Genomic DNA, 230,686 nt, shown 5'->3' on the forward strand with positions numbered 1-230,686 from the left:
TATGATTTTGGTTATTTTGCCTTTGTATATAACAAGGAAAAATTGTCAAAGCCGCCTAAAAGCCTTAAAGAGCTAGTCGAATCTCGTGACGACCTTAAAGTCATCTACCAAGATCCGCGTACTTCAACGCCGGGTCAAGGCTTGATGTTATGGATGAAGTCTGTTTATGGCGATTCAGTCTCTCCTGCTTGGCAGCAGTTAGCGAAGAAAACAGTGACAGTGACGAAAGGGTGGTCTGAAGCCTATTCGCTATTTCTTGATGGTGAAGCCGACATGGTGCTCTCGTATACCACATCTCCGGCTTATCACTTGATTGCGGAGAATGACGCAAAGTTTGCTGCTGCGGATTTTAGCGAAGGCCATTATACCCAAGTTGAAGTTGCCGCTAAGGTCAAATCATCAAAAAATCCTCAATTGGCTGACCAATTTATGGCCTTTATTTTGAGCGATGACTTTCAATCTCTGATGCCTACGGGTAACTGGATGTATCCGGTCACAGACGTCACTTTACCTGACGGCTTTGACACTCTCACCATTCCCAATAAGGCACTAAGCCTGAATGAAGAAGAGGTGGCTCAAAACCGTAAGGCATGGATTAGAGAATGGCAAAGCGCTTTGACTTTCTAAGGGCACCTTTTGTATAAAATCCCCAAGCTAGGACTCTGGGTCGCGATATGCATCGCGGCCTTTGTTATTTGTGCCATTGGCGCATTGTTATCTTTTACTCCTTCATTAGACCTGTCACAAATATGGTTTGACCCTTATTATCGACACGTCACTAAGTTCAGTTTCTATCAAGCCTCATTATCAACTTTGTTGAGTGTTGGACTGGCTATTCCCGTTGCTCATGCTTTGTATCGAAATTCATTTGTTGGTAAGCAGTGGGTGCTCAAGCTCTTTTCCGCCACCTTAGTATTACCTGTTTTAGTTGGAATATTTGGCTTGGTGTCTATCTATGGCAATAAAGGCTTAATAGTTGAATTGCTTGATTGGATGGGGTTTGCAGCGCCATTTTCTATTTACGGCCTTAAAGGCATTTTACTTGCTCATGTATTTTTTAATTTGCCCTACGCCAGTCGACTATTACTTATGGCCCTAGAGTCTATTCCATGTGAGCAACACAAACTTTGTGCTCATCTTGGAATGACACATTGGCATAAATTTAAATGGATAGAATGGCCTAGACTGCGTCAGCAATTGCCCCATGTGATTGGTTTGGTGTTTATGCTGTGCTTTACCAGTTTTGCGACTGTAATGGCACTGGGGGGAGGCCCCAAATCAACCACCATTGAATTGGCTATCTATCAGGCGATAAAGTTTGACTTTGACTTGCAAGCAGGCGCGATTTTAGCGTTATGGCAAATGCTGTTGTGTAGCCTAATTGCTTTCTCAGTGCATCGCTTGGCAACGCCTATTTCGGTGACAGCTTCGACGCAAATAAGTGACCATTTCTCTCTATCCGCTTCGTGGAGATCTCGAGTATGGGATGGATTTTGGATTATCTTTAGCCTTTTGTTGGTGATACCACCACTGTTTATGGTGGTATGGAGTGGATTAAATGCCCAAGTGGTCAAGGTGCTTAGCGACCCGGCGTTTTGGAATGCTTTGTGGACATCGTGCAAGATAGCGCTGTTGGCAAGTGTTTTTGCTCTTTTCGCTGGCATTGCTATTTTGTTGACCAGTCGACGTTTGAGGTTGAATACCAAAGCCCGTTTTGCTGATCAAATTGAACTGATCGGAACCATTATTCTAGTCACACCAAGTTTGGTTATTGCGACTGGAGTGTTTTTATTACTGCGAAGTTTTACGGATGTTTTCAGCCTAGGTTTTGTGGTGGTGGTGATGGTGAACGCTTTGATGGGATTACCCTATGTGATCAAAACCCTATCCCAACCTATGTTGCATATTGAGCAACAATATCAATATTTGTGTGCCAGCCTTGGTATCAAAGGTTGGCAACGTTTTCGATTGATTGAGTGGCGAGCACTGCGCAGGCCACTGGCTCATGCATTTGCTATCAGTTTTATGTTTGCGATCGGCGATCTTAGCGCTATTGCTTTGTTTGGCAGCCAAGAGTTTCGGACTTTACCGCTGTATTTGTTTCAATTATTAGGAAGTTATCAAATTGCAGCAGCAGCTGTGGTCTCTCTTACTCTGTTGATTTTGAGTCTAGGTTGCTTTGCTTTGATAGAAAGCTTGTTCAAAGCTAACTCTAAGGTGAAATATGCTCACGTTTAAAGATGTTTGTTACCATTACCAACAAGATAGCTTCCTGTTTGAATTAGATATTCAGCAGGGAAGCCGAGTTGCTATTATGGGCCCAAGTGGTGCTGGTAAATCAACATTATTGGCTCTCGCAGCGGGTTTTATACAACCAAAAAGTGGTGAAATTGTTGCTAATGGAGAGGATGTTGTAAAACTTGAACCTTATCAGCGGCCATTTGCATTCTTGTTTCAAGAGCATAATTTGTTCGCTCACCTTAGCGTAAGAGAGAATATAGGTTTAGGCTTACACCCGGGCTTGAAGCTGAGCCAAGAGCAGCGTTGTATGGTTGAGCAGGCCGCCAAGCAGGTTGGTATCGACGAGTATTTGGATCGTTTACCCGAGCAACTATCTGGTGGCCAGCGCCAGAGGGTGGCGTTAGCTCGATGTTTTGTCCAGCCTCACTCTATATGGCTTTTGGACGAGCCCTTTTCAGCATTAGATCCCATGTTACGTGAAGAAATGCTCGCATTGGTTAATAAGCTTGCCACTGAACGCAATATTACCCTTGTAATGGTGACCCATCATCTCAGTGACGCCAGAGCCATAGGGTCTCATTTTGCCTATGTCGATAAGGGCAAAGTTTGGGCATCAGGCAATATTGAGGATTTAACGCCCGAGCATAAAGACCCAATATTGAGTGAGTTTGTCAAAGCAGGGCAGGGATGAAGTACACAACTAGGGCTAGCGATTTAGCACGCTAGCCCTAACTATTTATCAAGTTTAATGCTGAGATCGTGGAGTATTAAAACTCTTCATCGTGGAGTGCTTTGAGCACTTGGAATATCTCGCGGTACGCTTTAGCAGGCTTACCAGCGCTCTTTTCTTTTACCGCTTGACGCGCTAACTGGCGTAGGCGCTGGCGATCGGCTTGTGGGTAAAGTTCCAGTACGTCAGCAATCGCGTCATCGCCTTCTGTGAGCATACGATCGCGAAGCTGCTCTAACTTATGTAAGGCAGCGGTTGCTTGCGAGTGTTTGTTACGCACCTTGTCTAATGCGGCTTGCAAAGGCTCTGGGTCTTCAAAGCGCATCAACTTACCGATATATTGAAGCTGGCGTCTGCGAGCCTCGTTTTTAAAACGTTGCGCATCTTTAATGGCGTCTGCCAAGTCTTCACTGAGCGGAAATTTTTCAAGTACAGAAGGCTTTAGATTCACTAACTCTTCGCCTAGTTTCTGCAACTCTTCCATGTCACGTTTCATCTCGGTCTTACTGACCCAAATGATTTCTTCCTCTTCTTCCCATGGCGCTTTTTGGTTCTTACGTGCCATTTTTCTGCCTTAATTTAACTGTCTATTTCTCTATTTTAACAAGAATCATGGGGAGAAAGCGAAATTCTTGTTATCCTAGGAAGAATATACCTAAAGCATGAAGAAAATATGGACGTAAAACAGCAAATTGCTCAGCAAAGCGTTGAGCTCGAAGCCGTGGTTGCAAAAGCACTCGAAATGGCTGCGCAAAAATCCGATGGTGCTGAAGTCGCGATCACAAAGAGCACTGGATTAAGTGTTTCTACTCGGATGTGTGAGGTAGAAAATGTTGAGTTTAACAGTGATGGTGCCTTAGGTATTACTGTGTTTAAAGGGCAGCGAAAGGGCAGCGCCTCGACATCTGATTTGAGTGAAAAGGCGATACAACAAACGGTTTTAGCGGCACTTGACATCGCCAATTATACTTCCGAAGATCCTTACGCAGGCCCTGCGCCAAAAGAGCTGATGGTCAAAGAAATACCCGATCTTGATTTATTTCACCCTGATACTCCTGACCCTGATCAGGCAGCGCAAATTGCGATACGGGCTGAGCAGCAAGCGTTATCACACAGCGACAAGATCAAACAAAGCGATGGCGCCAGTTATGACAGTCACTATGGTCTAAAAGTCTATGGTAATAGCCATGGCGTGCTGGCGAGTTATGCATCAAGCCGTCACAGCACCAACTGCTGTGTAATTGGTGAAGGCAAAAGTGGTGTGATGGAACGTGATTACAGCTACACGGTTGCGCGCTGTAAAGACGATTTGTGGACGCCAGAATCAGTTGGCGAAAAAGCGGCAGAAAAGACCATTCATCGTCTTGATGCGCAAAAGCTAAAAACGGGACAGTATCCGGTTATGTTTGCTGCCGACGTTGCGACTGGTTTGCTTGGTCATCTCGTGATGGCAATCAGTGGTGGGAATTTGTATCGCAAGTCTTCTTTCTTACTTGATCGTTTAGGTCAGCAGATTTTGCCTAACTGGTTCAATATTTCAGAAAAACCTCATGTATTGAGAGGACTGGCTTCCAGCCCATTTGATAGCGAAGGGGTGATAACTCAAGATCGCGAAATTATCTCCGATGGTGTGCTATCGACCTACCTTTTGACCAGTTACGCCGCGCGCAAATTAGATATGACGCCAACAGGCCATGCTGGTGGTATTCATAACTGGTACGTGCAATCAACGGGACAAAACTTTGAGCAAATGCTTAAAGAGTTAGGTACAGGCTTTCTGGTTACTGAAGTGATGGGGCAAGGTGTCAACATAGTCACTGGAGATTATTCTCGAGGGGCGGCAGGCTTTTGGGTAGAAAATGGTAAGATACAATATCCAGTTTCTGAAGTGACAATTGCCGGCAATCTTAGCACTATGTTTGAGAAAATCGCAGCAGTTGGCAGCGATATCGAAACACGTTCTCAAATTCAGACAGGTTCTGTTTTGCTAGAAAGTATGAAAGTGGCAGGAGACTGATAGTCTATCGGAACTATTATCCAGTGATAAAAAGGGTTGAATGTTCAACCCTTTTTTATTTTAAGTGAATTTATTCGAACAACTGATTATGCAGCCTTTGAATGGCGAGCTTAGAATCGGCTTCATTGACCAAAAAGCACAGGTTATGTGGACTGGCTCCGTAACAAATCATTCTGAGATTAAAGTCTTCAAGCGTGCCAAAAACGTGTTTTGCATAGCCCTTACTTTCACTCATTTTGTTGCCAATTAACGCCACCAGACACAAGTTATGTTCTACTTCGACACTGCATAATTCTTCAAGTTCTGCGCGTGCTTCTTGTGGCAGTTGAGGCGCACCACCTGTGGTATCAGTTTGATCTAAAGTGAGACTGACACTGATTTCTGATGTGGTAATCAAATCGACCGAAATCTTGTGTTTGGCCAAAATTTCAAACACTTTAGCTAAAAAACCATAGGCGTGAAACATGCGTGCGCTGCGTAGCGTAACCATAGTTTGATTACAGCGCAGAGCCAGTGCTCGAAATAAAGGCGAATCCTCTACTTGGTGGCGAATCCAAGTTCCACCTAGCTCTGGCTGCTTAGATGATCCTACAAATACGGGGATTTCATGACGAAGTGCAGGCACTAACGTCGAAGGATGGAGGATTTTAGCGCCAAAGTTGGCCATTTCCGACGCTTCGCTAAAACTTATCTCCGCGATAGGTGTTGCCTTAGGTGCAATGCGAGGATCAGTGGTATAAATGCCAGGAACATCTGTCCAGATCTCAAGACCTTTAGCTTCCACAGCTTCTGCTATCAGCGCAGCGCTGTAGTCACTACCACCTCGGCCCAATGTGGTCGTATTACCTTGCTCATCTGAGCCAATAAATCCTTGTGTAATAACGATGTGCTCTTGGCACAAAGGAACCAATCTTGACTGAGCAAGGCTGAAGATAGTGTCGAGCTCTGGTTCGGCTTTACCAAAGGTGCTGTTTGTTCGTAGCACCTCGCGAATATCAAATCGATGAGCATTAATACCACGTTCTTGCATGAGTTTTGTGAGAAGATGAGTAGACATTAACTCACCGCAAGCAACGAGATGATCGGTTAGCTTTTTACTGGGTTGAATAGAGGCGGCTTCAGCCAAACTAGTGACAGTATCAAGGATTTCATAGATGTCACTGGCGGTTTTGGTGGCATCGCTTAGCTGACTAAGTACGTTTTCGTGGATAGTGGCAAGTTGAGTGAGAAGCTGGCTTCGATGATCATTGTCTGATACGCCATTGGCCAATTCAACCAATAGGTTGGTAACCCCAGAACAAGCACTAATCACAACCAGTCTTGTATTTGGTCTTTGCTCGACAATCGCCGCGCATCGACTCATGGCCTCAAAATTAGCGACACTGGTTCCACCAAACTTAGCAACATTAAAATTGCTCACAGTATTTCTCCCAAAACTTCCTGAAAATGAATAGTAATCCTTTGCTTGAAGAGAGAATGAGCCAGTCGAGGAGCTTATTATTAGGGCGACCTCAGAAGCTCTTCACCAGACTGAGCTGGTGACAGTTGATGGGACTCAACCCAAGTCAACCGGCAGATCAAATCCACAATCTTGATCTACCTCGGCACTACTCCCCCTCAGTGTTGTGTATTGGAGTTGTGGCCCCACAAAACACCTACCTGGGTAGTGCTCCTCTTCTGCAAAATGCATAAATACAGTGATAATAACCACCGTACCTCTTGCATTGAACGTGTTTATGAGCAGTTTGTCAACGGAAACTTTAGTTGGATAATCTATAAACTTGTGACAAAGATTTCTATTTCAGATGGCTAGTCAAATTGCTGCACTGATCAATATGTTTTATCGTGGGCAATTACACTTTGTGACATGCACAGCTTCTAAGGAGCATAAGATGACTATTCAGAGCTTTATTCCTCCCAAGCGTATTCTCATGGGACCAGGGCCTTCAGATATTTCACCGCAAGTATTGCAAGCATTAAGTCGCCCCACCGTCGGCCATCTAGACCCGCTTTTTATTAACATGATGGATGAATTGAAACAGCTTCTTAAATACGCTTTTCAAACCGACAATGAGTTTACGATAGCGGTCTCCGCGCCCGGAAGCGCAGGCATGGAAGCATGTTTTGTTAATCTGGTTGAACCAGGCGATAAAGTGATAGTGTGCCGCAATGGTGTATTTGGAGACCGAATGCGCGAAAATGTTATTCGCGCAGGAGGAAGCGCCGTTATAGTCGATGACAACTGGGGCGAGGCCGTCTCTATAGATAAAGTGGAGAGCGCTCTTAAAGCACATCCTGATACTAAGATACTGGCTTTTGTTCATGCCGAAACGTCGACAGGTGCGCAGAGTGATGCGAAGGTTCTGGGTAAATTAGCAAAACAATATGGTGTCTTGACTATTGTTGATACTGTTACATCACTGGCTGGTATACCTCTAAAAGTTGATGAATGGCAGCTAGATGCTGTGTATTCGGGAAGTCAGAAATGTTTATCTTGTGTGCCCGGGTTATCTCCGGTTACTTTCTCACCGCTTGCTATTGAGAAGATTCAATCGAGGCGCACTCCGGTACAAAGTTGGTTTTTAGACCAAAGTTTGGTGCTGGGGTATTGGAGTGGTAATGATAAGCGTAGCTACCATCATACCGCTCCAGTAAACAGTCTGTACGCTCTGCATGAGTCTTTAGTTATGCTAAAGAATGAAGGGCTCGAAAACACATGGAAACGCCATCAAGAGATGCACAATAAACTTAAGAATGGCCTTGATAAATTAGGTTTTGAGTTTGTTGTTGAGCCAGAAATACGCTTACCGCAGTTAAATACCATTTTGGTACCTCAAGGTATAGATGATGCTAGAGTCCGAGGTCAGCTGTTAAACCAGTACAACCTTGAAATAGGTGCTGGGTTAGGGGACTTAGCTGGTAAGGCATGGAGAATAGGACTTATGGGCTATGGTGCGAGAAATGAAAATGTGTCGCTGTGTTTAAGGGCGTTAGAAGAAGTCATGGTTTTATAAATGGTAATACTTCTATAGGGCGGTCTATTCGACCGCCAGTACTTAATCAGATAGTTGATTTATGTCTGGTTTGAGCGCATCAATGTTCGGGGCAATATACTGAACGTTAGAGAAATCACGTTTAGGGAATAGATACTGCGCTTCGCTGCGTACTTGCTCTGCTCTAACCGTGTCTCCTAACCCTTGATAGGCAATAATCAGGTTGTTATACAACGCGGGCCTTGGCTTGTTTCTGATGGTTTTCAATGACCAATCTATATAAGGCTGGATATAGTTAGCTTCTTGTTGAAGCAGACCTATATTGAGGTAAGTGCTGTAAATATCCCAATTGTACCTGTCTTTCCATAGGATAGGGTTTGTGACCTTCTCAAGAAGCTTTGGATCTTTGACAGTCGAAGTTTCAAACTTAGTCAGTATGTAGTTAGTATGTAAAGTGGTGAGCATATAGAAACTGACAATAACAGGGATGACTAAACTCATCACTCTAAGAGACGTTCTTGTGATAAAAGTAATTGAAGTACTTCGGTATGAACGTGCACGTTGATCAACCCAAAAAAGTAAAATGATAAATGTTATCCAATGGATTGCCGAATGGTAGAAAGGGTATTCGAGTTGACTATGCAACACGATAGGAACAAACAAAGCAAACATTGCAAGCCGAGTTCCTTTCTTGGCATTGTAGATCCTTAATAACACGATTATGGCTGCAATAATGATAGCTAAAACGGGTAATAGTCCACCTTCAACGCCCCAAAAAAGCAATTCATTATGAGGATGATCTAACGAAGGAAAGCCAGGATCGTAATTGGCATTCAACTGATGCTGGCGAGCAGTATAAGTGATATATTCTGGTTCAAATCGTCCGTAACCATAGCCGGTAAAGGGCTTTTCAATCAACATATCTAATGATTGTGGGAAAAACAGAGATCTAGCTTTATCGCTTACCCGAGCTTTCTCTGCCATAAGTTCCATATCACCTATTAATGCGGTGATACTACTACCAATAATGAGCCCTATTAAAATTGAAACAATCCAGCCCCAGAATCGTTTCGGAGTTGCGAACTTATAGAGATAGGGCAATAGCAATAACACAGCTAAAAAGCCACTTAACCAGCCTGTTCGAGAAGCGAGAAACAATATCAGTGGAATAGTCAATGCGGGCATCAGATATAGAAGTGAAACTTCACTGACTTTGCTGTGATATTTTTTGGGGTGCTTGGTAAGCAGGTAACCAGATAGAGCTAGGCCTGTTACAAGAAAGCTAGCCATAACATTAGGCTGCTGAAAAATCCCATAGGGACGATTTTCAACAACACTGTAGCCAAAAGCATTGTTAGGCTCGAGCACCAGATATTGTATCCAGCCAAACAGCGACTCAATCAAGACGGCGATAGCAATAAACCATAGTAAGCGCTGTTTTTGTTTGTTACTAAATCGAAATTGCTGGAGCAATATAAATAACGCCATGCCAGACCATAGTCCAAACAATCTTCCCAATGAAAGAGAAATATCTGACTTTGGATAGAAAACAGGGAGAGTTAACAATACGCAGCAAATAAATAAACCTATGGTAAGTTTGTTGTATCTTATGAACCCTTGGGTGCCTATCTGATAAAGCCCTATTGCCAAAGATATGCTAACTGCAATCCATGTTGTCGTGTTGAACGACAACTCAAGTCCAGATCCACCTGGGTTAGGCATGAACACATGCATGCCAAGAAGAAAAATGATCGCAATTGAGGCAAGAAAAGGTTTAGTCATTGGCAACTTAGGCTTTTGGGGTTCCAAATTTGTGCCAGTAAGGTGAGTACTTGCCATTGGTTAATATCCTTGAAAGATAACAGACCGAAGGTGGCCTGTTACGCTTAGTTTTTTGTTTATTTTAACATAGGCTTGAGAAATCTCGCTGTGTGAGAGCCAGTTATTTTAGCAACATCTTCTGGTGTGCCTTGAGCAATAATCTCTCCTCCTCCTTGTCCGCCCTCAGGTCCTAAATCGATGATCCAATCGGAGGTTTTGATGACATCGAGGTTATGCTCAATGACAACCACTGTATTACCGTGATCTCGAAGGCGGTGAAGTACTGTGAGCAGCTGCTGTATGTCATGAAAATGAAGACCTGTGGTAGGTTCATCCAAAATATACAATGTTTTTCCAGTGTCTCTTTTCGAAAGCTCTCTGGCTAGCTTTACTCGTTGCGCTTCGCCTCCGGATAAGGTTGTTGCGGCTTGGCCAAGACGGATGTAAGACAGACCTACATCGATTAAGGTTTGCAATTTTCGAGCAATAACAGGGACTGGATCAAAAAATGTGCGGGCATCTTCGACTGTCATGTCTAGTACTTGGTCAATGGTTTTGCCTTTGTAATGCACCTCTAAGGTTTCGCGATTATAGCGCTTACCCTTACACACATCACAAGGAACGTACACATCAGGTAAAAAGTGCATCTCAACTTTTATTACGCCATCACCCTGACAAGCTTCACACCTTCCTCCGCGAACATTGAAGCTAAATCGTCCTGGTTTGTATCCACGCGAACGCGCTTCTTGAGTGCCTGAAAACAGTTCTCTAATCGGAGTAAAAATACCTGTGTAAGTTGCTGGATTTGAACGTGGAGTACGGCCGATTGGACTTTGGTCAATATCAATGACCTTGTCAAAATGCTCTAGACCTGTAATTGCTTTGTACGGTGCTGGTGTAGCAGTGGTTGCCCCATTAAGTTGGGTATGTGCAATTTTAAAGAAAGTATCATTGATTAATGTTGATTTTCCAGAGCCCGATACGCCAGTGATACAACTAAATAGGCCGACTGGAATGTCTAATGTGACGTCTTTTAGGTTGTTTCCTGATGCACCGCTAAGTGTTACTACTTTATTCTCATCTTTTGGCGTACGTTGACTGGGTATAGTGATTTCTTTCTTTCCACTTAGGTACTGTCCTGTGAGCGATCTTGGTGTTGCGATAACGTCTTCCACTGTGCCTTGTGCAACCACTTCTCCGCCATGCACCCCAGCACCTGGGCCGATATCAATCACATGATCAGCCATTTTTATTGCATCTTCATCGTGTTCGACGACCAGTACTGTATTACCTAGATCACGTAGGTGAGTTAACGTTTTTAATAATCGTTCATTATCACGTTGATGCAGGCCAATTGACGGCTCATCAAGCACATACATTACGCCAACTAACCCTGCACCTATTTGGCTTGCTAGTCTGATGCGTTGAGCTTCTCCGCCAGAAAGTGTTTCTGCACTTCGTGAAAGATTGAGGTAATTTAGGCCTACGTTGACTAAAAATTGCAGGCGATCATTCACTTCTTTCATCACCTTTTCTGCTATTTGAGCGCGTTGGCCTTCCAATTTCAGTGACTCAAAGAATTTTAGCGCATCCGCAATGCTGAGTTCGACAATTTCAGGTAGGCTGGTTTCGCCAATAAAGACATTTCGAGCTTCGAGTCTTAAGCGGCTTCCATCACAGCTACTGCAAGTTCGAGTGGAAATATATTTAGCAAGATCTTCTCGCACGGAATTGGATTCCGTATCCCTATATCGGCGCTCCAAATTATTTAAAATACCCTCAAAAGGGTGACGTTTGACTCTGATATCCCCTCTATCATTGATGTACTTAAACTCTATCTCAACCCTTCCAGACCCTTTAAGGATAATATCCTGAACTTTACTCGAAAGAGAATTAAAGGGAGCATCTAGGTCGAACTTGAAGTGCTCAGCCAGTGAAGACAACATCTGAAAGTAATAGTAGTTCTTTTGATCCCAACCTCGTATTGCGCCTTTTGCAAGACTAAGATTGTGATCAATCACTATCCTTTGAGGGTCAAAGTATTGCTGAACACCTAGTCCATCACAGGTATGGCAAGCTCCTGCTGGGTTGTTGAATGAGAACAATCTTGGCTCGAGTTCTTGCATACTGTACCCACAATGTGGGCACGCAAAATTGGCAGAAAAAATGATTTCTTCTCCACCTCCTTCCATTGAAGTGACAACAGCAATACCTCCTGACAACTCAAGTGTCGTTTCGAAAGATTCTGCCAGTCTTTGCTGGAGATCGTTGCGCACTTTGAAACGATCAACGACAACTTCAATCGTGTGTTTTTTATGAAGTTCTAATGCTGGTGGATCGGATAAATCACAAATGTCACCGTCAATTCTAGCGCGAATAAATCCTTGCGCAGCCAAGTTTTCAAGTGTTTTAACATGCTCACCTTTGCGCTCCTTAATGATAGGGGCGAGTAGCATCATTTTAGAGCCTTCAGGGAGTTCGAGTACTTTGTCGACCATTTGCGAAATGGTTTGGGCACTCAGTGGAACTTGGTGCTCTGGACAGCGTGGCTCTCCGACTCGTGCATAAAGTAAACGAAGATAGTCGTAGACTTCCGTGATGGTCCCTACGGTTGAGCGAGGGTTATGAGAGGTTGATTTTTGTTCGATAGAAATGGCTGGAGATAAACCTTCAATATGGTCGACATCAGGTTTTTCCATTAATGACAAGAATTGCCGAGCATAGGCAGAAAGGGATTCTACGTAGCGACGCTGTCCCTCTGCGTAAAGAGTGTCAAAGGCCAAAGAAGACTTACCAGAACCAGATAACCCAGTAATAACGACAAGCTTATCGCGTGGGATGGAGAGGTTAACATCTTTGAGGTTGTGAGTGCGTGCGCCGCGAATATCGATCTTATCCATTACTATCGCCCAATGTAAAAATAAGTGGGCTAAGTATTACATAGAGTGATTGATGTTCAAAGAAAATACTGGATAAAAAAACAGTGACCTATATCTACTTAGCTATAGGTCACTGTTTAGTCAGATAACTACGACTCTTTGGTTGTCGATTGCTTACCCAGCTCCGACTTTTGGCTGTCTTTAAGGTATAGATTTTCAAAACAGTAGTTGGTTGCTTCGATATAACCTTCAACGCTTCCACAATCAAAGCGCGTACCCTTAAATTTATACGCAAGGACACAGCCGGCTTGCGCTTGTTTTAATAGAGCATCGGTGATTTGGATCTCGCCACCTTTTCCTGGTTCTGTATTTTCGATTAGATCGAAAATATCTGGCGTCAAGATATAGCGACCTATGATGGCTAAATTGCTTGGTGCTGTTCCAGGTTCTGGCTTTTCAACCATGTTGTCAATACGATAGATGTCATCTTTGATCATCTCACCTGAGATAACTCCGTACTTATGAGTTTCATCAGCAGGCACTTCTTGAACCGCAACAATAGAACAGCGAAACTGCTTAAATAGTGCCACCATTTGTGCCAAAACACCGTCTTGGTCGTTAACGCACAAATCGTCAGCTAAAACGACAGCAAAAGGTTCGTCGCCAATCAATTCACGGCCAGTCAATATAGCATGGCCTAGCCCTTTCATTTCACGTTGACGGATATAGGTGAAATTGGCACTGTCGATAATATCGCGGATATCAACGAGAAGTTCTTCCTTGTTGGTGCCACTGATCTGATGCTCTAATTCATAGTTCTTGTCAAAGTGATCCATGATTGAATGTTTGCCACGGCCAGTCACAATGCACATGCCGTTCATTCCAGCTTGGATTGCTTCTTCAACACCATACTCAATAAGGGGTTTGTTGACGACTGGCATCATCTCTTTTGGCATTGATTTGGTTGCTGGTAGAAAGCGTGTGCCATAGCCTGCAGCCGGAAAGAGGCACTTTTTAATCATGATAATACCTTTGTCATTAATTTTTCTTAAAAATCGGCGCCACCATAGCATTTTTTATTCCATTACTAAATTTTAATAAAGCTGATTTGAGCTCCTTGACTCATATTTAAGACAGCATATGCTGATTAGCCCAAGCAATGGCTTGTACTCTGTTTTTGACTGATAGCTTTTTAAAAATCTGATAAAGGTGCGACTTTACTGTAAATTCACTGATAAACAGGTCGTCCGCAATTTGCAGGTTGGAAGCTCCCGTTTTTAGGCAGCGTAAAATCTGGATTTCTCTAGAGGTTAGGTCGACTGTTGCTGGAGAAGTTTGACTCAGTATGACGTGCCTATAATAGTGAATCAGTTGTGCTGTGACTTTACGTGGCAACCAGTTTTGGCTATTGATGACTTCTCCACATCCTCTAGCTATCGACTCTATAGATTCATGGCGATAAAATAGGGCTTTTATATTCCCAAAGCAGAGTATTTCCTCGGTAGTTAGCCGTTTTTCTACATTAAATAAAATCGTTTCAAACATTTTATTGGAGAGTGGAAGATCACGAATTTGATTGTTTAGTGTCTGGTAATACTGATGATCTATCATCAATATCTTATGCTTGTGTAATTGCATCGCATACATGAGGTCGTTAGGCTCAATATAAGGAATTTCAACACACAGCTGTTTTTGGACTTGATCGATGACAGGATCATTTTGCTGATTTTTTTCGGTGAGAAAGTAAATCGTTCGAGCATAGATATTTTTAGCCATAGAAGTTAATCATTACACTTAATTGAAACATGCCCACAGAGTGAAGGAGAATGTTTCAAAGTGCGAATCTTGATTATAGTATTGCGTTAAGTTTCATATAAATAAGTAAACTTCAGATCTATCAATCACGTAGTGACCTATGGTTATTCTAGAATAGTGAACGAGTATTGGTGGGAAAGGTCCATGGCGTGGATTGCAATTTGTTCATGGACTAAAGCGTGTTATCCTTGTTGTTTGTGTGTTAGTGAATCAATTTAGACGGAGCGAAACATGGCGAGCCGTGGAATCAACAAAGTTATATTAGTCGGTAATCTGGGCTCTGATCCAGAAGTGCGTTATATGCCAAATGGTGGTGCCGTTGCAAATATTACAATAGCGACCTCTGAAAGTTGGCGTGATAAGACGACAGGAGAGCAGCGCGAGAAAACAGAGTGGCATCGTGTATCTTTGTTTGGCAAGTTAGCTGAAGTAGCTGGTGAGTATTTACGCAAAGGTTCCCAAGTTTATATCGAAGGTCAACTTCAGACTCGAAAGTGGCAAGATCAGAATGGCCAGGATCGTTATTCAACGGAAGTGGTGGTTCAGGGCTTCAATGGTGTTATGCAAATGTTGGGTGGTCGTGCTCAAGGTGGTGCGCCGGCTCAAAGTATGGGACAACCGCAACAGCAAGGTGGTTGGGGACAACCTCAACAGCCTGCAATGCAACAAAACCAAGCTCCTCAAACACAGCAAAACTATTCTCAACCCTCGAATCAATCGCCCAGTCAGCCTCAGTATAATGAGCCGCCGATGGATTTTGATGACGACATCCCATTCTAACTGTCTGAATCTTGAAAAAAGCCGCGAATTTCGCGGCTTTTTTATATAGTAAAAAAATAAACTTATCATTGAGTATAATCAGAGTTCATTTCCCCATTGTTTAGGACTTTGAGCTAATAATTTTCATGAAAAGGAATTCGTCATCTATGAGGTATACACCTACCTTAAAGCTGAGCACTCGCTTAGTTGCTTTTGTTACCCTTATTGTCATTAGTGCGATGTTTATTTTGTTTTTAGGTGGAACTCTTTCATTCAAACGCTTGGGCCAAGAATACCTTGAGCACTCATTACAAGGCATTGTTGAGGTCTTAGATAAGGAACTGGAAGATCCCGATGCAGCGGATTCGCTACAGCGATGGATGCCTAAAATGCTCAGAGCTTCAAATATCATAGAAATGGAGCTTCTATCTGATAATGGCGCTATTTATCGCTATATAGATACTTCTTCTACTGTCGAACCTGAATTGCTCTATGACACTGAATACAAGTTAGAGCGAAATCCTGACTACCGCCTTCATTTTAAAGCTGTTCCCCCATATATTGGTTATGGCTATTCTCTTGAAGCATTGTGGTCCATTACTCTCGCTGTCATTTTGATTATTTTCTGTCTTGTTCGTGGAGTAAAATGGTTAAAGGAACAGCTGGCGGGATCTGAGTTGCTTGAGGAGCGGGGAAGAATGATCCTTGCAGGGCGTGTAGAACAATATGCGAAAGGCGACATTAAAGAGTGGCCTTATACGGCTAGTGAAGCTTTGGATAGTCTAATCGAAGAATTACAAGATGCTCGCCAAGAACGCAGCCGCTTTGACACTTTTATCCGTACTCAAACTTTTTTAGACCAACTAACCGGAACGGCTAACCGAGTTTTATTCGATAGCAAACTTGAGGCTGCTTTATCTGAACATGGTTCTCATGGTGGTGTTTTACTGCTGCGTATTGATGATTGGGAGCAGTTGCGAGAAGAGTCAGGCAAACAAATGGCTGATGATTTTGTGATAAGTATTGGTGAGAGTCTAAATAATATTATTCAACGCTATCCTGATGTGATTTTATCTCGATACTATGAATCAGACTTTGCTATCTTCGCACCTCACCTGGGTAGTAAAGATGTATCCAACATTGCCACAAGCAGCCTCAATCAATTAACTAAATTGCAAGCTCCAGCACCATTAGAAAAGGATAACTGGGTACATATAGGTATTACTATGTATCGAGAGGGAGAAAGCCAGGAGCGAATTTTAGATGAAGCGGAAACTGCTTTAAAAAGTGCTCAGTTACAGCGCGTCAATACATGGAATAAGTTCAAGAAACGTCAATCCCAAGATGAAGAGAGAGGTAATGTACGTTGGCGAACCTTATTTGATTTATCTATCCAAGCAGACAAGTTGGTTATCTATTACCAGCCTTGCTATTTATTGGATTCCCATAAAGAAAGAATATTTGACCATAATGAAGTATTTATCAGGCTCAATGAGCCTGATAAAGGGCTGATTAAAGCTTCTCGATTTAGTTCAGCTATTGAATCTGTTGGTTATGAAGCGATATTGGATCGTGAAGTATTTACATCTGTTATAAAATTTACAAAAACATCTTCAAAATTAATATGCTACGCTATTAATATACATGTAGTTCCATTTGCAGATAGAAGTTATCTGAGGTGGTTTCAGTATGAACTACTACAATTGACTTCAAGACAACGAAAACAGTTAGTGTTTGAATTTACTGAGGCAAGATTGGTTAAACACTTGGATTATATGAGACCAGTAATAAAAATGATAGCCGGATTGGGGTGTCGAGTCGCTGTTGGGCAAGCGGGACGCTCTATCGTTAGTACTCACTATCTCAAAGACCTTCCAATTGATTTCCTTAAACTACATAGAAGTTTAGTTAAGCGAATCGATCAGCGTGATGAAAACCAACTTTTTGTTCGAAGTCTATTGGGAGCCTGTGAGGGACTAAAAACACTAGTTATTGCTGTTGGTGTGGACAACAAACAAGAATATAAAACCATGATTCGTCTAGGTGTCCAAGGAGTCCAAGGGCGTTATTTTCAGCCAGAGCAACAGTTGTTGCCAACAGTGGCACCAAAAACAAAAGTGTTGATGCCCAGTCAAGTTAAGATTGGGCGTCGTAATCGGTGGCGAAAAGTTAGCGGTAAATGAAAATTCAGTCATTAATAGAAAAGTTCAAGTCTAACAATCAAGTACGTAATTGCTTGTCCGTTGTCGTTTTGCCAGGAGAATTGTATTTTTCAAAGCTAGATAAGCATGATCTAGCTTCCAAAGTCGCGGTCGAAGGAAGCTCTTGGCAAGATACCTTGCGTAGTACGCTTGATGAGCTTGATATTTCCAATTTGACTATCGATCTAGTGCTCAACTCAAAGCTTTACCATACATATCAGATTGATAAACCCAACATCCCCGCAACGGAAATAACCGGAGCCTTGCCCTTTTTACTAAAAGATCTCATCAGTGAAAAAGTAACAGAGATCATAGCCGATGCAACAGAACTGCCCGATGGCAACAAGCTGCAAGTCTATGTGGTGGAGAAGAGCCTGATTATTAACCTGCAACAAATGCTATTGACACTAGATATCCAACTCGGGCGAGTCTTAGTTGAAGATGAAGTCTGGGGCGTTTCAGCGCCTGAAGAGAAAAGTTTTTTGCTTTTACAGCGAAGTAAACAGCGGAGTTTTAGAGTCAGTGCTTTTGTCGATCAACACTGTGCTTTTCAAAGAACAATGCGTGGGATCGCCTCACCACTAACTGGCGTAGCAACTAGTGTTCTGCAACTAGACGGTATTGCTCTGGAGTTGCAGCGATCTATCGATTACTTATCATCACAACTTAGAAGCACCTCTTTGCACAAAATGAAAGTGTGTTGTGATGAAGAAGAATTACATGACTTAGTAGAAGCATTAAATGAGCGCCTAAATGTCAGTGTTACCAGCTTAACAGAACAACCGTGTGAGTCGGGAGAAGTCTTAGTTAAATTTGTCTCTGATTTAGGAGCAAATGCAATTAACCTGTATCCAGAGTCACTTAAACCTAAGACCGAATACTTTACGCTAGCCAATATAGCCATCGGTTGGGCTCTTGTTGCGGGCTTTTTGCTCACAATAATTGGTTATCTCTACTTTCAGCATGCGTACTTAAACAGTGATCTTGAGGATTACCTGAGTCAACAGCAGCAAGCAGAGCAAAAATTATCCGAACTTAATCAGAAGCTTGTCAAACATAAGCCTTCTACTGCCAAGGTTGCGGCGGTTGAAAGACTCAAAACAGATATCCAAGCTAAACAAGCCTCACTAAAAGCGGTGATCAAGTTTGATGAATCTCAGCAGTTGGGGTATTCGGGAGTAATGAAAGCCTTGGCTAAATTAAGCCGTCAGGACATTTCCCTTAATCATATCTTTATTGATGCCGATACTATGGACATAAAAGGCTTTGCTCGTGAGCCTAAAGCGATACCAAATTGGGTCGGCCAGTTTCAATCAGAGGTCAACTTAGTCGGTCGCACATTTGAGCAACTGCGTATTGGACGCAACGACCAAGACATAGTGACTTTTGAATTGAACAGTCAGCGGGAGCGGGAGTGATGCATCCTCTATTGATTCAACTGGACACCAAGTTTAAAGCTCTAAACCAGAGAGAAAAGCTTTTGTTGGCTATATGCGGTCTAGTCGTCATTACTTTGACAATGTCGGCTTGGCTCATCGAACCTTTGGCAAAATCAAATCAGGAATTAGAGCGCCAAGTTACCTTGACCTCACAAAATCTCCAAAGGTTAGAAGCAGATATATTGATAATAACTGCTAAGCTAAACAAAGATCCTAATGAAAATTTGAACAAAGAATACAAGAAGCTTCTCACTGAGAGTCAAAGGTTATCCGAGCAACTTGCCTTAATAATGGAAGAGTTTATTTCACCCAGCGAAATGGCTCAGTTATTAGACAAGGTACTTGATGAAACACAAGGATTAAAGTTGGTGCTACTGGAGTCGTTGCAACCCAAACCAATAATGGAGGCTGATGATCAAAATCAGACTGGTTATTTCATGCATCCGGTGAGAATAGAACTTACCGGTGGTTATTTTTCAATCCTAGCTTATTTAACCACATTGGAGACTATGCCGGTCAATTACTATTGGAGTAGCTTTAACTATGCAGTCGATGCTTACCCTAACGCACGGGTGACCCTAGAAGTTTACACTCTAGGTATAAGACAGGAGTTTATTGGTGGTTAGAGTACTAGTTAGCGCACTGTTTGTTTATTCTTGTGTGGTGGTTGCATCTCAAGACCCCACCGCACCGCTTGGTTGGCAAAAGCCTGATTCAATAGAAGCAAAAAGTAAGAAAAAACAGCAACCTTTGCCTAAACTGCAAAGTATAGTGTGTACAAACCAAGTTCAATGCCGAGCGGTATTGAGTGATAAGGCTGTATTGGTTGGTGATACAGTAAATGGTTTTAAAGTCAGTCAGATTGAAGCTCAATCGGTGACGATTTCTCGTGGAGGAAAGCAATGGAAGCTAAAAATTTTTACTCAAAGCATCAAAAATTAAGGTAATTTGTATTGTATGCATAAACTCGTTTTAGCAGTTGTTGTTGCGTTATTATCTGGTTGCTCAATGGGGCATCGTGATCCTGTTGAAATAAAAGATGAGCTTGACGAGGCGATTGGTGGTCTTGGCGGGCTAGAAACATTGCCTCCTTCTGTTGAAGCAGATTTAATGCCGGAGCTTGACCAAGCGGGTTTGCTCGAATCAAAAACGGTAAAGCGTTTCAGAATACAGGCAAATGAGGTCGAAGCGAAAGCCTTTTTCACGAGTTTAGTAAAGGGCACAGAGTACAGTATCGCTCTGCACCCAGATGTATCCGGCACCATCACAGTCAACTTACTCGACGTGTCACTCGACGAGGTCTTGTCTGTGGTTAGGGATCTATACGGTTACCAAGTTGAGACAAGTGGCAAGGTCATCCACATATATCCTGCTGGGCTAAGAACTGTCAGCATTCCAGTTGATTACCTACAGTTTAAACGAAGTGGCCGCTCAAATACCTTTATTACCACTGGCACTATCACCAACACGAGTTCATCAACTTCGTCATCAAGTGACTCAGATAGTTCCACCTCCTCTACAACCAGTTCTGCGAAAGGTGGAACAGAGATTGAAACCACCAGCGAAAGTGACTTTTGGCCACAACTTGAGCAGGCGGTAAGTCAGTTGATTGGTTCGGGGGAAGGTCAAAGTGTCGTCATCACTCCACAAGCGGGAATTATCACAGTTAGAGCTTTTCCAGATCAAATACGTGAAGTGCAAAACTTTATTGGTGTATCTCAGCAAAGACTGCATCGCCAAGTGATCCTAGAAGCGAAAATTTTGGAAGTCACATTAAGTGATGGTTATCAGCAAGGCATTGACTGGTCAAAAGCTTTTACATCGAATGGAACAAACTACCAATTTGGTCAGGGCAGTCCAACCAATCCCGTAGCAGATTTACCAGGCTTAGACTCGATCGGATCTTTACTTGGCGGTCCTGGCAATTTGGTCATATCGAGTGGCAGCTTTGATGCTGCGATTAGTTTTATGTCCACACAAGGCGATCTCAATGTGCTCTCTAGCCCAAGAGTGACGGCATCAAATAATCAAAAAGCAGTCATCAAAGTCGGCAACGACAGTTATTTCGTTACTGACTTTTCTAGTAATACTAGTAGTGGAACGACAGCGTCTGATACGAGTACCGACATTGAGCTTACACCTTTCTTCTCAGGTATTTCCCTAGATGTGACACCGCAAATCGATAATGATGGAAGTGTGTTGCTTCATGTTCACCCTGCGGTTATAGATGTAAAAGAAGAGACCAAAGATATTACCAACGGTACTGATGAGGTAACACTGCCTGTTGCGACAAGCTCTATTCGAGAATCTGACTCTGTTATCCGAGCCCGCGATGGCGATGTTGTCATCATTGGCGGCTTGATGAAATCCAATACCTTTGACCAAACCACCAAAGTGCCCTTCTTGGGCGATATACCCGGGCTAGGCCATTTATTTCGTAATACAACTCAAATAACAGAGAAAACAGAGTTAGTGATTTTGCTTAAGCCAACCATAGTTGGCGTGAATACATGGCAAAAAGAATTGGAGCGTTCGCGAGATCTACTTGAAGAATGGTTCCCCGATGAGCAATAACTGCCTATGTATCTTGAAAACTTTGGTTTAACCCAACTTCCCTTTCACTTGACCCCAAATACAGAATTATTCTTAGGTTTGGAGCCTCACTATGAGGCTATTCAGACCGTGCACTCTGCGGTTCAAATGGGTGAAGGCTTAATCAAAGTCACAGGTGAAGTGGGGACAGGAAAAACCATGGTATGTCGCATTTTGGTCAATCAATTAGATAAAGAGGTGCAACTGGTTTATCTACCTAATCCTGCTCTTGATGGGGATGAATTACGCAGAGCGATTGCCTCTGAACTTGATGTGATACCTACCGATACCACCACGCTTGTTGGAGATATTCAAGCTAAACTCATAGAGCTAGCCCGTGTGGGTGAGCAAGTGGTTTTATTCGTTGATGAGGCTCAGGCATTGAGTGATGAAGCGTTGGAAGTGTTGCGTTTGTTTGGAAATTTAGAGACAGAACACAGCAAATTACTACAAATTGTTTTGCTGGGTCAGCCTGAACTAGATGTTCGCTTGGAACAACACCACCTGCGTCAGTTTAGACAGAGAATTACTTTTAGTGCTCAGCTACGAAGACTAACTTTATCTGAAGTGGTGGCTTATATTGATAACAGACTGGAAAAATCAGGGGCTGAAAATGAGTTATTTACACTTGGACACAAAAAAGCGATTTGGAAAGCAAGTCGAGGAATACCGAGATTGATTAATCAAATTTGTCATAAGTGTTTGGTGCTAGCATCTAGTCAAGGGTATGAAGTGGTGCACAATCGGCATCTGTATAGTGCTATTCATGATACTTATGACAGTTGTAAACCCAAATTTAAAAGCCCGTTGATATGGGGGTGGAGCATATCATGAGTGTCATTAACAATGCGCTTTCTGAGCTTGTGAAAGGTCACTCGCAACAGTCAGAGCCAGTGGTTAAAGCGTATGTCGAACCGATTAAACAGCGCAGAGTAATTCCTTGGGTTGTTGGTAGCTTTACGCTAAGTCTTGCTGTTGGCGGGTGGACTCTCTCCGTTGACTCTCCACTTGAAACTGATCAAGTATCAAGGTCTGAAACCATAGCACCAGTGCCTAAAAAAGTACTATCACCTACGTCCAAACCTTCAGTGAGTACTGATACTATTTACACTGCGGATTCCACAGATCTAACTACAGAAAAAAAACGCATTGTTACAAGCCTGAACACAGCTTCCTCGACGCCCTCACAGTCTAGAACGCACAAGGTTGCCCGGGTCGAGAAACCTATCCAACACGCACCAGCTCAGTCAGGTGAAATGGTGATCCACCAAGTTGAGTTAACGCCAGTACAGTTGGCAGAAAAGGCTCAGCAGAGAGCAAGCAAAGCATTAGACAATAATAATCTTGAACAAGCATTAGATGAATACCAGCTTTCTCTTCGTTATGAACCCAGTAATATTGAAGTACGCAAGAAGTTGTCAGCTTTGTATTACGGTAAAGGCGATGTGAGAAGGGCTGTCGAAATATTAAACAAAGGGATTCAAATTGATAAAGAATCTGTGGTTCTCAGATTGTCTCTTGCCAAGTTACTTATTAAAGAAAATCAAAATGATGCTGCGTTAACGGCTTTGGTCCATGTTCCAAAAAATGCATCTGTTGATTACATCTCATTGAGAGCAGCATTGGCACAGAAGTCGAATCATGATGATATAGCACTCAATAGCTACCAAAACCTAGTGTCTCTGGATCCTGATTCAGGCCGCTGGTGGCTAGGGTTAGGTATTCAGCAAGAAAGAGCACTGGACTTACCTAGCGCTGAAGAAGCGTATCAACAAGCGCTAAGTAAACTTGGTCTATCGAGTCAGTCTCAACAATTTATTCGCGATCGTTTGGCTCTTATACGTAAGTTAGAGGAGCGGCCTGATGCAAATTAAACTAAGAAAGCGTCTTGGTGACCTATTGGTTGAAGAGGGCATTATTACCGAATCTCAGGTAGAAGATGCCCTAGCGGCGCAAAAAAGCTCAGGTAGAAAATTAGGTGACACACTGATTGAGCTGGGCTTTTTGACTGAGAGCGATATGCTCAACTTTTTATCTCGGCAGCTAGATATTCCTTTGATTGATTTAGCCAGAGCGCATGTCGATGTTGATGCAGTGCAGCTCCTGCCTGAGGTTCATGCACGTCGACTGCGCGCAATGGTGATTGGCCGTCAAGACAATACACTCAGAATTGCGATGAGCGATCCTGCGGATCTATCGGCTCAAGAAGCCTTGCTCGATCAACTGTCACAATACGCAGTAGAATTTGTCATTACGCCGGAAAAACAGCTAGTTGATGGCTTTGATCGTTACTACAGGCGCACCAAAGAAATTGCATCCTTTGCCGAGCAATTACAGGCTGAACATCAGGTTACTGACTCATTTGACTTCAACATTGAAGATGAAGACAGTGATGAAGTCACTGTGGTCAAACTGATCAATTCTTTATTTGAGGATGCGATTCAAGTTGGAGCTTCAGATATTCATATTGAGCCAGATGCGGATGTATTGCGTTTACGCCAACGTATTGATGGCGTGCTACATGAGACTCTTCTTAATGAGGTAAATGTCGCGCCAGCCCTTGTGTTACGACTTAAGCTGATGGCTAATCTGGATATTTCAGAAAAGCGCTTGCCTCAAGACGGGCGTTTTAATATTCGCTCTAAAGGCCAATCAGTAGACATTCGTATGTCTACCATGCCAGTGCAGCACGGCGAATCTGTGGTAATGCGTTTACTTAATCAGTCCGCAGGGGTACGCAAGCTTGAAGAATCCGGCCTACCAGAGCATCTACTAGAACGCCTAAGGCGCCAGCTGAAGCGCCCACATGGCATGATATTGGTTACAGGTCCGACAGGTTCAGGTAAAACCACCACGCTTTATGGTGCATTAACAGAGCTCAACCAGCCGGGCAAAAAAATAATCACAGTCGAAGATCCCGTCGAATATCGCTTGTCGCGTGTTAATCAGGTTCAGGTTAACCCCAAAATAGATCTCGACTTTGCCACAATCTTGCGCAGTTTTCTGCGCCAAGATCCAGACATTATTCTTGTTGGGGAGATGCGTGACCAAGAAACGGTTGAAATTGGATTGCGAGCAGCACTAACTGGGCATCTGGTTTTAAGTACTTTGCACACCAATGATGCTGTAGATAGCGCCCTGCGTATGATGGATATGGGAGCGGCAGGTTATCTTGTAGCGAGCGCCGTGCGAGCGGTTGTAGCCCAAAGACTAGTCCGTAAGGTATGCCCAGACTGCAAAACAGATGACAAATTAGAAGAGGCCAAAAGACAATGGCTAGCGCAGCGTTTTCCTAATCAAGAACAAGCGTCATTTGTTAAAGGACGAGGTTGCCAAAATTGTAACCTAACAGGGTATCAAGGCAGGATCGGTGTGTTTGAAATGCTCGAATTAGAGTATGAGATGATGGATATGTTAAGGGCCGGGGATGCCGTTGGGTTTGCGTCTGTTGCTCGCCAAGCTGAAAGTTATAAACCCCTTCTGGCATCAGCGATGGAACTGGCTTTACAAGGCGTGGTGAGTTTGGATGAAGTTATGACGCTTGGGGAAGGCGATGCGTCAGGCTCTGTCGATGCTATTTATCTATAGGGTGTATAGATGCCAATTTTTCGCTATGAGGGAAGAAATTTGGATGGCTCTGCAGTAGCAGGGCAAATAGATGCAGCTAATGAAGAAGCTGCGGCAGAGTCTTTAATAAATAAAGGGGTGATTCCAACCAATATCTCTGTTGGCGGTGGAGGTGGTAGTGCATTAAACTTCGACTTCAAAGCCCTATTTACCCCCTCAATTCCGTTAGAAGTGTTAGTGATATTTTGTCGTCAATTGTACAGCTTGACCAAGGCCGGTGTGCCACTTCTGCGCTCTATGAAAGGGCTGACGCAAAATAGTGCCAATAAGCAGCTCAAAGAAGCATTAGAAGATGTCGGCCATGAGCTTACTAATGGTCGAGGCTTGTCGGCATCAATGCAAATGCATTCGAAAGTGTTTAGCCCTTTGTTTGTTTCCTTAATCAACGTTGGTGAAAATACAGGTCGTTTAGACCAAGCCCTACTGCAATTGGCAAATTACTATGAACAGGAGGTGGAAACCCGTAAGCGGATCAAAACCGCAATGCGTTACCCAACCTTTGTTATCAGCTTTATCCTCGTTGCTTTATTTGTGCTTAATGTGAAGGTTATTCCTCAGTTTGCGAGCATGTTTTCTCGCTTTGGAGTTGATCTGCCTTTACCCACTAGAATCATTATTTCTACCTCGGACTTTTTTGTGAATTACTGGGGATTGATTTTGGCGGTTATGCTCGGGGCCTTATTGGGCTTCAAAACTTGGCAGCGTACTCCGAATGGACAGGAAAAGTGGGATAAATTTCGTTTGCGTATGCCTATTATTGGGGATTTGGTTAATCGAGCTCAGCTGTCTCGTTTTTCTCGCACCTTCGCATTAATGCTAAAAGCAGGTGTGCCGCTGAATCAATCTTTAGCGCTTTCGGCAGAAGCTTTAGAAAACAAGTTCCTAGAAAATCGTTTGCTTGAGATGAAGTCATCGATTGAAGCGGGCGGCACTATTTCATCCACAGCCAGCAATAGCCAAGTGTTTACTCCTCTGGTATTGCAGATGTTATCTGTCGGTGAGGAAACAGGTCGTATTGACGAGCTGTTACTGGAAGCTGCCGATTTTTATGATCGTGAAGTTGATTACGATCTTAAAACGCTAACCGCGCGAATTGAGCCTATATTATTAGTAATAGTTGCAGCAATGGTGCTTATTCTTGCCTTGGGAATATTCCTCCCCATGTGGGGAATGCTTGATGCTATCCAAGGTTGATATGCTGATTAGCCCTGATAGATCGCGACTTGTCCTCTGGCTAGTTGTGATCTGTGTATTGCTTTTGAGTTTGCTGACTGCGGTGGAAAAGCTGCAAAGAGATATGAGTGAAACAGCTTTTCAGTTGGCGGGCAAAAGAATGCTTGAGAGAGCAGGGTTTTACAAACAGCAATGGATGTTAAAAGGGCAACCAGACCAATTAGAGATTGAAGGACTGCAAATTATTTTTTCACCCAGCGGGTGGTTGCTGCCAACAAATGATGAGAAGGCTTCTAGCTGTCAATCTTGGTTTAAACTCTTGTATCCAGAGCAAAGGGTACTCGATGAAACGCCAAAGCAGATAATAGAGCGCTTCGATAAAGGGCGCTATGATTGTAAATATATCTTTGCTCAGGGCAGACAAATTCGGGTTCAGCTAGTAGAAGGTAAGTTCAGTATTGGTATTGATAATGGCTAGATTGAAAAATGAGACATTTACATTGGTTATAATTGGCGCATTAAGTATAGTTCGCGCCGCTATTTGGCGGGTTGATAATTATGCAAAGTAAGCGGTCAGGTTTCTCTTTAGTTGAGCTTGTGGTGGTGATTGTGATTGTTGGCCTATTAGCAGTGGCCGCTTTACCGCGCTTTTTAGATGTGACAGATAGTGCTAAAAAAGCCAGCGTAGAAGGCGTTGCAGGAGGTTATGCCACTGGGGTTTTGTCTGCTCGGGCCCAGTGGGAGGCGGAGTCTCGTCCTTCAATTACAGTGAATACAGAAACCTACAACAGTGTTAATTATGACGGCGTGGAGTTCTGGCTTACTAGGGCTAAAAATGCCAGTAACACTGATACTGGGTTTCGAGATGGCTATCCATGGGCTGTGAAAAGAGCAGGGGATACTAGCTTTCCGACAGCCTTGACCGATGATATTTGTGTCGATTTGATGGAGAATTTACTGCAAAATCCTCCGGCTGTTGAGGCGGCAGCAACGGCCAGTGATAGCGATAATGTTAAATACTCAGCTCAAGCAGAGAATGATGAACGCTGTACTTATATCCAAAAAGTCGGCGGTGTTGATAATCAATTTGTATATGAAATTAAAACTGGCCGCGTTATTGTCACCTTGCAATAGCCGCGAGTAATGGATGAGAGAGATGTAGCATGATAAAAAAACAAGCGGGTTTTACCCTGATTGAACTGGTTGTGGTTATTGTAATTTTAGGTATCTTAGCCGTGACGGCAGCACCTCGTTTTCTTAGTCTACAGGGTGATGCACGTCAGGCAAGTTTACAAGGCCTGAAAGGCGCGATAGATGGTGCTGCTGGTATTGTATATGGTAAGGCCGCCATCGAAGGTGTGGAGACTGCTTCTACAGCAACTAATGTAACCGCAGGTGGGACAACGGTCAGTACTATTTTTGGTTATCCTACTGCTAATGCCGCTGGAATTGGCGCTGCCGTTACGGGGTTAGACACTGATTGGGCGGTGGCCGCAAGTGTTGCTGATACTTCTATTACCTATGGTTTTACTGGAACGCCATCAGCGACTTGTGCTGTGACCTATACACAGGCTACTTCAGGAGCTGTTGCGACTTCTGTTGTGATTGATTCTGGTTGTTAGGCACTTGCTAAAAAGGCCAGCGATACTGGCCTTTCTCTAGTTTTTAACTCTTTATTTAACTAAGACAAGCTTAGTGCCTGCAATGCTATTTACTATCTATAATTAGACCACGCCCATTACTTATGTAAGGTTTTTATGCTCAGTAGGCACAACCATGGCTTTACGTTAGTTGAACTTATCACCATTGTTATCCTACTTGGGATAGTATCTGCATACGCTTCGAGTCGGTTTTTTGGAAAAAGCAGCTTTGATGCCCAGCTTATCGAGCAAGAAGTGCTTTCCTCTTTACGATTAACTCAGCTTCGTTCTATGAATCGTAGTGGATTTTGTGGGCGCTGGTTGATAAGCAGCAACCAAGTGATTCAAGTTTCGCCAACGCTATCCGCGGGCTCATGTAGTACCACCCTTCCCACAGACACCAGTGACAGCAGTTATGTAAATGGCCAAGAAGCTAATGTACAACTTAGCCTTGAGGCAGATGGCAATGTTAATTTTATTGATTTTGACACTCTAGGACGCCCCGAACAGTGTTCCTCGGATTGCACAGTGACTTTAACTGGTCAATCTGGCGTGCAGCGCTTTATCTGTATCAATGCACAAGGGGGGATCTATGCCAATGCTTCAAGCTGCTAAGCTACGTGGTTTTACTTTGATTGAAATGATCATTGTCATCACCATTTTGGCGATAGTCGTTGGCGGGGTTTCTATTGCGCTTTTTCCAAGAAGTAAACAAAGCGCTGATCAAATTGCAGCTGTTAAGGCTGCTGAGCTAGGGCGTGCCGTGATAGATGAAGTACTAGGCAGAAATTTTGATCATAATTCAGGTCCAAATGGTGGTCTACCTGAATGCGTTTTGTCCGGCGTGTCAGGGGCCACTTGCACCATATCAACCGCTTTAGGCCCGGAAACGGGTTCAGGGGAGAGTAACAACACGCTGTATAATGATGTTGATGATTTTAATGGTTTTAATGGTAGCGCGCGAGATGTGCTGGGCGCGACCTTAAGTGAGGGTTATCCAGGTTATAACATTGCTATTGCGGTTTATTATGAGGATTTTAATGGTGGAGTGATGCAAGGCACGCTCTCTACCAATATCACCCATTATAAACGAATAGAAGTGACGGTAACTGACCGCCAGGGTAACCAGTACCCATTTGCAGTTATTAGAGGGAACTATTAATGCAACGAGAGAGCGGACGTGGCTTTACCCTAATTGAAATGGTGATCTCTATTACCTTGCTCGGCATTGTAGGGCTATTTATCGGAGAGGTAATTCGTCAATCTTTCGTGTCTTTTTCAGATTCAGCCAGTCGCGAAGCTCTTGTGCAACAAGGGCGTTTTGTCACTGAAAGATTGCGAAGAGAGATACGGGAAGCCGTTCCCAACAGTGTGATTGTCAGCAATGATTGCATTGAAATCTTACCCATTACTAATAGCGCGATTTATATCGATCTTCCCTCTCCCTCTGCGGTTTCTTCTGCTATTCGAGTGTTGCCAATTGAAAAGAACATTCCGGCCAATGAGCGAGTTGCTGTTTACCCAACGAGTGCGGTTGAGCTTAGAGCCGATGTGGTCTCAATTGGTCAAACAGCCCAAGTTCTGACAGAGGTTGATTTTGCTGTGAGTGGGGCGATGACTAGTATGGTCGATGTGACTTTGACCCAATCAAGTGGATTTGTGACGCTTAGCCCTGCTGATCGCCTGTATTTCTATCGAGAGCCTGTGGCATTTTGTCTTGTGGGTAATGAGTTATTGCGCTATTCCGGCTATTCTTTAAACAGAGCCTCGTTGGCGCCAGCGTCGCTAAATACTGGGGTTCGAGTTGCGGGTAATCTCACTGATGTGAACTTTATCGTTGAACAGCCACAGTTGCAACGTAATGGGTTAGTGAAAATGGAACTGATATTTGAGGATAATGGAGAGCAGGTAAGGTTTGACCATGATGCGCTTATTTACAACACGCCATAAACAATCCGGCAGTGGCCTGCTGCTGGTGGTATTTATTATTGTGGTTGTTGTCGGGTTTGTTGCCTCGGTGGCTAACCGCAATCAAGAACGTATTAGCGATCAGTTTATTGCTTCTGTAATCGGAACAAGAGCAGAACTGGCGGCGCGCTCTGCTGCTCAAATCGAGCTGAGCCGTTTTTATCAAACCCCATCTAGCGGCAGCTGCCAATCTCTTTCTGACCAAACAGTAACCTTACAAGGTAATGGTTTTTTTCAATGCTCGGCAAGCGTTAGCTGCGTCAATGTGGGTCAACTTGACGATAGCCGTAATATTTTCCAGCTCACATCTACAGGGACCTGCAATGTGGGAGATTGGCAATTGCAGAGAGTAATTCAAGTCGGGGTGCGCGACGATGCGTAAACTATTTCTCACTGGCATGGTTTTATTTTGGACAGCTTCGAGTTTTGCTCAAGATCCTTTACCAGTAGCCAAATACCATCTTGATGAGTCGACTTGGAATGGCACCTTTAATGAAGTCAAGGATGTTTCAGGTAACAACCTTCATGGAACAGCAGTGAATGGTGCGTTAACAGCAAACTCAACGCCTGCGATACCTTCGATTAACAACTTAGGTACGTGTGGGTACGGAAGTTTTGAGCATGATAATAATCAATACGTTAACATTGCAGACAACAATATACTAGATCTCAATGAAACTCTCACTGTATCAGCATGGATCAATCCAAGTAGTGGTCCAAGCTCTGGTTTGTTTAGTATTTTCTCCAAGGATTCTAATTTCGAAGTCCATATTGATTCTAGTCGAAGAGTTTTTTGGTGGTGGCAAGAAGATAATGGCACTACTCGAACTCTTACGAGCAGTGTTGCTGTGCCGCTTAACGCGTGGAGTTTTATTACAATTAGGTATGACTTTCAAAACTCTAGAGCGAGTTTATTCATAAACGGTGTTCTAAGAGCAAGCCGAAATTCTGGGAGCAGTCGTCGACTACGAATAAATGGTAGTGCTTTTCAGATCGGTCAGGACCAAAATTTTCCTGGGAGAGCTTTTGATGGTTCGATTGATGAGGTACAAATATTTGATGCTGCTTTAACTGATCAACAAATCCAACAGCTTTATAGCCAACGCCATGACTGTAGTATCATATTTTCTCCTCAATGTTTTACCGACGATTTTAGTTCTAGTCCACTTTCAGACCTATGGGTGACATCAACCAGTAAAGGCTCTTTTCAGCCACAAATTATCAATAATAGATTAAGGTTTACACAGGCGGTTCGCAATCAGGCAACCTCATCGACCTATCAGCGCTTATTCCCAGCTGCGGATAATTTAGTTGAGGTTGAGTTTGATCATTTTGCTTATGGGGGCAATGGGGCTGACGGTATCGCCATTGTTCTGTCTGATGCCCTTATTACCCCCAGAGCCGGTGCTTTTGGTGGCCCTCTTGGCTATGGATTTAAGCCAAACGAGTCTGGTTTTGCTGGTGGTTGGCTAGGGGTTGGCATCGATGAGTATGGTAATTTTTCCAGAGAAGGTGGACAAGGTTCTACCCCAGGGCGCAGGAGGCAATCTGTTGCTATTCGCGGCTCCGGGGTTGATGAAACAGGTTATCGGTACTTGGCGGGCGCATGTAATAATGGACAGACTAACACTAATGGTAATTGTCTATCTCCTAGAGTTGACAATAATAGTTCAGGGCCAGTGCATCGATACAGAATTGTAGTGGATTCTCGATCGGCTAATCAGTCACAAGTAGAAATCTTACGTAAAATAGGCAGTGGGAGCTGGCAGTCTATTGTTGGTCCAGTCAATGTTTTGGCTAGTCAGTTTAATCAGGCAGCGGTACCGGCTGACTTTCTACTATCCGTAACCGGTTCTACTGGTAGCGTGACCAATATTCATGAGATAGACAATTTTGAAGTGTGTGCGCTTCGATCGCGCCCCATCGATGAGCAAATCGACCACTTTCGTATCACCCATACGGGACAAGGAGTGACTTGTAATCGTTCTGAAGTCACGATTCAGGCTTGCAAAAATGCGACTTGTAGCGAGTTATTTACCGATACCGTCACGGTTTCTCTAGATCCATCGACTGTTTCAGGTGGTGGCGGTTGGGAAGGTGGCAATTCACAGAGTTTTACTGGTGGTTCAGGGACCTTTTACATTAGAAAATATCAACCTGGAACAATAACTTTGGATGTTATGGGGTCTAATCCACCCGCTCGACCATTTTCTACCAATTTATGTCAAATAGGCAGTGGAGGCTGGAGCGCATCAAATTGTGATCTAGTCTTTTCTGACAGTGGTTTTGAAATTGACGTGCCTGACAAATACGCCGCTGAAGCTGTAGAGGTGACCATAAGTGCAGTTAAGCAGGGTGATAGTAATACCAAGTGTGATGTGGGGTTTGGCAATGTGACTAAAAGTGTAGCCCTATGGAGTCAGTATTTGAACCCTACAGCTGTTGATATTATCGGTGATCCTAAAGTGTCTGTTGATCCAACTGGAACCTATATTGAACTCAATACCAGTGAGTCAGGAGCGGGTAATTTTAACTTGGCTTTTGATAGTAATGGCCAAACAAAGTTTAATCTTAATTATGACGATGCAGGGCAGATGCAGCTCAATGCTAAATTTACTGGTACGGTTGATGAAGCTGGCTTAGAGCTATCCGGAGCGAGTAACTTTGTGAGTTTTCCAGCCTCTCTCGCTGTAGTGGCAAAGAACTCTGATGGAGTTGAAGAAGAGTGTACCAGTATCGATGCGTTTTGTGATTGGTTTACCAAAGCGGGGGCGAGCTTTAACCTTGAAGTGACAGCGCTAGGTCAAACTAATCAGCCAACACCCAACTACACACATAGCGGTATCGTTGTTGCTCATGAATTGGCATCTCCTGATACTGCAACTTCTCAGGAAGGCACTATAAGCACCGTAAGCTATGATCATTCTGCTGTAGCTGGCAGCATTAACATTGTTTCTCAGTCTTTATCAGAAGTTGGAGTATTTGATTTTACCATTACTCCTCCCGCCGTATTCAATGGCAGTAGCGCGAAAACCATTACACCAGCTAAGAGTGTGTATCTGCGTTTTATCCCCGCTTACTTTGCAGCCTCTGTTTTTCAATCACCTACGCTGCAAGCGACTTGTAACAGCTTTAGTTATATTGGCCAGCCTTTTGACTATCTCCTTGCTCCCCGTTTAGCGTTAAACCCCAAAGCCGCCAATGGTGCTGATGTCACAAATTATCAGTTTGGTGACTTTTGGCGTTATGACAGTAGTTGGCCAACACGTACATACAGTGATACTAATACCACAGAATCGATTAATTTCGAACAAGGTGTAGCAAGTGTGGGTAGATTTACAGACCCCAATAACGCCACTGTAGTGCAACTAAGTAATGAACAGATCACCTACACCAAAGGTGTGAGCCCTATAAACTCTTTCTCAGCAAATCTTCAGCTCACTTTGGGTGCGAGCGATATTACCGATCAAGACAATGTTTGTTATAAAACAGCCGATTCGAATTCCACTAACGATTGCTTAGGTATTAGCTTTAACAGCGACAATGCAATGCAGCTATACTGGGGCAGGTTACTTCTTAATGATACCTATGGCTCTGAGCTTTCTGCGCTAAGGCAAAGACTTGAACTACAGTATTACAACAGCAACCAGTTCGTCACTAATACTGCCGATTCTTGTACAAACTTTGATAGCGTTACCAACTTTGATTTTAGTTCAAGTGATTACACAGTCGTCACCAGCGGAAGTCCAACACAGCCGGAAGTCAATGCTTCCTTAACATCTGCCACAGCTAGCAACGGTGAGTCTTGGTTAGAATATAGTGCGCCAGGCTCTGGAAATACGGGGACGATTACCTCATCTTTTAATATGCAGCTCAGGGGAGTGCCCTGGCTAAGAGAAGATGCGGATAACGATGGCAGTCTTGATGATGATAACTCGGTGTCTGGGCAAGTTCAGTTTGGCACCTATCGAGGAAGCGATCGCGTTATATGGTGGAGTGAGCAAGACTAGCGTTTTGCTGTGGTGTTCAAAAAAACGTCACACGCGATAAATACGCTCTATTCATTGCGCGATTTTTCGACTTTGGTTAGGAATCTGTTAGAAATAACGGATTACACCCCATGTTTATAGCTCAATACCTTGCTGATACGGCTAGGCATTGGTACATTTAGTGCAAATTTCTATCTTCTAATTCTTTCAGGACGAGCGAAGAATATGTTCAAAAAACTTCGTGGCATATTTTCTAATGATCTATCTATCGATTTAGGTACTGCCAACACTCTTATTTACGTCAAAGGACAAGGTATTGTTCTTGACGAGCCTTCAGTCGTCGCTATCCGTCAAGACCGTAACAGAGCAGGTAAAAGTGTTGCTGCTGTGGGGCACGGAGCGAAACAAATGCTTGGCCGTACTCCAGGTAACATTTCTGCAATTCGTCCAATGAAAGATGGCGTTATAGCGGACTTTTATGTCACCGAAAAAATGTTGCAGCATTTTATTAAACAAGTGCATGACAACAGTGTGCTAAAACCAAGCCCACGGGTATTGGTTTGTGTGCCTTGTGGCTCTACTCAGGTTGAGCGAAGAGCGATTCGTGAATCGGCGCTTGGCGCTGGGGCTCGTGAAGTGTATTTGATTGATGAGCCAATGGCGGCTGCAATAGGTGCCGGTCTTCGTGTTTCAGAACCTACAGGGTCTATGGTGGTTGATATTGGTGGTGGTACCACAGAAGTTGCTGTCATTTCGTTAAACGGTGTAGTGTATTCCTCCTCTGTACGTATTGGTGGTGACCGATTTGATGAAGCCATCATTAATTATGTGCGTCGTAACTACGGCAGCTTAATTGGTGAAGCGACAGCAGAAAAAATCAAGCATGAGATTGGTTCTGCTTATCCTGGTGATGAAGTTGAAGAAATAGAAGTACGCGGCCGCAATTTAGCTGAAGGTGTACCACGAAGCTTTAGCTTAAACTCGAATGAAATCCTTGAAGCTCTACAAGAGCCTCTTACGGGGATAGTTTCTGCAGTCATGGTTGCCCTTGAGCAATGTCCACCTGAGCTTGCATCTGATATTTCAGAGAATGGTATGGTTCTAACTGGTGGCGGTGCTCTATTAAAAGACCTTGATCGCCTTCTAACTGAAGAAACAGGTATCCCTGTTGTTATCGCTGAAGACCCGTTGACCTGCGTTGCACGTGGTGGTGGTAAAGCGTTAGAAATGATCGATATGCATGGCGGCGATCTTTTCAGTGAAGAATAATCAGATTAGCCTGAATTAATACTGGGCCTATTTGAGAGTAAAAAAGGAACTCATATTCAATGAAGCCGATTTTTGGCAGAGGACCTTCACTTCAGTTACGATTGTTTTTCGCGGTCATTATGTCAGCCAGCCTCATGCTGGCTGACAGTCGTTTAGGTGCTTTTGCCGAAATACGTTATCTTCTCAATAGCATGGTAGCACCCATTCAATACTTGGCAGATGTCCCTCGCGTTATATTTGATGATGCGTATGAGCGATTTAATATTCGCCAAGACTTTATGGAAAGCAATTACAAACTTAAGCGTGAAATTCTGCGTCTTAAGAATGACATGTTACTGCTTGATCAGTACCGAGAAGAAAACCAACGTTTGCGTAAGTTATTAGGCTCTTCATTTGTACGTGATGAGCGTAAGGTAGTGACTGAAGTGATGGCGGTAGATACTTCGCCCTATCGCCAGCAAGTAGTGATTGATAAAGGTCAGATAGATGGTGTGTATGTCGGGCAGCCCGTTGCCAATGAGAAAGGGATTGTCGGGCAAGTGACTTTTGTCTCAGCACATAATAGTAGAGTGCTTCTGCTGACTGACAGCCAAAGTGCGATTCCTGTTCAAGTCATTCGAAATGATATTCGTGTTATTGCTTCAGGTAATGGCTCAATAGATCGGATTAACTTGGATCATATTCCCATTAGTTTGGACATTGAGGAAGGGGATCTGCTGGTTACATCTGGTCTTGGTGGGGTTTATCCAGAAGGCTACCCAGTCGCCCATGTGGCTAATGTGATGCGCGATACAGCGCGAGAATTTGCGACAATTGAGGCAGATCCTGTGGTTGATTTTGAACGCCTGCGCTACTTACTCCTCGTTTGGCCAAATGATTCTCGACAGCATAAAATTCAACAGGCATTGCCGCAAAATACGCAAGAGGTAACAGCTGGTGGCGAATAGTGTCTTGAAAGGTAAACTTGTTATTGCCTTTTCATTTTTAATTGCGTTAACCCTGCAAACCATTCCATGGCCTGGTGTTTTCGATTTATTGCGCCCTTCTTGGTTACTCTTGGTTACTTGTTACTGGGTGTTGGCATTGCCCCATAGAGTGAATGTTGGTACCGCTCTGGTATTAGGGCTTCTCTGGGACCTTTTGCTCGGCTCTACTCTTGGTATACGTGGCATGATGATGTCCATTGTCGTTTACCTAGTCGCCCTGAACTTCTTAGTCTTGAGGAACATGGCACTTTGGCAGCAAGCCATACTGATTGGTTTGCTTTCTATGATGTTAGATGTGCTTATCTTCTCTGGTGAATACTTAGTCCAAGAAGTGGCATTTAATCCATTATTACTTTGGAGTGGTCTTATCAACGCCATTCTTTGGCCATGGCTGTTTTTATTGATGCGAAGGATCAGAAGACATTGGCATGTGAGGTAAAAAATGGAACAGAAATTAATATTGGCCTCGGGTTCACCGAGGCGCAAAGAGTTATTATCTCAGTTAGGCTATCAATTTAGTGTTATCCGAACCGATGTAGAGGAATTTCAAAGCCCGGATGAAACTCCGACACAATATGTTGAACGTCTTTCTCAAGATAAGGCTTTAGCCGGACTAGAGGTAGAAAGTGACGCAGTGGTGATTGGTTCAGACACAATTGTCCTGTGTGACAACTGGGTAATGGAGAAGCCCAGTAATTTGGATCAGGCTAAGCAGATGCTGATGTCATTATCTAATCGGGCCCATCAAGTGATGACAGCTGTGACTATAGTAAGTGGTGAGCAACAAGAGACAATAGTGGTAACTACAGATGTTTGGTTCAAGCGTCTGTCAGAGGAAGAAATTGAACAATATTGGCAAACGGGTGAACCGTGTGACAAAGCTGGCGCTTATGGTATCCAGGGGATTGGAGGACGTTTTGTAACACGTATTGAAGGTAGTTATCATGCCGTAGTCGGCCTACCACTATTCGAAACTGACCAGCTCTTGCACAAATTCTTATAAATTTAACATATTGAGGTGTACTCATGAGTGCAGAGTTGTTAATCAACGTCACCCCAAGCGAGACTCGAGTCGCTATGATTGAAGGGAGCAGCCTTCAAGAGATCCATGTAGAACGGGAAGCAAAACGAGGCATTGTTGGCAATATTTATAAAGGGAAAGTGAGCCGTGTTTTACCCGGTATGCAAGCAGCCTTTGTGGATATTGGTCTTGATAAAGCTGCGTTTCTTCATGCATCCGATATTGTTCCTCACACAGAGTGTGTTGCTGAAAATGAAAAGCAGCAGTTTCAAGTTCGAGATATCTCGGAATTAGTCCGCCAAGGCCAAGACATAGTTGTGCAAGTCGTCAAAGATCCTCTTGGTACTAAAGGAGCTCGTCTTACTACCGATATTACGCTTCCCTCTCGCTACCTAGTTTTTATGCCTGGTGCCAGTCATGTTGGTGTCTCACAACGGATTGAAAGTGAAGAAGAACGTAATCGTCTAAAAAAAGTAGTAGGCCATTATTGTGACGATGAGGGCGGCTTTATTATCCGTACCGCAGCAGAAGGTGCAGATGATAAAGAATTGTCCCAAGATGCCGCTTTTTTGAAACGTCTTTGGTCTAAGGTCAATGAACGTCGTGCTAAATATAAAACCCGTTCTACTTTGTACGGCGAGTTAGGGCTTTCACAACGAATTTTACGCGACTTTGTCGGTACAGAGCTGACCAAAATATTAGTCGACTCGCGATTAGAATTTGAGAACCTACAAGAATTTACCTCAGAATACGTGCCAGAGCTTACCGATAAGCTTGAACTTTATGATGGTGATAAGCCAATCTTTGATATGTATGACACCGAAAACGAGGTGCAGCGTTCACTAGAGCGCAAAGTGGAGTTGAAGTCGGGCGGCTATCTCATCATAGATCAGACAGAAGCAATGACAACGGTTGATATTAATACAGGAGCTTTTGTTGGTCGCCGTAATTTAGAAGAGACTATCTTTAATACCAATATCGAAGCGACTCAGGCAATAGCACGCCAACTGCGGTTACGTAATCTAGGCGGCATTATCATCATCGACTTTATTGACATGATGTCTGAAGAACACCGTAAGCGAGTACTTACTTCACTAGAAGGTGCTCTTAATAAAGACAGAGTAAAAACGAATATTAATGGATTCACTCAGTTGGGTTTGGTCGAAATGACTCGTAAACGAACCCGAGAGAGTATTGAGCATGTTTTATGTTCAAGCTGCCCCACTTGTGAAGGACGAGGTAGTGTTAAGACAGTTGATACTGTGTGCTATGAAATTTTGCGAGAGATCACCAGAGTGAATCGAGCATATGAGGCTGACAAGTTTGTGGTTTATGCCTCTCCTGCAGTGGCAGATAATTTGCAGGGTGAAGAGTCTCACGCATTGGCAGAATTAGAGGTTTTTATTGGAAAGCAGGTTAAAGTGCAAGCTGAACCTTTATATGTTCAAGAGCAATTTGACGTAGTCATGATGTAGGCTGTTTGTGAATAGACTAACGACTCAATTTATTCTTCGAGGACTTTCGTGGCTAGCGGTTGTCCTCTGTGTCACTTTAGCTGTGTTTGTCACAACTTTGAGGATAACTCTACCACAACTTAACCATTTCAAAGGAGAAATTCAGCATTGGGTCAACCAAGGTTCGCAGCTGGATTTTGAAATTGACCAAATCAGTGGTTTTTGGCGTAACACTCATCCTTCAATATCTCTTAAAAATGTTCGGGCGAATACACCCGAGTCGAGTGGCATCCATTTTTCGGTACAAACGGTTGAAGTTGAGTTTGATCTCATCCAATCGCTGTTAGACATGAGACCTGTGATAGCCGATCTTAACATGTACCAACTTAATTTAGATTTGAGTTCAGTTACATGGGCTGATTCTGATGGTACAAAGGTTTTGCAGCCGAAAACAGAGCAGCGAAGCGTGATTGAAAATCTCGATCAGTTGTTGCTGCGTCAGCTGGATAGTTTTCTTTTGCAAGACTCGAAAATTCGTCTTCAAGGAATTGATGGTTCAACAAGAGAGCTTGATATCAGTCAGTTGTTTTGGCAAAACAGTGGACGAAATCACATCGCAGATGGCGAGATTAGTATTGTGGATACCAATCTAAACTCTGCACAAGTCAAAGCGAATTTTGTTGATCATGGTTCTTTAGCCGATGTTAGTGGCGAGTTTTATTTAGCCGTCGACAATGTATTGGTCACACCATGGCTCACTCAGTACTTGCAAACAGAAACGGGTATTGAGAGAGGACAAGTCAGTCTCAATAGCTGGATAAACCTTGAGCATAACCAACCTGTTAGCGCTTATGTTGAACTAGAACCTTCGGAATTGATTTGGCAAGAAGGTCAACAGCATGAGCTGATTATTGAGTCAGGGATTTTACAACTAGAACCAAGTGTACAAGGTTGGCAAGTTAATGCTCATGGACTTAAGCTACGAACCGATCATGAGCCCTGGCCTGAGCTTGATGCTGCGTTTAGATGGAAACCTGAAGATTGGTCTCTAAATGTGTCGCAGCTTGACCTCAAGACTATCTCTCCTCTAGCCAAGCTTTTCCCAGACTCAAAACAAGTATCGCAACTACTAGAAACAATAAGTATTGGGGGGGCTCTTGAAGATATTCGTCTATCAATGAAAGGCTCAGATCTTGATTCACTCAAGTATTCGATGCAGCTTCATGATGGGTCGATGAAACATTGGGAACTATTACCTGGTATTAAACATCTTTCAGCTGATATATCCGGTAGCCGTTATCAAGCTAGTTCAAAGGTAACTATTATCGATGATGTTTTACCTTATGGTGATGTATTTCAGGCGCCGCTTAACATTAAACAAGGCGAGCTTGATATCGTTTGGCAAAGCGACGAAAATGGTTGGGCGTTATGGGCAGATAAAGTTACTGTGGCGACTCCTGATCTTCAAGTCTTAGGAGAGTTTCGCCTTGATTTTCCCAAAGATAAAAGTCCATTCCTATCTTTTTATACTGAAGCAGATCTTTATAATGCCGGAGAAATTTGGCGTTATTTACCAGCATTAGCTCTAGGACGTGATTTAACCGATTACCTATCGAGTGGCATTCAAGCGGGTAAGGTAAAAACTGCCAAACTACTTTGGTATGGCGAATTAGGTGACTTTCCATACAGCAATAATAATGGTGTATTTCAGGCATGGGTCGGGCTTAATAATGCCAAATTTAGCTTTGATACCGCTTGGCCAACCATTACCGATCTGCAGCTTGATTTACTGTTTCAAAACGACTCGCTTTATCTCGACTCTCATAGTGCAACTCTCACTGATATCAAAGCAACGCATATTAAAGGACAAATACCAAAGCTTGGGCCTGGTGGACACATAGAAATAGAAGCTAGTGCAGCCGGACAGGGAAATTCAGTAAGAGATTATATGATGTCATCACCCCTGGTTGACTCAGTTGGCGCTGCATTGACCACGGTCCAAGTAAATGGGGAAGTGAAATCAAGTTTTAAACTCAATGTGCCTTTTGATTCTGACGAGGAAGTTCGAGCTTGGGGTTATGCAGACCTGACCAATACTAAAGTTGCGATTAAAACCCCAGAAATGAATCTAGACACGGTGTCAGGACGTATTAAGTTTGATAATGATGTCGTTCGCGCTGCGGGGCTAACAGGAAGGTTACTAGAACAACCAGTTGCATTGGACTTTAGAGGGGAAAATGCAGAACAAGGGTACGATGTTAATATCGATGTGGTTGGTGATTGGGAGCTGAAACCTTTAGCTTCTTATCTTGGCAAACGCTGGATAGATCCAGTTAATGGCCATGCCCCATGGCAAATGGGCATTGCTATACAACTTGATGATGTTGGATTTGCTTACCAAATTGATGCTAATGCTGATTTAAAAATGGTATCTAGCGATTATCCTTATCCTCTCAAAAAAGAGCTCAATCAAACTTGGAAAGCGCGTATGCAAGCTTCAGGGAACCAAGAAAGTATCAGCGCTCGTTTACAATTACCCAACCTTAAATACCAAACCGAAATTGATATTCGCCCAGATACCCCTGTGCTCAAAGCCACCAATCTGGTCCTTGGTAAAGGTAGCTTTAAAATCAGCCCGATTTCTGGTCATCAAGCGCAGGTTCGCCTAGATAAATTCAACTTTGATCAATGGGTCGATTTGATATCTAACTCGGACAGTGAAGGCAAAGCAGCCCTAGATAGTATGAATACGCCAGAAATTCCCATGCCTCATCGTATTGATCTTGATGTTGAGGAGCTAACGCTGGGAGGTATTTGGTGGAATGACGTAGATTTCAGAGCCAAGAGGAAGAACTTGGGTTGGCATATGAGTCTAGAAAGCCAAGAGGCAGCAGGGGAAGCAAACTATATAGAACCTTATGACCTCTCTGTATCTTTAGATAGATTACACGTTTATGTTCCTGCTTTAGATAAAGAGTATAAAGATGTCACCTTGTTTAAAGCAGGAAGAGATCAAAAAGAGCTTATTAGTGGCTTTGAACGTTCTTTCCATCAGCATATTCCCAACATTACCTTAGCCATCGAGGACTTTTGGCTGCAAGGATATAAAGTTGGCAAAGCCTTTTTGGATCTAGAACGTCATGATGAAGTGCTTGAATGGAAAAAATTAAATTTTGAGACTGGTCGCAGCAAGGTCGATATGAGCGGCTCGTGGCGACTTGGTGAGCAGCAAAGCCATACTCAGTTTAATATTAGTATGTCGGGAGAAAATAATAGTGATGTTATGGAGCGTTTTGGCATTACTTCAGGGATCCAGCAGGCCCCATTTGATCTCGATTCTAAAGTTGAATGGGATGGCTCACCATGGTCGATGAAAGTTAATACCCTTGAGGGGCATGTCGCTATGAAGTTAGGCAAAGGCCAAGTGACAGGTGCTTCTGGAGCGGCAAGGCTTTTAGGCTTGTTTAGTCTAGATTCCATCATACGTAAGATGCAGCTGGATTTTAGTGATGTGTTTGATGGTGGGATGGCATTTAACTCAATAACCGGAAGCGGTGATATCAAAAATGGAATATTCCTTACTAATGATATCAAAATGGATGCTTTGGCGGGTGAAATGACAATTAAAGGTCTAGCGAACCTTAACTCTAAAACCGTCGATGCAGAAGTTAATTTTGTACCCGATATTACTTCGGGTATTCCGGTTCTTACAGCATTTGCAGTGACACCTACAACGGCTTTGTATGTTCTAGCTATCACGACGGTTATATCTCCGGTGGTTGAAGTCTTTACCCAAGTTAGTTATGAAGTTAAAGGGCCGCTTGATAACCCTGAAGTTAAGGAACTATCGAGGAGTAAAGGAGAGTTTGAGTTACCAGAAACTCTGCGTGAAGAGATTAAATAGGGAAAATAAATCATGCCCAAGATAGCAATTATTCAGATGACTTCTGGGCCAGATCCTCAAGAGAATCTGGCCTATATTAAGCGTCAGGCGATATTATTGGCCGAACAAGGTGCAAAGCTCATTGTTACACCTGAAAATAGCTTAGTCTTTGGAAATCGTGAAGATTATCATAAAGTTGCAGAGCCGTTGGCTGAAGGGGAGCTTCAGAGAGAGTTATCTCAGTTAGCAAAGTCTACTGCGACCTTTCTGGTTATTGGGAGTATGCCGATTCGCCGAGCAAAAGGAGTAACGACGACATCCTTGGTATATAATTCCCAAGGTGAGTTAATGGCACATTATGACAAATTGCATATGTTTGATGTTGATGTTGCGGACTCTCACCAGCGTTACCGAGAATCTGAAACATTCACGCCAGGGAATCAAGTGGTCACGGTTAATACTTCCGTTGGTCATCTAGGTTTATCAATTTGCTACGATGTGCGTTTTCCTCATTTATACAGTGAATTGGCTCAGCGAGGAGCCAATGTTTTATTGGTCCCAGCAGCCTTCACGGCAGTAACGGGTGCCGCGCATTGGGAGTCCTTGCTACGTGCCCGTGCAATTGAAACTCAAAGCTGGATTATAGCGTCCAATCAAACTGGCACTCATCCATGTGGCAGAGAAACTTGGGGGCACTCAATGGTAATATCCCCATGGGGAGAGGTTATTTCAAGTTTAAGTAACCTTCCAGACAATTTAGTTGTTGACTTGGATTTAGACCGAGTTGAAGCAGTGCGCTGTGCGATGCCAACACTCAAGCACATTCGCTTTGAAACCCATTTAAATGTTTAAGAGCTAACTATGACAATAAATCATGTAGAAGAGGCATTGCTATCTTCAGGGGACCTGACCGCACAGGACATAGAACAAACTTTGGCAAGCATTGCCACGCGTCAGATTGATTATGCCGACATTTACTTTCAGTCGAGTTGGCACGAGTCATTAGTTCTTGAAGATAGTATTATCAAAGACGGCTCTTTTAATATCGACCGTGGTGTCGGTGTTAGAGTGGTTGCTGGTGAAAAAACGGGTTTTGCCTATTCAGATCAAATCCAGCTAGACGCACTTAAACAAAGTGCTCTCGCGGCAAGAGGCATTGCTCAGAAAGGTCAGAGCGCTCAAGTTCAGGCTTTGAAACCGAGCAGCAATCAGCAGGTATATGGTGCTATGAATCCATTGGAAGGTTGGCAAAAACAACAAAAAACCCAGCTTCTCAAAGAATTGGATGCTTATATTCGAGCCAAAGAGCCTCTGATTAAAGAAGTATCGATAAGCCTCAGCGGAGTGCACGAACAAATGCTTGTTGCTGCAACCGATGGTACATATGCTGGTGATATTCGCCCATTGGTTCGACTATCAATTAGTGTCCTAGCTCAGCGTGGTGAGCGTCGTGAGCGCGGCAGCGCTGGTGGTGGTGGACGCTTTAACTATGACTTTTTCCTCACTCAAGAACAGGGCAGTAAAGTCGCTTACCAATATGCAGATGAGGCAATCCGCATGGCATTGGTTAACCTTGAAGCAGACGCAGCGCCTGCTGGAGCTATGCCAGTAGTATTGGGAGCTGGCTGGCCAGGTGTGTTACTGCATGAGGCTGTTGGACATGGATTAGAAGGCGACTTTAACCGTAAAGAGTCGTCAGTTTTTAGTGGTAAGGTGGGGCAGAAAGTCACGTCGGAGCTTTGCACTATTGTCGATGATGGGACTTTGAAAGATCTCCGCGGTTCACTCAATATTGATGATGAAGGTGTTGCTGGTCAGTACAATACTCTGATTGAAAATGGTGTGTTGAAGGGCTATATGCAAGATAAACATAATGCTCGCTTGATGGGAGTGGAGCCGACAGGTAATGGACGCCGTGAGTCTTATGCGCACTTACCTATGCCTCGAATGACTAACACTTATATGCTGCCCGGAAAGCATGCTCCTGAAGAGATAATTTCTACAGTAGAGAAGGGGTTGTACGCACCTAATTTTGGTGGCGGACAAGTTGATATTACCTCTGGTAAATTCGTATTCTCAACCTCAGAAGCTTATCTGATCGAAAAGGGCAAAATCACCCGTCCAGTTAAAGGAGCGACTTTAATAGGCTCAGGCATCGAAGCCATGCAGCAAGTTTCCATGGTTGGTAATGATTTGAGCATAGATCGCGGAGTTGGTGTATGCGGCAAAGCGGGACAGAGTGTTCCTGTCGGAGTAGGACAGCCAACGCTTAAGTTAGATTCCCTGACAGTCGGCGGTACTGATTAGTCACCTTAATATGGGTTGGCATCGTCTGCCAACCCTAGAAGATATAATTGAGTTAAGTGTATAAAAAAGCCTCATCAAATGATGAGGCTTTCTTAAAAGTGGCTCCCCCTGCGGGACTCGAACCTGCGACATACGGATTAACAGTCCGCCGTTCTACCAACTGAACTAAGGGGGAATTACATGGTGCCGACTACCGGAATCGAACTGGTGACCTACTGATTACAAGTCAGTTGCTCTACCTACTGAGCTAAGTCGGCACTTTATCAATGATAATAATCATTGATTTTAAAAGTGGCTCCCCCTGCGGGACTCGAACCTGCGACATACGGATTAACAGTCCGCCGTTCTACCAACTGAACTAAGGGGGAATTACATGGTGCCGACTACCGGAATCGAACTGGTGACCTACTGATTACAAGTCAGTTGCTCTACCTACTGAGCTAAGTCGGCACATTTTATTTCTTATTGCTGGTGACTTCACACCAACAATGCATAAATTGTGGTGCCCGGAGGCGGAATCGAACCACCGACACGAGGATTTTCAATCCTCTGCTCTACCGACTGAGCTATCCGGGCAACGAGTTGTATTAAACGGTTTTTCGTCTTTGAGGTCAATATTAAATTGCAAAAAAAATATTGTTTGCTGATTTTCTATACTTAGTGGGCTGTTTTTACTCATTTAGTGGGAAAAGTGTATAGCCTGTATTAAAAGTTAACATTCAAAGCATAGAAAATGTTGGAGCAATATCGCGATATAACCGGTATTGAACTCAGACTTCTTTGGCTTGTGATAGCAAACTATTGCCAAAGCTGGTTCATTTGACAATCCATGTGTTTAAGATATTAAGCCTTAATGCTTTAGATACAAAAAAGCCTCATCAAATGATGAGGCTTTCTTAAAAGTGGCTCCCCCTGCGGGACTCGAACCTGCGACATACGGATTAACAGTCCGCCGTTCTACCAACTGAACTAAGGGGGAATTATTTGTGTTACCTATCAGGTAAAGCACCAAATAATGGTGCCTCGAGGCGGAATCGAACCACCGACACGAGGATTTTCAATCCTCTGCTCTACCGACTGAGCTATCGAGGCAAATAAATGGTGCCGACTACCGGAATCGAACTGGTGACCTACTGATTACAAGTCAGTTGCTCTACCTACTGAGCTAAGTCGGCACACTTTATTTTGTTATTGCTTGTGAATAAACACCAACAATAAATAAATTGTGGTGCCCGGAGGCGGAATCGAACCACCGACACGAGGATTTTCAATCCTCTGCTCTACCGACTGAGCTATCCGGGCAACGGAGCGCTATTAAACGGATTTTCACTCGTGTCGTCAACTTGTTTTTAGAAAAAAATGTAAAAAACGAGTTGAGTGCCGATAATTTAGACACTTTGTGTGGTTATGATTTGCCTGCGTTAAAATCCTTTTTAAATTTTGTAACTTTTTCAAGGTAACGACGGGCTTCCGCGTTTGGGTGTTTTTTAGTTAACGCCCAATAAACTTGATTGGGCTGCAGCGAGTTAAGATCACGCATCGCCCGTTTTCTATCGCCGCGATTAAATGTGTTTAATACTCCTCCGGTGCCACCGTTATAAGCTGAAATCATGCTGTATTCTAACGAGGTTGGATGTTGTACATCTTTGAGATAGCGGTTTTTCAAGATGTAGAAGTAGGCGGTACCCGTATCAATGTTATTTTCCGGATTAAACAGGTATTCAGGAGAGGGTTGACCTGATGTCTTCTTGACTAATTTGAACACATCACGTCCAGCTGTTTTAGGCACCACTTGCATTAATCCATAAGCATTGGCCCAACTGACTGCATACGGGTTAAAGCTGCTTTCGGTTTTAATAATGGCGTAAATCAAGTCCTCAGGAATACCATAGCGGCGCGATGCTCGCTGGACAATATCTGCATACTTATAGCTGCGAATTTCGACTTGCTCTTCAACCATGGGTATTTCAACATAGTATGCCTTTTTAAAGTCGACATCTTTGATTTTGAGTTTATTGGCAATCAAATAGTCTGCAAAACGGTTAGCGCGCCATGACCATTGAATAGGTTTGTTATCCTGATCGACAACCTGTTTGTATAAAAACGGCTCTCCCTCTAGTTTGATGTTTTTAGAGGAGAATAAATCGACATTCGCGGGATCGTCTGGAGTGAGTAAGGTAGTGATAATAGCGTTTTTGAGGTGGCCTTTAGGATCCGTTGGCGAAACTGTCTCAATGATAATCGTGCCTTTGCTGAAGTTAACTTCAGAGCGGCTGAGATAGTTGTCTATATATTTTACGTAGTTACTTTTGCCCGCAAATTTAATTTCTTTTCGACCCCAACGTTTTTCGATATTGCCGGAAAAGCTGTCGATCAATGCATCCAGCGCAGCGGTATCTTTTTGAAATTGTCCCGGTAATTCAGCCAGGTGCTTTGCGAAGCGATTCGTCGGTTCATAGTTTACATCATAGATGCTCTCGATAAATTCACGGCTGCACCCAGTAAGAACTATGGCTAACAAAAAATAAGCTAACTTATTCATATAAATCCTAAAAAAATGGCATCAAGTATGAGTTTTGATGCCATCTCGCTATGTTTAATTCTAAGGCTTATTGCCTACTCACTTGGTGGAGTATAGCCTTCAATATGAACATCTTTTCCTTCAAACAAGAAGTTGACCATTTCCGTTTCTATCAGTTTTCTGTGCTCAGCATCCATCATGTTGAGTTTTTTCTCGTTGATAAGCATGGTTTGTTTGTGTTGCCACTCAGCCCAAGCCTGCTTGGAAATGTTATCAAAAATCCGTTTACCAAGTTCTCCTGGGTATAGCTGAAAATCTAATCCTTCAGCGTCTTTTTGTAGTCGAGCACAAAATACGGTGCGGCTCATAGTGGCTCCTTCGAGTGGTTTAGTGGTGAAGTTCTGCAGGTAAGCTATCCAATAGTTGTTTCACTGGCGCGGCTAAACCTACCTCTTCCGGTTGTGATAAGTTATACCAAAGACCTTTGTTTCCTTCCATAACGATATCAGGTTGCTTTGATAGGTCCACCAAAATGGGCGTGATATCGAGATGGTAGTGACTAAAGGTATGGCGAAAAGCGATCAAATGCTGACGGTATTCAACTGTGCTTTCTTTAATCTGGCGCTGATCTAGAGTGTTATCGAGCTCTTGGTTAGGGCTTTCTGGAAAACAGAATAACCCTCCCCATATTCCAGATTGTGGGCGTTGTTCAAGCCAGACATGGCCTTGATAGTGGATAATTGCAAACCAAGTTGCTTTGATGGGCTTATCTTTTTTAGGCTTTTTACCCGGATAATCAAGAGGGTTACCTTGCTTGTGTGCAACACAAAATGAAGAAACTGGACAAAGGGTACATTTGGGTTTGCTTCGCGTACACACCATAGCACCCATATCCATCATCGCCTGATTGTATTTATCTGTATCTTGGTGTGGTGTGTGTGTTTGTGCATGCTGCCATAATTGGTTTTCAACCTTCTTTTGACCCGGCCAGCCTTCGACTGCAAAGCTGCGTGCCAAAGTGCGTTTCACATTTCCATCTAAAATTGCATGAGGCTGTTTGTACACAGAGGAGAGAATGGCAGCTGCTGTTGAACGGCCAATGCCAGGCAGTGCATTCATTTCATCAATGTTCAGCGGAAACTCGCCTTGATATTGATTGGCAACCATTTGGGCGGCTTTGTGTAAGTTTCTTGCTCTTGCATAGTAACCTAAGCCTGTCCAAAGGTGCAGAACCTCATCTTGATTCGCATTGGCCAGATCTAAGACGGTTGGGAATCGCTCTAAAAAACGTTGATAGTAGGGAATTACCGTAGTTACTTGTGTTTGCTGAAGCATAATTTCGGATAACCATACGCTATAAGCAGTTTTATTTTGTTGCCATGGAAGGTTTTTTCTTCCATAGCTTTCATACCATGTCAGAATGGCGCTGGCAAAAGGGGTCACGACTTGCTCAATATTATTGTGTAGTTAGGTAAAATTGCATCACAGAATATGGGTAAAGTTCAACCGATAAAGAGTAAGGGTTTATTCTATGTCAAATACATTAAAAAACTTGCACCAGTGCTGATTCTTTGGATAATCACAATCCCCTAAAGTCGAGAGCAATTTTTAAACAGGCAAAATCATGAGTGAAGTGACCACTAACGAATACAATCAAGACGGTAAGCTGATACGGAAAGTACGCAGTTTTGTACGCCGTGAAGGTCGGTTAACCAAAGGTCAAGAAAACGCAATGAATGAATGTTGGCCGACGATGGGGATCGACTATCAGCCAGAGCTTCTTAATTGGAAAGAAGTGTTTGGTAACGATAACCCAGTCGTGCTTGAAATTGGTTTTGGTATGGGCGCGTCTTTGGTTGAAATGGCAAAAAATGCACCTGAAAAGAACTTCTTAGGTATTGAAGTTCATAGTCCAGGTGTTGGTGCCTGCCTTTCTGATGCTCGTGACGCCGGTCTGACAAACCTTAGAGTCATGTGTCATGATGCGGTGGAAGTATTTGCAAATATGATCCCAGATGGCAGTCTTGCGACCTTGCAGCTGTTCTTCCCTGACCCTTGGCATAAGAAACGCCATCACAAGCGTCGTATTGTTCAACTAGACTTTGCTGAGATGGTCCGTCAGAAATTGACCATCGGAGAGGGCGTCTTTCATATGGCAACAGATTGGGAAAACTATGCCCAGCATATGATTGAAGTGATGAATCAAGCGCCAGGATATGAGAATATCGCTCAGGATGGTGACTTTGTTCCTCGCCCTGAAGATCGCCCTTTGACCAAGTTTGAAGCTCGTGGTCATCGCCTTGGACATGGTGTTTGGGATATTAAATTTAGACGTGTTAGCTAAGTCGCCCGCATATTAATGTGAATGAGGAAGCCAGCATCAAGTGTTGGCTTTTTTTACCCTACAAGAAAAATAATAAGCCTTTACAAAATAGGTAAGCAATGAAACCAACAAAAGAGATATTAGCCGATATTTTACAAGAAGTTCGGCCATTGATCGGACAAGGGAAAGTGGCTGATTATATTCCGGCTTTGGCAAACATTCCCGCGAAAAAACTGGCGATCGCTGTTTTTACCAATCAAGGAAAGGTGATTAAAGCTGGTGATGCAGATGAAGCCTTTTCCATCCAATCCATTTCAAAAGCGTTAAGTCTAACCTTAGCCATGGATATCTATACGCCAGAAGAAATCTGGGCCCGAGTAGGTAAAGAACCTTCAGGGCAGGCGTTCAACTCTCTTATTCAGCTCGAAATGGAACAAGGCATTCCGCGAAATCCTTTTATTAATGCGGGGGCGATTGTTGTCGCGGATATGTTGCAAAGCCGCCTATCAGCACCTCGTCAAAGGATGCTTGAATTTGTTCGCCAACTTTCAGGTGACACTCATATTTGTTACGACAAAGTCGTAGCGGCATCAGAAATGATGCACAGCGATCGTAACGCTGCGATTGCCTATTTGATGCGCTCATTTGGCAATTTCGACAATGATGTTATTCCCGTATTGAATAACTACTTTCATGCATGTGCCTTGAAAATGAGCTGTGTTGATTTGGCAAAGACTTTTAGTTATCTGGCTAATAAAGGGACGTCTGTCCAGACTGGCAAACCTGTCGTGACCCCAACTCAAACAAAACAGTTGAACGCATTATTGGCAACCTGTGGTTTATATGATGGTGCTGGAGAGTTTGCTTATCGGGTAGGAATGCCGGGTAAATCAGGTGTTGGCGGGGGTATTATTGCCATAGTGCCTGGAGAAATGACGATTGCGGTTTGGTCTCCAGAGCTTGATCCTTCAGGCAACTCTTTAGCTGGTACAAGGGCATTAGAGCTTTTGTCAGAGCGTATTGGACGCTCGATCTTTTAGTGTTCAACGTCGTGACTAAATGATATCAAACATCCCGCGATAATGCGGGATGTTTGTATTTAGTGTTATGTAGTTAGGCTTTAGGTTGTATTGGCTCCAAGTCGCGAGTTTTTATCGCGCTTCCAAGTAAGGCTATTTCAAGCATCATAGCTAGGAGTATTTGTACCGCAACCATATATAAAGGTAAGTTAATCCATACCACTAGGGCGACTCCGGCCACCATATACAGATTGGCAGTTAATGCAGCCTTACCTATTGCTTGAGTAGCATTTTTTAACATGAGCAATCCCATAAAGTAATGCTGAATGGCCATAAGTAGTGGCAAAACAAACAGTACTGAAAGCAGAGGACGGATAGTATTGGTAAGCAAGCTATCGCCACTGACATACATTGAGAGTAATGGACTGCTTAGCGGTGTGTAGACAATCACGCCAAGAATTAGACTAAACCCAATACCGACCAGTAAAGCAAACTTGCGTAAGTGTTCCCTCTCTATTTCATAAGCTTTACCTGAAGTGTTTTGCAGATGACGAATAACTACTTGCTGCAACATACGTACACCATTGCTCACACTTATTACTAACACCCATGCTGCAGCCCATGCAGCGAGTTGTAACTCACCAATGAATGCAATCAAAATGGGCAGCATGAGCCGAGCTCCCCACAATGAAATCATTGATTGGGCTAATGGCCAGTAATAGCGCCCCATAGACATCATATTCGTCGGCAGTGTGTGCTGTGTTTGCGTGTCATTGACATGGATTTGACTGAGCCGATAGCGGACATAAACAAGCTCAGCGAGTACGCCACTCAATAATGCACCCGCAGTGATAAGTACCCCTGAATTAGTTGCTATTGATAGGAAAAAGGCGATAGTGATTAACACCAAACATCTTAAAACCGCACCCTTGGCAATGTCTTTCGAGTTTCCTGCATGTATAAGTTGACCTTGCCAATAACGTCTTATTGCTATCATTAGCGGCCAAGGGCAGAGCAATAGCACCATCAATGATGCTTGCTGCCAAACTTCAGATTGCACTGAAATTAGCTCACTGCTTTCGGGGAGTAATCCGACTATAGACATACTAAGTGTTAGTATTGTCCCGAGTACTATCACGAAACGAAATAACACTTCACTGCTCTTCTTTGAGGCTGACATCATATTGGACACAGGTAAAACAGAGATAATCGGGCTTTCAAAAAACACCGCAATGGCTTTACCTAAAGCAAAAGCAGCAAGGTTTAATGTGCTATTTGGTAAAGAGGCCAAGGCAAAAATGATAATGGGATCGCCAAGGGCCATCACCATATCACTTAAGGACATGGGCACTAACTCTCTAAAATAGCGACGACTACGAGATTGCATCAATTAACCCCTCCCCATGGATACGTGACGCATATACAGGATCTAACTGTTTAATATGGGTATCCAGTTGTCGGTCGTTGTATAAAGAGATTTTTGAGTGGGCTAGCCAGTCGGGGTTGTAGACGGTGTCTAAGTAGCGGTCGGCTCTGTCTGGGTTGATAAGCACAATTTTTTCTCGCTTAACGTTTTGCTGCATAATATAGGCAAGCCCAGCACTGATTATTGCACCCGTCGAAGCCCCCAGTAATAAGCCTTCTTTTTTGCCCATTTGATGACACATAGAAAATGCCATGTTATCGGTAACATTGTAGGCGTAGTCAATATCACTAGAGTTAAATGCTGGAGGAACAAAAGACAGGCCAAGCCCTGTCATTTTATAAGGATGGCGAGGTCTGCCGAAGATCCCAGAGCCAGCGACATCCACTGCGATGATCTTGGTCCTTGGGCTATGCCTTCGGAAATATCGAGCGACACCTGATAATTGTCCTGCTGTGCTAATGCCAATGACTATTGCATCGGGCAGATTGGGAAAAGCATTGGCAATCTCAAACGCAGTGTAATAGTAGTGCGCAAGAGGGTTATCAGGATTAAGGTGCTGACATGGATAAAATGAGTTTGGTATCTTATCAGCTAGCTTTTTCGCATGAGCCATACGTGCTTTTTGCATCGAGCCTGCGCTATCTGCCAAGCATAGTGGCACCTCTTCAAGTTTTGCCCCATAGGCATTGAGCATCTTGATGACTGGGGGAGGCGTTTTAGCATCAATGACTATGATGATTTGATAGCCTTTAGAAGCGCCAATACTTGCCAGTGACATCCCGAAGTTTCCGGAGCTGGATTCGATAATGGTACCGCCTGGTTTTAAAAGGCCCTTTTTCTCTGCTTGATCGATAAGGAAAGCGGCATTTTTATCTTTAATACTCCCTGTAGGGTTGCACGAGTCCATTTTTATGTAGAAATCGTTACTTTGACACAGTGTATGAACTCTATTTAATTTTATAAAAGGAACGTTGCCAACGGCCTCTGATATAGAGTTAGCTACAAGCTGATGAGTATATTCTTTTTTTGAGATTGTTGTTGTCATATTCATAGTGAAGCTCCTTCTGATACTAGGTTATGTGAATAGGCAGAGGTAATGTGGTGGAGAATTTTCTCATCAGGTTTGTGCCTAAAGCAGGTCGACTTGATTGGCATTTTTCTTCCCAATAACGCTTGGCCAATAACATCAGAGACATCAGAATGTATAACTTTGATTAAAAGACAGTCCTTAAATCCTTTAGAAGCTTCCGGAGATGTTTTTATCGATGATACCTCACTGACTTTTTGTAACTTTTCATAGATCAAAGTGAAGTCATTAATATTTTCTTTGTATGTTTCTTTATGTTTGTACCCCCATTGTTTTTCATTGAAGTAAATATGAAAGTCAGCATCATCTAATCTGCAAGGAGTTAGCCAGCTTTTAACTGTATTATTAACTACATTGTCAATATCTGATTTACTTCTCAGTTGACAGTATATTTCGTTAAACTCAAATGAGGCTTGAGATGCTGAAATTAAAAATACAGGAAGGCTTGCATGTGTATGATTTCTCCTAATTACTTCATAACGATGGTGACCATCTGCAATTAAAAAGCTCGGCAATTTTTCTAAGGCTTTTTTTATCCAATTACTTTGGTAACATTTTTCTAATTTAGATATGGTATGTAGCATTCCATCATTGGTAGGAATAACAAATTTATTGTCTGCTTGATCAAACCACTGGTTAATCATGCCGAGTGGGAAGTCATTGCTGTCAGTAATCCAAAAGCTAGGTGGGTAATTGCTTAGCGATAAGTTTTCTAGCGCTTTTACTCTGGTGGGGTTAGTTTGTTCATGAGGAATAATGGGTCTGGTAAACTCTGAATTATAGTCGTGATGATATAGTATTCCTGTAACTTGATGATACTTATTATTCCATTTGCCATCAATTCTATATATGAAGTATGAGTTTAAATCTAACATGAGTATTTCCTTTAACTGTAATTATGCCTACGAAGAATCGTATATGTATAAATTGAATTTTATTTATTGAGTTAATAGGAAATTGGTGGTCTGAAAAAAGAATAAAGTGGTGATATGTAAGATATTAAGTTGTTTAATACAAATAATATCGACTTAAAGTTATCTGAAATTAAAAAAGAGTTTGTGGTTAAGTGTTGGTTGGAGTGACAATGATGGAGGCTACATTGTTCATCGTCATGGCTGCTTCCCGTATTGCTAGTTTCAAAATCGGTACTGGAAGTTTCAAGGTGTATATGGTGTGATATGTTTAAATTATCAATAAGATTTTTGGCAGTTACAGAGGAAAGAGATATCATAGTAACAAATATCATAATAAATATCTTTCTTGATATTCTACACATCTAAAACCCACTCTTTTAGCTAGATATATCTTAGCAATAACAACGAAAATTATAGGTAATTAACTTTTTAGTAAATAGATAGTATGGCTTATATAATTATGATTATCTTTTGAAGCTAAAGTTCCTAAGTAAAAGTAATTTATGGAAAATAAAGTTATTTTGTGATTATTACCCAACAAATAAATCTTGGTAAAAATAAAGTAATTAGCTATTGCTGTTTGAGGGTTAGTGAAAAGTACAATGAGTCTTGGCCTAGTATAAGTAAGTCAAATGGCATTGTACTTTGCAACGAATTACTCACCATCCACCATAAACGCTTCTAGCAAGTCATTAAGGAAGAGTTTGCCTTTTTCTGTGACTTGCCAGTGTGTCTCGCTTTCGCTGATGTAGTTCATACTGATAGCCCAATCCATGGGTTTTCTTATTGCTTCAAAGCTAAGGCCTGTCGTGTTAAGAAAATCTTGCTTAGGGCAAGCTTCGAGAAGGCGGAAGCGGTTCATAAAAAACTCAAATGGCCGATCGTCTAGTGCCACTTCTTCCTCATTGTAGAGGTAGGGCTTAACCATATTATCATAAGCGGCGAGGTAGCCTTTAGGATGCTTGATTTTAGTCGTGCGAATGATTCGTCCATCAGCAAAACTAAGCTTACCGTGAGCCCCGCAACCAATACCTAAGTAATCGCCAAAGCGCCAATAATTGAGGTTATGTTGGCACTGATGATCAGGCTTACTGTAACCAGAGATTTCATACTGCACGTAGCCAGCCTCGGTAAGCTTTTGGTGTCCTTGTTCGAAAATATCCCACAAGGCATCGTCGTCAGGTAAGGTTGGGCGCTTGTAATGAAATAGTGTATTGGGTTCAATCGTCAATTGATACCAAGACAAATGAGGTGGTGACAGTTCAATTGCTTTCTCTAGGTCGTTTAAGGCTTGGTCAAGTGACTGATCCGGTAGACCATGCATTAAGTCGAGATTAAAGCTGTGTAAGCCTATTTTATGAGCCAGTTTGGCCGCATTTACGGCTTCGTCTTGACCATGAATACGACCAAGTTTGGTGAGTTTGGACTGCTCAAAGCTCTGCACGCCAACGGATATGCGCGTGATGCCTGCTTTTTGGTATCCTAAAAAGCGCTCAGCTTCAATCGTGCCCGGGTTGGCTTCCATGGTTATCTCAATACCAGATTTAAATGGAATTCTTGTTTCTATGCCTTGAAGTAGTTCGGCGATTCCCTTTGCAGAAAATAGGCTAGGGGTGCCACCACCGATAAAAATAGAGTGCAGTTGTCTCGGGTTCGAGCTGATTTGATAACGTTCTATGTCTGTATCGAGATCTTGCAGCAGTGCAGCAATATAATCTTGTTCTGGGATATCCGCTTTTAGTGCGTGAGAGTTAAAGTCGCAGTAGGGGCACTTTTGTACACACCATGGAATGTGTATATAAAGGCTTAATGCTGGAGGTATTAATTGACTCATTTTAGGTAAGACTACAAAGGCTGCGCAGATAATTGACTAAAGAGCTTTTGTAGCGCTTTACCACGATGTGAAAGCTGTTTTTTGCGCTGTGGTTCAAGTTCTGCTGAGGCGCAGTTTTCTTCTGGAACAAAGAACACAGGATCGTAGCCAAAACCATTTTGACCATGAGTCTTTGTAAGGATTTTGCCTTCCCATGTGCCGTGACAGATAATTGGAGTTGGGTCGAGTTCATGGCGCATCAACACTAGAACGCAGTGAAAACGAGCACTTCGCTGCTCCTCAGGGACATTCTGCATAGCGGCAAGTAACTTATCGATATTTTGTCTATCTGTCGCCTCTTCCCCTGCATAACGAGCAGAGTAAACGCCAGGTGCGCCATTGAGAAAATCGACTTCTAACCCTGAATCATCAGCGATCGCAGGCAGCCCTGTTTCTTTGGCGGCATGTCGAGCTTTGATGATGGCGTTTTCAATAAATGTTGTACCCGTTTCAGCGACCTCTGAAACTTCAAATTCGCTTTGAGCGACCACATCAAACCCAAAATCAGCGATCAGGTCAGCCATCTCCCGAACTTTACCTTGATTACCAGTGGCGAGGACAATTTTGTTTTTATTCATGATTTTGCCTTAGAAGTAGCCTTTATGCTTATTCTTCTACATAAAATTTTTGGGAGAACTTTAACCTTCCAGTGCCTTTATTACCAGCATTGATGTCAATATCGAAAGTTAGATTCTCTTGATCAGAAATAGAAAACTCGGCCAAATAGTATATGGCACTGCCTTCTTTAACTTGGGTAAATTCAAGAGGTTTGATTTGACCAATCAGATTTTTCGCCTGTCCTTTTACTTTGGCGGTTATCGCAGGCTTCCCTGCTTGGTAAGTATCTAGAACACTGATGTTTAGAATGGCGGAGTAACCATTACGCTTAAGTTGGTAGCTGCTGGCAACTTGTGGAGTAAGGAAAGTTGAGTTGAAGGCTGAGTAATGAACTTCAATTTCTTTGATGTTTTTGAATTGTCCAGCAAAGCTTGGCAGAGCAAATAAACTCGCGAGTGTTAGAATGATCCATGTTTTCATTTATTCTTCCTAAATAACTAATTTATATCGATAGCCGAGACACTTCTGTCCGATGATACACAGGTGAACAAAGCTTCTCATCCATAATATACGGCTTTACAAATACGCTAGGTCAATAAAGAAAAAGCCATCTTGCGATGACTTTTCTATCAAAATTGTTTGGTGTATGTGTTGGTTACAGTTGGTACCAAATTGAGCCGATAAGATCGCCCATTAAGAAGTTAGCGAACTGCAAGCCAATAAAAAGGACTAATACACTTAAATCAAATCCACCCATGGCTGGGATGATGCGTCTAATTGGTGCAAGCATAGGTTCAGTTAATTGATGGAACACATACTCAATTGGGCTGCGACCTTGACTGACCCAACTTAAAATTGCACGAATGAGCAGTACCCAGAATAATAACCCACCCGCAGCTTTAATCAGAGAAAGCAGTCCTAGGTATAAGAAATCGGCACTAAAAGATACTGAGCCGCTGGAGGCGATAAATATAATCGCCACAAACTTCAGAATGCACAGTACATAAGCAAAGAACACGGTAGCAAGATCGATACTACCCACCGAAGGTATGACTCGGCGAAGTGGTGCAACCACAGGTTGAGTCGCTTTAACAATAAACTGTGAAAACGGGTTGTAGAAATCTGCGCGTGCAGCCTGCAACCAAATACGTAAGATCACTACCATAATGTAGAGATCAAACAGGGTGGAAATTAGAAAACTCATTGAATTCATAGATTACCCTTAATTTCATAGAGCGCAAGGCTCAGAAGATTAAAACTGTTGTTCCATTTCTTCGGCACGTGCAACTGCAGCCTGCATAGCTTTTGACACTATATCCGAAAGTTGGTGTTGATTAAATGTGCGCAATGCTTCTGCTGTCGTTCCACCTTTTGACGTTACTTGCTCTCGTAGCGTCGATAACTCAATATCTGGGTTGGCAACGACCATGTGCGCGGCACCTAAAGCAGATTGCTGAACCAGCTCTCGCGCGGTGTGTTTATCAAAACCTTGTGCAATAGCTTCAGCTTGCATGGCTTCTAAGAACAAAAAGAAGTAGGCAGGCGCACTTCCGGCTGCTGCAATAACATTATTGATACCGCTCTCTTTTTGTACCCAGCAAGTTTTGCCTACCGCGCTCATCAAAGTGTTAGCGAAAGCCTTATCCGATTCACTGACTTGCGTTGGTGCAAACATGCCGCTCATGCCTAGGCCAAGCTGTGAAGGCGTGTTTGGCATGACGCGAACAATGTTTAAGTTGTGATCTAGCATTTCACATAAACGCTGACAATTAATGCCAGCTGCAATCGAGATAACGAGTTTGTTTGACCAGTCTACAGGTCGCAGTGCAGAGCACACGTCTTGCATCATTTGCGGCTTGACGGATAATACCACGACATCGGCTTGCTCTGCGGCGGCAATATTGTCACTGGTGGTGTTAATTGAAAACTCTTGTTCTAGCGGCCTACGTCTTGTTTTTGAAGGTGCCGTTGCTGTGATGCAAGATGCCGAGTAGCCCCCCGCGACTAAACCAGAGACGATAGCCTTCACCATATTACCCGCGCCAATAAAGGCGATGTTTTTATGTTCCATTGTTACTCTTTCTATTTGGTTTGAGGCTTACTTTTGTAATCACGAGCCCCAAAAATCGCTGTCCCGATGCGTACCATAGTGCTACCTGCTTCAATTGCGGCCTCCATGTCTCCACTCATCCCCATAGATAGCGTATCTATGGGCAGATTCGGAAAGCGCTTGGCAAGAGCCTCTTTGAGTTCCGCCAAGTGAGTAAATGCAGCCAATTGTAAGTCATAACTAGCAACATTGGCAGGAATTGACATCAACCCTCTTAAAGTGAGGTTTGGTAGTGAAGAAATCAACTCCGCGAGCTGAAAGATTTCTTGCTCTTCACAGGCTCCTGATTTTGAATCTTCACTGCTGGTATTGACTTGAATAAGTACTTGCAGTGGGGGCAGGTCTTTTGGACGTTGATCGTTTAGCCGCTGGGCTATTTTCGCTCTATCTATGGTATGCACCCATGCAAAGCTTTCCGCAACAAGGCGAGTTTTATTGGACTGTATCGGTCCAATAAAGTGCCACTCTAGAGCTAAATCTGGATGGCGATTAGAAAAATAAGCAACTTTATCAACACCTTCCTGAACATAATTCTCCCCAAAGGCTACTTGGCCAGCGACAGCAGCTTCGAGAATTGCTTGTGTGGGTTTCGTTTTACTGACCGCCAGAAGTTGCACAGAGCCCATAGGGCGTCCACACTTTTGTTGTGCCATTCTCATTTGTGAGCTTATTTGTTCAATATTTTGTTCAATACTACTCATAGCTAACTTTAGTAAGGGGTTGAAATGGATATTGCTGAATTACTGGACTTTAGTGTAAAGCATAACGCGTCAGATCTACATCTTTCTGCAGGTGTATCCCCAATGATACGTATTGATGGAGAAGTCAGAAAGCTTGGAGTACCAGCATTGAGTCATTCTGAGGTTCATCGATTAATCTCAGATATTATGAGTGACTCCCAGCGTAGCGAATTTGAGGAACATTTAGAAGTTGATTTTTCATTTGAACTTCCAGATGTTGGTCGTTTTCGTGTTAATGCGTTTAATCAATCGCGAGGATGCTCTGCTGTATTTCGGACTATACCTACTGTGATCCCCACTTTAGAACAATTGGAAGCGCCTGCGATCTTTGAAAGTATTTCTAATATGGAAAAAGGTTTGATCCTTGTGACAGGACCAACTGGATCAGGCAAATCTACGACACTGGCTGCCATGGTTGATTACATTAATCGCAACCACAACAAACATATTTTGACCATTGAAGATCCAATTGAATTTGTACACACCAATAACAAATGTCTGTTAAACCAGCGTGAAGTACATAAAGATACTCACAGTTTCAACAATGCCTTGCGTAGTGCTTTACGTGAGGATCCTGATGTTATTTTGGTTGGTGAGCTTAGAGATCAAGAAACAATAAGTCTTGCTCTTACTGCAGCGGAAACAGGGCACCTTGTGTTTGGTACCTTACACACCAGTTCAGCTGCGAAAACCGTTGACCGTATCATTGATGTATTTCCAGGTAGTGATAAAGGTATGGTTCGCTCTATGCTCTCAGAATCACTCAGAGCCGTTATTGCACAGAAGCTACTAAAGAAAGTGGGCGGGGGCCGAGTAGCTTGCCATGAGATTATGATGGCGACGCCAGCGATTAGAAACCTAATCCGTGAAGACAAAGTCGCTCAGATGCAATCTGTAATTCAAACCGGTGCGGCGCATGGTATGCAGACGATGGAGCAGCATTCGAAGCAATTGATTGCTCAGGGACTTGTTGATGCTGAAGAAGTGGCGAAGAAAATTGAAGCTGAATCTGGAATGATGTAAGAGAGGATATAATGGATATCAATGCTTGCTTACAAGGGATGTTGAGTGAAAAGGCATCGGATTTATATATCACTGTCGATGCACCTCTTCTCTATCGGGTGAACGGGGAATTGAAACCCCTTGGTGATACTTTGTCATCTCAAGCGGTATTCACTTTGTTACACAGCATGATGGATGAGGAGCGTCAAAAGGAATATGCCCAAAGCAGAGAAGCCAATTTTGCTGTCGTGAAAGATTTTGGCCGTTTTAGGGTCTCGGCATTTTTCCAACGTGAGCTACCTGGTGCTGTCATTCGACGTATCGAGACGAGTATTCCGACTTTTGAGCAATTGAAACTCCCAGAAACCTTAAGAGATTTGTCGATTGCCAAACGTGGGTTGGTTTTAGTAGTGGGTGCGACAGGTTCTGGTAAATCGACCACTATGGCGGCCATGACAGGGTATCGGAATCATCATCGAAGTGGGCATATCCTTACCGTTGAGGATCCCATAGAGTTTGTACATGAACACGATAAATGCATTGTTACTCAACGTGAAGTTGGTCTAGATACCGACAGTTATGAAGTGGCGTTGAAGAATTCTCTTAGGCAGGCCCCAGATATGATTTTGATCGGTGAAATACGATCTCGAGAAACGATGGAGTTTGCGATGAGTTTTGCTGAAACGGGTCATTTGTGTATGGCGACGTTACACGCAAACAATGCCAATCAAGCGCTTGAACGTATTCTTCACCTTGTACCTAAAGAGCAAAAAGAGCAGTTTTTATTCGATTTGTCGATGAACTTACGAGGTGTGATCGCTCAACAATTGCTTCGCGATAAAAATGGCAATGGTCGACATGGTGTGTTTGAAATCTTGCTAAATAGCCCAAGAGTCTCGGATCTGATCCGACGCGGCGATCTTCATGAGCTTAAAGCGACCATGGCTAAATCCCAACAATCGGGCATGCAGACGTTTGATCAGGCGCTGTATCAGTTGGTTATCGATGATAAGATCACAGAAGATGATGCGCTTCACAGTGCTGATTCAGCGAATGATTTGCGCATCATGCTCAAAACGAACCGAGGGGATAGTTTTGGTGGTGGTGCTTTATCCGACGTGAAAATCGATATGGATTAATTGAGCTCGATATTTCAGCTAACCATATTGGGCTTCAAACCAACTTTCAAGGATCACGACTGCAGACTGACAGTCGACATTGCCTTTACTCAGCGCCTTGTAGCCGCCTCTGTTGAAGAGATCTGATCGGGCTTCTGTGGTTGAAAGCCGTTCGTCATGAAGTTCCACTGGCAAACCAAAGCGACCGTGCAGCCTTTTGGCAAATTTCCGTGCTCTTTGTGTAATACTTTCAAGATCTTTACCATGGAGATCTGTCGGCAAACCGACCACTAATAAATTGGGTTGCCACTCTTTAATCTGCTTTTCAATGTCATCCCAGTTAGGAATACCATCATTGGCTTTGAATGCCTTAAGAGGGGAGGCTGTACCAGTGACTTCTTGGCCTATAGCACTACCAATACTTTTGGTGCCGAAGTCAAAAGCCATAATTGTTTTAGACATAATAATAAATAAAAATGTTAGGCGTGACCAATATCACTGGATAGTTGGGAGGCATCGATACCGAGCATTTGTACGGCTTTTTGCCAGCGTTCATTGATGGGGGTGTTAAACATCACATCAGGATCGGCTTCAATGGTTAACCAAGAGTTTTCAGAAAGCTCGACTTCCAGTTGCCCAGGTTCCCACCCAGAGTAACCCAAAGCTACGATATACTCAGTGGGTTCTTCTTCTGTGCCGAGTACTGCCAGTATATCTTTCGATGTAGTGACAGATATAGCGTCAGTCATTTGAATACTAGATTCATAATGATCTTTTGGCTGGTGGAGAATAAATCCTCGGTCGCCAGATACAGGTCCACCATTGAGAACGGGTTTTTCTAGACTACCTGTTTTGAGTTGAGGCTGCGCTGCCTCAACATCAACTTGTTTGAGCATTTTACCCACTGTGATGTCGATAGGAGCATTAATCATTAAACCCATAGCTCCGTCATCATTGTGCTCACACAAATAGATGACACTGCGTTGGAAGTAGGGATCTTTCATCCCTGGCATCGCAACTAAAAAGTGGTTGGTTAAATTCATAGTTACTCCAGCGTAAACTAAGGTACATTTACGTACCCATGATCCTTGGGCAGTTACTGCTTGCCGATACGACGCTCTATTGCATCCATTAGCTTGCCCGTTATTGAGATATCAAACTCAGCCTCTATTTCACGAATACAGGTTGGGCTGGTTACATTTATCTCAGTCAGCTTATCCCCAATGACGTCTAGACCTACAAATATCAAACCTTTCTCTTTAAGTGTAGGCGCTACAGCCGCAGCTATCTGTTTATCTGTATCAGTAAGGGGCCTTGCCTCCCCTGTTCCACCTGCGGCAAGGTTACCGCGAGTTTCCCCTTTTGCCGGAATACGAGCTAGGCAATACGGCATAACTTCACCGTCGACAATCAGAATCCGTTTGTCACCATTGCTGATGTCTGGGACAAAGGTTTGTGCCATAGCATAGTTCTGGCTATGATTGGTCAAGGTTTCAATGATCACAGATACGTTTGGGTCTTCAGCTTTGACTCGAAAAATAGATGCACCTCCCATGCCATCTAATGGCTTAAGGATCACATCTCCATGCTGTTGACGAAATTGCTTAATTTTTTCCGCTTTACGAGTGACAATTGTAGTCGGCGTCAGTTCAGGGAACCAAGCGGTAAATAGCTTTTCATTACAATCACGTAGACTTTGCGGCTTATTAACGATCAAGCTACCTTGCTGTTCTGCACGTTCCAAAATGTAGGTTGCGTAGATGTATTCTGTGTCAAACGGAGGATCTTTACGCATCAATATTGCGTCAAGACTCCCTAGCTCAATGGTTTGCTGAGATTTAAATTCAAACCAATCATTTGGATCTTCTTTTAAACTAACGACTTTGGTGTCTGCAATCGCAACGCCTTGATCAAGATGAAGATCAGCCATTTCAATGTAGTGGATCTCGTAACCACGACGCTGAGCTTCTAACATCATGGCAAAACTTGAGTCTTTCTTGATGTTGATGGCCTCTATTGGATCCATCACTATGCCTAATTTGATCATTGTTTTCTCCATTAGCCAAGATCACCAAAGCGAACTTGTAGGGCTGTTATAGCAGTTAAAGCAGCCGTTTCCGTGCGTAGCACTCGTGGGCCTAGTAGGATCTCCTCAAACTGGTAATGTCTTGTTTTTTCGATTTCTTCACTCGACAGCCCTCCTTCTGGGCCAATAAGCAGACGTATTTTGTCAACGGGTGTCGGTAGAGTATTAATCGAATATTTTGCTCTTGGGTGTAAATTGAGTTTTAAACCATCGTACTCCTCTGTGCACCACTGCTCTAATGACATGACAGGGCGGATCTCAGGGACGATATTTCTGCCACTTTGTTCACAAGCGCTGATGGCAACTTTCTGCCATTGAGACAGCTTTTTATCAAAGCGCTTTTGGTCGAGTTTTACCCCACATCTTTCCGATATTAGCGGAGTGATGGTATTGACGCCGAGTTCAACCGACTTTTGGATGGTGAATTCCATCTTATCACCACGCGATATCACTTGCCCCAAATCAAGGTTAAGTGGGGATTCGCTGCTTCGCTCGATGCGCTCAGTAAGCTCTACTTGAACGGCCTTTTTGGTGACTTCTGTGATGACAGCGGGAAACTCTGCCCCTAGTCCATCAAAGAGTGTCACTTGCTGTTCGGTTTTCATGCGCAGAACTCTTCCCACATGGCCTGCTGCATCTTCGCTTAGGTTTAGGTTTCCGAGCTGAGTGATTGCTTGAGGGTGATAAATTCGTGGGATTCGCATCAGGGTAAATATCCGGAAAAGAAGTAATTTAACTCCTAACATGGATGCGTTAGAAGTAAAAAACAAGGGGGAAGGGCGTAGAAATAGGAGCCGTAGGGATAGCTTTATTCTCGAGCTATACAAAAACATGGCTTTCCTTTAGCCATTAAATCCAGTATGACAAAACCAATCGATTAAGTGGTAGTTCAAATATTTAAATATCAAGTCTGTTAATTTCAATGGCTTTACATAAAAATAAGACGTAAATTTAAGCAATGGGTGATGCTGATTACGGGTGTTGCAATCATTGCTAACTGATATGAGTAATATATGGAAAGTTATATTCTTTATGTGTGCCTAGCTGGAGCGACTATATCTCTGCCTGGACCAGCTGTCATGCTTACGCTCAATAACTCGGTACAAAAAGGTCGTAAAAAAGCATTGAGTGGAATATTTGGAGTAGCGACCGCGATTCTTTTTATTTCTGCTATCTCTGCGACTAGTCTGGGCGTGATATTGACTCAATCTGCTTTTGCTTTCAGCCTAATTAAGTTTTTTGGTGCTATGTACTTATTATATTTAGGCGTGAAAACGTGGCGCGCAAAGCCTTCATTTGAAGTTACGCTTGGTTCTAGTCATCATTCTTATTCTCGGTGTTTTTGCGAAGGATTCTTGGTTTCTATTTCAAACCCTAAAGCTATCGTATTTTTTATGTCGGTGTTTCCACAGTTTATAGATGCATCAAAAGATCACACCATTCAGTTGCTTGTAATGTCGGTGACATTCAGTTGTCTCGTAGTCTTGATTCACAGTGTTTATTCTTTTATTGCGCACAAGGCTAAGAATAAGCTTTCAACGGAAAAAAATAAGCTGAGAATGAACAAAGTTAGCGGTGGGGTTTTTGTTGGCTTTGCAGTGGGCTTAGCGTCATCAAGTAGATAACTAGCGTTAAATAGTTATGACCCCATGTAAATTAATGTTTGTTGGCAGATTTTGCAGCTATACGAATTGTGATTGCGCTGAATTTTATTGTGGCGACGTATGGTGAGTGGGTGGATCTGACATCCGCATTGGTATTGATAGATTTTTCCTTGCACTGAATCTAGAGCAAAATCGTGAGTGGTGTTGGCGCTGACACCAAATACGGATGTCATTATGTTCTGCCACTCTTTTCCATGGGGTTTGACTCTGCCATATACCTGATAGGTAATAAGATGAGCAACTTCATGTGGAATCACTTCCTGTAAGAAGGCTTGTTGGTTCTCTATGAAAAGAATGGGATTTAAACGGATTTCATTTAGCTGTAAGTACGCTTTTCCCGCTGCTTTGCCTTTGAGTCGATACTTGATTGTTGGCATGGCAAAGGAGTGCTGAAAGTGCTGCTGAGCTATGACTACATACTTTGCCATAATTTGTTGTGCGCGATAGCTAAGTTCTTTGTCCACATCGACTCCCAATAAATTCGCCCCAAGTCATGGGGCGAATAGTATAACGAACAAAGCAAGAGTACTAATGGTGCTTTTTCCTTATTGCATCATGGTAAGCATGCCAGGTTCCGTAACCTAGAATGGGTATAGTGAAAAACATGCCTATCCCGTAGGTCGCAAATCCAATTAAAATCCCACCACAAATAATACCAGCCCAGACAATCATGGCTGGAATGTTAGATTTGACAGCGTTAAAGCTGGTAAACACTGCCGTCATCATGTCGACTCTGCGCTCCATCATCAGCGGAATGGAAAAGGCTGAAATACTAAATACGATGGCCGCTAAGACAAATCCAACAAGCGAACCTATGACAAGGAAAGGCAGAAAATCGGTAATAGGGGCACCTTGGACAGAGGGATAAAGAGCATGAAGAAGGGCAGCAATCCGCATCCAGAAAATCATACATACTGCGAGCAATACAGCAAACGCCCATTGTGACGAAGAGTTACGCCCAATGGCTTTCATTGAGTGTAACAGCTTTGGCTTGTGACCTTTTTCCAGTTCCCAAGCTGCATCATAGAGTCCTAAAGCAAGGAAGGGACCTATCAATCCGTACACAATTAAACTTGGCATTACGACCAGATGTGTACCTTGCCACTGAACAAGTAATACGATTCCTATTGCTGCGGCCATAAAACATAAACCATAAAATCCGCTAATTAGAGGAGCACGTATAAAATCTTGTAAACCGAGTGATAACCAATGAAAAGGCGCCGATACATTGAGTTCATTACATGGGATTGTGCGCGCATATTCACTGTCTGGCACGGGTTGTTGTTTTTGATCTATATCTTCTTGTTGGTTCACCGTACGAGGCATATATCCTCCTTGATCGATTCTCAGTCATAGACCACTTTTCTTTGAAAGTGGCGTGTTGGAACACGATGCTCGGCTTTGCGACCGCTGGTTAAGCTGCGCATCTGTAACTTGTAGGTTAAGAAATTACCATTCGTTTCTTAACCTTTTGTTAACTATTGACCCCTTAACAAAAAATTACAAATTTGCTTATTGCTTTTTGTGGCATAAAACAAAGGGCTTCTGGATATCCAGAAGTCCTTTGTTAATAGGTAAATTAGATTAATTTAGGCCTGCAAACTCACGCAGTAGCACTGCTTTATCTGTCGCTTCCCATGGAAATTCTTCACGACCAAAGTGACCGTAGGCTGCAGTCTTTTTATAAATTGGTTGAAGAAGATTAAGCATCTCTTGGAGACCGTATGGGCGCAAATCAAAGTGTTGACGAACCGCTTCGACAATGACTTCCTTAGACACTTTTTCTGTGCCGAATGTTTCCACCATAATCGACGTTGGATCGGCAACGCCTATGGCGTAAGAAAGCTGAATTTCACAGCGTTCTGCTAGTCCAGCAGCAACAATATTTTTTGCTACATAACGTGCTGCGTATGCAGCACTGCGGTCTACTTTAGATGGATCTTTACCTGAGAATGCACCACCGCCATGTCGGGCTGCACCACCATAAGTATCGACAATGATTTTACGACCCGTTAGACCACAGTCACCCATAGGTCCACCGATAACAAAGCGGCCTGTTGGGTTGATGAAGTAATTGGTATCTTTGTTTAACCATTCAGAAGGAAGAACAGGTTTGATGATCTCTTCCATTACCGCTTCACGAAGCTCAGGTGTAGAGATTGATTCACTGTGTTGAGTTGAAAGTACAACTGCATCAATACCTACGATATTGCCTTGATCATACTGGAACGTAACTTGAGACTTAGCATCAGGTCTTAGCCAAGGTAGAGTGCCGTTTTTACGTACTTCGGCTTGTTTTTGAACCAGAAGATGAGAGTAAGTGATAGGAGCTGGCATTAACACATCGGTTTCATTGGTTGCGTAACCAAACATGATGCCTTGGTCACCGGCGCCTTGCTCTTTAGGGTCGCTCTTATCGACACCTTGGTTAATATCTGGCGATTGCTTACCTATGGTGTTTAGAATGGCACAAGAATCAGCATCAAAGCCCATTTCTGAGTTGATGTAGCCAATCTCACGAACGGTTTGACGAGTTAACTCTTCGATATCTACCCATGCTGAGGTTGTGATTTCACCACCCACCATCACCATGCCAGTTTTGACATAAGTTTCACAAGCAACGCGAGCTTTGGGGTCTTGTTCAATAATCGCATCAAGCACTGCATCAGAAATTTGGTCTGCAATTTTATCTGGATGACCTTCTGATACTGACTCAGAAGTAAACAGGTGTTTAGCCATGATAGCTCCGCTTTAATTTGGGATAGTGAATGAGCTTATTCACTAGTATAGAATAGGTTCAATAATAGTAGGTGTATCTACTTCTAGACGTCTATTTTAGTTTTGCTAGTGCTAATTTCAAGCTTTTTTTACTATTTCATATTCAATTGTTTGCTTTTATTATCCAGATATTGTTGATTATTATATTAGTTTTTAAAGTTACTAGAGAGTGTGTATTAGTCAGTAAAACGTTTGCAGTGGCCTGAACGCTTTGAGAGAATAAAAGACATTCAAATCTGTTTTTCGCTTAATGCACTCAGGAGCAAACATGTCTTCCCGCAAACACCTAGCTAACGCTATTCGTGCCCTTAGCATGGACGGCGTACAACAAGCCAATTCTGGTCACCCAGGCGCCCCAATGGGCATGGCGGATATCGCTGAAGTTCTTTGGCGCTCACATCTAAATCACAACCCAGCAAACCCTGAATGGGCCGATCGTGACCGTTTCGTACTGTCGAACGGCCATGGCTCTATGCTGATATACTCTTTGTTGCACCTTTCAGGCTACGCGTTGTCGATTGATGAGCTGAAAAACTTCCGTCAGCTGCATTCTAAAACCCCGGGTCACCCAGAATATGGTTACGCACCAGGTGTTGAAACGACTACGGGGCCTCTTGGCCAAGGCATTACCAATGCAGTCGGTATGGCCCTTGCGGAAAAAACGCTAGCGGCGCAGTTTAACAAGTCAGGCCATGACATTGTCGATCACTACACCTACGCCTTTATGGGCGATGGCTGTTTGATGGAAGGGATCTCGCATGAAGCGTGTTCTTTGGCGGGTACACTAGGTCTTGGTAAGCTTATCGCGTTTTGGGATGACAACGGCATTTCAATCGATGGTCACGTTGAAGGCTGGTTCTCTGATGATACGCCTAAGCGTTTTGAGTCTTATGGCTGGCATGTTATTCCAGCGGTTGATGGCCACGATCCTGAAGCGATCGATGCGGCGATCAAAGCTGCGAAAGCCGATCCTCGTCCAACATTAATTTGTACTAAAACCATTATTGGTTTTGGTTCACCGAATAAATCAGGCTCTCACGATTGTCACGGTGCTCCGCTTGGCGCTGATGAAATTGCGGCTACTCGCAAGCAATTGGGTTGGGAACATGGTCCATTTGAAATCCCTGCGGATGTCTATGCCCAGTGGGATGCCAAAGAAGCTGGCACAGCCAAAGAAGCAGCGTGGAATGAAAAATTTGACGCTTATGCTGCAGCTTACCCAGCAGAAGCGGCAGAGCTTAAGCGCCGTCTAAATGGCGAACTGCCTGCTGAGTGGGAACAAAAAACCAGCCAAATCATCGCAGATTTGCAAGCTAACCCTGCCAATATTGCTTCACGTAAGGCGTCGCAAAACGCGCTGGAAGCCTTTGGTCAAATGCTGCCAGAATTTTTGGGCGGCTCTGCCGACTTAGCGCCTTCAAACCTCACTATGTGGTCTGGCTCTAAGTCAGTATCGGCGGAAGATGCATCAGGTAACTACATCCACTACGGCGTGCGTGAATTTGGCATGACAGCCATCATGAATGGTATTGCTTTGCACGGCGGCTTTGTCCCTTACGGCGCGACTTTCCTTATGTTTATGGAATACGCACGTAATGCGATGCGTATGGCCGCATTGATGAAGATCCAAAACATTCAAGTCTACACGCACGACTCGATTGGTTTAGGTGAAGATGGCCCAACACACCAACCTGTTGAGCAAATGGCTTCATTGCGCATGACGCCAAACATGAACACATGGCGTCCGTGTGATCAGGTTGAATCTGCTGTGGCTTGGAAACTGGCGATTGAGCGTAAAGATGCGCCAACTGCTCTGGTCTTCTCTCGTCAAAACCTCGCGCAGCAAGAGCGCAGCGCAGAGCAAGTGGCGAACATTGCCAAAGGTGGTTACATCCTAAAAGACTGCCAAGGCCAGCCAGAGCTTATTTTAATTGCCACAGGTTCCGAAGTAGAGCTTGCAGTTGACGCTGCCGCTGAGCTAAGCGCGCAAGGTACACAAGTACGCGTGGTGTCTATGCCATCGACTGATGCCTTTGACAGACAAGACGCAGCGTACCGCGAAAGCGTTCTACCATCAGATGTGACAGCGCGTGTGGCTATTGAAGCGGGTATTGCTGACTTCTGGTACAAGTATGTTGGCTTTGACGGCCGCATCATAGGTATGACAACCTTTGGTGAATCAGCACCAGCAGGCGAGCTATTTAAGATGTTCGGCTTTACCACTGAAAATGTGCTGAACACAGCGAAAGAATTACTCGATTAATTCATCTTGCGCTAAACAAAGCCTCGCGATGCGGGGCTTTATGGTATGAGGAGCAAGCCGCTGTTTTCAACTTTCACAGAGATATGATCGTTATTCGGAGCTTCTAAAAAAGTATCTGCTAGCTGCGAATCAAATAGGCTTGCGAGAAAGGTATTGAGATTGGCTGATTGGGCATTAACCATCTCATCTAGAATATCATTGTACCGAATGCTGAGCTATTATGGGGTGTATTTACATAATAAATAAGCCTTCCTCTGCAGAGTTTGTGCCTATATGATGGTATAACTATACACATAGTGTCTATGTGATTTTTCTTAGTTGCCTCTCAATAAAGTCTGTGCAAATTGTCGTGTTCAGAGGAGGCGTGCTACCATAATTGTGCACTGCATACACAGGAACTGCTGAAAGCGTATACCCAGGGTACACGTTTTCTAACTCACCTTTACGTTGAAAATTTTCGAACATAAATTCCGGAATCAGCGCCATGCCTGCGCCAGCTTTAACCATTGCAATGACTGAATGTACAGAGTCATTAAAGCGACTAGCCTTCATTGACACATCAATACTATGGCTTGAAGACGAATGCTCCAACGTATAATGAATGGATTTACCCTCCCAGATATTTGCGACATAGTCACATTTGTGTAGTAGTGAAGGGTTCTTTATGAGTTGAGTTATGTTTAAGTCGTGATTTTGAATATATGTAGGGCTTGCACAAAGAACTTTTTTTAAGCTACCAATTCGGCGTTGTTTATAATCACTTGATGGCAATCCTCCGAGATGGATCGCAATATCTGCACCTGTTTCAAACAAATCAACACTGCCATCATTAGCCAAAATAGTTGGAACTAAATCTGGATAAATACTTACCAAATGTCCAATAGCGGGCGATACAACTGGCTCTATTAGCGCATGAGGTGAACTGATCTTAACGCTTCCCTTTGGCTCAATTTGACTCACTCGTGCGACATCCCATGCTTCATCAACAAGAGCGCTTATTCTTTTACACCGCTCAAAAAACTCTGCTCCTATTGGAGTAAGCAGCAGCTGACGTGTTGAGCGTCTTAGCAACAAGACCTCTAATTCTTCTTCCAACGCCTTTAGATGTTGGCTAATTACCGATTTACCGACTCCCAAGTCACGAGCAGCCGCGGTAATGGATCCTGTCTCAACTATTTTAGTGAAGATGATCATGTGACGCATAAATTTATTCATAGTTTAAAAATATTACACAGTTAGTATCAAATTAGCTCTCTTTTGTTGCTTAATGAAATCATTAATAATGTGCTTAATCAATCTCTGAGGAATAATCAATGACTAAGACACACTTAACATCCGTGGCACAATATTTCACTCGTGAGCTGGCAGATGAACAATACAATCCCACGTTGTGGACTAAAAGGTTACCTACTGAGGAATTGTTGCCCAAACATATTGAGTTTACTACCCAAAACAGCGACCGTTATAGAGCGAGAGTAGGATCTGGGCTTAGCCAGATAAACTACGGAGAAGGAGAGTTTTTGGGAACCATGGACGTATATAGAACTGAAGGTATTTCTGAAGATGCTCCAATCGTTGTTTACATACATGGCGGTTGGTGGCAATGGTTTTCTAAAGAGCAATTCGGGTTTATTGCTGAACCATTCAATCAACAAGGGTTTAGTGTTTATATGCCAGGTTATCGAATGGCCACGGATTGGGCAAACGATGCTCCTATGGAATCGATCCTTAAACAAATGCAGTTCGCAGTCGCAGAGGTCCTTTCCTTTGCAGCTAAAAATAGAGTTCCTGCTGTCTATTTAGTGGGGCATTCAGCTGGTGGTCAGCTAGTTTCTATGCTTCATAAAACAGACTGGAGCAAACTTGGGGTCACACAAGAAGGAAGACAAAAACTGAAGGATGTATTTTCAATTGCAGGGCTGTTTGATATTCGGCCTCTTGTAAACAGCTTCGTTAACGACAGTATTAAAATGACCAAAGAATCATCAGAGGAGGTTAGCCCATTATTGAGTGATTTTCCGCCGAGTCAGACTCTAAGTCATTTACACCTGATTATACCAGAGTTTGATACCCCTGAGTTTTTTCGACAAACTAAGGAATATCATGCGGCAGTCCTCAATAATCAGCAGGAGTGCAGTATTTTCCTTGCCAGTAAGTGCGATCATCTTGACGTGATAGAAAACCTCCTTGACTCTAGCAACGAAGTTCTAGAATACATGCTGGAGCATATGAATATCCTACGATAGAGTTTGCTTTTTTATTTAGAGAGAGTGCTCCAATGGAGTATTGGTTTGTAAGCCGGAAATCTTTCCGGCTTTTATCATTTTAGCCATCTACCAAATCAAGGTTTGTACCTAAGTAATCTATACCAGTGGACACAGTTTCGGTCTTAAGCGTCAGAATGTTGCTTGGATCCTAGTGTTTATTTTTTATCAATAGGATAGATGTTAGTTCGAGAAAATTAGCCTTCGGCTATAAACCGTAAAATGAATTAAAAGCGATGATTGTAGGTATAATCTAATGCGCTTTATATATCTATCAGGTAGTATTCGTGATACGAAAATGATGTAAGGGATGGAGCCATGTTAAAAGTTGCGATCAATGGATTTGGACGTATCGGTCGTAATGTGCTGCGTGCGGTATACGAGAGCGGGAAAAATCAGCAAATTAAGGTTGTTGCAGTTAATGAACTGGCTCAACCCGATGCGATGGCACATCTACTGCAATATGATACAAGTCATGGTCGATTTGGTCGAAAAGTCACTAATGATCAAGAGCACATATATATCCACCATGATGCTCCATACGAAGGTACGGGCGAGTTTGATTCGATTCGTATTCTACACCTTGCCGAGATAGACTTATTGCCTTGGCGAGATCTTGAGGTTGATTTAGTACTAGATTGTACAGGTGTTTTTGGCACACAAGCTGATGGCCAAGAGCATATTAAGGCTGGAGCAAAGAAAGTTCTCTTCTCACATCCTGGCGCCCATGATCTTGATAATACGATTATCTACGGGGTTAACCACCACACTCTCAAAGCAGAACACAGGGTGGTTTCTAATGGTTCTTGTACCACCAATTGTATCGTTCCGATTATCAAAGCCTTGGATGATGCGTTTGAAATTGAGTCTGGCACGATAACAACTATTCATTCTTCGATGAACGATCAACAAGTCATTGATGCTTATCACACTGATTTGCGTCGCACCCGAGCAGCAAGTCAATCTATCATACCGGTAGATACTAAATTGCATAAAGGGATTGAAAGAATATTCCCGAAATTTTCCAACAAATTTGAAGCTATTTCGGTCAGAGTTCCAACAGTCAATGTCACAGCGATGGATTTAAGTGTCACAGTTCATACAAATGTGAAAGTTAATGACATAAATCAAACCATAGTTAACGCATCTCAGTGTACATTACGAGGAATAGTTGACTATACTGAAGCTCCGCTTGTTTCGATTGACTTTAATCATGACCCACACAGTGCCATTGTTGATGGTACACAAACTCGAGTTAGTAATAACCATCTAGTGAAGATGTTGGTTTGGTGTGACAACGAATGGGGCTTTGCCAATCGAATGTTAGATACAGCACTCGAAATGCATAAGGCACAATAGACTCAATACGGAGTGGAGATATATTTATTTTATACCTTGAAATAAATATTGATAATCTCCATATCTAAGTAAGTTTGAAAAATTGTTAGGTTGAGCTCAGATGCTGAACCGAAAAATTTATTTTTAATATTTGAGAGGACACATCATGTCTGTGATCAAGATGACTGACCTGGATCTAGCCGGTAAACGTGTATTTATCCGTGCAGATCTTAATGTACCAGTAAAAGAAGGCAAAGTGACTTCTGACGCACGTATTCTAGCTTCCTTACCTACAATCAAGCACTGTCTTGAAGCTGGTGCAAAAGTGATGGTGACATCTCACTTAGGTCGTCCTACAGAAGGTGAATATGCGCAAGAATTCTCTCTACAACCTGTGGTTAACTACTTGAATGACGCTCTAGATTGCGAGGTTAAATTAGCCAAAGATTACCTTGATGGGCTAGAACTCAATGCAGGTGAATTAGTCGTTCTTGAAAATGTGCGATTCAACAAAGGTGAAAAGAAGAACGAAGAAGCATTGTCTAAGGCCTATGCTGCGCTTTGTGATGTTTTTGTGATGGATGCCTTTGGTACCGCTCACCGAGCGCAAGCGTCTACTCATGGCGTCGGCATGCATGCACCGATCGCTTGTGCTGGTCCTCTACTGGCTAATGAACTTGATGCATTGGCAAAAGCAATGGATAAACCAGCTCGCCCAATGGTAGCGATTGTCGGTGGTTCAAAGGTTTCTACCAAACTAACCGTACTTGAGTCATTGTCAAAAGTGGCAGACCAGTTGGTTGTTGGTGGCGGTATTGCCAATACCTTTATTGCAGCGGCTGGACATAATGTTGGTAAGTCTTTGTACGAAGCAGACCTAGTTGACACTGCGAAAAAATTGATGGATGAGTGTGCAATCCCTGTCGCAACGGATGTCGCTTGTGCGAAAGCTTTTGATGAGAACGCTGAAGCCCAAATCAAAAACGTCGCGGATGTGGCTGATGACGATATGATTTTCGATTTAGGCCCTGATTCAACTGCTGAGCTGGCAGAATTTCTTAAAAATGCTAAGACTATTCTTTGGAATGGTCCTGTAGGCGTGTTTGAGTTTAAGAACTTTGAGGCTGGAACTAAAGGTATATCTGAGGCTATTGCCCAATCTGAAGGCTTTTCAGTTGCTGGTGGTGGCGACACTCTAGCTGCTATCGACAAGTTTGGTATCAAGGCTGATGTTTCTTACATCTCAACTGGTGGTGGTGCTTTCCTTGAATTTGTTGAAGGTAAGGTGCTTCCGGCAGTAGAAATGCTGGAAGCTCGCGCTAAATAATTCATTGAAAGCGGGATTTCCCCGCTTTCTTGTTTGCTGCATATAAGGCATTTTTTTGTTAAAATAGGCCCAATTGTGGCAAACGTTTGCAAAAATTTAAACGAATAAGTTTTGTTTTAAAACGATAGATAAATAGGATGACAGCCATGTCTAAGATCTTCGATTTCGTAAAACCAGGTGTGATTTCTGGTGATGACGTACAGAAAGTTTTTGAAGTAGCAAAAGAGAATAATTTTGCCCTTCCAGCGGTAAACGTGGTTGGTACTGATTCAGTAAATGCAGTATTAGAAGCCGCTGCTAAAGTAAAAGCTCCGGTAGTGGTTCAGTTTTCAAATGGCGGCGCTGCTTTCTTTGCAGGTAAAGGCGTAAAACTTGAAGGTCAAGGTGGCCAAGTTCTTGGTGCTGTAGCTGGTGCTAAATATGTTCATACTGTAGCTGAGGCTTATGGTGTACCTGTTATTCTTCATACGGACCACGCTGCGAAGAAGCTTTTACCATGGATTGACGGCCTTCTTGATGCTGGCGAAGAGTTTTTTGCTCAAACAGGTAAGCCACTCTTCTCTTCTCATATGATTGACTTATCAGAAGAATCTCTAGAAGAAAATATCGAAATCTGTGCCAAGTACCTTGAGCGTATGTCAAAAATGAACATGACGCTTGAGATTGAACTAGGTTGTACTGGTGGTGAAGAAGACGGTGTTGATAACTCAGATATGGACGCATCTGAGCTATACACTTCTCCAGAAGATGTTGCTTACGCTTATGAAAAGTTGACGGCAGTTAGTCATCGTTTCACAATTGCGGCCTCTTTCGGTAACGTGCATGGTGTTTACAAACCAGGTAATGTCGTATTGACTCCGACAATTCTTCGTGATTCACAAGCATACTGTGCGGAGAAATTTGGTATTGCTCCAAATGCGCTTAACTTTGTATTCCATGGCGGTTCTGGCTCTTCAGAAGCTGAAATTCAAGAGTCTATTAGCTATGGCGTTATCAAAATGAATATTGATACAGACACTCAGTGGGCAACTTGGGATGGTATTCGTCAGTACTCAGCTGATAACCACGATTACCTGCAAGGTCAAATCGGTAACCCAACTGGTGAAGATGCACCGAATAAAAAATACTATGATCCACGCGTATGGTTACGTAAAGGTCAGGAGTCAATGGTTAAGCGTTTAGAAAAAGCGTTCGCAGATCTAAACGCTGTCAACGTTTTATAATAAAGACCCATTTCGATACTCTGTTTACATTCCAAAGCCTGCTCATAATGAGCAGGTTTTTTTGTTTCTTCTAGCTTTAATTGAGCAATGAGATGGAGCGCACTAAAAAGAATGGCGAAACGAGTCACCATTAGATAAGTTTAACGGACTAATATTTGTTTCTATCTCATAAACAACTGTAACAAAAGCATTATTGCTGGAGGTAATAGACTATGTCAGAAGGTGCTGGGAAGATCGAAACTCCAATTATTGATGGTTTAGGTGTCGCTGGAACTTGGGTGAATGAGCATTCGGAGCTCTTAATACAATATGGTGTGAATCTAATTTCCGCCATTCTGATACTATTTTTTGGCAATATTGTTGTTAAAGTCGTAGCCAATAGTGTTTCTAAGGTACTGAAGAAGAAAAGAATGGACAAAGCAGTGGTTGACTTTATCCACACCATGGTTCGTTATTTACTCTTTATCATGGTGCTAATAGCTGCTCTTAGTCGAATAGGGGTACAGACTGCCTCTGTCGTTGCGGTTATCGGTGCTGCTGGTTTAGCGATTGGATTAGCACTACAAGGTTCGCTATCAAATTTTGCCGCAGGCGTATTGATTGTTGCTTTTCGGCCATTTAAATCTGGAGATTATGTTCAAATAGCGGGTGTTGGCGGCAGTGTTGAATCGATTCAGATTTTTCAGACAATTCTTACTACCCCTGATAATAAAATGGTCGTGGTGCCCAATAGCAGCGTGATCAGTGGACCTATTACTAACTATTCTCGTCATCAAACTAGACGAATTGATTTGGTCATAGGAGTTTCCTATCGAGCTGACTTACAAAAAACAAAGCACTTGTTGACCCAAATATGCCAAGCTGACCCCCGTATTCTTAAAGACCCAGAGGTAAAAGTGGGTGTCCATGCATTAGCAGACTCTTCTGTGAACCTAGTTGTTCGTCCTTGGGTTGCCACCAGTGATTACTGGAATGTTTATTTTGATTTGATGCAGGCGATCAAAGAAGGTTTGGATAGAGAAGGTATAGAGATACCTTTTCCGCAAATGGATGTCCATCTCAATAAAGTTGAATCCTAAACCTACAAAACCAGAGGACTTTTAATTGAATAGATTGATTATCATAAAGTATTAGCATGGCTTTAACGTTCAATTTGGATTGATAAGTAAGCTGATTAGTCTAGGGAGTATTGGTCAAGATTGTGTCAGAAGATTGACCAATACTCCTCAAGCCGTTTCTACGCGCTATGATAGGTTGAACGAGTTAATTAAGGAAAAATAATAATGAAGATGATCTCTCGCCTACTTATCGTTACGTTATGTTTGGCTGGTTTTGGTGTCTATGCGGGTACGCCAGACTTCCCACATTTACAAACCACTGGTTATGGGGAGGTTAGTGCTACTCCTGACATGGCAGAGTTTACAGTGAAAGTGGTTGAAACAACCATGACTGCTGAACAAGCCAAGCAAACCGTGGACAAAGTTGTTACCGATTTTCTTGCTCAGCTCAAAGAGCAGGGTATGAGTGATGATAATGTCAGCAGTTCAAATCTCTATATTGCACCCCAGTACCATTATCCCAAAAGCGGTCAACCTGAGCTCGTTGGCTATCGAGCTTCTCGAACAGTAAACGTGACAGTTAATCAACTGCCTGATCTTAATCAATACCTAGATATCGCATTGAATTCTGGTATTAATCAGGTTCAAAATGTGCAACTAAAGGTAAAAGAACAAGCTAAGTACCAAGAGCAAGCAAGACAAGCTGCGATCAAGGATGCCAACGCTAAAGCTAAGTCACTTGCGTCAGGCTTTGATAAAGAAATTAGTGGTGTTTGGCGTATTGATTACAATGCACCTAACAACCAGCCTGTGTTGATGCGCTCTATGGCCATGGATGCGAGAGCCGAATCTAACACCTATCAAGACTCGACGATCGTTATCCGAGATCGTGTCGATGTGATCTATAAGCTGGATTAAAGCAACTCTATCTTAATCTGTAAGGTGCTTTAGTTTACAGTCTACTATGCAGCTTTTTCAATACTGACTTGAATTTTCTGCATTGAGCAGTGAAGGTGGCGATCAAAATGCTCTGCCGCCTGATCTGCCTCTTTATTCATCACCAGTTTTAGAATCTTCTTATACTCTTCAATTTCAAATTGGTGTACATCTAGGCCATTATTACGAGCAAAATAACGATAGCGTTTGATCTGATTGATCAGATCGTTAAAAAATCCAATCATATTTGGCGAGTTGGAGCCTTCAAGAAGCGCGATATGAAACTCATGTTGTCGTTCTTCCCACTGCTGCCAATCAAAGTTTTCATCATCAGGGTTGAGGCGAGATAGTTTGTGATAACAAGTGAGTACGTTGAGCTCCCATTCTTCTCCGCCCATGCGTATTGATTTTTTTATTAACACAGGTGCTACGGTGCGAAGGCTCTCGTAAAGATCTACCAGCTCATCTAGACATACAGGAGAAACCCAACAACCTTTCTGAGGTTCTAAGCTAACATATTTGTTCCATGAAAGTTGGACTAAGGCTTCTCTGATAGGTGAGGCACCAACATGGTATCGGTGTTTTAAATCAGCGACTACGAGTTTTTGACAGGGCTTAAATTCTCCGCTCAAGATGTCTTGATAGATCATTCTCGAGACTTTATCAGTCAAGGTTGGGCTAGACACGTTCCTATCCTTACATGCATAGATACAACACTATGAAAAATATAATAAATTTCATAGCATGCAAAACTGCGGGCGATAATACAGTGTACTGATTATAGGGACAAGAGCGAAAAATAAAAAAGAGGGCGATAGCCCCCCCTTTTAGCGATAATGAGTTTGTAACTAGTGATTACAAAACGTGTACCGAAGCTGTATTTGTTGTACCGGATGCCACCAGAGCCCCTGAAACCATCACGACAATATCTCCCTTGTCCCCCAGGCCAGACTCAAGCGCTAGCTCTTTACCTAGTACATAGAAAGCATCAGTGCTATTGATTGACTCAACTAATACAGGTCTAACACCTTTAGTTAACACTAACTGGGCAGCAGTTCTTGGATTATTAGTTAAGGCTAAAATATTGGCAGTTGGGAAATATTTACGAACTGAGCGCGCAGATTTTCCACCTTCAGTTGCAACAACGATAAGCGGTGCGGCAAGTTTTTCTGCTGTATCTACAGCTCCTTTACATACAGCTTCTGTGATACGAAGACGAGGGCTATCTAGACGAGAGCCTAGTTCTGCTTTTAGAGCTGCATCAGTGCGGTTTGCGATTTGAGCCATAATAGTTACCGCTTCAACAGGGTATTTACCTTTGGCTGTCTCACCAGATAGCATCACAGCATCAGTGCCATCCATTACCGCGTTTGCAACGTCTCCAGCTTCTGCGCGAGTTGGACGTGGATTATGGATCATAGAATCCAACATTTGAGTTGCGGTAATCACCATCTTACGAGCACGATTACATTTTTCGATCATCATCTTTTGTGCAAAGATCACCTCTTCAGCTGGGATCTCAACACCTAAATCACCGCGTGCAACCATGATGCCGTCAGATTGTTCAAGAATATCGTCAAAGTTATCGACGCCTTCTTGGTTTTCAATTTTAGAGATAATATGAATATCTTCACCGCCATGCTCGGCTAGTACAGCACGGATTTCTTTGACATCAGACGCTTTACGAATGAATGATGCCGCAACGAAGTCCACGCCCTGCTCACAACCAAACTTAAGATCATTTTTATCTTTTTCAGACAATGCTGGCAGATTGACAGAAACGCCCGGCAAGTTAACGCCTTTGTTTTCTCCAAGAGCACCATTGTTAAGTACTTTACACTTAACTTCCGTTGCTGTTGTGGCTATTACTTCCATTTCTATTAAGCCATCATCGACCAAGATGGTATTGCCCACATTAAGATCGGCAGCAAAACCTGAGTATGTGACGGCCACTTTTTCTTTGTTGCCGACAACCGAAGTGTCCGTTGTAAACGTGAACTCTTGACCTGCGGTTAAGTCAACATCTTTACCTTCTTCTAGTTTTATCGTACGGATTTCTGGTCCTTTAGTATCAAGTAGAATAGCCAGTTGTTTACCAGAGTTTTCCATTACTTTACGGAAGTTGGCAATACGAGTACCATGCTCTTGGTAATCTCCGTGAGAGAAGTTTAGGCGCATGACATTCATACCCGCGCTAACTAGCTCAGTGAGTTTTTCTACTGATTCAGTTTTGGGGCCAATCGTACATACGATTTTGGTCTTTTTCATGGAAGATATTCTCCGGTTAGTAATAGTTACAATTTGAAATTTCGTTTATCTGGTTAACGTCGAAGATTTACTTGGCCTGAGTAGCTTTATAAATTTTTAGAGCTCATCAATGTTATCGTCGACTATAGAACTGAAAGTCTTTCAATTTGTTTAGTCATTTTATGACCAAACTTCTGTGGTAATACACGCTGAATTCCGTATTACCTTAAAATATATGTGAATCGTCACATAAAACTAACGTTCAATTCTGTAATTTTTTTTCTTTTCGGTGGCAAATTCTACCATTGATTTATTGCAATATCACTGCTTAACAATTGTCTTAGGACAAGCTTTTGGTGCTATTTTTTATTTTTCATCTAAAAATAAATAGACTTATTTCTTTCGAACTGGCTATAATTTATTTCGATTTGAAACTTTACTGTGCAGATTAAATGTCGAAACGAAACACTCAACTAAGAAGACATGCAATTTCTCACTTGGTGAATGAGCAAGGTGAGGTCAGTGTAGAAGCACTATCTACTCAGTTTGAAACCTCTGAAGTCACGATTAGAAAGGACTTGGCTTCTTTAGAAAAAAATGGCCAGCTTTTACGTCGCTATGGTGGTGCCATAGCTTTACCAAAAGAAGTTGTCAACGATGAGCTAAGTAAAAATATTTCGATTCGTAAGAGTGAATTAGCACAAGCCGCAGTCAAGTTGATTCGTGAGCACAACCGAATTGTTATCGATAGTGGTAGCACTACAGCCTCATTAATTAAGCAGCTTGATGGAATGCGAGGTCTTGTTGTCATGACTAATTCGCTGCACGTGGCTAATGCGCTTAATGAGTTAGAAAGCGAGCCTACTCTACTTATGACTGGCGGGACTTGGGATTCACATTCTGAGTCTTTTCAAGGTCAAGTTGCTGAGTCAGTACTACGATCTTATGATTTTGACCAGTTATTTATTGGTGCAGACGGTGTGGATATCGAGCGTGGTACCACCACATTTAACGAGTTAGTTGGCCTTAGTAAAGTGATGGCTGAGGTCTCGCGTGAAGTGATTGTTATGGTTGAGTCTGAAAAAATTGGTCGGAAAATTCCCAATTTAGAGTTGTCTTGGGATTCTATCGATATCCTCATTACCAACAAAGATTTAGCCCCTGAGTTGAAACTAAGTATTGAGTCTCAAGGTGTTCAAGTACTTTGTGCCTAAGAACAATAGGCTAATGACGGCTTAGCTTAGAGCTTGTCGAGCCTTTAATTATTAAGTCAGCTTGATTGCTGGTTATCAGAATGAATTAATTGGAGTTACTTATGTGTGGAATCGTCGGTGCAGTAGCACAACGAGATGTAGCAGAAATTTTAGTTGAGGGCCTTCGTCGTCTTGAATACCGTGGCTATGACTCAGCGGGTGTAGCAATTGTCGATACAGATTCGAGCCTTACGCGTATTAGAAGATTAGGAAAAGTTCAAGAGTTGGCTGATGCTGTCAATGAAGCCAAGGTTGTGGGTGGTACGGGTATTGCTCACACCAGATGGGCAACACATGGCGAGCCTTCTGAAATCAATGCTCATCCCCACATGTCAGGTGATATTACCGTTGTTCACAATGGTATTATTGAAAATCATGATGAGCTGCGTGAGCTACTCAAATCTCGTGGTTATGAGTTTGAATCACAAACGGATACTGAAGTCATCGCTCATATGGTTGAGTGGGAACTGCGCTCAGCAAGTACATTAGTTGAAGCGGTGCAAAAAACGGCAAAGCAGTTGGAAGGTGCCTACGGCACAGTCGTAATGGATCGCAAGGATCCTTCTCGTATTGTGGTAGCTCGCTCTGGTAGCCCGATTGTGATTGGCTTTGGTGTGGGAGAGAACTTCCTTGCGTCTGACCAACTCGCACTTTTGAATGTGACTCGCCGTTTCATGTTCCTTGAAGAAGGCGATGTTGCTGAGATCACCCGCCGTGAAGTCAGTGTATTTGATGCAAATGGTGAGAGCGTTAAACGGGAAATAAAAGAAACCGAAGTGTCTCATGATGCTGGTGATAAAGGTGAATACCGCCATTACATGTTAAAAGAGATACATGAGCAGCCAGTGGCACTTCAACGCACCTTAGAAGGACGCCTTGCCAATGGTCAAGTGGTTTCATCGGCGTTTGGTGACAATGCACATCAGCTTTTAAGCCAAGTTAAACATGTACAAATTATTGCTTGTGGTACCAGTTATCACGCAGGTTTAGTGGCACGTTACTGGCTTGAAGAGTGGGCTGGTGTCTCTTGTAACGTCGAAATTGCCTCTGAGTTTCGTTACAGAAAGTCCCATGTGTTTGAAAATTCTTTGCTGGTTACTATTTCTCAATCTGGTGAGACTGCCGACACGCTTGCAGCGCTGCGCCTTGCCAAAGAAATGGGTTATGTGGCGAGTTTGACCATATGTAATGTACCAGGCTCTTCACTAGTACGTGAATCTGATATGGCGTATATGATGAAGGCTGGAGCAGAAATTGGTGTTGCTTCTACCAAAGCTTTCACTGTGCAGCTTGCAGGCTTACTTATGCTTGCGGGGGCGATTGGCCACCACAATGGCATGGCGGTAGAAAAGGAAGCTAAGTTGGTTTCTGCACTGCAATCACTGCCAGCTAAACTTGAACAAACACTGGCAATGGCTGAGTCTATCGAAGCTCTAGCGGAAGATTTTGCTGACAAACATCACTCTTTATTTTTGGGGCGCGGAGAGCAATCAGCAATTGCAATGGAAGGTGCGTTAAAGCTAAAAGAAATCTCCTATATTCATGCTGAAGCTTATGCTGCTGGTGAACTTAAGCACGGACCATTAGCACTTATTGATGCTGAAATGCCTGTTATCGTTGTTGCGCCTAACAACGAGCTGTTGGAGAAGCTTAAATCTAACGTAGAAGAAGTGCGTGCGCGTGGCGGCCTGATGTACGTATTTGCTGATGATAAAGCGTCATTTGAAAGTGATGAGACGATGAAGGTGCTTAACGTGCCTCATTGTGATGAGTTTATTGCTCCTATCGTTTATACCTTGCCACTACAGCTACTTTCGTACTACGTTGCCTTGATCAAAGGTACCGATGTCGACCAGCCACGTAACTTAGCCAAATCAGTGACAGTGGAATAGGGCATTAATTCTCTCCCGATGTTTATGTGAGAGAGTAATAAAGTATCATACCAAGTAATAAAGTGTCATACTAAGTATTAAAGTATCATACTAAAATGGCGGCGTTCATATCGGTACGCTGTCATTCGTTGATCCGAAATGCCAAATTCTTTTAGTTCCAACTAAAACGGGTTAATGTGTAACCTCTGCCCCAAAACCGCCTCCCCCCATGATAATGGTGTTTCGCTTTCAAATTTCAGAAAGTAAAGTACTGGCAATAGAGTTAGTTAATATGATAGAGCTGTACACTGTTTATTGCGCAACAGTGAGAACCCCTCAATAGTTACATGTTTTTCAACCACTGGTGTTGACCCGAATGATTCAAAGACCCTAGGTCTCGTTTTTGCGAGATAAACGCACTTTTCCCCATTACTACCCCAATCTAGGCTTTTTTCATTTTGCAGTTCGGAATAACGAATAAGAAGTACCAATTCTTCCGACGGCCAATTAGCTTTTTTAGCTAATTTTGCTACTATGATGAGCTCTATGAATCCTGTTGATTATATTATGAACAAAATGATCAGAGAAGAAATTAAGAAAGCACTTGCCTTAGCTCCACGGAACGGCTTTATGGCTGAGCTGCATTTGCAGTCGATTAAATATGCTGATGAGCTTCAAAACATCACCGCGAAAGAGTTTTGCGAAGAAGTCGGTCTCAAGCCAAGTTATGGCACCGAATTTAGCAAAATGAGAAACCTTACCAGCCGATTGAAACAAGCTGGCTTAGACGTAGATAAGATTTAGGAATCTAAGATGCCCATTTTGAATTGGCTTAACAAAGACGAAGCGATAGCAACGTCTAAAAAATGTACATATAGGTTGCTGGAAGAAGTACCTGAACTTTCATATGGCGATATCGATAATGAAAACTTGTTGATTCAAGGTGATAACCTTGAAGCACTTAAAGCATTGATACCTCACTATGCTGGTAAAGTGAAATGTATATTTATCGACCCACCATATAACACTAAGTCTGCTTTCGAACATTACGATGATAATATTGAGCACAGCAAATGGTTATCACTTATGTATCCACGCTTAGAACTATTACGTGAGTTGCTTACAGAAAAGGGGAGTATTTGGATTACGCTAGATGATAATGAATCACATTATTTTAAAGTAATATGTGATGAAATTTTTGGGCGAAAAAACTTCGTCGGAAATATTGTTTGGGAAAAGGTCTACACACCTAAAAATAACGGAAGAGCTGTTAGTTCAGACCACGATCATGTATTAGTGTACGCAAAATCAGAATCTTGGTTTAAGGATGGATGGAATTTAGTACCAAGGTCTGATGAACAAAAAGGACGGTTTAAGAACCCTGATCACGATCCTAAAGGACCTTGGAGAACCTATCCGCTGGATGTGAGAACTGAAGACGGTGCTAGAAGAGAAAAATATAGGTACGAAGTAACGTTGCCATCAGGTAGAAAGGTAAAACCAGCGCTCGGTAGACATTGGGCACTCCCCCTAGAATCATTTCAAAAAGCTGTAGAAGACGGCGAAATATATTTCGGTAAAAAAGGGGATGCTATGCCCACTAAAAAAGCTTACCTAAGTGAAGCAAAGAAAGGGGTGATAGCTAGGAGTTGGTGGACATACAAGGAAGTTTCTGGCAACCAAGATGCAAAGCGAGAAATCTTAGCATTATTCGGTGACTCAGGTTTTATTACTCCTAAACCAGAAAAACTTATTGAACGTGTTCTTACGATAGCCACAAATGAACACGACCTTGTACTTGACTCATTCTTAGGTTCAGGAACTACTGCTGCTGTTTCGCATAAAATGAAACGCAAATACATAGGTATAGAAATCGGTGACCATGCTAAAACTCACTGTCAAAAGCGTCTGAAGCAGGTTGTTGATGGAGAGCAGGGTGGCATATCTGTAACCAATAACTGGCAAGGCGGTGGCGGTTTCCGCTTCTATAAACTAGGCGAAGCTGTATTCGACGAATATGGTTGCCTCAATACCGATATTAAGTTCCCAACATTGGCATCACATATCTGGTATTTGGAAACAAAAACACCACTCGGTAATACAATGGATAGCCCGTTACTGGGTGTTCATAACGATACCGCATACTATTTGCTCTATAACGGCATACTAGGTGATCGTCGTCCGGCAGGTGGCAATGTACTAACAAGCAAAGTGCTTAATAACTTACCAGACATCGACAAGCATGATCGCATCGTGATTTACGGTGAATCAAGCCGTTTAGGTGAGGCTCGCTTGAAGCAAGCGAACATCACTTTCAAGCAAATCCCTTATGACGTCGGCACTCTTTGATAAGGAATCCACAGAATGTTTAAGCTAAAAGGTTATCAACAACGTGCCGTTGATGTGATGCAGTCCTTCCTTTCTCACTGTCTAAGCAGCGAAAATGTTGAAGCAGCGTACAAGTTGGCATTGGAAGAACAAGAACTCCCCCCACATTTTTATCGAGATTATGGCTTTGAGCAAGTGCCCTACTTCTGTATGCGTATTCCAACAGGTGGTGGTAAGACGGTTCTTGGTTCACATGCTGTAGAAGTCGCCGCACGTCATTATTTAGAGACGGAGGCTCCTATAGTACTATGGTTAGTCCCAAGTATTACGATCCGCCAACAAACGGTCGAAGCATTGAAAACACCAGGCCATCCCTATCGTGAAAAACTGGATACGGCTTTTAATCGCCAAGTACTGGTGCTCGATATTGATGAAGTGACTCAAATTCGCCCGCAAGATATAGGCAACAAAGCCATCGTGGTGGTATCGACTCTCGCTAACTTGAGAGTTTCTGATACCTCTGGACGTAAGGTTTACGCTTACCACGAAAACTTTGAGCCGCACTTTGCAAAAATACCAGCAAACCATCCTTCGTTACCACTTCTGGAGAGGGTTTCTGACGCGGATGTACAAGAAAATGGATTGAGCATTCGTGAGATTGGCAACATCAAATTTTCTTTTGCCAACCTATTAGCACTGTATCGACCAGTGGTGATTGTGGATGAAGCACACAATGCTCGCACTACTCTGACTTTTGATACGTTGCGACGGGTGCATCCTGCTGCTGTTATAGAGTTTACTGCCACACCAAACACGACAAATGCTAATGGTAGTAACATTCTATTTAATGTCTCGGCGGCCGAGCTTAAATCCGAAGAAATGATAAAATTACCGATTGTTTTGACCGAACATCAGAACTGGCAGGATGCAGTTCAAGATGCTGTCATTACCCGTAACAAGCTTCAGGTTGATGCTCAAAAGGATCAAGATTACATTCGGCCAATCGCTTTATTTCAGGCGGAGAACAGGCATGGTGCAGTCACAGTTGATGTTCTAAAAGGGCATTTGATCAACCAACTTAATATTGATGAAGATAAGATTGCTGTTGCAACGGGTACTCAAAGAGAATTGGATGGGATCGATTTATTTGACCAAAGCTGCCCTATAGAATACATCATCACGATTGAGGCACTCAAAGAGGGTTGGGATTGTTCTTTTGCTTATGTATTTTGCTCGGTCAAACAAGTCTCTTCTAGTAAAGATGCTGAACAGCTACTTGGGCGTGTGCTGCGTATGCCGTATGCCAGCCGTCGAACGATTGAAGACTTAAACCGTGCTTATGCACATCTTGCTACGTCGAAATTCGCAAAAGCAGCTCAAGAGCTGACTGATAAGCTTATTGCTATGGGCTTTGAGGAAATGGAAATAGCCGCATTTTTACGTGAACAAGCCCCTGCGGGAGGTCAAGTAGACCTTTTTGGTGATCAACAGGAACAAGTTCCTATAAAGCAGGCCTTACCCCCTGCCATTATAGTAGAGGTTGAGGATCTGCCAGATCTAACCGAGCTTTCCGAGTCAGAGAAGAAACAGATCACGATGACTCGGGATGAGCAAACTCATACCGCTGTAGTTAAAGTGACTGGTGAAGTTTCATCAAGTATACAAAAAGCCTTAACGAAGCATGTAAAAGCGGGTAAGAAGCGTAAAGCTTTTGAGCGTGATATTCGAGTGCATAATCAGGCAATTGAAGCGACGAAAGCACCGTCGGAACGGGGTGAAAAATTTGGCTCACTACCTTATTTATGTATGATGGAACAAGGTGAGCTGGAACTCGTTGAATCGGAAGTTTTTATTCACGCGCACAGTTGGGATCTTCTTAGCTACCCCGCGGAGTTGACTAACTTTGCCATGAATGAGACGAGCAATAGCTTTGCGATTGACATGGATGGTAAATCGCTAACCTACAAGGTTGCCAGCCAAAAGGAAGTTATCGCTTTCAACCAAGGCTTTATTGACGTTACAGAGCAGGATCTCGTCCGCTGGCTAGATAGGGAACTACGCCAACCAGATGTACTTCAGCATCAACTTGTTGGTTTCTTGGGGCGTCTAGTTAAAAACTTGCTGCAAAAGCCAAATTTGACCCTGACTGCTTTAGTTCGCAACAAATTCCCGTTGGCACGTGCTGTTCGAGACCTTATCCGCCTTCACCGAAAACAAGCTCAACAAATAGGATATCAAGCGAGTTTATTCGGTGCTGATAGCACAGCATGTGTATCTGATGAGTTTATGTATCACTTCGAGCCGAGACACTATCCATCTCGACCACCATACTATTCTGGTCGTTATAAGTTCACTAAGCACTACTTCCCACAAAATTTGATTGAAGACTTGAAGGCTGACGGTGAAGAATTCGATTGTGCCGTCGCCATTGATGGCTTACATCAAGTGAAATATTGGATTCGAAATCTTGTACGCCGAGATCACGCATCTTTCTGGCTTCCACTCGCTCATAACAAGTTTTATCCAGACTTCATTTGTGAATTGAAAGACGGGCGAATGTTGGTTGTTGAGTATAAAGGTAAAAACAGCGAAACAAATGACGATTCAGCAGAAAAACGTGCTATCGGAGATAAGTGGGCAGAGCTTAGCGATGGGCAGTGTCTATTTATTATGGCAGTAAAACAAGATAAGCAGGGTCGAAATGTTAGCCAGCAGATCCAAGCGTTAATTTCAAAGTAAATTCATTTAGCCACAGTCTTTTTATGGAGCCGAATCAACGGCTTCATAAAATATTGTAACTAGCAGCAACGTTTGACCACTTAGAGCCTGATTTTAGTCAGTTAATTAGTGGAGTACTTTAGATAGTCATGCTTTTCTTAATGTTGTTATTTTAAATGGCTTATCTTCATAGATATTTGAAGTTAGATAACATCCACTTGTCACAAGAGTCATATAATGTTTCGCACCCAATTCACATACTTAAGCCATTAAAAAATGTGAACTTCTGCTGCCTTTTAAATTAATTTTCTTCCTTAGATAGGCTTTTTAACAGGCGAATTTAATGGACATTATTCAAATGCCCCAAATTAACATTTCAAAACGTGCCTTTCTCTGGTGATTTTGACACTTGTTGCTGTTATTTCGACATTTTTCTTTCTTCTCAAGCAATGGTAGATTCGCCATTATCTGTAACCATTATATGAGTATCATTGCAATGAGCACCACAGAGCAGGGACCTAACAACGCATTTCGTTGTGCGCGTGTTGGGCAAATTAAACAGGTACATTCTGATAACAAACAAGTCCTGATTGATTTTGAGGGAAACCCCACTGACGAGCCTATATGGGCAAGCACGAGTGGTGATTTTACGTCTGAGCAGTTTGAGCTTGCCATTGATAATCAGCTTGATTGCAAAATTGAGTTTATGAACATGGACCCTTCGCTCCCCATATTAAAGGACATTCTTGTGTCCTGTCTTGATAGAAGGTCGCTGACGCTCAAGGCAGAGACAATGGTTTTAGAAGGGACAAAGGAAGTCACGGTAAAAAGCCAAGATACCTTTACCCACTACAATGGGCGCAGTGGCCGAGTGACGACTCAAGCAGAGACGATCACCACAGAAGCGGTAAAAAGTCACAAGATTAAAGCCAGAAAAATCAACTTAAATTAACCTCGCTCAATAGTTATCAAACTTTCATTATCAATCGCTTCCAAATACGAGAATAGAGTATGCCAGTTACTATCAACGCCAATGGATTAAGTATCGTTCACAAAGGGTCAGGCGGTGAAGCCAATGCAACCTCTCCTGATGTATGTTTAACGACTGTTGGTCCCGCAGTTGTGCCGATTCCTTATGGTAATAATGCGAAATCGGCCGATCTTGTTGATGGTACCACGACAGTCAGCGCTGACGGTGGCAACAGCATTGCCATTAAAGGCAGTAAATTTGCCAAAAGTACTGGCGACGCTGATGGTGACCAAAAAGGCATTTCGTCTGGGACGATTGAAGATGAAGCCGAGTTTATTTCTGCCTCAGCCAATGTGTTCATCGAGGGTAAAGGCGTGGCGCGCCTGAGCGACCAAATGACCATGAACAAGGGCAACACAACTTGCATGGCTGGGGTGCAGAACCCCTGTGTGACGGTTGATCCTATGTTGGATATTCCTTGCAGTGTTGAAGTATGTGTGCGTTACCCCAATGGCAAGCGGGTTAAGAATGCACTGTTTACATTGACCAATGAAGGTATTACGCCTGTTGGGGGAGGTATGTTAGACAGCACTGGCGAGTCTTATGTCTCTGGGCTGAAACCAGGCAAAATCAAGCTGATGATGGAAGAGAGCCAAGATGCTTTTTGTCTCTCCCCAGTTCGGCGCACCAATCCACATTGCATTGAAGAAATCAGTGACGATGACTTTTTCGATAAGGCGCGCAAACGTAATCAAGGCTTTTGGCAACCAACAAGGGTAGAAACTGGGCTGGCGCCATGGGGCGCAATTGGCCATGAGCTTACTACCGACCGCTATTTTCAAGATATTGTTGGGCTAGAAACGCGCCTGCATTATACCCACTTACACCCAGCAACCGAGTTCAGCTTAGAAAAATCCTGTGAGACCTTGGTTGGCAATCTAAATATGCCACTGCCACACACCACAGAAGCCATGCTCGCCTATAGCATGCCGATGATACTGGAAGAGGGTGAAATACTCTCGGCCATACTTCGCCTTGCGCCGTATGAAACCACAGATCGTTTGCTGGCTTTCATTCGCGCCCGTGGTGAGGGGAACCCGCAATCTTACCTTAACGATTATGATTGGGCGGCCGCGAAAAAAGCCGTGAATGAGAGCTTCGACAGCTTGCTGAAAAAGCTTCAATCTAGGTTGGAGTTTTTGCGCGACCAAGCCAGCAAGCTTAAATACGCCTATTTATCCGATGAGCTATTTAACAAGCACATCAACACCATTAAAGCCTATCTAAAAGGTTTACCTGAACTTATTGCAGGCGTATTTGCAAAAATGCAGCTTAGAGTGTCTATGCTGATGAGCAACACCGCCAACGTTAAGGTAATTAAAGCCAGCGATAATGTGTATTCTGCTGAAGCTGGAGTGATTAAGGCAGTGGTTAACACCACGCAAACCATCGACTTGGTCGAGCCCTTTATGAACGAAGTGGCGGGTAAAATTGCCGATGTGCTGCCCATTTACCCAGTGCGTTATGGTTATGCCAACTTCTTTGACACCATTATGCCCGCCCAAGCGCCGCCCACTCTGCCAGAAATGGCCAGCGCTTCAGGCCTTAATGAAACTGGCGGCTATATTTTGCGCCTGTTGCGTGAAGGCTGGATTTACATCAAAGAGGAAGAAGGAAAAGCCGATAATCAGCAGATCCATATCTTCCGCTACGCGCAAACCGAAACCGCCACCGGCGTGATTGAAAAGTTTGAGAAATACTATTTCACCAACGAAGAAAACGCTCAAGACGGCTTAACGCTGGATATCTCATCCGGCGCGACTTTCTATCCATTTGCTTTTGTCACCAATGGCACACAAAAAATCTCGATTGCTTACTCAGAGCACGAATGGGCCGCCGACATCATAGATAAGATGAACAGCGACCAAGAATGGCGCACCAAAGCCATGCAGCAAGTTGACATGATCGCCAGCGATGACTTTAGCGACACTGCCACTCAAGATACGTTAAGTAGTTTGGTGGAAGACTACCGCAGCCATGATGTGAAATGGCTAGCGGATCAAAACAAAGACAAGCCCAGTAAATACGGCTTGGATGTGTTCACCACGGCTAAAAACTACTACCTTGCTGCTGATGAGCTGGTTGAAACCATGCAAAAAAGCCACAGTGAACAAAAAGACGGTACTCTTGTCGCCTTGTTTGATCCTGTCGGGCGGCAGGCGGAAATGTCCTTTGTGCTATCACTGTTGGTTACGACAGAAAAAGCGGCTGATAACACGGATACTTACCCTAGAGTTATCGGTGACATAATTCGTGAGCTAATGAAACCCGATAAAGATCCTGAGATCCAACAAGCAGTGCAAGAAAACATCAATGTTGAGGCAATGACCAGTTTCTATGATGAGAGAGAAGCACTGTTTTCAGACTTTCAGGCGCGAAGAGTTGAAATACTCAAGCTGTTTTCAATGTTCGCGTTTGAAGATTTAGCAGACGGATCATTGGGTGCCCTTGATACTTATTTCGATATGTATTTCTCCGAGGAGTCTACCGATCCGTTTAAAGAAGTTCAGAAGCTCAACCACATTATGTCGAGTGTTATGGATGGTCTTGAGGGCACTAAGGAAGGTCATGATACGGCCATTAATATGATTAACTTGGCTTATGAGCAAGGTGCAAACAATATTTACCTGACTTACGAAGAAAAGCTCAAGCTGATCCTGCTTCAATGCCAAAGTACTGTTGATTGGGCTGAACTGGCTGCGACACTCGCCGATACAACGCATAATCTCCTAAAATTCTTCTGGAGCTGGGTGTCAGCGCTCGCCACCTATGGCTCCGATACGGTGGCTAAGACCGCCTTAAATTTAAAACCAGCGGCCTATTCTGGGCTACTCAACTTTATCCCCGATTTCTTTGAAAAAGGTTTTGGTATTGTTGAGCAAGGTGGCAACGTTAGAATTACTCTGGAGGAACTCGGAAAAATACTCGCCGAGCACATAGATTCCGTAGGGAAAAGTCATTTCAAAATGACTAGAACGCAATCGGTAATGCCGGCAGCCAGCAAATTAATCAAATGGGCTAGTGTAGAAAAAACAACCACGCTCCCTCGGCTAGAGACAGAGGCAGACAATAAAGCTGTTGCGTATTTAAAGCTGCCCAAGTACGGACACCGTTTTGCTAATTTTGACGCAGACACTGCGGCTAATTTGCTGGGTAAAACAGCCGATGGAGCCATCTCTATGCTGTCTTTAAGAGCCAACATCGATATGCTAGTGCAGTTGACTCAATCCAATCAATTTGAACAGGCGGACCCGACTAAAAGTCACGATTGGCTGTCTGCCAGTCAAGATTATGCGTTGGCAGTTGCCGCGTTATCGGCCGCGATTGTTGACCATAGTGCGGTTCAAAGAGCGCAACTGCTATTGGCAAAGAAAGCCCTGAACTCAGAGAAATTCTATCAAGCTGTATACACTGGCTTGTCTGGGCTGCTTGGCGCGATAACAAAAGGAGGCGCACACGCGGCTACTCGAGTAATTGACCATCGATTAGAGCAGCTTTCATTGCTAGTGCAATCTAAGATTATGTCAGGCTTGATTGGGGCGTCGAATTTAGCACTTGTTGCCTCCTCAGCGGTCGATGCTGTAGATGCCTATGAGACGGGAAATACAGGCCTGATGTATGCCAACATCAACTCTATGATAGCTTATTCCATGTTTGCTACAGGGCCCCTTTTGGCGTTGAGAAATATCTCCTCAGCGACTATTAGCTCTGGGTATTTTGCTTTGATAGGTTTCTCCCTTTTGATTGTGGCTGAGTCAATGAAACTAAAGTATGGCAAAACTGATCTGGAAAACTTGCTCTTTCGGTGTTTTTGGGGGAACAGCGATAAATATGCTTTTTGGTATTTTGAATCTGGTGGTAAGTTTGATATTTCAAAACGATTGGAATACAGCTCAAATATCTATGACGACCCAAAATTTATGTTGGCAATGGAAATAGAACAACAAGAGTTTAAGAACTTATTATTGCGTCCTGAGTTAAAAGTTTGGGTTGAGGAAGATCTATCACGGACCAAAAAAGTCTATGGTTATCGCATTGCATTGCCCAGTTATATAAAAGGGCAATCCAATCTTATTGGTATGGTATGCAGCAAAAAAATTGTGGATTATATCCAGCCAGTCAATCGTAAATGGGTCGAAGATGAAGCCGCGACAAAAGCATTTAAACAAGCGCTGAGCGCGGCGGCCAATAGTGAGGACTTTTTCCAATCTGAAATGATTAACGGAACCTTATATTTGAATTTTACGGTTGAGATGGAAAATAAGCCAGATGAAGAGCTGCACTTGCATTGGTACTACCAACAAAGCCCAGATATTATTGTCCCCAAACGTATGCTAACGTCGGACGGCGTTCTTGAAAAAACGTATTATGGAATGATTGATGATAAACCAAGCAATATTTAGCAGAGATTAGAATGAAAAGAAAAAACAGCCATGGTTTTTTATTTAGGTATCAATACCCACAAAAGCTAGTGAAATGGCGACAAGAATTTGCCAAGATCACTTCAATCAAACCTGAAGATGATCCACTTGAACCTTTTATGGAGGTCACAGATGATGTGCTTGCCGTGCGCAGCGCAAGAGATAACTTGCGGCTGCCGTTTCTTGCTCCATTAGTTATAGCCCTATGGTTTTTAGTATACACCTTTTCAAGTGATTTAGGTCCCAGCTCGCTGGCTCATGCTAGGGAAGTTCTGACTAGCTATCAAGTCAAAGAATCAATGGGGTATGAATTTAATGAATTTCACAGTAACCGTTATTCCTATTACAAAACCATGCTTGATGAGGATGGTAATTATACTCTTTGGAGTTACAGCCAAGCTGTATTTTCTTACGGAACAGAAACCCAGCAAAAATTTCTGATAAAAGACTTTGTTGTTTCTGGTGTTTCCCTAGGCTTGGCAATTTTCTTTAGCATTTTCTTTATTAATACTCCAAGACCTGCTGATATCTATTTCGATCGTAAAAAAGGGATTGTTTACACTTGGTTTTTTGGCCGTGTCGCTGCTTGTCGGTTTGAGAATTTAGGTTTTTTAGAACATAGAACAGGCTTGCAACTGTACCTTTATTGCGAAAACAAAAAAGGTAAAATTGGCTACTGTACTCAGCCCATCCTTATCCAGCCTACGGGCAAGGTGACATTGAATGGAGAGAAAGATAACGACTATTTCTTTGCTCAACTCTTCAATTATATGGATAAAGGCAAAAGCGCGTTAATCACAGGCGAGCACTTTTCGAGAGAGCGCCCAAGGACCTATTTTCGCATAGACAAGCGCCCAGAATCATTTGAAGAGCGATTAGACACCATTCTTGAGCTAGAGCATGAACTTCCTATTATGTACGGCCGAATAAAAGTGCCCAATTGATATCGATTGAATATCAGATAAATGCTGTTGGATTCAGATAGAGTAAATCTTGTGCATTGGAGGAACTTTTCAATAAAGTAATAAAGTTGCATACTAAATTTATTGTGTTTATGCTTGTTTGATAAATATTACGTAGTAGTTTGTATGGCAAAGAACAAGTATTCTCCCTCTGAAACCAAATATAAACGCTGGATAAAAGAGGGCAGAGGAAACGGTCATGGTATCGACTATCTTCCTTGGATAACAGTAAGAGATATTCCATCAGATGGCCGCTCTCACCGTGTTTTTGGTCATAAGAGCCAACGTACCCACCATTTGCTTTCAGACTTGGAACTTGCTGTCTTTCTCACTCTTGAATGGCGTTCTGATACCAAAGATATTCGAGAGCAGTTTCCTTTAGAACGCCAAGATACGCTTAACATTGCTTTGGACAATGGTATAAAACATCCCACTCAAGCAGGTGTAAACTTGTATATGTCATCAGACTTTGTGATAGACAGCTCCGATCCCAGCCGCCAACAGTATGTTATCCAAGCTAAATATAGTCAGTTTTTAGCTGATCCACGTGTTATTGAAAAGTTGGAGATTGAGCGCAGATATTGGCGACTGAAAAAAATCCCTTGGTTTCTGGTGACAGAGCTTAATGTTTCTCCAATTCTTACGCAGAACATCAGTTGGTTATATCCTGCTGAGCGAGATGAGATAGATGATGACGTTTTGTTAGAAAGAACGGCATTCTACGGAGAATTGTTTCTGCAAAACCCGACTAGAGCTGTTACTGATATTTGTAAACAGCTTGATAGCTCATATAACCAACCTGTAGGCTCTTCTATCTATGAAATCAGACAGTTATTAGCTAACCGTTGTTTCTATTTTGATATGTCCCAGCCGTTTCACTTGTTAAAAGGCCAGGACTTCATGGTAGAAAATATGGGGAACTTGATAGGATCTCGTGATGTTTCGAATCAATGAAGTTCTGAAGTATGAGCAACAAAGGTACAGAATTTTGAGTTGTTATGGTGACAACTTTGTTTGGATATCGATAGACAATAAAAGTGGTTTTCCAAGCATTATTGACTTAAATTCTTTGCTTTTGGCGGTTCAGGATGAATTACTACATCGAGTGGACGACCCCTATGCCTATCTCATGATGCTTTCCCCTGAAGAAGGCAGCATTGCTCAAGTAAAACGAGATCAAAATTATGAAATGATCAGTCCTATTATCCAACTTGAAGAGTATTATCAGCCTAAACAACGAGCGAAAGCGATAGATTTTGTGATGAGCAATCACAAAACGACTAAACAAACACTATATCGCTTAATCCGCCAATATTGGCAGCGTGGACAAACTGCGAATGCCCTTCTTCCTGATTATAAAAATTCTGGAGCGAAAGGCAAAAGGCGGACAGCGAAAGACAAGAAATTGGGGCGCCCCAGAAAGTATGAGCCTGGTACTGGGGTTAATGTTGATAGCTTTATTGAAAAATTGTTCAGAATTGCTATTCAGAAGTATTTGTTGACCGACAAGGGTTATTCTTTTCCATACGCTCATCGGCGCTTTAAAGATCGATACCAGACTTATTTTCCTGATGTTTCAGAGGAAGAAATTCCAACCAATTGGCAAATGAAATACTTCTATCAGCGTGAATATACGCAAGTAGAAAAAATAAAAAACCGATCCAGTCGCAACGTATATAACAAAGACTTTCGTCCTTTGACAGGAACAGCCACCATGAATGCTCTGGGGCCTGGTTCTCGCTTTGAGATTGATGCAACGATAGCAGACATTTATGTCGTTTCTGATGTAAACAGAAGCTGGATAGTTGGGCGGCCTGTGGTTTACATTGTCATTGATGTGTTCAGTCGATTAATTGTTGGCTTCTACATTGGTTTTGAAAATCCGTCCTATGTCGCGGCTATGCAAGCATTACAAGTTGCGATGACCGATAAAGTAGACTTGTGTAGTCAATTTGATTTAGATATTGAATCTAAAGATTGGCCCGCGATTGGTTTGCCAGACGCTATTTTGGCTGATAGAGGAGAGCTACTGGGGTATCAGATAGAATACTTAGAAAAAAGCTTTTCTGTCAGACTTGAAAATACACCGCCGTTTCGGGGAGATGCTAAAGGAATCGTTGAGCGTAACTTCAAAACGTTGCAAGCCGATTTCACCCCGTTTGCTCCTGGGTTCGTAACAGGAAATAAAGTCAAAAAGCGTGGTGGTAAGGATTATCGTCTTGATGCCAAGCTATCCATTTCTGATTTTAAAGAAATTATTCTTTCATCAATTCTCTATCATAATCAATACGATGTATTGAAGAAATATGACCGCTCTGCTGATATGCCTGTTGAGCTGCCTTCAATACCACTAGAGTTGTGGAATTGGGGCATTCAAAATCGTACTGGTCGTTTGCGCTCTGCTCCTGAACAATCAGTTAGGTTGAGTTTGCTCCCCAGAATCGAAGCTACGGTCTCCACGTTGGGAATATGTCTATTTGGTATCTATTATACCTGCCAAGAAGCTATTGCAGAAGGCTGGATGCATCGGGCTAAAGAAGTGTCTCGACCAGAGAAAATCTTGGTGGCATACGATCCTAGTTTAGTGGATGAGGTTTACCTATTTCCATGGAAAAGCAGTCGCGAACATTGGCTGTGTAAACTATCTGCACGGTCTAGAGAGTTCGTTAACTGTTCCTTTTGGGAAGTATGGCAACGTCAAGAACAGAAAAAACACACCACTGCTCAAAGTAAGGTGCGGGCTGAAAAGCATAAACGTGAACATGAGCGCAGGGTCGCTGAAAAAATACACGATGCGGAAAAGTTGAGCCCTGATTCATCAAAAACGTCTAATAGTGAACGCCTTTCCAGTATTCGCTCAAATCGAAAAGCTGAGTTGCACAAAGAACGGGAAGGTAGAAAGCCTACACCTAAAGTTGATGTGAAAGACACGGCAGAGGTGATTTTTTTGCACGATAGTCCCAAGGATGATTATAGCTATCCGAGCTATGTTGATGAGCTGTTCGACGAAGAGGATGATAGCGAGTGAGTTTGCCTATCGAGTACGTAACAGCGCAATATCAGGATACTGGCAATCCTTCATATAGGGGGAATCCTTTCATCGAAGCACTGCCTCCTATTATGGAAATTAGGCAACTTAAAGAAGGGTTGGAAGGTAAAGTCGATTTTTCATTAAAGCATTTGCAAGATAAACCTCGACAGCGAGCGCATATGGTCGCAGCGTTACTGGATGACTTCTTTCAGCCACTATCTCAGCATGTATTATTGGAAGAGCGTATTTCAATCATGGTACGCCGTGGTTATGTCAGTCGAAACCTTTTAGATGGTTCGCTCAATGAACATCTGCAAAATGGTTATCAGAGAGTGATGAGTGGTGACCTACAAAGTTATAAGTTTAGGAATGTGCTAACAACAGCAACCTGTTTGTCTCTGATTGGCTGTTCTGGCAGTGGCAAAAGCTCAACTCTTGATAGAATCCTAGCGACATATCCTCAGGTTATTTATCACGAAAACTATAATTTTTTCCAATTGAGCTATCTAAAAATCGAGTGCCCTAACAATGGTTCGCAGCAGAGCTTGTGCCTTAATTTTTTTAGAGAGGTCGATCGGAGGTTAGGGACAAATTATGAGAATACTCATGGTCGCAGGCGTCACGGGATACCAACGTTATTGGCTTTAATGAGTCAGGTTGCGAATGAACGCGCTATTGGTGTACTGGTCATTGATGAAATTCAACGCTTGAAAATTCGCAAGGCCGTTGGGCGAGAGCAAATGCTGGAATTTTTTGTTGAACTGGTGAACACGGTTGGGATACCGGTGATATTGGTTGGTACACCGAAAGCCCGACCATTGTTTGAAGTTGAGTTACAATCGGCAAGACGAACCACGGGTATAGGCTCTCTTTATTGGCAGCCCATGCCCCAATATCCTGAAAATCCGAACACCAAAAGCGAATGGGTTGCTTTTACGAATAAACTCTGGAAATACCAGTGGCTCAATCGGCGTGATGAAGTCCTTACCGATGAAATCAGAGATTGTTGGTATGAATTATCTCAAGGGGTTTTGGATATTGTTGTTAAGCTGTTTGTGTTGGCTCAGCTCAGAGCCATTGCCTCAAAACTAGAACGCATTACGGTTAAACTGTTGCGGTCAGTTTACGACGATGAACTAAAGCCCGTTCATCCTATGCTAGATGCGATCCGTCAAGGAAGTCCAGATTTAATAGCTAAATATTCTGATTTGCGAGTGGAAGATATTGATAAGCGCCTACTTAGCCTACAGCAGAAAATTAATCAGATCCCCAAAGAGCCTGAATTACCTTTTGGTCATATCGAGCAAGCAATGCGGCTATATAATTTGCTCCTACAAACAGGGTGCCAATCTAAAATACTTATCCCACTTGTTGAGAAAATTTTCCGAGAACAGCCTACGTTAACATTGCGTGAAATGATGCCTTTGATATTGGATTGGTATGATGAGGATAAACAGAAACCAAAATCGATGATCAAAGCACGTAAACAGACATTGATTAAACGATCTGATTGGCCATGCCTTGATAGTAGTGACTTGCGCTTTGTTTATTCACAACTCGATCAAAAAGAAGATATGTACAGTGCAATGAAGGACTGCCATCTTGTCTTGGATTTAAAAAAGGTGAGCTAAATGCTTGGCTTACCCATTCTGTATCCAAATGAATTGATATATAGCTTAGTGGCAAGAGCCAAAGTTCATAGTGGTATTACATCACCTAAACGATTACTCGATGAAATTTATGCAGATAGAAACCTTATCGCTACAGTTGATTTACCCAGTCACCTAGCTGAAATATCGAGGCAATATTCGGTAGCTTTAAACATCACGGTTCCTTTACTGATATATCGTCATACTTTGTTTCCTTTATATGCCCCTTTTATAGAAGAAAAGAGAAGACTAGCGGGTATCCGTTGGATGGAAAATCAGTCTAAGGGGAGAATTCATCTAAGTTTTGGGGTTGCTGCATCGTTAGTCAAGCAGCCCAATCAACTTCGGTATTGTCCCAAGTGTTTTGATGAGCAGATCGCACAATATGGTGAGAGGTACTGGAAACGGAATTGGCAAGTTCCAGGCGCTACGTGGTGCTCAGTACACCAAATACCGCTGTATGAATTTTCCATCCCACTGAACTATGAACATCGACATGAATTTTATGCTGCAAGTCGTTCTGTGAAGGATAGACAGCTTCATGACCTAAAGAGGGAATCTTTGAGGTGCAGTATTATGGCTAAACAGTTGCTAGAAACTGAACCTCAAGAATCTCCCACCGTTCACCAATGGACGTGTTATTACCGAGATTTGATTGTATCTTCAGGCTGTAATCGAGGCTCAAACTTAAATTATGGTGAAGTTTGCGATCGTATATATTCGCTCTGGCACAAAGATTGGTTGTTTTACAACCACTTAGCGCTAAGTGAAAAAGAAAGCTGTTGGGTGAAGAGCATTTTAAGGAAACATCGTAAATCATTCAGCTTTATTCAGCATATGATTATTCAGTCCAGCCTTTCTGATGAATATGTTCCGTTCTCTGAGGTATTAACTCAGGTAAAGCAATATCCTGAAAAAAGTAAAGCAGTATGTCAGGTTCCTCTGTCTCAGAAGATAAACAGAAAGAAGCGTTCTAAATGGCTGACAGTATTGAAGAAGTTCGGATGTGCTCATGCGAAGTCGAGGGGTTATCTAGCCTTGTACATGTGGCTGTACCGACATGACTACATTTGGTTGATGAGAGTTAATAAACGATATCAACGCCCCATGACATATATAAATAACCGTGTTAATTGGAACAAAAGAGATCGCTTGTTTGTTCGAAAACTTTCTAAGCTACTCGATAGTTTTGAAGAGGATCATTATTCCCCGCGTCGTTCAAGTACGTTTTTATTATCAAGGCTTGGTCTTAGAACATGGTCTCACAGAATATCGGGGAAACTACCTTTGACCAGACAATTTCTTGATAGGTATTCAGAATCAGTAGAGCAGTATCAAATTCGCCGATTGACCAACCAGTACATTTCTTTTTATTTACAGAATACTGAGATCCAGAGGTGGCGTTTATTACGATCAGCAGGACTTAGTGAAGAGCGGTTGACGTTATTGGCTCAATGTTTTTTATCAATGCTAATGGAAGGTGTATGGGAAACTATAGATTTAAACACATCCCTGAAGACGCAGTTATAATGGGAGTGGGCTCTTTATTTAAGAAAAATAGTAATGTTCTTTGGGGAATTAACCTCAGTTTTTCAAAAAAATTAGATCGTCCGTCGATTCCAATTGCAGGAGTCCCCTTGATTCGGCGGTATAAAACATTGAGTTATAAACAGTCGAATAAGGTAAAAGGAAAGCGGCTTAGTTTTACTGTTAATGATGCTCAACGCTGGCAGCGAAAGCGTTTAAATGAGTGCCCAGCTTTTCATTCTATGACAAATGCCAAAGACCCTCAGCAGTGGTGCTTTGAGTTTTCTGTTGATGATGGGACGTCGGTTTTTCTCCCGCAACTTGAACTGGCTCGTGTTCTTTTTTTGCATGACAACTACATGTCTAGAATATGCTTGGAGCACGGTAAACTATCATCAGACTTTAATATCACTAGTTTGGGGGAGCATTGGCAAATTAATGTAATGCCAAGTTCTAAATATCCCATAGCAGCTTATAACGATGAGCGCTCTCGGCGATTTTTGAGTTGGATATTGATCGATGCTGAGGCTAGAGCTTCCTTTGAAAGTATTCATCAAACCATGATGAGGGAGCATACGAATCGGGGGCAGTATCAATTCTGGGATTTCTCTTTTACTCCTCCCTCTTTAAACGGAACAAAAATCGAAGTTACCGGATGGCATGACTGGAGCAGCGACAGCTTTTTTGTGTGGGAAATTAGAAGAGTAGAGGACCTTCCTTCTTCAATGCCTGATGAACTGGATTTCTATCACCCAGATTTCAGAAGACAAGTTACAGGTCAGGGAGGGGGAACTTTCTCAAGCAAGCCTCAGCGCCCAGAGGAGCATGAACTTGACGATGAAGAAGATGCCGATCCTGATAAAAAACGGGTTTCTCTTGATACCGAGTCGGTTGGTTTATCATTTCTAAACCCATTCAAAACCAATCGAGTGACCGATAAAACTCGAAATGCCAGCCGTGGCAAACCGGACGAAAATGAACCTGGGGAGAATATCCCTAATAAGCTATCCCCCAATGGTGATAGTATAAAGGGGACAATTGCAGGAGCTGATTATGATGTTCTTAATGATGAAAGTGACGATGCTCATTTATACGCGAGTAAGTTTGACATCTTCTTTCAGGTGGTTGATAGACTAGAAGCAAATCATGAATGCAAAATTTATCGTTATCCGATACGAAAGTTGCCTAAACTTGCACGCTGCACTAAACATATGATGGCAGATGACTTGAACCCTAGATGTATGGCCGTCATTAAAGTGACCTATAAGGGAGAAATATTTCATTTGATTGAAGTGGATACGTCGGATGCAAAAAAATCGATTTCGACCATGGTCTTAAAGTTGAAGGATAATAGTGCTTTAGAGGAGCAAATTGGGGAGTTAGAAATACGACTGCTGAAAAAATCACTATCTTGGCCGCGTGACTACATCTCGTTAATTTGTGGTGAGGGCAACTTTAAAGGAATCTCCCACCCATCATGCAAGCATAAAGGCTTCATTGATCCTGCTGATATCGATAAGTGGGCTGGATGGTTTAAAGTATGGCTGGACAATTGATTCTAGTATGAAACTTTAATACTCGTAATATCCCCTTCTGAAGTGAGTAACTACGATTTAGTATGATACTTTATTTTTTTTAAGCCTCTGTTGAGTACCGTAGAACCTAGCCTGACACGGTTCTTAGTATGAAACTTTATTCCTCTCCTACAGTTTATGTGAGAGAGTAATAAAGTATCATAATAAATGGCAGCGTTGATATCGAGACGCTGCCATTTCTAAATCTAAAATACCCAGAAAACTACCCTTCATCAATATACAAGCGAGTATTGAATTAACTCTCTTTCCCCGATAATGTGTTCATGAATTTCTTATTAATCTATTGATTATTATATCTATATTTAGATTGTGTCAGTTAATTATTTAGCTTGGGAATAAGTATGAGAATAAATATTGTGGGGGCAGGTCGTGTTGGTCAAACACTTGGAAAACTTCTTGTCGATACTAGAGTTGTGCATGTGGGTTCGATTTATAACAGAACCAGATTAAACGCTGAAAAATCGGCTGCATTTATTGGCGAAGGAACTCCTATTACCGACTTGGCTGATATGGAGCAAGCTGACTTGTATATTGACAGGACCAATAGCTAGAGGAGACTCCGAGACCGCAAAGAAACATTTAGATGCTTTAAAAAATGATGATGGGATGCTTTCGGATGTTTACTGCTCTCTTGGGAAATGGGCATTAAGTCTTTCGAAAGAGCAAGGTAGTGCAACAACAGAGTCCCTTGAAAATATTCAAATTTATTTAAACCAAAACAATACATTCAATAAAAAATAAATTTTCAATTATGATTAAGAACAATAAAAATATAAAGGCTTGTCTGGCTGGTAACGTCATAGAGTGGTATGAATTTTCATTTTTTATTGATCTCTCAACTTCTGTCGCTCAGAGCATCGGTTATGCAGGGAGTAACTAAAACAGTTGGTTAAATTTACTTTTAGTATATTCGGTAGGTTTTTTATTTCGGCCAATAGGTGCTAACTATTGAGGCAAAACCAAAGACTAGCTGAATGAGCTTAACATTTAGGACTACCAGACGTAGAACTTAAAACAGAGCATAACGAAAATAGCGGTAATCATTCCTAGCCAGCCTAATGCTCGTGTGACTACTTCAGATGATTGGCCATTAAAATGGGGGAGCAAAATAGCGCCTAAAGAAACAAGTGGCATAAAGCCATAGAGCTGACCATCATACTTGGTCGTCATTGCTGGAAAAGGAGGAATAACCTTGTAAACAAATAGGTAGACAAGGTAAACCAACATGGCGATAGATGCTTGTTTTTTGCTGGTATCACTTCCAGAGCAAAATAGAAAATAGACAGCTAAAGCTAAGAAAAATAATAGGTCAATCATACGATTATTGAGCTCAGAGGCTTTGATATCTAAAAGAAGATTATTTCAGTCTGTTCGGTTAGCGGCATGTATTTGTCCCAACTATTTGATGCGTTGCAAGTAGCGAATCTCTATGCTTGAAACGACGATTTTGGGAGGTCATGCGTTGTTCCAACAATTTTCTATTCAAACTCACTTTTTGTCCATCAATATACCAAACGACCAGTTGATGCAAAACAAAACTTGCACTAATTGGTTTTGGCCCCAAAGCTACTTAGATTAAATACTCTACATAATTCAGAGGGCGTGCGTTTACCCTACTAAAAATTATTCGATTGCGTTGATAACTCATCACTCCCGTTACTAGGCGACATCTTGCAGTCTAACTTGCTTTTATGTGGTATAACGTATTGATTGTTCGTTTAGTTAATATGAAGATGAATGCATTATCGAGGAATTAATGACGACAATTTGTCGTCTAATAAGCGTTAGCTGATTTAAAAGGATTATCACATATGCGTAAACTTATTATTTTATCAATTTTGGCATGCTTTAGTGCTATCACTGTAGCGGATAGTACATCGTCTTACGTGGGGCAAGAATTAAGAGGAATTAAGGCATTATCGCAAGAAAAAATTCGAGGTTTACTCGACGGAAACGGTTTGGGTTATGCAAAAGTAGCTGAACTCAATGGCTATCCTGGTCCTGTACATGTTTTGGAGTTGTCTAAGGAACTACAACTTAGTGAGGAGCAAATCGAGCAGACTGAAGAACTCTTTAATAAAATGCAAAATAACGCTAAGGCTCTTGGCTCTGATTTGATTGCAGCGGAGAAAGAACTTGAAATGGCCTTTGTTTCTGGCGTGGTCTCTGAGAGTAAAGTAACGAGTAGCATGCAAAATATTGCTTTAATTGAAGGCAAATTACGAGCGGTTCATGTAAACGCACATTTAGCACAAAAAGCGCTCCTTACTCCACACCAAGTACATAAATACAACAAGTTACGAGGTTATAGTTCTAAGGGACACCAACATCACTGAAAATCAGCTAACAAACGACTATGGCGTCAATAACTAATTTTTAGCTATGTTCCTATCCCACATGACGCCATCTCTTAGCATCGTATTTAAGATCACTACCATCTTGCGAACACATGCAATGATAGCGACCTTTTTGGGTTTTCCTGCTGCTACAAGTCTTGTGTAATTGGCCTTGAATACGGGGTTACATTGCATTGCTGACATCATAGCCATGTATAGAACTGTCCGAACTTGTGTACGTCCACCTTGGATTACTCGCTTGCCCTTGTAGCGCCCACTTTCTCTCGTTATTGGGGCAACGCCAATGAGAGAAGCGGCTTGTTTATTGGTGATGTAACCTAACTCAGGTACATTACTGATTATCGATGCTGCTGCGATGTTTCCGATGCCTGGAACGCTTTGTAGAATTGTATTTTTAGCCTGATATTCAGGACTATCTTCAATGAGTTTAACAAGCTTACTTTCAATCTTGGTAATTTGATTCTTCATAGCTGTAAGCATTGGTTTGATTGTTGAATGCAGATTTTTAGGCAGTACTTGTATACGGTTCTTTTCCATTGTCTGCATTGATAGCAACTGATTTCTTCGAATGACTAAGTCACTCATTAATCTTATGTTTTCTGCTTTTATGATAGTTAATTGAGGCTTAATGGCTTCACCATAGTGTGCAATGAGTTCAGCGTCTAAACGATCATTTTTAGCTCTTCGACCAATAGCACCAGCAAAGCGTTTAATGTGTACAGGGTTGGCACGGACAATAGGTAAATTGGCCTCGGCGCATGCTAGCACAAATGGCATCTCTAAGCGGCCTGTAGCTTCAATTACGATGCGTTCAGGACTGTATTTATTTATGATTCTTAATGCTTCTTTGATACCTTTGTCTGTGTTTTCTACTGAGAAAAATATGTCTAACGGTCTGATGTGGATATCTAATTGTGTTTTCCCGGTATCAACTCCGACGTTGATGTTTTGCTTCAATTTATTATTCATAATGAGCTAACTCTTGCTTGCGTAATGCGGGTTCGAGACCCAGTCGACTATTCGAGGTTTATGCTTGGAGTCCTATGTAGTGTTCATGTTTGTTATCGGTCTCTCAACAGAGGAGCCAGCGTTTAAACGAACTACTACATGGAAAGCTTTAGTTGCAGCTAAAGCCTGGGTCTCACATTACCCGAAACTGGTCGATTTAGAGGGACAATTTCCCATACAAACGTTTAAGGTTTCAAGATACTTTTTCTAATCTGGTAGCAGTAATTTAGAACAACCAGTCTAAATGCCTTTTGTCCACCTTTGACTCAGCGAGATCTGCGCTGGCTCCATTTCTGTCCCAAAGTTTGTTGCGCTTCTAAGTACTTTAATAGAAAGTCGGCTAGTTCTTATATGCAAGAAGTAAGGCTCGGTAAAACTAAGCCCTGATCCTGTTCGCATTGTTCTCTATGGACATGCGATAGAGTTCATTGTTCTGCAGGAGCTACCCTATGCATAGTATTTGGTCTACTATAATTGGATAATTATTACTAATTTTGTCGTTGGCTTTCAACAGCACAGTCGTTTGGAGAAAGCACTATGAAAGACAATGGACCCGTTACTCAGAGGGAAGTGTTCTTTGATGACAGAAACGATTTGGTTTCGGTCACCGATATTCAGGGAAAAATAAAGTTCGTTAACGATGACTTTGTGTCCATTAGTGGTTTTTCACGAGAAGAGTTGACTGGGAAAGACCATAATATTGTCAGGCATCCAGATATGCCGCCAGCCGCGTTTAAAAGTTTATGGAGTAACGTTCGAGCAGGTAAAATTTGGCGAGGCATTGTCAAAAATCGTTGCAAAAATGGTGATCATTACTGGGTCGATGCTTTCGTCTCTCCGATCATGAAGAAGGGTAAGCTGGTCGGTATACAGTCGGTCCGTTCACAACCGTCGAAACAACAGGTGGCTGATGCGGAAGCCTTATACAAAAAAATGCGCAGTAACGCCTCTCTTGAACTTCCTGGTCCAACACTGCTAGAGCGAATGACATTCAACCAGTTTTTCTCACTCTCTCATCTGATATTGATGCTCGGTGGGGCAATTTTTGCCGGCCAATCTTTCTTCTCAGACCACCTGACCAACGCTTTGGCCGCGGTGATTTTAACGGTTATTGCCGCCCTCAATTGGTTCGTTATTCGATATCGAATCTTAACTTCAGTGAAAGAGACTGAAGATCTGATTAAAAAATGTCTCAAGGAGATCTGTCTACGAAAATCAACTTGTCCAGACAAGACGAGATCGGCAGTCTAAACCAATCAGTCAAAATGCTGCAAGCACGTTATAAAGCGATTCTTAGCCAAGTTGTTGGAGCGTCACAAAAAGTCGTCGAAGACTCAGATAAGGTGTCGTCGGACAGTTTCCACATGCAGCAGATGATGGCCTCACAATCATCCCACACTTCTCAAATCGCCAGTGCAATGACACAAATGGCGGCAACCGTGCAACAAGTGACGGAAAATACCATCCAAACCTCGCACACAGCGCTCGAAACGCAAAAAAATGTCCAGGCTGGCGATGAGCTGATAGAGCAAGGTTTAGAGAAGCTTTCCAACTTCTTGGTCGAGTTAGATGCAACCATTACTCAGATAGCACACGTGTCTGAACAGAGCCAAAGTATAGGGCAAGTGACGAAAACGATAAGTGAGATTGCTGAGCAAACCAACCTACTGGCATTGAACGCTGCCATTGAGGCTGCTCGTGCGGGAGAGCAAGGACGTGGTTTTGCTGTAGTAGCTGATGAGGTGCGTAGTTTGGCGCAGAGAACACAAACCGCGACAGAAGACATTAATTCGATGCTAGAAAGCCTACAGAAAGGCGTTCAAGACTCGTCGACAAGAATTTCTGAAAACAACACTCTTGCTCAGAATGCCTATGAAGGTGTCTCTAAAGCCAGAGAAACCTTCTCCGATATTATTCATCAAGTCAGCCATGTTAATGATATGAGTACGCAAATAGCTGCGGCATCGGAAGAGCAATCTACAGTCGTTCAAGATATGAACAAGTCGGTAGAAGTCATTAGCGAAAAAAGTGTTCACACTGAAGAGAGCGCCCTTCATCTTCAGAACAAAGCCAAAGCTTTAAGTCAGCAAGCCTTAGAACTAAGAGAACAATTAGCAGACTTTAAACTGAGTGGTGTTAAACGGATTGATTTCACTGATATTAAAAACGCCCACTTAGCTTGGAAAACGAAGGTTCGTTCGTACTTGAATGGTGATCATGAAGCACTAGACAAAAAAGTCGCCTGTGACCATCATTTCTGTGCATTGGGCAAATGGTACTACGGAGAAGGGAAAAGCCTTTATGGTTCTGAGGCCACATTCAAAGCGCTAGAACCACCTCATGCGAAACTACATGGTGTCATTAAGGATGTACTCGAATTGATAGACCAAGGTCAACACGAAGATGCGAATAGAGTCTTTGAGCAAATAGAGCCAATATCGAAAGATGTTGTGCGTAAAATTTCTGATCTTGAACGAGCAATTAATCAGAAAATATCACGATGAAATGACACTTAGTGAATTGTTTCTTGAAAAACATGCATCAATAAGTTTCGGTAACATCGACAAACTTATATACATTGCGATTTGTTTTTGAATAAAGGTTGGGGCTAGTTTTACTATTTAACTTTTGTACTCTTCTCACGGTTATGTATTAAGGTATTATCTTATAAAGGTGTATCAAGCTAGATAAGTCATGTTGTCTGGCCCTTGGTGTTAAATAGGTATAATCGCTTCTAGGAATCTCTATGAATTGGCCATTAGTTTTCATCTTTACTCTTGTAAGCTGCTTTGCGGCCGCGCAGCCAGTTGACGACGGCAAAGCCGATGCGTTTATCAATGTTAATATGAGTTTAGAGCTTGATGGGATTGAGAAGGCTTTGGGTGATAGCAATCAGTCACTTGAACATATTGGTGATGCGCTTGATAAAATTGCCCGTAGCGATAACTTAACGCCTGAGCAAAAAGCAACTCTCACGCAAACCATAACGGGCCTTCATCAGCTTGTGGATGTGTCTAAGCAATCAGTGGAGTCGCTTCCAAGCGCGTTCCAAAAGTCACAACAATCAATGGCTGCGCAAAGTCGTATTTTTTTGGATGATTTGCAGTTCAAGATCTTACTGACCATCAGCGCTGTTGGTCTAGCCATCATAATGATCATTGCTGCTATTGGCTGGTGCATTTTAAGGCCAATGCAAGCATCATTGGTGCAGGTAACTCAGAATATGTCATCAATGGCTGGGGCGATAAAAACCACCGCCAGCGCGCTTGATTCTATCTCTATGCAGCAGCATGATATCGCAGAGCGGCTTGAAAGTTATCAACAGACAAAGAGAGATAACTTAGCTGATGACTCCAGTCATTAGAGTTATCGAGTTTGAGCTGCCTTTTAGTAATCTAATGCGCCGCGAATCGGATAATTGTTTTCTGGATCTTTTATCCAAGCGAGTCCGCGAGTAAGTGAACCGAGTTCAGGCCTAACAAAGGGGTTGTTGGAAATATCTACAACATGAAGTTTTCCCTCTTCATTGACAACAAATAGGCCAGGCTCTGCAAAATTATGGTCTGTTTCTTGGTCTGAGCGCGGATGAGAAATATAAAGACCCAAAGTTTTCATTTGCTGCTCACTAAGACCATAAGCAATTGGAAAACTTATCGTTAGGCTTGATAACTGCTGTTCTAGCTGCTCTTTAGAGTCTGCTGAAACCGCAATAATATCGACCCCTGCATCTACAAAGGACTGTCTGTAGGTTTCGATTTCATTGAGGTATTTGGTACAGAGTGGACAGTGCTTGCCTCGGTAGACGAATACAGCTTGCCACTTAGTATCACCTGCGGCTTGGCCGAGTGTGACCAACTGACCATCCAATGTTGCTACTTGGATATTGGGGAAAGTAGCGCCTGCTTTGAGTTTTTGTGAATATGCCATCTTGCGTCCTAACCTTGAGTTCACAGTGTATGAACCAACAAGATAGAAGATAAAAAATGGCTATTCAACCATTAAAAACTAGGGGTTAGACCTTATAAACTTTGACATTTATTTAACTTATCATTTGTTGCTCTTGTTATTCTTTATCTGTCTAAATGGTTTGTGAGGTAAACAATGCCATATCGCTACATCTGCTGGGGAGATAGTGCTGCTGGCGCTCTTAAGCAGCGTAACAAGCTGACTTCGCAGAACCATGAAATTTATCCATTTTTTGATGACTTACGTTTTGGTCCTATGGAAGGACTTGAAGGTGGTGAACAAAAGCGTCTTGGCTGGTGGAAGACAGTTTGGAAGGCTCAGTGGTGGTATGAACAAGGGGATGATGATGCGATTGCAGAGTCAGGTTTAACTTGCCAGAAAACTATCCTTGAGATTTTAAAACAGCAAACACCTATTGTGGTTTGGGTAGGAAATTCCGCTCAAGATAGGCTGATGCTAGCTATGTTGGCCTATAATGCAGCCCCTAAAACCCCAATGTTTGTAGCCGATATTACCCATCAGGTTAAGGGCGAGTATTTAGGCCAGTATGCGGTGGCTATGTGTGAACCCAAGGAACTTGTGCCACTGATACCAAAAGAGCTTAGCCAGAGTGAACGTGCGGAACTTGCTTCTTTATGGAGTGATTGGCGTTTGCTAGAGAGAGGTTATCGAGATCTGGATAATGATGGCACGCTTGTCCAGCATGCCGAAACCTATTGGGACCACCATCTATTAGCCAAAGTCGAGCAACTCGGTAAAGAATCCGTTGCTCAAGCGGTTGGTGAAGTGATGGGAGAGCAGGAGGGACTTATTCCTGATAGTTTCCTATGTTGGCGTTTGGATATGCTGCGCCGTGAGGGGAAGGTGCGCTATTTTGAAGTGGAAGGTCCTAAGCCTCAGCCTCCGCTGGTATCGCTTAGTTAGACTTTTTAAACACAAGTTATCTTGGTTAAAGCGCAGAGAATAGACCTCTGCGCTACTTGTCATCTGGCTATGGCTTAGCTCGATAAATTACGCAGCTTTGGCTCGTCGCTGAGGTATTCAACGAACTCGACTTCAAACCCTGCGGGGTCGAGAAAATAGATATTTTTGCGATAAGGATCATCAGCCCCGTCTTTTGCTATCGGATAGCCAGCTTTGAGCAACCGGCTAATAACTGCATCAATATTATTAGTGACGTAGGCAAAGTGTGCTAACCCTACTTGGTGTCCAGATAAATCCCGGTTTTCCCCCTCACCATGATCACTGAACGCCAAATACTGATAATCATCACCAAAATGCATCCAGTTTCTAGGTTTTCCAGACCAAGTGCCTTGCCCTTGATCTCGGATCTTCCAATGTGGAAATGCGGCTTGATAGAATTTCAGCATTTCTGCAATGTCTTTTACTACTAAATTAACGTGTTCCAACTGAATCATAGTGATTTCCTTGATTTTTCGTTATCGACAAGGAGTAGCATAAAACCTAAAGTTAGGTTGAGGTAAAGCACTACTTAACTTTTTATCGATGCTAGAACTAGTAAGTTGAAAGCTGATCTGGTTTTGGTCCACTGCTGGCCCGTTTGATCACAAAACAAGCTAAATTTGATTAATTAACAAACTGACTGCCAATATTCTGCTGATGAACTTAATATGCAATAGGTTGGTTATATGTTTTCTTCCTTATTTAAAAAACTCATTATTATGAGTAGTTGTTATTTTATTTCTTTTCATTCCATGGCTAGTGACGACAAAAAAGCAATAGTGATTGGAGCTGGTTTATCTGGATTAACGACAGCTTACGAACTCGAGAGCAAGGGCTATCAAGTTACTGTCTTGGAAGCTAAAGATCGTGTTGGTGGTCGAACGGCGACCGCTGATATGGGTGATCAGCATGCGGAAACTGGAGGAGAGCTTCTCGATGATAAAAGTGTACACACAGAAGTCTTTCGTTATGCGGAAATGTTTGACGTAGAGATTGTCGATGTTGGCTACAGTGACGAAGTCGAAAAAGGGGCTTACTTTCTAGACAATAAGTTGACTCACTATAGTGACTTTGAAAAAGCTTATCCTCCTGAAGTAAGTAGAGATTTAGAACGCTTTCATATAGCTTTCGATAACTTGGCTGACAACATACCAGACTCGACCAACCCAGCTTTAGCACCTGAAGCTGCTCGTTTGGATAAAATGACAGCCCAAGAATGGATAGAGAGTTTGGATCTGTTGCCCTCCGCGCAAGTTTTGGCAGAACACGCTATACGCGGTGAGTATGACGAGCCAAAAAATATCTCGCTACTCTGGCTATCTCATCAAGCGAAAGTCTATGAAAATGTCGATGATGATAAAAAAGAAATTAAGCGCTTTTGGCAAGGTACTCGCGCCTTTGCCAATGCCTTTGTTGAGCATATTAAAGGCCCCGTGTTACTCAACCATCCTGTAACAAAAGTCAGTCAAGGTGACGATGGCGTCATGGTGAGTGTGCAGGATAAAGAGTTTAAGGCCGATGTTGCGGTTGTAACGGTTCCTCTAACAGTATTGGATAAAATTGAATTTCGGCCAGAACTGCCCCAAGAAAAACAGGAGGCGGTGAATGACATCAATTACGGCTCTCATGTAAAAGTGTTACTCAAATACAGTAAGAGGTTTTGGTTAGAGAATGGGATGGGAGGCGATGTTATTTCTGAGTTACCTATCGGCTGGGTTTGGGAAGGGTCTGAGCGTCAAAAAGGAGAAGGAGGAGTGCTTATCGCGTTCACATCTGGTGACTTTGCCCGCCAGCAAAAAGCCTGGACGGATAAGGAGATTATAGATAATCGGCTTGAACAGATGGAAGTGATGTTCCCTAACTCTAGTCAGTATTTTGAGTATGGTAGTGTTCATGCTTGGCACAATGATCCTTATATTATGGGAGGCTTTGTCGCTTACGGGCCAAAGCAAATCACTCGCCATTGGAACGCTTTTTTAGAGCCAGCAGGTAAGGTGTATTTTGCTGGTGAACACACCGCCGTTGAGTACGTAGGTTATCTTGAAGGCGCGGTAAGAAGTGGTATCCGAGTAGCCAATCAGATTGCTAACCAATAAATAGACAAAACCCTCGCAAGGATAGGTATAGATAATAGAAAAAGCGCGCTGTTTCCAGCGCGCTTTTATACTTAATTTGACGTTTCAGTCGTTGGAGGCTGAACTACTTTTCCTTCTGATGTGCCCGATTCAACCTTAACTCCGATAAGGGGCGTTTGCCCTTCTTTAATATCGCTGAACGCTTGCTTAGCAAGTTCTTTTTTACTGATGTTGAGATCGGCTCTCACAGACACATCTTTATCGGAAATTGCTTCTGTGATTACAGGTTGAGAACCAGTATCAACAGTACCCGTTTGAGACTCAAGCTTAGCGCCTTTAAGTTGGGTAGCTTGAGCTGACTGAACCGAGATATTCTGCGTAGCAGATATACCAGATTCTTGTTCAACCTTCAATTTATCAGTAACTTGTAATGATAACTTTGCTTTTTTGTCCGTATTATCGACAATTTTTTCTTCTCTTGAACCAAATATGCCTTTGGCTTTTTCATCAATTTTCTTGCCTACACCCTGAGCCTTTTTATCCCACCATGGTGTTTTGTGAGCCTTGTTTTCTCGATCCTGGTTAATTCTGTCTGCAGTTTTGTTGTAGCTATCTTTGATACCTTGTTTTTTGCCGTCGTACCACCAAGCAAAATCACGGCGTTTATCTTCTGCAAATTTAGTGACTTTGTCTTTATATGGTTTAGTTTTTTCACCACCAGGTAGACCGTTTATGTCGTCTTTCAAGCTGTCAAACTTAGTTTTTTCTGTAGGCTTGGTAGTTTTCTCTACGCCTAGACCGACTTCCACTTTGACGGCGACATCTTTGTCTTGGCGACTTTCTACCACAAGTCCACCTTGCTCAGATTGAACATCGACGTTATCCGCTTTGATGTTTGCTCCTGATAAGGTGACATTGCCTTTGCTAGAAACCGAAGCTTGTTGGCTTTCAATTTTGGCATTGTCATTGGTTAGACTGTCTTTTACATCAGCTTTGAAACCAGCATTCACTCCATTTGCACTGTTCGCGACGCTACCGCCTTTATTTTGGTCTGTTGTACGGCTGGTATTGAGCCCAATATTCCCACTATAGTTATTGCGTTGCTCTGAAGTTTGGGCTGATTGAAGTAACACTGATCCATTGTTTGCAGCTATTGTGGCCAAGTTAGCTTCTACTTTGGTCCCTGTCAATTCTATGCCTTTTGTACCTTGTGCATTGATAGAAACATTGCCGCTGCTTTGAATTCCACCACCAGTCTGTTCAGACTTGTTTTCATCCACATAGCTTACGTCAAGGTTCGCACCAGCGCCTCGGCTTTTAGTATTGGTTGTATCGTTACTCACATTGCCGAGGCTTGCATTAATTCCACCTCGAATATCTAGGCCATTCTGCTTTTCGCTTGAGGTTTGCGCGTCAAAGGTGACATCACCGCCAGCATTAAGTGCGACATTACCAACTTGACTATCTGCGCTGCCAATTTGGGTACCTTGCAGATAAATATCGTTGCCAGCGTTGACGTTAACATTATTCGCGCCAGTGATGGAGCCAGCTTGACCTGTGGTACTGCTTTGGTCATTGGTTGCGTAAACACCGTCTATTTTGCCACCAAATGTTTTTGACTTGCCGCTATCAGCTCTAGATTGATTCAGCTCTAGATTGCCAGAATATTCCCTAGTCGTAGATGATTTGGTACTTTCAGCTTGGTTGAAGTTGACGTTATTGCCTGCGGTCACAGAGATATCTCCAGATTGACTGGCAACTAAATTCGTACCTTGCAAGTTTACGTCTTTTGTTGCAGAAGTAACTTCTACGCCATTTTGGCCAGCAATAGTAGCAGTAACCGCTTGTGTCTCAGTTTGTTCACTGAACTTATAGTTGCCACCGCCGCTACCACCAAGGGTAACACCGCCAGTAGCAGCGCTACTTTTCTCTGGAGTAAAGCCTACTTTCACGCCAGCATTAGCCCCATGAGCGGTCGAAGTTTGTGATGAGCGGTTTGTTGCTTGGGTAATGTTGACATTTCCAGATTGAGATGTGAGTTGCGCTTTGCCTGCTCCCGCATCGACTACAGTGCCGTTTAGATTCAAATCTTGGTTTGAAACAATTGAAGTGCCATTTCCAGCTTGGATGTTACTGACTACTGCATTTTCAGTAGATTGAGTTTCTTTGGTATTGCCGCCTTGTGCTTTTGCATCAATTGCACCATCAAAACCAGTAACTGTGTAAGCTCTTACATCTCCAGAACCTTTAGTTATATCGCTAGTGGTAATTTCTGAGTTCACTGCTGCGGTATTTTGGTATTGATCCGCTGCGATATTGACACCTTGTGTTGCTTTATATTGAGTGCCTTGATCACTAGCACTTTGGCCAGCGTTAACATTAATATTTTGGCCAATTATAGAACTCACTTGCGATTCAGTGGTTGTCTTAGTGGTGGTGCCATTGGATACCTCTGCGCCAAGGTCTACACCAACGTTTGGAGTGTCTATGCCACCAACAGCAGAAGCAATTGCTCCTGGCGCCGCTTTTATACCACCTTCAGCTACCTGTTTTATTCCATCTTCAATAGGACGAGTTACACTGCTGTAATCAGCATTGACCCCAACATCGATACCCACGTTAACGGCATCTGTCGTTTCAGTTCTGGTGTTGAGTGCCGCTTTATTGTCAATCTGTTTTGCGGCTAAGTTTACATCGCCACTGGCGTCATATGCTGAACCTTCGTTGATCAGGGTGTTATTCGCTTGAATATTAATATCGCCACCTGACTTAATCGACGAAGTGTTGGCAGTAGATGTGGTCACCTTAGTATTGGTATCATCAACACTGACTTCGACACCATTACCAAGTTTATCAATACCACCTGTGTAATAGAAACCACCACCGACTTTTGTGGTTTGGGTATCATCTTGAGTCTTATCATAGCTGCTGACAATATCGATATTTTCACCATCGATCGCCACCTTATTGGTTGCTTCAACAGTAGAACCTGCAACAGTCGCGGTTTTCCCTGAAGAAATGTTTACGTTTCCACCATTTACAGATGATGCAGTATTGGCGTCAGTGGTGACTGTTTGAGTGCTAGACTCATGTTCAAGTCTAATACCCGCAGCATATTGCTTGTCTGATTTTTCTTTCGCGTAAGGGTTGAGCCTTAGCGATGTGGTATCCGTGGTTGTGGTGCTTTTTGCAGACTGCTCTGCGATAGTGACGTTACCCTCTGATGCAATCGTTAAGTTATTATCAGCAGCTACATTACTACCTGATATGCTCACGCTTTCTTGTCCTCGAACGGTGAGGTTAGTTCGAGATCTTAGCTCACTCGAACGCACACTGCTTTGCTTGTCTTGAATGTTTTTGCTGTCTTTAGTGATATTAAATACGGTACCAGTGCGAGAGGTGTTATTAGTAGTATTTTGGGTGATAGCACCATCGATTTTCACCTTTTGAGCGGTCACGTTAGCTTGATTACCTCCAAGTGCTTTAGAGCCATTCAGTTCTAATTTATTACCTTGGATCTCAAGATCGTTTTGCGCATCAATTCGGCTGCCGTTGGCTATTTGATTATTTTGGTTGTTGTCGGTTTCTGAGCCACCACCGATCCCGCCCCAATAAGTGCGATCGTCCTTATTAGAACGGGTGTTTGTGGTTTTATCCGCTCCGATAGAAACAGATTGTCCAGCTGCGATGTTAACATCTCTAGTGGAAGAGATTTGTGCGTTACGCGTAGTCACATTATCCGTTGCACTGATGTCAACCTTGCTACCAGCATTAATAGTGGATGCATTGGAGGTCTGTTCAACCTTGTTAGTCCCCCAACTGCCGGTTCTCAGTTCAGCGCCATCATTACGTTTATAGCCCGTTTCTTTTACTTGCTCTTGAGTTACAGCTCCAACTAACTTGACGTCACCATTAGTAGCGTTAACCGTTGCAGTTTGAGTCGCATCTATTTGACTGCCTTTTACTAACACATCACCACTTGATGCTTTAACAGAGACGTTAGCAGCATTGATCTCAGTTCCTGTCGACTTTTCTTGGCTTGCAGTGCGGTTATAGTCACTTCTCCAAGACAGATACCAGTTATTGTCGGTTCTCTCTTGAGTGTTAGTGACGGTTTGATTGGTTAACTCAACCTTTTCGCCAGTTACTGCAACATCTGTCGCTTGTATCTCGGTTGCTTTTAAGTAGGCACCTTTACGCGCACCAACATTGATATTTTTGCCGGTGATTTGTGTGCGGTTGAGCGTTTGGGTGGTTGTCGATGTTGAGCCATATTTTCCATGACGAAACAGACTTCCTCCTTTGTTACCACTATCCTCGAATGATTCTGTTTGGGTATCGATTGTGCCAGAGGTTGTCACATTTTGACCACTTAGGTTGACCCTTTGCGTGGTTTGCTCACCAACTTGTGCTGCTATTATATTTAGATCGCCCTTAACATTAATATCGACAATCTCGTTATTAATGTTTTCATTACCTCTAACTTTTCCTGAGATATTGACGCCACTGCCAATATTGGTGGATACTAAATGGATACGTCCAGAGATCATGCCACCCAGTAAGTAACTATCAATAGCGCGGCCAGTTGTGTTTTCTTCAACTTGCTCGACTGCTGCAGTTTTCAGATCGCCAATATTGTTACCCAAAACAACTCTAACTTCTTGCTTTGCTTCTATTGGGCCATTGGCATCGACAGATGGTGCAATAAGGTTGAGTGTTTCCGCACCTCTAACCCCGCCTTCTAGAATAGTAAGGCGGTTTTGGTTCTTAAAGGTATTATACTTTAGCCCTGATTCAGCAAATTCTTCTACTTTACCTACAACAAGAGAAGCAGCATTGGTATTGATGAAACCACAGCCGTCACAGGTTATACCGTACGGGTTTGCTAATATTAAATCAGCTTGCTGTCCGAGTATCTCTTGATAGCCTTCGAGTAATGAAGGGTTAGAAGAAATCACTTCGTTTAATATCGTGGATGCAGCCGCTTGGGTGAGATGAGGGTTACTTGCCACAATCTGTTGCAAAATTTGAGACTGTGCATCAGCTAGTGCATTGTTTAATACAGCACCTGCTGATGTCACATTGTATTCATTGTATTGGTTATATGAAATGCCACTGCCAGTTGGATCCGCAATGTTTACCACTGGCGTATTATTAACTTGGTTCACCGTTGTGTTCGTCGTGCCAGATTCAACAATGGCACCTAAAGCTGGTGTTACTGGCAACGAAAATAGCGCCAATGTGATGGAGTATTTAAGTAAACCTTGGCAGGAAAGTTTAAATGTTTGCTTTGATTTCATGATATTACCTCGTAAATCTCTTATAGAACTGCGATGTGATGCAGGTCTAAAACTTCAGCCCGAGACGAGCAAGCACCAATACACTTTCCTGTTTGTATTCTGGTGAATTAAGTATCCAAGCTTTACTAACCTCCAAATCAAAACTTGCTTGTTGATATGTCACGCGTTGACCAACACTGACACCAACGGCTTTATCGAACCCACCTTGGTCAATACCCGTATCGACTTGACCATAATCCAGTCCGAGACGTGGAGTGAGTGTCCACTCTGTCACGTTAATATCGCGCGAGAGGGTATTACGTAAGTACCAGCCATCAGCTGACGACAAATTATTGATATCCAGTCCACGCACTGCACTACTATCTGAGATGCCTATCCATTCTACGCCGGGGAGTTTGTGCGAAGAGAATTGCCCTACAAGACGGTTTCGATAAAGATAAGTGTTGTCCAACATCTTGAAGTAATAAGAGGTAGTAATATTGCCTCGCAGTTTCGTAAAGTGTTCATCAACTGCTGTACTTTCGGTTTGTGCTCCGAAAAGAGACGTTCCTCTATCAATCCCTACTCCTGCACTAACTACACCAGCAGACAGAATTCGTAGGTGGGAGTAGTCAAGTGATAAAACCGTAAGATCTTGAGAGTTGATCTTAAACAAGATGTTTTCTGCAAAGTTTTTGGCTTGCTTATAATTGATTTGTCCACTAACCGTATTTATTTGGTTACCGTCACGGTTTATGGTTCTGTCAAGGCGCAAACCTAACATTGAAGACCAGCCATGAAGATTAATGGTAGCGTTAGTTCCCTTACTTTCTGTAGAGTAGCCGGAATAAAAACCATAGCTACTTAGAGTCCAGTATCCATAAGGGACAGAGTAGAGCGCTGATACTGATCGGCTATAAACCTCGGGATTGGATTCCATCGTGGTAGAGCCGCTGAAGCTAATATAGTCCGACATGCCAAATGGGCTTGAATATACAGTTAATGCGCGGAATACTTCTCGCCCAGTACTTTTTTGTCCATAGTTGTCAATACTGGCACTGCTGCTCCAGCGAGAAGCGGGTGGGTTGATTAACTCGACAACCGTTCCACCACGGTATTCACCAGGTAGCAAACGCATTGAAACTTTATTGCTTTGCAAGCGATTGGCTTGGTCAAGACCCTGTTCTAAATCTCTTAGGTTTAAAGGCTGACCGACTAAATCAGGGAAAAGAGTATCAATGTTAACCGTTTCACTGGCGCCGATAATACCTTCGACTTTACCTTCAATAATTTCTAATCCGAGCTCACCGTATATACCAGGTTGAAGAAGTACTATACGAGCAGTGACATAGCCCTTGCTAATATAAAGGCCTGTCAACTCGCGTATTAAGCGATTAACGTCTTCAGCCATGATGCAGTCACTAGCTATTGGGGTAAGTTTGGCAAAGTCTTTTGGTGATAGGAGTTTTGTCTCAGTAACATAAACACCTGTTATAGGTAAGCACTGAGAAGTTTCCTGTAATACTGGGTTTCCCTCAGCAGTAACTTCTTTAAGTCCTTCTTCCGAAGTGCCCGGTGTTGGTTTTGGTTGTAATTGCTTATTTAGCTGACGTTGGTTTTCTTGTAGCGCGCGACGGTTGTTTTGATCGATCTTAGTACTGAGCGGTTGAGTAGCCGCATGACTTTTTACTAGCATCAGTAATGTTGCAAAAATGATCAAGCTTGCTTTGACCGAATTATGGTAATAAAAATCGCGCATACAACACCTTACAATAGTTTCTGATGGAGCCTGTAAAGTTAAATTTCTTTACAGATTGATTGGTTCTACCTATTAAATCCACCATTAATTGATAACTTTCATTTATTGCAAGCTAACATATATATCAATAATGTAAACAACATTATAAATATTTATTGTTCTCAAAAAGAGAACATTAATGTAATTTGATTCTCTCTGTTTTGTTTTTTGTTGATTTATATGTCTTTTGTGATTGTTTTTGTCAGTTTTATCCGTGTTTTCAATTTTTTTGAGTAAAAACTTCAAAGTTAAAGGAGTAAGTAAGCAGATGAGGGATGCCAAAGTGAGCACCTTTCTAATATGGTCTCACTAGTAAAATGATAAATAAGTCAAATATGACAGAGTTATTCATCTTCCATTCAGTCATTGAAAGTTAGATTGAACACACTTATGACAAAGTAGGAAGTAAAAATGAAAACGAAATTAATTATCTCTGTTTTGGCACTTTCGGCATCTGCCACTCTCTATGCTCAAGGTTTTGAAGGGCCGCAAAGTAATGTAGGATTTAGTGGTCCTAATCAAGGTATCTCAACTGTTCAACAAGCGATCGATGCCAGTGATGATACTCCAGTAACCTTAACTGGAAAAATAAAAGCTTCGTTAGGCGGGGAAATGTATACCTTCACTGATGGTACTGCGGAAATTTCTATCGAGATTGACCATGATAAATGGTTGGGTCAAAAGGCAACACCCGAGACTCAGGTGCAGATTTCCGGCGAGGTCGATAAAAAGCTAATAGGTGCCACTAAGATTGACGTTGATGCGGTGAGAGTACTTTGAGTTGGGTAATCACAATCTGACTGTACCCATTTGAACAATAAAGTAATGGTGGGTAAATTATTTGTGACTTATTAAAGGTTAACGGTGAAACGCTTCATTGTTGCTAGACATAACAAATAGTTTGCTCGCAAAATATCCTACCGCATTTTATCGGCAATCAATTTGCTGCTAATTTGAAAAAAGCGGGGGGAAGATGTATTACTAACCAAAACAAGGCAAAGACTTTGTTAAAGTTAGCATCCTCTAGTCAGTAAACCTTCGCATTGCTGCTTAGTATAGTAGAAGACGGGAACGTTATGTTCCCGTTATCTACATTTGTACTATGTTGTGCGATGTACCGACATATGTGCAAGCGCCACTAATGCTTGCTTGTAGGGGGAGTCAGGTAGCACGCTTAGCTCCGCGATGGCTTTGTCTGCTTCTTGATAAGCTTTCTGCCTTGTGTAGTCTAAAGCTCCCGTCTCGGTTAGTGCTTCCATGATCGCATCGAGTTTCTCCATACCATTGGCTTTCTCGATGGCTTCTCTGATCATTTCTCTTTGCTCACCATTACCTATACTCATTGCACGGATGAGTGGCAGGGTTGGCTTACCTTCAGCGAGATCGTCTCCGACATTTTTGCCCATCTCTTTTCCATCAGAGGTGTAATCCATCACATCATCGATTAATTGGAATGCAGTGCCCAGATACTTGCCATAATTTTTCAAGGCGATTTCTATTTCATCTGTCGCGCTATTGAGTATGGCTCCTATTTGGGTAGCCGCTTCAAATAGACGAGCAGTCTTTGAGTAGATAACCTGCATGTAAGAATCTTCGGTCGTGTTTGGATCATTACAGTTCATCAGCTGTAACACTTCACCTTCGGCGATGATATTCACAGCATCGCTCATTAACTTGAGGATACGCATCGAGCCTAACTCTGTCATCATCTGGAAAGAGCGGGTATAAATAAAATCGCCGACTAGGACACTAGCAGCGTTACCAAAAGCAGCATTTGCTGTCGCTTTGCCACGTCTCATGTCTGACTCATCAACCACATCATCATGGAGCAAAGTGGCGGTGTGTATAAATTCAATAAAGGCTGCAGCAGTTGTGTGATCTTGTCCTTGATAGCCCAGAGCACGGGCTGATAACACGGCTAAAAGAGGACGAATGCGTTTGCCACCACCACTTACGATATAGAACCCAAGCTGATTGATTAAGGAAACTTCAGAATTGAGCTGGGCCAGAATTGTTTCATTCACTTTTGCCATGTCGTCGGCAGTGAGTGTTTGGATAGTTTTAAAATCCATTGTAAATCCGAGTGAAGTTAGAATCTTTAAGGTCTTTTATTATTTTTATCGCTGGATGATACACTAAAAAACGTTGATAAATACACGTCTAAAAGGCATGATTGCCCCACTTTTATTTGGCGATTAGCTTTTCGCCAACTTTTTAAAAATATGGCTTGTCATAGGTGCATCTCTTCTGTAGAATCTGCGCCCTATTGATGATTAGTTTAGCGCACACCCATAATGCATAAAATACGCATAAGGCTGTGCGGAAAAAGCGGAGTAAGATATGTACGCTGTTTTCCAATCTGGTGGTAAACAACACCGTGTAAGCGAAGGTCAAACTCTTCGTTTAGAGAAATTAGACGTAGAAACAGGTGCAACTGTAGAGTTCGATAAGGTTCTTTTGGTTGCTAACGGTGAAGACGTTAAAGTTGGCGCTCCTCTTGTTGAGGGCGGCAAGGTAGTTGCTGAAGTTGTACAACACGGTCGTGGCGATAAAGTTAAAATCGTTAAGTTCCGTCGTCGTAAGCACTCTCGTAAGCAACAGGGTCATCGTCAGTGGTTCACTGAAGTGAAGATCACTGGTATCAACGCTTAATTGATTAGGAGAGCTTAACAATGGCACACAAAAAAGCTGGTGGTTCTACTCGTAACGGCCGCGATTCAGAAAGCAAACGCCTTGGTGTTAAACGTTTCGGTGGTGAATCTGTTCTTGCAGGTAACATCATTGTTCGTCAACGTGGCACTAAGTTCCATGCTGGTACAAACGTAGGCATTGGTAAAGACCACACTCTATTCGCTCTTACTGAAGGTAAAGTGAAGTTTGAAGTTAAAGGTCCTAAGAACCGTAAGTTCGTAAGCATCGAAGCAGAGTAATCTCGCTAAGAGCAAGAATTAGGTTTCTAGCTGAATTCAAAAGCCCTGCCAGTTTGGCGGGGTTTTTTATTTATGGTGTTAGGGAGTTGATACTAAGGTTTTTTTTCTAAAGTGCCTTAGTATATTTCCTGATAAGCAGAAGCAACTTGAGTGCGCACAAGCGTTCCCAGATCGTCATCTGCTAGAATTTATATCATTCATATTGGGTCAATTTACTCTATGGATGAGGTTTGCAACACGACTACGAGATGTAGCATGTGGGCGGAGTAAGAGATGAAATTCGTTGATGAAGCGGTAGTTAAGGTTCAAGCCGGAGACGGTGGTAACGGTGTGGTAAGTTTCTGGCGAGAGAAATTTGTTGCAAAGGGTGGCCCCGATGGTGGTGACGGTGGTGATGGTGGTGATATATACATTCAAGCCGATGAGAACCTTAATACTTTGATTGATTACCGTTTCCAGCGCTTCTATGAAGCAGAGCGTGGAGAAAATGGTCGCGGCGGCAACTGCACTGGTAAGCGTGGTAAAGACAAGGTATTGCGTGTTCCTGTGGGTACGCGCGCTGTTGATATACATACCAATGAAATTGTTGCCGAAGTGGCGGGGCACGGTAAAAAAGTGATGGTGGCTAAAGGTGGCTGGCATGGACTGGGTAACACTCGTTTCAAATCTTCCGTTAATCGTGCTCCTCGTCAAAAAACATTGGGAACCAAAGGTGAAGTCAGAGAGCTTAGGTTAGAGCTGCTGCTTTTAGCCGATGTCGGTATGTTAGGTTTACCTAACGCAGGTAAATCAACCTTTATACGTGCTGTGTCTGCTGCTAAGCCTAAGGTGGCAGACTACCCATTTACCACTTTGATCCCAAGTCTTGGTGTGGTGAGTGTTGTCCCAGAGAAAAGTTTTGTTGTGGCTGATATTCCAGGTCTTATCGAAGGGGCAGCAGATGGCGCTGGTCTTGGGATCCGTTTCTTAAAACACCTTGAGCGTTGCCGTGTTCTTTTGCATATGATCGATATTATGCCCATTGATCAATCTGATCCGGTGCAGAATGCACTGACTATTATCGATGAGCTTGAGCAATACAGTGAGAAATTGGCAGATAAGCCTCGCTGGTTGATCTTCAATAAAGTTGATCTTATGCCTGCAGAAGAAGCGGATGAAATTATCCAAAACATTCTTGACGCCTTGGGGTGGGAAGAGGATTACTACAAAATTTCAGCAGTGAATAAACAAGGTACTAAAGAGCTTTGCTACAAGCTGGCTGACTTTATGGAGAAATTACCTCGCGAAGAAGAGCAAGTGAGTGAGGAAGAAAAAGTCGATTTCATGTGGGATGATTACCACAAAGATGCCATGGCCGGTAAAAATGTGATCACCGAAGATGACGACGATTTGGATGACTGGGACGACGAAGATGACGACGGCCATGTCGTCTATGTTCGAGATTAACCCAAGTTTCATTATCAAGCCGCTATGTCGCTGACATGGCGGCTTTTTTGTGAGAACTTCCTGTCCATTTATTTATTGACTTAGCGTGTAAGGGATTGTTGTTTTATCTCCGTAAGTCTACAGTGTGACTACTTTATATCGGAGATTGTCCTATCATTCTATTAAGGTATAATCCTTTCTCACTTTAGTTCTTAAGGTATTTGATTGTGGTTATTAGCATGATTGCTGCTCTCGCGGGCAACAGTAGTATTGGAAAAGATAGTCCGCACGTTATAGGCAATGACAACGCAATGCCTTGGCACTTGCCTGCTGATTTTACTTGGTTCAAAAAGCACACCATAGGTAAGCCTGTGATTATGGGCCGCAAAACCTTTGAATCTATTGGCAGGCCTTTACCTGATCGCCGTAATATTGTGATCACCAGAAATCCTGAGTTTTCATCGCATGGTGTGACCATAGTGTCATCACTCGATAGCGCCTTAGCAGAAGCCAGTGATTGTCATGAAGTGATGATTATTGGTGGCGGTAGTATCTATAAAGAGTGTTTGCCTTTGGCTGATAAACTCTATATCACCTTTGTTGAAGCTGAGCTATCAGGAGATACTTTCTTCCCTAAATGGAGCCATGACTTTAAAGAAACTTACTCTGAAACTTACCTAGCAGATGAGAAAAATGCTTACAATATGCGTTTTGTTATTTTGGAAAAATAACGTTCAACTGGATAACCACCTGATATCCTGCGTGAAGGATTGGTAGGCGCACTACCAATCCGTTTTAGTCCTATTTGGCTTCATTGAGTGACCAATCATAGTCGTAGCTGATCTTGCCACTTAAGGTGCCTAAATCTGGCCTGTATTGACTCAAATGTTTGATAAGCTGAGACTTATCGCCAAAATCTTCACTAAACCAATCATAGATGGAAGAGAGTTGAGCACCATTGTCATTGAGTAGTACCCCTTTATCACTATTGATAAAGCTTTTCGCTGCTTGTTCTAGCAGTGTTTCCGTGTTGTCTGCTGTGAACGCTTTATGTTGCAGGTTAGGGCAGCCTAAACTTGCACAGTTCACTGCATAGTGAGTCCTAGGATCTTGCCAAATAGGGCGCAAAATTCGGTGCTCGATATCGTTTAGTGTTAGAGTTTTCCCATTGATGGTGATCACATCATCACCCCATGGCCCAAAACTAAACAAGCCGCCAAGTTTGGTAATCGATTTGACCGGATAGTCGTCCAATATCAGCTTAACGGTAATCGCATTATACAGGTTGACCCAATAAGCATATTGCTGTGCTTTATTGAGCGAAAGAGGGTCTGTTTTGGACAATCTTTCAAGATAATTGGTAAGCACTTGCTTATCTCTTTCGCTGACCGATGAATATTTAAATAGGGTGTAGTCGCTTTTACTGACTAAATACTGATCGAGAAGTTGTTGCCAAGCTTGATGATCAATGACCGCAGCGCTGGACTCATTACTTTTGTTCCAATAAGGCCAAAGTTCTGATTTAGGCGCGCTAAAGGTGCTAAAAGATACGATAGCGAGAAGTAAGGGAAGAAAGAATTTCATGTTCAGTCCTATTAATCACAGCGATATGAGTTAAGACCGACTATCTGATTAAGAACTTTCAAAAAGAAAAAAGCTGGCGTTAACCAGCTTTTATAGGCAGAAGCTTACTTTAGATATGAGGGTATCTTAGTCTCATAATCAGCAATCTTGTCTTCATGTTGCAGGGTCAAGCCGATATTATCGAGTCCATTTAGCAGGCAATGTCTGCGAAATTCATCAATTTCAAATGAATACTCTTTATCATTGGCTCGAACTAAATTGGCCTCTAAGTCAACCTCAACTTGCGCCCCTTCGTTTTCCTCTACGAATTGGAAAATCTCGTCGACTTGCTGCTCAGTAAGTCTTACTGGAACCATTTGGTTATTGATTGAGTTACCATAGAATATGTCGGCAAAGCTTGGAGCTATCATAGCTTTGATGCCGTAATCCGCCAGAGCCCAAGGGGCATGCTCTCTTGATGAACCACAGCCAAAGTTCTCACGCGCCAGTAAAATTGAAGCGCCTTGATATCGAGCTTGATTCATGACAAATTCAGGATTTGGCTGCTCTCCTGCATCATCCAAAAATCGCCAATCATGGAAAAGGTGTTTACCAAAGCCTAGGCGAGACACCTTTTGCAGAAATTGTTTTGGGATGATCGCATCTGTGTCGACATTGGCCGCATCAAGAGGAACCACTACGCCTGTGTGTTGTTTAAAACCTGACATTTAAGATTCTCCTCAATCTAAATCACGAATATCGACAAAGTGACCTGCGATGGCCGCTGCTGCTGCCATTGCTGGGCTGACTAAGTGGGTTCGACCATCACGGCCCTGGCGACCCTCAAAGTTTCGGTTTGATGTAGACGCGCAGCGCTCCCCAGGTCCTAGACGATCGTTATTCATTGCCAGACACATAGAGCAGCCTGGAAGACGCCATTCAAAGCCTGCATCTTTAAAAATAGTATCCAAACCTTCTGCTTCTGCTTGTGCCTTAACTTGCTCAGAACCCGGTACAATCAATGCTTGAACGTGAGAGGCAACTTTGCGGCCTTTAGCAACCGCTGCTGCTGCGCGCATGTCTTCGATACGTGAGTTGGTACAAGATCCAACGAAGACTTTGTCAACCGAGTAGTCGGACAAAGCCTTACCTGCTGTTAGTCCCATGTAGGCGAGTGCTTTTTCGGCAGAGGCTTTTTCAACAGGATCAGCGAAACTGTCCGGTGTGGGAATCGGTTGGTCGACAGCAATTACTTGTCCAGGGTTTGTCCCCCAGGTAACTTGAGGCTTGATGTCGGCCGCGTTAAGCGTAACTACGGCATCAAACTTGGCATCATCATCGGTTTTAAGAGTCTTCCAATACTCTACCGCAGCGTTAAAGTCGTCGCCTTGCGGAGAGAACTTACGATCTTTGATGTATTTAAATGTTGTTTCATCGGGTGCAATTAAGCCAGCTTTAGCGCCCAGTTCGATGGCCATGTTACAAACTGTCATTCGGCCTTCCATGGAAAGGTCGGTAATCGCTTCTCCGCAGAACTCAACCACATAACCTGTGCCGCCAGCCGCCGTGGTTTCTCCTATGATGGCCAATACTATGTCTTTTGCAGTAATACCAGGAGAAACTTTACCTTTGACTTCAATTTTCATGGTTTTGGCGCGAGCTTGCTTTAGTGTTTGAGTCGCAAGTACATGCTCGACTTCAGACGTACCTATACCAAAGGCTAAAGAACCAAATGCGCCATGAGTTGCAGTATGGGAGTCGCCACATACAATGGTCATTCCAGGGAGAGTGATACCTAGCTCTGGGCCCATAACATGCACAATACCTTGATATTTGTGGTTAATATCATAAAGGGTTACGCCAAACTCTTTGCAGTTTTTAGAAAGCGTTTCCATCTGGATACGCGCCATTTCACCAGAGGCATTAATGTCCTTAGTTGTAGTCGAAACGTTGTGGTCCATGGTGGCGAACGTTTTACTCACTTGGCGCACTTGGCGCCCTTTTTCACGTAAGCCATCGAAAGCTTGAGGTGAGGTCACTTCGTGAACTAAATGTCGATCAATATACAAAATTGGGTTTTCACCCTCTGCTGCTACGACCACGTGTGCGTCGTAGACTTTCTCGTACAGTGTTTTGCCCATCATTGCTTTCCTGTTTTTGCTCCTGACAACGGCTTATCAGGAGCGAATAATTATTTTATGAATTTAAAATGTACTCTGCTATTTTGTCGCCCATCTCTGCAGTCGAGAGAGCTGGCCTGTCACCGGCTAAGTCGGCCGTTAGCTCGCCAGTAGAGAGTGCTTTTGATACCGCTGACTCTATGTCTTGGGCCGCGCCTTCTTCACCTAAGCTGTATCTGAGCATTAGAGCGGCAGACAGGATTTGCGCTACGGGATTAGCAATGTTTTTACCCGCAATATCAGGAGCACTGCCACCAGCGGGTTCGTACAAACCAAACTTACTTTCATTTAAGCTCGCTGAAGGTAGCATTCCCATCGAACCTGTGATCATTGCGCATTCATCCGAGATAATATCGCCAAAGATGTTAGAGCACAGCATCACATCAAATTGTGATGGGTCTTTGATTAGCTGCATGGTCGCGTTGTCGATGTACATATGAGATAGACTGACATCGGGGTAATCTTTAGCAACTTCTTCAACCACTTCGCGCCACAAGATAGAGCTTTGTAGAACGTTCGCTTTATCAATAGAGCAGACTTTTTTATCGCGCAGGCGAGCTGACTCAAAAGCAATTTTAGCGATACGTTCAATCTCGAATCTATGATAAACCTCGGTATCGAAAGCTTTCTCATTGGCTCCTTCGCCTTCTCGGCCTTTAGGTTGGCCAAAGTAGATACCACCGGTTAGCTCGCGCACCACGACGATATCAAAGCCACGCTGTGAAATATCAGCGCGTAGTGGAGAAAAGTTCTCTAGACCTTGATGTATTTGAGCAGGGCGCAAGTTACAAAATAGCTGAAAGTGCTTACGCAAGGGAAGAAGGGCGCCGCGTTCAGGTTGATCGTTGGGTGGCAAATGTTCCCATTTAGGGCCACCTACGGAACCAAACAGTATTGCGTCTGACTCTTCGCAAGCTTTGATTGTACTTGCTGGAAGTGGACATCCATGATTATCGATAGCAATGCCACCGACGTCATGCTCGGAACGATGAAAAGTAATCGAATGTTTCTTCTCGATGGCATCTAGCACCTTGTTGGCCTGTGCCATTACTTCTGGTCCAATCCCGTCTCCTGATAAAACGGCGACCTTGTATGATTTGTTTGTCATGAGCTTCCTTAAAATTAATACTTATTGCTAGGGGTGACTTAGACCCCTAGATTTTATTTATACAGTGGCGATCTTTTTCTGTTTGATTTGTTCGATTTGATCCGCACGGTGGATACTGTTGATCACATGAAGTAAAGCTTGTCCTGATGCTTCTACTATATCTGTTGACATGCCAGTGCCGTGATACTTACGACCTTTATAGTTGGCAATGATATCCGCTTGACCCAGACCGTCTTCACCCTCGCCTTTAGCGGTAAGGTCAAACTTGTCTAGCACGATATCATACCCAGTCACTCGGTAGATACACTGATAAAGCGCATCGACAGGGCCGTTACCGACGGCGGCTTCTGATTTTTCTTCATCGCCACATTGCAATTTTATGCTAGTCGTTGCCATTACGCTGCCAGATTGAACGCTTAGATAGTTAAGTTTGAAAAAGTCATCTTCTTCGCGAAGATTAGAGAAATGCATTAAAGCTTCTAGATCATAATCAAACACTTGTCCTTTGCGGTCAGCCAATTTCAAGAAGTCCTCATACAAAGCATCTAAATTGTATTCGTCTTCTTTGTAGCCCATGCTGTCCATATGACTTTTCACTGCAGCTCGGCCGCTTCGACTAGTTAGGTTTAGCGCTTGATTTTTTAGTCCAATAGATTCAGGCGTCATAATTTCATAGGTATTTTTATTTTTTAGCATCCCATCTTGGTGAATGCCTGAAGAGTGACTAAATGCATTGGCTCCTACAATGGCTTTGTTGCTTTGAATTGGCATATTGCAAAGCTGACTGACGAGCTTACTGGTGCGGTGAATCTCGTCATGTTTAAGACCCGTATGAACGCCAAGCAATTCTTGACGAGTTTTAATGATCATAGCAACTTCTTCTAGAGAGCAGTTGCCCGCGCGCTCTCCAATACCATTGATGGTCCCTTCTATTTGGCGAGCACCTGCTTGAACGGCGGCAATTGAGTTCGCTACAGACATGCCCAAGTCATCATGACAGTGTACTGAAATAATGGCTTTATCAATGTTGGGGACACGGTTGAACAAGGTTTGAATAATGCCGCCAAACTCATTTGGAACTGTGTAGCCAACAGTATCGGGTATATTGATTGTACTCGCGCCAGCATTGATTGCCGCTTCAACCATGCGACATAAGTTATCAATCGGTGTTCTGCCGGCATCTTCACAAGAAAACTCGACATCATCAGTATATTGGCGAGCGTGTTTGACGGCTTTTACCGCCATTTCTACGACGTCATCATAGCTGCGACGTAATTTGTCCTCGACATGGATTGTTGAAGTAGAAATAAACGTGTGAATTCTAAACTGGTCCGCGACTTTTAACGCTTCCGCTGCTGCATCAATATCTTTGGCGACTGCGCGGGAAAGTGCACAAACTCGGCTATTCTTTATGTGTTTTGCAATGGTTTGTACGGATTCAAAATCGCCGGGAGAGGAGACTGGAAAGCCAGCTTCAATAACATCGACACCTAGCCTTTCAAGCGCATAAGCAATCTGCAGTTTTTCTTTAACTGTCAAGCTTGCTGACAATGCTTGCTCGCCATCACGTAACGTGGTGTCGAAAATAATGACCTGATCATTCATGTTTGCTTCCTTCCTGATATTGTTATGCTCACACAGTGAATCGTTTTCTTCCGGTATCGACCTACAAAAAAGCCCGCATTTCGATGCGGGCTTTTAAATCTTGTTGTGGTTATTTTTCTTCCACAGCCTACCCGCGCGATTTGGTCACGATAAGGAGGAGGCTCAGCAGAATTGAAAAATGCTTAGACATTGTTAACGGATCCTTTAGGGCGTTAAATTAACCACAAAATTTAATTAACAAATTAGTACCGCACTCTGATGTACACGTCAACCCCCAAAATAGCATTTATTAACTAACCCTAGAATAAATACCCTTGATTCGCGTTACACAAAATTTCAGAAATTAGGTTTCCGCTAAGCGATTCTTCTCCTGAATGGTTTGAGGGTTATAACTACTTTAGGGAGATAGGGTGACCGAAACATGCCTACTTGAGCGACATCCAACTGATGTGATTGAAATGTGTCTATCACTTGAGTAAAAGTTAATTTGTAGAACCAAACAAGGTTACCTATTTTGTCAAAGCGTCACGCGTCATCACACCAAATATTAATCTTAGTTTTGTAGTTTGAACTTTAGTTATTTTTCTTGTAAATGATTCTTTTTGTCACTTAGTACCTATTGGTCCACTTAATTAATTACTCAAAATTTTATACTTATACTAATTTATGTTTTTTTATGTTTTGTTTAACTATATGATTTGTTTGGGTTTAATTATCATTCAGGTGAAAAATGCTGATTAATTATCAATCTGGTTGCCAATACATAAATGATTCGTTGATAGTAAGGTTCCGCTGTGAAACATCGGACGGGCAAATATAATGAAAAACTGGTTATCTATTCCCAACCAACATTGATTTAAAAACATTTACATTGACGAATACAAGACAAGAGGCTTGCGTGATGATTGAGAAAAAAGAATCTATGAGTGCTATTGCCAGCTACAGGATGGAAAGTACTCTCCGTGGAGTAGATTTAAACCTTTTAACTGTATTTGATGCGGTTATGCAGGAGCAAAATATTACCCGCGCCGCACACAATTTAGGTATGTCACAACCTGCAGTAAGTAACGCAGTTGCCAGACTAAAAGTGATGTTTAACGATGAACTATTTATGCGTCAGGGGCGCGGTATTCAACCAACCCAGCGTGCGCGCTTACTGTTTGGTCCCGTTCGTCAGGCACTTCAATTAATCCGTAACGAACTGCCAAGCTCTATTTTTTCTCCTGAAACTTCTACTCGTTTGTTCAAACTGGCGATTTGTAGCCCTTGTGATATGCGTTTTGCGCCGAAGATCATGTCTACGATTAATGAACAGGCACCTAATGTACAACTTCACTTAGACGCAGAGTTTGATCGTCAGTTGGCTGAAAGAATGCGTTACCAAGAAATTGATTTTGTCGTTGATTATGCTCGCTTCGATGAGCAAGGCTTTTCTAGCACTGAAATCTTCCAAGATGAGTTGGTTGTTGTTGTGTCTAAATCGCACCCTCGTATTCAACAAGGTGTCACGGCAGAGCAGCTTAAAGAAGAACGCCATGCTAAGTTATCTCGTGTACATGGGCAACGCAGTTTTTCAGAGCAAGCTTACCGCGACCTAGACGTACAGGCATATTACGAAGGAACTAGCTTAAGCAATGTTTTGTATGTAGTGGGTCAATCTGAGCTGGTTACCATCGCTCCTCGCTGGATGGTCGAAAATGCAGCTAATAAAGAGCAGTTGCAAATTCTCGACTTCCCATTTGAAAATGCCAAAATCAGCGGTTTCTTGAGCTGGCACGAGTCAAGTGAGAAGGACAAAGGTCATATCTGGCTTCGTGACCAATTAATGATGATTTGTGGCGAAGTGGTTGCAAAAGCCTAATTAACTATCATTAAAAACCTTGAATGGTTTGTCGCCATTCAAGGTTCTTTACATTTCAAATATCAACTTTCATTCCCCCTAGTTGCCTTTTTTTTACCTAAATGTACACTTGTGCGCTCTGAAAGCTTACATACGTAAGCGAAAGGTAGGAATATGGCTTATATAGATTTTCATATTGTTAAAAGAATTCGTCAGCAGTTAGGTCAAAATGGTGATCGAGTCGCTCTTAAATACAAATCGGGCGATGCTTGGCAAGGTATTAGCTGGACTGAGTTTGGTGTTCAATTAGATAGCTTATCTCTAGCACTACTGGATCATGGTATTGAGGTTCAGGATAAGATTGGTATTTTTGCTAACAATATGCCTAATTGGACCGTTGCCGATCTCGCCTCTCTTCAAATTCGAGCGGTTACAGTGCCTATTTATCCGACTAATACCGCCAATCAAGCAGGCTATATTCTCAATAATGCTGATGTGCGCATCCTATTTGTTGGAGAGCAATCTCAGTTTGATGCAGCGGTCAGCGTTTTTGACCAGTGTCCTAAATTAGAATTAATAGTGACAATGTCAGAAGGCATCGATCTTGGCCAATATGGCTTTGCTTGTACTTGGCAGGAGTTTGTTGGCCGTCCTCAAAATCCACCCGAGGCACAACTTCAGCAGCGTTTGGCCGAAGCCAATTTGGATGACTTACTTACCCTTATATATACCTCAGGTACGACAGGGCAGCCTAAGGGTGTGATGCTAGATTATCGTAATGTCGCCTCGCAACTCGAAGGTCACGATAAAAGGCTTACACTCAGCCATAATGATGTTTCACTGTGCTTTCTTCCTTTATCTCACGTTTTTGAACGCGCTTGGAGTTTTTATACTCTGTACCGTGGAGCGACCAATTGCTACTTGCAAGATACAATGCAGGTTCGTGAAGCCTTGAGTGATATCAAACCAACGGTTATGTGCGCAGTCCCTCGCTTCTATGAGAAAATATTTTCTGCCATTCATGACAAGGTATCAAAAGCGCCAATGACTAAAAAACTGCTCTTTACTTGGGCTGTAAATATGGGCGCTAAGATGTCCTTGTGTCATCAAGAGGGCAGAGCACCCTCCTTTATGCTGCGAAAGTTTCATCAGCTTGCAGATAGTATGGTGTTGTCTAAATTGCGTGCTTTGCTGGGGGGCCAGATCAATTTTATGCCATGCGGCGGGGCCAAATTAGATGAAGCGATTGGTCGTTTTTTTCATGCAATTGGCATTAATATAAAGCTTGGCTATGGAATGACAGAAACCACCGCCACCGTCTCTTGTTGGGCTGATGATTGTTTCCACCCACAATCAATAGGCATATCCATGCCAGGTGCTGAGGTTAAAATTGGAACCAATAATGAAATTTTGGTTCGTGGGCCAATGGTGATGCGCGGTTATTACAAAATGCCCAAGGAAACGGCAGAGTCATTTGACGAGTTGGGCTTTTTAAAAACGGGCGATGCGGGCCACATAGATGATGAAGGTAATGTGTTTATTACCGATCGTATCAAAGAGCTAATGAAAACATCAGGTGGTAAATATATTGCGCCTCAGCTTGTCGAAGGGACGATCGGCAAGGATCATTTCTTTGAACAAGTGGCCATTATTGCTGATACTCGTAAGTTCGTTTCTGCTCTCATTGTGCCTTGTTTTGATAGCCTTGAAGCGTATGCGAAAGAGCTGAACATTAAGTACCAAGATCGTATCGAATTGATCAAGCATCACCAAGTTGTTGAAATGCTTGAACGTAGGGTAAATGATCTGCAAAAGGAATTAGCAAAATTTGAGCAGGTAAAGAAATTTAAGTTGCTACCTAAAGCGTTTTCAATGGATGCCGGTGAGCTGACTCCGACGCAAAAGCTTCGTCGTAAAGTCATCAACGAGAAATACCAAGATGAGATTGAAGAGATGTACCGTGATGATGTGGTGAAAAAATAAACCTCCCAATCATGAACACTTACTAATCTTAAAATCCCTTAAACTTTGTGTTTGAGGGATTTTTTGTTTTGTCTTATAAACTATTGTTCCTTCACCCAAATATCTGTGTAAGATTTTTGGTCAAAATAATCTTGATAAGCCATGATATAAGCTTTCTCTAAATTTTGAGTATATCGCTCAGTATCAAATAATGGTTTAGACATTGGTTGGCTAGTAAGAGTTTGTTTGATTTCTGCAAGTTTTTCAGGCTTGTTAGCGAGTTGCAAAATTACCTGCAGATACTCTTCATTTGTATGTGTGACAAGTTCAGGCAATCCTACAGCATGCAGCAAGCTTGTCGAGACTCTGGCAGCAAAGCCTTGTCCTGATTTGGTGACGACAGGGACACCAGCCCAAAGCGCATCGCTTGCCGTTGTATGAGCATTGACATTGAAGGTATCTAAGAAAATATCAGCATGTTGATATCTGGCTAAATGTTCCTCTTGTTGCAAAGGCTTGGCGAAGATCAAGCGTTCACTATTTACACCTCTTTGCTCGGCATGCTGCTTTAGATTTCTTTGCACATGGGGATTGTTGCTAAACAGCCAAAGAACACTTCCTTTTACCTTTTTTAATACATTCATCCAGATATCAAATTCTTTGGGGGAGAGTTTATATGGGCTGTTGAAGCAGCAAAAGACGAGCCCTTTATCGGGCAAACCCAACTCTTGTCTAGTCGATGAACATATAGGGATTAGGCGAGTGTTATTATTGGGTTGGTAGCTGTTGGGTAGATAAATAATATTCTCGGTATAATAGGGCCTTTGCTCTTGCGGGATAAGGTATGAATCGGCGATGAGATAGTCGATAAAGTCAGCACCAGTTGTGCCAGGGTAGCCAACATGGCTGATTTGCAACGCTGCTGGCCGCTTGGCAAAAATACCTAAACGCCCATCTCGGGTATGGCCTTTAAGATCAACCGCAATATCAATCCTATCTTTTCTTGCAAGTTTTGCGATCTCTAGGTCGCTTAACTTAGCTACATCATGAAAAACATCAAATAAGTCAGGCGCTTTCTTCCTGATATCATCACCCGTATTAGGGCCAAAAGAATAAGCGTAGACATCGAACTTTTCTCTGTCGTGCAGGGCAAAGACTTTAGACATGAGATGCATGGTGGCGTGGTCATGAAAATCAGCGCTGAAATAGCCAATGCGAAGTCGACTGGGTTTTTGGTTCGGCTTGGCTATCTGTGGTAAATCGCACACTAGGTGTTTGGATTTAACGAATTGTTCAGAACGAAGTCGATGTCTTAGTGGTGAGTCTTCAAAGGTTAGTGCTGCGAAAGGAGAGACGGCTTTACCTTGGATGCCGAGAGTTTCAACCTTAGGTATGTCTTCCTCCATGGCGGGCCAATCGCAAAGCCTTGCTTGTTGATATAGCTTTTTTAGCCTTACAGATTTCATGTGTGGGTCTAAGGTGAGGGCTTTTTGATATGCCATGACCGCCAGCTCTGGCTTATCTTGTTTTTCAAGTACCGCTCCTAAGTTATCATAGGCTTCAACGTGGTTTGGTTTCAGTGATAAAGCCTTCATATAACATTCGTACGCTTGCTTTAGCTTGTCTTGTTCTTGAAAGATAATGCCCAAGTTATTATGCGCTTCTGCATAATCTGGGTTTATTGTAAGCGCTTGCTGATAAGCTTTTACAGCGTCTTTTTGATTGCCAAGGTCTCTAAGTACCACGCCTTTGTTGTTATGCGCTTCTGCGTAATCAGGCTTGAGTGCCAATGCCTTTTGATAATACCCAAGTGCTTCTTGAAGTTTACCTTTATCTCTAAGCACGACAGCTAAATTATTATAGCCGCCAACATTTTCAGGGCATAAGTCGATAACCTGCTCAAATGCTTCAAGAGCCTGATCCATCTCTCCCACACTTTTACTTGCCACACCTAGAATATTCCAAATCATGCTGTTATTCGGGTGCTGTAGAGAGAGTGCTTGAGCTTGTTTTAATACCAAGTTTACTTGACCTTGATTATATTGCTCGATAAGTCTCTCGATGGTTTCATTGAGTGCTGTTTCTGAGGCCATGCTTGATTCTTAGTGGTGAGTTATCGCTTGTAGACACTCTAACATGAGACCTAGTTGAATAAAGTGAACGCTTTGCCAGTGGAGTAAATAATCCATTTATTTCACAAAAATCTGCTTATCCAAGACTAAAGGACACGTTTCACTCAAACACAAAATATAAAATTTTTGTCTAAATATACTTATAGTCTGACATGACCATCTAAATACTGATAACTGATTAGCTTGATTCACTGCCCACACCTCAATCTGTAGCATCTTGTTTAAAGTGAGATCTAAATTTGATTAGATCATTGTTTAAGAAAACGTTACATTTGTTGCTCGAACTTGTTTTGTGTTACATCACAGCAAGGCATAGCCGAAAAAGTGGAAGTATTTCGATTAGGCTACGAATAAGCCCTAGACTATGTAAACCCAGCACCTATTGATTGACCTTATCAATAGGAGAGTTGGCGAGGAGAAAAATATGGCAGTAATGTTGTCCGGTGCAGAGATGGTTGTTCAATCTCTGATCGAGGAAGGTGTGGAACAAATCTTTGGTTATCCTGGTGGTTCCGTTCTGGATATTTATGATGCTCTGCACGCTAAGACAGATCAAATCAAACATGTACTTGTTCGCCATGAACAAGCTGCAACGCATATGGCAGATGGTTATACACGTGCTACAGGTAAGCCAGGCGTGGTGCTTGTGTGTTCGGGGCCAGGTGCAACCAATACGGTAACAGGTATCGCTACCGCCTATATGGACTCGATACCCATGATTGTCATTTCTGGTAATGTACCTAATAACCTAATTGGTAATGATGCGTTCCAAGAGTGTGATATTGTTGGTGTGTCTCGACCTATTGTGAAGCATAGCTTCTTAGTTAAAGAGGCGAAAGACATCCCAGACACCATGAAAAAAGCGTTTTACATCGCTACAACAGGTCGCCCAGGTCCAGTGGTCATTGATCTGCCCAAAGACGTTATGAATCCCCTTAATAAGCTGCCTTATGAGTATCCTGCTAACTTGTCGATGCGCTCCTATAAACCGACCACGACTGGGCATAAAGGCCAGATCAAAAAAGGTCTTAAAGCGCTGCTTGCCGCGAAAAAACCCGTTTTATACGTGGGCGGCGGAGCTGTCATATCTCAAGCCGATGAATACCTTTTGCAACTCTCAGAGAAGCTGAACCTACCTGTAGTTAGCACACTTATGGGGCTTGGGGCTTTTCCTGGCACGCATAAAAATTCTCTTGGTATGTTGGGCATGCATGGGCTTTATGAAGCCAATATGGCGATGCACAACGCCGATCTTATTTTTGGTGTGGGAGTACGATTTGACGACAGAACCACCAATAACCTAGAAAAGTACTGCCCCAATGCCAAAGTGATGCACATAGATATCGATCCGTCTTCGATTTCTAAGAATGTGCAGGCTGATTTACCTATTGTTGGCTCAGCAGAAAAAGTCTTAGCAAGCATGTTGTCTTTGCTCGAAGAACAAGGCGCAGTCAATGATCATCAAGCCATGCAAAGCTGGTGGGATGATATTCAAACTTGGCGCGATCGTAATTGTTTGTCTTATGACACCTCTTCTGAGCGTATCAAACCTCAGCAGGTCATTGAAACTCTCTATAAGTTGACCAATGGTGATGCATATGTGGCCTCTGATGTTGGTCAACACCAAATGTTTGCGGCGCTTTACTATCCGTTCAATAAATCGCGTCGCTGGATAAACTCAGGAGGTCTTGGCACTATGGGCTTTGGCTTTCCAGCAGGTCTTGGTGTGAAATTTGCCAAACCGGAAGAAGAAGTAGTGGTGGTAACGGGGGATGGCAGTATCCAAATGAACATTCAGGAACTGTCGACAGCAATGCAATATGACATTCCCGTCAAAATCATTAATCTTAACAACCGCTTCCTAGGTATGGTTAAGCAGTGGCAAGATATTGTCTACCAAGGCAGACACTCGAACTCGTATATGAGCTCTGTGCCTGATTTTGTCGCAATTGCTAAAGCCTATGGACATGAGGGGATCAGGATCGAGACACCAGATCAACTCGAGTCAGGACTCAAACAAGCATTAGAGATGAAAGACAAACTGGTATTTGTTGATATCAATGTTGATGAGACTGAGCATGTATATCCAATGCAGATCAAAGGCGAGGGTATGGACAAGATGTGGTTAAGCAAGACGGAGAGAACTTAAAATGAGACATATTATTTCATTGCTAATGGAAAACCAACCGGGCGCATTATCTCGGGTAGTAGGTCTGTTCTCACAGCGTGGCTACAACATTGAGTCTTTAACCGTATCGCCGACCGATGATGAAACCCTTTCACGCTTGAACATCACCACGATTTCAGATGACATGCAGTTAGAGCAGATTCAAAAGCAGCTCAATAAACTTATTGATGTGTTAAAAGTTCAGGAAGTGACGGAATTTGATCATGTTGAACGCGAACTCATGATGGTTAAAGTGAGAGCTAGCGGTATGGCTCGTGAAGAAGTCAAACGTACTGCCGATATTTTTCGCGGCCAGATTGTTGATGTCACCGCTTCACAATACACAGTTCAGTTAGCGGGCACCAGTGAAAAGCTTGATGCTTTCATCCAAGCCATTTCGGAAGCAACCGAAGTGATTGAAGTCGCAAGAAGTGGTGTCGTGGGTATTGCACGCGGTGAAAGAGCGCTCAAAGCATAGAGTATAGGTCATTTAGTGAAAAGCCTTAGTAAAATTACTAAGGCTTTTTTGATCTTATTATTGGTTTAAAAAGTTAACCGCTTTATCTGGAAAATCAGTGAATAAACCATCGACTTTTACTTGGTTGTAGAAAATATCCATCATGCCTTCAAAGCTATCTGTGTAGGCAGGGATGCGACCAGGATCGGCGCGGAAAGTGTAGGGGTGAACGTCTAACCCAGCGTCTTTCGCTTCTTTCATCATCGGTTTGATGATGATGTTATTTTTAGTGGATTTGTCATCGACCAGCATAGGTTTCCATGGGCCAATGCCTTCAGCGTACTTGGCAACTTCTTTCATGGCGCCGGGTTTAAACATCCAGTCGTAGCTGTAAGGCGTTGCTTTATCGCCCTGATAAACCATGGTTTCATTCCAATCAGTATGAGCAATCAATTGAACCAGTTTGAGATCCATACCCATTTTTGGCATCAGTTCATCATTGATACGTTTTAGCTCGTTAGCGTCAAAACATTGCAAATAGACTTTGTCATCTTGAGCGTCATAACCATATTGCTTAAGCACTTTCAGGACTGCTGAGGAGATGTCTTTACCTTCATGGCGGTGAAACCAAGGTGCTTTGACTTCTGGGTAAATACCAATATCGTAGCCAAGCGTTTTATTAAGGCCTTGAATAAGCTCTATTTCTTCGGCAAGTGTTGGTACGTTAGAATCAGATTTCCACATTGGGAAACGTGTCGGGTAGCCAGCTACCTTGTTGCCTTTGTCATCAATGTTAAACCCTTCAGTGACTTTAAGCATTTTGATTTCTGCCAGAGTAAAGTCAATCGCGTAGTAACGACCATCTTTGCGCGCTCTGTCTGGAAAGCGCTCTGCCACGTCTGTCACTCTGTCTAGATAATGATCATGCAGCACAACCAGTTGATCGTCTTTGGTCATGACGACGTCTTGTTCTATATAGTCAGGTTTCATCGCATAGGCTAGGGCTTTTGCTTCTAGCGTGTGTTCTGGTAAGTAACCAGAAGCGCCACGGTGAGCAATAACAAGAGGTTTAGCGATAGCACCAGCAGATAAACTCAGAGTTAAAAAAGTAGTAGTGAAAGATATAGATTTCATTGTTATCGTCCTTGATAAAAAAGCGGCAGCTAAGCTGCCTTTGTGATTGATTTAAGCAAGCGCGGTTTTTTGTTTTTGTTCATGGTGCGCCTTTTCACCTAAGAAGGCGTAAATGAGACACACTATGGAGGTAATGCATGAGCCGACCAGGATGATAAAGCCACCATCCCAACCAAAATGATCGACGGTGTAGCCCAACACAGCATTTGCGGCGACAGCACCTCCTAAGTAGCCAAATAAACCTGTAAGACCTGCGGCTGTTCCTGCAGCTTTTTTCGGTGCGAGTTCAAGAGCATAAAGCCCGATTAGCATCACAGGGCCATAGATTAGGAAGCCAATGGCAACTAATGCAGCCATGTCGATGGCAGGATTACCTGCTGGGTTAAACCAGTAGACAAGTACAGCGACGGTGACTAATACCATAAATAAGATCCCCGCTGGTGCGCGGCGACCCTTGAAGAGCTTATCGGATATCCAGCCACACAATAAGGTGCCCGGAATGCCCGCCCATTCGTATAGGAAGTAGGCCCATGAGGATTTATCAACGGTAAACTCTTTAGCTTCTTTTAAGTACACTGGTGCCCAGTCCAATACGCCGTAGCGAATCAAATAGACAAAGGCGTTAGCAATCGCGATAGACCACAGCAGTTTGTTTGAGAATACATACTTAAAGAAGATTTCTTTGGCTGTCATCTCTTTTTCATGTGACTTATCGTAGTCATCCGGATAGTCGTCTTTGTATTCTTCGATAGGAGGCAGGCCACAGGATTGCGGAGTATCTCGCACCGTCATCCAGATGAAAATCGCTACGAGTGTGGCAAAGAATGCTGGAACATAAAATGCAGCTTTCCAATCTTCATTGAAAGCCCAAAGCCCAAGTAGGAACATAGGACCAATCAGACCACCGCCTACGTTGTGCGCCACATTCCACACCGAGACTATCTCGCCCCGCTCTTTACGTGACCACCAGTGAACCATGGTTCTGCCGCAGGCTGGCCAGCCCATGCCTTGGAACCAACCATTGAGAAACAGCAAAATAAACATGGCAGTAATGCTGCCTGTTGCCCATGGCATAAAGCCAAAACAGAACATGACCAGTGCAGACATCAAAAGACCACCGCTTAAAAAGTAGCGCGGGTTTGAGCGATCAGACACGCTACCCATTAAGAATTTCGATAAGCCATAAGCGATAGAGACAGCCGCTAAAGCAACACCAAGATCGCCTCGGCTAAAGCCTTGTTCAATCAGATAAGGCATTGCTAAACTAAAGTTTTTGCGTACTAAGTAGTAGCCAGCATAGCCAACAAAAATGCCAATAAAAAGTTGCCAACGTAAGCGTGAATAAGTGCTATCTATCAGCCCAGAAGTGAGCCGGTCGATATGCGCCTTAGGTTTGAAAACTCCAAACATAGGACCTCATTATATTTGTGCGATGGTGATAAAAATGAAAACAGAACGAGCAAAAGTGATTTCGTTCGAAAGTGTTCGGAATTGTATGAATAATAAAAGCGATTTCTGTGATAAATACTACATAAGTGTTAAATATTGATGAAATTAAGTAATCTAATCTGGAGAACTTGGATCTGGATGCAGTAAAGCGCAGCTTTTGAGCTTGTTAGGAAAAACGAATGAGGGAGAGAATAAAGCCGCCGCTTTGGGAAAACGGCGACCAAATAAAGGTTAATGCAGAATACGAGCGCGAATGGTGCCTTCAATACTCTTGAGCTTTTTCAACGCTTCTTCAGAACGATCGCTTTCTACATCGATAACCACATAGCCAATGTCAGCATGAGTTTGTAAATACTGACCCGCAATATTGATCCCTTCTTCAGCGAAGATGGTGTTAATTTGGGTCAAAATACCAGGGCGGTTTTTATGAATGTGCAGTAAGCGAGAGCAATCACGGTGCTCTGGCAAGGATACTTCAGGGAAGTTAACACTCGATAGGGTTGAACCATTATCTGAATATTTTGCGAGCTTACCTGCGACTTCAACGCCAATGTTTTCTTGTGCTTCTTGTGTAGAGCCACCCACATGAGGCGTGAGAATGACGTTATCAAACTTTTGCAGTGGAGACTCAAAAGGATCTGCGTTGGTTTTTGGCTCTGTTGGGAATACATCAATGGCAGCGCCTGATAAATGCCCAGATTCCATGGCCTGACACAAAGCAGGTATATCGACCACAGTGCCACGAGCGGCGTTGATAAAGATAGCGCCAGGTTTCATTAGTTCAAACTGCTCTGCGCCCATCATATTCTTGGTTCCAGCTGTTTCTGGTACATGTAAAGAAATGATGTCGCATTTATTGAGGAGCTCTGCCATGGTGTGTACTTGGGTGGCGTTACCAAGGGACAGCTTGTTTTCGATATCGTAAAAGTACACTCTCATGCCTAGGTTTTCAGCGATGATGCCAAGCTGAGTACCTATATGACCATAACCTATGATCCCGAGCCTTTTTCCTCTTGCTTCGTAAGAATTTTCAGCGCTTTTCTTCCATACTCCGCGATGAGCCAGTGCATTCTTTTCTGGAATGCCTCGCAGCAGAAGTAATACTTGCCCAAGTACTAATTCAGCAACACTTCTTGTGTTTGAAAAAGGTGCATTAAAGACAGGGATCCCTCTCGCTGCAGCGGCGCCGAGATCAACCTGATTGGTGCCGATGCAAAAACAGCCTATGGCCACTAACTTCTCAGCTGCATCAATAACGGCTTGTGATAAGTTCGTGCGTGAACGAATACCAATAAAGTGCACATCTTTTACCGCATCAAGGAGGGCCTCTTCTGAAAGAGAGCCTTTGTGATATTCGATATTGGTGTAACCAGCAGCTTGCAATACTTCAACGGAAGAAGGATGAAGCCCTTCAAGAAGTAGAATCTTAATCTTATCTTTTTCCAGTGAAACTCTGGCCATAGTGTTCGTCCTTAAAAAATTAAATTTGGGGGCTTAAGTTGTGCACAAGTCTTGTAACTGTATTAAAGCCAACATTACTTGAGTTTTTTTATTGACGCAAACGTTTTCGTTACGCATCTTCTGCTCATTAAATTAACAAAAAAGTTTAGCTTTGGGTAAGAAAATAAAAGTATATGGAATAATTTTTAATAAGATAGATGAAAAAACAGCACCTAATGGTGCTGTTTGCAATGAAGTGTCTGAAATAGATAAAACTAACTTTCGACTTTGGCACCTTGTGGTGTCCCAGTGATCACAACATCTGCTCCTCGATGAGCGAACAAGCCGACCGTGACAACGCCTGCAATGGCATTAACGTCGTTTTCGAATTGTTTCGCATTGGTAATGCGAAGACCATGTACATCTAATATGACGTTGCCGTTATCCGTTGTTACCCCTTCTCGATAAACAGGATCACCCCCGAGCTTAACCAGTTGACGAGCCACGTAGGAACGCGCCATAGGGATAACTTCTATAGGAAGCGGAAACTCCCCTAGAACCTCGACCGCTTTGCTGCCGTCGACGATACAAACAAATTTATTTGAGATAGCAGCAACAATTTTCTCTCTGGTCAGAGCGGCGCCGCCTCCTTTGATCATCTCGCGTGATGGATTGATTTCATCAGCGCCGTCTACATAGACATCCAAGTAGGAAACATCATTGCAGTCAAAGATTTCAATGCCTAGGGCTTTAAGCTTTTCAGTGGAGGCTTCAGAGCTAGATACAGCGCCTTTGATATCGTCTTTGATACTGCCTAAGGCATCGATGAAGTGATTGACTGTTGAGCCTGTACCTACACCAACTATGCTGCCTTTTTCCACGTACTCAAGTGCTGCCCAACCGGCTTCCTTTTTCATTTCATCTTGCGTCATGCCCGTCTCCTAAACTGGGTTTAAATTATGCGTCTGGAGCGCGATTATATATCCAATCTGAGACTATTCCCAATCCCAGATCTTTTTAGGAGTAAGGATTTTGGGTAAAGGCACATCCCATGACTCGACTGGCAGCTGCTCAACTTCTTGACAATTATGAGCAAGACCGATTGGTTTTGGCCCAGATTGAGAGTGAAACCAAGGCTCTAACGTACGATCATAGTAACCCCCACCCATACCAAGGCGATGGCCCTGTTTATCAAAGGCCACTAACGGTGTACAGATAATATCTAGCTGCTCAACTGGTATTATTTTGTTTTTTTCAAGCTTAGGCTCTGAGATGTTATAGCGGTTAGAGACCATGGACGTATTCTCGTCATAGCTAAGAAATAACAGGTGGCCAGATGAAAAAGGATGAATAACAGGGAGATAAACATCTTTTCCGAGCCTTTTAAGCTCTTGAATAATAAGAGAGGTTCCGACTTCACCATCGGCAGACAGGTACAAGGCAATATGCTGAGCTTGTTCAAGTTCAGATAAATTGAGGAAATGACTTGTCAATGCGATGGCAGCTTGACTTTGCTCATCTTGATTCAGTTGATTGCGTTTTTGACGGATGAGTTTTCGGTAGTCCTGCCGCGAAAGAGTCATAAGAATGCCACTGATGAAGAGATGTAGGGTACCCCAGAGTGCCGTTGGAGATTTGGGACCCTTGAACCAGCAGGTTCAAGGCGGATCGGCAATGGTAACCGTAGGCTTCTCGGTTCAAGCCGAGCTTGCTCAATAGCTATCAAGTACCAACCCTTAAGTATTGCTTATCGGCTCAGGGACTTAATCCCCTAACGAACACTCCAGGGTAAATTCTTATTGTTGGCCAAAAAGCTTATTGCTTTTCCAGCTTTACTTGACCAAGCGCATCGCTTAATAAGGTGGTTAGTTGTTCCAACTTATTGTCGAGCGCTTTTTTTTGCTCTACTTCTAATGTATCACGGCTTTCCAATTCATGACAGACGTTCAATGCCACAAAGGTGAGTAATTGTACTTCATTGGTGATTTTTGTCTTAGAAGTCATATCTTTTAGACGTTCATCAAGTTGCTGAGCCGCATTGCGTAGCGACTCCTCTTGCCCAGCAGGGCAGTTTACTCGAGTTAATTTGCCTAAAATTTCAACTTCAACTGCTTGATTACTCATAGCGACCCTGAATACGTTAGTTGGGTGTGATATGTAGATGATCACCAAGGAAGAAACTATAGAAAAAGGCTTGTTAAGATTCAAGCTTTTCCCTCTCGACAGTGTAAATTCCCATGCAAAACTACACTAATTAACCAGATTGTATAAAAGCCACTCACAATCGGCTAATCGTTCGTTTTCGCTACCTCAAGTAAATGCTAGAATCGGTATTATTTACTTATTTTTGGGATGCTTGTATGAGCGAACATAAGTTGCCAGCCTATTTGACCCTAGCAAGTGAACTTCAAACCGCTGGTTTAGCAGTGAATCCTGCTGAGTTACACGGATTAATGGCTGGTATGTTAAGTGGCGGTTTGAGCCTAACAGACAAAAGTTGGCAGCCGATGATTTTTGACTATACCAATGATGGCATGGGGTGGCCTGCTAAACCACTGCAACTGGCTCAAACTACATTAGAGGCGACAGTTGCTGAGTTTACAAGCTCCGCCATGAATATCTCAATCTTGCTCCCTGATGAAGAGGCGAGCGCTAGCTTATTTGATATGGCGGATGGTGTTGCTGAGTGGGTTAATCACTATATTTCTGGACTTGGTTTAGTGGGCGCTGAACTTAGGCAAGCATCCAAGGACACCAAAGAGGCGTTGGCAGACCTAGAAGAAATAGCCAAATTAGGTATTGACGAAGACGATGATCTTGAAGAACAAGCGCAATTGCTTGAGCAAGTGATTGAACACATCAAGGTTTGTGTATTAACCATACATGCTGAGTTTGGTCAGAAACCTGAGAAACCAAAGGCCCCGACCATTCATTAATGTAGGATATTTCATGAAGCAGTTTGATATTGTCATCACCGGAGGTGCAATGGCAGGGATGACATTGGCGCTGGCGGTGAGTAAGTTATCGGGTGGTTCACTGTCCATTGCTGTCGTTGAACCTTATCAGGCTGATTATGACGCTCATCCAGGATTTGATTCGCGAGCCATTGCTTTATCGCTTGGTACGGTCAACATTCTTAAACAGTATGATCTTTGGCAAGGTATGGCTGAGTTTTCGACGCCAATAAAGCACATCCATGTGTCTGACCGGGGTCATGCGGGTATGACAGACATTGATCACCAAGACATACCAGTAGACGCACTGGGTTATGTGGTTGAGCTTACTGACGTCGGACGATACTACAGTGAACAATTGAGCGAGCATAACAATATTCACCTGTTGTGCCCTGCTCGCGTGAGCCAGATAGAAAGGTTGCAGCATCAAGTTTGCGTTACTCTCAATGATGGTCAATCGTTAGCAAGTAAACTGTTGGTTGCTGCCGATGGTGCGAGATCAACTTGCTGTAAACAATTGGAGGTTGAGTCAGAGTTGCATGATTTTGAACAAGTGGCGGTTATAGCAAACGTTAAAACTGCTCAAGCTCACCAAGGTAAAGCTTTTGAACGCTTCACTTCATCAGGGCCTTTGGCGCTTCTACCTATGAGTGAGCAAAGAATGTCTTTGGTCTGGTGCCTTAAACCCGATCAAGCCACGCAGATAATGTCTCTAGATGATTCAGAATTCAAACAGGCATTGCAAGCGGCTTTTGGTTGGCGGCTAGGGAAATTTCAAACTATTGGCCACAGAAGCAGTTATCCACTGCAACAAAGCTTTCGCCAGCAAAACACTTCACATCGATTAGCGATTATTGGTAACGCAGCACAAACCCTTCATCCAATTGCCGGACAAGGATTCAACTTAGGCATTCGAGATATTGCGACACTGGCAGAATCAATAATGTCTCATGTTCAAGACCCAGGTGATTACTCCGTGTTGAGTCAATATCAGAGTCGTCGAGAGCTTGATAGGTCCATGACACTATCATTGACTTCATCGCTGGTTCATATTTTTTCCAATGATTATCTGAGTTTTAGGGTTGCTCGTAATCTGGGGTTAGCGGCAATGGACAATGCGACCATGCTTAAAGCTCCTTTATTAACAAGAACATTAGGTTTGGTTGCTAGGTAGCAATCTGAGTGAGGAAGGGTTCGATGATACAAAGCGTTGATATCGCAATTGTTGGTGGAGGCATGGTAGGGCTGACGCTTGCCGCTGCTTTCAAAGACACTGACTTGCGAGTAGCGGTAATTGAAAGTCAGATACCAGAGTGTGGAATCAATGACCTCCCTGATGTCCGAGTCTCTGCTCTCAGCCGTTCGAGTGAAGTCATTTTACGTAATCTAGGTGCATGGGAGGGGATAGTTCAACGCAGGGCATCCCCTTACTCGGCAATGGAAGTTTGGGAGCAAGATAGTTTTGCTCGTATTGAGTTTGATGCAAAGAAGCTCGCTCAACCGGATCTCGGACATATTGTGGAAAATAGAGTGATTCAACTGGCTCTGCTCGACAGGGTCAAGCAAATGCAGAATGTAAGCCTTCATCTACCTGCTCAGTGTCATTCGATGGCGGTTGGTGAAAGTGAAGTATGGCTGAACCTTGCGAATGGGCAAGGGCTCACAGCAAAACTCGTGGTGGGTGCAGATGGCGCTAACTCTTGGGTACGCAGACAATTGGATATTCCGCTCACTCACTGGGATTATGGTCATAGTGCGATAGTCGCGAATGTTTGGACTGCTGAGGAACATGGCAAAGTCGCCCGTCAAGTATTTACTTCACAAGGCCCTCTTGCGTTTTTGCCCATGCTTCAGAGTAATATGAGTTCCATCGTGTGGTCAACAGAACCTGAGCGTGCTGAATATTTAGTATCAGTACCCGACCAAGAATTCAACAAAACACTGACAGCTGAATTTGATGCAAGACTGGGATTATGCGAAGTGGTTGGTAAGCGTGCGTCCTTCCCATTAAAAATGCGTTATGCACGGGATTTTGTGGCGGATAGAGTCGCATTAGTTGGTGATGCTGCGCACACCATTCATCCTTTAGCGGGGCAGGGGGTGAATTTGGGGTTGCTGGATGCGGCATGTCTCGCTCAAGAAGTTCAAACCAGTTGGCGTAAAGGCCATGATATTGGTAGTCGTCGGCATTTGCGGGGCTATGAACGCTGGCGCAAATCGGAAGCCGCGAAAATGATCGCGTCGATGCAAGGTTTCAAAGACTTATTCTCCGGTGATAATCCTGCTAAGAAATTAGTTCGGGGGCTGGGCATGACTTTGGTTGGCCAGTTACCAGGTGCCAAAGATGAGATCATGAAAAGAGCGCTAGGACTTAAAGGGAATTTACCTGTATTAGCTAAGTATTTAGAGCAAGAAGCAGTTTGATGTAATGAAAAGGGCTGGTTTTGACCAGCCCCCTGTAAAACTTTTATATGTATGCGCAGCGTAGACGCATTATTTCCTGATTAACTTCTTTCACCGTTTTAAAGTGACGCTTTTCTGCCCTTTCTGGTAGCACGAGCTTTCCGTTATCGAATTCAAATCGTCCAACTCCACAAATATAAATCCTTCCCTTAAACAATCGACTTACATGTTTAGCAATCATACCTGGCATGTAGCGCTTAAACAGTCTCATAGAGTGATCCTTATATGTAGCAAGCACCGCAAGTTTAAAATTTTCCGCTCAATATTAATGTGATTATGATGGAAATTTATGCAGTAAAATGAGTTTCTTTTGGGTATTTGTGCTTTATCAAGCAAGATTACAGATAGATACCCATTTCTATGTGATGTTTTCCCTAAGTTATGCTCTGTCTATGGAAATCATCTCGTACTATTTAGTCACCAAATAGTAAACCCGAGATTTATGACAGTTTTAAGAATAGTATAATATTTTTTTTATGTGACAATTTAAGGTAAATTTTTTGCATAAAAAAAGCCCGCATATCGCGGGCAAACAGTCACAGATGCATTACACAAGAGAAAAATCACTGATGTGTTCAGTGGTCTCACTGTGTGGTTAGACATTTAGCCTAGTAACCGTAACCAAAGGGCATTGCAACGATAGACATCGCAGTTACCACCAGGCACAGGCATGAATGTTCCTAACAATACAAGTGTAATTCATGATGTGGTAAATGACTTCAAATGCCGTTTATATGAATATAAATGCCCTGACTTTTATCTTTTATTGAGTATTGACTCACATTTAAATGTTAGATGTTTGGTTCTTGAGCTTTGCCAGTTAGACATAGGTCAGCGACAAATATCCGCTAAGACAGGATTACATAGGTTAAACAAGTCATCGATCTGTAATGCAATACCGGCAAGTAGAGAACCACTGCTGATAGTGACCTCGCTTTGTTGCATTAGTCGATGGTCGAAAATGATGGGCATCTTGGTTGGCAACAATAAAGGAGTGACTGTACCTACTTGGTATCCAGTCAGTTTCTCTATGTCGGACTTATCGACACATGTCATGCGTCGGCAGCCTAATAGGCTCCGCACCCTTCTTGGATCCGCTAAGCGATCGCCGGGGATACAAGCCAGCGCATACAAATTCCCCATATCTCGCAGAACAATACACTTAACCATTTGCTCGGGTAAAATCCCTCTCTGCTTTGCAGCGTCTTCAATAGTAGTAGCTGGAGATTGATGAGAAAGTACGCGAAACGAAACCCGCTGCGCGTTCAGGTAGCGGGTAATATTGGTATCAAGGCTATTGGTCATCATCGAGTGAGTATGGGAGCGGTTGTATTGTCCAAGAAGAATCTGGTTGGCTTGATAGACGAAGCTTAGTATCAGCGTCAAGATTATTAGGCAGAACAATAAGGCCTAGGGCTTTGTTGTCGTTAAACGAGTAGCTTGCGATTAAATCACCGGCGCTGCGCCAGTTTTCACCCACTGAACGTTCCAGCTCTGGGTTTTCTGATAGTGCTTCGGAGTAGTCACCTGATACGATTTGTAAAGACCTTTTATTCATGCCTCGATATTTGGCTCTGGCGACGGTTTCTTGACCAGTGTAACACCCTTTACTGAAGCTAATACCTCGAAGAGCTTGCAGGTTTAACGCTTGTGGGATGTGTTCGTTTTGCACATCTTCACTTACGATAGGTATCGCCGATTGAATGTCTAATAATGTCCAAATTTCTTCAGAGATTTTAGGCGCATCAATAGATTGACAGAGTTTGGACGCAGTATCTTTATCGACCGCGAGTAACCACCTTTGCTCATCTATTTGTACCGCGGTGCCCCCATCTATGGGTCGAACTGAACCTGGTTGTGATGATAAGCTATTGATTGTATTGATGGCATTTTTACCTACTAGGCCGAGCAGTACATCGGTACTAGAAAGAAATTCGATTTTAGAAAAAATGGCGTACTTTTTTAGCTCAGCAAGTTCTTTCTCCATGGCTGACTTTGGTTGAAACATTGCGTAGCCAGAGCGGTGGTGAAATAAACGAAATATACTCCATGTTTTTCCTTTCGCGTCACAATGCGCGCCTAGGGTGCTTTCATCTTCAGAAAGTTTGACTACGTCACATGTAACTTGACCTTGTAAGTAAGATTTCTTGTCATCACCTTCAGCAGTAATCATCCCCCATGATGCTAAATAAGTTAATGACAATTCTGGAAGCGGGTCTGTACTGGATAATGAGAGTTGATTAAAGTCGTTTTGCCAATTCATGTTCTTTACCTGAGTGCAATAGTTTGTTAGCTATGTTAGCGCTGAACGACCTTAGGAAACAACCTTTCAACCAGTATGGGAAGTGTTATAAATCTGTTAGCTCACTCGGGATTGTGACTTAGTTAGTGGTGGTTCGATTTATTGATTGTTACACTCGCGAAAAACAACCTAAAAGGTGGAAATTAAATTGTATACTCCGGAAGAAAAAGCTCGTATTAAATGGGCATGTCGTCGAGGTATGTTGGAGCTCGATGTGGTCATTATGCCATTTTTTGAAGAATGCTTTGAAGAGCTACAAGAAGAGGAACAGCGTGACTTTGTTGCACTGCTAGAGTGTGATGATCCAGATTTATTTACTTGGATAATGGGGCACGGGCGTAGTGATAATTTAGGTCACGCCTCTATGGTTGACAAAATCGTTGCTCACAACCTCAGTAAAGTACGTTAGGTTAGTTGCGTCAACGTCATTTATCGCTTGTCAGGTTAATTTCACTATCTTGATTTTAGCCTGCAGTGTCTTTTCGGCTTCGAATCTTCCACTACCATTAACTCTTTATCTTGCTGCTTGTGTCTATAGACATCATTGTATTTCCGGCTGGTTAGTCAATGCCCTCAAAGGTAATCTGACCATATCTAACTCTGGTTTAGGTGAATTGAATGGTCGCGAGTTCATGGTCAAAAAGAAAGTAATGCTGCTACCAGCACTTGGTTTGCTTTTGCAATTTGATGGTGGAGAAAGGCACATTTTGTGGCGCGACAGTGTGTCTGAAAAGGACTACCGGTTGTTATTATCAATGTTTAAAAGGGAGCGACAAACTCCCCTTTAAATCATTTAGAGCAATTTTTCAGGGCACAATATCGTTGGGCCGCTATTTGGTGCTAGCTCAGGATAATCGAGAGTGTAGTGTAGTCCACGACTCTCTTTCCTTTCCATGGCGCAGCGTACCATAAGTTCTGCTACCTGAAGTAGGTTACGCAGCTCTAGTAAGTTATTCGATACCTTGAAGTTGCTGTAATATTCGTGCGTTTCTTGTTGGAGTAATTGGATGCGCCGTAGGGCCCGTTCAAGGCGCTTGTCTGTGCGCACTATCCCCATGTAATCCCACATAAATAAACGCAGCTCGTGCCAGTTATGTTGGATCACGACTTCTTCGTCAGAACAACTAACCTGACTTTCATCCCAAGCAGGGAGTGGGGGGGGCATAGTCGCGTTGGCAAGCTTTTCTATTATGTCGTTTGCCGCAGACCAGGCGTACACAACGCATTCAAGCAAAGAGTTAGAAGCCATGCGGTTGGCCCCGTGAAGACCTGTATAACTTACTTCGCCAACAGCATAAAGTCGTGATAAGTCAGTTTCACCCTGTTTGTTGACCATAACACCACCACAGGTATAGTGGGCGGCAGGGACCACGGGAATCGGCTCTTTGGTCATATCAATGCCCAATTCGATAAGCCGACTATAAATGGTTGGAAAGTGTTTTTCGATAAACTCTGCAGGCTTGTGGCTGATATCTAAGTACATGCAATCTGCCCCAAGACGTTTCATTTCAAAGTCAATTGCTCTTGCGACGACATCACGTGGGGCAAGTTCCTCTCTCGAGTCAAAGTCCGGCATAAACCGAGTGCCGTCAGGACGCTTTAAAAATGCGCCTTCTCCTCGTAAGGCCTCAGTCAGCAGGAAATTTCTTGCTTCTGGGTGATACAAGCATGTTGGGTGGAATTGGTTAAATTCCATGTTGGCGACTCGACATCCTGCTCTCCAAGCAATGGCAATACCATCTCCTGAAGAAACATCTGGATTAGATGTGTATTGGTATACTTTTGATGCGCCGCCAGTCGCAAGCACAACAAACTTGCTTCTAACCGTTTCAACGCGTTCTTGATTACGGTTCCATATGTAGGCGCCGACGATTTTGGCAGGATCACCACCAATTTTATCTTCACATATTAAATCGAGAGCATTGTGACGTTCTAAAACGGTGATATTAGGATGATGGTGAGCATTATCTTGAAGTGATGTTTGCATCGCCATTCCAGTGGCATCGGCAGCATGCAAGATTCTTCTGTGGCTATGCCCGCCTTCTCGGGTTAAATGATAACGAGGTTTATCATCGCTATCGCCCTCTTCTCGATCAAAAGGTACGCCACCATCGATCAGCCATTGGACGCAAGTTTTTGCATTTTTGGCAATAAACTCAACCGTCTCTTGTTCACATAATCCTGCACCAGCAATAAGAGTGTCTTGTACATGCGAATCAATACTGTCAGATTCGTCAAATACGGCAGCTATGCCACCCTGTGCATAGTAAGTCGAACCTTCACTTCTTGGTCCTTTACTCAATACGATTACTTTGCCGTATTCGGCCACACGTAACGCCAGCGATAGACCCGCTGCGCCGCTGCCCACCACTAACACATCGCATTGATGCTCACGGTTTGTGTTCATAACACTTTTAAGTTCCTGAATAAAATAGTGCTGACACCATGGAAGATGCAGGGCATCAGTCATTAAATATGGTTGTTCACTAAGCTGAATGAATTACTTTCATCAAGCTCTCAGAAGTGGAGTACATCGATAATACTAACATTTCAATGAATGCAATTCTTTGTAAATAGCATTGCTTTTGGGTGCTTTCGTCCCCACAATCATTGATTATATAGTTATCGAATCATCGCTCGTTAGATAAAATCTACAAAAAGTTTGAACTTTATATTTATCACTGAGTCACAATAGTGCTCAAGTAAGCGGTGGTGTCAATACTGCGTTTTGAATAATTAATACTCATATCTGTAAGGTAGGGGTCGATAACAATAGGAGTACAGGCTCGAATGAACGAGCAGCTGACCGATCAAGTGCTTATTGAGCGAGTTCAGAATGGAGATAAGCAAGCCTTTAATCTCTTGGTGGTAAAATACCAAAACAAAGTCTGTAACCTTATCTCTCGCTACGTCAATAATCCTGGTGACGTACCTGATGTAGCACAAGAGGCATTTATTAAAGCTTATCGTGCCATACCAAGTTTTCGAGGTGAGAGCGCCTTCTATACTTGGTTGTATAGGATAGCGGTTAATACTGCTAAAAATCACATTGTTGCTCAGGGGCGTAGGCCACCAGCGCAAGATGTAGATACTGAAGAAGCTGAATACTACGAAACAGGTAGTGCATTGAAAGAAATTTCGAACCCTGAGAACTTAACGTTGTCCAAAGAATTGAAACGAGTGGTTTTTGGTGCGATCGAAGCACTGCCTGATGATTTAAAAACGGCAATGACGCTACGAGAACTGGATGGTTTGAGTTATGAAGAAATTGCTGCGGTAATGGAATGTCCAGTAGGAACGGTACGTTCACGTATCTTCCGGGCTCGTGAAGCGGTTGAGAAGAAGATTCAACCTCTTTTGCAACGCTAATGCCAAAAAGGTTAATGGTGAAAAGAATGGCTGACAAAGAGAAAATTTCAGCACTCATGGATGGAGAATTGGTTGATAAAGCACTAATTAGCGAATTAGAGCAAGATCAATTGAGCCAAGAAACTTGGAACAATTATCATTTGATTGGTGATGTGATGAGAGGTGAGTCTCCCCAAACAATGGAGTGGGATATCGCCGATAGCGTTGCGCTTGCACTGGAAAAAGAACCGGCTCATTCCAGAGCATCTGTGAAAGGTGTGACAGAAGTTCATTCACCTATAGAGCAGCCCAATCCAGTGAAAGCAAGGCTTAAACTGCCTGCGTGGCTGAATCAGTTTGGCCAAGTTGCAGTTGCTGCCTGCGTCTCTTTGGCGGTAATCCTTGGCGTACAACAATATGGCGGTAGTGAACCTGGACAGGCAGATCTAGAACAGCTCCCCGTTTTGCAAACTATCCCGTTTTCGGGTAGTGCAGAGCCTGTAAGTTTGACTCGCAGTTCAGTTGAGCATCCAGCTGCATCAAATACATCCAATGTTCAGGAACAGAGACGACGTATTAATGCTATGTTGCAGGATTATGAGTTGCAATTACGCCTCAATAGCGATGTTACAGAACATAATGACAATCCAGAAACGGTAGTTGAATGAAAAAAATTCTGACCAGTGTACTGGCACTGTTCAGTTTGAGTTCGCCACTCGCCTTTGCAGAAGAAAGAACTGCAGAGGCGTTGTTGCATCAAATGAACGAGGCCAGTCAGCACCTCAGCTATGAACTTTCTTATATTCTGATTAAGAAAAATAGTATTGAGCCTCTTTTATACCGCCATGCTCGCAATAATAATCAGCAGCTTGCTCATCTCGTTTATCTCAGTGGTCCAAGTCGGGAAGTAATAAGACGTGGTAGTGAGGTTAGTTATATTGAACCTGGCGTTGAGCCTTTTACTATCGAATCGGGCAACATAGTTGCACCCACTATCCCACTTTTAAATAGTGATGTGGAAGAGCTAAGTCGATTTTATGATTTTATTCAGGTTGGTCGTGCTCGAGAGGCTGGTGTGGCTTGTCAAGTTTTGAGAGTTGCTTCCAAAGACGGCCTTCGTTACTCGTATATATTGTGGGTTGATGAGAAGACTAAATTGCCACTCAGAGCGGATCTCGTTGACCGAGAGGGTGAAGTGCTCGAGCAGTATCGCACCATTTCATACAGTGTTGATGACAATATATCTGAGATATTAGGTGCGCTAAATACGGTAAAGTTACCTGGCGTATTGTCTTTACCCAAAGGTGCATTAGAGGACAGTTTCTGGACTGTGGGGTGGATTCCCAAGGGGTTTGAATCCACGGAGCTGAATCGTTATAGAATGGGAAGCACTGAGCGTATGGTGGAAACGCAAATGTTCAGCGATGGTCTGTTTAGTTTCTCAGTTTATGTCTCACAAAGCGATGACTACTCATTGAAAGGTCAACTTGTTCGACAAGGTCGCCGCACACTGCACAGCTATGTTAAAGGTGATAAAGAAATTTCTGTGGTTGGTGATATTCCACCCGCAACCGCGAAAAGAATTGCCCAGTCGGTGACCATTAAAAAATCTATGGGCACAGCACAATGATGACGGCTCTGGCGACGGTTACCTCGGTTACTCCTAATGCAGACGGTTTTATTGTCGAACTAAGTTGCGATCAACAAACCAGTTGCTCTAAGTGTTCATCTCAAAAAAGTTGTGGTACTGGGATTGTATCTAAAGCAGTAGGTAGTAAATTATTACATTGGCAACTAAATACTTCTGAGCCAGTGAAAGCAGGTCAAGTGGTTGAAATCGGTCTTCCAGAGAGAAGCATTATACAATCAGCGAGTTTGGTTTACCTAGTCCCACTATTTGCCATGATTTTCGGAGCGCTATTAGGAGAGTGGTTGCTAAAGCCTATATTAGGCTACGGAGAAGGCTTAGTTATTTTATCATCTGTTCTTAGTGCGGTTATCGGAGTCTATTGCGCCAAACGGCTAGTGATGAAACTTGAGCAAGGATCGTTAACAGATGTCAAATTGCTGCGCGTATTAGGTAAACCAATTAGCTAGTGCGAATTGTCTAGAAATTGGTTAGAATCTGCCAACTTGATCGAAGTGCCGCGAAAACGCGGCCTTTTTATGTCCCTATTTTTAAGAGTTTAGTCACACCATATCATGAAGCATATTCGTAATTTTTCGATAATCGCCCACATCGACCACGGTAAGTCGACCCTATCTGACCGTTTGATCCAAGACTGTGGAGGATTGAGTGACCGTGAAATGGCAGCTCAAGTTCTCGATTCTATGGACTTAGAACGTGAGCGCGGTATCACCATTAAATCTCAGAGTGTGACACTCAATTACACAGCTAAAGATGGTGAGACGTATCAACTGAATTTTATCGACACCCCTGGGCATGTTGACTTTGCCTATGAGGTATCTCGCTCTCTCGCTGCATGTGAAGGCGCTTTATTGGTCGTTGATGCTGGCCAAGGCGTAGAAGCACAGACTTTGGCAAACTGTTACACGGCGATTGAGATGGACCTTGAAGTGGTTCCTATTTTAAACAAAATTGATTTGCCAGCAGCAGATCCAGAGCGTGTTGCCGAAGAAATTGAAGAAATCGTTGGTATTGATGCGATGGAAGCAACCCGTTGCTCGGCAAAAACCGGACTTGGTATCGAAGAGGTACTGGAAAATATAGTTTCAGCGATTCCAGCGCCAGAAGGTGACGAAAACGCTCCATTGCAGGCGCTTATTATTGATTCTTGGTTTGATAACTACCTTGGTGTTGTATCTCTAGTACGAATTAAAAATGGCGTGCTGAAGAAGAATGACAAAATCAAAGTCATGAGCACAGGACAAGTTTGGGGTGTTGACCGCCTGGGTATTTTCACGCCTAAGCAAGAGGATACAACTCAGCTTAACACTGGTGAAGTAGGTTGGGTTGTATGTGGAATCAAGGATATCCTTGGTGCTCCGGTTGGTGATACTTTGACGCTCGCAAAACATGGTTGTGAAACACCTTTGCCTGGCTTTAAGAAAGTGAAGCCACAAGTTTATGCTGGTCTTTTCCCAGTCTCGTCGGATGATTACGAAAACTTCCGTGATGCTTTGGGCAAACTTAGCCTCAACGACGCGTCTTTATTCTATGAACCTGAAAATTCTGCTGCATTAGGTTTCGGTTTCCGCTGTGGTTTCCTTGGTATGCTTCACATGGAAATCATTCAAGAGCGTCTTGAGCGAGAGTATGACTTAGATCTTATCACTACAGCGCCGACTGTGGTTTACGAAGTTAAGCAAACAGACGGTGAACTTCTGTATGTGGATAGCCCAGCCAAACTTCCTGCAGTGAACGATATTGAAGAAATACGTGAACCGATTGCTCGTTGTAATATTCTCGTTCCTTCTGATTATCTAGGTAACGTAATTACTTTATGTGTTGAAAAGCGCGGCATTCAAGTTGATATGGTTTATCACGGCAATCAAGTCGCGGTAACTTATGATATCCCTATGGCAGAAGTGGTGCTTGATTTCTTTGACCGCTTGAAATCTACCTCTCGTGGTTATGCGTCACTGGATTACAACTTCCAGCGTTTTGAAGCGTCAAACATGGTGCGAGTCGACGTATTGCTCAATGGTGATAAGGTTGATGCTTTGGCATTGATTACACATAAAGATAATTCTCAAAGCCGTGGTCGCTTGCTTGTTGAAAAGATGAAAGAGTTTATTCCTCGCCAGATGTTTGATATTGCTATTCAAGCAGCAATAGGCAATCACATCATTGCTCGCTCAACAGTCAAACAGTTGCGTAAAAATGTAATTGCAAAATGTTATGGCGGTGATGTTAGCCGTAAGAAGAAACTGTTGAAGAAGCAAAAAGAAGGTAAAAAGCGTATGAAGCAGATCGGAAATGTGGAGCTGCCTCAGGAAGCTTTCCTTGCGATTTTGCATGTTGGTAAAGATTAGATAATCGTTTTCTGATAAATTAACCTATGACTAAGTGAAAGGGTAACAGCCCTTTCACTTTCGTGTTTTAAGAGATAAGGGAAGTCAATGGCGAATACATTTTCACTGATCCTAGTTATTGTCACTTTGGTAACCGGTATTGTTTGGGTACTGGAGAAGTTGGTGTTTGCTAAAAAGCGTCATGCTCAACTGGCGACAATCGAAGCTCAAACCCAACAGCTTGATGCCACAGTGACAGAAAAGGTGGTTAAGCAGCCATGGTGGATTGAAAACTGTGTATCAATATTTCCGGTTATTGCTGTCGTGCTTGTATTGCGTTCGTTCATTTATGAGCCATTTCAAATCCCATCGGGTTCTATGATGCCGACTTTGCTTGTCGGGGACTTTATCCTAGTAGAAAAATACGCTTATGGTCTTAAAGATCCGGTATGGCGTACCCAGTTAGTTGAAACGGGCAAACCGGAGCGCGGCGATGTCACTGTGTTTAAATATCCACCACAGCCAAACATTGATTACATCAAGCGTGTGGTTGGCTTACCTGGCGATTTGATTCGTTACAGTGGTGATAAACAGTTATGTATTCAAAAGTCGGGTACGTCAGTGTGTGAACCTGTAAAATTGTCTAATGTTGAGCAAAGTGAATTTAGTGACAGAGGTATTCAGCAGATCCAGATGACAGAACAACTAGGTAGTGTTGCACATAATGTTTTGGTTAACCCGCTGGTTCGTAACCCTGTTGAGCAGTATTACCCTCGCAGTGGTACTACTGAATGGGTGGTACCCCAAGGGCATTACTTTGTAATGGGTGATAACAGAGACAATAGTGCCGATAGTCGTTTTTGGGGCTTTGTGCCTGAAGCTAATTTGGTCGGCAAGGCGGTTGCGATTTGGATAAGCTTCGAATTTGAGCGTGATGCAGATAGTATACTGCCTTCATGGATCCCAACAGGTGTGCGCTTTAATCGCATCGGTGGTATTAAATAAATATATCGAGAGAGCATGAATTCTCCCATATCTAAATTAGAAAAAAAGCTTGGTTATTCTTTCAATGACGCTGAGCTTATTCAATTAGCGCTGACACATCGCAGCGCTCATGGAAAACATAATGAACGTCTAGAGTTTCTGGGCGATTCAATTTTAAGTTTTGTTATTGCTGATGACCTTTATCACCGTTTCCCTGACATTAATGAAGGGGATATGAGTCGTATGAGGGCAACTTTGGTTCGAGGTAATACCTTAGCTGAGTTAGGGCGAGAGTTTGAACTTGGAGATTACTTAAAATTAGGCCCTGGTGAGTTGAAAAGCGGTGGCTTTCGCCGTGACTCTATTCTTGCAGATGCGGTTGAAGCTGTGATTGGTGCTATCTATCTAGACAGCGGGATTGAAGCGGTACGTGGTATTATCTTGAGTTGGTACCAGCAGCGTCTTGAGGCTATTCAGCCTGGAGTATCGCAAAAAGATCCTAAAACACGCTTGCAGGAATTTCTTCAAGGGCGAAGAAAACCTCTGCCTGTGTATACAGTGACTAATATTAAAGGTGAAGCACATAATCAGCAATTTACTGTTTCGTGCGAAGTAGCAGGTATAGGAACGCCTGTAATAGGTAAAGGCACCAGCCGCCGCAAGGCAGAACAAGCGGCTGCGCAAATTGCACTAGAGCAACTAAATAATGACTGATTCATCGGAAAAAAACGATTTTGATATTGATGCGTTTTTTGCATCAAGTGGCGAGAAAAGTACTCCAGAGAACCAACATTGCGGCTTTATTGCTATTGTCGGAAGACCTAATGTGGGTAAGTCGACCTTGCTAAATCGAATTCTTGGACAAAAGATTTCGATTACATCGCGCAAACCGCAAACCACGCGACATCGTATTATGGGCGTGGATACTCAAGGAGATTATCAAGCAATATATGTTGATACTCCTGGTCTGCATATTGAAGAAAAACGAGCCATCAACCGTTTAATGAATCGAGCGGCTAACTCATCGCTTAGTGATGTAAATTTGGTGTTCTTTCTTGTCGATGGTACTCACTGGACCAAAGACGACGAGATGGTCTTAACTAAGTTGCAAAAATCCAATTTCCCCGTTGTTCTGTGTGTGAACAAGGTTGATAACGTTCAAGACCGTAATGACGTTATGTTGCATATGATGGACGTGTCGAAAAAGATGGAGTTTGTCGATGTAGTGCCTATTTCTGCTAAACATGGCACGAATATTGATGTGTTGCGTAAACATGTGCGTGATCATTTGCCCAAAGCAACCCACCATTTCCCAGAAGAGTACGTTACAGATCGTTCTCAACGATTTATGGCTTCTGAGATAGTTCGCGAGAAACTGATGAGGTTTACTGGTGAGGAGTTACCTTATTCTGTAACCGTTGAGATCGAGCGCTTTGATTACAACCCAGAAACAGATGGTTTTCATATCAATGCCTTGATCCTTGTTGAGCGCAGTGGCCAGAAGAAAATGGTGATAGGTAAAGGCGGCGAAAAAATCAAAACTATAGGCCGTGAAGCTCGCCTTGATATGGAAGAGTTATTCGGTCGTAAAGTGTACTTAGAGACTTGGGTGAAAGTGAAATCTGGCTGGGCAGATGATGAACGAGCTCTAAGATCGTTGGGATATATCGACGACCTCTAATTTGTGGAGGGCTTCTATTACTCCCCATCATTGAGATAAGGAGCCTTGGCTCCTTATTTTTTGGGTATCAATATGATAGCAGAAGGCTTACAGCGATGTTTTGTACTCCACAGGCGTCCTTACAGTGAGTCGAGCTTGATCCTCGATGTATTCAGTGAGGAATATGGCCGGTTAACCTTGATGTCAAAAGGAGCTCGTAGCAAACGCTCTCAACTTAAAGGAGCCTTACAACCCTTTACTCCCTTATTGCTTAAGTGGTCAGGTAAAGGTTCGATGAAAACGCTTCGTCAAGCAGAGCCTATCAGCCTTGGTTTGCCTCTTTCAGGCCTAACTTTGTATTCAGCCATGTATCTCAATGAACTGTTGGCGAGAGTCTTGATGGCTGAAGTTCCTATGCCAGCTCTATTTCATGATTATCTTGCCGCTTTAACAGAGCTGGCTCAGTGCGATAACCCTGAGCCAGCTTTGAGACGTTTTGAGTTAGCGCTTTTGTCTGCGATGGGCTATGGCGTTGATTTTATGCACTGCGCTGGAACAGGAGAGCTTATAGAACCAGAGATGTCATACCGCTATAGAGAGCAAAAAGGCTTTATTGCGTCGGTTCGTCAAGACAACTTAACCTTTTTAGGTAATGAGCTAATAGCAATTAGTGAACGTAGGTTTACTACTAAAGAGCAGTTAAAAGCAGCAAAACGCTTTACACGAATAGCCTTAAAGCCTTATCTTGGCGGGAAACCATTAAAAAGTAGGGAGTTATTTATGCAAGTCATGGCTTCCAAATCACGGAGTATTGGAAAATGAGTTCTATTTATCTGGGTGTAAATATTGATCATATTGCGACATTGCGTAATGCCCGAGGCACTAAATATCCTGATCCTGTTCACGCTGCTGAAATTGCAGAGCGGGCAGGCGCTGACGGTATTACTATCCATCTACGAGAAGACCGCCGCCATATCAAAGATCGTGATGTACACATTTTACGTGAAACGATTCAAACTCGTATGAATCTTGAAATGGCAGTCACGGATGAAATGGTTGAGATTGCACTAAAGACTCAACCAGAATATGTTTGCCTTGTTCCAGAAAAAAGGGAAGAACTCACAACAGAAGGTGGACTTGATGTTGTTGGCCATTTAGAAAAAGTAAAGTTGGCGACAAAGGCTTTGAGTGAAGCTGGTATTAAGGTCTCTTTGTTCATCGATGCAGACAGAGAGCAGATTGACGCTGCAAAAGCGTGTGGCGCACCATATATAGAGCTTCATACCGGGCATTACGCTGACGCCGAAAATGACGATGACCAGCAAGATGAACTGAAAAAAATTGCAGCAGGGGCAAGTTACGCCGCTGATCTGGGTATTATCGTTAATGCAGGCCATGGCCTGACTTATCATAATGTTGCACCAATCGCTGCTATTCCAGAGATCCATGAGCTAAATATTGGCCATTCAATTATCGGACGTGCTGCTTTTGATGGGCTTCACAAAGCGGTAGCTGATATGAAAGCGCTTATGGTTGACGCTCGTAAGTAACTATTATGGCAATTGTTGGTATAGGAACGGATATTGCGGAAATCGAGCGAATTGAGAAAGCATTTCTTCGCTCTGGAGAGAGTTTTGCAAAGCGTATTTTAACTGAGCAAGAGCTAGAGCGGTTTGACTCTTTAAAGCAGAAGACTAGGTTTTTAGCCAAGCGATTTGCAGCAAAAGAAGCAGCGTCTAAAGCACTCGGCACTGGCATTGCTCAAGGCGTTTCTTTTCATGATTTTACTATTAGCAATGACCAATATGGAGCACCCTGTTTGTCGCTATCTGGTAAAGCATTAGAGATTGCGCAACAGAAGCAAATCAACAATATTCACCTGTCTATTTCTGATGAACGTCATTATGCTGTTGCAACAGTCATTTATGAATCCAAATAAGAAGCAGCACTTTTAGTTACTTTCTCCATTTCATCTTGCAGTTCAAATAACTCTGGCTCTAGGTCTAGAATACTAGAGCCAGAATGCAGTCCTTTCTCAATAGTGGAGCAAATCTGTTTTAGTCTAGGCACGCCACAATAGGCGCTGCTACCATGCAGTTTGTGAACATGGCGGAGTAGAGCATCAGTGTCGTCGTTTTCTTGAGAGAGTGAAGACTCAACCACTTCTCTGACTTCCGGTATGTAATCAATCAGCATTTGTAACATATCTCGTGCAAGATCAGTTTTATTCGCCGATTGTTTTAGTGCTGCTTTCCAATCGATAACCATAGCATTATCTGTAGTGAGGATATTGTCAGATTGTTGTTTGTTATCGTGCTGATAGGTTTCTGCTTTGCTAGCCCCTACACTTGACGGGCTCCATTTGAGCAAAACATGTTGTAGAACATGTTCTTCTATAGGTTTGGTTAGATAGTCATCCATTCCTGCGCTAAGTAGCCTATCTCTTTCACCACTCATTGCGTGGGCAGTGACAGCAATGACAGGAGTACTTGCGTTGCGCTGAATATTCTTGATCTTATGGCAAGCTGTCACCCCATCCATTTGGGGCATCTGAATATCCATAAAAATAAGATCAAAGTTTTGCTGCTCGGCTTCGGTGACTGCATCGAGTCCATTGGTATGCGTCACGACCTTTTCGACTCTTTCTTGCAGCAGAGCACTGATAAGTTTTAGGTTTGCTGGGTTATCATCAACAGCCATTACCGTGAGCGGTAATTTTTTGCTAAAGGTAGGCTTTATCTCGACAGCAGCAAGAGTCTGTTGCTTTGTCGCTAAAATCTGTAGCAATTTTCTACGTGACAAAGGTTTGGTAATACAATGAACATCATGAGTTTGAATCAGGTGATCAGATAAAGCGAGATCAGTACTTGGGATACCAACCACTACATGAGGAGAGCATTGTTTCGCTTGCTTGACCCATTGTTCGATTTGTTCCAGCGAATGCGTCTTATTGGGTGCCAAGTTGAGTAGAGTATAATCATAGTGGCTTTCTTCAAGCGGAACGGATGAACGATAAGTGACGATCAAGCCCTGCTGAACAAGTGATTGCTGGATAACGGATGCCGCTTGCATATTTGGTTCTATGAGCAGCAAGGTGCGCTGATTGAGTGACTCAGTTTCTAGCAGTCCGCTTACTGGCATGTCGGTTGAGTGAAGTTTTAATGTGAACCAGAATGTAGAACCCTGGTGAAGCCTACTTGTGAGGCTAATCTCACCGCCCATTTGACCCACGAGCTTTTGAGTGATGACTAAGCCCAAGCCTGTACCACCATAGCGACGAGATATACTGGCATCAGCTTGACTAAATGCTTGGAATAGCTGAGCTTGCTGCCTTTCTGAAATGCCAATGCCCGTGTCACGAACCATAAACTGTAGTTCGATAACGTCTTCTTTTTGTGAGCGTAGTTCAACGCTGATGTCAATGTTGCCGCGTTCGGTAAACTTGATCGAGTTGCCGACTAAATTAGTGAGAACTTGCTGAATTCTAAGCGGGTCACCGACCACTCCACTAGGAATTTTAGGATCGACTTTCAGCGTTACTTCAAGCCCTTTTTCATGGGCGCTAGTGGCTTGCAAACTGACAACCTCTTCCAGTGACTCTTGAAAATCAAACGGAATATTCTCTAAGGCCAGTTTACCTGCTTCAAGTTTCGAGAAATCAAGAATATCATTGATAATGCTCAGTAAGTTATTAGCTGATTTTTCAATTGTTTGCAGGTAGTCAGTTTGGTTATTGGTTAGTTTGGTCTTGAGCATTTGGCGAGTAAAGCCAATGACGCCATTAAGTGGCGTGCGCAGTTCATGGGACATATTGGCTAAAAACTCAGATTTTACTCTGGCTGCTTCTTGCGCTCGTTTTTTAGCAATATCCAACTCAACATTCTGAATTTCTAGCTGCTCTAAGGTTTCTCTTAGATCAGAGGTGGCCTGATCGATACTGTGCTGCATTTCAACATGGTATTCAGATAAGGATACGGCCATGGCGTTAATACCATTTTTTAACGTATCGAGCTCACCATGCATTTTACCCTCAATTCTGACGTCTAAATGCCCTCGGCGAATTCTATCCACCATATTTTTCATATGTGAGATAGGCCGGGTGACGTCATGCATGAGTCGATGTGCAAAGATTGCCGATAATCCCAGCCCAGAAATGAGAACCAAAAACGCAGAAAAAATCTCTTGGTATTGTTGAAGCCTTAACGAAGACAGATCCAGTTCAATGGCGATGTAGCCTAATGCAGAGTTTTTGTTTTGGCTCTTAGCTGCTGCAAGTAGTCCTGATTCTGCAACAATAGGGGCCCTTAAGATGAGGGTATTTTCTTGCAGATCTGATGTGACCAAAAGTGGAATGGGTTCATTACGCGGAAAAGTCAGTGACTCGAAGTTAGGGTGAAAGTTAGAGGTCACAAACAGCTCATGGTTGTAATCGAAAACAGCGATACTTCGAACGAATTTGGAATTTTTACGGTGAGCGTAACTAATGATCCTTCGTACCGCTTCTCGACTGTTGTTTTTCAATCCTTCTTCACTAGCAATGGCTAGGGGTTCGACAATACTTAAGCCCGAGTTGATGACTTGCTTTTCAAGATCGTGATAGCGGTTGAAGGAGAAAAAGGCACTCAGGAGCAAGCCAATAATTAAAGTCGGCGCTAAAGTAAGAGTGATAACACGGGCGCGTAAGCCATATCTGGTCATTATTATCTAAACATCGTGGTATGGATATGGGAAAATAACTTCCAAACAAAAAGAAGCCGTCGAATACTTAAGCATAATAAACTCGCTCGGCTCAGACAATCATTCAAGTATGAAAAGATGATACTTGGATACGAATATCGAGCAATTGTAACAAGGCAAAGAACAGAGTTATGGCGCGTTTCTTCCAACCTAAAAAGAAAACTCAACTGAATACTAAGCACCAAGTGCTGAAAATTGAAAAACTTGATCATCATGGTGCTGGTATTGCTTATCAAAACAAAAAGCCTATTTTTGTTGAGGGCGCACTACCTGGAGAAGAGGTGATTGTTCAACTGACAGAGAGCAAAAGCAAGTTTTCAAGAGCATCTTTAATTAAGATTCAGAGCGCTAGCTCGCAGCGAATTGAACCTTTTTGTCCACATTACAGCGAATGTGGAGGTTGTAATATGCAGCACTTAAGCAGTGAGAACCAGTGGGAGTATAAGCAGCAGACCTTGAGTCAGCTTATGAGTAAATTTGCGCGGCAAACTCTTGAATTAGAATTGCCAATTTTGGGGAGAACCCAAGGGTATCGCAGGCGTGCTCGAGTGAGCGTAATGCAAGATAAAAAAACTCGCCAGCTTCAATTCGGTTTTCGCAAAAAAAACAGTAACAATATTGTCAATCTAACACATTGTCCTGTTTTGGAGCCTGACCTGAATGCAATATTGCCTGATTTGTCCCAATTGTTGCAGAGTTTCTCTCAATCTGAGCATATTGGTCATGTAGAATTAGTCAAAGCGGACAATACCTGTATTCTCGTTTTACGTCATACCAAAGCATTACCTGCCCGAGACCATCAGTCGATAATCGATTTTGCTAACGCTAAGCAAATCAGTTTGTACCTGATGCCATCTTCCAAAGATGTGGAGCTAAAATATGGGGAGTCGGGTGTCTACCAAGAGATTGGGCTAACCATCCCCTTTGAGCCTAATAACTTTATACAAGTAAACCAAGAGGTTAATGCCAAGATGGTCGCGCAGGCATTAGACTGGTTAGCTTTATCGTCGCAAGACACTGTATTGGATCTATTTTGCGGGTTAGGTAACTTTAGTTTACCTATGGCCAAGTTAGTGAATTCAGTGATTGGTATTGAAGGGATTGATGAGATGGTTGAAAAAGCTGCCCACAATGCCCAAATAAATAACATAGAGAACGCGACATTTTTTCAAGCAAATTTGGAACAAGATGTGTCTAGTGAGCCATGGGCTAATCAAAAATTTGATAAGATACTCCTTGATCCAGCAAGAGCTGGAGCGAATGGTGTCATAGAGAAAATTTCCGTTTTTGGTGCCACGAGAATCGTTTATGTTTCTTGTAATCCTGCAACTTTAGCGCGAGATTCTCGCAGTTTGCTTGAGCAGGGCTATGAATTGACGCGACTCGGAATGCTGGATATGTTTCCGCATACGAGTCATCTAGAATCAATGGCGTTATTTGTGAAGGCTAAATAAGAACTTAACTCGATAAGAGCAGTCTTACCCTACGAAAATAGAAAGTGATAACAGGATAAAGAGAATGGTTGCGGTACGAAGCGCACATTTGAATCAAGATGAACAGTTTGATTTAGATACTTGGATAGTCAGTTTAAAGCAAGATGCCAAGGTGGCTAAACGCCTTAAGGAGGTTTACCTCCGTTGCGAAACCATTTTGGAACACAGTGAGCAAAGGCCTTTGCTGTTGTGGCGTGGCCGAGAAATGATCGAAATCCTGACAACGCTTTCTATGGATAAAGCTACCTTAGTTGCCGCTTTATTGTTTCCTCTGGTATCAAGTGGGACTTACGATCGCGAAGTCTTGGCTGAAGACTTTGGTAAGGAAACCATTAAATTGATCGATGGTGTGGAGGAAATGGCCGCACTTGGGCAGTTGAACGTGACGATCGAAGGAAGTGCTGCTTCTGCTCAAGTTGATAATGTCCGCAGAATGTTACTCGCCATGGTTGATGACTTTCGCTGTGTCATCATCAAGTTGGCCGAGCGAATTTGTAACTTAATTGAAGTGAAGAAGGCGCCAAGTGAAGTTCGTTGCGCGGCAGCTAAAGAATGTACCAATATTTATGCGCCCCTCGCTAACCGTCTAGGTATAGGTCAGCTTAAATGGGAAATCGAAGATTATGCGTTTCGCTATCAGCAACCTGAAACTTATAAGCAAATTGCTAAGCAGCTCTCAGAGCGACGTATTGTAAGAGAGCAATACATAAAAGATTTTGTTGACGATCTCTCCAATGAAATCATAACCTCTGGAATCAATGCAGAGGTTAGTGGACGCCCCAAACATATCTACAGTATTTGGCGAAAAATGCAGAAGAAAAGTTTGGCGTTTGATGAGCTTTTCGACGTACGTGCCGTTCGTATCATCGCTGATAAGTTACAAGACTGCTATGCAGCGCTTGGGGTAGTCCACACTAAGTATAAGCACTTACCGAGTGAATTTGATGATTATGTTGCTAACCCCAAACCCAATGGTTATCAATCTATACACACTGTGATTCTCGGGCCTGAAGGGAAAACCATCGAAATTCAGATCCGTACTAAAGACATGCATGAAGACTCTGAGCTTGGCGTTGCTGCCCACTGGAAATACAAAGAAGGCGGTGGCGGTAGAAGTGGCTACGATGAGAAAATCACTTGGCTGCGTAAACTGCTTGATTGGCAAGAAGAGATGTCAGACTCTGGCGAAATGCTGGATGAAGTGCGCAGCCAGGTGTTCGATGATCGCGTTTATGCCTTCACTCCTCGTGGTGATGTGGTCGATTTGCCTATGGGCGCTACGCCACTCGATTTCGCTTACCACATTCACTCAGAAGTGGGGCATCGCTGTATAGGTGCCAAGGTTGCGGGCAGGATTGTTCCCTTCACGCATAAGCTGTCTATGGGGGATCAGGTCGAGATTATTACTTCAAAGGAGCCTAACCCTTCTCGTGATTGGTTAAACCCATCGATGGGTTTTGTGACCTCAGGTCGTGCACGGGCTAAGATTAACGCTTGGTTCCGCAAGCAATCGCGCGAGAAAAACTTAGAAGCTGGTCGTGAGATCCTTGAAACCGAGCTAAATAAAATTGGCGCAACAATAAAAGATGCTGAGCAATATGCACTCAAGCGATTTAATGTCAACAGCGCTGATGAACTGTATGTCGGGATTGGTAGTGGTGATTTACGCATTAACCAGATCATCAACCATATCAATGCACTGGTGAACAAGCCTACCGCTGAAGAAGAAGATCAGCAGGCCCTTGAAAAGCTGCAAGAAGCGGAAAACAAGCCGCCAGTATTGAGTCGTCCGAAAAAAGATGCGGTTGTGGTTGAAGGGGTTGATAATCTGATGACGCATTTAGCCCGTTGTTGTCAGCCTATTCCTGGCGATGAAATTGCTGGCTATATAACACAAGGGCGCGGTATTTCAGTGCATAGAGCCGATTGTGAGCAACTTGAAGAACTTCGCCACCATGCTGCGGAAAGAATCATCGATACCGTATGGGGAAATGGCTATGTGGGTTCTTATATACTCACTGTGCGTGTTGAGGCTATGGAACGTAGCGGCCTGCTTAAGGATATCACCACATTATTTGCCAATGAGAAAATAAAGGTGACCAGCATGAAGAGCCGAGTTGATTACCGCAATCAGTTATCGATTATGGACTTTGATCTTGAAGTGACCAATGTCGAAGTATTATCTCGCGTCTCCAAGCGGGTGGAGCAGATAAAAGACGTCATGTCAGTGAAGAGATTAGGTTAGTTGGTTTTCAATTTAATTTTAAGGTGAGTGGCAGATATCACTCACCTTTTTTGTTTAAAGGAAAAGAATGATGAGTCACCCAATAGAAGAATTAGAACAAATAATGATCAAGTTACGTGACCCAGAGCAAGGATGTCCGTGGGACTTACAACAAACATTTGACACTATTGTTCCGCATACGATTGAAGAAACCTATGAAGTGGTTGATGCCATTCACAAACGAGACTGGGCCAATTTACAAGAAGAGTTGGGCGATCTTTTGTTTCAAGTGATTTTTTATAGCCAGCTAGCGAAAGAGCAGGGGTTGTTTGAATTTTCCGATGTCGTTACTGATGTTAACCAGAAGCTGACTCGTCGCCATCCACATGTATTTTCGAGTATTGAGTTTTCAAGTGAAGAAGAAATTGCAGATAACTGGGAAGCAGAAAAAGCCAAAGAGAAGGCTGAAAAAGGCAGTACTGAACAAAGCATTTTAGACTCTGTCCCTCGTTCATTACCCGCATTATCGCGAGCAAATAAAATTCAAAAAAAGTGTGCCCGTTATGGATTTGACTGGGATTCTTTAGGGCCAGTGGTCGATAAAGTTCGAGAAGAAATTGATGAGGTGATGGATGAAGCGCTTCAGGTATCGCCAAATGAAGAAAAACTTGAACTAGAACTGGGAGATTTATTGTTTGCGACAGTGAATTTAAGTCGTCATCTAGGAAAAGATCCAGAATCGGCATTGAGTAAAGCTAATCATAAATTTATGCGCCGCTTTAAAGGGATAGAATCTATTGTTGCGACGCAAGGTAAACAATTGAAAGACTACGATTTAGAGCAGCTTGACGAGTTTTGGAATCAAGTCAAACAGCAAGAGTCATAGTTCGACATAGCCAAAAATGCGCTATTCTAATTTGATTTGAAGCAAGAAATAAAAAATGACAGTGTGATAGATTTCACGTTGTGGCGATAAGGGTCTTCTGGTATATTTATCTCCCGTCCAGAAGAAAACCCATTTCCCTCATTCAACCAATTTCAGGTTAAACATGACGACAAATTACATTTTTGTTACTGGCGGGGTCGTATCCTCTCTAGGTAAAGGTATTGCAGCAGCATCACTTGCCGCTATTCTTGAAGCTCGTGGTCTTAAAGTGACTATGATGAAGCTGGATCCGTACATTAACGTCGATCCGGGTACTATGAGCCCAACTCAGCACGGCGAAGTTTTTGTAACGGAAGATGGTGCTGAAACTGATCTAGACCTTGGTCACTATGAGCGTTTTATTCGCACCAAGATGAGTAAGCGTAACAACTTTACTGCTGGTCGTGTTTATGCCGATGTTTTGCGTAAAGAGCGTCGTGGTGACTATCTGGGTGCGACGATTCAGGTTATTCCTCACATCACGAATGCGATCAAAGATCGTGTGATTGCAGGCTCTGAAGGCCATGATGTCGCTATTGTTGAAGTCGGTGGTACAGTCGGTGATATTGAATCTTTGCCATTTATGGAAGCGATTCGCCAGTTAGCCGTGGAATTAGGACGCGAGCGTGCTATGTTCATGCACCTGACCTTGGTTCCGTATCTAGCCGCCGCTGGTGAAGTGAAAACCAAACCCACTCAGCACTCGGTAAAAGAGCTGCTTTCGATTGGTATTCAGCCTGATATTTTGGTTTGTCGCAGCGATCGCATGATCCCTGCCAATGAACGTAAGAAGATTGCATTATTCTGTAATGTTCCTGAGAAAGCCGTCATTTCGATGAAAGACGTTGACTCTATCTACAAAATCCCACAGTTGATCAAATCTCAAGGTCTTGATGATCTTGTTTGCGCTCGTTTTGGTATTACCGCACCTGAAGCTGACTTGTCTGAGTGGGAGCAAGTCATCTACGAAGAAGCTAACCCGACAGGCGATGTCACCATAGGCATGGTCGGTAAGTACATCGAGCTACCTGACGCATACAAATCCGTTAACGAAGCGCTCAAACATGCGGGTCTTAAAAATCGACTCAATGTCACCATTAAATATGTAGACTCTCAAGATGTTGAGAGTAAAGGTGATGAAGCGTTAGCTGGCCTTGATGCGATTTTAGTTCCTGGTGGATTTGGTGATCGTGGTATTGAAGGTAAAATTCGCTCTGCCCAATATGCTCGTGAAAATAATGTTCCCTATTTAGGTATTTGTCTTGGGATGCAGGTTGCACTGATTGAGTACGCGCGTAATGTCGCAGGTCTTGAAGGTGCACATTCAACAGAATTTAACAAAGAGACTAAGTACCCTGTGGTTGGATTGATCACAGAATGGGTTGATGGCGAAGGTAAAGTTGAAGAGCGCACAGAAACCTCAGATCTTGGTGGTACTATGCGTCTTGGTTCTCAGTTGTGTCACCTAGAGAAAGGTACTAAAGCGAGAGAGTTATATGGTAGTGCTACTATCCATGAGCGTCACCGTCACCGCTATGAAGTTAATAATGTACTTCGACCTAAAATTGAAAAGGCTGGCTTGAAAGTGTCAGGTTTATCTGCGGATAAAAAATTGGTAGAGATGATTGAGAACCCTGCTCACCCTTGGTTTGTAGCGGCTCAATTCCATCCAGAGTTTACCTCCACACCGCGAGATGGACACCCGCTATTTGCTGGTTTTGTAAAAGCCGCAGGTCAATTTTCCCGCGGTGAGTTTGAGAAGTAGAAAAGGACATAGGCAGTAGCAAAAGTTGTGCTGTTGCCTTTTAAGTTTGACATTTATATTTGAACGAGAGGAATCATCAATGTCTAAGATCGTTAAAGTTCTAGGTCGTGAAATTATCGACTCACGTGGTAACCCAACCGTTGAAGCTGAAGTGCACCTAGAAGGTGGCTTTGTTGGTATGGCTGCAGCACCATCTGGCGCTTCTACAGGTTCACGTGAAGCTCTTGAGCTTCGTGATGGTGATAAAGCACGTTTCTTAGGTAAAGGTGTTCTAAAAGCAATTGAAGCAGTAAATGGTGCGATTGCAGACGCTCTAGTTGGCAAAGATGCGAAAGATCAAGCTGCTGTTGATGCGGTTATGATTGACCTAGATGGTACTGAAAATAAATCTAAATTCGGTGCTAACGCTATCCTAGCGGTTTCTCTAGCGAATGCTAAAGCTGCGGCAGCAGCCAAAGGTATGCCTTTGTTTGAGCATATTGCTGAGCTTAACGGTACTCCAGGTCAATTCTCTATGCCTTTGCCTATGATGAACATCATCAATGGTGGTGAGCATGCAGATAACAACGTTGATATTCAAGAATTTATGATTCAGCCTATTGGCGCTAAAACTCTGAAAGAAGGTCTACGTATCGGTGCAGAAGTTTTCCACAACCTAGCTAAAGTACTGAAAGCGAAAGGCATGAGCACAGCAGTTGGTGATGAAGGTGGTTTTGCGCCTAACCTAGAATCAAACGCTGCTGCACTTGCAGCAATCAAAGAAGCGGTTGAACTCGCAGGTTACGAGCTTGGTAAAGACGTGACGCTAGCGATGGACTGTGCTGCATCTGAGTTCTACGACAAAGAAGCGGGTAACTACAACATGAAAGGTGAAGGTAAAATCTTCTCTTCTGAAGAGTTTAACCATTACCTAGCTGGTCTAGTTGAAGAGTACCCAATTGTTTCTATCGAAGACGGTCTAGATGAGTCTGACTGGGATGGCTTTAAGCACCAGACAGAGCTACTTGGCAACAAGATCCAACTTGTTGGTGATGATCTGTTTGTAACCAATACTAAGATCCTTGCTGAAGGTATCGAGAAAGGCATTGCTAACTCAATCTTGATCAAGTTTAACCAAATTGGTTCTCTGACTGAAACACTAGCCGCTATCAAGATGGCTAAAGATGCAGGCTACACAGCTGTGATCTCTCACCGTAGTGGTGAAACTGAAGATGCAACCATTGCTGATCTAGCAGTTGGTACAGCAGCAGGTCAAATCAAAACTGGTTCAATGAGCCGTTCTGATCGCGTTGCTAAGTACAACCAGCTAATCCGTATCGAAGAAGCACTTGGTGAACGCGCTCCTTACAATGGTCTTAAAGAAGTTAAAGGTCAGTAAACACAGCTCGTTTAGCTAGCTTTATTAAACATCGCCTCTAGTATTAGAGGCGATTTTTTATGTCAATGGTTTTATTCAAAGTACTCTTCATCACCTGTCAGAGGAAACCTAAGATCGAAACTTTTTGGGGTTTATTTGGCTGCTTATTTTGGGTCTGGCTGATTTCTGGACAAAAGTCATTTAGGATTTCTGGTGACTGCCGGATTTTTGGATAAATTTAGCTAGGGCAAAATGAAAGACTTGACCCCGAGCACTTGCACGAATTAACATATAATCACCTTCTGTATAAATGGAAGGTCAAATTTCTCCTATATCAATACCTCCATATATATTGTATTGATATTTGGTAACAAAAAATAAGGTATTTAAGGGCTGTGAGCAAACTTTGGACTTTTCGATGAAATGGGCGCAAATCCCCACCTTGGAACTTCAAACATTAGCAAGATCGCCCCGTGGGTTTATGGGACGTTTACTATTGAACAATAACAAGGTTAGAGTGTACGCCTTAGCGAGCAACTGATAATTTCAGTTAATTCAGGTCTAAATTATTTCCAAGCCCATTAGGTATTTACGATATAGATAACTTAAAACGTATATCCTACACTCACTAAAATGTCTATTTCTTCTGAATAGGATAAATCTATTGAATCTTCACCATGAGCGGCGGGGACTCGGTACTTTTCTGTCCTGCCCCTTACCCCTGATTCAACTTTGAAATATAATCTATCCATAGTATATCGCGCGCCAATTTGGGTTCCCAAAACCATACCATTGACTACGTCGGCTCCTCCTCCACTGAGGAACTCATATCCTCCACTGAGGAACTCATATCCTCCACTGATACCGAAGTAGATATCCATATCCCCATATATAGGGTAGTGATAATTGTATTTCAGTAATGGCATCAATGAATTAGCATCTTCCGTTGCATAATCTCCATCAGTCACCTTAAGGTTACGTTTTTCAATATCAAGCGACAGTTCATGATTTTTATTAAATATCATTCCCATGCTTAGAAGAAATATGTTGTCTTCAGGGGTATCGTACTCAATTTCGGACGAATGGGTCTCAACAGTGTACTGTCCACCATCTATTGTTTTCCCCACACCTAGCCCAATACTGTACTCCGTACCTTCTGCATACACTGAATATGAGTTGAAACACAGCGTTATTAAAATAAAAAAAATGGATAAAAACTTGGTCATTAATAATTTTCCTAAAGTGTCCTGTCTCGCTGGTGCAGATCAGGTCAATTTTAATGTTGATTTACTCAAAGAACTGTTCTGCCATTCAGAATAGCTATTACTGCTATCAGCAAAAATATCGCACCACAACACTGATTGAAAATTCGCCCATTGGCCAAAAGTAGCGTTTTAACCCTATCAGCTAGTTTCGCCACGCTAAGCTCTACGGCGAACTCGATGCAAAGAAAGCTGATTGTTATCACCAGAAACTGCGGAATAAATGCCTTGTCGGGATTGATAAACTGAGCTAAAAATGCAGTAAAAAATAGCAAAACTTTCGGGTTAGACAATGCTGCGAAATAACCTTGCTTAAAAAGCTCTCTCGGCAAAATAGAAACCATTGTTGTTTGCTCTATGCTAATTGCAGACGCAAAAAACAATTTGAAACCTAACCATGCGAGGTATAATGCGCCCAACCATTGAAGACCAATCATCAATTCAGGTTTTTTTTCTAGTAGCGTGCCTAGTCCGAGCATTGCTACCGTGATTAATATGAAGAAGCCGCTAATACCTCCACATATCGTCCAAATTGTTTTTTTATAACCATATCGAGCGCCATGGCTTAGTGCCAAAAGTGAGTTAGGGCCTGGTACACAAGCAAGCCCTAGAGCAGATAAAGCAAAGACACACCAAATTTCAAACGTCATAACTCACCAAATTATCAGTAACTGAGTTGGGGTTAGTATCTCTTAATTCTGAAATTTTTTATGGTATTATCTGGACATATAATGCGACTAATTAGACATAGGAGCACGACAAATGAATGCAGAAAATGGTGTCCGCTTTCTATTGATACCTCTAAATAATTTTAACATGCTCCCGTTTGGTGGTTTCTTGGATAAACTCCGTTTTTCAGCAGATGAAGCCGATAACAGTCAACAGCGGTATTGTTCATGGGAAATTTTATCTCACACCAAGGGATTAGTTGTTTCTAGTTCTGGGATCCCAATAAATGTTGATATCGTTCCCAGTGAAGTGCAGCTTGCGGATTTTGACTATGTGGTTTTCTTTGGTAGTTACACTGCGATTGAATCACAGCAGCATGCAGCTTATTACCACTCTTTTATTAGAACCGTTGTCGCAAATAGCATACCAATAGTAAGCATCGATAACGCTTGCTTTACCCTTGCGGAGCTAGGGCTACTGAACCATCATCAAGTCGTGGTTCATTGGCGACATCATAGTGAATTCAAAGCTACTTACCCAAAAATAGTCGTTAGAGATGAACAGCTTTATCATTTTGATCGCAAGCTGATAAGTTGTTCTGGGGGAAGCGCAGCTATCGATCTTGCGGTGGCAATTTTGCAAAAACATGTTGGTCAGATAAAAGCAGAAAAAGGCTTAGCGGATATGCTGGTTGATGAAAATCGCAGTATGCGACACCGCCTGAAGTCTTCAGAGCAAGGGCTACACAGGAATCGTCATATGGATAGAGCAGTGTCTTTAATGCAAGAAAACTTAGAACAGACAATAACAGTAGGGCAGGTTGCTTCGATCATCGGCATTAGTCGACGACAATTGGATCGCTTATTTAAGCAGAAGCTCGGAGTTTCCGCGCGTCATTATTGGCAAGAACTACGTCTACAACATGTATACTGGCGATTGACGCATTCTAGCCATGACCTTGTGCAACTTGCAGATGAAGTTGGTGTTAGGGATATCAGCTATCTATGCAAGATTTTCAAGAAAAGATTTGGCGTGACACCTGGGCAATGCCGTCGCGACCCGAAAGAAGTGGCCCCAATTTTTCGGACATGACTTTAAGTGATTGATCTGTTGTTATAGTACCTAAAAATACTGGAACAGATTATAACTAGAAAACGTAGAAACCACTCACCCGAATTTAAAGCTAAGGTGGCGCTTGATGCTGCTAGAGGTGATAAAACTGTCGCTGAGTTAGCTCAGAAATACAACCTTCACGCTAATCAAATCTCTACATGGAAAAAAGAACTGCTCGAAAATGCAGCCATGATTTTTGTCTCTGAAAGCCAGTCATAACACTTCTGGGGTCAAGTCTTGCTTCTTGCTACCCATTAGTTTTTCTATATTAAATTTACCCGATGATCTTTACTCAAACTTAGACTCCTGACTCGAAAAGGGGCAAAAATGAGTTTCAAACTTTTTGTCACACTTTTCTTAGATAGTCAGTTGATAGAACCTAAGTTTCGATCTTTATTGTCCAGCGACATCACTTTAAACTTAAGGGCATCGAGAGCGTTTTATTGCTTCTACTTTTCTCTTGTCCATCTCTAGACGAATCTCTGCGCCCTGATAACCATCTTTAATAATATCTTTCGCTTTAACAGATAGAGCGGCTTGATAGGCTTGCTCAAAAATCGCTTTCTGTGGGTACTCGATGTTTTCATATCTAGTTCTGCCTCGGCTATCAGCCATGCAAGCGACTAGTACTTCATCTAAGCGCTCTGGCTTACGCCACACATCAAAACTGTTGAGTACCTTAAGCAGTGTCTCAGCTCGTAACTCTTCTGCTCTGTGGACATTTGAGTGCTGCTTGCAAACAATCAAAGCCAATTCGCGATAATCATTCGGTACTCGTAGTCTGTCACATAACTGTTTGATGATGCTCTGGCCTGTATGGCAGTGCATTTTATGACTAGGCCACTCATTTTTTGGGGTCACTCCTTTGCCTAGATCATGCATCTGTGCGGCGAAACGAACCTTAGTCGATGGGGTCAAAATAGCGGCTTGCTTAGCCACCATTAAATTATGGATACCAGTATCTATTTCTGGATGCCATTTTTCTGGTTGAGGCACACCAAATAAACAATCAAGCTCAGGAAGAATAACCTTAAGTGCTCCGCAATCACGAAGCACAGATAAGAAGACTTGTGGATCTTGAGTAGACAAGGATTTATGCCACTCTTGCCAAATCCGCTCAGCGGTTAAATGTTCAAGTTCTTTTGAGGCCACAATCTGTTTCATCAAGTCTTGAGTTTCATCGGCAATGCTAAAGCCTAGGTGATGAAGCTTAGCGGCAAAACGAGCGACTCGAAGAACGCGCAAAGGATCCTCGGTAAAGGCACTAGAAACATGTCTTAGGACACGATTGTTGAGGTCGGTTTGGCCTCCATAGGGATCGATAAGTTTGCCTTTATCATCAAGCGCCATAGCATTGATGGTGAGATCGCGGCGCAGAAGGTCGTCCTCAATAGTCACATCGGGTGAAAAATAACAGTCAAACCCCTTGTAGCCTGAACCCGTTTTTCTCTCTGTGCGTGCCAAAGCGTATTCTTGCTTAGTCTCTGGGTGTAAAAATACTGGGAAATCTTTGCCGACCGCAGAGAACCCTTTACTGATTAACACTTCAGGCGTGGTACCAACTACGACCCAATCTTGGTCATGAACGTCAATATTGAGATATTTATCGCGTACTGCGCCACCAACTAAAAATATTTGCACAGATGTTCCTCTTATATTCGGATATTTGCATTGGCTATTGTTGTCAGCAATGTTACTTTTCTCGTCAGTAAATTCCCAGAGACGAGAGACATGTATAAGAAATATTTTGGATTCACTGAGCTGCCTTTTTCAATCGTGCCGAGTTCTCGTTTTCTCTTTCAAAGCCAGCGGCATAAAGAAGCCTTGTTCCGTTTGCAGGCTGGCCTTGGTGAAGGCGGCGGTTTTGCCATGCTGTCTGGTGAAGTGGGCACAGGGAAAACCACGTTAGTAAGAGCTTTGCTTAAGTCTTTGGATAAGGATACGCAAACTGGCCTTATCCTTAATCCCACTTTTTCAAGCATAGAGCTGCTAGAGGCGATCTGCGATGAGTTTGCTATAAATTACCCTTCAGGGGCGACGCTAAAGCAGTTTAATCAATCGATCCATGATTTTTTACTTACTAGTTATGCAAATGGCACTCAAACACTACTCGTCATTGATGAGGCTCAGCATCTCTCGGCTGAGGTACTTGAGCAATTGAGATTGTTGACTAATCTCGAGACAGATAACCAGAAATTATTAAAAGTGTTACTGGTGGGACAGCCTGAACTTCAGCAGAGGCTGCAAATGCCTCAACTTCGTCAGCTAGCCCAGCGCATTACTGGCCGGTACCACTTGCTACCTTTAGATGTTCAGGAAGCGAGTCTTTATATTCGTCATCGCTTGGAGTTGGCGGGTGGAGACAGCAGTTTATTCTCAGCTAAGTCGCTAAAATCCATATCAGAGTATTCTTTAGGGATTCCACGCTTAATTAATTTGATTTGTGATGCGGCATTAAAGCGAGCCTATAGCCTTGGTGAGTCGGTGCCAAGTCAATCCAGTGTTGAAGCTGCGTGTGAAGAGATCATGAGTTTTCAGACCTCCTATCGGCCAGTTGCTATCGAGCAGAAAGAATCTCGCTTAAATTGGCTAAAAGTCAGTAGCTTGTCTCTAGCGTTTGCCGTGGCGAGTTATTGGCTTGTTCCCCAGCTAATGGAAAATCAGATTCAGCAGTATATTGTGGAAAATAACCCTGCTCAAACTGTTACTCTGGTTGAAGAGGAAATTTTTCCCGCTCAGTTACAACAGGTGCTATCCAAGTCCAATAATTTTCAGTTAGCAATGGAAGATCTCTATCGAGTGTGGGGGGTTAAAGCATCTGTCGTGGAGCGATTATGTCGCCAAGGCGATGAGAGTGCGTTTAGCTGTATTCAATCACAAGGCAAGCTTTCCACATTAAAAGAGGCGAATGTCCCTGTACTATTGTCGCTTCATCGTGAAGATATAAGCAGTTATGCGGTTTTGTATAAGTTGAGTAATGACGCTGCCCAGTTATTGGTCGCAGGGCAAAGAGTTGAGTTGCCGCTTGATAAGCTAGAGACCCTATGGAATGGGGAATATTATCAAGTATGGCAAAACTATTGGCGCCAGACTCTTAAACCCAATATGTCTGGACCAGCAATCTATGAATTGAATCGACGCGTGTCAAAAGTCTTGGGTGAATCTGAAATAGAAAACGATGTTTACAATAAAGACTTAATACGAAAAGTGAGATTGTTCCAGCAATGGCAGGGCTTACATGTTGATGGGATAGCGGGACAACAGACCTTGCAGCGTTTAGAAAGGCTTTCTCAGGATAGGGCACCATCATTGAGAGTTACAGAGGGAGAGGCATAATGTCGAAAGTCATGCAGGCATTAGAGCATTCAGAGCAGCATCATCAGACATTTAAGACGTTTGATTATTACGCCCAAGAAAAGACCAGTCTTTCAAACCATCGGATGATACCAAAAGGGGTGTTGGTGGCCCTTGTCTGTACACCAGCATTGGTAAGCAGTGTAGTGGGTATTTACCAAAGTTATACGGAGAAGTTAGCGACATGGCAGGTATCTAATCAGCCTAACTCGCAAGTTCAGCAAGTCCCTTTTAAATACCAAGTGTTGCCTTATCCTTCATTTGGACAGCTCAGAGAGACCTTTGACTTTGCGCCGCTGGCTGTCACTAAGCCTGAGCCTGCGATATCGAACACCGACTTGAATACTATTCCTACCCAGCAAGACGAGGCAATAGTTACAGAAGAAAGTGATAATTTGCTAAAAGGCTTGGACCTATCTGGGTTACCACCTGAGATTGCATTACGGGTTGAGTCAGCCCTTGAGAGTAATGAAACGATTAGCCAAACCAATCAGGCATCTGATCTTGCTGTAAATAGCCGAGAGTGGCAGGGGAGACTGCCCCCTCTTAACTTTCAAACGCACGTTTACTCGAGTAATCCAAATAAACGCTGGGTTAAAGTTAATGGTACCGAATACAGAGAGGGAGATTGGATAAGTGACAATATTCAGCTGCAAAATATTGATTCCCAGCATAGCATCATTACTTTTAATGGCTCAGAGATTCAAGTTCCTGCACTGTATGACTGGAAGGGGTAAAAAAGGTCGCGTAGGCGACCTTTACATAGAATCTGGTTATTATGCCCAACCTGAAGGAGAGCGTTTTTTACGTGGAATGATGTGAGGTAAGATAAGACCAAACAGCAAGCCTATGCCAGCGACACCGCCGCCATACATAAAGTATTTAAGTAATAGATCATCTTTTTGTGTATCTAGTTTGGCTCTGAGGTTACGCACTTCTTCCTGTGATGCAGTAAGCTGCTGACTAATGTCACTGTAGCTTTTTTCTAGATCAGCAATTTGGCGATTTCTGGTTTCTAAAGAGTCTGCTAGTCCTGCTTTTTCCTGATCGGCATTAGAGCGAGCCTTAGCCAGTTTCGCTTTTACATCAGATAATTCTTTTTCAATCTTAGGTAAGCGCAGTGCCATACTTTCACGAGTTGTAACAAAGCGGCTTTCAACCCAACCTTTACGACCTTTGCTGTCTTGGATTTGAGTATATCCTGTCTCTTTATTTGCAGTGAGGTAAGTGACTCTATCCCCGGCATCGACGCTGCCGATAATGCGGAATTGGTTACTCGGACCTGAATGCATATAAGTAAATAAGTTATCTGCGATATAACGGTTTTTAGCCAAAGCCGCAGGTGCGACTAACATTGAAGCTAAAACCAAGCAAACCAGTTTTTTCACGATCAATCCTTTAGCAGTCTTCTCTATCATTTGCTGGGCTAACAAGCCCCGATACCAAATAGTAAGTAGTTTCAGACTCTACTGCAACAAAGAAGGGAGGCTTTGCCTCCCTTTCTGTGGATTTGAATCAATAATGACAGTGAGTTAACACATCATTGACCTTGTTGCTTAAGCAAACATCGCTTGAATGGCGTAGAAAAATACTACCGCAAGCAGAGCACCTGCTGGAAGGGTCACAATCCACGAAGCAACGATGTTACGAACAACGCCTAAGTTCAATGCTGCGATCCCTCTAGCAAAACCTACACCTAGTACAGCACCTACCAGCGTTTGGGTCGTTGAAATAGGAAGTCCAGTACCTGAAGCAAGTACAACAGTACAGGCTGTTGCAAGCTGAGCAGCAAAGCCGCGACTTGGTGTGAGTTCAGTAATGCCAGTACCGACTGTCGCCATTACCTTGTGTCCAAGTGTGGCTAATCCCACGACGATACCAAAGCCACCGAGAGGCAGGATCCACCAAGCGATAGTGCTTTTATCTGTGATCTCACCCATGTGCTCTATGGTGGAAGCAACGGCGGAAAGAGGACCAATCGCGTTCGCTACGTCATTAGACCCGTGAGCGAAGGCCATTGCACAGGCAGTAATCACCATAAGCACACTGAATATACCTTCAACCCCAGCGAACCCATGATCATCTTCGCGACTGGAGAACTTCTTCTGAATATATAAGTATCCACCGACCATCACTATGGCAGAAACTACAGCAGAGCATATCCAAGCTTCACCATTTGTGAGGTGCAGGCCTACGTGTTTTAGGCCTTTTTTGATAGTTACCAATGCAATCACCATAGTGGTGATGAACATGTACACAGGTACAAAGCGTTTGGCATTGAACAATGGCTTCTCTGTATCAAAAATTAGCCGCTGCGCGCTGACAAAGATCACGTAAGCGAAAAATCCAGAGATGACAGGGGTGATTATCCAACTGCCTACTATGCCTTTAACTGAGCCCCAGTCGACAGCTTCGGTCCCTACTGATACACACGCAAAGCCTATGATTGCTCCTATGATTGAGTGAGTCGTAGAGACAGGCCACCCCATGTAAGAGGCAAGTAGTAGCCAAGTGCCCGCAGCGAGAAGAGCAGACATCATACCGAATACGAGTACATCGGGCTGACTGGCAAACAGAGAAGTCTCAATAACCCCTTTACGAATTGTGTCAGTTACTTCACCACCTGCAAGGTAAGCCCCCGCAAACTCAAAAATCATTGCGATAATAATCGCTTGTTTCACAGTTAATGCTTTGGAGCCTACCGAGGTTCCCATCGCATTGGCTACATCATTGGCGCCGATACCTATCGCCATCATAAAACCAAAAACTGCTGCAATAATAATCAGGACAGTGCCGTAATTCGCAAGGATATCCATCGTAATACCTAGTTGTTGATAACAAGCGGAGCCATATTAGACACAACAAAACCCCTTAGCGTTTGTATGTATATCGCTTAGTTGGGTATGCTTAAAATGCTCTTCGTTATTTAGTTACTTATTGTTTATGAGCGAGATAGCATAAGTTCAAGACGTGCGCCAACGCGCTGCGCTTGATCGGCTATGCCACCTACCCATTCAAGAATTTTATAAAGGAACATCACATCAATCGGATTTAGATCGCCTTCGATTGCCATTAGTTGCTGGCGAAGATCAATCTGCATAGCATCGGTGTCATCTTCAATTACATCTAGCTGGTGGATCATTTCGGCTACAAGGGTAACTTCGCGGCCTTTGAATCCAGTTTCTAATAACTCGTCGAGTTCGTTGATTACTTTTTGCGCTTGGTTGGCTGCATCTAGGCAGCGCTTAACATAAGCGATAAAATTTTCTTGGAGAGGTTCGGGTATGACTAATTGTCGGCCATATACTCGACCGGCAATGTCTTTTGCTAGGTTTGCGAGTTTGTCTTGCTGTGTGAGAAGTTCGAGCATATCGCTACGATCGACAGGCATAAACAAACCGCGAGGAAGCTTGAGACGAATTTCACGTTTTAAAACGTCGGCTTCTTTTTCCAAATGTGAGATTTGTGCGCGAATTTCTGATGCTTTCTCCCAGTCTCCTTTTGAACTTACTTCAAAGAAGTTGACTAGGTGTGAGCAACATTCATTGACACACACAACGTGGCGCTGCAAAGGCTTGATTGGGGACTTTGCAAATAACCCCATAATTGTATTCACTGGCATGGTCATTCAACCTATTTATATAACCCAAAAATAACATATACCATTCATGGTGAAATGTTGAACGATGGCTATAAAGGCGCGCATGGTAACCCATTAAATCCATCATTAAAACTGTTTTAGATCATCATTGAGATGATATTTCTTTCTTGCTCGGTTTGGAAATTGGCAATATTCTGTTTGTATCTGTGCTAAAAGGGACCACTATGGAAAACGAGATAGAACTGAAGTTTTTTGTTTCTCCTGAATTTTCAAATACTTTACAAGATCTGATTGTACAAGAAAAAGTGCTTCAGCATAGTTGCCGTAAACTTGGCAATATTTATTTTGATACCAAAGAAAATTGGTTGCGTGTTCATGATATTGGTCTCCGTATTCGTCGTTTTGACGATGTTTATGTTCAGACGGTCAAAACTTCTGGTCGTGTTGTCGCTGGGTTGCATCAAAGACCTGAGTACAATGCTGAGCATGATTGCGATGAGCCTCTGCTTGAACTTCATCCATCCGATATTTGGCCTGAAGGTAAAGATGTTAAAGACTTACAGTCAGAGCTTGAGCCTATATTTTCCACCAACTTTACTCGTGAGCAATGGCTGATAGGAATGTCCGATGGCAGCCAGATCGAGGTGGCTTTTGATCAAGGTATGGTTGAGGCTGGTGAGCGTAAAGAGCCCATTTGTGAAATTGAACTAGAGCTGAAATCAGGGCAAGCGGATGCACTGTTTACCTTAGCTCGCCGTTTGTCTGAACATGGAGGCTTGCGCCTAGGTAACCTAAGTAAAGCCGCAAAGGGTTATCGGCTCGCTGATAACTATCAAGGCGACGAGGTCAAACCTTTGGCTTTGGTGGCGACAGATAAGCAGGATACGGTCGAGTCTTGTTTCGTACATTCCCTTGAGCATGGGTTATCCCACTGGCTTTACCACGAACAAATCTATGCTGAAAGAGAGTCAATTGAAGCATTACATCAAATAAAAAGTTCGATTAGTTTTATTCGTCAGTTACTTACTGTATATGGTGGAATAGTACCTCGAAGAGCAAGTGCGCTAATTCGCCAAGAATTAAAGTGGTTAGAGCAGTCATTGGAATGGCTCAATGATTTTGAATATCTTGACGCATTGCTGGATGACAAAGGACATGCACTGCGAAAGCTCGATGCGCGTAAGTTTTTGGTTGAGGAGCTTAAACTTATTCAAGACACCTTGCCGGATAGAGAAGAAGTTCTAACCCTATTTAATTCAGCTAGGTATATAGGTTTACTACTAGACCTTAGTCGCTGGATTCTTACTCGTGGTTGGCAGCCATTTCTTGATGATAAAGCCCAAGATAAAATGAGTCTCACCATCGAACCTTTCTCTTTTAAACAGCTTGATCGTACATGGGCCGAATTAATAGAAGCTTTTCCTCCAGAACGCTCATTGATAAGTCAGGACTATATTGATCAAAGGTATAGACTGATGCGCAATCTATACACTGGCATTAGTTTTGCCAGTTTGTTCGATGCAGAGGAACGCAATCGGTTTAGACTGCCGTGGCGCGATTTGTTACATGGTATCGATGATTTGTTGAAACTCAGGACCTTAGACAAGATAATCGATAGATTGGAAGGAGAAGAGCAAGAGCAGTTAAAACGTTGGCTCTCTCGTCAAGAGAACTCGATTCTACATGCTATGGAACAAACACGAGTGATTTGTATCGAAGCGCAGCCGTATTGGCAAGATTAACGCTGAGTTTATTTTTTTGAGGAGTCTTGTGGCTCCTCACCTTTGCTTTTCTGTCTTTCGATTTTTTCTAAACGTATGAGGATCTCTTGCTGTCGTTCTAGTACTTCGAGTAACAGTCGCTCTTTGTTTTCTGAGCGTTTTTCCTGAATTTCCGTTGGTGAAGTAATTAGTGATGTGATAAGGCCTGAAATCATACCAAAAATACCTACTCCACAAATAATTAGCCCTGACGCGAGAATCTTTCCTGCATTAGTCACAGGAAAATGGTCACCGTAGCCTACCGTTGAGATAGTGACTAACGCCCACCACATTGCATCACCACCCGTTTGTATATTGGCCCCAGGTGCTTTGCTTTCAACAAATAGCATCAAACTTGAGCCTATGGTGAGTAATATCACCATAAGTAAGAGTATAGAAGCCAGGGTTGTCTCGCGGCGATTGACCATGATTTGTTTGATTAAGGAGCGGCTAGAGCGTATGACTAAAATCACGCGCAAAATATGGAACAAACGTGCAAAACGCAAAGGCTCCACCATGGGAATGCTGGCTAGGAAATCAATCCAATGATGCTTTAGATAGTGAAGCCGATTGTCAGAGCGAACCCAATCAATAGTTAGTTGGAGTAGAAAAACACTACAAATAATAAAATCTAAGCCGATCAGTACTTGGCGTGTAGGCTCTTTGAGTGGAAAGAACAGTAATGCAGAAATCACAAATAGTGCCATAAATGACAAGATGAGAGACAACAAGCTCATTGGCTTTATATCGTCCTTGATATTGCTTTGTTTCATATTTGGCCCAGATTAATACTTGGTTTTTAAGTCAATGATAACAGTGAAGGGCAGTTATCAATGTGCCAATATTGCCCCCAAACTCCAGGTAACTATATAAGAATTAGTAGCGAAGTTACATTGAAACGGCATTGTTAGGTAATGGAAATCAGCGTTCACTTATGTTCTATTGATTTACCAAATAACCTAGCCTTCGGTTCTGTGCACTTTAGTGATAATAGATAAATTTAGGATGTTAATATCCGCGCACGCATAGACCTCTTCGAGTGAATACCAATGAGAGCGCTCAACGCTAAGATCACATCCTTCACTGTTTGAGTGTCAGAATGTCATTCAATCTACACTCATTCGTTGTTAGTGAAGGTTTTTTATTGGTATAACATTCTTATCAGCCTTTTTTACTAATCCAAGGAAGAAGAATGCAACTGCCCCACAACCTTGCTTGTGTGTCCCAAAGTGCTCTTGAGCTTCTATATGAACATGATGCTATTGGACTCTGGCCAGAGCATAGGCGAGAGCAACTAAACTATATTGCTGGCTTGAGTAAGTTTGTTGTTGATTCTTTACACCAAGATCAGAACTTACAACAGCAGCTCCCTGAAATGTTAGAACAGCCGTCTCGCCATCAAGAATATCGTGCGCGCCTTGGAAAGTGTTTGGCAGACTGTGCGGATGAAGCTCAAGGTCACAGAATCTTAAGGCAATTTCGTCGCCGAGAAATGGTATACATTGCATGGCGGGATTTTATGGGTAGTTGGACTTTAGAGCAAAGCTTTGAACATTTGTCGCAGCTGGCAGAGGCGATGTTGTTTGAAACCTATCAATGGCAGTATGGTGAGTGCTGCAAGTTGTGGGGAACTCCTTGTAACTCTTCAGGTGAAGCTCAACCTATGTTGATTATTGGCATGGGCAAACTTGGTGGCGGCGAGCTTAACTTCTCCTCTGACATTGATCTTATTTTTACTTACCCAGAGAACGGTGATACTCAAGGGGCAACAAGAAGTTTATCAAATGCCCAGTTTTTCACTCGTCTAGCGCAGAGGATCATCAAGGCCTTAGATCAGCAAACTTTTGATGGCTTTTGCTATCGGGTTGACATGCGGCTGCGCCCTTTTGGTGAAAGTGGTCCTTTGGTAATGAGTTATGCTGCGTTGGAAGATTATTACCAAGAGCAAGGCAGAGATTGGGAACGCTACGCCATGATCAAGGGTCGTGTCATGGGCAGTGAAATGTACTCAGAGTATAAAGCATTGCGGCAAATGTTAAGGCCTTTCGTGTTTCGTCGTTATATCGACTTCAGTGCTATTCAGTCGCTGCGCAGAATGAAATCAATGATAAGCAGTGAAGTTAGGCGTCGAGGGTTTAAGAACAATATAAAATTGGGCGCTGGAGGGATCCGTGAAATCGAGTTTGTTGCTCAAGTTTTTCAACTTATTCGCGGAGGAAGAGAACCAAGCCTGCGTCAAAGGGGACTATTGAAAACCCTGTCGGCAATAGAAACTCTTGAGCTATTAACCACCGAGGAAGTGTCGTCTCTTAGGCATGCCTATCATTTTTTGCGACGTTTAGAGAACTTGCTACAAGCAATGTCTGATCAACAAACTCAAATTTTACCAGATAACGAGCAAGAGCAATTGCAGCTTTCGATAGCAATGGGCTACAAGGATTGGTCTTCTTTACTTAAAGAAACGCAACTGCATATGCACAAGGTACACCAAGTTTTTTCTAACTTAATCGGCGATGATGAAGAGGATTCATTAGACGTTGATAAACATTATCATGAACTGTGGGACATGGTTGCAAAGCCAGATGTTATTGAGGGCATTCTTGCTCAAGATATTGCTAGTGAGCATTGGGCAGAAATGGCTCAGACTATTATTGGTTTTAAACGGGATTTAGCGAACAAAACATTGGGGCCAAGAGGACGACAAGTTCTTAATAGATTGATGCCTAAGGTTTTTGGTGCGATTTTTGCGCACCGAGATGCAAAGTACGGGCTGCCGCGCGTACTTCATTTGCTACAAAGAATAGTTACTCGTACCACTTATCTAGAATTATTGGATGAATACCCAGCAGCATTAACTCAGTTAGTACGTTTGTGTACCGAGAGTCCGATGGTATCAGAGCAGCTCGGTCGTTATCCCATTTTACTTGACGAGTTGATTGACCCACAACACTTGTATAACCCTGTGCCACTTGAAAGCTATCGTTCTGAGTTACGAGACTATTTAGCCCGTATCCCAGAAGATGATATGGAACAGCAAATGGAAGCTTTGCGTCAGTTCAAGCAAATTTGTAGCTTACGTATTGCGGCTGCGGATATTGCAGGAGTGTTACCTGTGATGAAAGTCAGCGATCATTTGACTTATCTTGCTGAAGCGATAGTTGACTCAGTGGTGAACCAAGCTTGGATGCAAGTGGTCGAAAAGTATGGTGAACCAGCTCATCTTAAAGATCGAGAAGGGCGGGGTTTTGCCGTGATCGGTTATGGCAAAGTAGGAGGCTGGGAACTTGGTTACAATTCAGATCTAGATTTAGTCTTTATTCATGATTGCCCGGTGGATAGCTACACTGATGGCAAGAAAGAGCTTGATGGCCGGCAGTTTTACCTCAGGTTAACACAAAGAATAATACATATATTTTCTACTCGCACCGCGTCAGGAATCCTGTATGACGTTGATACTCGTTTGCGCCCATCTGGTGCATCAGGTCTTCTTGTGACAACGACAGAAGCCTTTGATGAGTATCAAAGAAATGATGCTTGGACATGGGAGCATCAAGCGCTAGTTCGTGCCCGTATGATCTATGGTGATTCAGCGCTTGAGAAAGCATTTTCTCGCACAAGGCATCATGTTCTCAGCCAAGCTCGCGAAGAATCTCTGCTCAAAAAAGAGGTGGTTGAAATGCGTGAGAAAATGCGCAATCACTTCGGTGGAAAAAAAGCTGGACGTTTTTTACTTAAACAGGACCCTGGCGGGATAACAGATGTTGAGTTTCTTACACAGTACCTTGTTTTAAGGTTCAGTCACGATAACCCAAAGTTAACCCGTTGGAGCGATAACGTAAGAATTCTTGAATCTATGATAGCGCAAGGTGTGATGGAAGAAGCCCCAGCAATGGCTTTAACGCATGCTTATACTACTATGCGTAATCATATTCACCATAGAAACTTACTCAATTTAGAAGCCGATGTCGCTGAAGAAAAGCTGTTGAAAGAGCGCGAGCTTGTGAAGACGCTTTGGCATGAGTGGTTAGAATAGATTTAGCGCTTTGACCTGCCTGTGTTAGACTTCTGCCCGAAATAGAATTTGGAGATCCGCAATGAAACCAATCCTACCGAACTATAGTGACTCTGGTGTATTGATTATCGGTGACGTTATGTTAGACCGTTACTGGTATGGCCCAACTGGACGAATTTCTCCAGAGGCGCCAGTTCCTGTAGTAAAAGTAGAAAATAACGAAGAGCGCCCTGGTGGAGCAGCTAACGTGGCAATGAATATTGCTTCTCTTGGTGGTCATGCGCATATTGTTGGTTTAACTGGGATTGACGAACCCGCTAAAGTTCTTAATGAGACATTGTCAGCTCTGAAAGTGAAATGTGATTTTGTCGCTTTGCCCAGCTATCCGACAATCACAAAGCTGCGCGTTTTGAGTCGTGGTCAACAACTCATACGCTTGGACTTTGAAGATAAATTTGAAGATACGGATGCTGAACTTATTTTAGACAGGATGGAGCAAGCTCTGCCCAAAGTGAAGTCGGTTGTGTTGTCTGATTACGATAAGGGGGCCTTAGAGCACGTACAGCAATTTATTCAAAAAGCGCGTGAAGCTAAAGTTCCTGTTTTTATTGATCCTAAAGGCGCCGATTTTGAGCGCTATCGCGGCGCAACATTACTGACGCCTAATCTCACTGAGTTTGAGCTGGTTGTTGGTAAAGTTAAAAATGATCAAGAGTTGGTAGAGAAGGGGCTAGCGCTTATCGAAGAATACGATTTTGAAGCGCTCCTTGTGACTCGTAGCGAACATGGCATGACTTTATTACGCCGTGGACAAGAGCCGTTCCATTTACCAACGTTAGCAAAAGAAGTGTATGACGTAACGGGTGCTGGAGATACGGTTATTTCTGTTCTTGCCGCTTCAGTTGCCTCTGGCAAACCTCTTGATGAGGCTTGCGCGCTCGCCAATGCTGCTGCTGGTGTTGTCGTAGGTAAACTTGGCACCTCTACAGTATCAACGATCGAGCTCGCGGAAGCGGTTCACGGTAGTCAAGACACAGACTTTGGTGTTGTGACTGAGCAATCCCTAATTGATGCGGTTAAAAAAGCGCAGTCTAAGGGAGAGAAAGTCGTGATGACAAACGGTTGTTTCGATATTCTTCATGCTGGACATGTGTCTTATCTTAACCATGCTGCCGAGCTTGGAGATCGTTTGATTGTTGCTGTTAACACCGATGATTCAGTAAAAAGTCTCAAAGGACCAGGACGCCCGGTTAATCCAACGGATCGAAGAATGGCCGTATTGGCAGGATTAGGTGCAGTAGACTGGGTGGTACCTTTTGAAGAAGAAACCCCACAGCGCCTGATTGCTGAGGTTTTACCGGATTTGCTTGTTAAAGGCGGAGATTACAAGCCTGAAGATATTGCGGGTGGTAAAGAGGTAATAGCAAACGGCGGTGAAGTCAAAGTTCTCAATTTTGAAGAAGGTTGCTCAACCACAGAGATTATTGATGCGATCAAAGGTGGAAGAGGGTAAGCCCTCAACTGAAATGAAAAATGGAGCCCACGGCTCCATTTTTTAATCCACTATTGAGTAGTTTTACTCTTCAAGGTCACCACAAAAGCGATAGCCTTCACCGTGAATCGTTGCAATGATCTCTGGAGTACCTGAAACAGCCTCAAAATGCTTACGTATTCTTCGAATCGTCACATCCACTGTTCTGTCATGAGGTTTAAGCTCTCTACCAGTCATCTTTTTGAGCAAGTCTGCTCGTGTTTGGATTTTTCCAGGGTTTTCACAGAAGTGAAGTAATGCTCTAAATTCCGAACGCGGGAGTTTGTAATCATCACCACTTGGGCTCACAAGTGAGCGACTATTGATATCCAAAACCCAGCCATTAAATTCGTACTTTTCTACACTGCGTTTATCTTCGTTTACAGCGCTAGAGCTCATGGAACGACTGAGCAAGTTGCGAGCTCGGATTGTGAGTTCACGAGGGTTGAATGGTTTGGTGATATAGTCATCAGCACCTATTTCAAGGCCCAAAATTTTGTCGACTTCATTATCACGCCCAGTCAGAAACATAAGTGCGACATTGGCTTGCTCTCGAAGCTCTCGAGCAAGCAAAAGACCATTCTTCCCTGGTAGGTTAATATCCATAATGACCAGATTAACCTGATTGTCAGACAGCACCTGGTGCATCTCTTCACCGTCACTGGCCTCAAAAACAGCGTATCCCTCTGCTTCAAAAATACTCTTTAGAGTGTTACGAGTTACTTGCTCATCTTCGACAATAAGAATGTGCGGGGTTTGCATTGGCGGTACCTAAACTTGTGAAAAAATTGTGCTAATAGAATAAATTCTAGGCAAAAACCTAACATACAGGTAATGTGATGCTGATAATAAACCAAAGGCTGAAAAAGTACATTGTTTCTTTGGTTGCCCGCCTTCCTTGGGTTCAATGCGCGTTTGAGATCCCTTATGATCACGCTTTTTCTATTAGTCTTTGCTGCGAATTCTATAATGTTAACAGCCTGCTAACAATGTCAGAATGTTAATTCCATTCACTTTATTGATTTATATCAAGAGTTAGAATGTAACAAAAATTAATCGTCGATAACATAACTAAAGCATAATGAATATGATGATAGATGCATTTTTGTGGCAACAGTATTCAGATCCTTACTTTAAGTTCACTTGTCAGCCTATACTGGATGAATTCGCTATTATCACGGCGTGGAACCCGAAAAGTCAGTGGCAGTCCAAATTAGAAAATGATCGTTGCAATCACAACCTAGTCAAAGAATTTGGTCATACTTATTTTAGTGAGGTATTGGTTGGGGATAGGGATTTTCGCTGGGCAGAAATCAGTTTTGCTGTTGCAATATCTGAGCAACAAGCTTTGGAGATCGGGAAAAATTATCAGCAGAATGCTATTTACTATGTAGTAAAAGATGAGCTGTTTTTACTTTCTTGCTTCGCCGATGGAACGAAAGCCAATCTTGGAAGCTGGCTGCAGCGCTGTAGATAGTCATTAAAGGTATGTTCAAAGGTAAAGGAGGCATTATGAAAGATATAACACCGGAAATATGCGATAAACATGAAGACAAAGTTATTTTATTGGACATACCGTTACACACTTTTGGTAGTAAATGTGCTTTTTGGGGGGAAATAGTCACGGTTCGTTGTTATCACGATAACTCAAAAGTGAGAGAAGCCTTAAGTCAAGATGGCAAAGGAAAAGTATTGATCGTTGACGGCCATGGTTCATGTCAACAAGCCTTGTTAGGAGATAAGTTGGCGATTCTAGCTATTGATAACCATTGGGAAGGTGTCATTATCTATGGAGCCATTCGAGATGTCGCTGTGATGGCAGAAATGGATTTTGGTATCAAGGCCTTAGGTACTAGCCCTTTCAAGACAGAAAAACGCGGTGCAGGTGAAATGAATGTAACCTTAACGATTCATAATCAGATGATCCAGCCAGGCGATTATGTATACGCGGACTGGAATGGTGTGCTTATGTCCACTGAGCTACTCGATTGGAGTTGATCCCAGTTAGTTTTAGATTGTGGGGCTTAAAACCGAAAGCCAATACCCACTTCAAACTCTTGTTGTAACTCTTGGTGCTCAAGAGTTGCATGCAGGTCTAGATTGTCTGTCAATCTCATTCTGCTTGAGACTTCGGCGGAGATCATGGTCTCATTACCCAGAGTTTTGGTGTCATCTTGGTAGGAGTGTAGGCTGCTTTGCACTGATACCCTTGGAGTCACTTGATAGCTGACGCCACTTAAAAAACCACTTTCGTTGATTGATGTGCTTTGATTGATCCGAGCTCCAACGTAGAAATCTATTTTATTGAAGAGGTTGTAAGAGTAACCGCCATCAATTTTCCACGTGTCAAAGTCGTAGTGATTGGTTTCGCTAGACAGAAAAAGCTTGTGTGGCGATGCTTTCTTTTGAGAGGGCAAAGTGGGCAGATCGGCAGCTAACGTTGAACCAGCCGTAAGAGCGAGGATAAGACATAGTTGTTTTTTCATTTTTCGCTCCCGCATTTTTAATTCCCACTGCAGGATCAATTAAAGCATAAAATACGATCATCGCTAGGCACATTTGCGATAAAATGATTTACTAATCGATATGAAATTTATTTAATATTGGTTGTATCTAATGTAACTTGTTGATGGGATTAAAAGAAGCTAAATCGGAAGCGTAAAATAAAAAAATAAAAAAAACGTTGACTCATGATAAGGGAATAGGTTAAACGTAGGGGAAGCAGACACATTATTATCGAAAAATCGCATATGCATCATTTAAGCCTATCAGTAATGACCACAACCATTATTATTACCGACATTACGCATGTTGGGGCGGGCTGCTAAGCGAAATAAATTCAAAAAAAGGCCTGTATCCCATGAGATACAGGCCTTTTTTTATACCTATTTACAAGCATTTGGAGGAAGGAATGCGCGTTTTAAAGTTTGGTGGCTCATCGTTAGCTGACGCAGATAGATTTCTACGAGCAGCAGATATTATTACTAACAATGCTCAGCAAGAAGACGTTTCAGTTGTGCTTTCAGCCCCTGGAAAAACAACCAATAAACTCGTTGCTGTTATTGATGGAGCATTAAAAGCGGGTCAGGTAGAGACACAAATCGCTGATCTAGAGAATTCTTTTCAGGAGTTGTATCAAGAAATAAAACAATCCATCCCATGCATAGATGGCTCTGACTTCGACAACCAAGTCAAAACATCGATGAATCAGCTGCGACAGTTTGTTCATGGGATAAACTTATTAGGTATGTGCCCAAGCAACGTTAATGCACAGATAATAAGTAAGGGTGAGCGAATATCTGTTCAACTGATGAAAGCGGTATTGGAAGCCAAAGGTCAGCCAGCTAGCTTAATTGATCCCGTAAAGTACCTTTATGCACAAGGCGAGTACTTAGAAGCTTTGGTCGATGTTGAGGTGTCTACCCAGAATTTTCGTCAAACCCCTTTACCGCAAGGTTATGTCAATATCATGCCTGGTTTTACAGCTGGTAATGATAAGGGGGAGCTTGTCACTTTAGGTCGTAATGGCTCTGATTATTCTGCGGCGGTTTTAGCAGCCTGCCTGCGTGCCGAATGCTGCGAGATTTGGACTGATGTAGATGGTGTATACAATTGTGATCCTAGATTAGTTGATGATGCCCGTTTACTGAAATCATTGAGCTATCAAGAAGCAATGGAGCTATCTTATTTTGGAGCTTCTGTATTGCATCCTAAAACTATTACCCCTATTGCTCAGTTCCATATTCCTTGTCTTATTAAAAACAGCTTTAACCCCCAAGGTGCTGGTACTCTGATTGGTCAAGATACTGGTGAGGATAACTTATCGATCAAGGGCATTACAACGCTCAGCGATCTAACAATGGTAAATGTTTCTGGACCAGGTATGAAGGGCATGGTGGGCATGGCAAGCCGAGTGTTTGGTGCTATGTCATCGGCGGGCGTATCGATTGTTTTAATCACCCAGTCTTCTTCGGAATACAGCATCAGCTTTTGTATTGAGTCTGCAGATAAAGCGATAGCAGAGCAAGCGCTCAACGACGCTTTTGAGTTGGAACTTAAAGACGACTTACTTGAGCCTGTAGATTTTATCGATAACGTTGCCATTGTGACTTTGGTGGGCGACGGAATGCGCACATCGAAAGGGGTTGCGTCACAGTTCTTTTCTTCATTAGCTGAAGTGAATGTCAACATTGTTGCTATTGCTCAGGGCTCCTCAGAGCGTGCTATCTCTGCTGTGATACCTGAGGATAAAATTTCAGAAGCGATTAAGGCGTGTCATGAAAACTTGTTCAATTCTAAACATTTCCTAGATGTGTTTGTCGTCGGTGTAGGAGGAGTTGGGGGTGAATTGGTTGATCAAATTCAGCGCCAGCAAGCTAAGTTAGCGGCAAAAGGTATAGTGATAAGAGTTTGTGGTTTAGCCAACAGCAAAGGCTTACTGCTTGATAGCCAAGGCTTACCATTAGAGCACTGGCGAGATCGCATGAAAGACGCCAGCGAAGAATTTAGTCTTGCCCGTCTTACTTCTTTGGTACAACGTAACCATATTATTAATCCTGTTTTGGTCGACTGTACCTCATCAGAGGTGATTGCGGGTCAATATGCTGATTTTCTCGCCGCAGGGTTTCATGTTGTGACACCCAATAAGAAAGCCAATACGGCGAGTATGGCCTATTATCATCAACTTCGTGAAATAGCCCGTGGCTCTCGGCGTAAATTGATGTATGAGACAACGGTTGGAGCTGGATTGCCTGTGATTGAAAATTTACAGAATCTTATTTCTGCCGGTGACGAACTTGAACGCTTTAGTGGTATCCTCTCGGGGTCACTGTCATACATATTTGGCAAGTTAGATGAGGGTATGACATTGAGTCAGGCAACAAACATAGCGAAAGAAAACGGTTTTACTGAACCCGATCCTCGAGATGATCTTTCTGGTATGGATGTTGCGCGTAAATTGTTGATTCTTGCCCGTGAAGCTGGAATGAACCTAGAACTTGAAGATGTCATTGTAGAAAAAGCACTGCCGCCTAGTTTTGATGATTCAGGCAATGTTGAAGAATTTATGGCTCGGTTACCTGAAGCTGATGCTTATTTCCAACAGTTATCAGCTAAAGCGGCTGAAGAGGGCAAAGTATTGCGCTACGTAGGAGAAATTGACGCAGGTCAGTGCCGCGTAAGCATCTCCGCTGTGAATGATAATGACCCTATGTTTAAGATAAAAGATGGTGAAAATGCGCTGGCTTTTTACAGTCGCTACTATCAGCCAATACCACTTGTCCTGCGCGGTTACGGTGCGGGTACAGAAGTAACAGCAGCTGGAGTATTTTCAGATGTAATGCGCACATTAGGATGGAAACTAGGGGTTTAACCGAATGAGTAATGGTATGGATGTCGTTGTTTACGCTCCTGCGTCGATTGGTAATGTTAGTGTTGGTTTTGATGTCCTGGGTGCAGCTGTTTCTCCCATTGACGGTACATTGCTGGGCGATCGAGTCATGATAAAGGCCGGTGATGAGCCTTTTAGCCTATTAACAGCTGGGGATTTTGTTTCAAAATTGCCAACCGATCCTAAAGAAAATATTGTTTACCACTGCTGGCAGGTGTTTTCTAGAGAGCTGGATAAAAAAGGCGTTGCTTTACAGCCTATAGAGATGACCCTTGAGAAAAATATGCCGATTGGCTCTGGTTTGGGTTCTAGCGCTTGCTCGATAGTTGCAGCATTAGATGCGTTAAATCAATTTCATGGTAATCCACTCGATAAGACACAGTTGCTTGCACTGATGGGAGAAATGGAAGGAAAGATATCCGGTGGAGTCCACTATGATAATGTCGCTCCATGCTTCTTAGGTGGTGTGCAGTTAATGTTGGAAGAGCTTGGTGTTATCAGTCAAGAAGTTCCTTGTTTTGATAACTGGTATTGGGTTATGGCTTACCCTGGTATTAAAGTTTCAACCGCCGAAGCTCGTGAAATTTTACCATCTCAATATCGTCGCCAAGATATTATTGCCCATGGTCGCCATTTGGCAGGGTTTATTCATGCTTGTCACTCTGATCAGCCACAACTGGCGGCAAAAATGATGAAAGATGTTGTCGCTGAGCCATATCGAGAGAAATTATTACCAAACTTTTCTCAGGCGAGGCAGTACGCTGCGACAGCGGGAGCTTTAGCAACAGGTATATCAGGCAGTGGTCCAACACTGTTTAGTGTTTGTAAAGACAAAGATGTTGCCGAGAGAGTGGCTCGGTGGCTAGAACAAAATTACGTACAAAATAAAGAAGGATTCGTTCATATTTGTCAGTTAGACAAGCAGGGATCCAAAGTTACAGGAAGTGAGCTATGAAGCTTTACAATATTAAAGAAAATGATCAGAAAGTCTCTTTTGCTCAAGCTGTTCGTCAAGGCTTGGGGCGGAATCAAGGCTTATTTTTTCCTCAAGAATTACCAACATTTGATGATATTGATTCGTTATTAGCTGAAGATTTCATCTCTCGTAGTACTAAGATACTGTCTACGTTGATTGGTGACGAGCTATCCCAAGAAACAGTTAATGCCATGGTTGATGCGGCTTTTCAGTTCCCAGCACCGATTACGGGGGTAAGCGATGATGTTTATGCATTGGAGCTATTTCATGGCCCCACACTTGCTTTTAAAGACTTTGGTGGCCGTTTTATGGCTCAATCTCTGGCAGCGGTTTCAGATGGCGGTAAGATCACTATTTTAACGGCTACATCTGGTGATACTGGTGCTGCTGTTGCGCATGCCTTTTATGGAATGGAAGACATTAATGTTGTCATTTTGTATCCGAAAGGAAAAATTAGCCCATTACAAGAAAAGCTATTTTGTACTTTGGGCAAGAATATTCACACTGTGGCCATTGATGGTGACTTTGATGACTGTCAAGCACTCGTTAAACAAGCGTTCGATGATGCAAAACTGCGTGATGATATAGGCTTAAACTCTGCAAACTCAATTAATATCAGTCGATTAATGGCGCAAATCTGTTATTACTTTGAAGCCGCTGCTCAAATGAGTAAAGAGCAGCGTGAAAACCTAGTTGTGTCCGTTCCAAGCGGTAACTTCGGTAACTTAACTGCAGGGCTTTTGGCAAAGGCATTGGGGTTACCGATAAAACGTTTTATCGCCGCGACTAATATCAATGATACTGTGCCTCGATACCTAGAAACTGGGCAATGGGAGCCTAAAGCCACAATCGCTACCACATCAAATGCAATGGATGTGAGTCAACCAAATAACTGGCCGCGTATTGAAGAGCTTTGTCGCGTTAAAGAGTGGGGGTTAGAAACGCTTGGTAAAGGGGCCGTTACTGACGTGCAAAGTGCTGAGTCTGTGCGAGAGCTTTATGAGAAAGGCTATCTTTGTGAACCTCACGGTTCAATAGCTTACCGCGTGCTGAGTGAGCAGTTACAAAAAGGTGAGACAGGGCTTTTCTTATGCACGGCGCACCCAGCTAAGTTTAAGGAAGTGGTTGATGATATCTTGGGAACAGATATTGACCTTCCGGGTCCATTAGCAAAACATGCCGCAATGGAGCTACTCTCAGAAGATTTAGCAAATGACTTTGAATTGCTTAAAGATGTTTTGTATCAAGTGACAAAGCAATAATGTAAAAAGAAAAGGTCACTTCGGTGACCTTTTTTAATGCAAGTTTTTATCTGCAACAACTCATTTTTTCAAAGTTTCAAAATGAGTGCACACTTGCTCAATGGCTTTGAGGGTTCTTGGTGTGGGTCTACTTAACCAGTCTGAATTGATAGACCAGATATGATGGTTTTGTACCGCTGTCATTTGTGTCTTCCACTTTGCCCATAAAGAGGTGGCAGAGGAAGATTGTGATGCGAAAATCACATCAGGGTTTTTCAAAATAACCTGTTCTTTACCCACTTGTGGGTATGGAACAGGGCTATTCTCAAATACATTGACGCCACCACAAAATGAAAAAACTTCGCTTGGCCAGTGATTTTTGGCGACCGTCATAAGTGGTTGCTCACTCAGTTGATAGAAATAGCGAATAGGAGTGTCCACTTGGTACTTTTGTCTCATCTCGGACAGCTGCTGCCTAAAGCTTTTTGCCGCCTGCTGGCCAATATCAGGATCAGGGGCATATAAACTGAGTTTTTCAAGGTAATTGGCAATATCGTCTAGTGATTGGATATTGATAGGATAAACATTGATATTAAATGCTTTGAGTTTGTCTATTTCTTTAGCTGGGTTTCCTCCTGGCCAGGCGACCACAAGATCTGGTTTAAGTGCGATAATGCGCTCTAATTTAAGGCCTTGATGATTCGATACAGTTTCAATCTGCTTTGCCTGTAGTGGGTAATCACTGTACTCACTTACAGCAACCAACTTATCTCCAAGGCCCGCAGCGTATAATAGCTCTGTGATGTGAGGAGCCAAACTTATTACGCGTTCAACGGGTGCTGCGAATAAATTTGTTGTGAAAAGAATTAATAATAAAACTAGGCGCTGAAACAGCATTTAAATTCCTTGATATATGGCGACCATGATAACGCTTTGCAGTACTATCCAAGCAAACATTCGCCATGCCAGCAAACGTTGCACCTGAGCAATATGAATCGCAGAGGGAGCAATCCTGCCACCAAGTTTACTTCGAATCGCTTTACTTCCATCGTACATTGCAGGGCCACCTAAAGAGAGCTGTTGTTTTGCTCCGACGGAAACAAGTAACCACGCAGGGCCTGGTAGTGGCCATGTGTTTGCTTGTGATTTGAGAAGGGCAAATACCTCTCGAGTTCTTCCACCAATAGCGATCATGAGAGCAAAAAAGCGCAGTGGAACATAATCTAAGATAGCAACCAAACGAATAACAGGAAGGCCAAAAGGAGAAAACCGTTTACGCGATGGAGACCAGGCCCTGGCTAGCTCAACAGTCATACGATAAAGAAAAGCGCCTATACCTCCGGCTAACGCATACCAAAAAAGTACCGCAACAACATTTCTTCCATAAGACATGATAAGGGTTTCTGCTCCTGCTTTACCCAAACCCATTAATGACAACGACCGAGTAGACCGATTAACGATCGGAGTCAGAAGCATTTTGGCATGTTCTTTATCTTCTCTTGCCAAAGCCTGCACAAATTGGTTGGTGAACTTATCGGTATTGCGCCAATCTATCGCGAGTAGCAGCAGAGCTAAATCAAATAATTGGGCCTGCCATACCAGTGGCTTAAGTGCGATAAGAAGAGCAAGCATGGGGAGAGTCATGAGTAGCATTGCTAACGTGCCAGATAGCATGCTTTGCGAATAACTCGAGTTGGTATTGACCTTATCGGCGAGCTGCTCTGCAAATTTATGCCATAGAATTGCTGGGTGAGCTTCGCGTGGAAAAGGAAGGATAAGATGAAACAGTAAAGCGCCCCACAATACGAGTAAAGCGCCATTTGAGTAGAGCTGATTAAAGAGAGTTTCCACGTTCATCAGCACGTCCGTAGTTATTATGCCTTGAGCAGATTGACCATGTTAAATACCATTTCAGACGAGCTCTTTGCTGCTAAAGGTAGGAACTCATCAAAACTCATCGGAGATTCTTTATCTGCAACATCAGAAATTGCGCGAACAACCACGAAAGGTACTTTGAATTGATGACAAACCTGAGCAATTGCAGACGCTTCCATTTCCACAGCGACCACAGATGGGAAGTGCTGACGGATAAAGGCTTGTCTTTCGCTAGAGCAGACAAAGGTATCACCTGTACAAATCAACCCGCGAACAGCATGTTTGCCTTCCATTTGAGACAAAGCTTTTTCTGCTGCATCCATTAATTTCGAGTCTGCGGAAAAGGCTGCTGGTTGGCCTGCCATTTGGCCCATTTCGTAGCCAAATGCAGTGACGTCGGCATCATGATGGCGAACCTCTGTAGAAATAACTACGTCGCCTAAGCTCAAGGATGAATCAAAGCCTCCAGCGGAGCCCGTGTTGATTACAACATCTGGTTGATATTCGTCTAGAAGAATCGTCGTTCCAATTGCAGCAGCAACTTTGCCAATGCCAGACTGGAGAAGAACCACATCTATGCCATCAAGTTGACCTGAGAAAAAGGTACAGCCTGCTTTAGATGCTTGTGTCATGTTTGTGATTGCTTGTTTAAGAAGAGTAACTTCTTGCTCCATTGCACCTATAATGCCAATTTTCATGCAGATTCCTGTTATTTCAGAAAGATAGGATATGTTGCACTAAGTGTAACAGAAATGCGGCAGATAGGAATGAAGAGTAAATCGAACTATCGCTTATTGGGCTCAGCATAAAGCGTAGGTAAATAATGATATTCATGGTTCGACAGGGTGATAGGGTCGATGATGAATTTTCTATTGCTTAAGCAAAGCCTATCGCCTATAATCCGCGATTCTCGTGTCGGCTGAATCAGAGATTGGCTGACACAATGTTTAACTTACTCTTATTAGGAGAGAATTATGTCTCTGAATGCAGAAACTAAAGCAGCAATCGTTGCTGACTACGCACGTGGCGAAGGCGACACAGGTTCACCAGAAGTTCAAGTAGCTCTACTTACTGCTTCTATTAATCACCTACAAGGTCACTTCAAAGCACACAAAGGCGATCACCACAGCCGTCGTGGTCTGCTACGTATGGTTTCTCGTCGTCGTAAGCTTCTAGACTACCTAAAAGGCAAAGATCTAGATCGTTACCATGACCTAATCAAGCGTCTAGGCCTACGTCGCTAATTTAGCGATTGCATAGAGCAGTTTGTCGAAAAAGGGGCTTTTGCCCCTTTTTTGTTGGCTAAATTTAGCCAAATCAAATTTAACTCGTTATACTACGCACGCGCGTTCTCATATTGTATGAGTTCGTCAAGGTATAGCTCATTACATTACAGTCAACCTCGTCGACCAAAAGGTCGCGGCTATTATAAATGTCATTACTGACCCCCTGTTTGCTGGCGTCAAGATAGTGCATTTTTACTAGTCGCGATTTGTGGTGTCTTGAGTGTCATTTAACACACTCTGAGAGTCAATTTGGATCTCTCAGAATCAAGGAATAACAATGTTCGAAAAACCAGTTGTTAAAACGTTTCAATACGGTAATCACACCGTTACTCTAGAAACTGGCGTTATTGCTCGTCAAGCGACCGCAGCAGTAATGGTTACTATGGATGATACAGCCGTATTTGTATCGGTTGTAGGTAAAAAAGAAGCGGTAGAAGGTCAAGACTTCTTCCCTCTCACTGTTAACTATCAAGAACGCACATATGCTGCGGGTAAAATTCCTGGTGGTTTCTTTAAACGTGAAGGTCGCCCTTCAGAAGGCGAAACTCTAACGGCACGTCTAATCGACCGTCCAATTCGCCCACTTTTCCCTGATGCATTTAAAAATGAAGTGCAAGTTATCGCGACAGTTGTATCGGTAAACCCTGATGTTCAGCCAGATATCGTAACAATGATCGGTACGTCAGCAGCACTAGCTATCTCTGGTATACCGTTCAACGGTCCTATCGGAGCTGCACGTGTTGGCCACATCGACGGTCAACTTGTTCTTAACCCAAGCAATACTGAACTAGAAACGTCTAAGTTAGACCTAGTTGTGGCGGGTACTGAATCAGCGGTTCTCATGGTTGAGTCAGAAGCGGACAATCTAACTGAAGAAGAAATGCTATCTGCGGTGGTTTATGGTCACGACCAACAGCAAGCGGTTATCAAAGCTATTAACGAGTTTAAAGCTGAAGTTGCTACGCCTGCTTGGGATTGGGTTGCTCCTGAAGAGAACACAGCGCTTAACACTAAGATTGCTGAACTTGCAGAAGCGAAGCTTGTTGAAGCTTACCAAATCACTGAAAAAATGGCGCGTTACGACCGTATCCACGAGATTGCTGCTGAAGTTAATGAAGTGCTGGTTGCTGAAGATCCAGAAGCAAATACAAAAGAAATTCACACTATCTTCCATGATCTAGAGAAGACAGTAGTGCGTCGCAGCATCATCGCTGGCAACCCACGTATCGACGGTCGTGAAAAAGACATGGTTCGTGCGCTAGACGTACGCACTGGTGTTCTTCCGCGTACCCACGGTTCATCATTATTCACTCGCGGTGAAACTCAGGCGCTTGTAACTGCAACTCTTGGTACGCAGCGCGATGCACAAATCATCGACGAGCTAACGGGTGAACGTAAAGATCACTTCTTACTACACTATAACTTCCCTCCATACTGTGTTGGTGAAACAGGTTTTGTTGGTTCTCCGAAGCGTCGTGAAATCGGCCACGGTAAACTTGCTAAGCGCGGTATCGCAGCAGTCATGCCGTCTGTAGAAGAGTTCCCATACACGGTACGTGTTGTATCAGAAATCACAGAATCTAACGGTTCTTCTTCAATGGCTTCTGTATGTGGTACGTCTCTAGCACTTATGGATGCTGGTGTGCCAATTAAGTCTTCTGTTGCTGGTATCGCAATGGGCCTTGTTAAAGAGGGTGACGATTTTGTCGTTCTTTCTGATATCCTTGGCGACGAAGATCACCTAGGTGACATGGACTTTAAAGTAGCAGGTACGAACACAGGTATTACTGCACTTCAAATGGACATCAAGATCGAAGGTATCACTAAAGAGATCATGCAAATTGCGCTTAACCAAGCCCAAGGCGCGCGTAAGCACATTTTGTCTGTGATGGATGAAGCTATCTCTGACGCTCGTGAAGAGATATCTGAATTTGCACCTCGTATCCATACGATGAAGATTAGTGCTGAAAAGATCAAAGATGTGATAGGTAAAGGTGGTGCTGTTATTCGTTCTCTAACCGAAGAGACGGGTACAACTATCGAAATTGAAGACGATGGCACGATCAAGATTGCGGCTACAGAAGGTACTGCAGCTAAAGAGGCGATTCGTCGTATCGAAGAAATCACCGCTGAAGTTGAAGTCGGCCGTATTTACTTGGGTAAGGTTGCTCGCCTAGCTGATTTTGGTGCATTTGTGACTATTCTACCTGGTAAAGATGGTCTGGTTCATATTTCTCAAATTGCAGAGAAGCGTGTAGAAAAAGTTTCTGACTACCTAACTGAAGGTCAAGAAGTTCAGGTTAAAGTGCTTGAAATTGATCGCCAAGGTCGTGTGCGTTTAAGTATGAAAGAAGCAGTTGAAAAGCCAGCTGAAGAAGCAGATAAGCCATCTGTTGATGCCGAGTAAGTAGCTAATTTGACTTAAAGCATGGTATAAAGGGAGCATTGAGCTCCCTTTTTTATGTCTGTTAGGCAATCAGGATTTTAGCGATAGGAGTATTTATTTGTGAAATGGTTTCAAGCTGCCATATTAAGCATGACTTTGTTGGGTAATCTGGGTTGTTCCTCTTTGATTGATCGTCAACCCGATTGGGTATTACCTCCAATGGTGGAAGCTCTGCAACCAACATTACAGCAAGAAGTGCAAATCGCTAGATTGAGTCAATTGCTGCAAAGGAATGACTTGCCGAATGAAACTCGAGCTAAGATGTATTTTGAAAGAGGGAGTTACTACGACAGTGTAGGCTTGAGAAACTTAGCAAGACTAGACTACGAACAGTCATTGGCTATTGTCCCTGCTCAGGCTGATTTATTTAATTTGCTCGGTGTTTATTTTACTGAAAATAGAAACTTTGATGCCGCGTATGATGCGTTTGATTCAGCGCTAGAGCTTGCACCAGAGAATGCGTATGCTGCTCGAAATAGGGCAATTGCTTTGTATTATGGTGATCGGTTTGAGTTAGCCTTAGAAGATATGCAAAAGCATTATGATCAAGATCCGAGTGACCCTTTCAGGGCTCTATGGCTGTATATTGTAAAGTCTGAGTTCTCCCCTGATGTTGCAAAACAAGAGCTTGAGCAACGTTATAAAAATAGTGACAGGCAATGGGGGTGGTTTCTTGTTGCAATCATGCTAGATGAGGTGTCTGAGAAAGATGCCTTTAATGCAATATACAGTACGAGCAAAGATAGAAGGGTTCGAGCGCAACGATTGACGGAAGCGTATTTTTATTTAGGTAAGCGTTATCAGGCAAAAGGAACTGAGCGTGATTTAGCCAAAGCCGTTTCTTTCTATAAATTAGCGATTTCTTTTAATGTTTTTGATTATGTAGAGCATCGCTACGCATTTCTTGAGTTGCAGGGAATCTATGAGCAAATACAGAAAAGGGAGCCGTCTGGCTCAATGGATAAACAAGCATCTCGTTAACTCAACCATTTAAGTATGAAGCCGCGGTTTAGTCAAACTGCGGCTTTTTATTGCGAGAACACGCAAACCTACCAGTACATAACACAGGTATTAGACTGTGACCTAGAGTGATTCACGTCGTTGCTACTGACTTTATACAATGGCTTTCTATGCAAATATCAATTCATCGCCAGTTTTTTAAATATACCTTTCCCACAGTATTAGCAATGCTAGTCTCAGGATTTTACCAAGTAGTAGATGGTATTTTTATAGGTCGTTTTGTTGGGGCCGATGGTTTAGCGGGAATAAACGTCGCATGGCCTGTAATTGGCTCTGTTCTAGCTATAGGTATGATGGTTGGCGTAGGAACTGGGGCGCTGATTTCCATTCGTCAAGGTCAACAAGATAGTAAAGGAGCTAAACAGGTTCTTTCAACAGGGCTATTGCTACTCGCTTTATTGATGCCAGTTATTGCCAGTGCTTTGTACTGGTTATCGGACGACTTTCTACGCTGGCAAGGAGTTGAAGAGCGCGTACTTGAATTGGGTTTGCAATATTTGGAGGTTCTTGTTCTGGCTTGCGTGTTTACCTTGGGATCCATTGCTATGCCGTTTTTACTGCGTAATGATAATAGCCCTAGTCTTGCCACTTCTTTGATGATTGCAGGAGCTCTACTTAATATTCTTTTTGACTATGTTTTCATCGCTTTTCTAGGTTGGGAATTAACCGGCGCTGCTATCGCGACAGGATTGGCTCAGATGTTTGTAAGCCTAGTCGGAGTGTTCTATTTTTTTTCCCATAAAGCGACATTGCGCCTACGCTTGTCAGAATTTAGCCCCAAGTTATATTTGGCACCCAAGATCGTTAACATAGGTTTTGCGAGCTTTTTCATGTATGCCTATGGCGCACTTATGATTGCAGTTCACAATAGTCTTTTTTCTCATTATGGTGATCAAATGGTTATTGGGGCTTATGCAATCCTTGGCTATATTGTTACCGTTTATTACCTCATTGCTGAAGGAATCGCAAATGGTATGCAGCCTTTAGTCAGTTATAATCATGGGGCAAATCACCAAGAAAATGTCAGAAAATTACTAAAAATGGCAATGATAAGTACCGTAGCGATTGGGCTTGGATCTGTGTGCTTGTTGAATGTATTTCCTAAAGAATTTGTATCAGTATTTAATCACACTAATGAATTATTGATTGAAAATGCGATTATCGGCATTCGCTTACACTTGTTTGCGCTAGCATTTGATGGTTTTCTCGTTGTCGTTGCAGCTTATTACCAAGCGATTAATAAAGGGTCAAAAGCGATGTTTGTTACCGTGGGTAATATGCTCATTCAATTACCATTCTTGTATATAATGCCTAAGTTAATCGGTATGACAGGTATATGGATAGCTTACCCTTTGTCGAATATAACTTTAAGTTTGTTTGTTGTTGGTATGTTAGCTAAGGATATACGTGATGATAGAACTCGACGGAAAGAGCAATTTTTATCACAGTAATGTTCTTACTAACTGGGTAAGTTTTAAATGATCTTTGTGACTTTTTATTCGTTAAATTTGTTTTTAAATTCATTTTTAAGTTGCTTAAACGAGTAATAATATTGCTTTTACGAATCACACGAGAACACTAAGTTAAAAAAACATACCATTCAAAGGCTTATAAGTAACTTGGCTCAATATCTCGTTTCGTGGAGTTTTATTGATTTTTTTATTTTTTAAATGGCGAGGAATTTTCTTTAAATTATATAATTAACTCACTAGTCTTAATTTTGAGACAGATTATCTAGAAGAGTCTCGATAATGTAACCTTGTGTCAGCGTGTTTTCGGGAACACATAATTATAATTCAAAAAATAAAAGGGATGTATTGCATGGCTAGTCAATTCCGAATGGACTCCATTCCTGGTTCACTTATTGTTGTAGGCGGGACATATGAACCATGGTTATCAGTCCTAGAGCAGGTCGGATGGTACTGTACTCAGTGTGCAGATTTGCGTAAAGCAGATTCATTATTTAGTGAGACAGGGCCTTGTATTGGTATCGTTGATTTGAGTCATGATGAGTTTAGTCTCAATGGTATCGCCAATTTAGTAAGTAATCATAAGCAAGTCCGTTGGCTAGCATTTATCAGAGAATCTCAGTTAAGCTCAGATACTATCTGCCAGTTCATTGTTAACTTTTGTATCGACTTTTTTACTGCACCTATACCCGATGCTCAATTGCTGAGTACCATTGGACATCAGCTTGGTATGTTAAAGCTAGAGAAGAAAGTATGGCCTTATTACGGAAGCAATGACAATATGGGACTAATTGGTAACTCTATTCCACTTAAGCGTCTGCGGGATCAGATAAAACGCATCGGGCCGACTGATGTCAGTATTTTGATTTACGGTGAAAGTGGCACGGGTAAAGAAACAGTTGCTAGAGCAGTGCATAAAACATCCTCTCGTTCGCAGAAAGAGTTTATTTCGGTAAACTGCCGTGCTATGTCTGAAAGAAGATTAGAAAGTGATCTTTTTGGTATTAATCGAGATGATTTATCTGAACCATCTATCCTAGAGAAAGCGGATGGAGGAACGATTCTACTCAATGATATTTTGACTTTGCCTCATTCTCAGCAACTAAATCTACTACGATTTTTGCAGGAAGGTACCATAGATACGGAAGAAGGAGCAAAAGAGGTAGATGTTCGTATTTTGGCTGCAAATTCTGGTGATATTGAAAAGGCGCTAATGGATGGTAATTTTAATGATGAGTTATATCATTACATCAATGTATTACGTATAAATGTACCAAGCTTGAAAGAGAGAGCTGCTGATATTGCCATTTTGGCTCGTCATTTTCTCCAAGAATATTCTAAAGAATATAACGCTCAGGCAAGGAGTTTTACTGAAGAAGCGGTTCGTGATCTAACTCGATACCATTGGCCTGGCAATGTTCGTGAGTTGATGAATCAGATAAAACGCATTGTTCTCATGTCGGATACTGTGATGTTGGATGAGCAGCATTTAGATCTACCAAAGCGAAGTGAAGTGAAGCGCAGTTTGAAGAGTATACGCGAAAGCAGTGAAAGAGATGCGCTACTGCTAGTATTGGAATCACATTCGGGACAAGTTGCAATGGCAGCTAAGGAACTCGGTGTTTCTCGCGCAACTATGTATCGACTACTCAACAAGCACAATCTGATTGCTGATATTACTAGCTAGGTTTAATCGGGAATGACCACATATTTCATTCGTGTGGTCATATTGTAATAGGTTAGCACGAGTAATAGCAGATAAACGGCTATAATTACTTTTCCTAAGTGAAATATGGTGTTCTATTTATTTTCTCATGGCTAATATCAGATTAATAATCCTTATTATGAATTATCGATAGAAATAAATTGATATATGTTTCTGTATGTATATAATCATCATGTGATTTAAAAGATCACACCTACTTTATATGGATTAATAATTTACTTGGAGGCAAAGAATGACACATTTTAAATTTGTACCATCTAATAATGCCTCTACTTTTGAATTTTTCTTTATCTCAGATAAAAGCATCACATCTGATGCCTGTGATTTTAAGAGTAAAAAAGTAATTTAGTTAATCCGTGCCTATTTATTTTAATTGGCTGCGGAGAAAGCAGCGAATTAAAATAAAGCCTATCTTTGGTTCTATCGTTGACTTTCCCCAGCCGCACCGACTGGAGAATCATTATGAGTCATTCTGTTTATTTAAAGCTTGCTGTTTTTTTAGTTAAAATCGATTTACGCCGTGAAGAAAGAGAGTGGAAGCGCCGAGTTCGTCGTGCTGCATTTCAAATCCCTTTTGCTAATGAGCACCTTATGCGTGATGTAGGTTTAGAAAAAGGTGGCCGTTGTATTGGAGATACTGTCCCTAATGATGTGAAAACCGAACGCCGTATTCGCCACCTTCGACGAGTGCTCTCTTCGCGAATACCGACGTAATTTATCGGGCCAATTGAGCTTCAATTGGCCCCAAACTGCAGCCAGTTGGTTTATCTAACTGGCTTGTTGTTTAAGGACACGGGTTAGAGTAAGTTATTCCAATTTCTTGTAGCTCGTTGAGTAGTTCATCGCTAAGCACCACATCCAAACTATCAATGTTCGATTTTAGCTGTTCTAAGTTGGTCGCGCCTATTATGGTAGAAGCAACGAAGGGGCGTTGATTAACAAATGCTAGCGCCATTTGGGTTGGAATTAAGTCGTGATCCCTTGCTAAGCTCACATACGCTTCTGTCGCTTGAATGCCTTGAGGTGTAAAATAGCGCACAAAACGCTCAAATAAAGAGCACCTCGCTCCTTTTGGGCGAGTATTGTTTAGGTACTTACCGCTCAAGCAACCGAAAGCAAGTGGTGAGTATGCTAATAGCTTTACACCTTCGTAGTGACTAATTTCTGATAACCCTACCTCAAAGCTTCTATTAAGAAGATTATATGGATTCTGGATAGAAACAATACGCGGGAGCTCATGTTTTTCTGCTAAGCGAAGTAGTGTCATTACCCCCCACGGAGTTTCATTGGATACGCCGATGTAACGTATTTTTCCTGCCTGAACAAGACCGGCGAGACTCTCTAAAGTTTCTATTAAAGTCACATCTTCTTGTTGATCTGGATAGGGGTAATTGAGTTGGCCGAAACAATTTGTACGTCTCTGTGGCCAATGAAGTTGGTAGAGGTCGATGTGATCGGTTTGCAGTCGTTTTAAACTATCATCGATCGCTTGGTGAATGTTACGTCGATCTAGACTCATATTGTCGCGAATGTAGGGTATATTTCTAGGGCCTGCGACTTTGGTGGCTATGATGACTTTTTCTCGTTTCCCAGACTTTTTTAGCCAATTGCCAATGTATGTTTCTGTTAACCCTTGGCTCTCAGAGCTGGGTGGGACTGGGTACATTTCCGCAGTATCTATAAAATTCACCCCTCTCTCTAGTGCATAATCTAGCTGCTCAAATGCCTCTCTCTCTGAATTTTGTTCACCATAGGTCATAGTGCCGAGACATATCTGACTGATTTCAAGAGAGGAGTGAGGTAACTTGTTGTATTGCATAAACCTTCCTTACACTAATCGCTTTTATACCAATATAGGGTATCGAAGCGTTGGATGAAATCTATCTCGGTAACAATTTCGCAAAACTGTTAATGTTAACTAAAATCTAACATGGGGGTGAAGTATGCAAAAAAGTCAACTAGATAAATGGATCCACGGTCATCATAAAGATAACTATCAGCCGCCGAAAGTGTTTGTGATAGGGTGCTCTGATCTTTCTCACTATCTTCTCGCTGTTGAATATAAGCACAGATTAGAGCCGATCAAAGAAAAGGATGAGCTTATTCATTTCGAATCTCTAGACATGGTTAGAGAAGCACTATTAAAGCTTGGGATTAACAAAGCATATTTGCGTTTGCACAATACCTATGATGAATGTGGGGCAGGCGATGGTCCATTATATTATGATGTTGAACTATCCCTAACAACGCATTAGAAAAAATGTTTTTCTAGAATGCTTGAAGTAAATTGTGTACGAAGGTAGAAACCGCGCGGTAAGGTCATAATCGGTTTGCCAGAAACCCCATATGCCTCAGTCAAGACGCGGCTGTGAGCTGCTTTTGGTCTAAGTTGCAGAATTTGACCATGATGGGCGGTAATCTTTTCCACGTGACCAAGGACGATCATTTCCATTAACTCTTCCCAATCTGCTTTGAGTTGAGCGTTTTCTTCTTCACTCGGTGTCCACATTAGGGGCGTTCCAACTCGACGGTCAGCGAGCGGTATTTCCCGCTCGCCCTCAACTGGGACCCATAGTACTCGAGAAAGCTTATTACATACGTGGCTAGTTTCCCATGTTAGCCCTTGGATTCCCATCAATGGCGCTACACAGACGAAGGTTGTTTCTAATGGTTTACCTGTGTAACTAATAGGTATGGTTTTTAATTCAATTCCCAGGTGCTTAAAGTCTTGCTCAGCTTTGCTTCCTGCAGGCGCACCCAAGTGCCATTCTATGAGCTGGCCTACCCAGCCTTTGTCTTTTTTTAGGTTTGGTGGAACAGTCAGCTTGGCTTCTTGTGCCAATTCCTTAAAGCTAATACCTGCAACCTCCATTGCCCGTTGGAATAGCTCTTGTTCAGATTTTGGTTCAACTTTCATAGTGCTTTATTTGATCTTTGGTATGACTTTATTGTACCGGATTTATAGTTAAAAGTGCTTAACGTCGATCTTATTAGATGAAAAGATCACTGTCAGTCAAGTTATCCACACACTATGTAGATACATAGGACATCGCCAATGGAGAGTGTATGAATAAACAGGTTTTTTTTGATGAGTTAGGGCTTGTATTTTACGAAAAACAGGTATCTGGCAAGATCTTTTTGTGGATAAATTAAATCCTGATGGATCTTTGACCGATCTAAGATTTAGTCGTAATTTTAGCTTTACTCTTTTTTTGTAGGGGCTGTGTTTTTTATTAAGATTATGATTTTATGCTATTTTATTTTCTTGCTCGTCAAAAGATTTAAATAGGAGCTTTAATCTTAAGACTAAGCTATTCTCATTTTTTTGAATTCTTCACATACTTATACACAGAAAAGGTGAATAAATGTGGTGAGTCTCTCATTGTTATGTGAATAACTATCTATTAGACGGATTTTTATTCATAAACTGTTTTGCACTGCATGTTTTATGTTTCAATTAGAAGAGGATGTTTGCTACATCTGGGGATATGTGGAAAAATCACAGTAATTAAGAATTTATTAGAGGTTGGCCAGTGATAGATGGCGATGGTTACCGCTTGAATGTCGGGATAGTAATTTGTAACAACCATGGTCAGGTCTTCTGGGCTAAACGATACGGACAACATTCATGGCAATTTCCTCAAGGAGGAATTGATGATGGGGAAACTCCTGAGCAGGCAATGTATAGGGAGTTATACGAAGAGGTTGGTCTTACCAGTAAAGATGTCAAGATCGTCGCAACAAGTCGTCATTGGTTAAGATATAAGTTACCGAAAAGATTGGTTCGTTGGGACTCCAAACCTGTCTGTATTGGACAAAAACAGAAATGGTTTCTTCTTCGTTTAGACTGTGATGAATCACGGATTAATATGCAGCGAGGAAATGCCCCTGAATTTGATGGTTGGCGGTGGGTAAGTTATTGGTACCCAGTCAGGCAAGTTGTGTCTTTTAAACGCGATGTTTATCGCAGGGCAATGAAAGAGTTTTCTTCGGTGGCTATGCCATTTAAGGAGCGTAAAGCGAAAGGTAAGCGTAAACACAGAAGAGGGTAGACATGCTTTCTCAGCTAAGGGACATTGTTGAACAGGTATCCAAATTAGAGGATATTCATCAGGCTTTAAAAGTTCTGGTTACGCAAACGTGCAGTGTAATGAAGACCGAATGCTGCACGGTTTACCTTGCCAATGAAGATATGCAGCGTTTGGAACTGATGGCCACAAAGGGGCTTAAGTTTAAGGGAAAAAAAATCCACATAAGCTTTAGTGAAGGGCTAGTTGGTCTAGTTAAGCGCAGTGCTGAACCGTTAAATCTTGCAGAAGCTTCAAAACACCCTAATTTCAAATATTTTTCTCAGCTTGGTGAAAAAATCTACCATAGCTTTCTTGGCACTCCCATTATTTACCGCAGACAAGTGCTTGGCGTTTTAGTCGTGCAGCAAAAGCAACCCCGTCAATTTAATGAAATTGAAGAGTCATTTCTGGTAACACTTGCTGCGCAGCTGGCAGTGATTATTGCCCATGCCCATAGCCAAGGCCAATGGCGCTTAGAGAAAGGTCAAGATGAGATTAGAGGTATTGCCGCTTCTTCGGGTGTTGCTATTGGTGAGTTTCGTTGGGACGACACCCTAGTTGATTTATCAGAGGTGTATCCTGCATCAACTCTAGATATCGAACGTGAGCAAGAGGTATTGCTGCTAGCGATTGAAGAAGCCCTGAGTGATTTTCGTAGAATGCGAAAAAAATTTGATGGTGAAATTAACAAAGATGCATTGGCTATTTTTGATCTGTTTACACATTTGCTCAATGACCCTATGCTCCGCAAAGATCTCAAAAGTCAGGTGCAAAAAGGAGACCGCGCGGATTGGGCATTGAGGCAAGTGGTCGAGAACTACTCTAATCGCTTTGCAAAAATGTCAGATGTATATATGCGTGAACGAGCTCAGGATGTCAAAGAACTTGGACAGCGCCTGCTTTTTTTTCTCCAGAATACTGAGAGGTGCCAACCGGAATTTGAGAAACCTGTGATTTTGGTTGTTCGTGAGTTGACAGCAACATTGCTTGCGTCCGTACCGAGAAAAAAGTTACTTGCTGTCGTCGCTCTGGAAGGAGCGGCAAACTCTCATGCTGCAATATTATCTCGTGCTCTCGGGATCCCCACTGTGATGGGGGTTACGTTAAACCTAAAGGAAATTAATGGCAAGAAGGGTATTGTAGACGGATACAGTGGCAAGTTATTTATTTCACCTAACGAGCAATTGCTGAGGGAATATGGTGAGTTGGTTGATGAAGAAGGAGAGCTTGCCACCTTAGTCAATCAAAAAGCCCTTGAACCTGCGCAGACCAAGGATAATGTACGTATTGAAATAATGCTCAATGCCGGACTTAGCGCTGACGCTAACATAGCAATAAATCAAGGTGTTGATGGCGTGGGCTTATATAGAACGGAAATTTCTTTTTTACTCCACCATCGTTTCCCATCCGAGGAGGAGCAGGTCTTTCAGTATAAATCGGTCCTTAACACATACCCAGATAAACGTGTAGTAATGCGTACTCTGGATATAGGAGGAGACAAAGCATTACCTTATCTACCCATAGAGGAAGATAACCCTTTCCTAGGGTGGCGAGGTATCCGCTTTACACTCGATCATCCAGATATTTTTCTAATGCAAATAAGAGCTATGATGAAAGCGAGTGTCGATCATCAAAATCTCAGTATTTTACTTCCTATGGTTTCAGGTACCCAAGAACTTGATAGTGCTTTGGAATTGATCGACCGTGCTCATTTGGAACTGGCTAAGCAAGACAGTAGAATCGTTATGCCGGCGATTGGAGTCATGATTGAAGTTCCATCTATGATATATTTGTTGCCTCTTATCGCAGAGAAAGTCGATTTTGTATCAATTGGCACCAACGATCTTACCCAATACTTGCTGGCAGTCGATCGAAACAATGCTCGTGTGGCCGATGTTTATGAATCTATGCATCCATCTGTTGTGATGGCGCTTGAGCATATCCATCAAACATGTGAGCAACTTAAGTTACCCGTGTGTATTTGTGGAGAATTGGCTGGCGATCCTATTGGCGCTCTGCTTATGGTTGGCCTTGGATATCGAAGCTTGAGTATGAATACCTCAAACGTGGCAAAAATTAAATATTTACTGCGACACACAGACAGCCATGAATTACAGGATCTCGCTACCCAAGCTTTGATGAAGCCATATGGTAAAGAGATTTATACTATGATGAAAACCTTCTTTGATGACAAAGGCTTCTCTGGCTTCATCCGCGCAGGAAAATAAAAAAGGAATGATGTGAATATTGAATTTTTAGCTATGCTAGTCCTTCTTGGGGGATTTGTGGGGATAATGGCAGGGCTACTTGGTATTGGCGGCGGTTTAATTGTTGTGCCTGCTTTGTTATTTCTTTTGCCGCTTGCCGGAATCGATCCTTCAATTAGCATGCAAATAGCGCTAGCGACTTCTCTTGCTTCAATTATTGTCACTTCAGGTTCTTCCGCTTTTAATCATTTTAAGCTCGGTAATGTCGATATTCATGTCGTTAAGTGGTTGATGCCTGGAGTTGTGGTTGGTGGTTTTTTCGGAGCCAATATTGCCGAATGGCTACCAGCGAAATATTTGCCTAAGGTCTTTGGTTTTATTGTGTTAGGTTTGGCTATCCAAATGCTGTTTTCGATTAAAAGGCAGAGCACTAAAACCATGCCAGGCAGCTTGGCGACTATCTCTATTGGGACTGGTATCGGTATGGTATCAAGCCTTGCTGGTATTGGTGGTGGTTCATTATCAGTTCCTTTTCTTAACCGTCATGGTGTGGAAATGCGCAAGGCTGTTGGTTCTTCCTCAGTGTGCGGATGTTTTATTGCCATGGCAGGAATGATAGGTTTCATCTTGCATGGTTATCAGGCACAATCTCTGCCAATGTATAGTTTGGGCTATGTTTATTTACCTGCCCTTCTCGCGATTGCATCAGCGTCTATGTTGACGACACGTATTGGTGCTAAAATGGCGACATCTTTACCGACTCATGCATTGAAAAAAATCTTTGCGGTGTTTTTGCTCTTTGTCGCGGGAACTATGCTGTGGTAACGAACTCTCATTTAATTATCTTAACACCAAAAGAGTGGTAGTTTTATGTCTCAAGGATTCCTTGAATTCCCCAATATCGATCCCGTTCTGATCTCATTTGGGCCTTTATCAATTCGTTGGTACGGTTTGATGTATTTAATTGGTTTTGCGTTTGCTCTATGGTTGGCTAATAGACGAGCAGACCAAGCTGATAGTGGTTGGACAAGAGAACAGGTTTCGGATCTCTTGTTTGCTGGATTCCTTGGTGTCGTCATTGGCGGTCGTATAGGGTATGTTGTATTCTACAACTTTGATCTCTTCCTACAAGATCCTCTTTACCTATTCAAAGTTTGGACTGGCGGCATGTCATTCCATGGTGGTTTGTTGGGTGTGATTAGCGCCATGTTCTGGTATGCCAAAAAGAATGGCCGTACGTTTTTCGGTGTTGCTGACTTTATCGCCCCACTGGTTCCTTTTGGTTTAGGTATGGGTAGACTTGGTAACTTTATGAACGGTGAGCTTTGGGGACGTGTAACGGATGTGCCATGGGCAATGGTTTTCCCTACGGGTGGGCCTCTACCTCGCCATCCTTCTCAGTTATATGAAATGGCCCTTGAAGGGATTGTTTTGTTTCTCATCTTGAATTGGTTTATCAAAAAGCCGCGTCCACTTGGCGCCGTGTCTGGATTGTTTTTAGCGGGCTATGGTTCATTCCGTTTCTTAGTTGAATATGTTCGTGAACCTGATGCGCACTTAGGATTATTTGGCGGCTTTATATCCATGGGTCAAATTTTGTCATTGCCTATGGTAGTTGGTGGCATTTTGATGATGTTGTGGGCATATAAACGTGGCCACTATAAAGATGTGATCCCACAGCAGACGAAATAAAATAAGGAACAAGTGTGAAACAATATTTAGATCTGTGTCAGCGTATTGTAGACCACGGTGAGTGGGTCAAAAATGAACGTACAGGCAAACGCTGCTTGACTGTGATTAACTCAGATCTCACTTATGACGTTGCTCAGAATCAGTTTCCCTTAGTAACAACCAGAAAAAGTTTTTGGAAAGCCGCGGTTGCAGAACTACTGGGTTATATCCGAGGTTATGATAACGCCGAGGACTTTCGCAGACTTGGCACGAAAACATGGGATGCAAACGCTAACCAAAATTCAGCTTGGTTGAATAACCCATATAGAAAAGGCTCTGATGATATGGGCCGAGTCTATGGTGTTCAGGGACGCTCGTGGGCAAAACCAGATGGTGGCTCTGTCGATCAATTGCGAAAAATTGTCGATGATTTAACTCGAGGTGTTGATGATAGGGGAGAGATCCTCAATTTCTATAACCCCGGAGAATTTCACATGGGCTGCCTACGTCCATGCATGTATAGTCATCACTTTTCTCTGCTTGGTGATACCTTGTACTTGAACAGTACTCAGCGCTCTTGTGATGTGCCTCTGGGCCTAAACTTTAATATGGTGCAAGTTTATGTGTTTCTGGCTGTTATGGCTCAGATCACGGGGAAAAAAGCTGGCCAAGCATATCATAAAATTGTTAACGCTCACATCTATGAAGATCAACTTGAGTTAATGAGAGATATACAGCTAAAACGTGAGCCATTGAAAGCCCCCACCTTTCATATCAATCCAGAGATAAAATCACTAGAAGATTTGGAAACATGGGTGACATTGGATGATTTTTGGGTTGAAGGGTATGAGCATCACGATCCTATTCAATACCCATTTTCAGTTTAATGACACTTTTACTGGCATCCCTAAAACAGAAAACCCCGCAATCACGTGCGGGGTTTTGTTTTATCGGTTTTACTTATGCACTGAGTGCGAGGATAGTGCCGGGCAATACTAGGAATACCGCTAAGAGGTAGCCAGCGACAACCGCTTTATTTTTTACCGCCATATCCGAGATGATATCTGCAGCCTTAACTGGCAATTCTCTCAGTACCGGAATACCAAAAATAAGTACGGTTGCTAGTATGTTAAATGATAGGTGGACGAGTGCTATCTGCAGAGCAAAAACAGCAAACTCACCTGATGCAGCCGTTGCTGCCAGCAATGCGGTAATACAAGTACCTATATTGGCACCCAAAGTAAAGGGATAAACATCTCTCACTTTTAATACGCCAGAGCCTACCAGAGGTACCATTAAGCTGGTGGTTGTCGAAGAAGACTGTACCAATACTGTGACTACTGAGCCTGATAAGATGCCATGGATTGGGCCGCGACCGATTGCGCTTTTGAGGATTTCACGAGCACGCCCAACCATCAGGCTTTTCATCAATTTACCCATCACGGTAATCGCTACAAAAATAGTTGCGATACCGATAGCTATAAGCATCACGCCACCCATTGTATCGCCAAAGGTGCTCAATGGCTCCTTGAGTGCTCCGACAACGGGCTTGGTAATAGGCTTGATGAAGTTTAGTCCCTTCATACTCATGTCGCCTGTCGCCAGAAATGGTGAAACTAGCCAATGAGAAACTTTTTCCAAAATACCAAACATCATTTCTAGAGGTAGGAAAATAGCCACGGCTAATAAGTTGAAGAAGTCATGAATCGTGGCACTGGCAAAAGCGCGCTTGAACTCTTCTTTATTGCGAATGTGTCCCAGAGAAACGAGCGTATTGGTTACCGTCGTTCCTATATTCGCTCCCATGATCATTGGGATAGCAGTTTCAACAGGCAATCCACCCGCAACAAGCCCTACAATAATAGAAGTAACAGTACTTGAAGATTGAATGAGAGCAGTGGCAACTAGACCTATCATCAAGCCCGCAACCGGATGCGAAGCAAATTCAAATAAAACCTTCGCTTGGTCGCCTGTTGCCCATTTAAAACCACTACCAACCATAGATACTGCTAAAAGCAATAGATACAGCATGAACGCCAAGTTAGCCCAGCGCAACCATCGAGTTGTACTCGAAATAGGTGCTGCTGTTGTAATAGCTTGGTTCATAAATTTTCTCCGTGGACCAGAATCATTGTTACGGTCAATTATTAAAACTGTTGGCGATAGTAGAGGTTAATTATGTCATTAATATTACAGTTATATGTTGCAGTGATTTTTTGCTTATTAAGAAGCTTATGTGTTTTTTAGTTATTGATTTTATTGAGTATTTTTATTTAAACTTTCTCTGGTTAGAATTTAAAAACAAAGTTTTGTGATGCAGGTTACTCCTTATTGTCATTCTAGGTGAAGTAGACTTCGCCTTATTCATGCTTATTCTCGTGTTTATTTCGGTTTTTTCGAATGCTTGTTGTCATAAACCGGTTCTGCTATAACCGATAACGATATTGAAAGCAGAGAGAGATGATGTCGCATTTAAATTACAATCACCTTTACTACTTTTGGATGGTATGTAACCAAGGGTCAGTAACAAAAGCGGCTGATGCCCTATTTCTTACTCCCCAAACAGTAACCGGGCAAATAAAGGCATTGGAAGAGCGCATGGGAGGTAAGTTAACCAAACGCAGTGGCCGAGGCATTGAACCTACTGAGTTAGGACAACTGGTTTTTAAATATGCGGAGCGTATGTTTGGTCTTAGTTACGAGATGTTAGATATCGTTAATTACAGCCAGCGAGCCAATATGTTGTTTGATGTTGGGGTTGCGGATGCTTTATCTAAACGCTTAGTAAGTAAGGTTCTAATGACAGCTGTGCCACCTGATAATAGTATCCACTTACGGTGTTTTGAATCGACCCATGAAATGCTGCTTGAGCAATTATCTCAACATAAGCTCGATATGATTTTATCTGACTGCCCCGTTGATTCAAGTCAGCTACCAGGTTTATACAGTAAAAAGCTTGGGGAATGTCATATGGGTTTTTTCTCTAATGGCGATACTGGGGGGCTATCGTTTCCAGCGGTACTAGAGGAGAAAAAACTATTGATACCTGGTAGTCGAACAGCAATGGGGAGAAAAGTATTACAGTGGTTTGATTATCAAGGACTACAACCTAATATTTTAGGAGAGTTTGATGATGCGGCCTTAATGAAATCATTCTCACGTTATCACTCAGATGTGATTTTTTTGGCGCCTTCTCTTTATATGTCTGAAGTTGAGAATGATCTGCCTTTACGACTGATAGAGCATGTAAAAGAACTTAAAGAAGAATATTACGTTATTTTTGCGGAACGTATGATTCAACACCCTTCGGTAAAGAATGTATGTGATGCTGATTTTACGGATCTATTCCAGTAGTAATATTTCTGGTTCTAACAAATAGATTACTTGATGCAAATAGATTAGTATCGGCTTTGTGAATGTATCAATATGTAAATGACAGGCTTGATATTTTATGGTGTTTTAAGAGGTGCTAGCCGATGAATTTAAAAGAAATGGAAAAAAATTCTGCCAAAGCGGTGGTACTACTCAAAGCCATGGCAAATGAAAGACGCCTGCAAATTTTATGCTTATTGCATAATCAAGAACTTTCTGTTGGCGAGTTATGTAGTCAGTTAGAGTTAAGCCAATCGGCATTATCGCAGCATTTAGCATGGTTGCGTCGTGATGGTTTAGTGAACACTCGCAAAGAGGCTCAAACCGTGTTTTACACGTTAAGCAGTGAAGAAGTTAAGTCAATGATACACCTTCTGCATAGTATATATTGCGCAGAGGCGGCAGACGTCTGAACTTAGCTTTCTCGGATATAAAAAAACCGGCCTAGGCCGGTTTTTTTCGCTAAAGGAATCAGAGCTTTATTACAGAGCTTTGATTGCAGCAGCGAAACGAGACTTGTGGCGAGCAGCTTTATTCTTATGAATAAGGCCTTTAGTTGCCATACGGTCTAGGATTGGTGTAACTGTAGCGAAAGCTTCAGTTGCAGCAGCTTTGTCGCCTGCTTCGATAGCAGCAACAGTTTTCTTCATGTAAGTGCGCATCATTGAACGACGGCTAGCATTGTGCTGGCGACGTTTCTCAGCTTGGATAGCGCGCTTCTTAGCAGATTTACTATTTGCCAAGGGTCTAACTCCCAAAAACTTAAGTTCGGTGACAATTTAAGGGCGAGGAATATCCCCTATTTGCGCTTAAATGTCAAATGATTTGTGCAAAAACCAATCGAAGCCAAACAAATTTTGGATCAGAGGGGTCTTCACGGTTAAGATGGCGGGGATTCTATCAGTATTTTTTTTTCATTGCTAATACTAATCTACTCTAGCGCTGACATTCGCGTTATAGAGTGGAGGTCAATTATTAGTATTACAGGACTTTCGAGGTAGCTGTGAGTAAACGTCTACTCCAATCAGGACTAATTGTTAGTGCTATGACTTTTGTCTCTCGTGTGCTGGGTTTGGTACGCGATGTCGTTGTGGCCAATTTAATGGGGGCTGGCGCCAGTGCGGATGTGTTCTTTTTTGCCAATAAAATTCCCAACTTTCTGCGTCGTTTATTTGCAGAGGGCGCTTTCTCTCAGGCGTTTGTACCCGTATTAACGGAATATCATGCAACCGGTGATATGGATAAAACTCGCCAGTTAATAGCGAGAGCTGCGGGCACGTTAGGTGTTTTAGTGTCTATCGTCACCGTCTTAGGCGTTTTATGCTCAGGCGCTGTGACCGCTTTATTTGGCTTTGGCTGGTTTCTTGATTGGGTTAATGGTGGCCCTTCTGCCGGAAAATTTGAATTGGCGAGCTTTATGCTTAAGATCACTTTTCCTTATCTTTGGTTCATTACCTTTGTTGCTTTGTCAGGCGCGATCTTAAATACCTTAGGGAAATTTGCCGTCTCTTCCTTTTCGCCTGTTTTCCTAAATGTAATGATCATTTTATCGGCATGGTATATCTCGCCTAATATCTCTCAGCCTGAGGTAGGCTTGGCGATTGGTGTTTTTCTGGGCGGCCTAGTGCAGTTTCTATTTCAAATTCCCTTTTTAGTTAAAGCTGGGGTGTTTGTTAAGCCTGCTTGGGGGTGGAAGGATCCAGGAGTGGTTAAAATTCGGACTCTGATGATCCCCGCTCTATTTGGTGTGTCGGTCAGTCAGATAAATTTACTGTTTGATACCTTTATTGCCAGCTTCTTACAAACGGGGTCAATTAGTTGGCTTTATTATTCAGATCGCTTACTTGAATTCCCTTTAGGCTTGTTTGGTATCGCTATTGCTACCGTCATTTTACCTGCTTTGTCGCGAAAGCACGTAGATTCTCATAGTGTTGGCTTTTCTCAGACTATGGATTGGGGAGTTCGCATGGTCGTCTTGCTCGGTGTTCCAGCCACGTTGGGCTTGATGGTGCTAGCTAAGCCTATGCTAATGGTCCTTTTTATGCGTGGTGAGTTTAGTCCTATGGACGTTGAACGTGCCTCCATGTCTTTGATGGCTTACGCCTCTGGCCTGCTTAATTTTATGCTGATTAAGGTTCTCGCTCCGGGTTACTACTCGCGCCAAGATACTAAAACACCTGTTAAGTACGGAATTATCGCCATGGTAACCAATATGGTGTTTAACGCTATATTCGCTTGGTTTTATGGGTATGTTGGTCTAGCTATTGCTACGGCATTATCTGCTTTTGTGAATATGTCTTTGTTATATCGAGGTCTCCATCTGGCTGAAGTGTATCAATTGACTCGACGAACTATGGCTTTTATTGTCAAATCGATCATTGCTGGTGGTTTGATGGCTGGTGCTATTTTATGGCAACTAGAAGATATTTCAGTTTGGTTAAATTGGAGCTTATCTAATCGAGTTATTTGGTTATTCCTTTTGATCGGCGCAGGCGCTGCGGTTTATGTCATTTCGCTTTTGATTATGGGTCTTCGTTTAAAAGACTTAAAAGCCGCGACATAGCAATGATGATTAGTATATAATCTGTCGGTTTCACGTAGTATTAAATTTGAAACCAATAGGACTTAGACGCGCTGAATGGAATTGATTCGAGGTATCCACAATATCAAAGCACATCATGCGGGGTGTGTTCTGACGATAGGTAACTTTGATGGAGTACACCTTGGCCATCAGGTTGTTTTGAATAAACTATCTGATAAGGCGAAAGAAATCGGTTTGCCCTCGACAGTCATGACGTTTGAACCACAGCCATTGGAGCTGTTTGCCAAAGATAAAGCGCCTGCTCGATTAACTCGTTTGAGAGATAAGTTTACTCAATTAGATAAACTCGATATTAGCCGCCTGCTGTGTGTCAATTTCAACCATGGTTTTGCTAATCAAACTGCCCAAGACTTTATTAGTGACTTGTTGGTAAGGCGATTGGGTGTTAAGTTTCTGGTCGTTGGAGATGATTTTTGCTTTGGTCGAGAGCGGCAAGGTAACTTTGCAATGTTACAAGCAGCCGGGAAGGAACATGGTTTCGATGTGGTGAATACCCATAGCTTTTGTCTGCAGCAGCTGCGTATCAGCAGTACGGCAATACGAGAAGCTTTAGCGAGTGATAACCTACCACTCGCTTCAAAGATGCTGGGGCGAAATTACAGCATCAGTGGCAGAGTCGCTCATGGGAGAAAGCTAGGCAGAACCATAGGTTTTCCTACCGCGAACATTCCACTTAAACGCTGCGTCTCACCAGTCGCAGGAGTGTATACGGTTCATGTTCTTGGCCTAGACGAGCAGCCGATAGGTGGTGTTGCAAATATAGGTACTCGACCAACGGTGAAGGGTATTCGCCAGCAACTAGAAGTGCATCTGTTTGACTTTGATGCGAATTTATACGGCAAACAGCTTGAAATTGTTCTGCTGAATAAAATTCGAGATGAGCAAAAATTTGAGTCTTTTGACTTACTAAAACAACAAATTAAATTGGATGCTGAAGCAGCAAGGGTGTGGCTGCGTCGGTATAAAGACCAAGCGGTTTAGTTCGCTGTTTGGCATAATGTCTAACTGTCACCCAACACAACGGAATTAAGAATCGATGAGTGAGTATAAAGATACCCTGAACCTTCCTGAAACAGGGTTTCCGATGCGTGGCAATCTGGCTAATCGTGAGCCAGAAATGCTTGAGCGTTGGTACAAAGAAGACCTTTACGGTGAAATCCGTAAAGCGAAGAAAGGCAAAAAATCTTTCGTTCTACACGATGGCCCCCCTTATGCGAATGGTGACATTCACATTGGCCACGCACTAAATAAGATTCTTAAAGACATTATTATTAAATCCAAAACACTTTCTGGTTTTGACGCGCCATACATTCCCGGTTGGGATTGTCATGGCCTACCAATTGAACTAATGGTAGAAAAAAAGAAAGGCAAGCCGGGACAAAAAATCTCTTCAGCTGAATTTCGTGAAGAATGCCGTAAGTATGCGGCAGGCCAAGTGGAAGGCCAAAAAGAGAGCTTTAAGCGCCTTGGTATTATGGGTGAGTGGGATAAACCATACCGCACCATGGATTTTGCGACTGAAGCTAATATCATTCGTGCACTCGGTAAGATTACCGACAATGGCCACCTGCTAAAAGGCTTTAAACCCGTTCATTGGTGTACAGACTGTGGTAGTGCACTCGCTGAAGCAGAAGTTGAGTATAAAGATAAAGTCTCCCCATCTATCGACGTGCGTTTTAAAGCCAGCGATGAGGCGGCTCTACTGTCTAAGTTTTCATTGACTGAAGGGCATGAAGGCAAAGGTGATATTTCCATCGTTATTTGGACCACAACACCTTGGACTCTACCTGCAAACCGAGCAGTATGTCTGCGTGATGATCTTGAGTATGTTCTAGTGCAAGTCGAAGGGGACAACCCGGAGCGAATCATAGTGGCTTCTGAGCTTGCCAAAGACGTCATGGATCGCTTTGGTGTTGAGCATTATCACAACCTAGGCTTTGCTACAGGAAGTGATCTTGAGCTGTCTAAGTTTGATCACCCTTTTTATGATTTTAGCGTACCGGCTATCCTTGGTGATCATGTCACCACTGAGTCTGGTACAGGTGTTGTTCATACTGCCCCAGGTCATGGTCAAGAAGACTTTGCAGTGGGTAACAAATATGATTTAGAAGTAGCAAACCCTGTTGGCTCTAACGGTGTTTACCTTCCAGATACTGAGCTGTTTGCTGGTCAACATGTGTTTAAAGCCAATGATGCTGTTGTTGAAACGCTAAAAGAAAAGGGCGCTTTACTTCATCACCATGCTTATGAACATAGCTATCCACATTGTTGGCGCCATAAAACCCCTATTATTTTCCGCGCGACACCGCAATGGTTTGTTTCTATGGATCAAGCTGGTCTACGCAACAAAGCGCTTGAATCTATCAAAGGCGTTGAATGGATGCCTGAATGGGGACAGAGCCGTATTGAAGGCATGATTGAAGGCCGTCCTGAGTGGTGTATCTCTCGTCAACGTACTTGGGGTGTGCCGATAGCACTGTTTGTTCATAAAGAAACGGCTGAGCTTCACCCAAATACATCAGAGCTGATTGAACAAGTTGCCAAGTTAGTTGAACAAAAAGGTATTCAAGCATGGTGGGACCTGGAAATTTCAGATTTACTCGGTGATGATGCAGCCAAGTACGAAAAAGTGTTAGATACGCTCGACGTATGGTTTGATTCAGGCGTGACTCACTATTCTGTTGTTGATGCTCGTGAAGAATACAATGGTCATAGCGCAGACTTATACCTTGAAGGTTCTGACCAACACCGAGGTTGGTTCCAGTCGTCGCTCATATCGTCGATAGCGATGAAGGGGGAAGCGCCATACAAACAAGTTCTAACCCATGGATTTGTGGTTGACGGTCAAGGCCGTAAAATGTCTAAATCTATTGGTAATGTTGTTGCTCCGAAAGATGTGACTAACAAGCTCGGTGCGGATATTTTGCGCTTATGGGTAGCATCAACGGATTATACTGGCGAAGTGGCCGTTTCTGATGAAATTTTAAAACGCAGCGCGGACGCTTATCGCCGTATTCGTAACACAGCTCGATTCTTCTTAGCCAACCTTAGTGGCTTTAATCCTGAAACGGATATTGTTGCAGCAGAAGATATGGTGGCGTTAGATCGCTGGGCTGTAGGGCGTGCGCTTGCAGCCCAAGAAGAAATCGTTAAAGCTTACGATGAGTATAATACTCATGCGGTAACACAGCGTCTAATGCAATTCTGCTCGATCGAAATGGGTTCTTTCTACCTCGATATCATTAAAGATCGCCAGTACACAGCCAAGCGTGGCGGGCATGCTCAGCGCAGCTGTCAAACGGCGCTTTACTATATTGTTGAAGCTCTGGTTCGCTGGATGACACCTATTATGTCATTTACTGCAGACGAAATTTGGAACGAGATGCCAGGTAAACGTGACAAGTTTGTTTTTACAGGCGAATGGTTTGATGGTTTGTTTGGCCTTGCCGATGGTGAAGCACTAAATAATGAATTTTGGTCTGACATTCAGACTATTAGAGGCTCAGTAAATAAACTGCTAGAAGCCGCTCGAAATGACAAAACCATAGGTAGTGCATTGCAGGCTTCAGTGATTTTATACGCTGATGATGCTATTGCAGATAAAGTAAACAAGCTGGCCAACGAGTTGCGTTTTGTGTTGCTCACTTCAGCAGCGCTTGTAAGACCTATCAGTGAAAAATCTGATGCAGCACAGGCTACCGATATTGAGGGGCTATTTGTTGAGGTGTCAGTGGTAGATGCAGAAAAGTGTGATCGTTGCTGGCATCATTCACCTGATGTAGGCAGCATTGAGGGCCATGAAAAAATTTGTGGTCGCTGCGTATCTAACGTGGAAGGAGAGGGTGAAGTTCGTAAATTCGCTTAACAAGCGAATATTACTGTCACTTGGAACTTTTTAGTCAGTCTATAGCCCCAGTCTTTACTGGGGCTAGTTTTAGGAATGGTATGAACGAACAAGCATTAACTCTTAAAAATTCAGGAGTGCGCTGGCTGTGGGTTGCCATGGTTATTTTTCTGATGGACATCGGTATTAAACTCTTAGTCATGGATACCATGGGATATGGTTGGGCTAATCGAATCGAGGTGTTACCTTTTTTTAATTTACTCTACGTTCATAACTATGGGGCTGCATTTAGCTTTTTAAGTGATCAAGCGGGTTGGCAACGCTGGTTATTTACCGGTATTGCTTTTGGGGTTACGGGTCTACTCACCTATTGGATGAGTAAACTTTCTGCCAAAGAGAAATGGAATAACATTGCTTATGCTCTAATCATTGGCGGAGCAGTCGGTAATGTATTTGATCGCGTTGTACATGGTTTTGTGGTCGACTACTTGGACTTCTTCTGGGGAAGTTATCATTGGCCTGCGTTCAACCTTGCCGATAGTGCAATTTGTATTGGCGCAGTAATGATTATTCTGGATGGCTTTCGTAACAAGAAAGGTCAAGAGACGGATTAAATTTACGCTTATTACTTCTGGTAAATAAGTGATGCGTTTATGCTTGAGCTCTCTGTAAATTGAGAAATCTAAATAGTATCAAGGAAATAATATTGTGACGACGATTGTCCAACAATCTGCAGTGACCCTGCATTTTACGATCAAACTTCAAGATGGTTCTGTCGCAGATAGTACCTATAACATGGGCAAACCAGCTAAGTTCGTTATGGGTGATGGCAGTCTGAGTGAAAACTTTGAACAATGTTTGCTGGGTTTGAAGGTCGGGGATCAGAAGACCGTTGAGCTGCAAGCTAAAGATGCATTTGGTGCTCCAAATCCAGACAATGTCCACCATATGGACCGAGCTAAGTTTGTCGGTGATGCAGAAGTGGAAATTGGAACAGTTATGGCATTTTCCGGCCCCGATGGCGTGGAAATTCCGGGAATCATTACTGAAATCGCAGGTGATTCAGTAACGGTAGACTTTAATCACCCTCTAGCTGGTCAAGATGTGACTTTTGAAGTTGAGATTTTGTCAGTAGAATAATGAACTGAAGTAATAATAGACTCATTATGAGCGATGAAATGAAAATTCTTTTAGCTAACCCTCGTGGGTTTTGTGCAGGTGTCGATCGTGCAATCAGTATTGTCGAGCGTGCATTGGAGCTCTATCAGCCACCGATTTATGTCCGTCATGAAGTCGTTCACAACCGATTTGTTGTGGAAGGGCTGAAGCAAAGAGGCGCTGTTTTTGTTGAAGAGTTGCACGAAGTTCCAGATGATAATATCGTGATTTTTTCTGCTCACGGTGTTTCGCAAGCAGTTCGAAAGGAAGCTAAAGAGAGAGATTTAACGGTTTTTGATGCAACTTGCCCACTAGTAACCAAAGTCCATATGGAGGTTGCGCGCGCGAGCCGTAAGCATATGGAAGTTGTCTTGATTGGCCATGCTGGACATCCTGAAGTCGAAGGAACTATGGGACAATACGCAAGTGATCAGGGTGGTATGTATTTGGTTGAAACACCAGCAGATGTTATTGGTCTTGTCGACAAAGTTAAAGACCCTACTCACCTACACTATGTTAGCCAAACAACCTTGTCTGTTGACGAAACTGCGGATGTGATTGAAGAGCTTCGTAGGGTTTTTCCATATATCCAAGGCCCTCGCAAAGATGATATTTGCTACGCCACGCAAAACCGCCAAGATGCCGTGCGAGATATGGCAGTTGATGTTGATGTTGTGATTGTCGTAGGGTCGAAAAATTCATCTAACTCCACTCGATTAAAGGAATTGTCTGAAAAATTGGGTACACCTAGCTATTTGACCGATTGCCCTGAAGATATCGAGCCTGAATGGTTAGAAGGCAAAGTAAAAGTCGGTGTTACCGCTGGAGCCTCTGCACCGGAAGAGCTTGTGAACAAGATCCTCGAACGAATTCAAGACCTGATTGGCACCCGAACGGTAGAAGAGGTACAAGGTAGAGAAGAAAATATGTTCTTCGAAGTACCGAAAGAGCTGCAAATCAAGCAAGTTGATTAGTCTATCTTGCCGCTCTTCAGCACTTTTCCCTTTACACATATAAAGGCTCCCTCGGAGCCTTTTTTATCTATTATGCTAGTTTTTCGGTTTCAGTATTGCTTTGTTCACCTTTATCTTGCTGAGTCTTTTTTGGAAGCTTAGTGATATAAAGAGTTGCCATAACTGAACAGATGAGACCAACGGCGGTTGATATGTTTATTGCAAGACCCAATCCAAGAGTGCTGCTATTGAGAATAAAACTGATCACAACCGTTGTCATGAAGATCGCGGGAATAGTGGTTACCCAATGGAGTTTATTTTGACGGACTAAGTAAGCTGAAGCTGTCCATAACATCATCACTGCCGTGGTTTGATTCGCGAACCCAAAATATCGCCAAATGATCCCAAAATCGATTTGAGTCAGTATGCCACCGATAATAAAGAGTGGGACAGCTATTATCAGTCGGTTACTGAGTGTTTTCTGCTCCATGTTGAAGTATTCAGCTAATATCAGACGACTTGAACGAAAGGCAGTATCCCCTGAGGTAATTGGCAAAATGACCACTCCCAGAAAAGCCATGACGCCACCAAATACCCCTAGTAAGCCAAAAGACGCACTATAGACAACGTTTCCGGGTCCTCCGGTACTTACCGCTTGTGATAGAGCCTCTAAATTGTCGAAGAAGGACAGAGCAAGTGCGCACCAAATAAGGGCAATGACCCCTTCACCAATCATTGCACCATAAAAGACAAATCGTCCATTGCGCTCATTCTCCATGCAGCGAGCCATGAGTGGCGATTGAGTCGCATGGAAGCCAGATATAGCACCACAAGCAATAGTAATAAATAATGCTGGCCATAGAGGCATATCGTTTGGATTTAGATTGGTAAACATGTCTTTGACATGAAAGCTCCCCATTAGCGTGTGTTCACTTGATAGTGTAACTGCACTGATTAAACCGATAGACATGAAAAGGAGTAAGGCACCGAACAATGGGTAAAACCGACCGATTATTTTATCTACAGGGACGAGGGTAGCGATAATATAATAAATAAAGATCGCGATCACAGTTGTTGTCATGCTAACCGATAGGTTAGTTTGGTCATTGATAAGGTTGGTGATCATACCAGCAGGGGCTGACACGAATACAACACCAACCAGTAGCAGCAAGACAATCGCAAAAATATTCATAAAGTGTTTGGCGCTTTTGCCCAGGTATTTACCAGTAATTGTCGGTATAGATGCCCCACCATTGCGTACCGACAACATACCAGAGAAATAATCGTGTACAGCGCCCGCAAAAATACAGCCAATCACTATCCACAGCATGGCTGCTGGACCATACAAGGCTCCCATTATTGGACCAAAAATAGGGCCTACACCTGCGATATTGAGTAACTGAACTAGATAAACCTTTTTAGTTGACATGGGCACATAATCAACGCCATCAGATTGACTGTGTGCTGGAGTTTGACGTTCGACGTTAATACGGAAAATTTTTTCGATAAATGTCCCATAGAGGAAGTAGCCTCCAATGAGTGCTGCAACACAGCTTAAAAACCAAATCATGATACTTGCTCCACAGTGATAAGTGAGTTATTGAGTTGATATAATACATATCTATGCCAGTAGGTTCTGTTAGCTCGGTTATTGTTCTCAATAAATCCGTTTTTATTACTTTGTTTAGGATTTAGAAAGTTGATTAATAGCGGGTGTTGACGCAAACGTCGGCAATTGACATTATCTCTCTGCACCCGTTAGATACTTGATAAACAAACAAGGATAAATCGTGAAAAAACTGACCCTTCTCATGATCCTAACTACGTTATTCGCGTGTGCGGCGACGACAGAGCAGCTTGTCCAACAAGGTGATTGGTACACGATAGGTTATCAAGATGGTATTCGAGGTAATAATCAGCGTACTATAAACCAGCTTTCTAAATTAGGAAGCACAAAGCATAGTGACTATGAACAAGGCTATATTGTTGG

195 protein-coding genes, 9 tRNA genes, 1 other RNA gene, 1 pseudogene, 1 riboswitch and 1 other annotated feature (2 of these 208 only partly in view) are annotated in these 230,686 nt (G+C 42.9%); of the genes and pseudogenes, 127 read left to right on the top strand and 79 right to left on the bottom strand.

Features of this window, described 5'->3' with window-relative positions; all coding sequences use genetic code 11:
- The 3 genes in view from thiB to thiQ are tightly spaced (at most 9 nt apart) and all read left to right on the top strand, a layout consistent with a single transcriptional unit that may run on beyond the window.
- Positions 1 to 627 carry the 3' portion of a thiamine ABC transporter substrate binding subunit gene (thiB, locus tag FIV01_RS01670; protein ID WP_152431626.1) on the top strand. It extends 366 nt beyond the left edge of the window, so only the last 627 of its 993 coding nucleotides appear in the window; its start codon lies off the left edge, out of view; it ends in the stop codon at positions 625 to 627.
- A gap of 9 nt (positions 628 to 636) precedes the next feature.
- Positions 637 to 2,238, top strand: coding sequence for a thiamine/thiamine pyrophosphate ABC transporter permease ThiP (gene thiP, locus FIV01_RS01675; protein WP_152429447.1), 1,602 nt, complete (start codon positions 637 to 639; stop codon positions 2,236 to 2,238).
- On the top strand, positions 2,225 to 2,932 hold the full coding sequence (gene thiQ / locus FIV01_RS01680; RefSeq protein WP_152429448.1) for a thiamine ABC transporter ATP-binding protein: 708 nt from the start codon (positions 2,225 to 2,227) through the stop codon (positions 2,930 to 2,932). Before thiP ends, thiQ begins: the two co-directional genes overlap by 14 nt.
- Positions 2,933 to 3,008: 76 nt before the next feature.
- On the opposite strand, the gene yjgA is transcribed toward thiQ, so the two are convergent.
- Entirely contained in the window at positions 3,009 to 3,536 is a 528-nt protein-coding gene (gene yjgA, locus FIV01_RS01685) for a ribosome biogenesis factor YjgA (protein ID WP_152429449.1), read from the bottom strand.
- Between the two features lie 108 nt (positions 3,537 to 3,644).
- Here yjgA and pmbA point away from each other — a divergent pair, with 108 nt between their 5' ends.
- A complete protein-coding gene (gene pmbA, locus FIV01_RS01690) occupies positions 3,645 to 4,988 on the top strand; it encodes a metalloprotease PmbA (RefSeq protein WP_152429450.1) in 1,344 nt (447 codons plus the stop codon).
- Positions 4,989 to 5,058: 70 nt separating this feature from the next.
- On the opposite strand, the gene lysC is transcribed toward pmbA, so the two are convergent.
- Positions 5,059 to 6,408 (bottom strand): lysine-sensitive aspartokinase 3, encoded by a 1,350-nt coding sequence (gene lysC / locus FIV01_RS01695; RefSeq protein WP_152429451.1) that lies wholly within the window; start codon positions 6,406 to 6,408, stop codon positions 5,059 to 5,061.
- 87 nt (positions 6,409 to 6,495) lie between these two features.
- A riboswitch (Lysine riboswitch) is annotated at positions 6,496 to 6,673 on the bottom strand.
- Positions 6,674 to 6,880: 207 nt separating this feature from the next.
- Here lysC and FIV01_RS01700 point away from each other — a divergent pair.
- Positions 6,881 to 8,002, top strand: a complete 1,122-nt coding sequence (locus tag FIV01_RS01700) for a pyridoxal-phosphate-dependent aminotransferase family protein (protein WP_152429452.1) — start codon at positions 6,881 to 6,883, stop codon at positions 8,000 to 8,002.
- A gap of 42 nt (positions 8,003 to 8,044) precedes the next feature.
- On the opposite strand, the gene FIV01_RS01705 is transcribed toward FIV01_RS01700, so the two are convergent.
- The 4 genes from FIV01_RS01705 to FIV01_RS01720 form a co-directional block, all read right to left on the bottom strand.
- Entirely contained in the window at positions 8,045 to 9,820 is a 1,776-nt protein-coding gene (locus tag FIV01_RS01705) for a PglL family O-oligosaccharyltransferase (protein ID WP_152429453.1), read from the bottom strand.
- Positions 9,821 to 9,879: 59 nt separating this feature from the next.
- Positions 9,880 to 12,702 carry an excinuclease ABC subunit UvrA gene (uvrA, locus tag FIV01_RS01710; protein WP_152429454.1) on the bottom strand — a complete coding sequence of 941 codons (2,823 nt, stop codon included), beginning with the start codon at positions 12,700 to 12,702 and terminating at the stop codon, positions 9,880 to 9,882.
- Positions 12,703 to 12,830: 128 nt separating this feature from the next.
- Complete coding sequence (gene galU, locus FIV01_RS01715) at positions 12,831 to 13,703, bottom strand: UTP--glucose-1-phosphate uridylyltransferase GalU (RefSeq protein ID WP_152429455.1); 873 nt, start codon at positions 13,701 to 13,703, stop codon at positions 12,831 to 12,833.
- Positions 13,704 to 13,809: 106 nt separating this feature from the next.
- A complete protein-coding gene (locus FIV01_RS01720; RefSeq protein ID WP_152429456.1) occupies positions 13,810 to 14,457 on the bottom strand; it encodes a LuxR C-terminal-related transcriptional regulator in 648 nt (215 codons plus the stop codon).
- A 270-nt stretch (positions 14,458 to 14,727) separates the two neighbouring features.
- Here FIV01_RS01720 and FIV01_RS01725 point away from each other — a divergent pair, with 270 nt between their 5' ends.
- The 26 genes from FIV01_RS01725 to tldD all read left to right on the top strand — a co-directional run bounded on the left by FIV01_RS01725 (position 14,728) and on the right by tldD (position 44,804).
- The gene (locus FIV01_RS01725) at positions 14,728 to 15,276 is read left to right on the top strand and encodes a single-stranded DNA-binding protein (RefSeq protein ID WP_152429457.1); all 549 of its coding nucleotides are present in this window, start codon (positions 14,728 to 14,730) and stop codon (positions 15,274 to 15,276) included.
- A 146-nt stretch (positions 15,277 to 15,422) separates the two neighbouring features.
- The gene (csrD, locus tag FIV01_RS01730) at positions 15,423 to 17,438 is read left to right on the top strand and encodes an RNase E specificity factor CsrD (RefSeq protein ID WP_152429458.1); all 2,016 of its coding nucleotides are present in this window, start codon (positions 15,423 to 15,425) and stop codon (positions 17,436 to 17,438) included.
- Positions 17,435 to 18,874 carry an MSHA biogenesis protein MshI gene (locus tag FIV01_RS01735; RefSeq protein WP_152429459.1) on the top strand — a complete coding sequence of 480 codons (1,440 nt, stop codon included), beginning with the start codon at positions 17,435 to 17,437 and terminating at the stop codon, positions 18,872 to 18,874. Before csrD ends, FIV01_RS01735 begins: the two co-directional genes overlap by 4 nt.
- Positions 18,874 to 19,521, top strand: coding sequence for a type II secretion system protein GspM (gene gspM, locus FIV01_RS01740; protein ID WP_152431627.1), 648 nt, complete (start codon positions 18,874 to 18,876; stop codon positions 19,519 to 19,521). The genes FIV01_RS01735 and gspM overlap by 1 nt, the downstream gene beginning before the upstream one ends.
- Positions 19,514 to 19,837 carry an MSHA biogenesis protein MshK gene (locus FIV01_RS01745; RefSeq protein WP_152429460.1) on the top strand — a complete coding sequence of 108 codons (324 nt, stop codon included), beginning with the start codon at positions 19,514 to 19,516 and terminating at the stop codon, positions 19,835 to 19,837. The genes gspM and FIV01_RS01745 overlap by 8 nt, the downstream gene beginning before the upstream one ends.
- Before the next feature lie 15 nt (positions 19,838 to 19,852).
- Positions 19,853 to 21,469, top strand: a complete 1,617-nt coding sequence (mshL, locus tag FIV01_RS01750) for a pilus (MSHA type) biogenesis protein MshL (protein ID WP_152429461.1) — start codon at positions 19,853 to 19,855, stop codon at positions 21,467 to 21,469.
- Between the two features lie 6 nt (positions 21,470 to 21,475).
- Positions 21,476 to 22,321, top strand: a complete 846-nt coding sequence (locus FIV01_RS01755) for an ExeA family protein (RefSeq protein ID WP_152429462.1) — start codon at positions 21,476 to 21,478, stop codon at positions 22,319 to 22,321.
- Positions 22,318 to 23,361 carry a tetratricopeptide repeat protein gene (locus FIV01_RS01760; protein ID WP_152429463.1) on the top strand — a complete coding sequence of 348 codons (1,044 nt, stop codon included), beginning with the start codon at positions 22,318 to 22,320 and terminating at the stop codon, positions 23,359 to 23,361. Before FIV01_RS01755 ends, FIV01_RS01760 begins: the two co-directional genes overlap by 4 nt.
- On the top strand, positions 23,351 to 25,075 hold the full coding sequence (mshE, locus tag FIV01_RS01765) for an MSHA fimbrial ATPase MshE (RefSeq protein ID WP_152429464.1): 1,725 nt from the start codon (positions 23,351 to 23,353) through the stop codon (positions 25,073 to 25,075). Before FIV01_RS01760 ends, mshE begins: the two co-directional genes overlap by 11 nt.
- A gap of 9 nt (positions 25,076 to 25,084) precedes the next feature.
- Entirely contained in the window at positions 25,085 to 26,308 is a 1,224-nt protein-coding gene (locus FIV01_RS01770) for a type II secretion system F family protein (RefSeq protein WP_152429465.1), read from the top strand.
- On the top strand, positions 26,292 to 26,765 hold the full coding sequence (locus FIV01_RS01775) for an MSHA biogenesis protein MshF (protein ID WP_152429466.1): 474 nt from the start codon (positions 26,292 to 26,294) through the stop codon (positions 26,763 to 26,765). The genes FIV01_RS01770 and FIV01_RS01775 overlap by 17 nt, the downstream gene beginning before the upstream one ends.
- 80 nt (positions 26,766 to 26,845) lie before the next feature.
- A complete protein-coding gene (locus FIV01_RS01780) occupies positions 26,846 to 27,421 on the top strand; it encodes a prepilin-type N-terminal cleavage/methylation domain-containing protein (protein WP_152429467.1) in 576 nt (191 codons plus the stop codon).
- 32 nt (positions 27,422 to 27,453) lie between these two features.
- Positions 27,454 to 27,909 carry a prepilin-type N-terminal cleavage/methylation domain-containing protein gene (locus FIV01_RS01785; RefSeq protein ID WP_152431628.1) on the top strand — a complete coding sequence of 152 codons (456 nt, stop codon included), beginning with the start codon at positions 27,454 to 27,456 and terminating at the stop codon, positions 27,907 to 27,909.
- Positions 27,910 to 28,044: 135 nt separating this feature from the next.
- The gene (locus FIV01_RS01790) at positions 28,045 to 28,542 is read left to right on the top strand and encodes a pilus assembly FimT family protein (RefSeq protein WP_152429468.1); all 498 of its coding nucleotides are present in this window, start codon (positions 28,045 to 28,047) and stop codon (positions 28,540 to 28,542) included.
- Positions 28,520 to 29,089: a prepilin-type N-terminal cleavage/methylation domain-containing protein gene (locus FIV01_RS01795; RefSeq protein WP_152429469.1), complete on the top strand. Its 570-nt coding sequence runs from the start codon at positions 28,520 to 28,522 to the stop codon at positions 29,087 to 29,089. Before FIV01_RS01790 ends, FIV01_RS01795 begins: the two co-directional genes overlap by 23 nt.
- The gene (locus FIV01_RS01800; protein ID WP_152429470.1) at positions 29,089 to 29,877 is read left to right on the top strand and encodes a PilW family protein; all 789 of its coding nucleotides are present in this window, start codon (positions 29,089 to 29,091) and stop codon (positions 29,875 to 29,877) included. The genes FIV01_RS01795 and FIV01_RS01800 overlap by 1 nt, the downstream gene beginning before the upstream one ends.
- Positions 29,849 to 30,277: an MSHA biogenesis protein MshP gene (locus tag FIV01_RS01805; RefSeq protein ID WP_152429471.1), complete on the top strand. Its 429-nt coding sequence runs from the start codon at positions 29,849 to 29,851 to the stop codon at positions 30,275 to 30,277. The genes FIV01_RS01800 and FIV01_RS01805 overlap by 29 nt, the downstream gene beginning before the upstream one ends.
- On the top strand, positions 30,270 to 33,905 hold the full coding sequence (locus tag FIV01_RS01810; RefSeq protein ID WP_152429472.1) for a DUF6701 domain-containing protein: 3,636 nt from the start codon (positions 30,270 to 30,272) through the stop codon (positions 33,903 to 33,905). The genes FIV01_RS01805 and FIV01_RS01810 overlap by 8 nt, the downstream gene beginning before the upstream one ends.
- 204 nt (positions 33,906 to 34,109) lie before the next feature.
- Positions 34,110 to 35,153, top strand: coding sequence for a rod shape-determining protein (locus FIV01_RS01815; RefSeq protein ID WP_114787462.1), 1,044 nt, complete (start codon positions 34,110 to 34,112; stop codon positions 35,151 to 35,153).
- A 59-nt stretch (positions 35,154 to 35,212) separates the two neighbouring features.
- Positions 35,213 to 36,100 carry a rod shape-determining protein MreC gene (gene mreC / locus FIV01_RS01820; RefSeq protein ID WP_152429473.1) on the top strand — a complete coding sequence of 296 codons (888 nt, stop codon included), beginning with the start codon at positions 35,213 to 35,215 and terminating at the stop codon, positions 36,098 to 36,100.
- Positions 36,090 to 36,578 (top strand): rod shape-determining protein MreD, encoded by a 489-nt coding sequence (gene mreD, locus FIV01_RS01825; RefSeq protein ID WP_152429474.1) that lies wholly within the window; start codon positions 36,090 to 36,092, stop codon positions 36,576 to 36,578. The genes mreC and mreD overlap by 11 nt, the downstream gene beginning before the upstream one ends.
- Before the next feature lie 3 nt (positions 36,579 to 36,581).
- Positions 36,582 to 37,142: a Maf family protein gene (locus FIV01_RS01830; RefSeq protein ID WP_152429475.1), complete on the top strand. Its 561-nt coding sequence runs from the start codon at positions 36,582 to 36,584 to the stop codon at positions 37,140 to 37,142.
- 23 nt (positions 37,143 to 37,165) lie between these two features.
- Complete coding sequence (rng, locus tag FIV01_RS01835; protein ID WP_152429476.1) at positions 37,166 to 38,635, top strand: ribonuclease G; 1,470 nt, start codon at positions 37,166 to 37,168, stop codon at positions 38,633 to 38,635.
- A gap of 7 nt (positions 38,636 to 38,642) precedes the next feature.
- A complete protein-coding gene (locus tag FIV01_RS01840; protein ID WP_246210415.1) occupies positions 38,643 to 42,518 on the top strand; it encodes a YhdP family protein in 3,876 nt (1,291 codons plus the stop codon).
- 12 nt (positions 42,519 to 42,530) lie between these two features.
- The gene (locus tag FIV01_RS01845) at positions 42,531 to 43,349 is read left to right on the top strand and encodes a carbon-nitrogen hydrolase family protein (RefSeq protein ID WP_152429477.1); all 819 of its coding nucleotides are present in this window, start codon (positions 42,531 to 42,533) and stop codon (positions 43,347 to 43,349) included.
- Between the two features lie 9 nt (positions 43,350 to 43,358).
- The gene (tldD, locus tag FIV01_RS01850; RefSeq protein WP_152429478.1) at positions 43,359 to 44,804 is read left to right on the top strand and encodes a metalloprotease TldD; all 1,446 of its coding nucleotides are present in this window, start codon (positions 43,359 to 43,361) and stop codon (positions 44,802 to 44,804) included.
- A gap of 99 nt (positions 44,805 to 44,903) precedes the next feature.
- Here tldD and FIV01_RS01855 read toward each other — a convergent pair.
- The 12 genes from FIV01_RS01855 to mutY all read right to left on the bottom strand — a co-directional run bounded on the left by FIV01_RS01855 (position 44,904) and on the right by mutY (position 48,768).
- Positions 44,904 to 44,979: transfer RNA gene (locus FIV01_RS01855), tRNA-Asn, on the bottom strand.
- Between the two features lie 6 nt (positions 44,980 to 44,985).
- Positions 44,986 to 45,061, bottom strand: a tRNA-Thr gene (locus FIV01_RS01860).
- Between the two features lie 35 nt (positions 45,062 to 45,096).
- Positions 45,097 to 45,172, bottom strand: a tRNA-Asn gene (locus FIV01_RS01865).
- Between the two features lie 6 nt (positions 45,173 to 45,178).
- A tRNA-Thr gene (locus FIV01_RS01870) sits at positions 45,179 to 45,254 on the bottom strand.
- A gap of 50 nt (positions 45,255 to 45,304) precedes the next feature.
- A tRNA-Phe gene (locus tag FIV01_RS01875) sits at positions 45,305 to 45,380 on the bottom strand.
- Between the two features lie 327 nt (positions 45,381 to 45,707).
- Positions 45,708 to 45,783 (bottom strand) — tRNA-Asn (locus FIV01_RS01880).
- Between the two features lie 37 nt (positions 45,784 to 45,820).
- Positions 45,821 to 45,896, bottom strand: a tRNA-Phe gene (locus tag FIV01_RS01885).
- A 7-nt stretch (positions 45,897 to 45,903) separates the two neighbouring features.
- A tRNA-Thr gene (locus FIV01_RS01890) sits at positions 45,904 to 45,979 on the bottom strand.
- 51 nt (positions 45,980 to 46,030) lie between these two features.
- Positions 46,031 to 46,106: transfer RNA gene (locus FIV01_RS01895), tRNA-Phe, on the bottom strand.
- Between the two features lie 103 nt (positions 46,107 to 46,209).
- The gene (gene mltC / locus FIV01_RS01900) at positions 46,210 to 47,346 is read right to left on the bottom strand and encodes a membrane-bound lytic murein transglycosylase MltC (RefSeq protein ID WP_152429479.1); all 1,137 of its coding nucleotides are present in this window, start codon (positions 47,344 to 47,346) and stop codon (positions 46,210 to 46,212) included.
- Between the two features lie 74 nt (positions 47,347 to 47,420).
- Positions 47,421 to 47,693 (bottom strand): oxidative damage protection protein, encoded by a 273-nt coding sequence (locus FIV01_RS01905; RefSeq protein WP_114787454.1) that lies wholly within the window; start codon positions 47,691 to 47,693, stop codon positions 47,421 to 47,423.
- A 19-nt stretch (positions 47,694 to 47,712) separates the two neighbouring features.
- Complete coding sequence (gene mutY, locus FIV01_RS01910; protein WP_152429480.1) at positions 47,713 to 48,768, bottom strand: A/G-specific adenine glycosylase; 1,056 nt, start codon at positions 48,766 to 48,768, stop codon at positions 47,713 to 47,715.
- 181 nt (positions 48,769 to 48,949) lie between these two features.
- Here mutY and trmB point away from each other — a divergent pair, with 181 nt between their 5' ends.
- Both trmB and glsB read left to right on the top strand, forming a co-directional pair.
- Positions 48,950 to 49,669, top strand: coding sequence for a tRNA (guanosine(46)-N7)-methyltransferase TrmB (gene trmB / locus FIV01_RS01915; protein WP_152429481.1), 720 nt, complete (start codon positions 48,950 to 48,952; stop codon positions 49,667 to 49,669).
- 98 nt (positions 49,670 to 49,767) lie between these two features.
- Entirely contained in the window at positions 49,768 to 50,688 is a 921-nt protein-coding gene (gene glsB, locus FIV01_RS01920; protein WP_152429482.1) for a glutaminase B, read from the top strand.
- 73 nt (positions 50,689 to 50,761) lie between these two features.
- Here glsB and FIV01_RS01925 read toward each other — a convergent pair whose 3' ends face one another.
- The 9 genes from FIV01_RS01925 to FIV01_RS01965 form a co-directional block, all read right to left on the bottom strand.
- Entirely contained in the window at positions 50,762 to 52,054 is a 1,293-nt protein-coding gene (locus FIV01_RS01925) for a hypothetical protein (RefSeq protein WP_152429483.1), read from the bottom strand.
- Positions 52,041 to 53,144, bottom strand: a complete 1,104-nt coding sequence (locus FIV01_RS01930; protein ID WP_152429484.1) for a cysteine synthase family protein — start codon at positions 53,142 to 53,144, stop codon at positions 52,041 to 52,043. Before FIV01_RS01930 ends, FIV01_RS01925 begins: the two co-directional genes overlap by 14 nt.
- Complete coding sequence (locus FIV01_RS01935; protein ID WP_152429485.1) at positions 53,141 to 54,055, bottom strand: DUF1015 family protein; 915 nt, start codon at positions 54,053 to 54,055, stop codon at positions 53,141 to 53,143. Before FIV01_RS01935 ends, FIV01_RS01930 begins: the two co-directional genes overlap by 4 nt.
- A gap of 694 nt (positions 54,056 to 54,749) precedes the next feature.
- Complete coding sequence (gene hemW / locus FIV01_RS01940) at positions 54,750 to 55,928, bottom strand: radical SAM family heme chaperone HemW (protein ID WP_152429486.1); 1,179 nt, start codon at positions 55,926 to 55,928, stop codon at positions 54,750 to 54,752.
- Between the two features lie 11 nt (positions 55,929 to 55,939).
- Positions 55,940 to 56,545, bottom strand: a complete 606-nt coding sequence (locus tag FIV01_RS01945; protein ID WP_152429487.1) for an XTP/dITP diphosphatase — start codon at positions 56,543 to 56,545, stop codon at positions 55,940 to 55,942.
- Positions 56,546 to 56,573: 28 nt separating this feature from the next.
- Complete coding sequence (locus FIV01_RS01950) at positions 56,574 to 57,005, bottom strand: DUF4426 domain-containing protein (RefSeq protein WP_152429488.1); 432 nt, start codon at positions 57,003 to 57,005, stop codon at positions 56,574 to 56,576.
- A gap of 175 nt (positions 57,006 to 57,180) precedes the next feature.
- The gene (locus tag FIV01_RS01955; protein WP_152429489.1) at positions 57,181 to 57,738 is read right to left on the bottom strand and encodes a YggT family protein; all 558 of its coding nucleotides are present in this window, start codon (positions 57,736 to 57,738) and stop codon (positions 57,181 to 57,183) included.
- 39 nt (positions 57,739 to 57,777) lie between these two features.
- Entirely contained in the window at positions 57,778 to 58,596 is an 819-nt protein-coding gene (gene proC, locus FIV01_RS01960) for a pyrroline-5-carboxylate reductase (protein ID WP_152429490.1), read from the bottom strand.
- 11 nt (positions 58,597 to 58,607) lie between these two features.
- Entirely contained in the window at positions 58,608 to 59,336 is a 729-nt protein-coding gene (locus FIV01_RS01965; RefSeq protein ID WP_152429491.1) for a YggS family pyridoxal phosphate-dependent enzyme, read from the bottom strand.
- Positions 59,337 to 59,360: 24 nt separating this feature from the next.
- Here FIV01_RS01965 and FIV01_RS01970 point away from each other — a divergent pair, with 24 nt between their 5' ends.
- Both FIV01_RS01970 and FIV01_RS01975 read left to right on the top strand, forming a co-directional pair.
- The gene (locus FIV01_RS01970; RefSeq protein WP_114787444.1) at positions 59,361 to 60,398 is read left to right on the top strand and encodes a type IV pilus twitching motility protein PilT; all 1,038 of its coding nucleotides are present in this window, start codon (positions 59,361 to 59,363) and stop codon (positions 60,396 to 60,398) included.
- Between the two features lie 11 nt (positions 60,399 to 60,409).
- Positions 60,410 to 61,516: a PilT/PilU family type 4a pilus ATPase gene (locus tag FIV01_RS01975; RefSeq protein ID WP_152429492.1), complete on the top strand. Its 1,107-nt coding sequence runs from the start codon at positions 60,410 to 60,412 to the stop codon at positions 61,514 to 61,516.
- An 18-nt stretch (positions 61,517 to 61,534) separates the two neighbouring features.
- Here FIV01_RS01975 and ruvX read toward each other — a convergent pair whose 3' ends face one another.
- From ruvX to rsmE, 4 genes are read right to left on the bottom strand one after another with little or no spacing between them, the layout of a single operon-like run.
- Positions 61,535 to 61,957, bottom strand: coding sequence for a Holliday junction resolvase RuvX (gene ruvX, locus FIV01_RS01980; RefSeq protein ID WP_152429493.1), 423 nt, complete (start codon positions 61,955 to 61,957; stop codon positions 61,535 to 61,537).
- A 17-nt stretch (positions 61,958 to 61,974) separates the two neighbouring features.
- The gene (locus FIV01_RS01985; protein WP_152429494.1) at positions 61,975 to 62,538 is read right to left on the bottom strand and encodes a YqgE/AlgH family protein; all 564 of its coding nucleotides are present in this window, start codon (positions 62,536 to 62,538) and stop codon (positions 61,975 to 61,977) included.
- A 53-nt stretch (positions 62,539 to 62,591) separates the two neighbouring features.
- A complete protein-coding gene (gene gshB / locus FIV01_RS01990; RefSeq protein WP_152429495.1) occupies positions 62,592 to 63,542 on the bottom strand; it encodes a glutathione synthase in 951 nt (316 codons plus the stop codon).
- Positions 63,543 to 63,553: 11 nt separating this feature from the next.
- Complete coding sequence (gene rsmE / locus FIV01_RS01995; RefSeq protein WP_152429496.1) at positions 63,554 to 64,285, bottom strand: 16S rRNA (uracil(1498)-N(3))-methyltransferase; 732 nt, start codon at positions 64,283 to 64,285, stop codon at positions 63,554 to 63,556.
- 309 nt (positions 64,286 to 64,594) lie between these two features.
- Between rsmE and FIV01_RS02000 the strand changes: the two genes are divergently transcribed.
- Positions 64,595 to 65,206, top strand: a complete 612-nt coding sequence (locus FIV01_RS02000) for a LysE family translocator (RefSeq protein ID WP_152429497.1) — start codon at positions 64,595 to 64,597, stop codon at positions 65,204 to 65,206.
- 14 nt (positions 65,207 to 65,220) lie between these two features.
- On the opposite strand, the gene FIV01_RS02005 is transcribed toward FIV01_RS02000, so the two are convergent.
- The 3 genes from FIV01_RS02005 to metK form a co-directional block, all read right to left on the bottom strand.
- Positions 65,221 to 65,709: a SprT family zinc-dependent metalloprotease gene (locus FIV01_RS02005; RefSeq protein WP_152429498.1), complete on the bottom strand. Its 489-nt coding sequence runs from the start codon at positions 65,707 to 65,709 to the stop codon at positions 65,221 to 65,223.
- 64 nt (positions 65,710 to 65,773) lie between these two features.
- Positions 65,774 to 66,571, bottom strand: coding sequence for a DUF2189 domain-containing protein (locus FIV01_RS02010; protein WP_152429499.1), 798 nt, complete (start codon positions 66,569 to 66,571; stop codon positions 65,774 to 65,776).
- 258 nt (positions 66,572 to 66,829) lie between these two features.
- Positions 66,830 to 67,984: a methionine adenosyltransferase gene (gene metK / locus FIV01_RS02015; protein ID WP_152429500.1), complete on the bottom strand. Its 1,155-nt coding sequence runs from the start codon at positions 67,982 to 67,984 to the stop codon at positions 66,830 to 66,832.
- Between the two features lie 307 nt (positions 67,985 to 68,291).
- Between metK and tkt the strand changes: the two genes are divergently transcribed.
- Positions 68,292 to 70,286 carry a transketolase gene (gene tkt / locus FIV01_RS02020; RefSeq protein ID WP_152429501.1) on the top strand — a complete coding sequence of 665 codons (1,995 nt, stop codon included), beginning with the start codon at positions 68,292 to 68,294 and terminating at the stop codon, positions 70,284 to 70,286.
- 300 nt (positions 70,287 to 70,586) lie between these two features.
- On the opposite strand, the gene FIV01_RS02025 is transcribed toward tkt, so the two are convergent.
- Positions 70,587 to 71,489, bottom strand: a complete 903-nt coding sequence (locus FIV01_RS02025) for a LysR family transcriptional regulator (RefSeq protein ID WP_152429502.1) — start codon at positions 71,487 to 71,489, stop codon at positions 70,587 to 70,589.
- A gap of 110 nt (positions 71,490 to 71,599) precedes the next feature.
- Here FIV01_RS02025 and FIV01_RS02030 point away from each other — a divergent pair, with 110 nt between their 5' ends.
- The 6 genes from FIV01_RS02030 to FIV01_RS02055 all read left to right on the top strand — a co-directional run bounded on the left by FIV01_RS02030 (position 71,600) and on the right by FIV01_RS02055 (position 78,414).
- Positions 71,600 to 72,532, top strand: coding sequence for an alpha/beta hydrolase (locus FIV01_RS02030; RefSeq protein WP_152429503.1), 933 nt, complete (start codon positions 71,600 to 71,602; stop codon positions 72,530 to 72,532).
- A gap of 336 nt (positions 72,533 to 72,868) precedes the next feature.
- Positions 72,869 to 73,909: an erythrose-4-phosphate dehydrogenase gene (gene epd, locus FIV01_RS02035; RefSeq protein WP_152429504.1), complete on the top strand. Its 1,041-nt coding sequence runs from the start codon at positions 72,869 to 72,871 to the stop codon at positions 73,907 to 73,909.
- Between the two features lie 145 nt (positions 73,910 to 74,054).
- Positions 74,055 to 75,215: a phosphoglycerate kinase gene (locus FIV01_RS02040; protein ID WP_152429505.1), complete on the top strand. Its 1,161-nt coding sequence runs from the start codon at positions 74,055 to 74,057 to the stop codon at positions 75,213 to 75,215.
- Between the two features lie 146 nt (positions 75,216 to 75,361).
- Complete coding sequence (gene fbaA / locus FIV01_RS02045; protein WP_152429506.1) at positions 75,362 to 76,438, top strand: class II fructose-bisphosphate aldolase; 1,077 nt, start codon at positions 75,362 to 75,364, stop codon at positions 76,436 to 76,438.
- 212 nt (positions 76,439 to 76,650) lie between these two features.
- Entirely contained in the window at positions 76,651 to 77,517 is an 867-nt protein-coding gene (mscS, locus tag FIV01_RS02050; protein WP_152429507.1) for a small-conductance mechanosensitive channel MscS, read from the top strand.
- A 204-nt stretch (positions 77,518 to 77,721) separates the two neighbouring features.
- The gene (locus FIV01_RS02055) at positions 77,722 to 78,414 is read left to right on the top strand and encodes an oxidative stress defense protein (protein WP_152429508.1); all 693 of its coding nucleotides are present in this window, start codon (positions 77,722 to 77,724) and stop codon (positions 78,412 to 78,414) included.
- 44 nt (positions 78,415 to 78,458) lie between these two features.
- On the opposite strand, the gene FIV01_RS02060 is transcribed toward FIV01_RS02055, so the two are convergent.
- Both FIV01_RS02060 and pykF read right to left on the bottom strand, forming a co-directional pair.
- Positions 78,459 to 79,118 (bottom strand): GntR family transcriptional regulator, encoded by a 660-nt coding sequence (locus FIV01_RS02060; protein WP_152429509.1) that lies wholly within the window; start codon positions 79,116 to 79,118, stop codon positions 78,459 to 78,461.
- 169 nt (positions 79,119 to 79,287) lie between these two features.
- Complete coding sequence (gene pykF, locus FIV01_RS02065; protein WP_152429510.1) at positions 79,288 to 80,700, bottom strand: pyruvate kinase PykF; 1,413 nt, start codon at positions 80,698 to 80,700, stop codon at positions 79,288 to 79,290.
- Positions 80,701 to 81,131: 431 nt separating this feature from the next.
- On the opposite strand from pykF, the gene FIV01_RS02070 reads away from it, so the two are divergent.
- From FIV01_RS02070 to FIV01_RS20925, 15 genes are all read left to right on the top strand, one after another.
- Positions 81,132 to 81,893 carry a DeoR/GlpR family DNA-binding transcription regulator gene (locus FIV01_RS02070; protein WP_152429511.1) on the top strand — a complete coding sequence of 254 codons (762 nt, stop codon included), beginning with the start codon at positions 81,132 to 81,134 and terminating at the stop codon, positions 81,891 to 81,893.
- Between the two features lie 101 nt (positions 81,894 to 81,994).
- The gene (gene glmS / locus FIV01_RS02075; protein WP_152429512.1) at positions 81,995 to 83,824 is read left to right on the top strand and encodes a glutamine--fructose-6-phosphate transaminase (isomerizing); all 1,830 of its coding nucleotides are present in this window, start codon (positions 81,995 to 81,997) and stop codon (positions 83,822 to 83,824) included.
- A 546-nt stretch (positions 83,825 to 84,370) separates the two neighbouring features.
- Positions 84,371 to 84,607: an HTH-like domain-containing protein gene (locus tag FIV01_RS02080; RefSeq protein ID WP_152429513.1), complete on the top strand. Its 237-nt coding sequence runs from the start codon at positions 84,371 to 84,373 to the stop codon at positions 84,605 to 84,607.
- 9 nt (positions 84,608 to 84,616) lie between these two features.
- On the top strand, positions 84,617 to 86,152 hold the full coding sequence (locus tag FIV01_RS02085; protein WP_152429514.1) for a site-specific DNA-methyltransferase: 1,536 nt from the start codon (positions 84,617 to 84,619) through the stop codon (positions 86,150 to 86,152).
- 15 nt (positions 86,153 to 86,167) lie between these two features.
- The gene (locus FIV01_RS02090) at positions 86,168 to 88,870 is read left to right on the top strand and encodes a DEAD/DEAH box helicase (RefSeq protein ID WP_152429515.1); all 2,703 of its coding nucleotides are present in this window, start codon (positions 86,168 to 86,170) and stop codon (positions 88,868 to 88,870) included.
- A gap of 460 nt (positions 88,871 to 89,330) precedes the next feature.
- Positions 89,331 to 89,801 carry a hypothetical protein gene (locus tag FIV01_RS02095; protein ID WP_152429516.1) on the top strand — a complete coding sequence of 157 codons (471 nt, stop codon included), beginning with the start codon at positions 89,331 to 89,333 and terminating at the stop codon, positions 89,799 to 89,801.
- A gap of 59 nt (positions 89,802 to 89,860) precedes the next feature.
- Positions 89,861 to 94,282 carry a PAAR-like domain-containing protein gene (locus FIV01_RS02100; protein WP_152429517.1) on the top strand — a complete coding sequence of 1,474 codons (4,422 nt, stop codon included), beginning with the start codon at positions 89,861 to 89,863 and terminating at the stop codon, positions 94,280 to 94,282.
- Positions 94,283 to 94,293: 11 nt separating this feature from the next.
- Entirely contained in the window at positions 94,294 to 95,244 is a 951-nt protein-coding gene (locus tag FIV01_RS02105) for a hypothetical protein (RefSeq protein WP_152429518.1), read from the top strand.
- Between the two features lie 144 nt (positions 95,245 to 95,388).
- Positions 95,389 to 96,216, top strand: a complete 828-nt coding sequence (locus tag FIV01_RS02110; protein WP_152429519.1) for a TnsA endonuclease N-terminal domain-containing protein — start codon at positions 95,389 to 95,391, stop codon at positions 96,214 to 96,216.
- Positions 96,200 to 98,290: a Mu transposase C-terminal domain-containing protein gene (locus FIV01_RS02115; protein ID WP_152429520.1), complete on the top strand. Its 2,091-nt coding sequence runs from the start codon at positions 96,200 to 96,202 to the stop codon at positions 98,288 to 98,290. The genes FIV01_RS02110 and FIV01_RS02115 overlap by 17 nt, the downstream gene beginning before the upstream one ends.
- Positions 98,287 to 99,924: an AAA family ATPase gene (locus FIV01_RS02120; protein ID WP_152429521.1), complete on the top strand. Its 1,638-nt coding sequence runs from the start codon at positions 98,287 to 98,289 to the stop codon at positions 99,922 to 99,924. The genes FIV01_RS02115 and FIV01_RS02120 overlap by 4 nt, the downstream gene beginning before the upstream one ends.
- Complete coding sequence (locus FIV01_RS02125) at positions 99,925 to 101,472, top strand: TnsD family Tn7-like transposition protein (RefSeq protein ID WP_152429522.1); 1,548 nt, start codon at positions 99,925 to 99,927, stop codon at positions 101,470 to 101,472.
- On the top strand, positions 101,427 to 103,025 hold the full coding sequence (locus FIV01_RS02130) for a Tn7-like element transposition protein TnsE (protein ID WP_152429523.1): 1,599 nt from the start codon (positions 101,427 to 101,429) through the stop codon (positions 103,023 to 103,025). Before FIV01_RS02125 ends, FIV01_RS02130 begins: the two co-directional genes overlap by 46 nt.
- A gap of 380 nt (positions 103,026 to 103,405) precedes the next feature.
- Positions 103,406 to 103,615 (top strand): glutamyl-tRNA reductase, encoded by a 210-nt coding sequence (locus tag FIV01_RS02135; RefSeq protein WP_152429524.1) that lies wholly within the window; start codon positions 103,406 to 103,408, stop codon positions 103,613 to 103,615.
- On the top strand, positions 103,596 to 103,805 hold the full coding sequence (locus FIV01_RS20925; RefSeq protein WP_172971804.1) for a DUF2520 domain-containing protein: 210 nt from the start codon (positions 103,596 to 103,598) through the stop codon (positions 103,803 to 103,805). Before FIV01_RS02135 ends, FIV01_RS20925 begins: the two co-directional genes overlap by 20 nt.
- A 252-nt stretch (positions 103,806 to 104,057) precedes the next feature.
- Here FIV01_RS20925 and FIV01_RS02145 read toward each other — a convergent pair whose 3' ends face one another.
- Positions 104,058 to 104,381: a hypothetical protein gene (locus tag FIV01_RS02145; RefSeq protein ID WP_152429525.1), complete on the bottom strand. Its 324-nt coding sequence runs from the start codon at positions 104,379 to 104,381 to the stop codon at positions 104,058 to 104,060.
- A gap of 494 nt (positions 104,382 to 104,875) precedes the next feature.
- On the opposite strand from FIV01_RS02145, the gene FIV01_RS02150 reads away from it, so the two are divergent.
- Entirely contained in the window at positions 104,876 to 105,400 is a 525-nt protein-coding gene (locus FIV01_RS02150; protein WP_152429526.1) for a hypothetical protein, read from the top strand.
- Between the two features lie 33 nt (positions 105,401 to 105,433).
- On the opposite strand, the gene FIV01_RS02155 is transcribed toward FIV01_RS02150, so the two are convergent.
- A complete protein-coding gene (locus FIV01_RS02155; RefSeq protein WP_152429527.1) occupies positions 105,434 to 106,390 on the bottom strand; it encodes an IS110 family RNA-guided transposase in 957 nt (318 codons plus the stop codon).
- A 576-nt stretch (positions 106,391 to 106,966) separates the two neighbouring features.
- Here FIV01_RS02155 and FIV01_RS20690 point away from each other — a divergent pair.
- The 3 genes from FIV01_RS20690 (at position 106,967) to FIV01_RS02165 (ending at position 109,793) form a co-directional block, all read left to right on the top strand.
- Positions 106,967 to 107,680, top strand: a complete 714-nt coding sequence (locus FIV01_RS20690; RefSeq protein ID WP_246210416.1) for a PAS domain-containing protein — start codon at positions 106,967 to 106,969, stop codon at positions 107,678 to 107,680.
- Entirely contained in the window at positions 107,617 to 108,933 is a 1,317-nt protein-coding gene (locus tag FIV01_RS02160) for a methyl-accepting chemotaxis protein (protein ID WP_246210417.1), read from the top strand. The genes FIV01_RS20690 and FIV01_RS02160 overlap by 64 nt, the downstream gene beginning before the upstream one ends.
- Positions 108,934 to 109,175: 242 nt before the next feature.
- The gene (locus FIV01_RS02165) at positions 109,176 to 109,793 is read left to right on the top strand and encodes a hypothetical protein (RefSeq protein ID WP_152429528.1); all 618 of its coding nucleotides are present in this window, start codon (positions 109,176 to 109,178) and stop codon (positions 109,791 to 109,793) included.
- A gap of 23 nt (positions 109,794 to 109,816) precedes the next feature.
- Here FIV01_RS02165 and FIV01_RS02170 read toward each other — a convergent pair whose 3' ends face one another.
- A complete protein-coding gene (locus FIV01_RS02170; protein ID WP_152429529.1) occupies positions 109,817 to 110,356 on the bottom strand; it encodes a peroxiredoxin-like family protein in 540 nt (179 codons plus the stop codon).
- Positions 110,357 to 110,530: 174 nt separating this feature from the next.
- On the opposite strand from FIV01_RS02170, the gene FIV01_RS02175 reads away from it, so the two are divergent.
- Positions 110,531 to 111,319 (top strand): DUF1835 domain-containing protein, encoded by a 789-nt coding sequence (locus FIV01_RS02175; protein ID WP_152429530.1) that lies wholly within the window; start codon positions 110,531 to 110,533, stop codon positions 111,317 to 111,319.
- Between the two features lie 74 nt (positions 111,320 to 111,393).
- Here the strand turns inward: FIV01_RS02175 and FIV01_RS02180 are convergent, their stop codons facing one another.
- Positions 111,394 to 111,813: a VOC family protein gene (locus FIV01_RS02180; protein WP_152429531.1), complete on the bottom strand. Its 420-nt coding sequence runs from the start codon at positions 111,811 to 111,813 to the stop codon at positions 111,394 to 111,396.
- Between the two features lie 231 nt (positions 111,814 to 112,044).
- On the opposite strand from FIV01_RS02180, the gene FIV01_RS02185 reads away from it, so the two are divergent.
- Positions 112,045 to 113,454, top strand: coding sequence for a flavin monoamine oxidase family protein (locus FIV01_RS02185; RefSeq protein ID WP_152429532.1), 1,410 nt, complete (start codon positions 112,045 to 112,047; stop codon positions 113,452 to 113,454).
- A 71-nt stretch (positions 113,455 to 113,525) separates the two neighbouring features.
- Here FIV01_RS02185 and FIV01_RS02190 read toward each other — a convergent pair whose 3' ends face one another.
- Both FIV01_RS02190 and FIV01_RS02195 read right to left on the bottom strand, forming a co-directional pair.
- Positions 113,526 to 118,733, bottom strand: coding sequence for a hemagglutinin repeat-containing protein (locus FIV01_RS02190; protein ID WP_152429533.1), 5,208 nt, complete (start codon positions 118,731 to 118,733; stop codon positions 113,526 to 113,528).
- Positions 118,734 to 118,779: 46 nt separating this feature from the next.
- Positions 118,780 to 120,471 (bottom strand): ShlB/FhaC/HecB family hemolysin secretion/activation protein, encoded by a 1,692-nt coding sequence (locus tag FIV01_RS02195; protein WP_152429534.1) that lies wholly within the window; start codon positions 120,469 to 120,471, stop codon positions 118,780 to 118,782.
- A gap of 450 nt (positions 120,472 to 120,921) precedes the next feature.
- Here FIV01_RS02195 and FIV01_RS02200 point away from each other — a divergent pair, with 450 nt between their 5' ends.
- Positions 120,922 to 121,290 (top strand): NirD/YgiW/YdeI family stress tolerance protein, encoded by a 369-nt coding sequence (locus FIV01_RS02200; RefSeq protein WP_152429535.1) that lies wholly within the window; start codon positions 120,922 to 120,924, stop codon positions 121,288 to 121,290.
- A 320-nt stretch (positions 121,291 to 121,610) separates the two neighbouring features.
- On the opposite strand, the gene ispB is transcribed toward FIV01_RS02200, so the two are convergent.
- Positions 121,611 to 122,582: an octaprenyl diphosphate synthase gene (ispB, locus tag FIV01_RS02205; RefSeq protein WP_152429536.1), complete on the bottom strand. Its 972-nt coding sequence runs from the start codon at positions 122,580 to 122,582 to the stop codon at positions 121,611 to 121,613.
- A gap of 268 nt (positions 122,583 to 122,850) precedes the next feature.
- On the opposite strand from ispB, the gene rplU reads away from it, so the two are divergent.
- The 4 genes from rplU to folA all read left to right on the top strand — a co-directional run bounded on the left by rplU (position 122,851) and on the right by folA (position 125,596).
- Positions 122,851 to 123,162, top strand: a complete 312-nt coding sequence (gene rplU, locus FIV01_RS02210) for a 50S ribosomal protein L21 (RefSeq protein ID WP_008072988.1) — start codon at positions 122,851 to 122,853, stop codon at positions 123,160 to 123,162.
- A 20-nt stretch (positions 123,163 to 123,182) separates the two neighbouring features.
- Positions 123,183 to 123,440 carry a 50S ribosomal protein L27 gene (gene rpmA / locus FIV01_RS02215; RefSeq protein WP_004409945.1) on the top strand — a complete coding sequence of 86 codons (258 nt, stop codon included), beginning with the start codon at positions 123,183 to 123,185 and terminating at the stop codon, positions 123,438 to 123,440.
- A 273-nt stretch (positions 123,441 to 123,713) separates the two neighbouring features.
- Positions 123,714 to 124,886 carry an Obg family GTPase CgtA gene (gene cgtA, locus FIV01_RS02220; protein ID WP_152429537.1) on the top strand — a complete coding sequence of 391 codons (1,173 nt, stop codon included), beginning with the start codon at positions 123,714 to 123,716 and terminating at the stop codon, positions 124,884 to 124,886.
- A gap of 206 nt (positions 124,887 to 125,092) precedes the next feature.
- Entirely contained in the window at positions 125,093 to 125,596 is a 504-nt protein-coding gene (gene folA, locus FIV01_RS02225; RefSeq protein WP_152429538.1) for a type 3 dihydrofolate reductase, read from the top strand.
- Positions 125,597 to 125,666: 70 nt separating this feature from the next.
- Here folA and FIV01_RS02230 read toward each other — a convergent pair whose 3' ends face one another.
- The 5 genes from FIV01_RS02230 to leuA form a co-directional block, all read right to left on the bottom strand.
- Positions 125,667 to 126,449 (bottom strand): DUF547 domain-containing protein, encoded by a 783-nt coding sequence (locus FIV01_RS02230; RefSeq protein WP_152429539.1) that lies wholly within the window; start codon positions 126,447 to 126,449, stop codon positions 125,667 to 125,669.
- A 104-nt stretch (positions 126,450 to 126,553) separates the two neighbouring features.
- Positions 126,554 to 127,156, bottom strand: a complete 603-nt coding sequence (gene leuD, locus FIV01_RS02235; protein ID WP_152429540.1) for a 3-isopropylmalate dehydratase small subunit — start codon at positions 127,154 to 127,156, stop codon at positions 126,554 to 126,556.
- A 12-nt stretch (positions 127,157 to 127,168) separates the two neighbouring features.
- Positions 127,169 to 128,569, bottom strand: coding sequence for a 3-isopropylmalate dehydratase large subunit (gene leuC / locus FIV01_RS02240; protein WP_152431631.1), 1,401 nt, complete (start codon positions 128,567 to 128,569; stop codon positions 127,169 to 127,171).
- Between the two features lie 55 nt (positions 128,570 to 128,624).
- On the bottom strand, positions 128,625 to 129,716 hold the full coding sequence (gene leuB / locus FIV01_RS02245; protein ID WP_152429541.1) for a 3-isopropylmalate dehydrogenase: 1,092 nt from the start codon (positions 129,714 to 129,716) through the stop codon (positions 128,625 to 128,627).
- A gap of 57 nt (positions 129,717 to 129,773) precedes the next feature.
- Positions 129,774 to 131,321: a 2-isopropylmalate synthase gene (leuA, locus tag FIV01_RS02250; protein WP_152429542.1), complete on the bottom strand. Its 1,548-nt coding sequence runs from the start codon at positions 131,319 to 131,321 to the stop codon at positions 129,774 to 129,776.
- Between the two features lie 901 nt (positions 131,322 to 132,222).
- On the opposite strand from leuA, the gene leuO reads away from it, so the two are divergent.
- Together leuO and FIV01_RS02260 are read left to right on the top strand one after the other, a co-directional pair.
- On the top strand, positions 132,223 to 133,182 hold the full coding sequence (leuO, locus tag FIV01_RS02255; protein WP_152429543.1) for a transcriptional regulator LeuO: 960 nt from the start codon (positions 132,223 to 132,225) through the stop codon (positions 133,180 to 133,182).
- Between the two features lie 153 nt (positions 133,183 to 133,335).
- Positions 133,336 to 135,144, top strand: a complete 1,809-nt coding sequence (locus FIV01_RS02260; protein ID WP_152429544.1) for an AMP-dependent synthetase/ligase — start codon at positions 133,336 to 133,338, stop codon at positions 135,142 to 135,144.
- An 80-nt stretch (positions 135,145 to 135,224) separates the two neighbouring features.
- Here the strand turns inward: FIV01_RS02260 and FIV01_RS02265 are convergent, their stop codons facing one another.
- Positions 135,225 to 137,216 carry an O-linked N-acetylglucosamine transferase, SPINDLY family protein gene (locus FIV01_RS02265; protein ID WP_152429545.1) on the bottom strand — a complete coding sequence of 664 codons (1,992 nt, stop codon included), beginning with the start codon at positions 137,214 to 137,216 and terminating at the stop codon, positions 135,225 to 135,227.
- 463 nt (positions 137,217 to 137,679) lie between these two features.
- Between FIV01_RS02265 and FIV01_RS02270 the strand changes: the two genes are divergently transcribed.
- Positions 137,680 to 139,404 carry an acetolactate synthase 3 large subunit gene (locus FIV01_RS02270; protein ID WP_152429546.1) on the top strand — a complete coding sequence of 575 codons (1,725 nt, stop codon included), beginning with the start codon at positions 137,680 to 137,682 and terminating at the stop codon, positions 139,402 to 139,404.
- Between the two features lies 1 nt (position 139,405).
- On the top strand, positions 139,406 to 139,900 hold the full coding sequence (ilvN, locus tag FIV01_RS02275; RefSeq protein ID WP_152429547.1) for an acetolactate synthase small subunit: 495 nt from the start codon (positions 139,406 to 139,408) through the stop codon (positions 139,898 to 139,900).
- A 57-nt stretch (positions 139,901 to 139,957) separates the two neighbouring features.
- On the opposite strand, the gene glpQ is transcribed toward ilvN, so the two are convergent.
- From glpQ to FIV01_RS02310, 7 genes are all read right to left on the bottom strand, one after another.
- Positions 139,958 to 141,013: a glycerophosphodiester phosphodiesterase gene (gene glpQ, locus FIV01_RS02280; protein WP_152429548.1), complete on the bottom strand. Its 1,056-nt coding sequence runs from the start codon at positions 141,011 to 141,013 to the stop codon at positions 139,958 to 139,960.
- Positions 141,014 to 141,064: 51 nt separating this feature from the next.
- On the bottom strand, positions 141,065 to 142,423 hold the full coding sequence (glpT, locus tag FIV01_RS02285) for a glycerol-3-phosphate transporter (protein WP_152429549.1): 1,359 nt from the start codon (positions 142,421 to 142,423) through the stop codon (positions 141,065 to 141,067).
- 270 nt (positions 142,424 to 142,693) lie between these two features.
- Positions 142,694 to 143,923: a phosphoglycerate dehydrogenase gene (gene serA, locus FIV01_RS02290; RefSeq protein WP_152429550.1), complete on the bottom strand. Its 1,230-nt coding sequence runs from the start codon at positions 143,921 to 143,923 to the stop codon at positions 142,694 to 142,696.
- 254 nt (positions 143,924 to 144,177) lie between these two features.
- Positions 144,178 to 144,834, bottom strand: coding sequence for a ribose-5-phosphate isomerase RpiA (rpiA, locus tag FIV01_RS02295; protein WP_152429551.1), 657 nt, complete (start codon positions 144,832 to 144,834; stop codon positions 144,178 to 144,180).
- A 63-nt stretch (positions 144,835 to 144,897) separates the two neighbouring features.
- Entirely contained in the window at positions 144,898 to 145,485 is a 588-nt protein-coding gene (locus FIV01_RS02300) for a 5-formyltetrahydrofolate cyclo-ligase (RefSeq protein WP_152429552.1), read from the bottom strand.
- Between the two features lie 26 nt (positions 145,486 to 145,511).
- Positions 145,512 to 145,695, bottom strand: a non-coding RNA gene (gene ssrS, locus FIV01_RS02305) — 6S RNA.
- A 22-nt stretch (positions 145,696 to 145,717) separates the two neighbouring features.
- The gene (locus tag FIV01_RS02310) at positions 145,718 to 146,026 is read right to left on the bottom strand and encodes a cell division protein ZapA (protein ID WP_152429553.1); all 309 of its coding nucleotides are present in this window, start codon (positions 146,024 to 146,026) and stop codon (positions 145,718 to 145,720) included.
- Positions 146,027 to 146,262: 236 nt separating this feature from the next.
- Between FIV01_RS02310 and FIV01_RS02315 the strand changes: the two genes are divergently transcribed.
- From FIV01_RS02315 to FIV01_RS02325, 3 genes are read left to right on the top strand one after another with little or no spacing between them, the layout of a single operon-like run.
- Positions 146,263 to 146,838 carry a YecA/YgfB family protein gene (locus FIV01_RS02315; protein WP_152429554.1) on the top strand — a complete coding sequence of 192 codons (576 nt, stop codon included), beginning with the start codon at positions 146,263 to 146,265 and terminating at the stop codon, positions 146,836 to 146,838.
- Between the two features lie 13 nt (positions 146,839 to 146,851).
- A complete protein-coding gene (gene ubiH / locus FIV01_RS02320) occupies positions 146,852 to 148,030 on the top strand; it encodes a 2-octaprenyl-6-methoxyphenyl hydroxylase (RefSeq protein WP_152429555.1) in 1,179 nt (392 codons plus the stop codon).
- 23 nt (positions 148,031 to 148,053) lie between these two features.
- The gene (locus FIV01_RS02325) at positions 148,054 to 149,280 is read left to right on the top strand and encodes an FAD-dependent 2-octaprenylphenol hydroxylase (protein WP_152429556.1); all 1,227 of its coding nucleotides are present in this window, start codon (positions 148,054 to 148,056) and stop codon (positions 149,278 to 149,280) included.
- A 43-nt stretch (positions 149,281 to 149,323) separates the two neighbouring features.
- Here the strand turns inward: FIV01_RS02325 and FIV01_RS02330 are convergent, their stop codons facing one another.
- The 3 genes from FIV01_RS02330 to ygfZ all read right to left on the bottom strand — a co-directional run bounded on the left by FIV01_RS02330 (position 149,324) and on the right by ygfZ (position 151,582).
- Positions 149,324 to 149,530, bottom strand: coding sequence for a DUF1107 domain-containing protein (locus FIV01_RS02330; RefSeq protein WP_114787010.1), 207 nt, complete (start codon positions 149,528 to 149,530; stop codon positions 149,324 to 149,326).
- A gap of 620 nt (positions 149,531 to 150,150) precedes the next feature.
- Positions 150,151 to 150,624 carry an aminoacyl-tRNA deacylase gene (locus FIV01_RS02335; RefSeq protein ID WP_152431632.1) on the bottom strand — a complete coding sequence of 158 codons (474 nt, stop codon included), beginning with the start codon at positions 150,622 to 150,624 and terminating at the stop codon, positions 150,151 to 150,153.
- Positions 150,614 to 151,582 (bottom strand): tRNA-modifying protein YgfZ, encoded by a 969-nt coding sequence (gene ygfZ, locus FIV01_RS02340; RefSeq protein ID WP_152429557.1) that lies wholly within the window; start codon positions 151,580 to 151,582, stop codon positions 150,614 to 150,616. Before ygfZ ends, FIV01_RS02335 begins: the two co-directional genes overlap by 11 nt.
- A gap of 187 nt (positions 151,583 to 151,769) precedes the next feature.
- Between ygfZ and FIV01_RS02345 the strand changes: the two genes are divergently transcribed.
- Both FIV01_RS02345 and FIV01_RS02350 read left to right on the top strand, forming a co-directional pair.
- Positions 151,770 to 152,030, top strand: a complete 261-nt coding sequence (locus FIV01_RS02345; protein ID WP_114787008.1) for an FAD assembly factor SdhE — start codon at positions 151,770 to 151,772, stop codon at positions 152,028 to 152,030.
- Positions 152,002 to 152,409: a hypothetical protein gene (locus FIV01_RS02350; RefSeq protein ID WP_152429558.1), complete on the top strand. Its 408-nt coding sequence runs from the start codon at positions 152,002 to 152,004 to the stop codon at positions 152,407 to 152,409. The genes FIV01_RS02345 and FIV01_RS02350 overlap by 29 nt, the downstream gene beginning before the upstream one ends.
- Positions 152,410 to 152,414: 5 nt before the next feature.
- Here the strand turns inward: FIV01_RS02350 and nadB are convergent, their stop codons facing one another.
- Positions 152,415 to 154,028 carry an L-aspartate oxidase gene (gene nadB / locus FIV01_RS02355; protein ID WP_152429559.1) on the bottom strand — a complete coding sequence of 538 codons (1,614 nt, stop codon included), beginning with the start codon at positions 154,026 to 154,028 and terminating at the stop codon, positions 152,415 to 152,417.
- Positions 154,029 to 154,411: 383 nt separating this feature from the next.
- Between nadB and rpoE the strand changes: the two genes are divergently transcribed.
- The 11 genes from rpoE to acpS all read left to right on the top strand — a co-directional run bounded on the left by rpoE (position 154,412) and on the right by acpS (position 163,527).
- Positions 154,412 to 154,990 carry an RNA polymerase sigma factor RpoE gene (gene rpoE / locus FIV01_RS02360; protein WP_114787006.1) on the top strand — a complete coding sequence of 193 codons (579 nt, stop codon included), beginning with the start codon at positions 154,412 to 154,414 and terminating at the stop codon, positions 154,988 to 154,990.
- A 14-nt stretch (positions 154,991 to 155,004) separates the two neighbouring features.
- Positions 155,005 to 155,637 (top strand): RseA family anti-sigma factor, encoded by a 633-nt coding sequence (locus tag FIV01_RS02365; RefSeq protein ID WP_172971841.1) that lies wholly within the window; start codon positions 155,005 to 155,007, stop codon positions 155,635 to 155,637.
- Positions 155,634 to 156,599, top strand: coding sequence for a sigma-E factor regulatory protein RseB (gene rseB, locus FIV01_RS02370; RefSeq protein WP_152429561.1), 966 nt, complete (start codon positions 155,634 to 155,636; stop codon positions 156,597 to 156,599). Before FIV01_RS02365 ends, rseB begins: the two co-directional genes overlap by 4 nt.
- Positions 156,596 to 157,066 (top strand): SoxR reducing system RseC family protein, encoded by a 471-nt coding sequence (locus tag FIV01_RS02375; RefSeq protein WP_152429562.1) that lies wholly within the window; start codon positions 156,596 to 156,598, stop codon positions 157,064 to 157,066. The genes rseB and FIV01_RS02375 overlap by 4 nt, the downstream gene beginning before the upstream one ends.
- A 105-nt stretch (positions 157,067 to 157,171) precedes the next feature.
- Positions 157,172 to 158,965, top strand: a complete 1,794-nt coding sequence (gene lepA, locus FIV01_RS02380) for a translation elongation factor 4 (RefSeq protein WP_114787002.1) — start codon at positions 157,172 to 157,174, stop codon at positions 158,963 to 158,965.
- Positions 158,966 to 159,052: 87 nt separating this feature from the next.
- Positions 159,053 to 159,949 carry a signal peptidase I gene (gene lepB / locus FIV01_RS02385; protein ID WP_114787001.1) on the top strand — a complete coding sequence of 299 codons (897 nt, stop codon included), beginning with the start codon at positions 159,053 to 159,055 and terminating at the stop codon, positions 159,947 to 159,949.
- A gap of 15 nt (positions 159,950 to 159,964) precedes the next feature.
- Positions 159,965 to 160,642 carry a ribonuclease III gene (gene rnc, locus FIV01_RS02390; protein ID WP_152429563.1) on the top strand — a complete coding sequence of 226 codons (678 nt, stop codon included), beginning with the start codon at positions 159,965 to 159,967 and terminating at the stop codon, positions 160,640 to 160,642.
- Positions 160,635 to 161,609, top strand: coding sequence for a GTPase Era (gene era, locus FIV01_RS02395; RefSeq protein ID WP_152429564.1), 975 nt, complete (start codon positions 160,635 to 160,637; stop codon positions 161,607 to 161,609). The genes rnc and era overlap by 8 nt, the downstream gene beginning before the upstream one ends.
- A gap of 75 nt (positions 161,610 to 161,684) precedes the next feature.
- Positions 161,685 to 162,410: a DNA repair protein RecO gene (gene recO, locus FIV01_RS02400; RefSeq protein ID WP_172971842.1), complete on the top strand. Its 726-nt coding sequence runs from the start codon at positions 161,685 to 161,687 to the stop codon at positions 162,408 to 162,410.
- Positions 162,407 to 163,138: a pyridoxine 5'-phosphate synthase gene (pdxJ, locus tag FIV01_RS02405; RefSeq protein ID WP_152429566.1), complete on the top strand. Its 732-nt coding sequence runs from the start codon at positions 162,407 to 162,409 to the stop codon at positions 163,136 to 163,138. The genes recO and pdxJ overlap by 4 nt, the downstream gene beginning before the upstream one ends.
- Positions 163,139 to 163,143: 5 nt before the next feature.
- Positions 163,144 to 163,527: a holo-ACP synthase gene (gene acpS / locus FIV01_RS02410; protein WP_152429567.1), complete on the top strand. Its 384-nt coding sequence runs from the start codon at positions 163,144 to 163,146 to the stop codon at positions 163,525 to 163,527.
- Here acpS and barA read toward each other — a convergent pair.
- Positions 163,512 to 166,286: a two-component sensor histidine kinase BarA gene (barA, locus tag FIV01_RS02415; protein ID WP_152429568.1), complete on the bottom strand. Its 2,775-nt coding sequence runs from the start codon at positions 166,284 to 166,286 to the stop codon at positions 163,512 to 163,514. The genes acpS and barA overlap by 16 nt on opposite strands.
- A gap of 170 nt (positions 166,287 to 166,456) precedes the next feature.
- Here barA and rlmD point away from each other — a divergent pair, with 170 nt between their 5' ends.
- From rlmD to eno, 5 genes are all read left to right on the top strand, one after another.
- Complete coding sequence (gene rlmD / locus FIV01_RS02420; protein WP_152429569.1) at positions 166,457 to 167,779, top strand: 23S rRNA (uracil(1939)-C(5))-methyltransferase RlmD; 1,323 nt, start codon at positions 166,457 to 166,459, stop codon at positions 167,777 to 167,779.
- A 64-nt stretch (positions 167,780 to 167,843) separates the two neighbouring features.
- The gene (gene relA / locus FIV01_RS02425; RefSeq protein WP_152429570.1) at positions 167,844 to 170,063 is read left to right on the top strand and encodes a GTP diphosphokinase; all 2,220 of its coding nucleotides are present in this window, start codon (positions 167,844 to 167,846) and stop codon (positions 170,061 to 170,063) included.
- A 70-nt stretch (positions 170,064 to 170,133) separates the two neighbouring features.
- A complete protein-coding gene (gene mazG, locus FIV01_RS02430; RefSeq protein WP_152431633.1) occupies positions 170,134 to 170,928 on the top strand; it encodes a nucleoside triphosphate pyrophosphohydrolase in 795 nt (264 codons plus the stop codon).
- Between the two features lie 163 nt (positions 170,929 to 171,091).
- Entirely contained in the window at positions 171,092 to 172,732 is a 1,641-nt protein-coding gene (pyrG, locus tag FIV01_RS02435) for a CTP synthase (protein ID WP_152429571.1), read from the top strand.
- A 79-nt stretch (positions 172,733 to 172,811) separates the two neighbouring features.
- Positions 172,812 to 174,110 carry a phosphopyruvate hydratase gene (eno, locus tag FIV01_RS02440; protein ID WP_152429572.1) on the top strand — a complete coding sequence of 433 codons (1,299 nt, stop codon included), beginning with the start codon at positions 172,812 to 172,814 and terminating at the stop codon, positions 174,108 to 174,110.
- Between the two features lie 584 nt (positions 174,111 to 174,694).
- Here the strand turns inward: eno and FIV01_RS02445 are convergent.
- Positions 174,695 to 175,315, bottom strand: a complete 621-nt coding sequence (locus FIV01_RS02445) for a hypothetical protein (protein ID WP_152429573.1) — start codon at positions 175,313 to 175,315, stop codon at positions 174,695 to 174,697.
- 65 nt (positions 175,316 to 175,380) lie between these two features.
- Positions 175,381 to 176,001: a LysE family translocator gene (locus FIV01_RS02450; protein WP_152429574.1), complete on the bottom strand. Its 621-nt coding sequence runs from the start codon at positions 175,999 to 176,001 to the stop codon at positions 175,381 to 175,383.
- 112 nt (positions 176,002 to 176,113) lie between these two features.
- On the opposite strand from FIV01_RS02450, the gene FIV01_RS02455 reads away from it, so the two are divergent.
- Both FIV01_RS02455 and FIV01_RS02460 read left to right on the top strand, forming a co-directional pair.
- On the top strand, positions 176,114 to 177,112 hold the full coding sequence (locus FIV01_RS02455) for a GlxA family transcriptional regulator (protein ID WP_152429575.1): 999 nt from the start codon (positions 176,114 to 176,116) through the stop codon (positions 177,110 to 177,112).
- Positions 177,113 to 177,163: 51 nt separating this feature from the next.
- Positions 177,164 to 177,349, top strand: a pseudogene (locus FIV01_RS02460) (transposase); the annotation flags it as partial.
- A 204-nt stretch (positions 177,350 to 177,553) separates the two neighbouring features.
- Here FIV01_RS02460 and FIV01_RS02465 read toward each other — a convergent pair.
- Entirely contained in the window at positions 177,554 to 178,774 is a 1,221-nt protein-coding gene (locus FIV01_RS02465; RefSeq protein ID WP_152429576.1) for a multifunctional CCA addition/repair protein, read from the bottom strand.
- Positions 178,775 to 178,864: 90 nt separating this feature from the next.
- On the opposite strand from FIV01_RS02465, the gene FIV01_RS02470 reads away from it, so the two are divergent.
- The gene (locus FIV01_RS02470; protein WP_152429577.1) at positions 178,865 to 180,469 is read left to right on the top strand and encodes an ExeA family protein; all 1,605 of its coding nucleotides are present in this window, start codon (positions 178,865 to 178,867) and stop codon (positions 180,467 to 180,469) included.
- Entirely contained in the window at positions 180,469 to 181,224 is a 756-nt protein-coding gene (locus FIV01_RS02475; protein WP_152429578.1) for a general secretion pathway protein GspB, read from the top strand. The genes FIV01_RS02470 and FIV01_RS02475 overlap by 1 nt, the downstream gene beginning before the upstream one ends.
- A gap of 39 nt (positions 181,225 to 181,263) precedes the next feature.
- On the opposite strand, the gene FIV01_RS02480 is transcribed toward FIV01_RS02475, so the two are convergent.
- From FIV01_RS02480 to FIV01_RS02490, 3 genes are all read right to left on the bottom strand, one after another.
- Positions 181,264 to 181,875 carry a TIGR04211 family SH3 domain-containing protein gene (locus FIV01_RS02480; protein ID WP_152429579.1) on the bottom strand — a complete coding sequence of 204 codons (612 nt, stop codon included), beginning with the start codon at positions 181,873 to 181,875 and terminating at the stop codon, positions 181,264 to 181,266.
- A 168-nt stretch (positions 181,876 to 182,043) separates the two neighbouring features.
- Positions 182,044 to 183,303, bottom strand: coding sequence for an inorganic phosphate transporter (locus FIV01_RS02485; protein ID WP_152429580.1), 1,260 nt, complete (start codon positions 183,301 to 183,303; stop codon positions 182,044 to 182,046).
- A 125-nt stretch (positions 183,304 to 183,428) separates the two neighbouring features.
- Entirely contained in the window at positions 183,429 to 184,109 is a 681-nt protein-coding gene (locus FIV01_RS02490) for a TIGR00153 family protein (protein ID WP_160931942.1), read from the bottom strand.
- 203 nt (positions 184,110 to 184,312) lie between these two features.
- Here FIV01_RS02490 and FIV01_RS02495 point away from each other — a divergent pair, with 203 nt between their 5' ends.
- Positions 184,313 to 185,830: a CYTH and CHAD domain-containing protein gene (locus FIV01_RS02495; protein ID WP_152429582.1), complete on the top strand. Its 1,518-nt coding sequence runs from the start codon at positions 184,313 to 184,315 to the stop codon at positions 185,828 to 185,830.
- 8 nt (positions 185,831 to 185,838) lie between these two features.
- Here FIV01_RS02495 and FIV01_RS02500 read toward each other — a convergent pair whose 3' ends face one another.
- Complete coding sequence (locus tag FIV01_RS02500) at positions 185,839 to 186,621, bottom strand: ion transporter (RefSeq protein ID WP_152429583.1); 783 nt, start codon at positions 186,619 to 186,621, stop codon at positions 185,839 to 185,841.
- Between the two features lie 419 nt (positions 186,622 to 187,040).
- Between FIV01_RS02500 and glnE the strand changes: the two genes are divergently transcribed.
- Together glnE and hldE are read left to right on the top strand one after the other, a co-directional pair.
- Positions 187,041 to 189,881 (top strand): bifunctional [glutamate--ammonia ligase]-adenylyl-L-tyrosine phosphorylase/[glutamate--ammonia-ligase] adenylyltransferase, encoded by a 2,841-nt coding sequence (gene glnE, locus FIV01_RS02505; RefSeq protein WP_152429584.1) that lies wholly within the window; start codon positions 187,041 to 187,043, stop codon positions 189,879 to 189,881.
- Positions 189,882 to 189,942: 61 nt separating this feature from the next.
- Entirely contained in the window at positions 189,943 to 191,373 is a 1,431-nt protein-coding gene (hldE, locus tag FIV01_RS02510) for a bifunctional D-glycero-beta-D-manno-heptose-7-phosphate kinase/D-glycero-beta-D-manno-heptose 1-phosphate adenylyltransferase HldE (RefSeq protein WP_152429585.1), read from the top strand.
- Positions 191,374 to 191,436: 63 nt separating this feature from the next.
- Here hldE and arcA read toward each other — a convergent pair whose 3' ends face one another.
- Complete coding sequence (gene arcA / locus FIV01_RS02515) at positions 191,437 to 192,153, bottom strand: two-component system response regulator ArcA (protein ID WP_152429586.1); 717 nt, start codon at positions 192,151 to 192,153, stop codon at positions 191,437 to 191,439.
- 325 nt (positions 192,154 to 192,478) lie between these two features.
- On the opposite strand from arcA, the gene FIV01_RS02525 reads away from it, so the two are divergent.
- A complete protein-coding gene (locus FIV01_RS02525) occupies positions 192,479 to 192,868 on the top strand; it encodes a DUF3293 domain-containing protein (protein WP_152429588.1) in 390 nt (129 codons plus the stop codon).
- Positions 192,869 to 192,903: 35 nt separating this feature from the next.
- A complete protein-coding gene (locus FIV01_RS02530; protein ID WP_152429589.1) occupies positions 192,904 to 193,389 on the top strand; it encodes a putative 4-hydroxy-4-methyl-2-oxoglutarate aldolase in 486 nt (161 codons plus the stop codon).
- 26 nt (positions 193,390 to 193,415) lie between these two features.
- Here FIV01_RS02530 and FIV01_RS02535 read toward each other — a convergent pair whose 3' ends face one another.
- Positions 193,416 to 193,877: a hypothetical protein gene (locus tag FIV01_RS02535; RefSeq protein ID WP_152429590.1), complete on the bottom strand. Its 462-nt coding sequence runs from the start codon at positions 193,875 to 193,877 to the stop codon at positions 193,416 to 193,418.
- A gap of 277 nt (positions 193,878 to 194,154) precedes the next feature.
- Positions 194,155 to 194,273: a sequence feature (Thr leader region), on the top strand.
- Positions 194,274 to 194,302: 29 nt separating this feature from the next.
- Here FIV01_RS02535 and thrA point away from each other — a divergent pair.
- Genes thrA through thrC form a run of 3 tightly spaced genes read left to right on the top strand, consistent with a single transcriptional unit; the run spans position 194,303 to position 199,018 of the window.
- On the top strand, positions 194,303 to 196,762 hold the full coding sequence (thrA, locus tag FIV01_RS02540) for a bifunctional aspartate kinase/homoserine dehydrogenase I (RefSeq protein WP_152429591.1): 2,460 nt from the start codon (positions 194,303 to 194,305) through the stop codon (positions 196,760 to 196,762).
- 16 nt (positions 196,763 to 196,778) lie between these two features.
- The gene (gene thrB, locus FIV01_RS02545; RefSeq protein WP_152431634.1) at positions 196,779 to 197,735 is read left to right on the top strand and encodes a homoserine kinase; all 957 of its coding nucleotides are present in this window, start codon (positions 196,779 to 196,781) and stop codon (positions 197,733 to 197,735) included.
- Positions 197,732 to 199,018, top strand: a complete 1,287-nt coding sequence (thrC, locus tag FIV01_RS02550; protein ID WP_152429592.1) for a threonine synthase — start codon at positions 197,732 to 197,734, stop codon at positions 199,016 to 199,018. The genes thrB and thrC overlap by 4 nt, the downstream gene beginning before the upstream one ends.
- A gap of 60 nt (positions 199,019 to 199,078) precedes the next feature.
- Here thrC and btuF read toward each other — a convergent pair whose 3' ends face one another.
- The 3 genes from btuF to mtnN are packed head-to-tail and all read right to left on the bottom strand — an operon-like array spanning position 199,079 to position 201,570.
- The gene (btuF, locus tag FIV01_RS02555; protein ID WP_152429593.1) at positions 199,079 to 199,894 is read right to left on the bottom strand and encodes a vitamin B12 ABC transporter substrate-binding protein BtuF; all 816 of its coding nucleotides are present in this window, start codon (positions 199,892 to 199,894) and stop codon (positions 199,079 to 199,081) included.
- Positions 199,895 to 200,848, bottom strand: a complete 954-nt coding sequence (locus FIV01_RS02560) for a cobalamin biosynthesis family protein (RefSeq protein ID WP_152431635.1) — start codon at positions 200,846 to 200,848, stop codon at positions 199,895 to 199,897.
- A 23-nt stretch (positions 200,849 to 200,871) separates the two neighbouring features.
- The gene (mtnN, locus tag FIV01_RS02565; RefSeq protein ID WP_152429594.1) at positions 200,872 to 201,570 is read right to left on the bottom strand and encodes a 5'-methylthioadenosine/S-adenosylhomocysteine nucleosidase; all 699 of its coding nucleotides are present in this window, start codon (positions 201,568 to 201,570) and stop codon (positions 200,872 to 200,874) included.
- A gap of 276 nt (positions 201,571 to 201,846) precedes the next feature.
- On the opposite strand from mtnN, the gene rpsO reads away from it, so the two are divergent.
- The 6 genes from rpsO to FIV01_RS02595 all read left to right on the top strand — a co-directional run bounded on the left by rpsO (position 201,847) and on the right by FIV01_RS02595 (position 209,533).
- Positions 201,847 to 202,116 (top strand): 30S ribosomal protein S15, encoded by a 270-nt coding sequence (rpsO, locus tag FIV01_RS02570; protein WP_006957756.1) that lies wholly within the window; start codon positions 201,847 to 201,849, stop codon positions 202,114 to 202,116.
- Positions 202,117 to 202,435: 319 nt separating this feature from the next.
- On the top strand, positions 202,436 to 204,565 hold the full coding sequence (gene pnp, locus FIV01_RS02575) for a polyribonucleotide nucleotidyltransferase (RefSeq protein WP_152429595.1): 2,130 nt from the start codon (positions 202,436 to 202,438) through the stop codon (positions 204,563 to 204,565).
- 99 nt (positions 204,566 to 204,664) lie between these two features.
- Positions 204,665 to 205,585: a lipoprotein NlpI gene (gene nlpI, locus FIV01_RS02580; RefSeq protein ID WP_152429596.1), complete on the top strand. Its 921-nt coding sequence runs from the start codon at positions 204,665 to 204,667 to the stop codon at positions 205,583 to 205,585.
- 149 nt (positions 205,586 to 205,734) lie between these two features.
- The gene (locus tag FIV01_RS02585; protein ID WP_152429597.1) at positions 205,735 to 207,075 is read left to right on the top strand and encodes an MATE family efflux transporter; all 1,341 of its coding nucleotides are present in this window, start codon (positions 205,735 to 205,737) and stop codon (positions 207,073 to 207,075) included.
- A 370-nt stretch (positions 207,076 to 207,445) separates the two neighbouring features.
- The gene (gene vpsR, locus FIV01_RS02590; protein ID WP_152429598.1) at positions 207,446 to 208,780 is read left to right on the top strand and encodes a cyclic-di-GMP-binding transcriptional regulator VpsR; all 1,335 of its coding nucleotides are present in this window, start codon (positions 207,446 to 207,448) and stop codon (positions 208,778 to 208,780) included.
- Positions 208,781 to 209,281: 501 nt separating this feature from the next.
- A complete protein-coding gene (locus tag FIV01_RS02595; RefSeq protein ID WP_152429599.1) occupies positions 209,282 to 209,533 on the top strand; it encodes a DUF1127 domain-containing protein in 252 nt (83 codons plus the stop codon).
- Between the two features lie 70 nt (positions 209,534 to 209,603).
- Here the strand turns inward: FIV01_RS02595 and FIV01_RS02600 are convergent, their stop codons facing one another.
- Entirely contained in the window at positions 209,604 to 210,638 is a 1,035-nt protein-coding gene (locus FIV01_RS02600) for an NADP(H)-dependent aldo-keto reductase (RefSeq protein WP_152429600.1), read from the bottom strand.
- 124 nt (positions 210,639 to 210,762) lie between these two features.
- Between FIV01_RS02600 and FIV01_RS02605 the strand changes: the two genes are divergently transcribed.
- The gene (locus FIV01_RS02605) at positions 210,763 to 211,074 is read left to right on the top strand and encodes a DUF6482 family protein (protein ID WP_114786958.1); all 312 of its coding nucleotides are present in this window, start codon (positions 210,763 to 210,765) and stop codon (positions 211,072 to 211,074) included.
- Here FIV01_RS02605 and mutH read toward each other — a convergent pair.
- Positions 211,071 to 211,736, bottom strand: coding sequence for a DNA mismatch repair endonuclease MutH (mutH, locus tag FIV01_RS02610; protein ID WP_152429601.1), 666 nt, complete (start codon positions 211,734 to 211,736; stop codon positions 211,071 to 211,073). The genes FIV01_RS02605 and mutH overlap by 4 nt on opposite strands.
- A gap of 616 nt (positions 211,737 to 212,352) precedes the next feature.
- Here mutH and rppH point away from each other — a divergent pair.
- Genes rppH through FIV01_RS02635 form a run of 5 tightly spaced genes read left to right on the top strand, consistent with a single transcriptional unit; the run spans position 212,353 to position 217,654 of the window.
- Positions 212,353 to 212,871 carry an RNA pyrophosphohydrolase gene (gene rppH, locus FIV01_RS02615; RefSeq protein WP_114786956.1) on the top strand — a complete coding sequence of 173 codons (519 nt, stop codon included), beginning with the start codon at positions 212,353 to 212,355 and terminating at the stop codon, positions 212,869 to 212,871.
- 2 nt (positions 212,872 to 212,873) lie between these two features.
- Positions 212,874 to 215,117: a phosphoenolpyruvate--protein phosphotransferase gene (gene ptsP / locus FIV01_RS02620; RefSeq protein WP_152429602.1), complete on the top strand. Its 2,244-nt coding sequence runs from the start codon at positions 212,874 to 212,876 to the stop codon at positions 215,115 to 215,117.
- A 33-nt stretch (positions 215,118 to 215,150) separates the two neighbouring features.
- Positions 215,151 to 215,921 carry a sulfite exporter TauE/SafE family protein gene (locus FIV01_RS02625; protein WP_152431636.1) on the top strand — a complete coding sequence of 257 codons (771 nt, stop codon included), beginning with the start codon at positions 215,151 to 215,153 and terminating at the stop codon, positions 215,919 to 215,921.
- Positions 215,922 to 215,966: 45 nt separating this feature from the next.
- Positions 215,967 to 216,788, top strand: a complete 822-nt coding sequence (lgt, locus tag FIV01_RS02630) for a prolipoprotein diacylglyceryl transferase (protein ID WP_152429603.1) — start codon at positions 215,967 to 215,969, stop codon at positions 216,786 to 216,788.
- Positions 216,789 to 216,802: 14 nt separating this feature from the next.
- Positions 216,803 to 217,654: a thymidylate synthase gene (locus tag FIV01_RS02635; protein WP_152429604.1), complete on the top strand. Its 852-nt coding sequence runs from the start codon at positions 216,803 to 216,805 to the stop codon at positions 217,652 to 217,654.
- 73 nt (positions 217,655 to 217,727) lie between these two features.
- Here FIV01_RS02635 and FIV01_RS02640 read toward each other — a convergent pair whose 3' ends face one another.
- On the bottom strand, positions 217,728 to 218,873 hold the full coding sequence (locus FIV01_RS02640; RefSeq protein ID WP_114786952.1) for a Na/Pi symporter: 1,146 nt from the start codon (positions 218,871 to 218,873) through the stop codon (positions 217,728 to 217,730).
- A 357-nt stretch (positions 218,874 to 219,230) separates the two neighbouring features.
- Between FIV01_RS02640 and nhaR the strand changes: the two genes are divergently transcribed.
- Both nhaR and FIV01_RS02650 read left to right on the top strand, forming a co-directional pair.
- Positions 219,231 to 220,121: a transcriptional activator NhaR gene (gene nhaR / locus FIV01_RS02645; protein WP_152431637.1), complete on the top strand. Its 891-nt coding sequence runs from the start codon at positions 219,231 to 219,233 to the stop codon at positions 220,119 to 220,121.
- A gap of 122 nt (positions 220,122 to 220,243) precedes the next feature.
- The gene (locus tag FIV01_RS02650; protein WP_152429605.1) at positions 220,244 to 220,552 is read left to right on the top strand and encodes an ArsR/SmtB family transcription factor; all 309 of its coding nucleotides are present in this window, start codon (positions 220,244 to 220,246) and stop codon (positions 220,550 to 220,552) included.
- 69 nt (positions 220,553 to 220,621) lie between these two features.
- Here FIV01_RS02650 and rpsT read toward each other — a convergent pair whose 3' ends face one another.
- On the bottom strand, positions 220,622 to 220,882 hold the full coding sequence (gene rpsT, locus FIV01_RS02655; protein ID WP_004410238.1) for a 30S ribosomal protein S20: 261 nt from the start codon (positions 220,880 to 220,882) through the stop codon (positions 220,622 to 220,624).
- A 260-nt stretch (positions 220,883 to 221,142) separates the two neighbouring features.
- On the opposite strand from rpsT, the gene murJ reads away from it, so the two are divergent.
- From murJ to ispH, 6 genes are all read left to right on the top strand, one after another.
- Positions 221,143 to 222,702, top strand: coding sequence for a murein biosynthesis integral membrane protein MurJ (gene murJ, locus FIV01_RS02660; RefSeq protein WP_152429606.1), 1,560 nt, complete (start codon positions 221,143 to 221,145; stop codon positions 222,700 to 222,702).
- A 75-nt stretch (positions 222,703 to 222,777) separates the two neighbouring features.
- On the top strand, positions 222,778 to 223,722 hold the full coding sequence (gene ribF, locus FIV01_RS02665; protein ID WP_152429607.1) for a bifunctional riboflavin kinase/FAD synthetase: 945 nt from the start codon (positions 222,778 to 222,780) through the stop codon (positions 223,720 to 223,722).
- A 55-nt stretch (positions 223,723 to 223,777) separates the two neighbouring features.
- Positions 223,778 to 226,606, top strand: coding sequence for an isoleucine--tRNA ligase (gene ileS / locus FIV01_RS02670; protein ID WP_152429608.1), 2,829 nt, complete (start codon positions 223,778 to 223,780; stop codon positions 226,604 to 226,606).
- An 80-nt stretch (positions 226,607 to 226,686) separates the two neighbouring features.
- A complete protein-coding gene (lspA, locus tag FIV01_RS02675) occupies positions 226,687 to 227,199 on the top strand; it encodes a signal peptidase II (protein ID WP_152429609.1) in 513 nt (170 codons plus the stop codon).
- A 94-nt stretch (positions 227,200 to 227,293) separates the two neighbouring features.
- Positions 227,294 to 227,725: an FKBP-type peptidyl-prolyl cis-trans isomerase gene (fkpB, locus tag FIV01_RS02680; RefSeq protein ID WP_152429610.1), complete on the top strand. Its 432-nt coding sequence runs from the start codon at positions 227,294 to 227,296 to the stop codon at positions 227,723 to 227,725.
- 26 nt (positions 227,726 to 227,751) lie between these two features.
- Positions 227,752 to 228,717, top strand: a complete 966-nt coding sequence (ispH, locus tag FIV01_RS02685) for a 4-hydroxy-3-methylbut-2-enyl diphosphate reductase (RefSeq protein ID WP_172971805.1) — start codon at positions 227,752 to 227,754, stop codon at positions 228,715 to 228,717.
- Positions 228,718 to 228,787: 70 nt separating this feature from the next.
- Here ispH and FIV01_RS02690 read toward each other — a convergent pair whose 3' ends face one another.
- Positions 228,788 to 230,266, bottom strand: a complete 1,479-nt coding sequence (locus FIV01_RS02690) for a carbon starvation CstA family protein (protein ID WP_152429612.1) — start codon at positions 230,264 to 230,266, stop codon at positions 228,788 to 228,790.
- A 220-nt stretch (positions 230,267 to 230,486) separates the two neighbouring features.
- On the opposite strand from FIV01_RS02690, the gene FIV01_RS02695 reads away from it, so the two are divergent.
- Positions 230,487 to 230,686 carry the 5' portion of a DUF2799 domain-containing protein gene (locus tag FIV01_RS02695; RefSeq protein ID WP_152429613.1) on the top strand. It continues 142 nt past the right edge of the window, so only the first 200 of its 342 coding nucleotides appear in the window; it begins with the start codon at positions 230,487 to 230,489; the stop codon falls past the right edge of the window.

Source organism: Vibrio aquimaris (assembly GCF_009363415.1).
GTDB classification, from domain to species: Bacteria; Pseudomonadota; Gammaproteobacteria; order Enterobacterales; family Vibrionaceae; genus Vibrio; species Vibrio aquimaris.

Bases quoted from the DNA above. Each gene is read 5' to 3' on its own strand.
- FIV01_RS02165 (WP_152429528.1), top strand. From the start codon at position 109,176: ATGAATTGGCCATTAGTTTTCATCTTTACTCTTGTAAGCTGCTTTGCG.
- FIV01_RS02335 (WP_152431632.1), bottom strand. From the start codon at position 150,624: ATGACCAATAGCCTTGATACCAATATTACCCGCTACCTGAACGCGCAG.
- FIV01_RS01705 (WP_152429453.1), bottom strand. From the start codon at position 9,820: ATGGCAAGTACTCACCTTACTGGCACAAATTTGGAACCCCAAAAGCCT.
- ruvX (WP_152429493.1), bottom strand. From the start codon at position 61,957: ATGTCTAAAACAATTATGGCTTTTGACTTCGGCACCAAAAGTATTGGT.
- fbaA (WP_152429506.1), top strand. From the start codon at position 75,362: ATGTCTAAGATCTTCGATTTCGTAAAACCAGGTGTGATTTCTGGTGAT.
- FIV01_RS01950 (WP_152429488.1), bottom strand. From the start codon at position 57,005: ATGAAAACATGGATCATTCTAACACTCGCGAGTTTATTTGCTCTGCCA.
- proC (WP_152429490.1), bottom strand. From the start codon at position 58,596: ATGGAACATAAAAACATCGCCTTTATTGGCGCGGGTAATATGGTGAAG.
- lspA (WP_152429609.1), top strand. From the start codon at position 226,687: ATGAACGAACAAGCATTAACTCTTAAAAATTCAGGAGTGCGCTGGCTG.
- FIV01_RS02200 (WP_152429535.1), top strand. From the start codon at position 120,922: ATGAAAACGAAATTAATTATCTCTGTTTTGGCACTTTCGGCATCTGCC.
- FIV01_RS01985 (WP_152429494.1), bottom strand. From the start codon at position 62,538: ATGAATTTAACCAACCACTTTTTAGTTGCGATGCCAGGGATGAAAGAT.
- FIV01_RS01830 (WP_152429475.1), top strand. From the start codon at position 36,582: ATGGAACAGAAATTAATATTGGCCTCGGGTTCACCGAGGCGCAAAGAG.
- hldE (WP_152429585.1), top strand. From the start codon at position 189,943: ATGAAACCAATCCTACCGAACTATAGTGACTCTGGTGTATTGATTATC.
- pnp (WP_152429595.1), top strand. From the start codon at position 202,436: ATGTTCGAAAAACCAGTTGTTAAAACGTTTCAATACGGTAATCACACC.
- leuC (WP_152431631.1), bottom strand. From the start codon at position 128,569: ATGGGCAAAACACTGTACGAGAAAGTCTACGACGCACACGTGGTCGTA.
- FIV01_RS01780 (WP_152429467.1), top strand. From the start codon at position 26,846: ATGCAAAGTAAGCGGTCAGGTTTCTCTTTAGTTGAGCTTGTGGTGGTG.
- nadB (WP_152429559.1), bottom strand. From the start codon at position 154,028: ATGAACACAAACCGTGAGCATCAATGCGATGTGTTAGTGGTGGGCAGC.
- era (WP_152429564.1), top strand. From the start codon at position 160,635: ATGACTGATTCATCGGAAAAAAACGATTTTGATATTGATGCGTTTTTT.
- FIV01_RS02195 (WP_152429534.1), bottom strand. From the start codon at position 120,471: ATGCGCGATTTTTATTACCATAATTCGGTCAAAGCAAGCTTGATCATT.
- FIV01_RS02150 (WP_152429526.1), top strand. From the start codon at position 104,876: ATGCGTAAACTTATTATTTTATCAATTTTGGCATGCTTTAGTGCTATC.
- FIV01_RS01815 (WP_114787462.1), top strand. From the start codon at position 34,110: ATGTTCAAAAAACTTCGTGGCATATTTTCTAATGATCTATCTATCGAT.
- FIV01_RS01760 (WP_152429463.1), top strand. From the start codon at position 22,318: ATGAGTGTCATTAACAATGCGCTTTCTGAGCTTGTGAAAGGTCACTCG.
- FIV01_RS01905 (WP_114787454.1), bottom strand. From the start codon at position 47,693: ATGAGCCGCACCGTATTTTGTGCTCGACTACAAAAAGACGCTGAAGGA.
- trmB (WP_152429481.1), top strand. From the start codon at position 48,950: ATGAGTGAAGTGACCACTAACGAATACAATCAAGACGGTAAGCTGATA.
- FIV01_RS02500 (WP_152429583.1), bottom strand. From the start codon at position 186,621: ATGAAACAAAGCAATATCAAGGACGATATAAAGCCAATGAGCTTGTTG.
- FIV01_RS01925 (WP_152429483.1), bottom strand. From the start codon at position 52,054: ATGCAATCTCGTAGTCGTCGCTATTTTAGAGAGTTAGTGCCCATGTCC.
- ispB (WP_152429536.1), bottom strand. From the start codon at position 122,582: ATGGATTTTAAAACTATCCAAACACTCACTGCCGACGACATGGCAAAA.
- pdxJ (WP_152429566.1), top strand. From the start codon at position 162,407: ATGAGTTCTATTTATCTGGGTGTAAATATTGATCATATTGCGACATTG.
- FIV01_RS01775 (WP_152429466.1), top strand. From the start codon at position 26,292: ATGCTATCCAAGGTTGATATGCTGATTAGCCCTGATAGATCGCGACTT.
- FIV01_RS01955 (WP_152429489.1), bottom strand. From the start codon at position 57,738: ATGAATTCAATGAGTTTTCTAATTTCCACCCTGTTTGATCTCTACATT.
- mutH (WP_152429601.1), bottom strand. From the start codon at position 211,736: ATGAAAGTTGAACCAAAATCTGAACAAGAGCTATTCCAACGGGCAATG.
- thrC (WP_152429592.1), top strand. From the start codon at position 197,732: ATGAAGCTTTACAATATTAAAGAAAATGATCAGAAAGTCTCTTTTGCT.
- FIV01_RS01805 (WP_152429471.1), top strand. From the start codon at position 29,849: ATGATGCGCTTATTTACAACACGCCATAAACAATCCGGCAGTGGCCTG.
- glsB (WP_152429482.1), top strand. From the start codon at position 49,768: ATGAAACCAACAAAAGAGATATTAGCCGATATTTTACAAGAAGTTCGG.
- thrB (WP_152431634.1), top strand. From the start codon at position 196,779: ATGGATGTCGTTGTTTACGCTCCTGCGTCGATTGGTAATGTTAGTGTT.
- rpiA (WP_152429551.1), bottom strand. From the start codon at position 144,834: ATGACGCAAGATGAAATGAAAAAGGAAGCCGGTTGGGCAGCACTTGAG.
- FIV01_RS02170 (WP_152429529.1), bottom strand. From the start codon at position 110,356: ATGGCATATTCACAAAAACTCAAAGCAGGCGCTACTTTCCCCAATATC.
- FIV01_RS01975 (WP_152429492.1), top strand. From the start codon at position 60,410: ATGGATATCAATGCTTGCTTACAAGGGATGTTGAGTGAAAAGGCATCG.
- ilvN (WP_152429547.1), top strand. From the start codon at position 139,406: ATGAGACATATTATTTCATTGCTAATGGAAAACCAACCGGGCGCATTA.
- FIV01_RS02090 (WP_152429515.1), top strand. From the start codon at position 86,168: ATGTTTAAGCTAAAAGGTTATCAACAACGTGCCGTTGATGTGATGCAG.
- FIV01_RS02455 (WP_152429575.1), top strand. From the start codon at position 176,114: ATGAATGCAGAAAATGGTGTCCGCTTTCTATTGATACCTCTAAATAAT.
- leuB (WP_152429541.1), bottom strand. From the start codon at position 129,716: ATGACAAACAAATCATACAAGGTCGCCGTTTTATCAGGAGACGGGATT.
- rplU (WP_008072988.1), top strand. From the start codon at position 122,851: ATGTACGCTGTTTTCCAATCTGGTGGTAAACAACACCGTGTAAGCGAA.
- FIV01_RS02585 (WP_152429597.1), top strand. From the start codon at position 205,735: ATGCAAATATCAATTCATCGCCAGTTTTTTAAATATACCTTTCCCACA.
- lepA (WP_114787002.1), top strand. From the start codon at position 157,172: ATGAAGCATATTCGTAATTTTTCGATAATCGCCCACATCGACCACGGT.
- FIV01_RS02260 (WP_152429544.1), top strand. From the start codon at position 133,336: ATGGCTTATATAGATTTTCATATTGTTAAAAGAATTCGTCAGCAGTTA.
- nhaR (WP_152431637.1), top strand. From the start codon at position 219,231: ATGTCGCATTTAAATTACAATCACCTTTACTACTTTTGGATGGTATGT.
- epd (WP_152429504.1), top strand. From the start codon at position 72,869: ATGTTAAAAGTTGCGATCAATGGATTTGGACGTATCGGTCGTAATGTG.
- metK (WP_152429500.1), bottom strand. From the start codon at position 67,984: ATGGCTAAACACCTGTTTACTTCTGAGTCAGTATCAGAAGGTCATCCA.
- FIV01_RS01800 (WP_152429470.1), top strand. From the start codon at position 29,089: ATGCAACGAGAGAGCGGACGTGGCTTTACCCTAATTGAAATGGTGATC.
- thrA (WP_152429591.1), top strand. From the start codon at position 194,303: ATGCGCGTTTTAAAGTTTGGTGGCTCATCGTTAGCTGACGCAGATAGA.
- FIV01_RS01700 (WP_152429452.1), top strand. From the start codon at position 6,881: ATGACTATTCAGAGCTTTATTCCTCCCAAGCGTATTCTCATGGGACCA.
- yjgA (WP_152429449.1), bottom strand. From the start codon at position 3,536: ATGGCACGTAAGAACCAAAAAGCGCCATGGGAAGAAGAGGAAGAAATC.
- rseB (WP_152429561.1), top strand. From the start codon at position 155,634: ATGAAAAAAATTCTGACCAGTGTACTGGCACTGTTCAGTTTGAGTTCG.
- FIV01_RS01720 (WP_152429456.1), bottom strand. From the start codon at position 14,457: ATGGCTAAAAATATCTATGCTCGAACGATTTACTTTCTCACCGAAAAA.
- glmS (WP_152429512.1), top strand. From the start codon at position 81,995: ATGTGTGGAATCGTCGGTGCAGTAGCACAACGAGATGTAGCAGAAATT.
- mscS (WP_152429507.1), top strand. From the start codon at position 76,651: ATGTCAGAAGGTGCTGGGAAGATCGAAACTCCAATTATTGATGGTTTA.
- barA (WP_152429568.1), bottom strand. From the start codon at position 166,286: ATGACCAGATATGGCTTACGCGCCCGTGTTATCACTCTTACTTTAGCG.
- ubiH (WP_152429555.1), top strand. From the start codon at position 146,852: ATGAAGCAGTTTGATATTGTCATCACCGGAGGTGCAATGGCAGGGATG.
- FIV01_RS02310 (WP_152429553.1), bottom strand. From the start codon at position 146,026: ATGAGTAATCAAGCAGTTGAAGTTGAAATTTTAGGCAAATTAACTCGA.
- FIV01_RS02375 (WP_152429562.1), top strand. From the start codon at position 156,596: ATGATGACGGCTCTGGCGACGGTTACCTCGGTTACTCCTAATGCAGAC.
- acpS (WP_152429567.1), top strand. From the start codon at position 163,144: ATGGCAATTGTTGGTATAGGAACGGATATTGCGGAAATCGAGCGAATT.
- FIV01_RS02080 (WP_152429513.1), top strand. From the start codon at position 84,371: ATGAACAAAATGATCAGAGAAGAAATTAAGAAAGCACTTGCCTTAGCT.
- FIV01_RS02650 (WP_152429605.1), top strand. From the start codon at position 220,244: ATGAATTTAAAAGAAATGGAAAAAAATTCTGCCAAAGCGGTGGTACTA.
- mltC (WP_152429479.1), bottom strand. From the start codon at position 47,346: ATGAATAAGTTAGCTTATTTTTTGTTAGCCATAGTTCTTACTGGGTGC.
- rng (WP_152429476.1), top strand. From the start codon at position 37,166: ATGAGTGCAGAGTTGTTAATCAACGTCACCCCAAGCGAGACTCGAGTC.
- FIV01_RS02135 (WP_152429524.1), top strand. From the start codon at position 103,406: ATGAGAATAAATATTGTGGGGGCAGGTCGTGTTGGTCAAACACTTGGA.
- FIV01_RS02085 (WP_152429514.1), top strand. From the start codon at position 84,617: ATGCCCATTTTGAATTGGCTTAACAAAGACGAAGCGATAGCAACGTCT.
- FIV01_RS02110 (WP_152429519.1), top strand. From the start codon at position 95,389: ATGGCAAAGAACAAGTATTCTCCCTCTGAAACCAAATATAAACGCTGG.
- mtnN (WP_152429594.1), bottom strand. From the start codon at position 201,570: ATGAAAATTGGCATTATAGGTGCAATGGAGCAAGAAGTTACTCTTCTT.
- FIV01_RS01725 (WP_152429457.1), top strand. From the start codon at position 14,728: ATGGCGAGCCGTGGAATCAACAAAGTTATATTAGTCGGTAATCTGGGC.
- FIV01_RS02040 (WP_152429505.1), top strand. From the start codon at position 74,055: ATGTCTGTGATCAAGATGACTGACCTGGATCTAGCCGGTAAACGTGTA.
- FIV01_RS02315 (WP_152429554.1), top strand. From the start codon at position 146,263: ATGAGCGAACATAAGTTGCCAGCCTATTTGACCCTAGCAAGTGAACTT.
- FIV01_RS02265 (WP_152429545.1), bottom strand. From the start codon at position 137,216: ATGGCCTCAGAAACAGCACTCAATGAAACCATCGAGAGACTTATCGAG.
- FIV01_RS02130 (WP_152429523.1), top strand. From the start codon at position 101,427: ATGGGAAACTATAGATTTAAACACATCCCTGAAGACGCAGTTATAATG.
- FIV01_RS02445 (WP_152429573.1), bottom strand. From the start codon at position 175,315: ATGACCAAGTTTTTATCCATTTTTTTTATTTTAATAACGCTGTGTTTC.
- FIV01_RS02025 (WP_152429502.1), bottom strand. From the start codon at position 71,489: ATGCGTCACATGATCATCTTCACTAAAATAGTTGAGACAGGATCCATT.
- FIV01_RS02450 (WP_152429574.1), bottom strand. From the start codon at position 176,001: ATGACGTTTGAAATTTGGTGTGTCTTTGCTTTATCTGCTCTAGGGCTT.
- FIV01_RS02605 (WP_114786958.1), top strand. From the start codon at position 210,763: ATGCAAAAAAGTCAACTAGATAAATGGATCCACGGTCATCATAAAGAT.
- FIV01_RS02530 (WP_152429589.1), top strand. From the start codon at position 192,904: ATGAAAGATATAACACCGGAAATATGCGATAAACATGAAGACAAAGTT.
- FIV01_RS02270 (WP_152429546.1), top strand. From the start codon at position 137,680: ATGGCAGTAATGTTGTCCGGTGCAGAGATGGTTGTTCAATCTCTGATC.
- lgt (WP_152429603.1), top strand. From the start codon at position 215,967: ATGTCTCAAGGATTCCTTGAATTCCCCAATATCGATCCCGTTCTGATC.
- FIV01_RS02600 (WP_152429600.1), bottom strand. From the start codon at position 210,638: ATGCAATACAACAAGTTACCTCACTCCTCTCTTGAAATCAGTCAGATA.
- mshL (WP_152429461.1), top strand. From the start codon at position 19,853: ATGCATAAACTCGTTTTAGCAGTTGTTGTTGCGTTATTATCTGGTTGC.
- rsmE (WP_152429496.1), bottom strand. From the start codon at position 64,285: ATGCGAATCCCACGAATTTATCACCCTCAAGCAATCACTCAGCTCGGA.
- btuF (WP_152429593.1), bottom strand. From the start codon at position 199,894: ATGCTGTTTCAGCGCCTAGTTTTATTATTAATTCTTTTCACAACAAAT.
- pykF (WP_152429510.1), bottom strand. From the start codon at position 80,700: ATGAAAAAGACCAAAATCGTATGTACGATTGGCCCCAAAACTGAATCA.
- leuD (WP_152429540.1), bottom strand. From the start codon at position 127,156: ATGTCAGGTTTTAAACAACACACAGGCGTAGTGGTTCCTCTTGATGCG.
- FIV01_RS01755 (WP_152429462.1), top strand. From the start codon at position 21,476: ATGTATCTTGAAAACTTTGGTTTAACCCAACTTCCCTTTCACTTGACC.
- tldD (WP_152429478.1), top strand. From the start codon at position 43,359: ATGACAATAAATCATGTAGAAGAGGCATTGCTATCTTCAGGGGACCTG.
- FIV01_RS01790 (WP_152429468.1), top strand. From the start codon at position 28,045: ATGCTCAGTAGGCACAACCATGGCTTTACGTTAGTTGAACTTATCACC.
- FIV01_RS02095 (WP_152429516.1), top strand. From the start codon at position 89,331: ATGAGTATCATTGCAATGAGCACCACAGAGCAGGGACCTAACAACGCA.
- FIV01_RS02185 (WP_152429532.1), top strand. From the start codon at position 112,045: ATGTTTTCTTCCTTATTTAAAAAACTCATTATTATGAGTAGTTGTTAT.
- FIV01_RS02690 (WP_152429612.1), bottom strand. From the start codon at position 230,266: ATGATTTGGTTTTTAAGCTGTGTTGCAGCACTCATTGGAGGCTACTTC.
- FIV01_RS02190 (WP_152429533.1), bottom strand. From the start codon at position 118,733: ATGAAATCAAAGCAAACATTTAAACTTTCCTGCCAAGGTTTACTTAAA.
- rpoE (WP_114787006.1), top strand. From the start codon at position 154,412: ATGAACGAGCAGCTGACCGATCAAGTGCTTATTGAGCGAGTTCAGAAT.
- csrD (WP_152429458.1), top strand. From the start codon at position 15,423: ATGAGGTATACACCTACCTTAAAGCTGAGCACTCGCTTAGTTGCTTTT.
- FIV01_RS20690 (WP_246210416.1), top strand. From the start codon at position 106,967: ATGAAAGACAATGGACCCGTTACTCAGAGGGAAGTGTTCTTTGATGAC.
- gspM (WP_152431627.1), top strand. From the start codon at position 18,874: ATGCATCCTCTATTGATTCAACTGGACACCAAGTTTAAAGCTCTAAAC.
- serA (WP_152429550.1), bottom strand. From the start codon at position 143,923: ATGGCCAGAGTTTCACTGGAAAAAGATAAGATTAAGATTCTACTTCTT.
- FIV01_RS02000 (WP_152429497.1), top strand. From the start codon at position 64,595: ATGGAAAGTTATATTCTTTATGTGTGCCTAGCTGGAGCGACTATATCT.
- FIV01_RS02105 (WP_152429518.1), top strand. From the start codon at position 94,294: ATGAAAAGAAAAAACAGCCATGGTTTTTTATTTAGGTATCAATACCCA.
- FIV01_RS01965 (WP_152429491.1), bottom strand. From the start codon at position 59,336: ATGAGTAGTATTGAACAAAATATTGAACAAATAAGCTCACAAATGAGA.
- hemW (WP_152429486.1), bottom strand. From the start codon at position 55,928: ATGAGTCAATTAATACCTCCAGCATTAAGCCTTTATATACACATTCCA.
- FIV01_RS02230 (WP_152429539.1), bottom strand. From the start codon at position 126,449: ATGAAATTCTTTCTTCCCTTACTTCTCGCTATCGTATCTTTTAGCACC.
- pyrG (WP_152429571.1), top strand. From the start codon at position 171,092: ATGACGACAAATTACATTTTTGTTACTGGCGGGGTCGTATCCTCTCTA.
- FIV01_RS02180 (WP_152429531.1), bottom strand. From the start codon at position 111,813: ATGATTCAGTTGGAACACGTTAATTTAGTAGTAAAAGACATTGCAGAA.
- ileS (WP_152429608.1), top strand. From the start codon at position 223,778: ATGAGTGAGTATAAAGATACCCTGAACCTTCCTGAAACAGGGTTTCCG.
- FIV01_RS02055 (WP_152429508.1), top strand. From the start codon at position 77,722: ATGAAGATGATCTCTCGCCTACTTATCGTTACGTTATGTTTGGCTGGT.
- FIV01_RS02030 (WP_152429503.1), top strand. From the start codon at position 71,600: ATGACTAAGACACACTTAACATCCGTGGCACAATATTTCACTCGTGAG.
- FIV01_RS02595 (WP_152429599.1), top strand. From the start codon at position 209,282: ATGAGTCATTCTGTTTATTTAAAGCTTGCTGTTTTTTTAGTTAAAATC.
- glpT (WP_152429549.1), bottom strand. From the start codon at position 142,423: ATGTTTGGAGTTTTCAAACCTAAGGCGCATATCGACCGGCTCACTTCT.
- lepB (WP_114787001.1), top strand. From the start codon at position 159,053: ATGGCGAATACATTTTCACTGATCCTAGTTATTGTCACTTTGGTAACC.
- ygfZ (WP_152429557.1), bottom strand. From the start codon at position 151,582: ATGAATTGGCAAAACGACTTTAATCAACTCTCATTATCCAGTACAGAC.
- galU (WP_152429455.1), bottom strand. From the start codon at position 13,703: ATGATTAAAAAGTGCCTCTTTCCGGCTGCAGGCTATGGCACACGCTTT.
- FIV01_RS02470 (WP_152429577.1), top strand. From the start codon at position 178,865: ATGTATAAGAAATATTTTGGATTCACTGAGCTGCCTTTTTCAATCGTG.
- FIV01_RS01945 (WP_152429487.1), bottom strand. From the start codon at position 56,545: ATGAATAAAAACAAAATTGTCCTCGCCACTGGTAATCAAGGTAAAGTT.
- FIV01_RS02100 (WP_152429517.1), top strand. From the start codon at position 89,861: ATGCCAGTTACTATCAACGCCAATGGATTAAGTATCGTTCACAAAGGG.
- FIV01_RS02330 (WP_114787010.1), bottom strand. From the start codon at position 149,530: ATGAGACTGTTTAAGCGCTACATGCCAGGTATGATTGCTAAACATGTA.
- FIV01_RS02625 (WP_152431636.1), top strand. From the start codon at position 215,151: ATGCTAGTCCTTCTTGGGGGATTTGTGGGGATAATGGCAGGGCTACTT.
- FIV01_RS01735 (WP_152429459.1), top strand. From the start codon at position 17,435: ATGAAAATTCAGTCATTAATAGAAAAGTTCAAGTCTAACAATCAAGTA.
- FIV01_RS02175 (WP_152429530.1), top strand. From the start codon at position 110,531: ATGCCATATCGCTACATCTGCTGGGGAGATAGTGCTGCTGGCGCTCTT.
- FIV01_RS02010 (WP_152429499.1), bottom strand. From the start codon at position 66,571: ATGCCTCGTACGGTGAACCAACAAGAAGATATAGATCAAAAACAACAA.
- tkt (WP_152429501.1), top strand. From the start codon at position 68,292: ATGTCTTCCCGCAAACACCTAGCTAACGCTATTCGTGCCCTTAGCATG.
- FIV01_RS01770 (WP_152429465.1), top strand. From the start codon at position 25,085: ATGCCAATTTTTCGCTATGAGGGAAGAAATTTGGATGGCTCTGCAGTA.
- FIV01_RS02490 (WP_160931942.1), bottom strand. From the start codon at position 184,109: ATGCCAGTGAATACAATTATGGGGTTATTTGCAAAGTCCCCAATCAAG.
- FIV01_RS02495 (WP_152429582.1), top strand. From the start codon at position 184,313: ATGGAAAACGAGATAGAACTGAAGTTTTTTGTTTCTCCTGAATTTTCA.
- FIV01_RS02300 (WP_152429552.1), bottom strand. From the start codon at position 145,485: ATGACTCTTTCGCGGCAGGACTACCGAAAACTCATCCGTCAAAAACGC.
- pmbA (WP_152429450.1), top strand. From the start codon at position 3,645: ATGGACGTAAAACAGCAAATTGCTCAGCAAAGCGTTGAGCTCGAAGCC.
- FIV01_RS02475 (WP_152429578.1), top strand. From the start codon at position 180,469: ATGTCGAAAGTCATGCAGGCATTAGAGCATTCAGAGCAGCATCATCAG.
- uvrA (WP_152429454.1), bottom strand. From the start codon at position 12,702: ATGGATAAGATCGATATTCGCGGCGCACGCACTCACAACCTCAAAGAT.
- ptsP (WP_152429602.1), top strand. From the start codon at position 212,874: ATGCTTTCTCAGCTAAGGGACATTGTTGAACAGGTATCCAAATTAGAG.
- FIV01_RS02160 (WP_246210417.1), top strand. From the start codon at position 107,617: ATGTCTCAAGGAGATCTGTCTACGAAAATCAACTTGTCCAGACAAGAC.
- glpQ (WP_152429548.1), bottom strand. From the start codon at position 141,013: ATGAAATCTATATCTTTCACTACTACTTTTTTAACTCTGAGTTTATCT.
- gshB (WP_152429495.1), bottom strand. From the start codon at position 63,542: ATGATCAAATTAGGCATAGTGATGGATCCAATAGAGGCCATCAACATC.
- FIV01_RS02365 (WP_172971841.1), top strand. From the start codon at position 155,005: ATGGTGAAAAGAATGGCTGACAAAGAGAAAATTTCAGCACTCATGGAT.
- FIV01_RS02525 (WP_152429588.1), top strand. From the start codon at position 192,479: ATGATGATAGATGCATTTTTGTGGCAACAGTATTCAGATCCTTACTTT.
- mazG (WP_152431633.1), top strand. From the start codon at position 170,134: ATGAGTCACCCAATAGAAGAATTAGAACAAATAATGATCAAGTTACGT.
- ribF (WP_152429607.1), top strand. From the start codon at position 222,778: ATGGAATTGATTCGAGGTATCCACAATATCAAAGCACATCATGCGGGG.
- FIV01_RS02115 (WP_152429520.1), top strand. From the start codon at position 96,200: ATGTTTCGAATCAATGAAGTTCTGAAGTATGAGCAACAAAGGTACAGA.
- glnE (WP_152429584.1), top strand. From the start codon at position 187,041: ATGCAACTGCCCCACAACCTTGCTTGTGTGTCCCAAAGTGCTCTTGAG.
- rnc (WP_152429563.1), top strand. From the start codon at position 159,965: ATGAATTCTCCCATATCTAAATTAGAAAAAAAGCTTGGTTATTCTTTC.
- FIV01_RS02535 (WP_152429590.1), bottom strand. From the start codon at position 193,877: ATGAAAAAACAACTATGTCTTATCCTCGCTCTTACGGCTGGTTCAACG.
- FIV01_RS02145 (WP_152429525.1), bottom strand. From the start codon at position 104,381: ATGATTGACCTATTATTTTTCTTAGCTTTAGCTGTCTATTTTCTATTT.
- FIV01_RS02325 (WP_152429556.1), top strand. From the start codon at position 148,054: ATGATACAAAGCGTTGATATCGCAATTGTTGGTGGAGGCATGGTAGGG.
- vpsR (WP_152429598.1), top strand. From the start codon at position 207,446: ATGGCTAGTCAATTCCGAATGGACTCCATTCCTGGTTCACTTATTGTT.
- mreC (WP_152429473.1), top strand. From the start codon at position 35,213: ATGAAGCCGATTTTTGGCAGAGGACCTTCACTTCAGTTACGATTGTTT.
- leuA (WP_152429542.1), bottom strand. From the start codon at position 131,321: ATGAATGATCAGGTCATTATTTTCGACACCACGTTACGTGATGGCGAG.
- FIV01_RS02070 (WP_152429511.1), top strand. From the start codon at position 81,132: ATGTCGAAACGAAACACTCAACTAAGAAGACATGCAATTTCTCACTTG.
- relA (WP_152429570.1), top strand. From the start codon at position 167,844: ATGGTTGCGGTACGAAGCGCACATTTGAATCAAGATGAACAGTTTGAT.
- cgtA (WP_152429537.1), top strand. From the start codon at position 123,714: ATGAAATTCGTTGATGAAGCGGTAGTTAAGGTTCAAGCCGGAGACGGT.
- FIV01_RS02125 (WP_152429522.1), top strand. From the start codon at position 99,925: ATGCTTGGCTTACCCATTCTGTATCCAAATGAATTGATATATAGCTTA.
- FIV01_RS02640 (WP_114786952.1), bottom strand. From the start codon at position 218,873: ATGAACCAAGCTATTACAACAGCAGCACCTATTTCGAGTACAACTCGA.
- mshE (WP_152429464.1), top strand. From the start codon at position 23,351: ATGCAAATTAAACTAAGAAAGCGTCTTGGTGACCTATTGGTTGAAGAG.
- rlmD (WP_152429569.1), top strand. From the start codon at position 166,457: ATGGCGCGTTTCTTCCAACCTAAAAAGAAAACTCAACTGAATACTAAG.
- rpsO (WP_006957756.1), top strand. From the start codon at position 201,847: ATGTCTCTGAATGCAGAAACTAAAGCAGCAATCGTTGCTGACTACGCA.
- FIV01_RS02155 (WP_152429527.1), bottom strand. From the start codon at position 106,390: ATGAATAATAAATTGAAGCAAAACATCAACGTCGGAGTTGATACCGGG.
- eno (WP_152429572.1), top strand. From the start codon at position 172,812: ATGTCTAAGATCGTTAAAGTTCTAGGTCGTGAAATTATCGACTCACGT.
- FIV01_RS01795 (WP_152429469.1), top strand. From the start codon at position 28,520: ATGCCAATGCTTCAAGCTGCTAAGCTACGTGGTTTTACTTTGATTGAA.
- rpmA (WP_004409945.1), top strand. From the start codon at position 123,183: ATGGCACACAAAAAAGCTGGTGGTTCTACTCGTAACGGCCGCGATTCA.
- thiQ (WP_152429448.1), top strand. From the start codon at position 2,225: ATGCTCACGTTTAAAGATGTTTGTTACCATTACCAACAAGATAGCTTC.
- FIV01_RS01810 (WP_152429472.1), top strand. From the start codon at position 30,270: ATGCGTAAACTATTTCTCACTGGCATGGTTTTATTTTGGACAGCTTCG.
- FIV01_RS01970 (WP_114787444.1), top strand. From the start codon at position 59,361: ATGGATATTGCTGAATTACTGGACTTTAGTGTAAAGCATAACGCGTCA.
- FIV01_RS02485 (WP_152429580.1), bottom strand. From the start codon at position 183,303: ATGGATATCCTTGCGAATTACGGCACTGTCCTGATTATTATTGCAGCA.
- FIV01_RS01845 (WP_152429477.1), top strand. From the start codon at position 42,531: ATGCCCAAGATAGCAATTATTCAGATGACTTCTGGGCCAGATCCTCAA.
- leuO (WP_152429543.1), top strand. From the start codon at position 132,223: ATGATTGAGAAAAAAGAATCTATGAGTGCTATTGCCAGCTACAGGATG.
- ispH (WP_172971805.1), top strand. From the start codon at position 227,752: ATGAGCGATGAAATGAAAATTCTTTTAGCTAACCCTCGTGGGTTTTGT.
- arcA (WP_152429586.1), bottom strand. From the start codon at position 192,153: ATGCAAACCCCGCACATTCTTATTGTCGAAGATGAGCAAGTAACTCGT.
- FIV01_RS01930 (WP_152429484.1), bottom strand. From the start codon at position 53,144: ATGAATATGACAACAACAATCTCAAAAAAAGAATATACTCATCAGCTT.
- FIV01_RS01935 (WP_152429485.1), bottom strand. From the start codon at position 54,055: ATGTTAGATTTAAACTCATACTTCATATATAGAATTGATGGCAAATGG.